Genomic DNA, 226405 nt, shown 5'->3' on the forward strand with positions numbered 1-226405 from the left:
TGGAAGCCCCGTACACCCACGAGTTCCAGTCGGGGTCCTGGACACTGCCCAGCATGTCGATCGAGACCGGCATGCCGGAGATCCCGCGCTACGCGATGTATTCCGGCTGCGTGCTCGACCAGATCACCTGGCAGATGCAGCGCTCGGGTCTGCTGACCGCCACCGCACGGCTGGTGGCGCAGGGCGAGACGGTCGGCACGACCACCAGCGCTGGAACGCCCGCTGCGCTGGAGCTGAAGCGCTTCGGCCATTTCAACGGGGCGATCACCCGCAATGGCACCGCCCTCGGCAACGTGGTTTCGGCCGAGATCACCTATGCCAACAATCTCGACCGGATCGAGACAATTCGCTCGGACGGGCGCATCGACGGGGCGGATCCGTCCATCGCCGCTCTGACGGGCCGGATCGAGGTGCGCTTCGCCGACCAGACGCTGGTGACGCAGGCCATCAACGCCGAGGCCTGCGAGATGGAGTTCGCCTACGTCCTGCCGTCCGGCGAGAGCTTCACCTTCACCGTGCACGCCGTCTACCTGCCACGCCCGCGGATCGAGATTGCGGGCCCGCAGGGCGTGCAGGCCACCTTCGACTGGCAGGCCGCGCGCGACAGCATCGTCGGCCGGATGTGCACCGCAACCCTCGTGAACGATGTGGAGACGTATTGATGCTGACGCTCGACCTGACGAACGCGCCCCGCTGGCATGACCTCGCCTCTGGCGTCCGGGTGCAGCTGCGCCCTCTGACCACCGCACTGATGGTGGCGACCCGTAGCGATCCCGCCGTCGAGGCCGTGCCCGATGAGGCCTCCGACGAAGAGCGTGCCGTTGCCTTCGCGAAATCGCTGGCGCGACGGGCCGTGCTCGCCTGGGACGGCATCGGCAACGCCGACGGCAACGCCATCGACCCGAGCCCCGAGGCCATCGACGCGCTGCTCGACGTCTGGCCGATCTTCGAGGCCTTCCAGCTGACCTACGTCTCGAAGGGCCTGCTGCTGGAACAGGAAAAAAACGTCTCCGCGCTCTCGCCGAATGGTCCTTCGGCGGGGGCGAGCGATACTGCGAAGCCTGCGCGCAAACCTGCCCGGACTGCCCGGCGCGGCTGAACCGTCCGGAAACTCAGGAGGGTTGGCAGGTCTGGGACCTCGTCGGCCGGCTCGGCGGACAGCTGCGTGTCCTGCCCGGCGCGGTGATCGGCTGGGACATGTCGGCGGCGCTGGCGCTCGGTGACGCCCTCGGCGTGCCGCCGCTCGCCATGGCGGAACTGCTGCCCGTCATCGAAGCGGTGATGGTCGCCAAACTCAACGAACAGATGGATCACTCCCATGGCTGAGAAGAGGGTCAGCGTCCGCCTCGCGGCCGTAGGCGGACGGCAGGTGCGCGCCGAACTGGAAGGCGTGGGCGAAGCCGGATCGCGCGGTTTCGGACGGCTGAGCCGGGAGATGGAGGCTGCGAACGCGCGCCTTGCGGCTTTCTCGCGGCGGGTCCGGGTCGCGGCGGCCGCCGCAGTGGCCGCCGCCGCCGCGGCCGGCGTTGCCATGGTCCGGTCCGGGCTCCAGACGGTCGATGCGCAGGCCAAGCTGGCGCAGTCGCTCGGGACCACGGTCGCCTCGATCCAGACGCTGGAGCGCGCAGGCGAGCTCGCGGGCGTGTCGATGTCCGGCATCGAGCAGGCGACGAAGGATCTGACGCGCCGTCTCAGCCAGGCGGCCGCCGGGACCGGTCCCGCGGCCGACGCGCTCGACCGGCTGGGGCTTTCCGCCAACGAGCTAATTTCCCTGCCGCTGGACCAGCGCGTCGGCGCGATCAACGCCGCCATCGAGAGTTTCGTGCCCGCCGCCGAGCGCGCCGCCGTTGCTGGGCAGCTCTTCGGCGAGGAAGGCTCGATCGCCATGAGCCGGATCGACACCGCGACGCTGCGCCAGGCGACGGAGGACGTGCTCGCCTTCGGTGTGGTCGTCTCCGAGCAGGATGCCGACCAAATCGAGCGAACCAATGATGCGATTTCCCGGCTCGGACTGATCTGGCGCGGGCTCTCCAACCAGCTAGCCGTCGCCGCAGCCCCCGCGCTGGAAGCTGTCGCCAACGCCATGGCGGCGGTCGCCAGCCGCACCGGCCCGCTGGGCATCGCGATCCGCGGCATCTTCGACAACATCGGCCGTCTGACGACCTACGCTGCCACCTTCGCGGCGTTCCTCGCGGGACGTTGGGTCGCTGGCATGGCCGCTGCGGCTCTGTCAGTTCGTGGCCTCGCCACGGCGCTGGTCGTCCTGCGCGGGGCGCTGATCCGCACCGGCATCGGGGCGCTGATCGTCGGCGCGGGCGAGCTCGTCTACCAGTTCACCCGCCTCGTCTCAGGTGCGGGTGGGTTCGGCGAAGCGATGTCACTCCTGAAGGATGTCGCCGTCGAGGTCTGGGAACGCATCAGGATGGGCGCCGCAGCGGCGGGCGCGGCCGCCACGGCGATGTTCTTCGACCTGAAGGCAGACGCCGCGTCGGGCATGCAGAGCGCCATCGAGAGCGTAGTGGCTTTCGGCAACACGGCCGCGAACACCTTCGAAGGCGCCTACGAGGCGATCAAGGCGATTTGGGGCCTGCTGCCGGCGGCCATCGGTGATCTGGCGTTCCAGGCGGCCAACAGCCTGGTCGACGGCGTCGAGGCGATGCTGAACGGCGTGGTCTCGCGCATCAACGGCTTCATCGGCGGGATCAATCAGGGGCTGGAAGCGCTCGGTTCCGAGCGGCGCATCTCGCTGGTGCCGGACCTCGACCTTGGCGATATCGAGAACCGCTTCGAGGGCGCGGCCAGTGCTGCCACGACAGCGGCGCAGGCAGCCTTCGACCGGGCCTTCGAGGACAACCCGCTGACCGCGCCTGACCTCGGCTTGACCGAGGCGGCGAACCGGGCGCTCGAATCCGCGAATGTCTACCGGGGCGCGGCCCGCGATCTGGCTGAAGGGGCCCGCGCGCCCCTCGAAAGCTGGCAGGCGCTTCGCGACGCGGTGCGTGGAACTGACGAGGCGAGCGCGGACGCGCTGACCGAGGCCACCGGCGCGGCGGAGCGGCTGGAGACGGCGCTCGGCGATGCCGGACGCGCCGCAACAGGTGCAGGCGCGGCGGCCGGAGCCGCCGCCGCTGCAGCGGAGCCCGCGACCAAGGCCGCCGTCACCGGGTGGCAGGCGGTCACGGCAGCGCTGTCCGACTACGCCAGCAAGGCCCGCGACATCGGTGGCGACATCGGCCAGAGCCTCGTGAGTGCCTTCCAGTCGGCGGAGAACGCGGTCGGCGAGTTCGTGAAGACCGGCAAGCTGAATTTCCGAGACCTCGTCACCTCTCTGCTGGCCGATCTCGCCCAGTTGGCGGCGCGGCGGTTCATCCTCGGGCCGATCGCCAACGCGCTCTCCGGCGTGTTCTCCGGGGCGGGCGGCATCTTCGCCAATGTCCTGCATGCGGGCGGCATGGTCGGATCGGCCGGGCCGTCGCGGATGGTCCCGGCCATGGCCTTCGCCGCCGCGCCCCGCATGCATGGCGGTGGCATGGCGGGGCTTCGTCACGACGAGGTGCCTGCGATCCTGCAGCGCGGCGAGCGGGTGCTGTCGCGGCGGGAGGCCCAGAGCTACGGCGCGGGCGGCGGCGTCAACGTCACCATCATGGCGCGTGACGCCCAGAGCTTCCGGCAGTCCCGCACACAGGTCGCGGCGGACATTGCCCGTGCGGTCTCGCTCGGGCGGAGGGGCATGTGAGTGCGACCCCGCAAGTGGGAACCGGTTGCGGGAGCCAGAGCACGAACCATGGAGAGACTTGATGGCGTTTCACGAGGTCCGGTTTCCTGACAACATCAGCCGCGGCGCGCGGGGCGGGCCCGAGCGGCGCACCCAGATCGTCGAGCTCGCCTCGGGCGACGAGGAGCGCAACGCCAGCTGGGCCAACTCGCGCCGCCGCTATGATGTGGCCTACGGCATCCGGCGCGCCGACGATCTGGCGGCAGTCGTCGCCTTCTTCGAGGCGCGCAACGGTCGGCTGCATGGGTTTCGCTTCAAGGACTGGGGCGACCACAAGTCCTGCCTGCCTTCGGGCACGCCAGCGCCAACCGATCAGGCCATCGGCACCGGCGACGGCACGACGACCGCCTTCCAGCTGGTGAAGCGCTACGCCTCCGGCGCGCAATCCTGGTCGCGCGCCATCGCCAAGCCGGTGACGGGCAGCGTGCGCATCGCGCTCGGCGGGGTCGAACAGCCCTCCGGCTGGTCGGTCGACACCGCCACCGGCGTCGTCAGCTTTGGCGCCGCGCCAGCCTCCGGCGTCTCCATTACTGCGGGCTTCGAGTTCGACGTGCCCGTCCGCTTCGATACCGACGTGCTCGACGTCACGCTCGACCTCGAGCGGCTCGGCTCGATCACCTCCATTCCGCTTCTGGAACTGCGCCGATGAAGACCCTCGACCCCGACCTGCAGGCCCATCTCGACGAGGGCACGACGACGCTTGCCTGGTGCTGGCGGATCGCCCGCGCCGATGGCACGAGTTTCGGATTCACCGACCACGACCGGACGCTCAGCTTCGACGGGACCGACTTCGAGCCCGAGAGCGGGTTCACGGCATCCGAGGTCCGTTCCGGCTCGGACCTGTCGGTCGATGCGCAGGACGCCGAAGGCGTGCTGACCTCGGACCGGATCACCGAGACCGACATCCTCGATGGGCGCTGGGACAACGCCGAGGTCGAGGTCTGGCGGGTGAACTGGGCCGACACCGGCCAGCGCGTGCTGATGCGCCGCGGGGCCATCGGTCAGATCCGGCGCGGGCGGCTGGCCTTCGTCGCCGAAGTCCGCTCGCTGGCGCATGTGCTGGGCCAGACGGTCGGGCGGACGTTTCAGGCGACCTGCGATGCCGCGCTCGGCGATGGGCGTTGCGGCGTCGATCTGGAGGCCTCCGACTTCAAGGGCGCGGGTACCGTCATCGATCTGCTGCGCGACCGGGCTTTCACCGCATCAGGCCTCGGCGGCTTCGCCGCCGGCTGGTTCACCTTCGGCACGCTGAACTGGACGAGCGGCGCGAATGCGGGGCGGCGCACCGAGGTGCTGGGCCATGACGTGACCGACGGCGTTGCGATCCTGACTCTGCTCGAAGCGCCGGTGCGCGCGATCGCCGAGAACGACAGCTTCACCATCCGTGCGGGCTGCGACAAGCGCATGGAGACCTGTGGGGCCAAGTTCGCAAACACCGCCAGTTTCCGCGGTTTCCCGCACATCCCCGGCCAGGACGCGGTCCTGCGCTACGCCACCAAGGATGGTGGGCACGAGGGGTCCGTGCTGTGACGCAACCCCTCACATCGGCCGACCCCGCGCGCGTCATCGCCGTCGCGCGCTCCTGGCTCGGCACGCCTTACCACGACCAGGCGAGCCTGCGCGGTGTCGGCTGCGACTGCCTCGGGCTGGTGCGGGGTGTCTGGCGCGAAGTCGTCGGCCCCGAGCCGTTCCCGATCCCGCCCTACAGCCGTGACTGGGGCGAGACCGGACCTCGCGAGGTGCTGGCCGAGGGCGCGCGCGCCATGATGATCGAGGTGTCGCCCGCCGAGGCAGGCCCCGGCGCGCTGGTGCTGTTCCGCATAAAGCCCCGCGCCATCGCCAAGCATGTCGGGATCCTGATCGGGCCCGGCGCCTTCCTCCACGCCTATGAGCGGCTCGGCGTGATCGAGGAACCGCTCACCCCATCCTGGCGGCGGCGCATCGCTTTCGCCTTCCTGTTCCCGCAACGCTGAGACCCCCACATGGCCACCCTCGTTCTCGGTGCCGCTGGCGCCGCCATTGGCGGCAGTATCGGCGGTGCGATCCTCGGCGTCAGCGCCGCCACCATCGGTGGCTTTATCGGCTCCACCATTGGCTCGGTCGTGGACAGCTGGATTATCTCGTCACTGGCGCCAACCCAGCGGATCGAAGGCGCGCGGCTGGACAATCTGCGCATCACCTCGGCCACCGAGGGGGCGGTTATCCCGCGCCTCTATGGCCGCATGCGGATCGGCGGCAATATCGTCTGGGCGACGGATTTTCGCGAGGAGACCAAGACTACGACGCAGGGCGGGGGCAAGGGCGGCGGGGGTGGCGGCAAGGTCAAGACGACCGAATACTTCTACTATGCCTCCTTTGCGGTCGCGCTCTGCGAGGGGCCGATCACGGGCATTGGCCGGGTCTGGGCCGACGGCAAACTGCTGGACACCGCCGGGATCACATGGCGCTGGTATCCGGGCGATGAGAGCCAGACGGCCGATCCGTTTATGTCCGCGAAGATGGGCGCGGCGAACACGCCAGCCTATCGCGGCACCGCCTATGTCGTTTTCGAGGACCTGCCGCTCGGGGACTACGGCAACCGCATCCCGCAGCTGAGTTTCGAGGTGTTCCGCCCGTTCGCCTATCCGGACACGGCGGAGGGTCTCACGCAGGCGGTCACCATGATCCCGGCATCCGGCGAGTTCGCCTATGCCACGCAGGGCATCCGGAAGGGCAGCGGCGGGTCGTCCGAGCCCGAAAACCTCAACGCGCTGACCGACACCGCTGACATGGTAGTGGCACTGGACCGGCTGCAGGCCATGGCTCCGAAGGTCGAGAGCGTGTCGCTGGTGGTTGCCTGGTTCGGAGACGATCTGCGGGCAGGCAATTGTAAAGTGCGGCCCGGTGTCGAGGTCAGCGCCAAATCGACTACGCCGTCGACATGGTCCGTGAATGGCGTCAGCCGCGCCAGCGCGTTCCTCGTCAGCCGCGACGATCAGGATCGCCCGGTCTATGGTGGCACGCCCGCCGATTTCGCGGTGGTGCAGGCGATCAGGGAGATGAAGGCGCGTGGGCTGCGTGTCACCTTCTATCCGTTCATCCTAATGGACGTGCCGCCCGGCAACACGCTGCCGAACCCCTATTCCGACAACGCCGCCGGGACGGGCCAGCCGGCGTTCCCCTGGCGCGGCCGGATCACCTGTTCGCCTGCCGCAGGTTTCGCCGGAACCGTGGACAAGACGGCGACGGCCGCAAGTCAGGTCGCGGCGCTGTTCGGCGCGGCGACGCCCGCGAGCTTCAGCGTCTCGGGCGAGAGCGTGAGTTGGATCGGACCCTCCGGCGACTGGGGACTGCGCCGCATGGTGCTGCACTACGCCCATCTCTGCGCGGCAGCGGGCGGGGTGGACGCCTTCCTGATCGGCACCGAGATGCCGGGGCTGACCACGATCCGCTCGGGCGCCAGCACCTATCCCGCCGTGCAGGCCTATCGGGATCTGCTCGTCGATGTGCGGTCCATCCTCGGGTCCGGGACGAAGATCGGCTATGCCGCCGACTGGTCGGAGTATTTCGGGCATCAGCCGGGCGACGGCTCGGGCGACGTGTTCTTCCACCTCGATCCGCTCTGGGCCGATCCGGAGATCGATTTCATCGGCATCGACAACTACATGCCGCTCTCCGACTGGCGCGACGGGTTCGAGCATCTCGACGCGGCCGAGGGCTGGCCCGCGATCTACGACCGGGCCTATCTGCAGGCGAACATCGCGGGCGGCGAAGGCTTCGACTGGTTCTACGCCAGCGCGGCCGATCGTTCGGCACAGATCCGGACCGCAATCACCGACGGCGCCGCCGACAAGCCGTGGGTCTTCCGCTACAAGGATGTGCGCGCTTGGTGGTCGAACCCGCATTACGACCGCCCGGGCGGGGTGGAGAGCGGGACGCCGACGGCATGGGCGCCGCAGTCGAAGCCGATCTGGTTCACCGAGTTGGGCTGTCCCGCCATCGACCGGGGCACCAACCAGCCCAACGTCTTCTTCGACCCGAAGTCGTCGGAGAGCTTCACGCCGCATTTCTCGCGGGGCTGGCGGGACGACGCCATCCAGCGCGCCTATCTTGAGGCGACGTACCTCTGGTGGGGCGAGACCGCGAACAACCCGCTGTCGTCGGTCTACGGCGGCCGCATGGTGCATGTGCCCGAATGCGCTGCCTGGACCTGGGACGCGCGGCCCTATCCCTTCTTCCCGGCGCTGACCGATGTCTGGACGGACGGGGCGAACTGGCGGCTCGGCCACTGGCTGACCGGGCGCCTCGGGGCGGTGTCGCTGGCGGCGCTGGTCCGGCACCTCTGCCTGCGCGCCGGGTTGCCCGAGGGTCGCATCGACGTCACCGGCCTCTGGGGCGCGGTCGAGGGCTACGCCATCACGGCGCTGGAGAGTCCGCGCGCCTCGATCACCACGCTCTCGCGCCACTTCGGCTTCGACGCCGTGGAGACCGAGGGCGTGATCCGCTTCTTCATGCGCGGCCGGGCCTCCGTCTCCACCCTCGGACCCGACGACCTTATGGCCCCTCGCGAGGGCGACGTGCTGGAGCTCACGCGCGGCCAGGAAACCGAACTGCCGCAGGCGCTGAAGTGGCAGATCGCGCGGGCCGATGAGGATTACGACGCGGCCCTCGTCGAGGCCCGGCGCATCACGGTGGACACGACGCGCATCGCGTCCGAGTCCTTCCCGATGGCCGTGCCGCCCGAGGAGGCCGAACGCCGCTGCCGCCGCGCCCTGATGGAGGCGTGGGTGGGGCGCGAGACCGCGGCGTTTCGTCTGCCGCCCTCGCGCCTCGCGCTTGACCCGGCCGATGCGATCCGGCTGGAGCATGACGGGCGGTTGGTCGATCTGCGGCTCGTCTCCATCGCGGATGCCGACGCGCGCGGGGTCGAGGCCGTTCGCCAGGACCGCGCGACCTACGACCTGCCGCCCGGCGATCCCCGCGCGGCGTCGCTGACGCGGGCGGTCGTGTTCGGCGCGCCGGACGCGGTGCTGATGGACCTGCCGCAGCTCACCGAGGACCAGCCGGCGCATCGGCCGCTGATTGCGGCGCACGCGGTTCCCTGGCCGGGCGAGATGGCGGTGTTCCGCAGCCCCTCCACGAATGGCTTCGAGCTGCTGACCACGTTCGGCAGCCGCGCCCGGATCGGGGCTCTGGTCACCGACTTCTATCCGGGCCCAAGCTCGCGCTTCGACCTTGGCAATGCGCTGGTGGTCGATCTGCTCACCGGAACGCTGGAAAGCGTCACCGACCTCACTCTGTTCGGGGGGGCGAACGCGCTGGCGATCGAGAGCGCGCCCGGCGTTTGGGAGATCGTGCAGGCGGGCGCGGCCGAGCTTCTGGCGCCGGGCCGGTATCGTCTGACCCGGCTCCTGCGTGGCCAGCGCGGCACCGAGGATGCCATGGGCAATCCGGTGCCCGCTGGCGCGCGGGTCGTGGTGCTGGACACCGCGCTGGCGTCAATGCCGATCGCCGAGGCCGACCTCGGCATCCCGTGGAACTGGCGCATCGGCCCGGCCAGCCGCCCGGTCAGCGACGCGACCTATGTCGCGCAGGTCTTCACGTCCGAGGGCGTCGGGCTGCGGCCGTTCTCCGTCGTCCATGTCGAGCAGCCGTGGCGCAAGCCGCGTGCGCCCGGCGACCTGACGATCCGCTGGACGCGACGATCCCGCGCGCTCGCCGCCGACAGTTGGGGCGGGCTGGAGGTGCCGCTGGCCGAGGAGCTCGAAGCCTACGATGTCGAGATTCTCGACGGCGCCACCGTGAAGCGGGTGCTGAGCACCGCCACCACCAGCGCGGTCTACACCGCCGCCCAGCAGAGCGCCGATTGGGGCGCGCCGCTCGGCCCCGGCGACAACCTCACCGTCCGCATCTTCCAGCTCTCCGCCCTCGTGGGGCGGGGCGCGCCCAAGACCGTCACGCTGATACTCTGAAGGCCATCCCATGTCCGACGCCACGACCCATCTCCTGCTGCCCTACATCCTGGCGGCGCAGGCCCAGAAGCATGTCACCCACAACGAGGCGCTGCGGCTGCTCGACGGGCTCGTCCAGCTTTCTGTGATCGACCGCGATCTGACAGCGCCGCCCGGAAGCCCCGCCGATGGCGACCGCTACATCGTCGGCTCGGGCGCGACGGGCGACTGGGCGGGGTGGGACCTGAACGTCGCGCTCTGGACCGACGGCGCCTGGCTGCGCCTGCCGCCACGGGCCGGGTGGCGGGCATGGGTCGAGGACGAGGGAGTGTTACTGGTCTACGACGGGTCCGGCTGGGTCGGGACCACTCCGGCCACGCTGCAGAACCTCGCGCTCCTGGGGCTCGGCACGACGGCGGATGCGTCGAACCCATTCTCGGCCAAGCTGAACGCCGCGCTCTGGACCGCGAAGACCGTGGCCGAGGGCGGGACCGGCGATCTCTTCTACACCATGAGCAAGGAGGCGGCGGGCGACGATCTCGGGCTGACGCTGCAAACCGGTTTCGTGACCAAGGCGCTGGTGGGGCTCTTCGGCTCCGACCGCTTCCGCCTCGCGGTCTCCGCCGACGGCAGCACCTTCTTCGACGGGCTGAGCGTCGACAACGCCACCGGCATCGTCGACCAGCCCCGGCTTCCGCGGTTCAAGGCTTACACCAACTACGACAACTATGTCGGCGTTGGAACCTGGACGAAGATCGGCCTGAACAACACCGACTACAATGATCAGGGTGCCTTCGACGCCGCGAACAACCATTTCGTGGCCCCGGTCGACGGCACCTACCTCTTCGGCGCGACGCTGCTCTACAAGATCAACGCCAGCGCCACGGCCCGGATGCGCGGGCGGCTGGTGCTGAACGGTACGACCGAAATCCGCGGCTCCCTCGGCGAAATCTCAGCCACCCATGTCTCGCTCGCCACCGCGATCTGGCTCCAGACCATGGTCCTGCTGACTGCCGGCGATACCGTCGAGCTGCAGGGGTATTTTCGGGTCGCGGACGGCTACTTCGCTGCCGATCACACGTCCTTCTGGGGCTGCAAGATCGGCTGAGCGACGGAAGGAGGATCCCGATGACACCACCCCGGTCCGATGGCTTCGTGCGCATGCCCGACGCCGAGTTCGAGGCGATCTTGACCCGGGCGGCCGAGGAAGGCGCCAAGCGCGCGCTCGCCGATGTCGGGCTCGACGGCGACGAGGCCGCGCTCGACATCCGCGATCTGCGCTCCCTGGTGGACTGCATCCGGCTGGTGCGGCGCACCGCGATGCAGACTGCCGTCCGCATGATCACCACCGGCGTCATGCTGGCGCTGCTCGCGGGCATCGCCATCAAGCTGAAGATCTTCGGCGCCGGTCCGTAGCCGCGCCCCATCCCCTTTCATCAGTCCAACCGCACCCGCCCTTGAGGCGGGTTTTTCGTTTTGGAGGACCCCATGACCACGACTTTCCACCGCCACTGGCGCGACGTGCCCGAGAGCACCTGGCGCTGGCCGAACTTCAGCCCGGCCGAGATCGCCTGCCGGGGCACTGGCAAGCTGCTGATCAACGAGCCCGCGCTCGACAAGCTGCAGGCGCTGCGCGACCGGCTGGGCAAGCCGCTCATCGTCCGCTCCGCCTATCGCAGCCCCGAGCACAACCGGGCCGTCGGCGGCGCGACCCGCTCCAAGCACCTCGACGGCGCCGCCTTCGACATCGCCATGGCGAACCACGACCCGGTGGCCTTCGAGGCGGCGGCCCGCGAGGTCGGGTTCCTCGGCTTCGGCTTCTATCCGCGCTCGGGCTTCATCCACGTCGACCTCGGCCCGGCGCGTCAGTGGGGCGAGCGCTTCCCGGTCCGGGCGACGGCATTTGCAGCCGAGACGCCGCCCGCGCGCGAGGTGCTGGCTGACAGCCGCACCATGAAAGGCGGTGGGGCAGCCGGTGTGGCGACGCTGGGCGCGGCGGGCGTCGAGGTGGCGCAGCAGGTGCTGGCCGAGACCCAGACCGCGATCTTGCCGCTTGTGCCGTATCTCGACACGTTGCGTTGGGTATTCATCGCCGTGGCGCTTGGCGGCATCGCGGTCACGATCTACGCGCGTCTCGATGACTGGCGCCGAGGGCAGCGGTGATGGCCCCGCTCCTGATCGGGTTCGCCGCCAGCCCATGGATGCGGGCCGCTTTGCGCTACGGCGCCATCATCCTCGCCCTGCTCCTGTTCCTGCTTTCGCTTCGGCGGTCCGGCGAGCGAGCGGGACGCCTCGCTGAACGCCTTCAGACCACGGAGAAAGCCAATGATGTCCAACGCCAGATGCTCGAGGCGACGGCTCGTCGTCCTAGGTCTCGCGACGAGCTTGCTGAGCGGCTGCGCAACGGTCGGTTCTGAGCCCGGCATCGCGACCGTCTGCCCGCCCGTGGTAGAGTACAGCCGCGAGTTCCAGGCGCGCGCAGCCGAGGAGCTCGCGCGGCTGCCGCACGGGTCGGCCATCGCCGAGATGCTGAGCGACTACGCCGTGATCCGGGATCAGGTCCGTATGTGTTCTCGCCCCTGATCAAGAGCCGAATTGGAGCCTCAAGGTCAGGCAGCAGCGTAGCTGGTAAAGACCTCGTTCGATCCGTCGCGCCGGATCAGAAACACGTCGTAGGCCTCGCGCTGGCTTTCCGGTCCCATCCCGGGCGAGCCGTAGGGCATGCCTGGCACTGCGAGGCCGACCGCGTCGGGGCGTTCCAGCAGGAGACGGCGAATGTCGGCAACAGGGACGTGACCCTCGATAATGTAACCATCCACACGACCCGTATGGCAGGAGACCATCTCCTGCGGGATGCCGTTGTCCAGCTTGTAGCGCATCAGAAGCGTCCCGGCGCTCGCCTCGGTCGTGACGGCGAAGCCGTCGTTCTCGAGGATCTCGATCCAGGCCGAGCAGCAGCCGCAGTTGGGGTCCTTCATCACGTGGATCGCCGGACCGGCGCCTTGCGCCAGAGCCCTCAAGGGCGACGCAGCCGCCAGCGCAGCTGTGCCGATCAGGAGCTTGCGGCGGGAAAACATGTCTTGGGTCATCTGATGTTCCTTTCGAGGTTGGATGTGTGGGCTGGCAGATCAGAGGTCGACCCGCCTGAGCCGCAGGGCGTTGGTGATCACCGAGACCGACGACAGGCTCATCGCCGCCGCCGCGATCATCGGCGAGAGCAGAAGTCCGGTGACAGGGTAAAGCAGCCCGGCGGCGATGGGGACGCCAAGCGCGTTGTAGGCGAAGGCGAAGAACAGGTTCTGCTTGATGTTCCGCAGGGTGGCGCGGGCGAGCTTGCGCGCCCGCACGATGCCCATCAGGTCGCCGCCCAGCAGGGTGATGCCTGCGCTTTCCATCGCAACATCGGCCCCGGTGCCCATGGCGATGCCGACATCGGCGGCGGCGAGCGCGGGGGCGTCGTTCACCCCGTCGCCCGCCATGGCGATCTTGTGGCCGTCGCGGCGCAACTGGTCGATCAGGTCCTTCTTGGCCTCGGGCAGGATGCCTGCGCGCACCTCGTCGATGCCGAGCTTGCCCGCCACCGCCTGCGCCGTGCGTTCGTTGTCGCCCGTCGCCATGATCACCCTTAGCCCTTGGGCATGAAGTTCCCGAATGGCCTGCGCGGTACTCTCCTTGATCGGGTCGGCGACCGCCACGATGCCGACGAGCGCGCCGTCAAGCGCGACGAACATCGCCGTCTTGCCCTCGGCGCGCAGGGTGTCGGCCTTTGACTCGGCCTGCGCGGTGTCGAGCCCCATCTCCCGCATCATCGCCGCGTTGCCTAGCGCCACCGCGCGCCCACCGACCCGGCCCTGTACGCCCTTGCCAGTGACGGCGTCGAAGTCCGTGGCCTCCTGACGCGGCGCACCCTGCGCCTCGGCTCCCTCGACAATCGCCTCAGCCAGCGGGTGTTCCGAGCCACGCTCCAGCGCTGCGGCCAGCGACAACAGGTCGGTCTCGGTGACGTCCCCGAGCGCAACCGTATCGGTCAGCTTCGGCTTGCCCATGGTCAGCGTGCCGGTCTTGTCGACGATGAGCGTATCGACTCCTGCCATTCGCTCCAGCGCCTCGGCGTCCTTGATCAGCACGCCCGCCTGTGCGCCGCGCCCCGCCGCCGTGGTGATGGAGATCGGTGTCGCCAGCCCCAGCGCGCAGGGGCAGGCGATGATGAGGACCGACACGGCCGAGGCGATTGCGAAGACCAGCGCGGGCTCCGGGCCGAAGATCAGCCAGACCACGAAGGCGACGATGGCGATGACCACCACCGTCGGCACGAATATCGCCGACACCCGGTCGGCCAGCCCCTGGATCGGCGCGCGGGACCGCCGCGCGTTCGACACCATCGCCACGATCTGCGCCAGCACGGTATCGGACCCGACCTTGCCTGCCTCCATGACCAGAGAGCCGTTCTTGTTGATCGTGGCGCCCGTCACCTCATCCCCCGGCCCCTTTTCCACCGGCATTGACTCGCCGGTCAGCATGCTTTCGTCCAGCGACGAGCGGCCCTCGATCACCGTGCCGTCGACCGGAATGGCGTCGCCGGGACGGACCCGCAGCCGGTCGCCCTCCATGATGTTCTCCAGCGGCGCATCGTATTCAGTGCCGTCCGGCAGGATGCGCCGCGCGGTCTTCGGCGCCAGATCCAGAAGCGCGCGGATCGCATCCCCGGTGCGTTCTCGCGCTCGGAGTTCCAGCACCTGGCCCACGAAGACCAACGCGACGATCACCACCGCCGCCTCGAAATAGGTGCCGACGCCGTGGCCCATCCGGTACTGTTCCGGAAACACCCCCGGCAGGAACGTCGCGACGAGCGAGTAAAGGTAGGCCGCCGCCACGCCGATGCTGATCAGCGTCCACATGTTTGGGCTGCGGTTCACAATGGAGTCCCAGCCGCGCCGGAAGAAAGGCAAGGCGGCCCAGAGGATGATCGGCGTTGCCAGCACGAACTCGAGATAACTTGCGGTCTGATGCCCGATCCAGTCGCGCACTGGCAGCGCGACCAGTTCACCCATCGTCAGGATGATGAGCGGCACCGCCGCCGCCGCCGAAATCCACATCCGACGCGTGAAGTCGGTCAGCTCCTCGCTGGGCTCATCCGACGGCACCATCGGTTCCAGCGCCATGCCGCAGATCGGGCAGGACCCCGGCGCATCGCGGACGATCTCGGGATGCATCGGACAGGTGTACTGGACGTTGGCCGGAGCAGCCTTCTTCTGTCCGGCGGCCCGGCCCGAGGCGTAGAACCACGGATCCGCCTTGAACTTCGACTGGCATTTCTCCGAACAGAAATGAAAGGTCTCTCCCTGGAACTCGGCGTGACGCCCGTCCGGCTTGACCGCGACCGTCATCCCGCAGACCGGGTCCTTTGCGGTATTCGCCCCCGCCGGAATGTCGGGCGCCGCGTGATGGTGATCGTGCTCCATAGTCTGCCAGCCTTTCGATCTCTTGTTTCAGCTTGCCGCTTCCAGCCGTTGGAAGCTCAAGCTCTTTTCAATGGTGGTCGTGAGCGCCTTCCAGGGCGGGATTCCGTGCGAGGAAGATTCCGACGAACAGGAACACCAGCGCCATGCCGATCGCACCCAGGACGACGATCAAGGGGTCGGACTGCCATTTCATCGCGGCGAAGGCGGCCAGCACCACGGCATCAAGTGCGATTGCCGTCAGCAACACCCAGCCCCGAGCGCCGATTTCTTCGCGCAGATGCCGGAACACGCCGAAATGGATGATCATGTCCATCACCAGATAGAAGAAGGCCCCGAGCGAGGCGATGCGGCTGAGGTCGAAGAAGACCGTCAGGAAGCCTGCGATCACGACGGTGTAGACGAGTGTGTGGTCCTTGATCGTGCCTGGCATCCCGAAATGGCTGTGCGGGATCATCTTCATGTCCGTCAGCATCGCCAGCATCCGCGAGACGGCAAACACGCTGGCGATCAGGCCCGAGGCAGTTGCCACCAGCGCAAGCGCCACCGTCAGGTAGAAGCCGGTTTGCCCGAGGGCTGGTTGGGCCGCTTCAGCCAGCGCGTAGTCCTTCGCCGCCACGATGCGATCGAGCGGCAGGCTGGAGCCGACCGCGAATGCGACCAGCAGGTAGACGACGACGCAGATGGCGATGGACAGGACTATGGCCCGGCCCACGTTCCGATGCGGATTGGTCACCTCGGCGCCGCTGTTGGTGATGGTCGTGAACCCCTTGAAGGCGAGAATGGACAGCGCGACCGACGCCACGAACCCACCCGCACGAAAATCTCCGCCCGACGCTTCGAACGAAATGCCGCTGGCCCACAGACCGGCCGCCCCGAACAGCGCAATGCCGCCCACCTTGAGAATGGCCATGATAATGGACAGCAGCCCGACCGACCGGTTGCCAGAGACGTTCACGAGATAGGCGAAGACGATCAGCCCCACGCCGAGGACCGGCACGAGAATGCTGTCCGGATCGCCGCCGAAGGCTCGCAGGGTGTAGGTTCCGAAGGTGCGAGCGACGAGGCTTTCGTTGATGACCATCGACAGCGCCATCAGGAGAGCTGCGCCCGCCGCGACCGTCGTCGGTCCGTAGGCTTTCTTCAGGATCATCCCGATGCCGCCCGCAGACGGGTATGCGTTCGACATCTTGATATAGGTGTAGGCGCTGAAGGCGGTCACGATGGCGCCGACCACGAACGAGAGCGGGAAGAGAGGCCCGGCGAGTTCGGCGATCTGGCCGGTCAGCGCGAAGATGCCCGCGCCGATCATCACGCCGGTGCCCATGGCTACCGCACCGGAAAGGGTGATGCTGTTCTTCTGGTACTCGCTTCCGGTCATAGATTTCCCTTTTCAGGCTTTTGCCGCATGGCTACCCAAAGCAGTGGCAGGCCCGTCAAGAGGCCGAGGCCAAGTACTGCCCATGTCGCCCGGCCCAGATCTCCGCTCACCGCCTCGCCGCCGAAATGGGCCAGCAGGAAGCTTGCCGGAATGATCCCCGCCAGTGTTGCCAAGGCGAAACGCCAGGCGTGCAATCGGCTCAGTCCGGCCGCGTAGCTGATCATGTCGAAGGACACGAAGGGCATCAGGCGGCTGGCAAGAACCGTCGCCGTCAACGCGTTCTGCGAGCCGAGCAGCCCGGCATCGACGCGGTCCCCGAACACCCGCCGCAGGACGTCATGCCCCAGAACCCGTGCGAGACCGAAGGCGATCAGCGCCCCGAGCTCGGCGCCGATGACGACCTGCACGGTCCCCCAGAGATGTCCGTAGGCCGCTCCGGCCGCCAGTGCGATGGGTGCACTCGGGATTGGGCTGGCCACGACCGCGATGGTCATAAGCGTGACGATCAGGACCGGCCCCCAGAGACCCGCACGCGCCACCAGCGTTTCCAGACGCTCGGGCTCCAGGAGGCTGCGCGCCTCGGCGAACACCGAAGGCGCGAACTGCCAGACAGCGAGCAGTCCGATGCCGAGGATCGCAAGGCCCGCGAGAATGGTGACGCGCAGGCTCATCTCAGACCGCCGCGACGGCCTTCGCCAGGAGGTCGCGCACCTCGCCCGCCACGGCCGTCAGTTCGGCGTTCTCAATCGCCTGCATCGACGCCACAGGATCGATGGCGCTGACTTCCACGCCACCGTCGACCTCGCGCAGGATGACGTTGCATGGCAGCATCGCACCGACGCGCGGTTCGATCCCGATGGCCTGATGCGCCATCTTGGGGTTGCAGGCGCCGAGGATGCGGTAGGCGGGCATCTCGACATCTAGCTTCTTCTTCATCGTCGCCTTGACGTCGATCTCGGTCAGGATGCCGAAGCCGTGGTCGGTGAGGGCCTTCCGCGCGCGAGCGTCGACGTCGTCGATACCGGCGTCGGGGAACATTCGATTGATCGTGTAGGTCATTGCCAACTCCTTTTTTCTATTTCCGAAGATACTTGATCAGCGCTGCTATGGCCAAAACCAGCAGCACGAGGATCAGCAGGCCGAAGAGCCAGCCAAACCCCATTCCGAAACCCATTCCGGGGCCCATGTCGTTCCAGTTCATCATCTCATCCTCCTGATTTTTACCCGCAGGGTGCGTCTTTTGGCCGGCCCTCACGACAACATGGGGCAGGACAGACCAGGATCGGTGCCGGGCGGGGCGCCATGTCCGGACGACCCGCTGGGATCAGACGGACGCCGTGACCGCGAATTCGGTCATCATCCCCGTCGTAAGGTGCGGCATGTGGTGGCAATGCAGCATCCATCGGGCGGCCTCACCGACATCGAGGGCGACATCGACCATCGACATCGGTGGCACGTGAACCGTGTCGCGTAGTGCACCGGCGACCCGACGCCCGTTCAGCCCGACGACCTGGAACACATGGCCGTGCAGATGCATCGGGTGCGCCATCATCGACATGTTGTGGAACGACAGCACGACCCGCTCACCGCTGCGTGCGGTGATCGGCTGGTGCTGGCCCCAGACTGCCCCGTTTATCGTCCAGACGTACGGCTGCATCGAACCGCCCAGCATCAGCATCTGGCTGCGGTCCACGGGTCGATCCGGCAGAGCGTCCAGCGCGATGAGGCGCGCCTCCTGCGCCAGATCGGTGTCGAACGCGGGCGCTTCGGCATCCGCCATTGCATCGAGACGCCGCACTTCGGCACCCTGCGTGGCGAGGATCAGGCCGGTGCGCTCGCGCGCGCCTTCGCGCAGGGCGAGGATCGGCCAGGCGCCGCCTTCGTGCGGCAGGTCGATCTCGATGTCCAGACGCTGGCCCATTGCCAGACCGAACCGCGTGCCGGCGAGAGGTTCGACCGCGTGCCCATCTACCGCGACCAGCCGCGCCTCGGCACCGCCGGTCTCGATCCAGAATACCGTCGCCGCAGCGGCGTTGATGACCCGAAGCCGGATACGGCCACCGCGCTCGACCTGGACCACCTCCGGGTCCGACAGGGTCCGGTCATTGGCGAGATAGGCGTCCCAGTCATAGTCGTTCAGGTCCATGGCCATGCCGCCCATCTGGCCGCCCATACCCATCATCCCGCCCATTCGGGGCATGTTGCCCATCGGCATGCCGCCCGTGGCGCCATGGCCCATGGCCCCGTGATCCATGCCCTGCATCGCCCCCATGCCTCCCATGGGAGCGCCCTGATCGGGCAATGCACCGGCACCATGGCCCGCGCCGTGCCCGCCGCCATGACCTGCGCCGATCTCGGCCAGAACCTCCTCGGGGGCCTTGAAGGAGAAGTCATGAAGGAACATCACGACGTCTTGCCGGTCGGCAGCAACGTCCTCGGCCGAGCGCACGATCAGCGGCGCGGCGAGCAGCTGCATCTCCTGGGTGGGCACATGGCTGTGCATCCAGTGCGTGCCGGGCCGTGCCTCGAAGTCGTAGGATCGGGTTTCACCCGGTGCGAGGAGGGGCATCGGCATGTCCGGCACACCGTCCTGCGCGTTGGGCGGGATCTGTCCGTGCCAGTGGATGATGGTACCGACGTCCAGGTCGTTGGTCAGATCGACCCGGAACCTCTGGCCGGGGTCGAGGATCAGTCCCTGACCGCCGGGGCCGGCAAGCCCGAAGACCGTGGCAGCGCGACCGTCGATGTCGAGCGTGCGCGTCGCAGCGGAGAGGCTGATCGGCGCCACCCCTTGCGCGAAGGCGATGCGGGGCAAGTGTGCAGCGCCAATGGCGGCCGCACTTGCGGCAAGAAAGCCGCGTCGAGAAAGCATGTTCATGGTCGTCTCCTCGGGACTTCCGTCCCGTTCATCAATACCGATGGGGCGCCTCGGGCGTCTGCCCGGGCGCGCTCAGAGGAGACGGAGCTTGGGAGGTCGTTCGTTCAGTCCCGGCGCACGGCTGACGTGGATTGCCGCGGACGGGACGTCATGACTGGCGGCGCCGTAGGCGTGCCCGGCTTCCTCGCCTGCCGACGTCAGGAAGGCAGAGAGGCCTGCGCATACGAACTCGCACATCTCGGCATCGGCCGATCCACAGTGCTCTCCAGCGTCACAGTCGAAGCCCGAAATGACCGGAGAGTGCATCATGTCGGCGACATGCATCGCGTGATCCACACCGGAATTCATGCTCATGCGTGTCGCATGCGCGGAGGTCACCGTCGTCACCACGGTGATCGCGAGTATGGCAAGCATGGTGACGACACGTTCGAGCATGCTGCAAAGATAGGCATTGCTCACGAGAATGTCCATTGTCGCAGGCGCCTCGCCGCTGGCACAACGTGGTCTCGACCAAACGCGAATGTTATTCCGCAGTGATCGGCGATAGACGTCTTGAAAAAAGCTCTCCGAAATACTGTCGTGATCGGTCTGGTCGTCGGAGGTGTGATCCTCGCGGTCTTTGCTGGCTGGCGTTATGCCGGTACCGCATCCACCGCCGTGGCGTCGGCGGACATCATCGCGCAAGGACGCCAGATCTATGCGGATCAGTGCGCCGCCTGCCACGGCGCGGAACTGGAGGGCCAGCCGGGCTGGCGCTCGCCGCTTCCGTCCGGCCGGTTGCCGGCGCCACCCCACGACGCCAGCGGCCACACCTGGCACCATCCTGACGATGTCCTGTTCCGCATCGTTAGGGAAGGCACCGCCGCCGTGGTCGGCGGCGGATACGAGAGCGACATGCCCGGCTTCGCAGACGTGCTGAGCGACGCGGACATCCGCGCCGTTCTCGACTACATCAAGAGCACATGGCCAGAGCGCGAGCGCCGATACCAAGAGAGGGTGTCGGAGGCAAACTGACATTCCCCATGGTCGTCGGCTGCTACTCGCGCCAGGCCAGTTCGCAGACCGAGTTAGAGGAACGTCGCCGACCAGGTCAGCACCATGAAGCCGCCGAGCGACTGCATCATGTTGACCATCCGTATCGGCCCGGTTGCCTCGATCTGCGTGTACCCGAGCGTGGCGAAGTTGACGCCGGAGAAGTAGATCAGGCCGCTCCAGCATGGGTCGTAGCTGCCGTCGAAGCCTCCCACGCCCCAGCCCTGCAGCGCCCTGTAGACTGCGGCGAAAGCCAGGATTTCAATCGTGTGGAGCGCGAGCAGCCCGACGAACGCCACCATGATCGCCGCCTGCGGTCTCTCTTTCGAGTTCGGCTTCACGCCCCGGACGGCCAATAGCCCCGTAGTGGTGCGCGACCAGATGGCGGCCACCAGCGCGAAACCGAGCAGAAGCCCGATTCCAGTTGCAGCATGTTGAGCACTCGCGGCGGAACAGTACCCCGAGGTTTATGTTCTCAGCGCTCGGCCCTGCGGCATGGCAGCGGAACCATCGCCCTGCCGATGATCTGATCTCAGGCCTCACGTTCCGGATCAAACGCAAGAAGCCGCAGCGCGTTCAGTGTGACGAGCACCGTCGCGCCGGTATCTGCAAGGATCGCGATCCACAGCCCGGTAATGCCGAGGATCGTCGTCACCAGAAACACCGCCTTAAGGCCGAGCGCGATCGCCACATTTTGCCTGATGTTCGCCATGGCTGCGCGAGCAAGGCGAATCTTGCCGGCCACATCGGTCACGCGATTGCGCAGGATCGCGGCGTCGGCGGTTTCAAGCGCGACGTCCGTTCCGGAGCCCATGGCAACTCCGATGTGGGCGGTGGCGAGCGCAGGGGCATCGTTGATGCCGTCGCCCACCATCATCACGCGGTCTCTGGCGGTCATCTCACGGATCGCGGCGACCTTGCCTTCGGGCATCAATTCGGCGCGATGGTCAATGCCCAGCCCAGCGGAAATGGCTGCTGCCGTGCGCCGGTTGTCGCCGGTCAGCATCACAGACGCGATGCCAAGCGCCTTGAGTTGCTGCACCGCGCGGGCGGCATCCTCTCGGGGTTCGTCCCGGAGCGCTACGAGTCCGACCAACTGGCTCCGGCGGAAGACCGCGACGACTGTCTTGCCTTCGTCTTCCATGCCGACCACCGCCCGGAGCGCGTGGTCGTCCAACACACCGCGCTCCCCGGCGAACCGTGGAGAGCCCACCCAGGCGGTTTCACCCTCAACGACTGCTTCGGCCCCTTTGCCCGGAAGCGCTTTGGCGGCGGTCGCGGCCAGGAACGGCGCTCCCGCAGCTTCCGCGCGGGACAGGATCGCCTCCGCCAGAGGATGGCTCGACCCCGCTTCGACGGCGGCAGCCAGCGCCAGCACCTCTGTCTCCGATCCCGAGATCGGCACCACGTCCGTGACGCGCGGCCGTCCGTGGGTCAGGGTTCCGGTCTTGTCGAATGCGACATGCGTGGTGGCCGCCGCGGCCTCGATCACGGCGCCTCCTTTCATCAGCAGCCCGCGACGCGCGCCTGAAGAAAGCGCAGAGGCGATGGAAGCCGGTACCGAGATCACCAGCGCGCAGGGGCATCCGATCAGGAGAAGCGCGAGCGCCCGGTAGATCCACGTATCCCAGCCTTGCCCGAACGCGAGGGGCGGGACGATGGCCACCAGCACCGCAACTCCGACGACGGCCGGCATGTAGATGCGGCTGAAACGGTCGATGAAGCGCTCGGTCGGGGCCCGGGCGCTTTCCGCTTCCTCGACCAGCCGGATGATACGGGCAATGGTGTTGTCCTCGGCCGACTTGGTGACCCGAACACGCAGCGCCGCCTCGGAATTGATGGAGCCGGCAAAGACGGAGGCACCGGGTTCCTTCAGCTTCGGCACACTCTCGCCCGTGACGGCGCTCTCATCGACGCCCGAGGTGCCCTCGATAACTTCGCCATCTGCCGGGACCCGGTCTCCCGGGCGCACCAGAACGATCTGGTCCACCTGCAGCTGGTCGGCTGGTATCACCCGAGTCCGGCCGCCGATCTCCAGGATCGCGGTCTTCGGTACCAGACGAGCGAGCGCCCGGATCCCGTCGCGGGCCTTGTTCGCCGCAACACCTTCGAGAACCTCCCCGACGGCGAAGAGGAAGACGACGAGCGCCGCTTCCTCGGCGGCGTCGATGACGAGCGCGCCGCTGGCGGCGATTGTCATCAGCATCTCGATCGTGAACGGCATCCCCGCTCTGGCGGACGCGACGGCGCGGCGTGCGATAGGGGCGACACCAATGAGCGTCGCGAGGATGAATGCCCACGTTGCCACATCCTGGGAGGCGAGCAGTTTCACGGCCCATGCCGCCGCGAGGAGGAGACCGGTGCCGATCACCAGTCTGCCCTTCGCGGTCTGATACCAACGCGAACCGGGCCCGGGACCGCTCTCGGGCCCTGTCGATCCAGCGTTGGGCTCGAGTCCTGCGGCATCTCGCGAGCCGTCCGCACGGGACGCTTGCTCATCGTCCGGCAGCACGAAGCCTTTCCGATCGGGGCTCGATCCTTTCGCCGCGATCCCGTAGCCGAGCCGCTTGACGATTGCTTCGATCTGGTTGCGAGGGGTCTGCCCTTCATCCAGAGTCAGCCGAAGCCGCTCGGTCATTAGCGCCACATCGACGTCGCTCACGCCAGGCAGGCGTTCGACCGCACCCCGGACCTTGCCGGCGCACGACGCACAGTCCATCCCGGAAACCGTCCATTCGTAGGTTGCACTGTCGTTCGCCGTCATCACGCCCTTCCAACCCGCCCAGCGGGCAACATTGTATTTGCTGAGTCGGGAACCTAAGGTCTCTAGTAGCTATAGCTTCAAGAGGAAATCTGATGCTCACCATCGGAAAATTGGGCGAAGCGGCCGGCGTGAAGGTTCCGACGATCCGCTACTACGAGCAGATCGGGCTCCTGCCGGAGCCAGATCGCAGTGCCGGGAACCAGCGGCTCTATGGGCAGTCGGCACTGGATCGGCTAGCCTTCATCCGCCATGCGCGGGAGCTCGGTTTTCCGCTGGACGCTATCCGAGACCTTCTGAGTCTCTCTGACAGACCCGATCAATCCTGCGCAGCCGCCGATGTCATCGCCAGGGCGCAGCTGGCCGAGGTTGAAAGCCGCCTTGCGCGCCTGACTGCGCTGAAAGGCGAACTTGAGCGCATGGTCGTGCAATGTGCAGGCGGTCGGATTGCCGATTGCCGGGTCATTGAAGTTCTGGGCGACCATTCGCTATGCGCAACCGATCACCAGCATCCGGAGAGCGAGGCGGCATCGTGAAAGCACCCGGCACCCTCGCCATCTACATCGGTGCCGCTCTGGCCGAGATTGCGGGCTGCTTTGCGGTCTGGGCATGGATGCGGCAAGGCGCGAGCGCGCTCTGGCTGGTCCCCGGCCTCCTGAGCCTGGCCGTCTTCGCTTGGCTCCTGACCCTTGCCCCCTCCGATTTTGCGGGGCGGGCCTACGCAGCTTATGGCGGGGTCTATATCGCAGCCTCGCTCCTCTGGCTGTGGCTCATCGAGAAGCAGCGCCCGGACACTTGGGACCTGACAGGTGCCGCAATCTGCCTCGCCGGTGCGGCCGTCATCCTGTTGGCGCCGAGGGCGGCTGGTGGATGATCGGGGGTGCTCTCCAAGATCAAGGCAGCCGACTGCCGCTCATCGTTGCCGACATCACGATAGAGCCAACCTTTGCGGACGGACTCCCGCTCTTCCAGCGTAGCAGCTGTGCGCATCAAATAAAATCAATGACTTATACTGGAGAAGGTTGGACGTCAGACCCATCCCCTCCGCCACTTGCCCCCGCGAAGGCGTTCTCCCGATCCGGCCGCAGCCGGATTTTTTCGTTGTTTTCGAGGGTTGTGCGGGAGGGGCTGTTAACCGGCCCACGCGCCGAAGGGCACACACGCATTCTCTCCGGGCCGATATTCTCCGGACCTGTTAACCGCCGCCGTTCCGGTTAATCTGCGCAAACCATTGATAAAAATCGGGAAAATCTCCGGCTTGGTCCGCATAGGTTCGGCAATCCAAGCGGGAAGAGAATGGAACACGTATCGAACACACCCCTCCGACTTGGGTGGTGTCACCGCAGCGCGGCTCTCGCACTCGGCACGTTGGTTTCGTCCTCACCGACCAAGGTCGCGAGCCGAGCGAGCGCTTCGGCCACGATGCGGCCCTGAGCGCCTTCGCCGCCGCGCTCAGTGCGCTCTTCGCCGATCCAAACGTCGGCCGGGACGCAGTCTACATCGCCGACGGCGGCGCGCCCGTGCTGGTGCGTGCCGCCGCCCGGCGCGCGGATGCGGTCACCGACTTCGGCGACGCCCGGCTCTGGTCCGAGACCACCCGGATCGACCTGCGCGTCGCCGAAGTAGCGAATCCGCGACCCGGCGACCGCATCGAGATCGACGGCGACGCCTTCCTCATTCAGGGCGAGCCTGTCCGCGACCGCGAGCGGCTGGTCTGGACCGTGGACTTGCGCCCAGCATGAAACTTAAGCTCGACATCGCTCCCGACATCGTCGCGATGATGGCGGCCGAGGTCGCGGCGGGCGAACGCGCCGTGACCGCCGCCATGCGCGAGGCCGGGACCGGGCTGAAGACAGCATGGCGTGGGCAGATCACTGGCGCAGGGCTCGGGAGGCGACTCGCTAACTCGATCCGCAACCAGAACTTCCCGCGGTCGGGCGAAAGCCTCGATGCGGCGGCGCTGGTATGGTCCAAGGCACCGGTGATTGTCGGCGCGCACGATACTGGACCACTGATCCGCTCGAAGGACGGCTTCTGGCTTGCGATCCCGCTGCCCGCCGCAGGAAAATCCACACGCGGTGGCCGGATCACCCCCGGTGAATGGGAACGGCGACGCGGTCTGCGCCTGCGGTTCGTCTATCGCCGGACGGGTCCGAGCCTGCTGGTGGCTGAGGGGCGGCTGAACACGAAGGGCCAGGCGGTGGTGTCGCGTTCCAAAACCGGACGCGGGAAGGTCACCGCGCCGATCTTCCTGCTGGTGCCTCAGGTCAAGCTGCCAAAACGGTTTAACCTCGACCGCGATGCAGAGCGCGCGCTGGTTAGCGTGCCGGGGCTGATCGTGGCGAACTGGGTGGACAGGAAGTTTGAATAGCAGCGACGCGGGACGGAACTGCCATTTGGCGATCAACGTCGAATGTACAGTAGCTTCGAGCTGCTGACCTGAGACGTAGCGCAACTTCCGTCAATTATTCTGAGCCTGCAATGCATGTCCCAGCCGCATGGCTGCGTCAACTGCTGCCATGCCGCGCAGGGGCCATGCCTGCGTCAACCCTTCAATGATCACAAGAAGCTCGGTCTCGGCCGCCTTTAGCCCGGTGGCTGCTGCGGCCCGCCCTGCGACCTCGGCCTTGTGCCGCTCGAGTAGATCGTGCAGCCGGTCACTTCCTGGATCGGCGGCAACTGCCGCATGAAAGAGACAGCCGTGTGAGGTCTCGGTTGCCATCCAGTTGCCCACTCGGGAAAGGATGGTGTCCACCGCCTCTCGGGGCTCTTCCGGCAAGGCGCCGAAGACGCGGGCGAGATAACGCTGGTGCCGGTTTTCCAGTGCTGCCAGCACCATTTCTGCGCGGGACGGCGTGTATTTGTAGAGCGTGCGCAGGCTCACGCCCGCGGCGTCGCGCAGGTCTTCCACGCTCGGTTCAGCGAAGCCACGGCTGGCGAAAGCTTGTTCGAGACCGGCGGATATCTTGCTCATCGTGTCTGCCATGCTTGACGCTGTAGAGCGATCCCTCTACCTACGCAAGTAGAGTAACCATTCTACACTGGAGCATGCCACAATGACCCTTCCCGACACGATGAAGGCCGTCGTCCTGACCGGGCACGGCGGATTAGACAAGCTGGAATGGCGCGTCGACGTGCCGGTGCCGTGCCCGCGAGCAGGTGAAGTCCTGATCCGCGTCGGCGCCTCGGCAGTGAACAACACCGACGTGAACACCCGCACCGGCTGGTATTCGAAAGCCGTGCGGGGCGATACCGGCTCGGCCGCTGCGGAGGGTTATGATGGCGCGTCTGACGCCGATGGTGCCTGGTCCGGCGCGCTGAGCTTTCCGCGCATCCAGGGCGCTGACTGTTGCGGAGAGATCGTCGCGGTTGGCGACGGAGTGGACAGTGCGCGGGTCGGCCAGCGCGTGCTGGTGCGACCGATGCACAGCCCCGCAGGCGCAGGGTCAGATGTGTTGGCGACCTTCGGGTCGGAGCGTGATGGCGGCTTTGCCCAATACACCACCGTGGACGCCGAGCACGCTTTGCGGATCGACAGTCCGCACTCTGACATCGAACTCGCCTCCTTTCCGTGTGCGTTCTCCACCGCTGAAGGGATGATTCAGCGCGCAGCACTGGGTGCGGAGCGGGTGCTAGTTACGGGCGCGTCTGGCGGCGTCGGCTCGGCGGCGGTGCAGCTTGCCAAGCGGCGCGGCGCACATGTTACCGCCGTCACCAGCGCGGCCAAGATGGAGGCGCTCAAGGAACTTGGTGCCGACGAGACACTGGAGCGCAACGATGCCCTTCCTGAAGAGGGGTTCGACGTAGTGCTCGACTTGGTGGGTGGCCCGCGCTGGCCCGAACTGCTCGATGCGTTGGTTGCCCGAGGTCGCTATGTGACTTCGGGGGCCATTGCCGGGCCGATCGTCGAGCTGGACCTGCGCACGCTCTACCTCAAGGACCTGATGCTGATTGGCAGCACGCGGCAGGACCCGCGCGTCTTCACCGACCTGGTCAGCTACATCGAGGCAGGCGAAATTCGCCCTGTGGTCGCCGAGACTTACCCTCTGCACAAGCTGCGTGCGGCGCAGGAGGCGTTCATTCAAAAGTCGCACATGGGCAAGATCGGGATCGAAATCCCCGGCTGACGCCCGCCCGATGAGAATCGCGGCGCCTCGCTTCGTCGACCAGACGCTGGTGACGCAGGCGATCAACGGCGAGGCCTGCGAGATGGAGTTCGCCTACGTCCTGCCCACCGGCGAGAGCTTCACCTTCACCGTGCACGCCGTCTAACCGCGATCGAACTGCATGCCCTCGACCACTTCGGTTTCGGTCTCCAGCCCCTTGTTTTCCTCGACGGTGATCACGCCTTCGTTGCCGACCTTGGCCATCGCATCTGCGATCTGGCGGCCGATGGCGACCTCTCCGTTGGCGGAAATGGCGCCGACCTTCGCGATCTCGTCGCTGTCGCCAACCGGTCGGGACATGGCCTTGATTTCGGCCACGACCGCGGCGACGGCCTTGTCGATCCCGCGCTTGAGATCCATCGGGTTCATGCCGGCGGCGACCGACTTCATGCCCTCCTGGACAATCGCATGGGCGAGCACGGTGGCGGTGGTTGTGCCGTCTCCAGCCTCGTCATTGGTGCGCTGCGCGACCTCCTTGACCATCTGCGCGCCCATGTTCTCGAAATGGTCCGAAAGCTCGATTTCCTTGGCGACGGTCACGCCGTCCTTGGTGATGCGCGGCGACCCCCAGGATTTGTCGATGATGACGTTTCGACCCTTGGGACCAAGGGTGATCTTCACGGCGTTGGCCAGCGTGTTGATGCCTTTCAGCATGCGGTCGCGGGCATCGGTACTGAATCTGACGTCTTTGGCGGACATGATTGGGTGCTCCTGAGAGTGAAATTTCGGCGTCGCTGTCGGGGTCAGGCCATGACGCCGAGAATGTCGCTCTCTCTCATGATCATGAGGTCTTCGCCGTCGAGCTTGATTTCGGTGCCCGACCATTTCCCGAACAGGATCCGGTCGCCGGCTCTGACGTCCATCGGGATGCGCTCGCCGTCCTCGCGCCTTCCCCCGGCACCAACGGAGACAACTTCGCCTTCTTGAGGCTTCTCCTTGGCAGTATCTGGAATGATGAGGCCGCCCTTGGTCGTCTCGTCGCCTTCAATGCGGCGAACGAGCACCCGGTCGTGGAGGGGAGTGAATGACATCGAAGTGCTCCTTGTTGAGATTTCGTTGGCGAAACGGGCCGGGTCGAATGCTTAGCTGTGTTGCGCGCAAGTCCGCGGTATCCCATTCGGTCTCCACTCCGAGAATTCGGATCGACACCGCCCCCCGAGCGGTTCACGGGCGTCGAACAGAGTTTCCGCCAGCGATGATCGTGTTGATCATTTCGGCGACGGCCCGGTGCCTTTCCATTTCGAGTTCGGTGCCAAGGGCGTTCACATGGGTCGCCGCGGCGTCACGAAGAACCCCCACGATCTCGTGTTCCGGCAGCAACCCGCGATCGTTCATGGCAAGCAGGAGCGCCTCGCAGATCGATAGGGCGGCCTGGCCTGCATGTTCGCTTGCGGTGGACATCTGAGTTTCCTTCCTTGGCATCTTGAACCTGAGAGAAGGCGAGATTCAGATGCATCCGTACATCTCGCAGGAAGTGCTCTATGCTGGACTGATCCAGAGCAGTGCCCGAGCCGATTTCTGCTCTTGGGTCACGACACGCCAGGAGCCTCAATGACATCATCTGAACAAAGCCCCCTGACCCGCAAGCTTTCTGCCTTCGTCGCTCTGTCGGAGGTCGAGCTGGCCGTGCTTGAACGACTTCATCAGCGCCGCCGCTCCTTCGTCGCTGGGCGCGATATGGTCCATCAGGGGCAATCCGATCAAGCCGCATATATCCTGTCCGCGGGTTGGGTCTGTTCCTACAAGCTGCAGGCCGACGGGACCCGGCAGATCGTGGATTTCCAGGTGCCAGGAGATTTTCTCGGGCTGCGGAGCGTTCTCTTGCGCACGTCGGACCACAGCTTCGAACCCATCGTTAACATCGAGGCCGCCGAAGTGCTGAAGAGCGACCTTCTTGATGCATTCGCGCAGACGCCGCGCCTGGCCACCGCCATACTCTGGGCGGCGTCGCGGGACGAGGCAATGGTGGTCGAACACCTTGTCGGGATCGGCAGGCGCGATGCGGACGCCCGCATGGCGCATTTTCTGTTGGAACTGGGATCGAGGCTTGCGCTGGTGGGCATGGGGACCAAGGATGGGTACGACTGCCCGCTGACCCAGTACCACCTCGCGGATGTGCTGGGGTTAAGTGCCATTCATGTGAATCGCGTCCTGCGACAGCTGCGCGAAAGAGGGCTGGTGACCTTTCGAGACGGTCGCGTGTCCTTTGAAGATCATGCCGGGTTGGTGGAACTGGCTGAGTTTGATGCAGCCTATCTGGATCAGAGCGGCCCGCTCCTGAAGTGAGAGGGCCGCCCTCCGTTGCTCGGCAGGCGACCCCAGGCATCACATCAGACGATGGCGTTCACGCGAGCGCGTGGGTCGCCGCATCGAGTTCCTTGTTGGTCTCGGCGTCGTTCTTCGCCGTGTTCGCCTTTTCGGCGGCCTGATAGTGCTTGAGCGCCGCGTCCTTCTTCGGACCAGCGGGCGCCTTGTCCCACGCGGCCTTCACGGACGTCATTTTTTCGGCAGTCTTGTTCTGTTCGGGTGTCATTGGAATTGTCCTTTCATGGACTTTCCGAGAAATAAAAAGCGTGCCGACATGCCGACCTTTTTGGGATCGACACGCCCACACGCTTTTCAGGAACTTGGAAATTTACAGTGCCGCCAAATATTCGGCGGGCACGGCTTACCTAGCCAATGTCAGCCCTCGCCGCACTGACGCAGGTTAGTCCCGGCGTCTGTGGCGGGTCGATTGCCTTGTCGGCTTTCAAGTCACCGCCGTTTGCTGGTGGGAAATCCTCAGCCATCTGTCGTCGTCGTTAAGGTAGGTCGAAGCACAGAGGGCTTTGTAGATCGGCACGTCGGGTTTTTCCGCCGAGACCCGGTATGTGAGTATCGCGATGTCACCGCATCGCGTGACGCGCCGTTCGGCCATCGAGACAGACCGCCAGCCGGTTCTCTGTCGAAGATGGCTCCAGATCTGGTCGCCCTGGAGGATCCCGGGCGGATAGGGGAAGACCATGACAGCGTTGGTCGCTGTCGTCGCCCGCGCGTTGTCGGCGCCACTGGTCCAGAAGTGTTCCTCCATGTCCCACAGAACGCCCTGTTCACGCGGTGATAGCGTGCCGGACTTGTGTGCCGCATGGGCCGGTCTCGTCGCGGTCGCGGTTGATACAGTCATTCGCCTGACCCCGACCCGCCAACCATGAACATCTGAAACAGGACAAAGATGATCGCGAGCACCGCCCAGATCGCTCCGCTTGTTCCCGGGCGGCCATCGGCCACCGTCGAGGCAGCGCGCTGCAGGGCACCTGACGTCGGTCCTTCGGGAAGCAGCTGGCTCAGGTCTCGTGCAATCCTGCCGTGATCGCTGGCGAGCGCAGGAACGTCCCGAAATCGAGCAAGCAGCGTTCCCAATCGCGCTCGCGCGGCGTCGCGCCCCAGTGTGACCAGTTCAGCGGTTTCCGTCCATGGATCGAGGCCGAGCCGCGCAAGCGTGGAGAGCACCGTCACGGCATAGCCGTTCCGGTCCTCGCCGACCGAAGCTTGGAGGAACCGATCGAACTCGGGCGGGTGCGGGTTGAGAACATTGGGGGCGGCCATCGCCACTCCTTTCAAGGTTTGCAGGAATGCAGATCATCCCTGTTTCCCAGAGGATACGCGCAGGTCGGTCTCGCCGCCCTTACGCAGATCAGTGCGGGCGACTGCCCTCAGGAAGTTCGCAGCCGGTTCAGTGCCCGGGGCTAACATGCGTCAGCGCCAGTCGGACGATCCCGATGTATAAGAAAATACATCGTTCGACTTTTCCGTCCCGCACTCCAATGGGCCGTCAAAAGTGGCGAGCGACGGATCTGCCAACATCGCGGAGATTAGAGATGAACATGCGGTCGACCAGATCGACGGTGACGTTTTCAAACCCGTTCACCTTGCCGGGATACCCGGGCGAACTGCCCGCGGGCGACTACGAGCTTCTCGTCGAAGAAGAGCTTCTCCAAGGGCTCAGCTTCGAGGCCTATAGGCGGACGGCGACGTACCTGACGGTGCGCGGAAGGGTCGGTCATGCGGGACGGACAGAATTACGGGCGATTTCCGACAGCGACCTGAAAGAGGCGCTGAGCCGGGATCAGGGCGCGACTGAGAAAAACAATCATAGCGAGGCGGCGCTTTCTCCGCAGGAGGACTTGAAATGAATACTCCCGAATGGCTCAAACCCGGCATCTATGGTGCCGTGATCGGTGCTGTCTTTGTCGGCGTCGTCGGATTTTCATGGGGTGGCTGGGTGACCGGCGGCACTTCGAATGACCGGGCGGTGGCGATGTCCCGTAACGATGTCGTCGCCTCAATGGTACCGGTCTGCCTCGACATGGCGCGGTCAGACCCGGCTCGGGCGGACAAGCTTGCAACGATCCGGGCAGCCTCGACCTACCAGAGGCGCGACGCTCTCATGACCGCCGGCTGGGCGACGATGCCAGGAACCGATGCCCCGGACCGAGATATTGCGCAGGCTTGTCTGAAGGAACTGGAACTCTGAGGTCATGCTGTTCAGAGCCGACGATGTGATGGCTCAAAACGGGCCGCACCGGCAAACGCGCGAACCAGGCATCGCCCCGCGTGCCAAAACCGAGATAGGAGCTTGCGATGCCTTCTGATGACAATGGACCGGAAGATCGCGGACCTTGGAAAAACAAGCAGACCCGCGTTCCCCCTGAGGTTGACGCAATTCTCAGGCGGGGCCGGGATCGGCTGCACGGCATCCTGCCGGACGGTTTGCCACCGGTTAAGCGTGTTGCAATCGGGGCCGCCATTGCGCTTGCGGCGTTTGGGACGTGGACCTCCTACTACACGGTGCCGAGCGACTCCGTTGCGATTGTCCAACGGTTCGGGAAGTACGCGGCCGAGGTCCCTCCGGGGCTGCACTTCAAGATCCCGTTCGGGATCGACGTGACCACGTTGGTCCCGGTCAAGCGCCAGCTGAAACAGGAATTCGGGTTCACGACTCCGGGTGCCTCCGATCCCTATCAGAGCCCGACGGACGGTCGCCGCGAGACCGAGATGGTGACTGGCGATCTCAACGCCGCGCTCGTGGAGTGGGTGGTGCAGTACCGGATTTCCGAACCCCGGAAGTTCTTGTTTGAAGTGCGCCAGCCGAGCGCGACCCTGCGTTACGTCTCGGAGTCCGTCATGCGTGAAGTCGTGGGAGACCGCACAGTCGACGAGGTGATCACCGTCGGGCGCCAGGAAATCGAAAGCGAAGCCCTGCTGAAGATGCAGGCGCTCGCGACCAAATACGCGATGGGCATCAGCATCGACCAGGTACAGCTGAAGAACATCAATCCGCCCCAGCCGGTTCAAGCCTCGTTCAACGAGGTCAACCAGGCACAACAAGAGAAGGAGCGAATCATCAACGAGGCCCGCCGCGAATACAACCGCGTCATACCTCTGGCCGAAGGCGAAAAAGACCAGCGCATCCGCGAAGCCGATGGTTATCGCCTGAGGCGGATCAACGAAGCCGAGGGCGATGCGGCCAAATTCACGGCGCTCCTGACGGAATACCGTCTGGCGCCCGAAGTGACCCGGCGCCGGATCTACATCGAAACCCTTCAGGATGTTCTGCCGGGAATTGGTTCCAAGATCATTGTCGACGGGTCCACGGCAAGCATCCTGCCGCTTTTGAACCTTGATCGACAGACAGGAGAGCAACGATGAAGACCCTTTCGCTTATTGCCTCGGGGATCGCGGTTGCTGGGGTCGTCGCTGCGTCATCCGCCGTCTACACGGTCGGCGAGGTCGAACAGGCCATCATCACCCAGTTCGGCAAGCCGGTCGGCGCGCCGATCACCGAGGCTGGTCTCAAGTTGAAACTCCCCTTCGTTCAGGAGGTTAACCGGATCGACAGCCGGGTTCTGGAGTGGGACGGCTCGCCATCGGACATGCCCACCAAGGACAAGCTCTATATCTCGGTCGATCTCTTCGCGCGCTGGAAGATCACCGACCCCCTGCAATACTTTCTGCGCCTGCGCGACGAACGCAGCGCCCAGTCGCGCCTCGATGATATCCTTGGCAGCGAGACGCGGAACGCCGTCGCCAAGCACGAACTCATCGAGATTGTGCGCACGACCAGAGGGCGGACACCCCTTCGGGACACGCTTCTGACGGATCAGGAGCTTGCGCAGGACATTGGCGCACTGGTTCCCATCACGAAGGGGCGGGCGCTGGTCGAGCAGCAGATCTTCGAGGCGGCGGCGGAAAAGGTGCGCGTTTTCGGGATCGAGCTTCTCGATATCCGCTTCAAACGCATAAACTACAACGAAAGCGTGCGACCCAAGATCTATGACCGCATGATCTCAGAGCGCCGGCAGATCGCCGAACGCTTCCTGTCTGAAGGCAACGGTGAAGCGGCCCGTATTCAAGGCAACAGGGTGCGGGATCTGAACAAGATCCAGTCCGAAGCCTATCGCGCCGTCGAGGAAATCCGCGGTGCCGCCGATGCCGCAGCAGCAACAATCTATGCGGGCGCCTACAATGTCGATGCCGTTTCGGTCGAATTCTACGATTTTACCCGAACTATGCAGGCCTACGGCGACATGATCTCCGACGACACAACGCTTGTCCTGACGACGGACAGCGATCTGTTCCAGTTCCTGCGCGGCATGCAGGGCGAGGCAAACCCAATCCGCGATCCGGGCAGCGACCCGGGCGACGGTGGCGTGGCGTCAATCGGCAGGGCCCGACCAGCGCAAGCCCCCGCGACGCCAATCGTGACACAGACGGAGGTCGAAGCAGGCCGATAGGTCCATGGTGGAAGGTTTCAAGCATGAATTGAGGGTATCAATCGGGAAGCACGTCAATGACATCTGGACCACCGAGGTTGGTTTCTTTCCGCTTCTGAGCAAGACACACCCACGTAATTTCTGTGCCCCTAACCTGCGTCAGCGCACGATGTCCGCCTGGCTGGTAGGTGGATGGCAAGAGCTGAATCGCGATGAGGCGAGGGCCTGCCTGCCCACATTCGAGGACACGACCTCCAGCGTCGCACCGCGCAGCGAGGAGGACAATACGCTATGACATCAGTCAAATATCTCACCAGGACGGCCGCAGAGACGACCGATCTTGAACGGCGCGTGCTGGCCCATGAACGGATCCTGCAGGCTCTGATTGCCTACATGGCCCGTACCGAGCCGCGTTTCGTCGACCACCTGCGAGAACGGTTCGTAGATCCGATGAGATTGGCCCAGCGCGAACACGACCACCGCGAAACCGATGATTATGCGGCAGAATTTATTCGCGCGGTGATGCTCCTAGGAGAAGCGCGCGCGCCCAACGCGAAGGAGCCGGAAATGACCAACAAGCAACCCGTGCCACCGAAAAGCAAAGGTGAACAGGGTTCTTCCATGAACAGGCCACCGCAGCGCGGTGGGGTTCAGGTACGCGAACGAAACGGAATTTGGGAGGTGCAGGTCGATGGCAAGTTCCGCGGCGATTACCACCAAAAGGAACATGCTCTCGCCGCTGCAGCGTTGTACAAGTTGTCACCCCGATGACCGGTAGCACTCATCCGACAGTCCCGCAGGACTTCTCGATCCAGGTGGCCGAGAACGAAGGCATGCCATCGAGATCGAATTCCAGGGGCTCCCCGCCGCCGCCCGCGCCCACGCGATGGCTGACTGGAACGCTCACGCTTGCGCTATCGAAGACTCGCGCGGCAAACGGCAGACTCTGGTCCGCCAAGGAGCAAGCGGCGATGAGGCATCCCCTCGCGAGGCTGATCGCGAAGACGGCAGTCATAGCCGGTGTGATAGCGTCTTTCGCCTTCCCCGTTCTCGCGCAGGATGGCACGGGCCCAATGCCTGAGAACGCCCAGCCGCGCAGCTATGGCGGCGGATGGGTCTGCGATCTTGGTTACCGGGTGGCGGGCACCGAATGCCTTGCGCTCGACATCCCAGAGCATGCCTATCCAACCGGGCGCTCCTACGGGACGGGGTGGGAGTGCGACCGTGGCTATGAAGAGGTAAACGGGATATCCTGCAATTTCATCTCGCTGCCCACCAATGCCTTCCTCCGGTCTTCCGGCTACGATTGGCAATGCGAACGCGGGTTCCGGCAGGAGAACGAGGTATGCGTGCCCATCGTAATTCCCGAGCGTGCCTACCTGACAGACGATCACTCGGGGACTGGATGGACCTGTGATCGTGGCTATGAGGCTCTTGCAGGGACATGTTCGCCGATTGTCGTGCCAGAGAACGCGTATCTGACCAACGCAGACTACGGCGCCGCCTGGGCTTGTGAGAGGGGCTTCGTCAGAATCGACGACCGATGCGACGCCGTTGTCGTGCCATCGAATGCCTATCTGGACGAGGCATCCTATGGACCGGGCTGGAGCTGTGATCGTGGGTACGAGCCGCTGAGCGGTTCCTGCGTCTCTATCGATCTGCCGGAGAACGCCTATCTCGACCGATCCGGCAACCGGTGGAGCTGCAATCGAGGCTTCCGGCTCTCTGACGGGATGTGCGCCCTTGCACGGTGATGCGGATTTTTCTCGTCGTGGCGGGTCCGGCATGCGCGTCAGCATCGGGTGCCGTCTGCGCTACAGCTTCCCGCAGCCGACGCCACTTATTGCGATGCTGAACGTCCACTACTCGCGCTTTGGCGATCTGGAGCGTGCCGACTATCTCGTGACGCAGCCGAGCGTGCCGCTGGAAAGCTACCGCGACGGGTTCGGCAACTGGTGCACGCGGATGGTGGCCCCGGAGGGCGACTTCTGCCTGTCGACGGATGGCATCTTCCGCGACACGGGCCAGCCTGATCCCTCCATGCCCGGCGCGCGGCAGTACGCCGTTCAGGATCTGCCGTTCGAGACCCTCGTGTTTCTGCAGGGAAGCCGGTATTGCGATACCGACCTTCTGTCGGAGGAAGCGTGGCGCCTGTTCGAGACCACGGACCCCGGATGGTCACGCGTGCAGGCGATCTGCGATTTCGTGCACGGACATGTCCGCTTCGACTACATGCAGGCGAAGGCGACGCGCACCGCATCGCAGACCATGGCCGAGCGACAGGGTGTCTGCCGCGACTTCGCCCATCTCGCCATCGCCCTGTGTCGTTGCATAAACATTCCGGCCCGCTACTGCACCGGATATCTGAGCGACATCGGTGAACCTCTGCCTCATCCGCCGGGGGACTTCGCCGCTTGGATGGAGGTCTTTCTCGCTGGTGAATGGCACATGTTCGACCCGCGGAATAACAAGCTGCGGTTTGCCAGAATTCTGATCGCGCGCGGTCGCGATGCTGCCGATGTCCCTCTGACCCAGACATTTGGTCAGAACACTTTGACGGAATTCAAGGTCTGGACGGATGAATTGGCCTGACTGACCTTGGCTTCCTTTTTGATGCGCTATCGTAAACCGGGTCGCCAATCCCCACATAAGTAACACTGGCGTCAAGCATCCCGGTCCGACATGGACGAGGAGTTGGCGTCGGAAAATCAAAGGATCGATGAAATGTCCTTCAAGGACCTGACCGCCAGGGCTGCGGCTGCGTTAAAGCCCAAGCCTGCGAAAACAGCGACGTCCCCTGCCAAGGAGACCGAGCCCAAGGCTTCTGGCAAGGATGCACCCGCCAAGTCCAAGACATCTTGAGACCTACACAGGTTACGCGCCTCATTCCTGTAAGGGCGCAACCCATCCACAGCGACAAGGGAAAGGAACGCACCAATGGAAGATCTGACGAGCAAGACCGTTGCGGTTTTTTCCCGGCCCTTCACCGTTCCGGGCTTTGACGAGACGCTCCCGGCGGGAGAATACGAGATCGAAACGGAGGTGGCTTCACCCCCTGATCAACGGGATCCCGCAGCCTGGAAAGCTTCTGTCCTTGTGAAGCTTCATCCCCGGATATCTCATCCGGGACTTGCACGGACTCTGACTGTTTCCCTTGCCGATCTGGACCATGCCCGCGCCAGGGACAAGCTGACGGGCAGAGCGTTGTCCGACTTCTTCCTTGAGGAAATGCTGGCAGATCCGATGGTGCGCCTCGTTATGGAGGCCGACGGGGTCTCCGAGGCGCATCTGAGACATCTCTACTCCGGGCACGGGACGCCCCAGTCTGACAGGGATGTCCTGGACCGGAACCCGGCGCGACAAGGCGCACGTGACATTGCGTCAATCCAAGCTGCTGAAAACGAGGGCATGCCCCCACGACCGACAGGGACGTCGGCTATGCGCACGGAAGTCAGCGCGGATTCGATATGATCGCGAACAAAACCTCGGTCGACGTAGCATTTCCGGACATCGCCCGCGGAAGGGCCTTTGGCGACGTACCTCGAAACCGTCCTTGTCTGAGATGCGATGCTGTTTTCTGGAGTGAAGGCTTTGGAGAACGGATCTGTCGGCGCTGCAAGGGGTTGAACGCCTGGCGAAACGCGGTGCCCGATAGCTCCGGGTCATCGCGCCGCCGCTGATCCGCATCGACGTGCGCGCCGTCATCCTCGAACCACACTGGATCTCCGTTTTGGCCTGCCTCGACATCGTTCACACCACAACCTACCGGTACCGTCATGCGGTCTCTCTCGGACCGCACAGGTTGATGCTACGTCCCCGCGAAACGCGGGAACTGCGACTACTAGCGCATGTCCTCTCCATTTCCCCGACGGCGACGGTAACCTGGGCACATGACGTGGTCGGCAATAGCATCGCCACCGCCGTCTTTGACGGCCTGACAGATCATCTGGTGATCGAGAGCCGCGCCACGGTGGAACTCACCGCGCCAGCGTGGCCGGTCTTTGCCATTGCTGCCTCGGCCGCCCAGTATCCCTTTGTCTACGCCGCAGATGAATGGACGGATCTGGGTGCATTGACGGTACCGCAATACTGCGACCCAGACGGGCGGCTTTCCCGATGGGTCGAGGACTTTGTCATGGCGCGTCCGACCGACACTCTGTCTCTGCTGAAAGACATCAGCAACGGTGTGTTGACCCAGATTTCTTACCAGAGCCGTGACACTGAAGGCACCCAGTCACCGATCGAGACGCTCGAACGGCGATGGGGCTCGTGCCGTGATTTCGCGGTCCTGCTCGCCGAAGCCGCGCGCACGCTTGGACTCGGGTCCCGCATCGTGTCCGGCTATCTGTCCGATGTGGAGAGAAGCCTCATTGGGTCTGCAGGATCTGGGTCCACCCATGCGTGGGTCGAGATATTTGTCCCCGGTGCCGGATGGATTGCCTTCGATCCCACGAACCGGAGCTTCGGGTCTCGGAACCTGATACCACTCGCCGTGGCCCGAAACATCGCACAGGTCACCCCGGTGGCAGGCAGCTTTATTGGAACGAACGTCGATTTGCTCTCGATGGAGGTACTAGTAAGAGTGGAGAGTGCTTCGGCTCAAAACAACTCGCTCCTAGCCCAAGGAGGCGGCGCGGACAACGCGCTTGTCTGATGGCGTTTTGGTGGGACTGGCTTCCGGCGGCTGGTTTAAACTTATCAACAACAATGCCTTAACGGCCGGAGAAGGTTAGACGGGGGTCCCGTTCCCTCCGCCACTTGCCCTTTAGAAATCGTTCTCCGCTCGTTGCCCTAGGTGAAAATTGTCGTTGTTTTCGAGGGTTATGCACGAGGGGCTGTTCACCGGCCCCGGTGCGAAGAGGGCCCAAAGCGTTCTCTACGGGCTGATATTCTCCGGACCTGTTGACTGCGCTGATTTAGTGAAGTTCCACAAGTGGATGATATTATTATCATATTCCGGTCACATGGTTTCATTTGGACAGCGGTCTCGTTTGGTTCAGCGGCGACTAGCGTCGGAATTTCTCAGGCCATTATCCTCTCTAGGCGTTGCTTCCGGCGCTCCCAATCCGGCATCACCCGGTCCAGCAGGTCAAAGAAAGCCGTGCCGTGGTGCGGCTCAGCGATGTGGCAAAGCTCGTGGGTGATGACATAGTCGATGGCGTCAACCGGGGCCTCGACGAGACGTCGGTTCAGCAAGAGACGGTGCGCAGGCGACATTGACCCCCAGCGTTGTTTCATCTGGCGGATGATCATCCCTTTCGGCCGGAATGCTTCGGGCTGCGGGAAACGTTGCAGACTTTGTTCGACCTGCTCTGCGAACTTGGCGTGGGCTCGGTTGCGGTACCAGCCCTCAACCAGCTCGCGAGTAATGTCAGTTCGGTTCGGTCGAAGTGTCTCAACCACGATATAGCCGCGAATGAGCTTTACGCTTTCTCGCACATTCGGGACGACTTTCAGTCGATACTGTCGGCCAAGATAAAGATGCGTTTCGCCCGCTATGAAACTGCGTTCTGGGGTGCGCGGCAGAAACTGCGTAAAATACCTTTGCTGCCGGGTAACCCAGGCTGCCCGTTTTCGAAGCTTCTGTTCGATTGCCTCAATGCTCGAGTCCATTGGTGCCGTGACGACAACTGAAGCATCGGGGTTTACCGCTATCTCAAGGGTCTTCCTTTGGCGTCTGACTACGCGATATTCGATGCGCTGCTCGCCGTATTGCAGGTGATTGAATTCTGCTGTCATCCCGCGAACCTTGCACGCGCCAGATCCATAATTTTGAGCTCAATGTCATCCAGTACTTCGACGGATAATTCGATCCCTTTTTGATCACGCAGGACATCGAAGAAGAAGTCGTCAATTGCGTTACGCAGGTTATTCTGCGCCACGTCGTTAGACCAGATGTCCACAATCAGGTGGGCCCTGATGATCCCGACGATATCCAGGGCGATGTGGGCTGCATCGTCGCCACTGACCTGCACACCGCCACTAGTTGTTAGCCGGGTATCCAGAACTCCAAAGAAAGCTTGAGCATCGTCGTCGCCCCGGATGGGCTCAGGCACTTCGCGGCCGCGATCCTTTCTGGCGACCTTGCTCGCCAAATCAACGACGCTGTTCAGATAGTCGCGCTCTGAAAGGCGGCGTTCCCGGTAGGCGCGGATCGTGTCCTCAAGCAGCTCCGAGAACTCGCGGTAGAACGTGGGGTCCTCCTCCATCTTTTCGGTGATGGCGCGGCGTGTGGCGCTGGCAATGCGATCCGCTCGCGACGCCTCCGAGACACCTGTTTCTTCGACAACCGCCTTCAATGCATCGGGATCGTTGATGTTGACCACTTCGATGATTGTTTCCGCTGGCAATGCCACGACGTGGTCATCAAGCAGTTTCTGAATCTTCGGTTCAAACTCGCGGACATCGACGGTTTCTTGATACCGGAGTTGAACCGAGCGCCTCAGTTCAGAGAACTGCTTCCAGTCACGCTTCAACGTGTCGATTTTGGCTTCGTCAAAGACATCGAGCAGCTTGTCTGATGATAACGATATGTGGAGGCATCGGCTGAAGGCCCGAAGCCGTGTATAGAAATCCTGCCGCAGGGCTTCATCACCAAGCAGTTGTTCGAACTGCTCCATATCCTTCTTGTTGCGGACGGGCTTGAAGATATCCCAGAGCTGGTCGTGCAGTTGTGGGAGTTTGCGGATCTCCTCCCTGACGTCGTGGACCGTCCCGGCAAGGTCCGCAGCCTCATAGCCCTCGAAAGCACTGTAGGTCGTCAGGGCGCTGTCAAGTTCACCAAGCAAGCCCTCATAATCAACAATGAACCCAAATTGTTTTTCTGTGTCCCCGTCCTCGTACAGGCGGTTCACGCGCGCGATAGCCTGAAGCAGATTGTGCTCCTTCAGGGACTTGCAAACGTACAAAACCGTGTTTCTCGGCGCGTCGAAGCCGGTCAACAACTTCGATACGACAATGAGGATTTCGGGATCCCCTGATCCCTTGAAGGCGTCGATTATCTGACGGTTATATTCATCCTCAGTTTTGTATTGGGCCATCATTTTCGACCAGAAGCTGCGGACGACGTCCTTGGATTCCTGATCGACTTCTTCGTTCCCTTCATTGTCGTCTGGCGGCGAGATGACGACTGCACTCGAGACGTGGCCAATTTCGTCGAGTACTTCCTTGAAGCGCACAGCTGCTGCCTTCGAAGGGGCTACCAATTGCGCCTTAAATCCGGTGCCCTGCCAATGCTGGCGAAAATGCTCTGAAATATCAAAAGCTTTTGCCCGGATTGTCTGCCCTGTCTTGGACAGCGCGTCCATTCGCGAAAACTTACCCTTCAAATCAGCTTTCTGGCTATTCGTAAGGCCCTCACTGATCTTTTCAAACCAGCGATCGATGACATTGCCGGTGATCTGCTGTTCAACCAGTCGCCCCTCGTACAAAAGTGGGACCACCGCCTCATCGGCAACCGCTTCATCGATGGCATACCGGTGGATCAATCGACCGAATGTCGAGAGCGTGTTCTTCTCTTTTTTGAGGAGAGGAGTGCCAGTGAACCCCAGATAGCAAGCCTGCGGCAGAAGCCTGCGCATCTTGGTGGCGAACTGGCTGTGACCGCCGTAGCGACCTGTCTGTGTACGGTGGCTCTCGTCAACGAGAACGAAGATGTTTGCATCCTCGTCCGCAGCTTGGCTGTTTCGCAATGCTGTTTCGAACTTGTTGATGATCGTTGTTACCAAGGGGGCCCGATCACGGATGAGTTCAAGGAGATGCGATCCACTTGTGGCGCGAATTGGCTCAAGATCACATGACTTGAAGGTATCCTTGATTTGCTTGTCGAGATCGTCTCGATCGGTGACGATCAAGATTCGCGGGTTCCGGATAGTTTTATCAAGTGCCAGCGAGCGGCCCAGCATGACCATAGTCAACGATTTGCCCGAGCCCTGCGTGTGCCAGATTACGCCGCCTTTGCGGGCGCCGTTGACATCGAATTGCTTCACGGTCTCCACCGCGCGGCGGATGCCGAAAAACTGCTGATGACGCGCTACTTTCCGAACGCCGCCGTCAAAGACTGTGAAGCGCCGGATGAGATCGAGCAGCCGTTCAGGTCGGCAGAGCGCATAGGTCGTGCGATCTTGGGCCGTGACAGCGCGATCTCCCTCCGCGGCCATTGCCTCGAAATATGTTCGGGCGGTCGAGAAATCACCAGAGAAGATCGCGTCCTTCTCGGCATTTGTCAGGTCGCGGTTGGCGAGCGGTGCGATCGCCTCGTCGGTATCCTCTTCATCCCGCCAAGTTTGCCAGAACTGTCGCTTGGTCCCGACCGTGGCATACCGTGCTTCGGACCGCTTCATGCTGATCAGCAGCTGCGCAAAGTGGAAAAGCTGCGGGATGTTGTCTTCGTGTTGGTATCCGATCAGCTGGCTATCGGCTTTTTTCAGGCTTTCGGTCGGGCGCTTGTTTTCAATAACCAGCACCGGGATGCCATTTACAAAGGCGACGATGTCGCATCGCTTGGTTTGGGTGGTACCGGTGCGCTCAACGGCGAACTCCGCCGTGACATGAAAAACGTTGTTGTCGGGATTCTCCCAGTCGATGAAACGGAATGAGTAGCTTTTGGAGTCGCCGTCGATCGACTTCGTTATAGTCGTGCCGAGGACAAGCGTATCATAAATGTCCTGGTTGGTGCCCCGCAGGCCCTTGAGCCGGTCGGGCGTGGGCTTGAGCCGCCGCATTGCCTCATGCGCATCTTCCAGATCAAAACCATAGTCCCGCCCACGATGGGTGAAACGATTGATCCGCATCAGGCTTTCGACGAGCACGTCGTCCAGGACAACGTTCCGCTGACGCCCGCCACGTAAGGAAAGGGCCTCCTCTTGGGAAAGCGGCTTGAAACCCATCGCAACCAGGAGCTGGATCGCGGGGATCTGTGACTGAAATTTTTCGGCAGCGTTAAAGGTCATCGTCCGGTCACCACAAAGCATTTGAAATCAGAAACGGCCTTATCGGCCTGCTTACTTGTCAGCGCTTTCCGGCAGAACTTGGTGATACGCTGTGTCTTGCCCGAGGCAATACCTCGACGGAAGCAGGTGACGTCGAAATTGCCAGAAGTCGCTGGTGTGACTTCGTAGGCATACTCGTATGAGCGATCCCGCCCAAACTCGTTGCCAGTTGCATCCACACTCCAATGACCCGGGAAATTCAGTTTCTCGATTGCCCGTCTCATTTCGAGAGAGCTGGTGTAGCGCTGGTTGGGATCGGGGTGGACGGCTTTTAGAACGACGCGACGGACAGAGGCCGGGATGTGGCTGGGGAAATCCTTCGCCGTCAGCAGACGGCCTGCATTAATCTCATCCTCATAATCTGCGCGTCCAACACTGGCCCAGATCGCCTGAAGGTGGTTCAGGCCGAGCAGAAGCCGAGCCAGCGTCATCCCCACCTGAAAAATATCGGAACTGACGCCAACATTGCCTGTTGCGCGAACTTCAGGGGCACGATGAAGAAGGTAGGCATTCGGCGCAGCTACGGGAGCGCCATTGGTGGACACGCCCGTGATGCCGTAGTCCGACAGCATCGCTTGCTGCTGCGCGCCGATCAGGATGTTTCCGGGCTTGATGTCGTTGTGAAAAAAGCTCCGCGCATGCAGATAATCGAGGCCTTGAAGGATATCCCGAGCGATCTGAAGCACGCCCGGCAGGGGCAGGAAACCGGCCGGGTTCGCCAGCGTCTCAACCGATCCATTCGAATGGTAGTCCATGGCAAGCACCACAACATCGGCACCATTGACGTTGACGACATCTGCCTGATGAATGTGGACGAGGTTGTTGTGGGACAGCAGGTTACCGATCTGTGCCTCGCGCAACCGTTCGTCGACCGAGATCCCGGGCCTGAGGATCTTGACCGCAAATTCCCGTCGGAGCGCCATGTCGCTGGCCAGCCAAACCTCGCCGAACGAGCCTTGCCCGATCTTGCTGGTCAGGTGGTATTTGTACAACTGCATGGTCGGGGCGAGTGTGACGGGAACAAGCTGGGTCATCAGTGGCGCACCCCCCACCAGGCGGCATTGACCGCGTCAGCCATCTTGTTGTCCCAATACTTGTCTGTCTTTCCGACACGGGACTCTGCATGGCGTTTCGTGTCTGCGCTCTTGGTGGCCATCGATGCGTAGATCTTAACCTCGACCGGAATGCCGCGGTGGGCGCAGGCCAGCATGACGGCCGCCTCATTGTGCGCCGAGCGCCGTTTGGGCTTGCTGTCATTCTGGGTGTATTCATTCGCCTTGATCATCACCTTGGTGATGTCCGGATGTTCGTCAAAGATCCGCAGAATTTCGCGGTAGACCCAATCGATACGCTCGGCATCGGCCTCATCGGAGATCGAGGCCGGAACCGTCAGCTTGGTGTCATTAGATGCGTTCTCAAGGGTGAAAACCCCGTTATCTTCATAGACAATCGCATATCTGGGCGCCTTCGGGTCGCCGCGGAATCCAAGAACCTTCATCAATCTTCCTCGTCCAATGTGACCGGCCATTCCCCGGTGAGCAATTTCTGCATGAGCCCGCGTTTTTGTTGGGTCAGGGCTTCGATCTCTTCATCGAGAAGGGAAAGTTCGTGTTTCGCCGTTGTCAGCGCCTCGCCGATACGGCGCTGGTCTTCAATTGGGGGAACCGGCACCTTGCAACCGAAGAAGTCTTCGACGTTGAGGTTCAGGAGGCCATCGTTGCGAACGCCGGAATTGATCAGGCGCGACAGCTGATGGTTCAGCGCGCCTGCTGCGAACAGGTGGGAATAGAAATTGGCATCCAGCCCCGATTTCAGGGCGAAACAGAAATATACGAACGGAACCACTGCTGTCGGGCGATCCAACTGATAGATGCACCCATATTTCGCGGCCAGAGAGTTGCCCTTGTTATAGGCAAACTCGCCTTCGTGCAGTAGCGTATAGTTATCGACGCTGCTGCCTGCCATGTCGCGGGCGAACTTGTCCGACTGCATCAGGAACCCCGATTTGGCCGAGATGGTCATCACCGGGTGATCGCCACCATCATTCTTGCGGCGCACCCGTGTGGCAATGACAGACAGCGGTTTGAGGTCCCAACTGTTTGGGAATACGCCCCCGCGCCCGGTCAGCTTTTGCGTGATGCCAGTCAGCCAATCCTTCTTGGCCGCGCGGAGGGCCGTGAGTTTTTCGAGCGCCTCGTCCCAAGTCCGCAGGATTTCAGCGATCTTGCGCTGTTCGGGGAGTGGCGGAAGCGGAAGCGGGAAACCCTTAAGGGCATCCATATCGACTCCGGTCTGACCAGATGAGCGCCGCGACAAAGTGTCGATGAGTTGGAATAGGCGGTCCTGTTTCAGCGTGTAATACATGAAGTCTCGGTCTAGCTTCTTATTTCGAGCCGAAGCCTTGATTAGAGCTACGTTGTAGGCACCAGATTTTCCGCGATAGATCTGGAAAACAGGTGGTCCATAGCGACCAATCATTACGTCATGTTCTTGGAAGGTCTTGTGACGCTCTGTTTCTGGAATATAGGTCTTAAATTGGTCGGTTTTGAAGTCCCGTGTTTGCACAAGCCGAATGTAACCAGGCTTTTCTGCGAACACGAAAGTCGACCTTGGAGGCTGTGTTCCACCCTCAAAGCGAATGTGGTCGCCGATGGTGTCGCAACTCCAATTGGAAGGATTTTTTTTCTCTTCAGACATTCACGCCGAGCTCCCGAAGAAAGCTGGCCATCTTAGCTCGCACGTCAGACAGTTCCGCCTCGATCCGGTCGATGTCTTTTTGCACAGCGGCCACGTCCACCTCGTCCTCCGGTTCGAAAGTATCAACGTAGCGGGGTATGTTCAGGTTGAAGCCATTTTCGGCGATCTCTTCAGAGCTGGCGTTGTGGGAGTACTTGGCCACCTCAGCGCGGTTCGCGAAAGTTTCAAGAATCTTTGTCACATGCGCATCTTCCAAAACGTTAATCGTTTTTGCGGATGTGAACTCCCGGCTAGCGTCGATGAACAGCACATCGCGGCGGTCCTCATTCGCGCCGCCCTCTTCGCGAGAGCGGTCAAAGATCAGGATTGCCACCGGAATGCCGGTGGTGGTGAACAGGTTGGCAGGCAGGCCGACAACCGCATCGAGCAGATTTTCCTCGATCAGCGCCTGACGGATGCGCCCTTCGGCCCCGGCGCGGAACAGCACACCATGGGGCACGATCACCGCCACACGCCCGGTCTGGCGCTTGGCGATCTCGATCATGTGGGTGATGAAGGCGTAATCGCCCTTGGACTTCGGCGGCACACCGCGCCAGTAGCGTTTGAACTGGTCGCTGGCGGCGTCCTCGGCCCCCCATTTGTCCAAGGAGAACGGCGGGTTGGCCACCACCACGTCGAATTTCTGCAGGTGGTCGCCCTCCACCAGCGCTGGGCTGTTGAGCGTGTCGCACCATTCGATGCGCGCGGCGTCGCGGGCGTGCAGAAACATGTTCATCCGCGCCAGCGCCCAAGTGGCCCCGTTCACCTCTTGCCCATAAAGGGCGAAGTTCTCGGACCCCACCTCCTGCGATGCCTGAATCAGAAGCGAGCCAGACCCGCATGCTGGATCACAGATCGTGTCACCAGGTTTGGGGGCGGCAAGTTTCGCGAGAAGGCCCGAGACGGCAGAGGGCGTATAGAACTCGCCCGCCTTCTTGCCCGCATCCGAGGCGAAGCGCGAAATCAGGTAGATGTAGCATTCGCCGATGATGTCCTCGTTGACCCGGCTGGGGCTGAGGTCCATTGCCGGTTTCGCGAAATCCTCAAGCATATTCTTGAGGCGGCGGTTCCGGTCTTTCGGTCGACCAAGGTTGGATTCCGAGTTGAAGTCGATGTTGCGAAAGACCCCTTCGAGCTTGGCGCGGTTCGCGTCTTCAATCCGCTCAAGGGCGACGTTGATCAGTTCGCCGATATTTGCCTCGTTCCGCTGACCATGAAGGTCATAGAAGCTTGCGCCCTCAGGCAGGATGAAACGCTCACGCTCCAGCCTGCGGCGGATGCGGGCTTCGTCTTCGCCGTATTGCTTGCGGTAGTTGACGAGATGATCGTTCCAGAGGTCCGAGATGTATTTCAGGAACAGCATCACAAGGATGTAGTCCTTGTACTGCCCCGCATCGACGACACCCCGGAAGGTGTCGCAAGCGGCCCATGCGGTCTGGTTGATTTGCTGTTGGGTAATCTGGTCTGTCATTGCGGGTATCCCTGTTGTGGGGCGAGCCTGGCCCGCTCGCTTAAAATGAGGCTATGGAACTGAGCGCGACGGTCGGCGAGTTCTCGCAAAAGGCCGCCCTCACGTCGTGCGAGGGCATCGACGGTCGCGATGTGGTGCTGGGTTTCGAGGTCAGGTAAAGGGATTTCCAGCCGCTCCAACACAGCTTTCGGTATCATGCGCAGGCTTGTTCCCTGAGCCTCTGAGCCGAGCTTTCGCTGCGCGTCGGGTTGATTGATCGCCCAGGCGAGATACGCGGGAAGTACGTGTTCTTGATCCGGGCGCATGATGATGAGTGGAACAATGACAGCTGCGGGCTCACTGAGCGCGGCACTCACGACGGCTGCAGTGTTCGGCTCGCCGCGAGATCTGAAGATCACCTCACCGCCTCGGACAAGGTAGCGATCCGAAAGGTCTGCGAGATCATATCGCAGCAGCGAGCTGTCAGAGACGTCGCCGTGCGGACTGACGTCACGCAGCTGGATGGCTGGCACGCCGCCTTCGGGAATTGGCTCTAGTCGACCGCGCGCGGTGTAGCCTGAATGAATGTCGCATAGCTCTCCGAGCTGCATGGCCTGAACCTCTGTATTTCGATTACAGAGATTTAGGTGGTCCGGGTCGTGCTGTCAATCCCCGAGACGCAGTAATCGCTCTACAGAGAAATATGCTCGCCTCTGATCGCTCCAATCAAGTGGAAACGGGTTCATCAGAGTAGCAAGCGTAATCTCGCGGCCGTGCTGACCAATCAGGATCGATTCGACGACGTCAGGGGCCAGCAGAGTGATGCGCAGCACGCGCGTCATGTAGGAGAGTGCTATGCCTTCGCGATCTGCGAGCTCGGCGATGGTCGTGAACTCCCCCGACTCCAACATCCGTTTCCAGCGAAACGCACGTGCCAGCGCCTTGACCAAAGTGTTGTCCATCTTGCGTTGGCTTGATGCCCCATCCGGCAGGTGCATTTCCTTGCGGCCGCCTCGTTTCACGAGGCGGAACGGGATGTGCACTGTCACCGTTTCCGGCACTGGCTTCGCGCGGGTCATGCTGATGCTCCGAGATCGGCCATCATTTCGCGCGCGAGCCCGGTCAGCCCGTCCATGCGCAGGCGAACATTCAGGCCATCGGTGCCGATGTCCGCGCGCTCGACCAGCAGTGTTGCGATGCGCGCCTGCTCGGCGGGGAAGAGCTCGTCCCACAGCGGTTCGAGTTGCATCAGGGCTGCGCGGGCGTCGGCTTCGGTGATCTCGCTGTCCTGCGCGCGTGCCGCTTTCCATGTGCCCGCTACGATTTCGGGCTGGCGGAACACAGCGCGGAGCTGGTCGATGACGGCGGTTTCGATTTCGCCCGCTGGAACCCGGCCAACCGGGCATGACCCGGCCCCATGCTTCAGCACCGACTGGCTGACATAGTATCGGTAGAGTTTGCCGCCCTTGCGCGTATGGGTCGGCGAAAAGGCCGCGCCATCCGGGCCATACAACAGTCCTTTCAGCAATGCTGGCGTGTCAGTTCTGGTGCGTGCGGCGCGCTTGCGGGGGCTTTCGGTCAGGATGGAGTGGACCTTGTCCCAGATCGCGCGGTCGATGATAGCGTCATGCTCGCCGGGATAGCTGTCGCCCTTGTGGACGGCCTCACCGATGTAGGCGCGATTGTTCAGCAGGCGATACAGGTACTTCTTGTCGATCCGATTGCCACGGCTGGTCTGGATACCGCGAGCCGCCAGTTCGCGAGCCAGTTCCGTGCCCGAGCCAATCTCGATGAAACGCGCGAAGATCCAGCGGACATTGGTAGCATCGGCTTCCTTGATGACCAGCTTCCGGTCCTTCACTTCATAACCCAGCGGCGGCACGCCGCCCATCCACATGCCCTTCATTCGACTGGCGCGGACCTTGTCGCGGATGCGTTCGGCTGTCACCTCGCGTTCAAATTGGGCGAATGAAAGCAGGATGTTCAGCGTCAGCCGCCCCATAGAAGTGGTGGTGTTGAACGATTGCGTGACGGACACAAAGGTCACGCCGTTCCGGTCAAAAACCTCGACCAGCTTGGAGAAATCCATCAGCGAGCGCGACAAGCGGTCTATCTTGTACACGACGACCACGTCGACCAAGCCATCCTCGAGGTCCGCGAGCAGCCTTTTCAGGCCGGGTCGTTCCAGCGTGCCGCCGGAAATGCCGCCATCATCATATTGATCGCGGACCAGCACCCAGCCCTCGGAACGCTGGCTGGCAATATAGGCCTCGCAGGCTTCACGCTGGGCGTGGAGCGAGTTGAACTCCTGCTCCAGCCCTTCCTCGGAGGATTTCCGGGTGTACCGTCATCGATCTGCTGCGTGACCGGGCGTTTACCGCCTCTGGTCTCGGCGGGTTCGCCTCCGGCTGGTTCACCTTCGGGACCATAGAATGGACCAGCGGCGCGAACGCGGGGCGTCAGACGGAAGTGCTGGGCCATGACGTGACGGACGGGATCGCCGTGCTGACCCTCCTCGAAGCGCCGGTGCGCGCGATCGCCGAGGGCGACGGCTTCACCATCCGCGCGGGCTGCGACAAGCGGATGGAGACCTGCGGCGCGAAGTTCGCCAACACCGTCAACTTCCGCGGCTTTCCACACATCCCCGGTCAAGACACGATCCTGCGCTACGCGACGACGGACGGCGGCCACGAAGGGGGCGTGTTGTGACGCCGGCCGATCCGGATCGGGTCATCGCCGCGGCGCGCGCCTGGCTCGGCACGCCCTACCATGACCAGGCGAGCCTGCGCGGCGTCGGCTGCGACTGCCTTGGGTTGGCTCGGGGCGTCTGCCGTGAGGTGGTGGGCCCGGAACCGTTCCCGATCCCGCCCTACAGTCGGGACTGGGGCGAGATCGGCCCGCGCGAGGTTCTGGCCGACGGCGCGCGGCGCATGATGATCGAGGTGCCGCCCTCCGAGGCCGGTCCCGGCGCGCTGATCCTCTTCCGCATGAGGCCCCGCGCCATCGCCAAGCATGTCGGGATCCTGACCGGCCCCGGCAGCTTCCTTCACGCCTACGAGCGGCTCGGCGTGATCGAGGAACCGCTCACCCCATCCTGGCGGCGACGCATCGCTTTCGCCTTCCTCTTCCCGCAGCGCTGAGATTCACGCATGGCCACCCTCGTCCTCGGTGCCGCTGGCGCCGCCATTGGCGGTTCGATCGGTGGCGCGATCCTCGGCGTCAGCGCCGCGACCATCGGCGGCTTCATCGGTTCCACCATCGGCTCGGTCGTCGACAGCTGGATCATCTCGTCGCTGGCGCCGACGCAGCGCATCGAGGGCGCGCGGCTCGACACGCTGCGCATCACCTCGGCCATCGAAGGCGCGGTGATCCCGCGGCTCTATGGGCGGATGCGGATGGGCGGCAACATCATCTGGGCGACCGATTTCCGCGAGGAGACCAGGACCACCACGCAGGGCGGCGGCAAGGGCGGCGGGGGCGGCAAGGTCAAGACCACCGAGTATCTCTACTACGCCAGCTTCGCCGTCGCCTTGTGCGAAGGCCCGATCACCGGCATCGGCCGCATCTGGGCCGACGGCAAGCCGATGGACCTCTCCGGCGTCACCTGGCGCTGGTATCCCGGCGACGAGACGCAGACGGCTGACCCCTTCATCGCGGCGAAGATGGGCGGGGCCGGCACGCCCGCCTATCGGGGCACGGCCTATGTCGTCTTTGAGGAACTGGCGCTCGCGACCTATGGCAACCGCCTGCCGCAGCTCTCCTTCGAGGTGTTCCGCCCGCTCGCCGAACCCGACACCGCCGAGGGGCTCACCCGCGCCGTCACCATGATCCCGGCCTCGGGCGAGTTCACGTACGCGACGCAGGTGATCCGCAAGACCGATGGCGGCGCGACGGTGCCCGAGAACCTGAACGCGCTGGCCGACTCCACCGACATGGTGGAAGCGCTGGACCGGCTGCAGGCGATGGCTCCGGCGGTCGAGAGCGTCAGCCTCGTCGTCGCCTGGTTCGGCGACGATCTGCGGGCGGGATCCTGCAAGGTGCGGCCAGGCGTCGAAGTGTCGGCCAAGTCGACCACGCCCGCCAGCTGGTCGGTCAACGGCGTCAGCCGCGCCAGCGCCTTCCTGGTCAGCCGCGACGATCAGGATCGCCCGGTCTACGGCGGCACGCCGTCCGACTTCGCGGTAGTGCAGGCGATCCAGGAGATGAAGGCGCGCGGGCTGCGGGTCACCTTCTACCCATTCATCCTGATGGACGTGCCACCCGGCAACAAGCTGCCGAACCCATATTCCGACAACGCCGCCGAGACCGGCCAGCCCGCCTTTCCATGGCGTGGCCGGATCACCTGTTCGCCTGCGGCAGGCTATGCCGGCAGCGTGGATAAGACCGGTACGGCGATGGCGCAGGTCGCCGCGCTGTTCGGCACGGCCACCCCCGCGAGCTTCAGCGTCTCCGGCGAGACCGTCTCCTGGACAGGCGTCGCGGGCGACTGGGGCTTGCGGCGCATGGTGCTGCACTACGCCCATCTCTGCGCGGCCGCGGGCGGGGTAGACGCCTTCCTGATCGGCACCGAGATGCCGGGGCTGACCACCATCCGCTCCGGAGCCAGCACCTATCCGGCGGTGCAGGCCTATCGGGACCTGCTCGCGGATGTGCGGTCCATCCTCGGGTCCGGGACGAAGATCGGCTATGCGGCGGACTGGTCGGAGTATTTCGGGCACCAGCCGGGCGACGGCTCGGGGGACGTGTACTTCCATCTCGATCCGCTCGGGGCCGATCCGGAGATCGATTTCGTCGGCATCGACAACTACATGCCGCTGTCTGACTGGCGCGACGGGTTCGAGCATCTCGACGCGGCCGAGGGCTGGCCCGCGATCTACGACCGCACCTACCTGCAGGGGAACATTGCGGGCGGGGAAGGCTTCGAGTGGTTCTATGCCAGCGCCGCCGACCGCTCCGCGCAGGTGCGAACTCCCATCACGGACGGCGCTGCCGCCAAGCCATGGGTCTTCCGCTACAAGGATCTGCGCGCCTGGTGGTCGAACCCGCACTACGACCGCCCGGGCGGGGTGGAGAGCGGGACGCCGACGGCGTGGGCGCCACAATCCAAGCCGATCTGGTTTACCGAGCTGGGCTGTCCGGCCATCGACCGGGGGACCAACCAGCCGAACGTCTTCTTCGACCCGAAATCGTCCGAGAGCTTCACGCCGCACTTCTCGCGGGGCTGGCGGGACGACGCCATCCAGCGCGCCTATTTGGAGGCGACGTATCTCTGGTGGGGAGAGGCCGCGAACAACCCGATCTCGTCGGTCTACGGCGGCCGGATGGTGCATGTCCCCGAATGCGCCGCCTGGACCTGGGACGCGCGGCCCTATCCGTTCTTTCCGGCACTGACCGACGTCTGGACGGACGGCGCGAACTGGCGGCTGGGGCACTGGCTGACCGGACGGCTTGGCGCGGTGTCGCTGGCGGCGCTGGTGCGGCACCTGTGTCTACGCGCGGGACTGCCCGAGGCAAGGATCGACGTCACCGGCCTCTGGGGCGCAGTGGAAGGCTACGCCATCACGGCGCTGGAGAGTCCGCGCGCCTCGATCACCACGCTGTCGCGCCACTTCGGCTTCGACGCGGTGGAGACCGAGGGTTTGATCCGCTTCGTCATGCGCGGCCGGGCCTCGGTCGCCACCCTCGCGCCCGACGATCTGGTGGCCGCCCGCGAAGGCGACGTGCTTGAACTGACGCGCGGCCAGGAGACCGAACTCCCCCAAGCCCTGAAATGGCAGGTCGCCCGCGCCGACGAGGACTACGACGCCGCGCAGGTCGAGGCCCGGCGCATCACCGTCGACACGACCCGGATCGCCTCCGAGTCCTTCCCCATGGCCGTCCCGCCGGAGGAGGCGGAGCGCCGTTGCCGCCGCGCGCTCATGGAAGCCTGGACCGGCCGCGAGAGCGCGATCTTCCGGCTGCCGCCCTCCCGCCTCGCGCTCGATCCGGCCGACGTGGTGACGCTCGCCCATGACGGCCGCGCCGTCCCGCTGCGGCTCGTCTCCATCGCCGATGCCGACGCCCGCGGGGTAGAGGCGGTCCGCCAGGACCGGGACGCCTACGCTCTGCCGCCAGCCCCGCCCCGATCGTCGGCGGTTTCGAGGCCGCCCGTCTTCGGTGCTCCCGAGGCGGTGTTCCTCGACCTGCCACAGGTGACCGAGGACCAGCCCGCCCACCGGCCCTTCGCCGCGGCGCACGCCGCGCCGTGGCCCGGCGAGATCGCGGTCTTCCGCAGCCCGTCGCGCGACGGGTTCGAGCTGCTGACCACGTTCGGCAGTCGCGCCCGGATCGGCACGCTGGTCTCGGATTTCTATGCGGGCCCCACCTCGCGCTTCGACCTCGGCAACGTCCTCGCGGTCGATCTGCTCTCGGGCACGTTGGAGAGTGTCACCGACCTGACGCTGTTCGGCGGGGCGAACGCCCTAGCGATTGAGAGTGCGCCCGGCGTCTGGGAGATCGTGCAGGCGGGCGCGGCGGAGCTGCTGGCGCCGGGCCGGTATCGTCTGACCCGGCTCCTGCGCGGCCAGCGCGGGACCGAGGATGCCATGGGTAACCCGGCGCCTGCTGGTGCCCGCTTCGTCGTGCTCGACGACAGCCTCGCCACGCTGCCAATCGCCGAGCCCGATCTCGGCATCCCGTGGAACTGGCGCATCGGTCCGGCGAGCCACCCGGTCAGCGAGGAGACCTACGTGGCGCAGGCCTTCACACCCGCGGGCGCCGGCCTGCGGCCGTTCTCGGTCGCCCATGTGGAGCAGCCGTGGCGCATGCCGCGCAGTCCCGGCGATCTGACGATCCGCTGGACACGCCGGTCCCGGGCACTCGCTGCCGACAGCTGGGGCGCCGTCGACGCGCCACACGCCGAAGAGGTCGAAGCCTACGAGATCGAGATCCTCGATGGCGCCACCGTGAAACGGATGCTGAGCGCGACCACGACCAGCGCAATCTACCCGGCCGCCGGGCAAACGGCCGATTGGGGCGGGCTGCTCGCGCCTGGCGACACGCTCGATATCCGCATCTTCCAGCTCTCCGCCCTCGTCGGGCGGGGCGCGCCGAAGACAGTCACGCTCACGTTCTGAAGGCCATCCCATGTCCGACGCCACGACCCATCTCCTGCTGCCCTACATCCTCGCGGCGCAGGCCCAGAAGCATGTCACCCACAACGAGGCACTGAGGATCCTCGACGGGCTCGTCCATCTCTCCGTTCTCGACCGGGATCTGACGGCGCCGCCCGGCAGCCCTGCCGACGGTGACCGTTACATTGTCGCCTCGGGCGCGACGGGCGACTGGGCGGGCTGGGACCTGAACGTGGCGCTCTGGACGGCCGGCGCGTGGCTGCGTCTGCCGCCACGCGCCGGGTGGCGGGCATGGGTCGAGGACGAGAGCCTGCTGCTCGTCTACGACGGGTTTGGCTGGGTCGCGACGACGCCCGCGGCGCTGCAGAACATGGCGCTGGTCGGGCTGGGCACGACAGCGGATGCCTCGAACCCGTTCTCGGCCAAGCTGAACGCCGCACTCTGGACGGCGAAGACGGTCGCGGAGGGCGGCACTGGCGATCTATTCTACACCATGAACAAGGAGGCGGCAGGCGACGACCTCGGGCTCACGCTGCAGACCGGCTTCGTGACCAAGGCGCTGGTCGGGCTTTTCGGGTCGGACCGCTTCCGCCTCTCGGTCTCTGCTGACGGCAGCACCTTCTTCGATGGCCTCAGCGTGGACAACGCCACCGGCGTCGTCGACCAGCCTCGGTTGCCGCGGTTCAAGGCATACACGAACTACGACAACTACGTCGGCGTGGGCGCGTGGACGAAGATTGGCCTCAACAACACCGACACCAACGATCAGGGTGCGTTCGACGCCGCAAACAACCACTTCGTGGCACCCGTGGACGGCACCTACCTGATCGGCGCGACGCTCCTCTACAAGATCAACACCAGTGCCACGGCGCGTATGCGCGGGCGGCTCGTCCTGAACGGCACGACCGAAATCCGCGGCTCCCTCGGCGAAATCTCGGCCACCCACGTCTCGCTCGCCACCGCGATCTGGCTGCAGACCCTGGTGCCGCTCACCGCGGGCGATACCGTCGAGCTGCAGGGGTATTTCCGGGTCGCGGACGGCTACTTCGCGGCCGATCACACGTCCTTCTGGGGCTGCAAGATCGGCTGAGCGGCGGAAGGAGGATCCGATGAACCCACCCCGATCCGAGGGCTTCGTTCGCATGCCCGACGCCGAGTTCGAGGCGATCCTGACCCGGGCGGCAGAGGAAGGCGCGAAGCGTGCGCTGGCCGATGTCGGTCTCGACGGCGACGAGGCAGCGCTCGACATCCGCGATCTGCGCTCCCTGGTCGACTGCATCCGGCTGGTGCGCCGCACCGCCATGCAGACGGCCGTCCGCATGATCACCACCGGCGTCATGCTGGCGCTGCTCGCGGGCATCGCCATCAAGCTTAAGATCTTCGGCGGCGGTCCGTAGCCGCGCCCCATCCCATCCATCAGCCCGCAATGACCCGCCCTCGAGGCGGGTTTCTTCGTTTTGGAGGACCCCATGACCACGACCTTCCACGGCCATTGGCGCAACGTGCCTGAGGGCACCTGGCGCTGGCCGAATTTCAGCCCGGCCGAGATCGCCTGCCGGGGCACCGGCAAGCTGCTCATCAACGAACCCGCGCTCGACAAGCTGCAGGCGCTACGCGACCGGCTCGGCAAGCCGCTGATCGTCCGCTCGGCCTATCGGAGCCCCGAGCACAACCGTGCCGTCGGCGGCGCGACCCGATCGAAACACCTCGACGGCGCCGCCTTCGACATCGCCATGGCGAACCACGACCCGGTGGCCTTCGAGGCCGCCGCGCGCGAGGTCGGATTCCTCGGCTTCGGCTTCTACCCGAGATCGGGGTTCATGCATGTCGATCTTGGCCCGGCGCGGCAGTGGGGTGAGCGGTTCCCCATCCGGGCGACGGCTTTCGCCGAGGAAGCCCAGCCCGCGCGCGAGGTCTTGGCCGATAGCCGCACCATGAAAGGTGGCGGAGCGGCCGGAGTGGCGACGCTGGGCACCGCGGGGGTTGAGGTGGCGCAGAACGTCCTCTCTGAGACCCAGTCCGCCGTCCTGCCGCTGGTGCCATACCTCGATACGCTCCGCTGGGTGTTCATCGCCGTGGCGCTCATTGGCATCGCTGTCACGATCTACGCCCGCCTTGACGACTGGCGCAGAGGGCAGCGATGATCGCCTCCTTGCTCGGCGGGATAGTCGCCACCCCATGGGCGAGGGCCGCACTGCGCTATGGTGCGATTGCCGTCGCCGTTGCTCTGTTTCTTCTGTCTGCCCGCCGCACCGGGGAGCGCGCAGGTCGGATCGCTGAACGTCTCGAAGTAACGGAGAAGACCAATGAAACTCAACGCAGAATGCTGGAGGCGGCGGCTCGCCGTCCTCGTGATTGCAACGAGCTGGTTGACCGGCTGCGCGACGGCGAGTTTTGATCATGACGGCGTGGCAGCATGCCCGCCGGTCGTGACATGCAGCGGGGAGTTTCAGGAGAGGGCGGCCGAGGAACTGGCCCTGCTGCCAGGGCGGTCGGCGATCGCGGAGATGCTGAGCGACTTTGCAGTGATGCGAGATCAGGCACGCGGTTGCATTCCCTAAGTCGCGGCTTCTCGATCGATGTCGCGCATTACGCATTTCTCCGGCAACCTTTATCGTCGATTTCCTGGGGGCCAGAGTCTGCCCGATGCAGTATGTCGCCACGTCTCCCCCCTCCGCCTGGCTCTGTCTCCAGTGATATACGGGGACTTGGGCCGCGACCTATTTCTTCTTTTGCTCTCCAAGATTGGTCAAGGCCTTGCCCTTCGTGAAGTCTGCTGTTGCAACAACCTTTTCCTTCACCTTTTTCGGCTTCTTCGCTTCTCGGTTGCCACGTTGTTTGTTGCCCTTGGGCATTTGAATTTCTCCTGGTCCTGCGTGTGGTATTAGTCTTTCGGCTTCTATTGAATTGATATCCTTAAATGCTCCTGCAGTTCGTTGAAGCTCGGCTTCACAAGCGTCGAACCAAGTTGCTGCCAACGATGATCGCGTTGATCAAGTCTGCGACGGCTTGGTGCCTTTCCGTTTCGGGGTCGGGCCCAACCGCGTTCTCATGCGCCGCTGCGGCGTCGCGAAGAACCCCCACGATCTCGTGCTCCGGCAGCAGCCCGTGATCGTGTAAGGCAAGCAGGAGCGCCTCGCAGATCGATAGGGCGGCCTCGCCTGCATGTTCCCTCGCCGTGGACATCCGGGTTTCCTTCCTTGGCATCGTGAACCGGGAAAGGTGAGGTTCAAACGCATCCGCACTTCTCGCAGGAAATGCTCTATGCCAGACTGATCCAGAGCAGTGTCCGGGCCGATTTCCGCTCTTGGGTTCCAACACGCCAGGAGGCCCCAATGACATCCGCAAAGCATAGCCCCCTTACACACAAGCTTTCGGCCTTCGTCGCTCTGTCGGAGGTCGAACTGGCCGTGCTTGAACGACTGCACCAGCGCCGCCGAACCTTCGTCGCGGGGCACGATATGGTGCATCAGGGCCAGACAGCTCAGGCTGCCTATATTCTGTCCGCGGGTTGGGTCTGTTCCTACAAGCTACAGGCCGACGGGACGCGGCAGATCGTGGATTTCCAGGTGCCGGGGGATTTTCTGGGGTTGCGAAGCGTTCTCTTGCGCACCTCCGACCACAGCTTCGAACCTATCGTGGACATCGAGGCAGCCGAAGTGCTGACGAGCGACCTATTGGAAGCTTTCGCGCAGACCCCTCGCTTGGCGACCGCCATACTCTGGGCGGCGTCAAGGGACGAGGCGATGGTCGTGGAGCATCTCGTAGGGATCGGTCGGCGTGATGCGAACGCCCGCATGGCGCACTTCCTGCTGGAGCTGGGATCGAGGCTTGCGCTGGTCGGCATGGGCAGCAAGAAAGGGTTCGAATGCCCGCTGACGCAGTATCATCTCGCCGATACGCTGGGGTTGAGCGCGGTCCATGTAAACCGCGTCCTGCGCCAGCTTCGCGAGAGTGGACTGGTGACCTTTCGGGACGGACTTGTGACATTTCACGACCATGGCGGGCTGGTGGAACTTGCCGAGTTCGATCCGGCATATCTGGACCAGATCGGACCGCTCCTGAAATGAGATGGCCGCCTTCCCTTGTTTGGCAGGCGGCCCCAGTGATCACGTCAGACGTCGGAGGTCACGCGAGGGCGTGGGTCGCCGCGTCGAGTTCCTTGTTTGTCTCGGCGTCGTTCTTCGCCGTGTTTGCCTTCTCAGCTGCCTGGTAGTGCTTCAGCGCCGAGTCCTTCTTTGGGCCTGAGGGTGCCTTGTCCCAAGCGGCTTTCACGTACTTCATCTTGTCGGCTGTCTTGGTTTGTTCGGGTGTCATTGGGAATGTCCTTTCATGGACGTTCCGAGAAATAAGAAGCGCGCCGACATGCCGACCCATTCGGGTTCGACACGCCCACACGCTTCTCGGGTACTCGGAAAAAAATGCCTCACCGAATATTCGGCGGGCACATCTCACCTAGCCGATATCAACGCCCCGCCGCACTGACGCAGGTTAGTCCCGGCGCGTGCGGCAGGTCGAATGACGCTGCGGAACTCAGGCCACAATGGTTTGCTGGTGGGAGATCCTCAGCCAGGTGTCGTCATCGTTGAGGTATGTTGAGGCGCAGAGTGCCTTGTAGATCGGTACGTCGGCTTTCTCAGCCGAGACACGGTAGGTGAGAATGGCGATGTCATTACATCGCGTGACGCGACGTTCAGCCATGGCGACGGAGCGCCAGCCGCTGCTCTGCTTTAGATGGGTCCAGATCTGGTCGCCCTGGAGGATGCCGGGCGGATAAGGGAAGATCATGATGGCGTTGTTCGCTGTCGTCGCCCGCGCGTTGTCGGCGCCACTGGTCCAGAAGTGTTCCTCCATGTCCCAGAGAACGCCCTGTTCGCGCGGCGATAGCGTCCCGGTCTTGTGCGCGGAATGACCCATTGGCGTCGATGTCTGAGCGGAAACGGTCATGGACCTGATCCCGACCCGACAGTCGACATCGCCTGATACAGTAAAAAGACGATCGCGAGTATCGTCCAGATTACCCCGCTTTTGCCCAGGCTGCCGTTGGCGACCGTCGAGGCAGTTCGCTTCAGGGTCTGCGACGGCGGGCTTTCCGGAAGCAGCTTGCTCAATTCTCCTGCGACCCTGCCGTGATCGCTTTCGAGCGTGGGAACATCCGGAAATCGAGTAAGCAGCGTTCCCAACCGCGCTCGCGCCGCATCGCGCCCCAGAGCGACCAGCTCAGCGGTTTCTTTCCATGGATCCAGGCCGAGCCGCGCGAGCGTGGAGAGAACCGTGACGACATATCCGTTCCGGTCCTCCCCGACCGACGCATAGAGAAATCGCTCGAACTCGGGCGGGTGTGGTTTGAGAACATTGGGTTCCGCCATCTTCATTCCATTCCTTGGTTGCAGGAACGCAGATCGCCCCTGTTTACCCAAGGATAGACGCAGGTCGGTCCCGGCGCCCTTACACAGGTCAGTGCCGGCGATCGCACCCAGGTAATCGCGACCGGCGCGGCGCCAGGCACTAACATGTGTCAGCGCCAGGCTAACGATCATGAGGTACAAGGGGAGAAATCGTTCGACTGGTCAGGCTTGGGATCCCAACGGCCGTCAACAGCGGTGAACGACGGACCTGCCAACATTTCGGAGATCAGAGATGACCATGCGGTCGACCAGATCGACGGTGACGTTTTCTAACCCGTTCACCCTGTCGGGATACCCGGACAAACTGCCGGCTGGAGATTACGAAGTTCTCGTCGAAGAAGAGCATCTCCAGGGGTTGAGCTTCGAAGCTTACCGACGGACGGCGACCTACCTGACGGTGCGCGGCAGGGGCAACCATGCCAGACGTACAGAGTTGCGCGCGATTTCTGAAAACGACCTGATAGAGGCGCTGAGCCGGGATCAGGCCGCGACCGAGACGAACTATCACAGCGATGCGGCGCTTTCTCCGCCAGAGGATCGAAAATGACATTTCCCGAATGGACGAAACCCGGTGTTTACGGCGCATTGGTTGGCGCAGTTGCTGTCTCTGTTCTTGGCTTCACCTGGGGCGGCTGGACAACTTCAGGCGGTGCCCTTGAGATGGCTGATAACTTTGCCGCAGAGCAAGTCACCTTGGCCATGGTGCCGGTCTGTCTAGGCATTTCAGAAGAGGATGCGGAACGCGTCGAAATACTGGCAACGCTTCGAGAAGCTTCCGGCTTTCAGCAGCGCAATGCGATGATGGAAACCGGCTGGGCCACGTTGCCGGGCACAGATGCCCCGAGCCGGGATCTGGCAGACGCATGTCTTGCGGAACTCGCCTTAGATGGATCGTAAATCGCAACTCACGAAGCATCGCGATCCACATGCTATCGCTGCCTGTGCCCCTGCGCAAACACCAACAGTCTTGGCGCTATTTATCGGTTCGATCTTGGCGGTCATGCTTTTTGTACTCCCTGCATTTGGACAAACCGCCAGTCAGCCAATGCCTGAGAACGCCAGTGCCAAAAGTTATGGTGATGGATGGGAATGTAACATTGGATTCCGGTTGAACGAAGATGCCTGCGTCGCCGTTGTTGTGCCGCAAAACGCATACGACACGAACCGGTCCTATGGGTCCGGCTGGGAATGTCTGCATGGGTTTCGCAGAACCGATGAAGCTGCATGTGTTGCAGTGGAGGTGCCTGAGGGTGGGTTCTTGGACCCCTCAGGCGAACGGTGGCGGTGTTTGCGCGGCTACATCAAGGTCGATGACACATGTCAGGAGATCGTGCTGCCAGCAAATGCGTACCTGGCAGATGCCTCATATGGTTCCATGTGGACTTGCGAACGCGGGTTTGAAGCAACTGGCGACCAGTGTACTGCCATAGCGGTTCCGGCCAACGCCTATCTGAATGGATCAGAATACGGTCAGCCCTGGACATGTGAGCGTGGCTTCTTTGAACAGGCTGGTCTGTGCGCAGCCGTCGCGATCCCCGCAAATGCATTTTTCGACGACGCAACCTACGGCACAGGGTGGAAGTGCGAACGTGGATACGAAGCTTCAGGAGAGACATGCGAATTCATAAACGTTCCCGAAAATGCGCATCTGGACAGGTCGGGCAACCGCTGGGAATGCAACAAAAATTTCCAAAAATCGAAGGGGCTGTGCGTCCTTAACAACTAGGCGCGAGCCACGGCAACATCCCCATTAAAAATACGCATGTAAGGGCAATTCTGCCCTCCGTGCCAACCTATAAAAGAGAACTATAGTGGAAACCCAATCTGAAACTGTCGATATCGTCCGCCGCCCTATCAGGGGACCGCAAGCACCTCCAATGAAACAGATCAAACCGGCAGGCATGACGTCAGGCAGGCAGATCACATCCTCACCGACGGCGGTCGTCTATTGCGAGGGGAATTTCGCGCAAATCGATGGCAAGACAGCAAATGGCCTTGTTCGCCATTCACAAGCGTATCGGATTCTTTCTGTGATCGACAGCACCCATGGCGGACAAGACAGTGGATCCGTCCTCGACGATACCATGAACCAAATCCCTATCTTTGGTGATCTGGATGCTGCAGTTGCACATCAAGCCGTCATTCCCAATACGTTGATCTACGGGATGGCCCCCTCAACAGGACGGCTTTCACCTGCGGACCGAGGCGTTGTTCTGAAAGCCATACAGCTTGGCATGAACATCGTGAGCGGGCTGCATGAGTATCTGAGCGACGACCATGAGATAGCCACCGCCGCATCTGAACGAAATATCACGATCCGCGACATCCGAAAGCCAAAGCCCAGTAAGGACATGCGCCTCTTCGATGATAGTGTCGCTAGTATCAAAGCACTGCGGATCGCAGTTCTCGGCACCGATTGCGCCATAGGAAAGCGGACAACGGCGACCGTATTAGCCCAAGCCCTGAATGCCAGGGGCATCAAGACGGTCCTTGTCGGCACGGGCCAGACCGGCCTGATGCAGGGCGCGAAATACGGTATCGCAATGGATGCCGTACCGCCCCAGTTTTGCTGTGGTGAGCTTGAAGGCGCGATTGTTGCGGCTTCTGAAGCGGAACAGCCCGATGTTATTTTGATCGAAGGTCAGGGTGCTTTGAGCCATCCCGCGTTTTGCACATCCGCCTTTATCCTTCGGGGGAGTCAGCCGGATGCTGTCATCCTTCAGCACGCGCCGAAACGTGCCCACCGCTGTGACTTTCCCAATATGCCGATGCCTTCACCCGCAAGTGAGATCGCTTTGATCGAAGCCTTTGCCGATACAAAGGTCATCGGTGTCACCCTCAATCACGAAGGCATGGCAGAGGCCGAAATCACCGAAACCATCGCGGCCCAATCCCACGAACTCGGGTTGCCCGTTACCGATGCATTGGCCAGACCCGTTGCACATCTGCTTGCGATCGTGGCCGCTGCATATCCGGGGTTGACGCAAGGAGCGCCCGTGGCCGCGATATGAGTTGCCCACGCATCGAAGTGGACCTGGCCAAGATACGCCGCAACACGCAGACCCTTGTCAGTCGCCTGGGCCCACGCGGGATCAGCGTCACGGGTGTGACCAAGGCGGTCTGCGGACATCCTACCATCGCCAGGGCGATGCTTGAGGGTGGCGCTGTGGGGCTTGCCGATGCGCGTATCACAAACGTGCAAAGGCTGCGTGCGGCAGGGCTGACAGACCCCATCACCCTGATCCGCACCCCGATGTTGAGCCAGGCCGATCACATCGTCCAGTCCTGCGAGACAAGCTATAATACCGAGATGCTGGTCATTACTGCATTGGCTGCCACCGCGATCCGCAAGGGGGCTGTCCACGGTATCGTCCTGATGGTCGAGATGGGCGATCAGCGCGACGGCATATTGCCCGAGAACCTGGCTGACATCGCGCAGCAGGTCATGCAGATGTCTGGGGTCGCATTGAAAGGGATCAGCGCAAATTTCGCGTGCTTGAACGGGCTTGCCCCTACCGCGTTGCAAATGGCCGCTTTTTGCGACCTCGCGAATGAGATTGAGGGTGTTTGCGGCCCGTTCCTCAAGATCGTGTCTGGTGGCAACTCAGCCAACTTGCCCTGGGCGCTTGGCGAACACGCGACGGGTCGCGTCAACGACCTTCGTCTGGGTGAGGCGATCCTACTGGGTGTTGAGCCAGTGTCTGGCGACAGGATCGACGGGATGTACACAGACGCCTTCACCCTTGTCGCAGAAGTCATTGAAACGGGTTCAAAACCTGCGCCTTCGGCCATCGCTCTGGTCAATCCAACTTTGGCAAGACGTCGCATCGCGCAAGCCAGTGGTGTTTCCAAGCGCTTTATCGTCGCTATGGGACATCAGGACACCGACATTCTGGGGCTTTCAATGCCTGTTGGAAGCACATTGATCGGTGCGACCAGCGATCATCTTGTCATTGGAATGCCCGGCACCCCGCCGCCGCTGGGCTCCGAGGTAAGATTTCATTTGAATTACAATGCGTTGATGCATGCCATGGCTGCGCCAGACATCGAAGTGACACTGTTGGGCGATCAATCCATGCGCCCATCACGGCACACCCAAGGCGAGGTCGGCCACTTGGCGTTGGTGTTAAAGACCTCGCTTGGTCCGGCCGACCTAAACCACAAAGGAAACTGAAAATTGACGAAGCTTACAAAAAGCAATCTGTTCAAAGTGTATGACACTAAACCGGAAACCCCGATGGATACGACGACGCGTGTCGTCAGGCAAATGGTCGACGAAGAAACGGAAAAACGTGGACACCCGCATCAACCTATCGGCCTTTGAAGGTTTGTGATTCACTCTCCCCCGAGGGATGAGCAGGGACAGGTTCATGGATCAGCGAAGCCTTTTCGGCCTGGCGGAGCATCTTGAGGCACTGAGCCAGCATGGCGATCCGCTGGAGGTTCTCGATGCGACGGTGGATTTCGAGCATTTCCGCGACTGGCTGGTCGAGGGTCTCGGCTATGGCGACGGGTCTCGAGGCGGGCGGCCGCCGTTCGACCCGGTATCGATGTTCAAGGCGCTGATCCTGCAGGCGCAGCACAACCTGAGCGACGCGCGGATGGAGTTCATGATCCGGGACCGGCTGTCCTGGATGCGGTTCCTCGGCTTCGATCTCGGCGGGCCGACGCCGGACGAGAACACGATCCGGCTGTTCCGGGACAAGCTCACCGCAGGCGGCGCGCTGAAGCGGGTGATGAAGGCCTTCGACTGGCAGCTGCAGAAGAAGGGGTACATCCGGATGGCCGGACAGATCGTCGACGCGAGCCTGGTGCCGGCGCCGAAGCAGCGCATCACCGATGGCGAGAAGGCGGCAATCAAAGCCGGCAAGTCTGCGAAGGAGATCTAGCCGGACAAGCCGAACAAGGCGGCGCAGAAGGATACGAACGCGCGCTGGACGCTGAAAGTCGGCGGCAAGGTCCGCTATCGTCCCGACGGCACACCTCTGCCCATGATCGCGGTGCCGGTCTTCGGCTACAAGAGCCACATCAGCATCGACCGTAAGTTCGGCTTCATCCGCGAGAGCGCCGTGACCGCTGCCTCGGCAGCCGACGGCCGGATGCTGAAGCAACTCGTGACGACCGGGAACACGTCGAGCGAGGTCTGGGCCGACAGCGCCTATCGATCACAGAGCAACGAGAAGTGGCTGGCGGGAAGGATGCTGACCAGCCGCATCCATCGGCGCAAGCCGGCGGGCAAGCCGATGCCGCCGGTGACGGCGCAGGCAAACGCGCAGAAGTCATCGGTCCGCACGGCGGTCGAGCATGTGTTCGCCCACCAGAAGAACCGCTTCGGGCTGTTCATCCGCACGATCGGCAGCGCCCGGGCCGAGGCCAAACTGACGCTCGCCAACCTCGCCTACAACATGGACCGCCTGATCTTCCATGAGCGGCGCGCGGCGACGGCATGACTCCGTCCAGTTCGCCGAAACTGCTGCGAGAACCACCCAGCCATCACGCTGAGGCGGCCGGAAAGACCGACACGCCGGTCACGGCGACGCCAATCATCCGAACCTAACCGCGAACACCGGCGTTGATGCGGGTGTCCACGTGACGCCAAGAATTCCCGACTGCGCAATGCTCGCCTTGAAAGAGAAGCAAACACGCCACCTGTAACCAAAAATTCAGCCGCGTCTAAATCGCGTCACTCGAAAGCCGCTTCGACCCGGTAGTTGAACTTCGGCGGCTATGTTTGCGTGATGTGCTCCGTCGGGCAATGGTCACTTCAATCGGGCGGAAACCGGCCAAGGCTGCTCCCAGAACTTCCAGACGTCCCTGCCGATCACAAGGAACCATCCATGACAAACGCAGAGCGATCCCCAGAAAAAATCCACTATATCTGCCAGACTTATGTTGGAATGAAAGCTGGACGCAACGGGCAGACTGGCCTGAAAATTGCCAAGCAACTTGAATATTCCACAGCTTCAGAAGCACGAAACAGGGCCGAACGAGAGGCTCAATCAGAGGATTGCGCAGGCGCGGACGCCTACATGGTGACGGAAGATCCAGCCAGTGGAGAAGTTGGCGAACCGAGCTTCCTCGTAAGGATTGGGAAGGTTCCAGAACTTGACGATTTCTAGAATCCTGAAAACGGCCGCAGTCTACCGGGACTTCCGGCTCTCCGACGGGGCGTGCATTCTTGGACGGTGATCGTGACATGACAAAGCGCGGCCGCGCGTCTGGCATGCGGGTCAGCATAGGGTGTCGTCTGCGATACAGCTTCCCCCAGCCGGCGCCGCTGATCGCGCTGCTGAACGTCCACTACTCGCGCTTTGGCGATCTGGAGCGCGCCGACTATCTCGTAACGTCGCCGAGCGTGCCGCTCGAAAGCTATCGGGACAGCTTCGGCAACTGGTGTACGCGCCTCCTGGCTTCGGCGGGCGACTTCTGCCTGTCGACGGATGGCATTTTCCGTGACACGGGCCGGCCCGATCCCGTCTTTCCCGACGCGCAACAGCACGCGGTTCAGGATCTGCCATCCGATACTCTCATGTTCTTGCAGGGGAGCCGGTATTGCGATACCGATCTTCTTTCGGAGGAAGCTTGGCGTCTTTTCGAGACCACGCAACCCGGTTGGTCCCGCGTTCAAGCGATCTGCGATTTCGTGCACGGACATGTCCGCTTCGACTACATGCAGGCGAAAGCGACGCGCACCGCATCGCAGGCAATGGCCGAGCAACAGGGCGTCTGCCGCGACTTTGCCCATCTTGCCATCGCTTTGTGTCGCTGCATGAACATTCCTGCACGCTACTGCACAGGATATCTGAGCGACATCGGTGAACCTCTCCCTCATCCGCCGGGGGACTTCGCCGCGTGGATGGAGGTCTTTCTCTCTGGCGAATGGCACATGTTCGACCCGCGGAACAATAAGCCGAGGTTCGCGAGAATTCTGATTGCACGCGGGCGCGATGCCGCCGATGTACCGCTGACCCAGACATTCGGTGAAAATACGTTAACGGAATTCAAGGTCTGGACGGATGAACTGGCCTGAATGATCTTGGCCTCCTTTTCGATACACCGTCGTAAATCACGTCGCCAATCCCCATATATGAAGTACCGATGTCAAACATCCCGGTCCGTCATGGATGAGGAGTTGGCGCCGGCCAATCAAAGGATTGATGACATGTCCTTCAAGGACCTGACCGCCAGGGCTGCGGCCGCATTGAAGCCGAAGCCGACGGAGACCGCGAAGACCCCTGCCAAGAAGAACGAGCCCAAGACCGCTGGCACGGAAGCGCCCGCGAAACCCAAGGCGTCTTGAGGCGTACAAAGGCCACGCCCCCAGTTCGAAACCGGGGTGCGGGCCACCCGCAGCACCAAGGGAAAGGATCACGCCAATGGAAGAACTGACGAGCAAGACCGTTGCGGTTTTTTCCCGCCCGTTCACCGTTCCGGGCTTCAACGAGACGCTTCCGGCGGGAGAGTACGAGATCGGTACGGAATTGGTTTCACCCCCGGATCAACAGGATCCCGGACCCTGGAAAGCCTCCGTCCTGGTGAAACTTCATCCCCGGACATCGCATCCGGGGCTTGCGCGGTCTCTGACCGTTTCCCTTGCCGATCTGGACTATGCCCGCGCCAGGGACAAGCTGACAGGCAGAGCGTTGTCCGACTTCTTCCTTGAGGAAATGCTGGCTGATCCGATGGTGCGCCTCGTGATGGAGGCCGACGGGGTCTCTGCAGCACAAATGCGGCATCTCTATTCGGCGCACCGAACGCCCCAGTCTGACAGGGATGTCCTAAACCGGAACCCGGCGCGTCTAGGTGCACGTGACATGGCGTCAATCCATGCTGCTGAAAACGAGGGCATGCCTCCACGACCGACAGGGACGTCGGCTATGCGCACGAAAGTCAGCGCGAATTTGACATGATCACGAACAAAACCTCGGTCGACGTAGCATTTTCGGACATCGCCCGCGGAAGGGCCTTTGGCGACGTACCTCGAGAGCGTCCTTGTCTGAGATGCGATGTTGTTTTCTGGAGTGAAGGCTTTGGAGAACGGATCTGTCGGCGCTGCAAGGGATTGAACGCCTGGCGAAACGCCGTGCCCGATAGCTCCGGGTCATCGCGTCGCCGCTGACCCGCATCGGCGTGCGTGCTGTCTTCCTCGAACCACACTGGACGCCCATTTTGGCCTGCCTCGACATCGTTCACACCACAACCTACCGGTACCGTCAGGCGGTCTCTCTCGGACCGCACAGGTTGATGCTACGTCCCCGCGAAACGCGGGAATTGCGTCTCTTCTCCCACGAGATCTCCATTACCCCGACGGCGACCGTAACCTGGGCGCATGATGTGGCCGGCAACGCGATCGCCACCGCAATCTTTGACGGTTCGACAGATCATCTGGTGATCGAAAGTCGCGCCACCGTGGAACTGACCGCGCCCGACTGGCCGGTCTTTGCCATCGCTGCCTCGGCCGCCCAGTACCCCTTTGTCTACGCCGCCGACGAATGGACGGACCTGGGTGCGTTGACGGTGCCGCAATACGATGACGTCGATGGCCGCCTTGCCAGATGGATCGAGGGCTTTGTCATGGCACGCTCGACCGACACGCTGTCTCTGCTGAAGGACATCAGCAATGGCGTGTTCACGCAGATTTCCTACCAGAGCCGCGACGACGAAGGCACCCAGTCGCCGATCGAGACACTCGACAGGGGATCGGGCTCTTGCCGCGATTTCGCTGTCCTGCTTGCAGAGGCAGTCCGCCGTCTTGGCCTGGGGGCCCGCATCGTCTCTGGCTATCTGTCCGATCCCGAAATAGGCCTCGTTGGGTCGGCGGGTTCAGGAACTACACATGCCTGGGTCGAAATATTTATCCCCGGTGCCGGTTGGATAGCCTTCGATCCAACAAACCGGAGCGTTGGGTCCGGAAACTTGGTGCCGCTTGCCGTGGCCCGGAACATCACGCAGGTCACGCCGGTGGCAGGTACGTTCCTTGGAACGAACGTCGATCTGCTTTCGATGGAGGTACTGGTCAGAGTGGAGAGTGCTTCGGCTCAATACAACTCGATCCTAGCCCAAAGAGGCGGGGCGGACATAACGTTGGGCTGACGGCGTCACGGTGGGGCTGGCATGCGCTAGCTGATTTAATCCACTCAATATCAATTACTTAACAACTGGAGAAGGTTGGACGTCAGGCCCATCCCCTCCGCCATTATCCCCATTGCGAACCAGTGATACCGCCCTGACGGGTACGGATTTTTCCGTGTTGTCAAAGGGGTTTGCGGGAACCGACCGAACCTCTTAGACGCGCCGCGAGGCTTTAGTTTGGCTCAGACTGGCCCTCTGTCTCAGTTTGGGCGAACCTCGTCGGTTCCGGTTCGGTCCCGTTTTCCTGTTATCTTTCAATGGTCTGTCGTCGAGCCCCGCCAAAACCCGGACGCGAGTTCCGAACGATATCGATGGTAACGTAGACGGAACACGCGGTAGGCGTGTTGCTCGGGATGCAAGCGTAAACAGGCGGATTTCTTGGGTGAGTTCGCGTCCCCTTTTCCTACCCGAAGGAAGACCTCAGTCGAACTGACACATCTGCCCACTTTCCCGCCTCCGATGCGATTTGCGGCTTCCGCATAGTAAGTCGCCCTGGGGACAGCACGACACGGAGCGATGGTGGGGCTTTACGCTGGAATCGGAAGCCCCTCGCCACCAGGGAGTGCCTCAACAAAATGATCGCCGTAGCTGTGCACGAACGTGGTGAATCCGCGACTCATGAAGTAGCCTGAAAAGGTGTTGCTAAGGGAGCTTAAGCCGAATGGACGATAATTCTGTCTCCTTGAATTGGAAGTGCGTTCGAGCCTCTCTCGAGGCATTTTCCGAAGCCGCATACACTTCAACTCGGCGCAGCTATGCATTTCGGATGGTAAGCCAAGCTCAAGCTGTCCCGGTGGCAAATAGCATGGCAGACTGGTTTGGCTCTGGGAAACATGGCGCTCCATCGGGACATTCGAACGGCGCAATCCGCGCCTCGATCTATAATCAATCCCTTTACGCACAGCAGATAAATGGATTCCTTAATGTATCTCGGTTGGCTTGCTACGAGCATGCCAAAGGAGCGATATCATCAATTGACGAGGGTTCAGCCATTGTTTCTTTTTCGTTGCTTCGGGGGTTGATTGAGAGGGCATCGCTCGCGGAGACCGTTAGGTCCAAACTTTCTGGCCCCTGGCGAGACAAAGCGAAATAAAAGGGATTTCATGAAGTTTTCTACGAGACTAGCATTGCAGAACTCATAGGAAAAAGCCTGTACGGAACACGAATGGATTGGAAAAAGCTGGCAAGTTCCGACTTTACGACTGCCAAGGCCCGAGAGCTTAGCTATGAGCCAAAAGAAAAATTCATGGACCTTTCCGCCAGTCAAATACTGAACCATGTTGATAAACTAGGAAAGCGAGTTCCGGGGAGCCGTGTTGCGTATGATGTTCTATGTGAATTCTTACACCCAAACGTTGGTGACCTTTTTGCGACGACAACGCATGCAGCTTCCCGCGTGGACGCGTGGGGCACACGTCATTTGACGCGAGAGATTTCACTTGGCAGGCATGATTTTTCTGGAGCGAAGGACTTGGTCGACTGCCTGTCAAAAGCTCTAGAAATTGTGCGATCCATAACCGACGAGCTGCCAGAAATCTTTTCAGATCTTGATGCGTTCGGTAAGGAAGTTAGCGCCCTAAACAATAAATACATGCATCGTGTTAGAAAGAGGCAGGCGCATTTGTTCAATAGAAATGACCTATGCCCTTGTTTGTCAGGGCTTACGGTGAACAATTGCAAGTAGTATTTGATAGTCGCCATCATCTCGAAATTCGTTATTTGGCGGACTAAGCTGAAATGCACTAGGTCGTGGGGCTGCTTGGTTCACTAAAGGCTTAAGTCAGAATCTGAGAGCCTGGCTCGAAACTCGGTCAAACATAACAATACCTTGCGAGGCGTCTGGTGAGCAGTCGGATATGCGCGACGTTCGCCCACGCCTCGGACGAGGCGATGGATCGCTCCCAGTCCTTGGCGAGACGGCGGCATCTTCCAAGCCATGCGAAGGTGCGCTCGACAACCCATCGCCTTGGAATGATCTCGAACCCTTCGGCGCGATCAGATCGCTTGATGATCTCGATGCGCCAGTCGCCGAACCCGGTCAGGGCGCGGCGCAGTTTCTTCCCGGCATAGCCGCCGTCTGCGAAGACGTGGCGCAGCCACGGCCAGCGTCTGCGGATGACCGATCAAACCCGCCATCGGCATCTCCCGCAGCGGCTCTGTCAGACAAAACCGGCTTGAGCACGGGAGGCCCGGCTCGTAGCCTCCTCGGATGAGCGCGCGCAGCCCCTTCCGATACTTCAAAACCAGCCCGGCCATCATCCGCTTGGCCGTGATGATGTACGTCCGGTTTCCGTTATCGTTGCGGAACGTCGAGGACCTCCTCCACGAGCGTGGGATCGACGTGAGCCACGAGACGATCCGATTCTGGTGGATCAGGTTCGGCCCGATGTTCGCCGCCGAGATCCGTCGCAAGCGCGCAGACCGGATGCGCGCGTTTTCCAACTGGCGGTGGCATCTCGACGAGGTCTTCGTGAAGGTGAACGGTGAGCGCCGCTATCTCTGGCGCGCCGTCGATCACGAAGGTGAGGTGCTGGAGGCCGTAGTGACCAAGCGCCGAGACAAGCGCGCCGCATTGAAACTGCTCAGAAAACTGATGAAGCGCTACGGACGGCCGGCGGAAATTGTCACCGACCGCCTTCCCTCCTATCGGGCCGCGCTCAGGACTCTCGGCGCAGAGGGCATGCAGTTGACGGGCCGCTGGCTGAACAACCGAATCGAGAATTCCCACCAGCCCTTCCGACGACGAGAGCGGGCGATGCTCCGCTTCCGGCGAATGCGCACCTTGCAGACCTTCGCCGCCGTCCACTCCTCGATCCACAATCATTTCAATCTGGAGCGCCACATCTACCGACGAGACGACTTCAAGGAGAACCGGGCCGTCGCGCTCGCCGAGTGGCGTTGGCTCGGCGCAGCCTGAAGCTTCGCGAGACCTCGCCAAACGGAGACTTGTGCGTTTTGTCTGACAGGACCGGGCTGGTCGCGGACCCCCTGTTCGCGTCGGATCTGATCGCCATCTGCCATCCCGATCTGGCGACGGGCAGTCGTCCGATCACCTCACCGCAGGATCTGCGGCATCACGTTCTGCTGGAGGACACCCACGGCCACTGGCCGCTGTTCCTGGAAAAGGCCCTGCCAGACGAGCAAATCCCCGATATCCGAACGATGAATTTCAGCCAGACGTCGCTCGCCATCGACGCCGCGATCGCGCGTCAGGGCGTTGCACTGACCAACCGGGAATTCGTTGCCGCGGATCTTGAAGCGAGCCGTCTTTGCCAACCCTTTTCCTTTTCGATCCAGGTCACGGAAGGATATTATGTCGTCGCCCCCCGCGAACCAAGAAACCCAACCGTCGTCGCGGTCGTGAAAGACTGGCTCATGGGGCAACCCGCGACGATCAAGATCAGTTCAAATCAACCCTTGCACAAACGGAGCCGTCCACACATGAGAGCACCCCTAGACATGTCGGACTTTCTAGCCAGGGAGATACAAGATGAATGAGCGTACGGTGGTGGCGGAACGAATCGACGCGGAATCCTTTGCCCCGTTTGGCGAGATCCTGGATCTTCAGGATGCGGAACCGGTCTTCCAGAATCCAGGCCTGCGCTCCTGGCGTACGGGATACGAGGCTGAAAGCGCCACGGAACTCATGGTCATCGAGTTCGACGAAATTCCCATGACCTTCGACCGGATCGAGCGCCATCACCAGGTCAGCCAGTGTTTCCTCCCGCTGAGAGGCCGCCCGATGGTCATGGTTGTCGCGCCCAAGACGGGAGAGGACGCACCCGCAGCCGCGTCCGTCCGAGCCTTCCTGGTGGGGCAGCATCAGGGCATCCTCCTGCACCGATCTGTTTGGCACGCACTCAACCGGTTCCCCATCGGTGGCAGCGCCGTGCATGCCTTGGTGACGACAGCCGCCACCCAGGCCGAGCTGGAAGCTGAACGTCGTGGAGGCCCGAAACCGCGCCTGACTGACGTGCACGACTTCTCAACGGAGAAAACGACGTTTCGCATCGAGATCGGACCCGAGTTGGGGGCGGTTTAGCCTCCATACTGCGCTGTGCAACTGCCCGCATCCACGGGATTAGTTATCATCCTCGGCGTCTATTCGGCAAGAAACGTGTTCCAGCTGCACGGGGCGGGGGCGGACGGATCGGTCGTTTGGTGTTGTCATTTGTGGACGGCTCCTGTTTTGCAAGAGTTTTCTTGAGTGACGTGGATCGAAGCAGGTTGCGGTCATTTGTCCGACCTGTGCGCGCGGTGCATATGACCGCTGACGAACACGCCGGTGAACGGCCTGCTTGGCCGCCAGGTTCTGGTGACGCCGACGGCTGGGAGCGATACCTCCGAGCCGCGCCGGACGCTGAACTGTAGAAGTTTAGACTTTATCGGACATTTGGCGTCCGGATGTCGGTCGGGTTCCACCTGTCGACCTGTGATCAGGCGGCGATCATTTTCTCCTTCGCTATTGGCGCTGCGTCAAGAAAGGTCTGCATCGGCGTTTTGCCGAAGCACCATCGTCCCTGATGCTCGCGCTCTTCGTTGTAGGTCCTGATCCAGGCGTCGAGATCGACCTGCAGTTCGTCGACCTCGCGGTAGATCTTTTTTCGGAACGCCACCCGGTAGAACTCGTCCAGGACTGTCTTGTGGAACCGCTCGACGATGCCGTTGGTTTGCGGGCTCCTGGTTTTCGTCCGCGAGTGGTCGATGTCCTCCACCGCCAGGTAGAGCTCGTATTCGTGCCGCTCCGGGTTGCCGCAATATTCCGTCCCCCGGTCGGTCAGCATCCGGCAGAGCTTCACCTCCTGGTCGTCGAAGAACGGCACGACGCGGTCGTTCAGCAGGTCCGCCGCGGTGATTGGCGTCTTGCGCTCGTAGAGCTTGGCGAAGCCATTATGAACAACGACGGATGCTCAAGGCGGCGGCGCGTCGCCCTCGGTCTCGTGACGATCTGGCTGAGCGGCTGCCCGACGGTATATTCAGACGGCGGTGGGATAGGGGCATGTCCGCCTGTGGTCGAGTACAGTAGGGAGTTTCAGGCACGGACGGCCGAGGAAATGGCTCTGCCGCCGGAAGGGTCGGCGATCGCGGAGATGCTCAGAGACTACGCCGTGATACGGGACCGGGTGCGGCGGTGCTCATGAGCCGACACTTTCGCAACCCCTGCCGGTTGTCTGTTGCTGCCTAGCAACTTCCTCGTAGCGCCCAGTGTTCAGAGGCAGAGCCGGACAAGCCCATTGCCCCCGTTCAATCCGCCACGATAACGTGGCAAGAGGCGGCGAGCACTGGCTCAAGCGTCAGGTGGCGCGGAAGCGGTCTCGCCTCGCCGATATTCCCCGCCTGTCGCCTGCGCCATTTCGGTGCAGAGCCTGGAAATCGTTGATTTAAAGCATTTTTTGGATTCTGTGCTAGAGACTTCGGAGTCGGTCATTGCCGGCTTCTAACGCGACTGTCATCAAACCGCATCTCTCGGCCTTCGCTTCGATTGGCCCTGCGCTTGTTTGGAGAGAGCCTGCGGCACGCGGCAGAGCCGCATGGCATAGATTCCACGGTAGCTACACGACCGTCGTGGAGGCGGATTTCCCTTCGCGATTGTCGCGGGATTGGCATGTTTAGGCGCCTGACCGAAACGCCCGAAGCAGGCTCGTGCAGGCGAAACTCACCGCCGCAACGCAGACGACGGACGGCCCGGCCGGCGTGTCGAACAAATAGGCGGCACACAGGCCGATCACCGCAGAGGCCGCTCCGATGCCCGCCGCGATAACCGCCATGCTCTCAGGCGTGCGCGACAGTGGGCGCGCGGCGGCCGCGGGGATGATCAGCATGGCTGCGATCAGCAGAACACCCACGACCTTGATTGCAACCGCCACCGTGATCGCGAGCGAGAGTGTCAGGACCAGCCGTTCGCGCCTCGGGTCGATACCGCACGCATACGCCAACTCTTCATTCAGCGTCGCGGTGAGAAGGGCGGACCAGCGCCAGCCGATCAGCGCTATCACTAGCGCCGCGCCGCTCCAGATCACGGCGAGATCGCCGCGCGACACGGCGAGGATGTCGCCGAAAAGATACGCCATGAGATCGATCCTGACGCCGGACAAGAATGACACCGCGACGAGGCCGAAGGCCAGCGCCGAATGCGCCAGCACGCCGAGGAGCGTGTCCATCGCATAGCCTCGACCGCTGAGCGCGGAGACGGTGAGCGCCATGGCGAGCGCCATGGCGACGGCGCCGGCGAAGACCGACACGTGCAACGCCAGAGCAAGGGCGACGCCCAAGATCGCCGCATGCGCTGTCGCGTCGCCAAAATAGGCCATCCGCCGCCAGACGACGAAACTGCCGAGGGGCGCCGCGGCGAAGGCCACGCCGACGCCGGCCAGTGCGGCGCGGGTCATGAAATCATCCAGCATCACTCTGCCGCCTCCGACGCCGTAGTGTTGTGAGAGTGGTCGTGCTCGTGCCGGTAGAGCGCGAGCGCACCCCCGGTGCCGGTGCCGAAGAGCGCGCGATATTCCGGCGCCGAGGACACATGCTCCGGCGTGCCATGGCAGCAGACATGGCGGTTGAGGCAGATCACGCGGTCCGAAGTCGCCATGACGACGTGCAATTCGTGGCTGATCATCAGGATCGCGCAGCCTGTCTCGCGGCGAATCTCCTCAGTCAGGGCATAAAACGCGGCGGAGCCGGGCTGGTCGAGACCCGCCGTCGGCTCGTCAAGAAGCAGGAGGGCCGGCTTCACCACGAGGGCGCGGGCGAGGAGAACCCGCTGCAGTTGTCCGCCGGAGAGTTGCGACATCTGCCGGTTCGCAAGGTCAGGCACGCCTGCGCGCTCCAGGGCGGCGGCCATGTCGGCCTGCGCGGCGCCGCCCGGCAAACGCAGAAAACGCCCAACGGTGATCGGTAGGGTCGGGTCCACATGAAGCCGTTGCGGAACATAGCCGATGACGAGGCCCGGCGACGAAACGATCCGGCCCGTCGCCGCCGGGATGGCGCCGACGATCGCACGCAGCAACGTGGTTTTTCCGGACCCGTTCGGGCCAACGATTGTGACAATCTCGCCCGGCTCGATGGTCATGCTCACATCGCTTAAAACTTCGGTCGCGCCGTAGCGGACGCTCAGGTGTTTGACGTCAACAAGGCTCATGCGCCGGCCTTCTTGGCGCAGGAGGGGCAGACGCCGAGCGCCTCGACCACGGTGCGTTCGATCCGGAAGCCTGCGGCTCGGGCTGCCTCGCCCAAGGCGCCGCGGGCCGGGGCGGAATGCGCCTCGGCGACGGCCTCGCACAGGCGGCATATCATGAAGGCCGGGGAATGGCTCGCGCCGGGATGGGCGCAGGCGATGAAGGCGTTGAGCCGTTCGATCTTGTGTACAAAGCCGTTCGACACGAGAAAATCCAGCGCGCGATACGCCACTGGCGGCTGCGCGCCGAAGCCTGCGTCGCTCAACCTGCCCAGTAGCTCGTAGGCGCCCATGGCGCGGTGCTCTCGCAGCAGGACTTCGAGCGCCGCCCGACGCACCGGAGTGAAGCGCAAGTCTTCGGTGGCGCAATGCGCCTCTGCCGCAGCGATGGCGGTCGTGACGCAATTGCCATGATCATGCGTGCCGAAACCTACCGGCTCGGACGCCGCTGGACCTGTCGGCGCCATGTCCGGCGATGCGCGACTTGTCATGTTATCTCATGTCCTGTATCTGACCTGTAATGTTATACAATCACGAAGAGGCGCCCATGTCCAGAAATCTCATTCCACTCTCGCTAGCCGCGACGCTTCTCGCGGGGACGGCCATGGCGGAGGTCCCGCGCGCTGCAGTCGATATCGCGCCGTTGCATTCGCTGGTGGCTCGCGTCATGGATGGCCTCGGCGCTCCCTCGCTGATTGTCCAGTCCGGCTCTTCGCCCCATGAATACAGCCTGCGTCCTTCTGAGGCGGAAGCCCTGCAGAGCGCAGACATTGTGTTCTGGCTTGGCGAGGATCTGACGCCGTGGATGGCTGGCGCGGTCGAGACACTGGCGGCCGACGCCGAGGTCGTGGAGATCCTGGAGTCGGACGGCACGTTCCTGCTCGAGTTCCGCGAGGGCGCCTTGTTCGAGGCGCATGACCACGGCGATACGGATCACGACGAACATGACGAAGGCGAGGGCCACGACCACGACCACGAGGAACACGCCGAGGCCGAGGGGGATCACCACGACCATGCTCATGCCCATGGTGCGCACGACCCGCACGCCTGGCTGTCGCTCCGGAACGCCGCGACCTGGCTCAACTTGATCGCGGCGCGGCTCTCCGCCGCCGATCCCGAGAATGCCGGCGTCTATTTCGCCAACGCCGCCGCGGCCCGCGACGAACTCACTACAGTAACGGCCGAAGTGAACGCTATCCTCGACCCCGTGCGGGGCGGCAAGTTCATCGTCTTCCATGACGCCTACCAGTATTTCGAGATGGACTTCGAATTCCCGGCGTCTGGCGCGATTTCGCTTTCCGACGCCAGCGACCCGAGTCCGGCTCGTATCGCCGAGATCCGAGGCCGCGTCGCTTCGGAAGGTGTGGATTGCGTGTTGGCCGAGCCGCAGTTCAATCCGGGATTGGTGGCGGCTGTCATCGAAGGCACAGAGGCTAAGACCGCCGTGCTCGACCCGCTGGGTTCGGACCTCGACCCCGGTCCGGAGCTCTACCCGCAGCTTCTGCGCAACCTTGCGACATCGCTCGCGGGGTGCCTCTGATGCCAAAATTCTGTGAAGCTTTCGATCGCCATGTCGGACGCCATGCGCGATACGGCGCGGCGCCGGCGCGGCTTTACGATCCCGCTGCTTCCCTCGCCATGAGCGAGAGCGCCGAGCCATGAACCTTCTCTCCGGTTCCGCCCATGCACGGTATCTGGCGCAGAGCCGAGACCCTTTCCACGGGCCCCACGATCACTTGGCTGTCTTCGCGCACGGCGCGCAGACGTGTCGTCACGAAGAATGGAACGCACCCGGCGATGCGCCGCCGGCGAACGAGAACGCCCTGTTCGCGCCGGCGAACAAATCGGGATCGGACCGCTCCGGGGACTTGCTGGGCGAGGTCTCGGCAAATCTTGTGGGGGATGCATGAGTGATTCGCGTCTTCCCATCACGATGGTCACCGGCTTTCTGGGCGCCGGCAAGACGACATTGCTCAATGCGATCCTTTCGGACGCGTCGTCTGGTCGAATCGTCGTAATCGTCAACGAATTCGGTGACGCGGGATTAGACCACGACCTGATCGAGGCGATCAGCGAAGAGGTTGTGCTGATGCAGTCGGGCTGTCTGTGCTGCTCGGTGCGCGGGGATATTGCGCGCACCGTGGCCAGCCTGCTCACGCGGCGGGACGCGGGCGAGCTTTCCTTCGAGCGTGTGGTGATCGAAACCACCGGGCTGGCCGACCCGGGGCCGATCCTTCAGACGCTGGTGGCGGATCCCTTCCTCGCCCGCGCGACGCGCATGGACGGCGTTGTCACCGTGGCCGACGCCGCGAACGGACCTGCTACGCTCAATGCGCAGCTCGAGGCGGTGTCGCAGGCGGCGATGGCCGATCTGATCGTGCTGAGCAAGACCGACCTCGTGACGCCCGAGCAAGTGGTGATGTTCGAAGAGCGTCTCAGGGCGATCAACCCCGGCGTTCGCATCGTGCACGCCGTTCGGGGACCCGCCGGCGCCGCTCCGCGACTGGCCGGGCGACGAGCGCCGCTCACGCATCGTGGTCATCGCCCGCGACATCTCCCGTCCCGCGCTTCAGCGCAGCCTCGACATGCTGCGCGGGCGCTTGCCGCGCGAGGCGGCCGACGAGATTCACAATGAGGTATTCGCGCCATGACCGACACCCGCCTTCCCGTCACTGTCCTGTCCGGCTTCCTGGGCGCAGGCAAGACGACGCTACTCAATCGTGTGCTGAACAACCGCGAAGGGCGGCGCGTGGCCGTGATTGTCAACGACATGTCCGAGGTGAACATCGACGCGGACCTCGTCCGCGCCGACACCGAGCTTTCCCGGACCGACGAGACGCTGGTGGAGATGTCGAACGGCTGCATCTGCTGCACCCTGCGCGACGACCTTCCGCAAGAGGTGCGCAAGCTGGCCGAAGACAAGTGCTTCGACTATCTGCTGATCGAGTCGACCGGCATCTCCGAGCCGCTGCCGGTCGCCGCGACCTTCGATTTCCGCGATGAGGCGGGCGAGAGCCTGTCGGACGTTTCCCGCCTCGATACGATGGTGACGGTGGTCGACGCGGTGAACCTGCTGAACGATTATTCCAGCCATGATTTCCTGCGGGACCGGGGCGAGACTCTGGGCGAAGAGGACGAGCGCACGCTCGTGAACCTGCTGGTCGAGCAGATCGAGTTTGCCGACGTGGTGATCCTGAACAAGGTCGCCGATGCAGGCCCCGAGCGCACCGACGCCGCGCGCAAGATCATCCGCAGCCTGAACGCCGACGGCCGGATCATCGAGGCCAATCATTCCGATGTCGCGGTCGGCGGGATCCTCGACACCGGCCTTTTCGATTTCGATAAGGCGCATGAGCATCCGAGATATCCAACCCTGATAAGAGCAGTCAGTTCACGTCCACCGACTTCATCAAGGTACTGGCGGCGCGAGAGATCAAGATCAGCATGGATGGCAAAGGCGCCTGGCGCGACAAAGTCTTCGTCGAGCGCCTCTGGCGGACCATCAAATACGAGGAGGTCTATTTGCGCACCTACGCCACCGTCTCAGAAGCTCGCGCCTCCATCGGCCGCTATCTGGGCTTCCACAACAGCCGTCGCCCGCATTCATCGCTTGACGGGAAAACCTCCGATCAGGCTTATTTCAACCTGCCGAAGCTGGAAGCGGCTGCAGCGTAATCAAGGCGGAAATCCACTTAGAAAACGCCCGGCAACTGTACAGACAAACAGAGCCACCTCTTTCGTGGACAGTACGGTTGGCCTGAGCGATTGTGACGCGACCTACAGGTTGAATTCCCACCTGTTCCGGCAAGCCGCCGAAGCCGGCGTCAGCGTCTGGCCGCTTGTCGTTCAGCATCCTGTGCCGCATCGCGAAAGACGCCTTTCGCCATCTGGCCGCGTTCTTCCTCAACTCGCGCCCGGTAGAGTCGCGCTCTGACCGACTGCACCGCCCTATCGTCTGGCGCCGCCATGGCCGCAAACTCGGCGAAGTGGCAGGCAAGGCGCATGCGCCCCTCTTTGGCGAGGCTCTCGGCGCGGTCGGCCAGTTTGGCCGCGCCGCCAGCGGCATGCGCGATTTCTTCAGCGAGTTCGGCATCGGGCGCCGGTTTCAGCCGCGCCGGGTCGCCATCCCACCAACCGCCATAGAGACGACAAATAGCGCGCACGACGAATTCCGGATCGTCGTAATTGTTCTGGATCCATGGCAGGTCGGCGAAACGCGCGGGCGGCGCCACGTGGTGTGGGATTTCGCCAAGCCGCATCCCGCTGTTCATCAACTCAAGCGATTGCGTGTGCAGCGATTCCAGCCATTCGGCGACATCGGTGAGGATTGTCCGGATCGCGTCACGACCGAAGATCACCGGGCCATGACCGGGAACGAGGACCTCCGGGCTTCGCTCCACTATGGCGCGGAGCGTTTCCGCCCACTCGATGATGTAGCGCTGGGCCTTTTGCGGGTTGCCGGCGTTGGGCGCAGCCCAGGTGTAGAAATCGCCCGCGACGACCAGTGAACGGCTCGGCGCCCAGAGCCACATGTGATCGTCCGTTTCGCCCTTGCCGTGATAGAGTTCGAACGTCTCGGCGACGCCGTCGATCCGGCCCTCCCCGCGCACCAGAACGTCCGGCGCGCGGAATTCGGTCGGCCAGCGAAAGCCGGGGCGGGAATACTGGCGGATGTTGATCTTCTCGTTGAAGGGGCCGGTTCGCCGATAGCGCTCGAACCGTCGGGGAACGTTCTCATGCGCGATCAGCACCGGCCGCGGCGCACCCCGCGTCTCCGCATCCCGGTCGTAGAGCGGCATGCCGGCGACATGGTCGAAATGGCCGTGGGTGTAGACGACAGCCTTGACCGGCGCATTCGGCTCCCATTCCCGTATCGCGGCGAGCACTTTTCCGCAGGTGTCGATGGCGCCGGTGTCGCAGACCACCAATCCCTCGGCCGTCCTGATCGCGGTTACGTTGCCGGAAAGTCCGCGGCAGACGATCGTCACGGCGTCCGACGCCACGTCGAGGCGGATGCAGTCCGGAACGCCGCGGAACCAGTCGTTGATGCGGATGCGGCCTTCCATCACGTCGCGGGCGCCGTTCAGCACGTCCAGTGTCATACCAATGCCTTTCTGCTCACAGTCGCGCGCTTCGCGCCGATCTTCATCATTCTCTGGCCCGCGCCGTCACTACTGCATCCAGCGCCACCGCCCCCTCGGGGCGAACCAGGAACGGGTTGACGTCGACGCTCTCAATCCGGTCCGCGTTGGCCGCCGCGAAGCGCGAGAGCGTGGATAGCGCGCGCGCCAGCGCAGCCCGATCCACTGCTGGCGCGCCCCTGACGCCGCCCAGCACCGCGGAGGCGCGGATCTCTCCGATCATTCGAGCCGCTTCCTCTTCACCGAATGGCGCGACCCGAAAGGTCACATCCTTCAGAGTCTCGGCGAAGACGCCGCCGAGCCCGAACATCACCACCGGGCCGAAGATCGGGTCGCGCGCGACACCGAGGATCGTCTCGACGCCGCCCCACATCATCGGCGCGAGCAAGCAGCCTTCCGTTCGCGCGTCGGGTGCGTTTTCGGCGACCAGTGACGTGATCCTTGCGAAAGCTTCGGCCGCCGCGTCCTCGGTCTCGAGGCCGAGCGCGACGCCGCCAACGTCGGATTTGTGCATCAGATCGGAGGAAAGAATCTTCAGGACGACGGGACCCGGCCTGTCCTTCGCGAGCGCGCGGAAGGCGCGCCGCGCCTCCTCTTCAAAGCGAACGCGAAGCGGCGCGACCGCCGGGACGCCCGCCTCGCGCAAAAGGCTGAGCGAGTCGAACTCGTTCAAGGCGCCTTCTGCCCCGGCCAGCGCGGGCGCCGGTTTCTCCAACTGCGGCGCGGCTTCAGCCTGACGGGAGAATGAGTCAGCGAAGCCGCGAAGCGCAGATACTGCGCGAATGGCGTGGGTCGGCTCCTCAAAGAAGAGATGGCCCTCGGCGACGAGCTGCGCGCGGATCTCGGGCCGAAAGAGCGTGGAGAAAACGACCGTGCTGTCAGGGCGGCGCGCGCGGATCGCGTTCAGAAGCGGCAGGATGCGGGGACTGTATTCCTCGGAAAGCCCGAGATAGCCCATGAAGCACGCCACGGTCCCGTATTCCCCCTGCTGCAGGATCACGTCGAGGCATTTCTCCAGCAGGTCGAGATCGTTGATGACCTGCGCCGTCACGTCCACCGGGTTCGTCGCTCCGGCGAAGGGAATTATTCCACGGATCGTATCCTGCGCGGCGGCCGGCATGGGCGCGACGTCAAGCCCGCAGGAGGCGGCGGCGTCGGCGAGCAGCACCCCAACCCCGCCGGAGATCGAGGCGATCGCCACCTTGTCGTTGACGGGCGCCGCGCCGTTGGCGGCGGCATAGCCGATGTCGAATAGCTCCTCGACCGTCCGGGCGCGATAGACGCCGTGCTGGCGCATCACGGCGTCGAAGACGTGGTCCGCTCCTGCAAGCGAGGCGGTGTGCGAGCCGACCGCGGCGGCGCCAGCGCCGGTCGCGCCGACCTTCACTCCGATCACCGGCTTTTTCTTGGATCGGGCGAAGGCGAGCGCGTCGGCGAATTTCCGTCCGTCGGCGCAACCCTCCATATAAAACAGGATCGCCTTGGTCTGCGGATCGTCGGCGAGGAAGGCCACACCATCCGCCACATCCACGTCGATCGCGTTGCCGGTCGTGATCCACTGGCTAAAGGCGACGCCCCTGTCGCGCCCGACGCGGTAGCCGAAATTTGCGAAGGCGCCGCTCTGGCTGACCATACCGACATTGCCGGGCCGCGCCTGCCCCTCGCCGAGAAGCGGCGCAAACGTGACCCAGGCGCCATTGGAGAAATTCGCGAAGCCGGAGCAGTTCGGGCCGAGCATACGAATGCCCGCGCCGCGCCCGATTGCGGCGAGCTCGGCCTGCTCCACCGCGCCACTCGCGCCAAGTTCAGCGAAACCTGCGGAAAAGATAATCGCGCCCTTCACGCCCTTTTCCGCGGCTTTGAGAAGCACGCCGCGCACGTCCCGCGCGGGGACCGCGATGACGACGAGATCGACATCGCCCGGAATGTCGGCGAGGCGCGGCCAGGCCGTCAGCCCCTGGACCGTCTCGCGCGCCGGATTGACTGGATGGATCGCACCGGAAAAGCCCGCCGCCTTCAGGTAGCGGATCGGCAACCCACCGATCTTTGCGGGGTTGTCGGAAGCGCCGACGATGGCGATTGAGGCCGGACGAAAAAGCGGCGCAAGGGATTTGAGATCAATCACGCGCGAGCCCTTCTGCGGGAGTTTCCGTTTGCCGCCCCGGCCGCGACAGGCGGCCGGGGCGTGACTAAGCTACTGCGCTTCGGGCGGGATCAGCTCTTCGGGAACTTCAAGGCCGATCTCGTGGAAATACCGGTAGGCGCCGGCGTGAAGCGGGAAGTTCATCGAAGTGAAGACCGTCTCTGGCGTGATCTGGGAGAGCCAGGCGGCGTTGGCGTGGAACTCATCGAGGTTCTCGAAAATCGCCTTCGTCAACTGGTACACGACTTCCTCGTCGACACCGATATGCGTCGCGAGCCCCGCCTGGGAGCCGACGGTCGCGACGGGCGCGGTGTTGACCAGACGGTCGCCATAGATTTCCGGCGGGATCGACTCGATGGTGCGGCCCGGCGGGTTGAGCGCCTTCATCACGTCATCGCTCTCCAGCGCTGCGGCTGGAATGCCGAGGAGGCGCAGCTTTCGCGATGTCGCGAACTGCTCGATCTGCGGACTGGGGATCGAAGTCAGACCCATGTAAACGTCGAGCTGCCCATCTTGGAACGCCTGCTGCGCTGAGTTCCAGTCGAGCTTCGCCTCTTCGAAATCGACGCCCGGCTCATAGCCGGCGACGCCTTTGACGATCTGGCCCGTCACCACGCGAGCGGCGCCCTTGGGCGGGCCGAGGAATACGCGCTTGCCTTTGATATCCTTCAGCGTCTCGATGCCCGAGTCGGCGTAGGTCACCATGTAATAGGCGCCGATAGGATAGTTGATGATCCCGCGGAGTTTGGCGAAAAGCTCCGGCGCCTCCGGCGAGTTCTTGAACATCGCCTCGCCGTTTTCCATGAACTGGTTGACGGCCATGGAGGCGAGGTAGAGATCGACCTGTCCTTTCGCGGCGTCAATCGCCATTCGGACCGCCGACTTCCCGGAGGAGACCTGAATCTCGTAGGGAAGATGCTTCTGGACGACATTCGTGACCGCGACGGCGAACACATATGCCGAGGAGCCCGGCGCGAGCGTGTCCATCTTGAGATGGGTCTTCTCCTGCGCGCCGGCGCCCGCAGCGCCGAAGACGGCCACAGCCGCGAGCGCGGCGGCGAGCGTTCCTTTCAGACTTCGGAATTTCGTCATGTCTTTCCTCCATTTCATGATGTTCGGTCAGCGCTTGCGGCTGCCTTTCGGGTGTTTTCGACAGGCGCTCCGAGCCCCGGACACTCAAGCCAATCTCGCGCGATCAGCACGGCGGCGAGCGCGAGGCCGATGACGCTGAAAAGCAGGTCGCCCTGCAGGATGAACCCCACGACGATCAACCGGGCCAGACGTGACCAGAGCGCAAGCGGACCCCGCTCGAACCCCGCGAGCGCGGTCGTCATGAGCCAGAGCGCGGCGGCGGCTCGGATCAACGTCCAGACGAAACCCGTCGGCTCGAACTCGAGGATCAGCAGCAGTTCCGGGTTGAAGACGAAGAGAAAGGGAATGACGAAGCCGGCGATGGAGAGCCGCAGCGCGGTCACTGCCGTCACGATCGGGTTCGCGCCGGCGATCGGGGCCGCAGCGAACGCGGCGAGCGCGACGGGCGGCGTCACCGCCGAGAGCACGCCGAAATAGAGCACGAACATGTGGACCGCGATCGTCGGAGCGCCGAGCCGAGTGATCGCACCGCCCATCACGAGAACGATGATCAGGTAGGCCGGCAACGTAGGCATCCCCATACCGAGGATAAGGCAGGCGAACATGGTCAGAAGAAGACTGACGAGCATGTCGCCCTCCCCCGCCGCGGAGATCATGCCCGCGAATTTGAGCCCGAAGCCGGTCAGGTTAAGCACACCGAGCACGACGCCGATGCAGGCCACGGCGACGACGATGCCGGCGCCCGCGATTCCGCCGTCGGCCAGCGCCACGAGGAGCGTCCGGGGTTTCCGCCTCATCTCGGGATTGAGAAGAAAGGCGAGCCCGACGGCGACGACGGTGGCCCAGAACCCGGCCATGGCGGGCGACCGTCCCTCTGCGAGAACGACCACGATCGCCGCAATTGGCCCCAGCACCATCAGCGACATCACCGAGTCGCGCCGGGTGAGCGCGACGCGTTCCGCAGGGGGCGTCGGCGCGATGCCGCGCTTGCGCGCCTCCAACGCCACCGCGCCCGCGAGGCTGAGATAATAGAGAATGGCGGGGATCAGCGCGGCGAGGCAGATCTGAAGATACGGGATGCCTGTGATGTCGGCCATGACGAAGGCCGCCGCGCCCATCACCGGCGGCACGAACTGCCCGCCGGTGGAGGCGGCGGCCTCCACCCCGCCAGCGACATGCGGCGCGAAGCCGCGGCGCTTGATAATGGGAATCGTGAAGGAGCCGGTGCCGACGACGTTGGCGGCGACACTGCCGGACATGGTGCCGAAAAGCGCGCTCGCGACGATCGCCGCCTGCGCCGGGCCGCCGCGCGAGCGCGCGGTGAAATGGAAGGCGAGCCGGATCAACGCCTCCCCGGCGCCAGTCCGCTCCAGCACCACGCCGAACACGATGAAGACGAAGATTATCTGAACGACGACGCCGAGCGGAGAGCCGAACACGCCCTGCAACCCGAACCAGAGAGTCTCCATGGTCTGGCTCAAGGTGAATCCGGAGTGGTGAAAAACCCAGGGCAGGCTGTTCCCGAAGATGCAGTAGAGAAAGACCGCGAGGCAAAATAGCAGCAATGGCAGACCGAAAAGCCGGCGCGATAGCTCCAACAGGCAGCCGACCGCCAAGACTGAGATCGCAATCTGATAGGGCGAATAGGAGAGCATGATGTCATCGACATGCTCGTAAGCGGCGAAGAGCTGCTCGACTGCGAGCGTGAAGATCACGATCATGAGCGCATCGACGAGCCAGCAGAGCGCCGGTGTGAGCCGCGATTGCGTCCGCACCCGCGCCGCCAGCGGGACGCTCAACGTCACCGCGGCGACTGAGAACAAGGTGACCAGGCTGCGGTGGAACCATGGCTCCCAGACGCCGAAATAGGCGGTGTAGAGCGACTGGACCGCGAGCGCGAAACCGATTGTCAGAGAGGCCGCGCGGGCGGCGCGCAATGCATACATACCGCGCGGCGCCGCCGCTGCTCTCTCGGTGTCACGCATGGGTGCGGCCGAGCTCTCTGAACGCTTCCGCTGTGTCGGCGGAGCTTGGCGCGGATATCGCCCCGAGGAAAAAATCGACCAGGTTCGAGACGAAGGCGGCGACTTCATGCTGCGGACGCACGCGCCGCCCGTCGCGCCGCCGCTTGTCGAAATCCGAGAGGATGTGCACCAACGCGCCGGTGACGATCAGCAGCCGCTGACGCAAGATGGCCGAGGGAACGTCCTTTCTGAGCGCGATGATGTGGTCGAAACAGCGCTTATAGCCTTCGTCGTATCTGCCGGGGCCGAGATGGGTCTTGCGGATCACCGGGTCGCTATAGGCCTGCGCGAGAAACTGAATGTAGCGGTTGTCGCCTGTCTCGTCGTCGAGCAGCTCCGCAAGCGGAAAGACGATGGCGCAAACGATCTTGTGGAGGTCGATCTCTTCGCCAGAGTCCTCGATCCGGCGGAGCATCTCCAGCCTGCGGGTGTTCACGCGGCTCATCCGGTAGCCGACGATCGCCTCGATAAGCGCTTCCTTCGAGCCGAAATGATAGTGGAGCGCCGACGTGTTCTTCTGCCCCGCATCCTGGTTGATCCGTCGCATCGAAACGGTCGCGATCCCTTCGGCGGCGAACAGCCTTTCCGCAGTTTCAACGAGCCGTTTGTAAGTCTCCGAGTTCGCCGCCATGCGTTGTAGATTCCTGCGCTGCGCCGCATATAAAGCACATGATTTATTAAAGCATACTCTTTATCACTTTCGATTCGTCAAGCCTTACTTCCGGAACTGCGAATCCTCAGACTCTTTCGGCGTCGCAATGTCGTGCCCGATTCGATCGCGGCGGCGGCGACGGCGCGCCGGCGGCGTCAACATCGACACCGTCGCCGCTCGTCGTTCAGTTGCTCAAGATATGACGCCTGCATGCGCCTCCCCGATCCGCCATTGAAACCGCCCCGCCATGAGGTAACGGCGAATGAACGAAAAGGAACATGCAGCATAACTTGAAGAGGGTTGCGGCGGCTCATTTGGTCGGCGGAACGGCTGTCGCTCGACCTGACCACCATCGCTTCGCGTTGGCAGAAGACGGCGCATCTCCGCCTGTCCGCGATCCAACGCTGTGGAACGATCAGGTTATCGATCAGCCAGCCTACCTCCGTCCCGCAGCTTCGTGTTGCACCCGTGCGGCGGCCGGACCGAGCTCCAATTCGCATGGTCGCCACACACCGCGTCTCCGAGTCAGCGCCCGTCGCGACGTCCGAATCGATGCTGCGTGGCGGTGATCAAGACAATCACTCTTGCCCAATTTATGCTCATATCGAACTTTTTTCGTCTACAATTTAAGCGAAAAGTCTCATTGTCGCTCAGTATTTATGCATTTTCGGCTTTTCTGACGGCGAAACCGGGCTAAATTGCAGACGTTCCCGCCTGCCTGTGGTGAAACTGCCCGCGAAGAGCCCATCGCACGGAGCGGACGCGATTACTCACCTGGCCAATATTTCGACGATGCGGGCGGCCCCGATGCAGCACAGGGCGCACGGGTCCGCTCGCCTGTCGGTCATCGGCACGGAGCGCGGATCGGTCCTCGACGGTCTCCGCCAGGCGGGCGCGCTGAAGGTGCTGTTCCCGCGCGTTTCGGAAGCCCAGTGCCAGGCGGTGCTGATCAACACGGCAGGCGGCGTCACCGGCGGCGAGGCGCTCATGCGGCTCCAAGCCCTGCCGGGCGACAGGATCATCGGCGCCGAGACCGGCGGCTGTCCGCACACGGCGATCCGTCAGGACGCGTCGATCAACCTGGCCGCCGTCGCGGAAATGGTCCGCCGCCACCCTGACATCGAACTCGTTCTGATCGAGAGCGGCGGCGACAACCTCTCCGCGACCTTCAGCCCCGAACTCGCCGACATCACCCTCTACGTGATCGACGTGGCCGCAGGCGAGGAGATCCCGCGCAAGGGCGGCCCGGCTATCACGCGGTCGGATCTGCTAATCATCAACAAGACCGACCTCGCCCCGCATGTGGGCGCCGATCTCTCGGTCATGGACCGCGACGCCCGCCGGATGCGCGGCGAGCGACCTTTCGTCTTCAGCGAACTGCGCTCCCAGCGCGGTGCTGAGAACATCGTCCGGGTGATTGCCGATCTGGGCGGGTTGAGCCTCGCGATGCCTGACAGCGCGGAACGCGTTCTGGCGACCTGACGCGCGTTCCCCTCAGCCTACCGTCTTGAGGATTTCGCGGCGACCGCGCGGCGGGTTCAAGCTTGAGTTGCACGATCGCGGAAACCAGACGCACATCACCGTGGCCAGACGGATGATGGTGCTGTCAAACAAAACGCACATGTCTCCGTTTGGCTAGGGAAAGCTCGGCCTCAGGCCGCGCCGAGGCGCCGCCGCTCGTCGAGCGCGGCGGTGCGGTTCAGTTTGAAGTCGTCTCGTCGGTAGAGGCGGCGCTCCAGGTTGAAATGATTGTGAACCGAGGAGTGAACGGCGGCGAATAGCTGCAAGCTTCGCATTCGCCGGAAGCGCAGCATGGCCCGCTCTCGTCGTCGAAACGGCTGGTGGGAGTTCTCGATCCGGTTGTTCAGCCAGCGGCCAGTCAACTGCTTGTCTTTTGCGCCAAGAGCCCTGAGCGCGGCACGATACGAAGGTAGTCGATCGGTCACGATTTCCGCCGGCCGTCCGTAGCGCTTCATGAGTTTCTTGAACAGTTTCGATGCGGCGCGCTTGTTCCGTCGCTTGGTGACGACGGCCTCCAGCACCTCGCCCTCGTGATCGACGGCGCGCCAGCGATAGCGGCGCTCGCCGTTCACCCTCACGAAGACCTCATCGAGATGCCAGCGCCAGTTGGAAACCGCCCGCATCCGGTCGACGCGCTTGCGCCTGATCTTGGCGGCGAACATCGGGCCGAAGCGGATCCACCAGAAGCGGACGGTCTCGTGGCTCACGTCGATCCCACGCTCGTGGAGGAGATCTTCCACGTTCCGCAACGAAAGCGAGAACTGGACGTACATCATAACCGCCAGGCGGATAACCGCGTGGCTCGTCTTGAAGTAGCGGAAGGGGCTGCGTTTGGTCATCCGTGGAGGCCAACTGCGCGCAGGTCGCCCCTCAAGTCTCGTTCCTCTGACAAAGCCTCGTGGGGCATGTATAGAGCCTGCATGCAATGCCACCTTAGATTGCATTACCAGAGATCCTGCCGGGCTGGAGGCGCTCTGCGCCGGGCGCGCATGACCGGCGCGGGCGGCCGGGGCCAGCCCACCGAGACATCTTGACGCCGGCCGGACGACCGCCAGTGGGACCGACCGGCTTGGTTTCAGCCTAGATTGTATACTATATGGGACTGGCGTTTGCTTCGGGTTCGGGCCAACATGCGCCGATGGCGGTTCATCGAGACGCGCGCATCTCCGGTTCATCCCCTCCGCGACCGACGCGAAGCGGCGCCGCGCGGACGGCCTACAATACGCTTCGCAAGCTGCTCATCGAGGGGACGTATCCGCCCGGGGCGCATCTGCGGGAGGAAAGCGTCGCGAACCGGCTCGGGGTCAGCCGAACGCCGGTACGGGAGGCCGTCCGCAAGCTGGCGGCCGAGGGGTGGCTGGAGATCATTCAGAATCAGGGAGCCTTCGTGCGGAAGTGGTCCGCGGAAGATATCGAGGAGGTGCTGAGCCTTCGCGCGATGTTAGAGGGACATGCGGCCGGGCGCGCTGCGCAGAACGCGACGGAGGCTCAAATCCGGGCGCTGCGCGAGATATGTGGGCGAGCGCTGGCGCTGCTACCCTGCGCCGACGGTCCGGCCGTCGCCGAAGTCGCCGCGCTCAACAGCCGCTTTCACGGTCTCGTCATCGGGGCTTCGGGCCAGATCAGGACGGCGGAAATTCTCGCCACGCTCATCGAGTTGCCGATTACGTTGCGGTATTTTCAGCACCTTGAACCAGACGACATGATGCGCAGCGTCCAGGAGCATCACACGCTTGTCGAGGCGATCGCCCAGCGCGATCCTTACTGGGCCAGCGCGCTGATGAAAGCCCATGTTCACGGCGGGAAGTCGTTGTTTCTGGGCCGCATCGCCGCCCGTGATTCACCGGCCGACGCCGTGGCCGGTGAGGCGGAGAGCACGGCTCGGGTGTCAGGCGCCGGGGATTTGACACGATAGGGTCGAAGCATCATTGTATGCAAAGAGGCCTCAACGGATGATCCTGGATGCGACCCGACGCGACCCGATTGCGTGACGAAGATGCGGCTTCGACGGAGGCCGGCGACACCGAGGCGGCATGGTCGCTGGGAGTCGCGGAGGCTGGCCGACGAATCTCCGCCGGCGTCCTCACCCCCTCCGATCTGCTCGAGTCGGTGCTGGCCCGGATCGACGCCGTCGATGGGGCGATCCGGAGCTATGTCCGCGTGATTGCGAACGAGGCGCGGGCCGAAGCCGCCCGGGCGACGGCCGAGATCGCCGCGGGCCATTGGTGCGGGCCGCTTCACGGCGTTCCTTTCGCCGTAAAGGACAATTACGATGTCGCCGGCGTTCCCGCCGCCGCGGGCGGGCGGGTGCGTCTCGGCCGGATTCCGGATCGCGACGCGACGCTGGTCGCCGCGCTCCGCGGCGCCGGCGCGGTTCTCGTTGGCAAGCTCGCGACCTGGGAGTACGGAACAGGCGATGGCGGCGAGTATTTCGATCTGCCGTTTCCGCCGGCGCGCAATCCTTGGGACCTCTCGCGCTTTACTGGCGGCTCTTCGACCGGAGCGGGGGCGGCGGTCGCCGCGGGAACGGCGCCGTTCGCACTTGGGAGCGACACGACCGGCTCTGTCCGGCTGCCGGCCGGAGCTTGCGGCGTCACGGGCGCGATTGCGACCGGCGGGCGGCTGAGTCTGGAAGGCGTGCTGCCGAATTGCCACTCGCTCGATACGCCAGGGCCGATCTGTCGCAGCGCCGAGGACGCCGCGACCATACTCGGCACGCTGCTGGGCGAGCGCGATCTCGCGCGCGGGATCGGGGCGCCTGTGTCGGGCATGCGCGTCGCCGTGGTTCGCGACATCGGGCGGGGGTTCGACGCTGCGGACGAACCGATGCGCCGCGCTTTCGAGAGGGCCGTCGAGACGCTCGAAAGCCTCGGCGTGGTTCTGGAGGAGGCGCGGCTTCCAACTCCGGCCGCGGAATGCCTCGCCGTCACGCAGATGATCGGTCCGGCCGAATCGGCCGCGATCCACGAGGCGGAGCTGCGCGAAAGAGCGGGCGATCTCGGTCGGGCGTTGCGCGGCAAGCTCTTGGCCGGCGCCGGTGTCAGGGCAGTGGACTACATCCAGGCGCTGCGCCGCCGGACGGAGATCGCGATCGCGCTCGACGTCCTGATGGCGCGGTTCGACGCCTTGGTCACCTATGGCGCGTTGCGCTTGCCGCCGCGCCTCGGGGTGGAGCCGGAGATGACGCGCTTCACGCTGGAGACCATGCTGACGCCGTTCAACCTCGCCGGAACGCCGGCGTTGGTCCAGCGCACTGGGTTTTCGGACGAGGGCTTGCCGACGCACTGGCAGATCGCCGCCGGCCGGGGCCGAGAGGGCGCGATGCTAAGGTTGGCCGCAGCCTATGAGCGGACGCGCCCGCACGACGGCTGGCCGGACATCCCGGCCGCCGCGCCGCCGCCGCCGGCCGTCGCGCCGCAAACGGGCGCGCCCTCGGCGGATTTCCGGGCGCGGGCGGGGCGCATGGCGCTGGACGGGCTGAGCGACGCTGATCTCGGCCGGATGCAGGAGCTGGAGGCCGCGACGGTCAGCCGCGGCGCCGCCCTGCCCCGCCCCAGCGCGAAGGAAGTGCGCCCGGATTTCGGGTCGCGGACGATCTCGCCGCGGACGTCCGGCCACGGGCGAAGCGCGACAGGAAACCAACTGGAGCCAACAGGGGAAGATCATGGCTGAACACGAGAAATCCGCCGGACCATCGACCGGCCGTCGCCGCTTTCTGAAACTTTCGGGCGCGGCCGCGCTGGGCGTTTCGGCGCCCTTCAGCCTTTTCGGGGCGAGGATGGCCCGGGCGGCGGGCGGCCAGTTGCGGGTGCGGATCGGCTCCGACATCTCTGTCCTCGATCCCGCGCTGATCTTCCAGATCGAGAACCAGACGGTCGCTAGCCATGTCTATAACGGGCTGGTGAAATACGATCAGGCCACCAACGCGATCACGCCCGACCTCGCCGCGGAGTGGGAGGTCTCGGAGGACGGCCGGACCTATACGTTCCATCTCAAAGACGGCGTCGCTTTCCACAAGGGTTACGGAGCGCTGAAGGCGTCGGACGTGAAGTTCTCCTTCGACCGGGTGCGCGACGAGGCGACCGGCAGCCGCTACCGGGGACAGTTCGCCTCTATCGACAGCGTGGAGGCCCCGGATGACAGGACCGTCGTCATCCGTCTCAAGAACGCCAATTCGGGCTTCCTGCACAAGGTCTGCGCCTTCAATCAGGGCTGGATCGTGAGCGAGAAGGCGGTGACGGAGAAGGGCGAAGCCTACAAGCTGGACCCGATCGGGACCGGTCCGTTCATCTTCGACAGCTGGACCGCCGGGACAAGCGTCCGGATGGTCGCCAACCCCGAATATTTCGAGGGCGCGCCGCAGATCGGCGAGGTTGTCCTGCGTCTCATCAAGGACGAGACGGCGTCGGCGATCGCGCTGGAGAACGGCGAGATCGACATCGCGTTCGCGCTCCAGCAGCCGCAGGTGATCGACCGGCTGAAAGCGGCGGACGGAGTCACCATGCTCAGCCGGGAAGCGAACAACACGGTCAATCTCGTCCTGAACACAACGATCGCGCCGCTCGACGACGTTCGGGTGCGCCGGGCGATCATCCATGCACTGAACCGCAAGGGTCTGATCGACGGATTCTTCATGGGCACGAAGGCGGAGGCCCACAGCGTGCTGACGCCGACCTTCCAGGAATATTCCCAAGACGTGCCGACCTATGATTACGACCCCGACAAGGCGCGCGCACTGCTCAAGGAAGCCGGCGCGGAAGGTTTCGAGTTCGAGATCGTCACCGTCGCGCTCAACCCCTATGACAAGTTCCCGGTGCCGATGGCCGACGATCTGAACCGCGTGGGGATCAACACCAAGATCACCGTTTTGGAGCGCGGGGCCTATGTCGAGGCTAGGGCGAGTGGCCGGGTCAAGAGCTGCATCACCGCCGTGGTCGGGCCGCCGGACCCAGATTCGCCTTTGGTCACGCTCTATTCAACCGTTTCTTTCCCACCGGGCCTCAACACCTCGCAATACGCCGGCGTCGATGATCTTCTTGCGGCCGCGTCGGCGGAACAGGACCTCGAGAAACGCAAGGCGCTCTATGAGGATGTATTGCAGAAGACGATGGAGGACGTCCCTGTCGCTCCGATCTACGCGGACCGCCTGTTCATGGCGCATAGCGACAAGGTCGGAGGTCTTGTGCAGAACTCGCTCTTCACGGTCGACACCTATTCGGTGTCGCTGACGGAGTGACGCGTTGATGAGGTATCATCTGGGCCGGACGCTGCGTCAGCTCGCCGTGACGATCTTCGGGATCGTCACGGTCGCCTTCTTCCTGATGCGAGCGATTCCGGGGGACCCCGCGCTCTACATGCTGGGGGATTTCGCGACGGACGCGTCGCTCGAGGCACTCAGGGCCCGGCTCGGTCTCGACCTGCCAGTCTGGCAGCAATATCTGCTGTTTGTCGAGCGGGCGGTCACCGGCGATCTCGGCAGGTCGGTGGTGACCGGCCGGCCCGCGCTCGACGAGATGCTGGCGGCGCTGCCCTGGTCGCTGTCGCTTGCGGTCACCGGCCTTATCGTGGCGGTGCTTCTCGGCGTGCCGCTCGGGATTATCTCGGCGATAAAGCGGGGAACCTGGGTCGATGTCGTAATCATGTTTGTCGCGCTTCTTGGTATCTCGTTCCCGGTGTTCTGGATGGGGCTGGCGGCGATCCTGCTCTTTTCGCACAAGCTCGGCATTTTTCCGGCGCTCGGGGCCAGCACGGAGCCCGGATTCTGGGTTCAGGCGCATCATTTGGTTCTGCCCGCGATCGTTCTGGGCCTCTCGGTCGCGGCCTATATCGCCCGGTTGACGCGCAGCGCGATGCTGGAGGTGCTGGGGCAGGACTACATCCGTGTCGCCCGGACCATGGGGGTGCCGGAGAAGCGCATCTATTTCCGCCTCGGGCTGCGCAACGCGCTGGTGCCGATTCTAGCGGTTATCGGCGTGACCTTCGCCTGGTCGCTCGGCAACGCGATTCTCGTGGAGGTCGTGTTCAGCCGTCCGGGTCTTGGCTCCACCATCCTGAAGGCGGTTCTCGCACGCGACTACCAACTCGTGCAGGCGGGTGTGTTGATCCTCGCGGCGGGGGTCGTTCTCATCAATGTCGCGCTCGACCATCTCTACGGTGTCGTCGATCCGCGCCTGAGGCAGGGCTGATGGCCGATATTGCGCGCCCCGGAGCCGAGTTAGACGCCGACCCTCTGCGCAACCGAGAGGCCGCGCGCCGCAGGCGACGCCGGACGGTGCGGCGCTATCTCACGCATCCGGCCTTCATGATCGGGGTGGTGCTGCTGTGTCTTCTGGGCTTCGTCGCGCTTCTGGCGCCCTGGATCGCGCCGCATTCGCCGCTGGAGACGAACATGGGCCTGATCCTTACCGGGCCGTCAGCGGAATACCCGCTGGGCACGGATCAATACGGGCGCTGCGTGCTCTCGCGCCTGATCTTCGGCGCGCGCGTCTCGCTTCTGGTCGCATTCTGGGTGGTGGCGATCTCTCTGACTTTCGGCACCCTGATCGGGGCGGCGGCCGGCTACCTTAGCGGCTGGGTCGAGCGCGCCTTCGTGGTTCTGATCGACATCATGCTCGCCTTTCCCGGGTTTTTGCTGGCGCTTGCGCTAGTGGCGGCGCAGGGCTCGTCGCTGCGGTCCGTTATCGTCGCGGTGGCGATCGCCTACACGCCGCGTGTCGCAACTGTCATGCGGTCCGTTGTCCTGACGATCAAGCCGCGACCCTATATCGAGGCTTCGCAGGCCATCGGCCTCGGCCATCTGAGCATCCTTTTGCGCCATGTCATCCCAAATGCAATGGCGCCGGTGATCGTGGTGGCGACGGTCAGCGCGGCGACCGCGATCCTTGCGGAAGCCGGTCTGAGCTTTCTCGGCCTCGGCGTACAGCCGCCGCAGCCGACTTGGGGCAGCGTGATCGCCGATGGGCAGTCGGTCATCACCACGAACCCCACCATCTCGATCTTCGCCGGCCTCTGCATCGCGGTGACGGTGATCGCGCTCAACCTGCTGGGCGACGGACTACGCGACACGCTCGACCCACAGATGCGACGCGAGACCGGCGGGAAACTGTTGTGAGGGGAAGGGCGAAGATGGCTTCAGGCGTCGTTATTTCCGGACCATTTCCGTCCGCGTCGGCGCGAAGCGAAGCCGCGCGCGTCGAACCGCTCGCGGATATCGACTACGCACTGGACCTGCGTCAACTGACCACGCGCTTTCCCAGCGAGGACGGGCCGATCATGATCGTAGACAACGTGAGCCTGTCGGTCCGACCGGGCGAGACGCTAGCCGTGGTGGGGGAGAGCGGCTCCGGCAAGACCATGACTTTTCTGTCGGCCATAGGGTTGGTTCCGGCGCCGGGCAAGGTCGTGTCGGGTCAGGTGATGTTTGACGGAACCGACCTGCTCACGTTGTCGATGGAGGGGCTGCGCAGGCGCCGCGGCGCGGGTGTCGCGATGGTTTTTCAGGATCCGCTTTCCGGCCTCAACCCGGTGTTTCCGATCGGCGAACAGATCATCGAGGTCTTGAGGGCGCATCGGCCGATCGGGCGCGCCGAGGGACGCCGACGCGCCATCGAGCTTCTCGATCGGGTGCAGATTCCGGACCCGAGGCGGCGCGTCGACGATTATCCGCACCAGCTTTCCGGCGGCATGCGCCAGCGAGTGCTGATCGCCATGGCGATCGCGCTGGAGCCGCGGGTCTTGATCGCCGACGAGCCGACGACCGCGCTCGACGTAACAGTGCAGGCGCAGGTGCTGGAGTTGCTCGCCGGGCTGCGCGACGAGACCGGCATGGCGATGGTGCTGATCACTCACGATCTCGGGCTGGTGGCGCGCCACGCCGACCGGGTGGCGGTGATGTATGCCGGGCGCGTGGTCGAGGAGGGGACGATCGACGCGGTGTTCAAAGCCACGGCGCATCCCTACACGGTCTCGCTTTTCCGCAGCGTGCCGCATCTCGACGCCGATTCCGCTGTCGATCTGAAGGCGATCGAGGGCCAGCCCCCGAACCCGGCGTTCCTGCCGGCCGGCTGCGCGTTCGAGGAACGCTGTTTCCTCGGCGCCGGGCGCGAGGATTGCCTCCGGCGCGCCCCCGCGCTGGCGGATACGGGAGCGGGCGATCACCGAACCGCCTGCCATCACGCCGCTGAACTTCGTCAGCGCGAGGGTCGGCCATGACCGCGCTCCAACCTCGTGCGGAGGCCAGCGCCGGCGAGACGCTGCTCGACGTCCGCGACCTGACGAAGCATTTCGGCGGCGGCTCGCTGCTGCCCGGGCGCACCCGATCCGTCGTACGGGCGGTCGACGGCGTCAGTTTCGAAATAAGGCGTGGAGAGACCTTCGGCGTCGTCGGCGAAACAGGTTCGGGCAAGAGCACGCTGGGCCGTCTTGTCCTGCGCCTTCTCGACCCGACGGAAGGGCGAATCGTGTTCGACGGACAGGACATCACCGCCATGCCCGGCGGCCGCGTGCGCGCCCTTCGCCGCGACATGCAGATGGTGTTCCAGGACCCCTACGGATCGCTCGACCCCCGCATGAAGGTCGGACGGATCATCGTCGAGCCGATGCGCGTACACGGGCTGGCCCGTGAGAATCGCGCCGCGCGGACGGCGGACATCATGCGGCAAGTCGGCCTCGCGCCGCACGCAGCGGATCGCTACCCGCACGAGTTCTCCGGCGGGCAGCGCCAGCGCATTGGCATCGCGCGCGCCATGGCGCTGGATCCCAAGCTCCTGGTGCTGGACGAGCCGGTTTCCGCGCTGGATGTTTCCATCCAGGCGCAGATCCTGAACTTGTTGCGCGACATCCAGCGCAGGACCGGTGTCGCCTTTCTCTTCATTGCGCATGATCTCGCGGTGGTGCGCCACATTTCCGACCGGATCGCGGTGATGTATCTCGGACGCATCGTCGAACTGGCGACGCGCGAGAATCTCTACGCGAGACCCCGGCATCCCTACTCGGCGGCGCTGCTGAGCGCCGCGCCGATCCCGAATCTGGAGAAGGAGAGGTCGCGCCGGCGAATCTCGCTTTATGGCGAGATCGGGTCCGCGACAGACATGCCGACCGGCTGCCGCTTTCATCCGCGTTGTTTCAAGGCGCGCATCGTCGCGCGCCGCGGCGGGCTGGAGACGGCCGCCGCGCGTGACGGGACGGTTCTGCCGGCGCCTTGCGTGCGCGCCGATCCAGCGTTGAAGCAGGATGGCGAGGGCCAGATGGTCGCGTGTCACTTCCCACTCGACAAGACCGAAGCGGAGGCCGCGCCGGCGGTCGCGGGTGACGAAACTGGAGGGCGATCATGAACCAGTCGCGCGAGAGCAACTACACCGGCGTCTTCGACACCCTGCTAGGCTGGGGCGCGAAACCCGCTCTTCTCGTCATCGACTTCACCTGCGCATACACGACGCCCGGCTCGCCGCTCTACGCCGAAGGCGTGGTGGCGGCGGCGGAGGCGAGCGTCGATCTGCTCGCGATTGCGCGCGCCGGCGGAACGCCGGTCGTCTACACCAAGGTTATGTACCACCCGTCCGGTGTCGATGGCGGTCTCTTTACCCGCAAGGTCCCGGCCCTTCGCCGGCTGGTCGCGGGCGAGCGGCTTGTGGAGATCGACAACCGCGTTGCGCCGCAGCCCGAGGACCTGGTGATCGTCAAGAACTACCCCAGCGCCTTTTTCGGAACGTCGCTCGCGTCAACTCTGACCGCCGAGGGCATCGACACGCTGATCCTGATCGGTTGCTCGACGAGCGGCTGCGTGCGCGCGACCGCGATCGACGCCATTCAGCACGGGTTTCGCGCGATCGTTCCCCGGGAATGCGTCGGCGACCGTCATAATGGACCGCACGACGCCAATCTGTTCGACATGAACGCGAAATATGCCGATGTCCTGCCCAAGGCGGAGGTCGTCGCGCATCTGAAGGGGCTGGCCCGTACCGACGCGGCCTGAACCCCCGATATCCTGGAGGACCGACCATGAACGACACCAGCCAAGCCGACGCCACCGAAGACAAGATTTCCGTCTACTGGCAAACTGGCTGCACGAGTTGCCTACGCACCAAGGAGTTCCTGACAGAGCACGGAATCGAATTCAGGTCGCGCAACGTTCTCGAGGACGACGCCGCGCTGGATGAACTCGCGCGATTCGGCTTGCGTCAGGTGCCGATCGTCGTCCGCGGAGACGAATGGGCGAACGGCCAGATCCTGCGCGATGTTGCGAAGCTGTGCGGCATACCCTGGGGCCAGGACAAGATACTGCCGCCGGATGAGCTGCGCCGGCGCATCGACACGATCATCGATGTCACCCGCGCGAACACGCTGAAGCTGCCACAGTCTGAAATGCGTACGAATCTGCCCAATCGCCCCCGGAGCCACGCCGATCTCGTCTACCACATCTTCAATATCGTCGATGCTTTCGTGGAGCAGGAGGAGGGCGCGCCGCTGGTCTATGAGAGCTATTACAGGCTGCCGCCCGCGGCAATGCAGACGCCCGAAGGGCTTTGCGAATACGGCGACCGGGTCGCGGAGCGGTTTGACGACTGGTTCGCACGTGACGGCGCGACCGCCGACTGGAGCGCGCGCGTCGAAGTCTATTACGGCAAGCAGTCGCGCCACGATTTCCTGGAACGGACGACCTGGCACAGCGGCCAACACGCGCGTCAGCTGATCTGGGTGCTTGAGCGGCTCGAGATCGAGCCCGCCGAGCGATTCGCGCCAGACGCATTCGCCGGCCTGCCAATCCCGACGAATGTCTGGGACACCGAACTAAGCGTCGCCTGAGCGGGCTATCGCGCCTTCTCCTGGCGCCTCGTCCTCGGGAGGCGGAGGCAATGAATTGATGCGCTTCGGCTTGCGCGTTTCCCATGCCGGTTCAACTCGCTCGAACGACGTCAGCGGGCGACAGGGGTGATTGGGCGCTGGGTGCAGGCGGCACAGACCCTCGCCAGCAGGTTCCTGACGTTCGACACGCCCCAGGTCCCGCCGCGCCTCGTCAGCACGACGCGGACGTTCAGCGCCGCGGTGACCCGGCTCAAGACCGCGGTGCTGCGTCTCCAGCGTCTCGAATCCCGCGCCGGCGCGCGAAGGCTCCCGGCCGCGGAGGTCTCGGCCGCGACGCTCGTCCAGCTTGGCGCCGCGCTGGTCCGCGAGGCGCAGGACGACCCCGGTCTCGACCCGGTCGCGCGCGCCGTCCGCGCCCGCGACGGCGCGGCGATCCTGCTCCTCGCCTATTGCCCGCTCCGGATGTCGACGTTCTCCAAAACGCCGAGGCCGGGCGTTCCACCACCCCAACCGTTCCACGCCCGGCCTCGGCTCTCACCTCAGCTTCACGACGCCGTCTGTCAGATCAAGTGCTGACTTCTACAGTTCAGAGAGCTATGATGCTCGAGCCCCGGGCCTGGGTAATCCCGCCTTGAGCTTTGAAGTCCGTGTCGCCTATTCCGTCGTCGATCGCTCACCCCGGCCTTCCGGCCATGCCGTGCTCCCGTTCGGTCCGATCGGGGTCACGTCATTCGATAATCCTCCTGCTTGACGCTGATGGCCCAGATCATTCGGGCCATTTTGTTTGCGAGCGCGACGGCGGCCACCATCTTCGGCTTGCGCGCCACCAGATTGGCCAGCCAGCGGTTCGCGCTGCCGCCCTTCCTCACGACCCATCGAATCACGCTCATCGCACCGACGATCAAAAGCCTTCGGATGTCAGTCTGGCCTATCTTGCTGACGGCGCCCAATCGAGCCTTTCCACCGGTAGATCGCTGTCGCGGAACGAGGCCCAACCACGCGGCGAAGTTGCGCCCACTGTCGAACGCTTCGAGGTCCGGCGCGAAGGCTGCGATAGCGCCTGCCGTGACCGGACCGATCCCCGGCACCGTACAGAGGCGGCGCAATTCCTCGTCGGTCTTCGATGCATCCTCGAACTCGGCGCCCAGCCGCCCGATGACTTCGGTCAGCCGGGAGATCTGCTCGAGGTAGAGCGCGCCCATTTCGCGGACCGAGCCCGGCAGGTCGATATCGGGCTCGGCCAACGCATGTTCCAGCACCTTCAGGCTGGCTGGACCCTTCGGCGCCACGAGGCCGAACTCGGCCAGATGCCCCCGGAGCGCGTTGATCAGCTGGGTTCTCTGCCGGACGAAGCACTGGTGGGTCCGGAATGCCACTGCGCGGCCCTGCTTCTCAGCGCTCTTCACCGCTACGGAGCGCATGGTCGGACGCGACGCTGCTTCCGCGATCGCCTCGGCGTCGGCACGGTCGTTCTTCTGTCGCTTCACGAACGGCTTCACGTATGCCGCCGGGATCAGGCGCGCCTCGTGTCCATGAGACTGAGCGACCCGGCCCGAGTGATGGGACGTGGCGCAGGCCTCCATCGCCACCACGCAAGACGGTTGGTCCGCCAGCAATTGATAAAGTCGCGGCCGCGATACTGACTTGTTGAACGCGACGTCCCCGTCCGCTCCGACGCCACAAACTTGAAAACTGCCCTTGGCAAGATCGATCGCCAGCATGCTAATCTTCGTCACGGAAACCTCCCTCGCTTGGTTCCTATAGAACCGTTCTGGCATACTCGATGCCGTCGGGTGGGGGCATCCACCGCATCAGTTCAGTTGGTCATGGCGCCGGCCACAGTAAGACGATCTCTGCAGGCCATGCAGGATATCAGACCCGTCCCCTTCCTAAATGCAATTCCGTACCCTCTGCCAAGTGTTCTCGAGGTGACGCTCCATTATTTTAGAAAGGCGCATGCCATCCCGTGATTCAAGGGCGGCGACCATTTCCTCGTGTTCCGACACCGCCTCAGCCCAGTGTTCGGATCTACCGTTCCCTATAAACCGTATCCGTTTGAGACGTGCCTGAATGTTGGCCTGAATCTCGACGAGCATGGAATTGCCGCTCAATGCGGCCAGCCGGCTGTGGAATTCCTGATTAAGTTTGTAATAGGGAAGCCGGTCTCGGGTTCGATAATATTCGATCATCCGGTGATGGAGATCTATCATGCTGTCAATCTCGGTATCCGATGCCCGCTCACAGGCCAGTCGCCCGATCAGGGCTTCCAGGTTCGCGAGCACCTCCAGCATGGATTGAACTTCCTGGGGGCTCAGCTTTCGCACCCGGCTGCCATGCGAGGGGCGAATTTCGATCAGGCCTTCCGCCGCAAGCGTGCGCAACGATTCGCGAAATGGCGTGCGCGATACGCCTAGCTGGCGCAAAAGTGTGCTTTCGTCGATCCGGCTTCCCGGCTCCAAGATCCCCTCGATAATTAGATCCCGCACTCGGCTGGCCACCTGATCGTGCAGCGTCTCTTTGCGAACGGCCAGCGGATGGTCGGATTCCGTCGCGTCATGCATCGAATTGCTCCTTTCGTAGATATTAGCAGCGGTTCGCGTCAGGGACAGCTTGAATTTAAGATAGAAAATATTGTATACATCACAAAGTGACGATTGCTTGCTCAAATTGGTGAGGGGTCATGAGAATTGCGTTCGCTCTGGGCGATGCGGCTGGCGTCTCGCCGGAACTCGCCGCCAAGATCCTCGCCGATCGCGCGATAGAGGCGGGAGAGATGGTCGTGATCGGCGACGCGCGGGTGCTGGAGCGTGGATGCGCGCATGCCGGGGTCGAGCTGAAGCTGCCCCGTGTGACGGTGGACGAATTGCGCGATCGACCGGACCGGACGGTTCTGCTGGATATGGCGAACTGCGACCCCGACGACGTGCCGCTGGGCGTGGCGAGTGAACCCAGTGGACGCGGCTCGGTCCAGAACTTCCGCATGGCGCTGGAGATCGCCAATGCGGGCATCGCCGATATGGTCTTTTTCACGCCCTTCAACAAGCATGCGATGCGTTTGGCGCAGCCTGACTATGTCGATGAAATCGGCTTTATCGACAGGACAATCGGCGCAGCCGCGTCAGGGCGCGAATTCAATGTCCTCGATGAAGTCTGGAATGCGCGTGTGACCTCGCACATCCCCTTGAGAGACGTTGCAGAAACGCTGAGCGTGGATCGGATATATGACAGCATAAAGCTGACGTTTCAGGTCATGAAGAATGCCGGATTCGATCGCCCGCGCATCGGCGTCGCGGCCTTGAACCCTCATGCCGGAGACGGGGGCAATTTCGGCGCCGAGGACGACGAGATAATCGCGCCCGCCGTTGCGCGCGCCCAGGGCGAGCAGATGCCTGTGACCGGTCCAGTCCCCTCCGATACGGTGTTCTTGCGGGCCGTCAAGGGCGAATTCGACGCCGTGCTGACCATGTTTCACGATCAGGGGCAGATCGCGATGAAGCTTCTCGGGTTCGACCGGGGGGTTACGCTGATCGCCGGCTACCCGTTTCCGATCGTCACGCCGGCCCATGGGACCGCCTACGACATCGCAGGGCTGGGGAAGGCGAACGCCGGCGCCGCAATCAAGGCGGTGGAGCTGGGTCGGGAACTGGTGGCCAAAAAGGGCCTGGCAAATAGCGGCCCCAGAGTAGTTCATCCCTCCGGGCGGGGTGTTTCAAGTCACCTTACGCGCCCATGACAAACGATCTCAATATCAGAATGAGAGGGTGAGCCTGAAATCTGAAAATGGGCTGAAATGTTGTGGTCTAATACTGTGCGACATTCATGCCCTGTCAGAAAGACTGACGGTCCCGGTTGAAGTTCGTCAGAGAGGGATGGGCCGGGAACGTCAAAACACATGGAGGAGAACAAAATGAACCTTACACAAAACCTGATGCGTTCCACGGGAGCTATTGCGGGGGCGTTAGCGCTGCTTTCTTCCGTATCCCTATCGGGTGCGGCTGAAGCGCAAGAGTACAGCTTCCGTATGGCCATCGGCGACCCGATCATTTCAACTGTCGCGATCGGGGCGGAAAAATTTGCCGAGATCGTCACGGAAAAGACGGATGGGGATGTCGAAATCGAGATCTTTCCGGATGGCATCTTGTTTGGCGGCGATCAGAACGCCGCGGTCAACCAGCTCGGCGACGGCGCTCTCGACATGGTCATCTTGAGCAGCAACGTATTTGCGTCATTCGAACCTCGAATGAACGCGATGAGCCTCCCGTATCTGTTTTCAGACTATGGCGAGCTGGAAAAATACATGAAAGGCGAGCCGGGCCAAACCTTGCTTTCGTCTCTCGACCGGTTGGGCATCAAAGGTTTGGCGATGATGCTTCGGACCTTTCGTCACGTGACGACTTCGGATCGCGTCATAACCAAGGTCGACGATCTGAAGGGGCTGAAGCTGCGCGTTCCAAACAACCAGCTGTTTGTGAAATTCTTCAAGGAAGTCGGAGCCAACCCGACGCCGATGGCCTTCACCGAAGTCTACACGGCCCTTCAGCTGGGGGCGATAGACGGACAGGAAAATCCCGTGGAGATCCCGCTGTCCAACCGGTTCTACGAAGTGCAGAAGCACCTGAATCTCACCGGTCACATCGGCGACGCGTATATTCTCGCCGTCAACAAGGACCTGTGGGATGGCCTGCCGCCGGAGCTCCAGGAGATCATGCAGGAATCGGCGCTCGAGGCGGCCGAGTACAAGGGCAATTACGATCGTCAGGAAGAAGCTCGCATGATCGAAGAGCTCAAGGAGAAGGGGATGGAGGTTCACGAGCTTGATCCCGAAGAAAAAGAGAAGCTCAAGAAAATCTCCCTGGCCCTCTATCCTGAATTCGAGGCTCTGGTGGGTGCGGAGTTCATGCAGGAAAGCCTGAAATTTCTAGGCCGGAATTAGGGACTGCTATCCATGGTGTCGGAAAAGACAGGTGGGGTGCGGATGCGGGTCACCATCGCGATCGACCGCTGGCTCTGGCGTCCGGTCGATGGGGTGCTCCTGATCTGCGTCTCGAGCATGCTGATTGCGGTCTCCACTCAGGTTTTCGCACGCACCTATAATTTTTCGACACCATGGACCGAAGAGCTGTCCAGATTCCTGTTCATCTGGACCGCTTTTCTTGGCCTGAGCGTTGGATTCAGAAAATTACATCATCCGCGGATCATGCTTCTTGTAAACATCTTGCCTCCCATATTTCGGCGCGTGTCGGTTCATATCTATGCATTGACGGGCATGATATTCTTTTCTGTAGTTGGATGGTATTCCGTGAAGCTTGTATATCGACAAATCAGGATTGGCGAAGTTTCGCCGGTGCTGGGGATCGGCATGTATATCATCACGATACCCGCGGTTATTTCTGCGGTGCTATCGGTCATCGCTCTGATTCAGACTGTCTATCTGGACAAGGCGTCACGCTCTCAGCTTGAAGATACAGATAGGGTCATCACGTGAGTTGGCTACTTCTTGGGACTTTTGCGGCCCTGAGCATTCTTGGTGTGCCGCTTGCGGTGGCTCTTGGTCTGGCCGCCATGTTTGTGCTTCAGGTCGAGGGTATCCCGCTCTCAGTCGTGTCGCAGGCGATGTACACATCGGTGAACAGCTTTCTTTTGATCGCTATTCCTCTCTTCATACTTGCTGGACATGTAATGGAGAGAGGCGGCCTGTCCGAGCGCATATTCGAGGCCGCGAACGTTGTCGTGGGGCGCTGGCGCGGTGGACTTGGCCATGTCAATATCGCCGCCAGCTTCATATTCGGTGGAATTTCCGGCTCGGCCATCGCCGATGTGGCGAGTCTTGGCCCTCTTGAGATCCGCGCAATGACGGAGCGAGGCTATCCGCGCGACTATGCGGCTGGCCTTACGATGACGACAGCGACATTGGCGTCGATCGTTCCGCCAAGCATTCTCATGATTATCGCCGCATCCGCCGCCGGGCAGTCGGTCGGCGGCGCGCTCGCGGGCGGCGTGGGGCCGGCGATCATTCTCGCCATGGGGTTTGTGCTGATCAACTATGTGATCGCACGCCGAAACGGGTATGGCGTAATGGAGCCTCCAAGAGGCTTTTCCCAATCAGCCCGCACCATCGGTGTGGCTTTGCCCGCCCTCGGCGCGCCAATCATCATTCTTGGGGGAATGTTTTCCGGAATAGTCACCCCGACTGAGGCGGCTGGCCTGGCGGCGTTCTACACATTCCTGGTGGGGTTCGTGTTCTATGGCGGGTTCAAGCTTCGTGAAGTTCCAGGCATCTTGATCAGCGCCGGACGCACGACGGGCACGGTCCTGCTCATCATGATGAGCGCCAGCGTCGCGACCTATGTTTTTACGATTGATCGCCTGCCGCAAAAGGTCAGTGAAGCCATTCTGTCCGTCTCCGCCGATCCAACGATCATTTTGCTTTTGATGGGGGTGATCTTCCTCATAGTGGGAATGTTCATGGAAATTATCGCCGCCGGACTGATTCTCATTCCGGTTCTGTTCCCTGTCGCGGTGAGCGTAGGCATCGACCCGCTGCATTTCATCGTGTTTCTTGTGACCGGCTTGTCTCTCGGGCTCGCCACGCCGCCTGTCGGCGTCTGTCTTTTCGCCACGGCCCAGATCAGCGGCCTTCCTATCGAAAAACTGGTTCGGGTTTCACTGCCGTTTTATGCGTGCAGCATGGTTATATACCTGTCGATCGCAGTCTTTCCGGAGATTGTTCTTCTGCCTATCCGTATCCTCATGCATTGAGTTTGCGGGGGGCGATAGAGGAGGGCGGAAGGCCCTCTTGTGCGGATTGGTTTTGATCGGCGCTGGCGAGTTTGGCTCGACGTGTTTGGCTGATGTATGATCGAGTCGATGGGGCCGCGGATCCGCAGAGGACGCACATGACGCGATCAGCCAACCCGCGATCCCGGGCTGTCTTCGGCGGAAGACGGGGCGCGAGCAAAGCAATCTCCTATCTCAAGGAACACTGAGCGTGAGTAAACTAACTGATTTGGACGCCACCGAAATTGCACGGCGCGTCGGCAAGGGCGAGATTTCGATCAGCGAAGTCTGCTCCGCCTTTCAAGATCGGGCGGCTGACCTCAATGAGGGTATAAATGCTGTCGTTACGTTCAATGACGATGCTCTGACGCAGGCGAAGGCCGCAGACGATCGGTTGGCTGCAGGTGCGCCGGCGCGGCCGCTGGAAGGCGTGCCTTTCGTCGTCAAGGACAATATTCCGACGGCCGGATTGCGGACGACCTTCGGCTCACTTGTTCATGAAACCAATGTACCGAAAGAGAGCGCTATCGTCGTCGAGCGTTTGCAGGCCGCCGGCGGGATCCTCATGGGAAAAACCAATACGTCCGAATTCGCCACGGACGTAAATACGACCAACAGGATCTTCGGCCTCACCCGAAATCCGCTCGATCCATTTGTCAGCGCAGGCGGATCCAGCGGAGGAACTGCGGCTGCGATCGTATCCGATATGGCCCCGATCGGGCTGGGAACCGATCACGGCGGCTCCATCAGAATTCCGGCGGCGTGGGGCGGCATTTCGGGTCTGCGCCCAAGCCCCGGCCGCGTTCCAGTTTATCCGGCCGAATTCGCCTGGGATACGCTCGTCGCGCATGTTCAGGGGCCGCTGGCCCGCACGGTCAGAGATCTGGGATTGATGCTGTCGATCCTTGCGGGCCAGGATAATCGCGATCCGAGCAGTCTGCCGGATCCCGATGCGGACTATATTGTGGCGGCCCGGGACGGCTCGCCATTGCGCGGACGCAAAATTGCTCTCTGTATGGATCTTGGCGGCGTCATGCCTGTCGATCCGGAGGTCGCCGAGGCGGTGCGGGCGGCGGCCGCCACCTTCACCCAGCAGGGCGCGATCGTCGAAGAGGCATGTTTCGACGCAAGCGACATTCGGGACATCATCGCGGGAACGCGGAGCTTCGGAGTGATTGGTCGGTTTTCGGAGCTTCTGGAGGAACATGCTCCAAAATTGACGAAGCAATTGGTGAACCAGATAGAGGGCGCCGCCAGCCAATCGCTCGCAAGCGTCGCGCGGGCGGAGCGCCTTCGCTCGGCATACTGGCGCCGGGTGCGCAATTTCCTCGAGAGATACGAATTCATCTTGACGCCGACTATTGGCGCGCTTCCATTCCGTATCGATCAACCTCTTCCAAATCACATAGGTGGGGTGGAAGTTGAAAACTACTACGATGTGTTTCTTGGGGTGTACGCTTTCAGCCTGGTCGGCTTGCCGGCGATTTCTGTGCCATGCGGCGTCTCCAAATCGGGGCTTCCGATCGGTTTGCAGATCGTTGGCCACCGCCTTCGGGACGACAAGGTTCTGGCCGCGGCGGCGAGTTACGCCCGCATCCGCCCGCAACATTTTAAGAGGCGACCCATACGACGACCGGAGGGTAGGCTCGGCTATGAGGTCGATACACCTGGCACGCGTACAGCGGCCTTGTCAGACTAAACGAGCTTGAGCGTGGGAGGTCCGATTTGTTGTAGAAGTCATCACTTGATCTGACAGACGGCGTCGTGAAGCTGAGGTGAGAGCCGAGGCCGGGCGTGGAACGGTTGGGGTGGTGGAACGCCCGGCCTCGGCGTTTTGGAGAACGTCGACATGACCAAGGACCAGAAGATCATCCGCGCGAAGGTGGGGCTGCTCGAGCTCGCCAAGCAACTTGGGAACGTGAGCCAGGCCTGCAAGATGATGGGCTACTCCCGCGACAGCTTCTATCGCTTCAAGGAGCTCTATGAGACCGGCGGCGAGATGGCGTTGCAGGAGCTGTCGCGGCGCAAGCCGCTCCTGGCGAACCGGACGCCGCCGGAGGTGGAGGCGCTGATCGTCGAGCTGTCGCTGGAGCTGCCGGCCTACGGCCAGGTGCGCATCGCCAACGAGCTGCGCAAACGCGGCCATTCGCTTTCGCCGGCCGGCGTGCGCGGGGTCAGGCGGCGTCACGAACTGGAGACGATGAAGAAGCGTCTGAAGGCGCTGGAGGCGAAGGTGGCGCAGGACGGCATCGTCCTGACCGAGAGCCAACTCGCCGCGCTCGAGAAGGCCAAGGCCGAGAAGGAGGCGCACGGCGAGTTCGAGAGCGAATGTCCGGGCTATTGCGGCGCCGAGGACACCTTCTATGTCGGCAACATGAAGGGCGTGGGCCGGATCTATCAGCAGACCTTCATCGACACCTATTCGAAGGTGGCCTTCGCCAAGCTCTACGAGCGCAAGACGCCAATCACCGCGGCGGACCTGCTGAACGACCGCGTCGTGCCGTTCTTCGACGACCAGGAGGTGAAGCTCTGCCGGATGCTGACCGACCGGGGGACGGAATATTGCGGCAAAACGCCGATGCAGACCTTTCTTGACGCCGCGCCAATAGCGAAGGAGAAAATGATCGCCGCCTGATCACAGATCGACAGGTGGAACCCGACCGACATCCGGACGCCAAATGTCCGATAAAGTCTAAGAGCCTGCCCCGAAATGAGTTGAGCGATATCAGAGGGTTGTGATTCACGTCGGTTTGCAACGACTGACGGAGACCCGATGCCCTGGGATGATATCGCCCGCGCGGAATATGCGCGACGGTCAGCGCGCTATGCAAGCGACCTGACGGATCGGGAATGGGAGGTGATCGCCGCCTACATGCCTGATCGACGCGGTCTGGGCCGCCCGCGCACAACCGATCTGCGGGAGGTGATGAACGCGATCCTTTACATCGCCTCGACCGGCTGCCCTTGGCGCTATCTTCCGACGGAGTTTCCGCCTGTTTCGGCCGTGCAGCGTTACTTCTACCGCTGGCGGGACGAAGGCTTCTGGCCCGCACTCAACAATGCGCTGGTGATGGTGTCACGGGAGCTGGAGGGGCGCGAGGCGTCTCCGACCGCAGGCGTGATCGACAGTCAGAGCGTGAAAACCACAGAGGCGGGAGGGGTTTGCGGCTACGACGCTGGGAAAAAGATCAGGGGCCGCAAGCGCCACATGGTGGTCGATACGATTGGGCTGATGGTTGGCCTGGTCGTTCACGGCGCCGGCGTGCAGGACCGCGACGGCGCCCCGCTCGTGCTGGCGTCCATCCGCAGACGCTGGCCGTGGCTGCGCCACGTCTTCGCACCCTCTCGGTGAATGTTCCATTCACCTGCCGGGCGATGGACGGCGGCTATGCCGGGAAGAAACTGCGCCGCGCCCTGACCGGGTTCGGCGACTGGCGCATCGAGATCATCAAGCGATCTGATCGCGCCGAAGGGTTCGAGATCATTCCAAGGCGATGGGTTGTCGAGCGCACCTTCGCATGGCTTGGAAGATGCCGCCGTCTCGCCAAGGACTGGGAGCGATCCATCGCCTCGTCCGAGGCGTGGGCGAACGTCGCGCATATCCGACTGCTCACCAGACGCCTCGCAAGGTATTGTTATGTTTGACCGAGTTTCGAGCCAGGCTCTTAGCCGTCTCAATCGAAACCTCTTTGACGATCGAAAAATTAAATTTGCGTTTATCAGCGCGATATTCGTCACCCCCAGCGCGCCTATCCGAAGCCTTCATTAAAACCGTTAAGCGCGACTACGTCCGCGCTATGCCGCTTCGCCGCGCCTTTACTATGCGTTTACAGCGCCTGTTAGCCAATTCACAAGGCGAAGCCGGACTGCGTGCAGGTGGGTATGCATTTCGCGACGGGATCGCTCGGGGTCGTCGCCTGCCAGCGCTTTTAAGATTCGAATGTGTTCCTTGGCCTGATTAACGAAATTCGATGGCATTCTAGGGGCGTGGCACATCCGCGCTTTTCGCCTGAGATCCATGATCATATCTTGCAGAAGCGGCTCTCCGTTGGCCTCGGCGATGCTGTCGTGAAATGCGTCGTCATGTTGCCAGAACTTCTCAAGAGCGACATCTTGCGCATTGGCGAACCGGGCTGCGTCCGCGGCCAATGTGGCGGCGAGGCGCGTGTTCATCCGACCCGTTGCAAGCGCTGCTGCCTCTCCTTCCAGAGCTCGGCGAACCGTGAGGATTTGCAACAGATCTTCGATGTAGAACCGCCGAATCATCACAGCGCCATTGGGAAGGCGTTCGACTAAACCCTCGCCCTCGAGCCGCACCAAGGCCGCTCTCAGCGGCGTTCGAGACACACCGATGACGCCAGCGATGCGCCGTTCAGTCAGGACGGACCCTTGGGGGAGGGTGCCATCAATGATTTGCGCGCGCAGCCCTTGATAGCTGCTTTCCGTCAAGTTCAACTGATTGCTGCTGTTAGCGGATTCGCGTGATTGAGCCATCTTTATGTTTCCGGTTCGGTGAGCGAGTTAAGCGGCGCCCAAAAGCTAAAGTCGCCTGCATCGCCGCGGCGTTGGTGGCGCTTCACACGGCATTCGGGCCGTGGAGCCGCTGCTTTGGCCAGTGCTGTTTATGGATTAGCTCATAAGACTTCACGAATTTTTCTCCCAGATTTTTTGTTGCAACAGCCTTCATGCTTGCTACGGTATACCAAGTGGATACCTAAAAGGGAAAGCCTTAGATGAGCCGCGTTATCCGAACTGAACCGCTTACTTCAGAGCGCTTTGAGCGCTATGGAGACGTTCTCGTCCCGCCATCGTCGGCTGGTCGCAACTTCTTCGAGGCGAGTTTGCGCAATGATCGTCTAGATGTCGGGGCAAGTCTTTCCTTGTCGCGGGTCGAGGCCGCTGAATCCTTTCCGCTGAAAGCGCTGCGGATGGAGCGCCACGAAAAAAGCTCACAGTCCTTTGTGCCATTGGGGCCTGTTCGGTTCCTCGTGCTCGTCGCCCCCCATGCCGCTGAAGGGGGGCCGAACATGGGCGAGGCGCGCGCTTTTCTCGCTCAAGGCGGAGTCGGCGTCACCTACGGCGCTGATGTCTGGCATCACCCGCTATCCGTCTTTCAAGCTCCTGCTGGCTTCGCGGTCTTCATGTGGCGCGACGGTGGACCCGAAGACGAAGAATTTGTCGACATTGAGCCTTTAACGGTGCTCCCCATGGAGGACATCTGATGCCCAGCTATGATCGCGACCTGATCGGCTACGCCAATAATCCCCCAAACCCGCGTTGGCCCAGCGGAGCGCGGGTCGCTCTAAATTTCGTCATGAACTATGAGGAGGGCTCAGAGCCCTCGGTTCAGGATGGCGAGGGTTATACCGAAACCGGGCTGACCGAGGCTCCGCTCGATCCGGGCGTAAAGGGGCGCGACCTCGCGGGCGAGGGCATGTTCGCCTACGGCTCGAGAGTCGGCTTTTGGCGCTTGATGCGCCTGTTCCAGGAGCGAGGTCTGCCGCTGACCGTTTTTGGATGCGCATTGGCGATCGAGCGCAACCCGAAGGCGGCTGCGGCCATCGCCTCCTCAGGGTTTGACGTCTGTTGCCACGGATGGCGCTGGGTGCCCCATTATCATCTGAGCGAGGAGGAGGAGCGCGAACACATTCGAAAAGCAATCGCATCCTTGCAGCAGACGATCGGCGAGCGGCCGTTGGGCTGGTATTGTCGGTATGGCCCCAGTGTAAACACCAGAAAGCTTTTGATGGAAGAAGGCGGATTTCTCTATGATAGCGACGCCTATGACGACGAATTGCCTTACTGGACTAAAGTTAATGGGGATCCCCATCTCGTCGTTCCGTACAGCCTTACTCACAATGATGGGAAGTTCATTAATGGCGGCATAGCAACCGGTGGTCAATTCTTCGAGTTTTTGAAGGATGGTTTTGACATGCTGTGGCGCGAAGGAAAAGGCACCCCAAAAATGATGTCGGTGGGCCTTCACATGCGGCTCATCGGTCATCCAGCGCGCGCAGCAGGGCTGGAGCGCTTTCTCGACTATGTCTCAGCGCACAAGAATGTGTGGATCACTCGGCGGCTCGATATAGCCGAGCATTGGCGCACCCACCATCCGTTCCCCGAAGCAAGAACATAAAGCGGAGGATGCCCACATGCAGCGACGTCAACCTAGCCGCCGGACCGCCTTGAAACTGGCGGACGCCGGCGCATTCAGCTTGGCCACCGGCATCGGCACGAGATCCAGCTTCGCCAATCCCCGGGGCGACGGGTTCATCACCGCTTCGATCCTCGGCGCGCTGCCGCACCTGCATCCCTGGGAGTACCGAACCATGATTTCGGAGCTTTGCCGATCCTGACCTGCAGCAACCTAGTGTACACCGCGCCCGATGGCACGCTGCATCGCGAAGTCGCCGCCGCCATGCCGGAGATCTCGGAAGACAGACTTCATTATTCATTCGACCTGCGCGACGACGTCATTTTCGCTGACGGGAAGAAGCTTGACGCTGAAGACGGCGTCTATCCGCTCGAGTTCGAAACCGCCGAGGACGTTGCGGTTTCGAACTCCCGGCATTCATCGAGAAGTACAACGCCAGGCGCCTTCATTCATCGCTTGGCTATCTCAATCCCGACCAGTACGAAAAGAAGCACGCCCGGCCGCCGGTCAAAGACGCTGCCTGATCGTGCCCGGCCCAAGGGGCCCACTCCAGCGGCCGGCGTAAAAGTCGGCCACTTTTGCCCTTTCTGGCGACAGGGAGGGTGGACGACATGTTCTTGCCTCCTGAGGCCTTCGACTGAGCTCTGAACGTGGCCATGGCGCATAGCGGCGGGCGGACCGTCATCATTGACGCCGGGCTCGTGCTGGACCCGAATCTTAACCTGCCGCGAGCCGGACAATTGATCGGGAGATTGGAGGCTGCTGGCGTCGATCTCGCCTCCGTGACGGACGTCGTGCTGACGCACATGCATATGGATCATGTCGGCGGGTTGCTCGTCGACGGGGTAAAGGGACGGCTGCGTCCGGATCTGCGGATCCACGTGGCGGCCGCCAAAGTGAAGTTCTGGGAGGCGCCCGACTTCAGGTCAATTCGCGCAGACCGGCTGTCGGGAAAGAGCAAAACCAACCACCTTGTCGCCCGACGGCAATGTGACCACGCTTGCAGCACTGACGGCGAAGCGGGCGGGGTGTGACTGGCTCCATCCGGAACGGCCTGCTGGATCTGGGTGCGAAGATCGAGGGAAAGGCTTTCGACATGTCCACCGGCCTCTGTCTCAGGTGGACATCTTGAATCAGACCAAACCTCCGAACGGAAACCCCCACGGTTCAAACAGATAGGATTCCGTTGCAAGACACGCCTGCGCCGGAGTGGGCGACGTCAGGCGACAACCCGCACCGGGTTCCCTTCGGCGAACGCGCGGATATCCTCGACCATCTGGCCGTAGAACAGCCGGAGGTTCGCTTCGGTCACATAGCCGAGATGCGGCGAGATCTGGATCTTCGGCTCGGCGCGATAGGGATGTTCGAGCGGCAGCGGCTCTTCGTCATAGACATCGAGACAGGCGCCGGCGATGCGGCCCGCCCGGACGGCGTCTAAGAGCGCTCCCTCCTCTACGATCGGGCCGCGAGAGGTGTTTACGAGAATTGCGCCCGGCCGCATCAGTGCGAGCGCCTCCGCGCCCACGAGGCCGCGCGTACGCTGAGAGAGTTGGAGATGGATCGAGAGGAAGTCGGAAGCCCGGAACAGGTCTGTCTTCGATACATGGCCGACGCCCAGTTCCGCGCAGCGCTCCGCGGTGAGGTTCTCGCTCCAGGCGATCACGTTCATCTCGAATGCTGCGGCGATGCGAGCAACCCGCTCGCCGAGACGGCCGAGCCCGAGAACGCCCAGTGTCTTGCCGCTGAGATCTAGCCCGATCGTCTCCTGCCAGACGGCGCCGGCCTTCAGCCGCGCGTTCTCATGGCCAACCTTTCGGGCAAATTCGAGCATATGGGCGAAGACCAGCTCAGCCGTGGGGTGCACGGCCGAGTCGGTGCCGCACACGCTCACCCCCCGGGCATTCGCCGCAGCAACGTCGATCGCCGCATTGCGCGCTCCGGAGGTCGCTATCAGCCTGAGCTTCGGCAGCGCCCCGATAATCTCGGCGGTGAAGGGCGTGCGCTCGCGCATCAGGCAGATGATCTCGAAATCCGCCAGGGCGGCGGCGATTTCCGCGGCGCCACCGATCGGAGCGTTGAACACCGTGATCTCCACCTGCCTCGTCAGCGACCCCCAGTCCGCCATCGAGAGGGCGGCGTTCTGATAATCGTCGAGAATCGCGCAGCGCATCCGATCCGTCTCCTTCGTGTTGCCGCACTACACTCATACTCTCGTAACCTGGAGTCCCGGCCGAAGTTGAATTTCCTCGGCCGGGTTGCCGGTTAGGCGCGGTAGGTCAGAAAATCGCACCTGCATGCCCGCGAAAAGGATGCCGTTAGAGTGGAGCCCTACCTGCTAGCGATGAACGGCCATTTCTGTCGCCTCGCTCAGGCGTCGAGAACGACCGCCACATAGACGAAGCCGGCGCCTATGGCGACGTAGGTCAAGTCCGCCACCCAGAGTTGGTCGGGGCCATGGACCTCGAAGTCGCGTGCGACGAACGGGAAGATCGGCCCGTCGTGGTCGCTGTCTGCGGTGCGGGTGAAGCGCCGTCTTCTCCGCGGGGTGAGGTCATGCTCGCGCATCAGCCGACGAGCCTTCTTGGCGTTGATGATTTGGCCTCGATGGCGGAGCTCGACGCCGACATGGCGGTAGCCATAGCACTCGAACTCGTCGGTGATCGTGCGGATTTCCGCTACGATCACGTCGTCGGACAGCCTTGTCTCTGGCGCAGCGTAGAAGGTGGAGCATGGCACGTCCACCAGCGCACACCCCCGTTCGATGGAGAGGCCGCGGGGCCGCTCGTCGCGGATATAGGCGCGCTTCTCGGGGAGCGTGCGTTATTCTGAACCCCCTTTAGAAACTCGATCTCGAGTGCTTGACGTCCGACAAGCCGCTCGAGCGCGGCGATCCGCGCCTCGCACTCGGTCAGCAGCTCGGCCGACGCCATGTCCTGGTCGAGCGAACCGGCCTCCGCCTTCTCGACCCGGATCCGGATCAGGTTGCGAGGCAGGTCATGGCGTCGGCCGAGCGCGTGAAGCGTCTCCCCGGCGTGGTACTCGGCAACGATCTGACGCTTGAAGTCGATGCTGTGGCTGCGGTGTCTGGGCATTGGCCTTATTCCTCAGAAAGCCCGACCCCGGTCAATCGCAAGCCGCTCAATCTGTCCAATCCGAGGGGCGCACTCCAGGAGAGGCCGCAGCCGCAATCAAGGGCGAACTCACTCCGCGCGGCGCGGCGACGCCAGCAGAAACTCGGTGACGACCTGGTTGAACAACGCGGGCCGCTCCAGATGCGCGATATGCGCACAGTCCGGCAGAATGGCCAGTTGCGCGTCCGGCAGGCCGCGGCGCAAGCCGACGAACTGCTCCAGCGAAAAGGATCGATCACGCTCGCCGGCGATGACCAGAGTCGGCATCGCGATTTCGGCCAGGCGCGCGCGAATGTCCCAATCGCTGCAGGCGGCGAGCGTCGCGGCCGCCTTTTCCACGTCGACATTCGTCAATGCTTCGCGGCAGAGGTCAAAATACGGGGTGTCCGCTCCCTCGACGAACCAGGTTTCGGCGATGCGCGTCGCCGTCGCGGCCAGCCCGTCCCGGCGAAAGCGCGCCACTGACTCCCCGACGGTCTCGAAGCGCGCGGCGGTATCGATGAAGGCGGAGCTCCCGTAGATCACCAGACGCTCAACGCGGTCCGGTTGCGCCAGCGCCATCTCCTGCACGATGAAGCCGCCTATCGAGCTGCCGACAAGATGGAAACGCTCCACTCCAAGCGCGTCCAGCTGTTCGAAAACGGCTGCGCTGAAGTCGCGCGGCGCGCCTGGCGCTGGCGACGCGGCGCTGGCCCCGAAACCCGGCAGATCGACGGCGATGGTGTCAAAGAAGCGGGCGAAATGCGCCATCGCCGGCCGCCAGAGGCAGCTGCCGCCGAGAAAGCCGTGCACCAGAACTAGCGTCGGCCCTTGCCCGCGTCGGACGTAGTTGATCATCGTTTCACCTCAGTACGTTTGGCAGCCAGAGCGCCAGGTTGGGGAACAGGAACAGCAATACGATCATCATCGCCAGCATCGCGACGAAGGGCAGGCTGCCAACGATGACATCGGTGATCGACACCTTGTCGGGGGCCAGCCCCTGGATGACGAACAGGTTGAGCCCGACCGGAGGCGTCAACACCGCGATCTCCATGGTGATGGTGAAGACGATGCCGAACCAAACCAGATCGAAGCCGAGCGCCTGCACGATGGGGAACACCGTCGGCAAGGTGATGAACAGCATCGAGGTTGGCTCAAGGAACATGCCGATCACCAGATAAAAGAGAATGATCAGGCAAATCAGCACGGTCGGCGGCAACGCCGTCGCGGTCAGCGCGGCGGCCAACTCCTGCGGCACGCCATAGAAATTCAGCACGTAGCCGAACAGCAGCGCCCCCGCCAGCATCAACCCCAGAAAGCCCATGGTGCGCATGGTCGCCAGCAACGCCTGGCCGAGGGCCGCGACGGTGAGGCCGCCGAAAGCGAAGGCGAGCAGCAAGGTGAACACCACCGCGACGGCGGCCGCTTCGGTGGGCGTGGCGACGCCGAAGTAGATCGAGGCGATGATGACGAAGCCGATGATGAGAACCGGAGACACGCCGACCACCAGATCGCGCCAATCGAAGCGCTGCCCGTCGGCGCGCGCGGGCACGCCAGACGGGTCGAACAGGCGCCAGCCCAACACCACCAGCGCGAAGAGCAGGGTCATCACCAGGCCCGGCGCGACGCCGGCGACGAAAAGCTGGCCGATCGAGGTGTCGGTGATGATGCCGAAGTAAAGCAGGATAAGGCTGGGCGGGAGCAGCACGCTGAGCGTGCCGCCGGCCGCGACGACGCCGGCGGCCAGGCGCCGGTCATAGCCGAGCCGCAGCATCTCCGGCAGCGCGACCCCGCCGATGGTGAGCGCCCCGATCATGCTTGAGCCGCAGACGGCGCCGAAACCGGCGCAGGCGCCGACGCTGCCGATGGCCGCCGATCCCGGCATGCGGACCCCGCGATGCATCGCGCGGTAGAGCGCCGTGCCGATATTCGAGCGGCCGACCAGCTCCCCCAGGAAGACGAACAGCGGCACCGCCAGCAGGATGTAGTTGAACCAGGTCTGCCAGATCATGAACTCCGCGCCCATCAGGGCCCGGCGCAGGTCCTGGACATGCCAGAAGAACGGGATCGCGGCGCCGGCCAGCGCGAAGGGCAGCGGAAGGCCGATGGCGACGAGCACAAGCAACAGCGCCAGAATGCCGGCGAGCGCCTCGTACCACTCCATCTCAACGCTCCCCGCCGAGGAAATTCTCGGCAAGACGGATCATCGCAAGACCTATGAAGACGACGAACGCCAGCGCGACCGGGATCCACAACCAGAATTCGGGCCACTCGATCACGTTGGAGACCGAACCGTTGCGCCATGTGCGCGAGACGGCTTTGACCGCGACGGTGGCGAAGAAGACGCCGATCGCCGCCATCAGCATCAGGTTGAAGATATCCAGGGCCCGCTTCACCGGCCCCGGCAGCACGTCCAGCAGCAGCGTGACCCGCGGCAACGCGTCGCTCTTGAACGCATGGGCGAGCCCGAGAAACGCAATCGGCACCAGCAGCAGCGCCGTGGCCTCGGTGACCAGCGCGTCGGGCGCGCGGAACGCATAGCGCGCCACGACGCCGTAACTGATCCACAAGGTCACGACCGCCATCAAGGCGGCGCCGAACCAGGCGAGCCCGTCCGCCGCCCATGCGAAACCACGACGCAACCGCCCCACGCCGCCGCTGTCGTCAGCAGGCAGCCTCAAAATGCGTAGGCCTCGAACAAGGCTTCGACCTCGGCGCCGAGCTCGGGCCCGCAATTCTCATCCTGCTTGACCTCGTCCCACCAGCCGTCCTGAAGCTGCGCCACCATGCGGGCGCGGTCGTCCTTGCTGACGGAACGGGCGTTCAGGCCGCCGTTCATTACCGCGTCGCCGACCTTGCGGTCGATCCAGTCGGTATAGCGCGGAGAGGTCCATTCCTCGGCCTCGCTGGCCGCCGCCAGAACCGCCTTCTGATCCTCCGGAGAAAGCTCGTCGAAGCGGTCCTTGTTCATGGTGTAGACGGTGTTGCCGTAGTAGAGGTCGGCGTTCACCATATACGGCAGCACTTCGAAGAGGCCGAGCGACTGAGATGTCGCCACGCCCATGTTGATGCTGTCGACGACGCCGCGTTCGGCGGCCTGATAGGTTTCGGCCGGCGGAATGAACACCGGCGAGCCGCCCCACAACTCGATGGTCTTGGTTACGATCGGGCTGACCGAGCGAACCAGGCGCTCTTCGAGTTGGTCGAGCTTCTCGATTGGTTCACGGAAGAACCATTCCTGATCATAGGAGAAGTTCGAGGACATCAGCACCACCGCGCCAGCCTCCTCGAACTGCTTGCCGATGAGCGCCATCAGCTTTCTGTCGAATTCGACGTGCTTGCTGTAGTCGATCGGGGTTGGCGCGAAAAACACCTTCCTGTAGCAGGACACCCGAGCGTCGACGAGGGGCGTCGCCGCGGCGTCGGCCAGGCCGGCGGTCACGGCATCCCAGGCCTTGGGCAGCGGCGCCAGCGTGCTGGACGGGAACAGCTTGAACGTGACCCGCCCGTCCGTTTTCTGCTTCACCAGGTCGGCGAATTTCTCCAGACCCTTGTAGCGGATATCGGCGGTGGTCACGTAAGTGCCGAGATGCAGCTCCGTCGCGTTCGCAGCCGTCGTCGTCGCTGCGGCGCCGAAGGCCATCAGCGCCGCGCTCAAGGTGGTGCGCATTGTCTTCATTGCAGTCTCCCGGTTGCTTGTTGTTGCGGTATTCGTGTTCGGCCGAAACATTCGCGCGCGACATGCAGTCAGCGCAGCCGAATCTCCATGAGGATCAAACCCGCCCTCTCGCGTTCGCGGGAGGCGGATACGCCCGCCCGCGCCGCGCCTGAGAATGGCGTGCAGTCCTTCAAGCGCATGCAGTCCATTATCGCTGGCGCGCGCCGGCGACGGAGCTGGCGCGGCGGCGGATGGCGCCTCGCCCGGCCCCCATCACCATGGCCGCCGAGGCCCCGACTCTGGATGCGGGTAAGGCGCGCCAGAGTCCCCGCGGGGCGCACAGCGGCTTGGCCGTGACGTCCATGTTTCCCTCCGGCGCATTTTAAACTATATAGGACTGTAGCAATGAGGCGTTATCCCGTCTAGGGCTTTCGTCGGTGCTGGCAAGCGGAAGGCGGCTCGTGTCAGTCAAATCCCTGGATGAAATCTCGCACTCCCTCGCCATGGCGAACGGCGTTCGCGGCGCCGGGCCGAAATACCGGCTGCTCTATGACCAGATCCTGCAGCTTATCGAGCTTGGACGCTGGAAGGCGGGCGACCGGCTGCCTCCGGAAGCCGAGTTCGCCCAGCGCATGCCGGTCAGTCTTGGCACCGTGCAGAAGGCGCTGCGGCTCTTGGCCGAGGATGGTCTGCTGGTGCGCCGGCATGGCGACGGCACCTATGTCGCCGCGCCTGCGGTCAACGCCGCTGAAATCCGCTATTTCCGCTTTGTCGATGACACCGGCCGCCAGTTGCCGGTGTATCCCAAGGTGCTGTCCGTCGAGCGCTGCGGCGAGGCGGGACCATGGTGCGACTTTTTCCGTGATGAAAAGGATTTCGTGCGCATTACGCGGCTGGTCAGCGTGAACCGGGAATTCTCCGCCTTTGGCGAGTTCTATCTGCCTGCGAGCCGCTTCGCGATGTTCCTGGACTACACGCCGCAGGCGCTGGACGGCGTCGCTTTCACTCATCTGCTCGCCACGCGCTTCAATGCGCCGGCGCTCCGTATCTCGCAAAGGATCGACTTCGCCGCGATCCCGGCGCGCGTCTGCGCGCTGATCGGGGTCGAGCCCGGCGCCGCCGGCCTTCTGTGGTCGAACCGCGCCCATAGCTTCCGCGACGTGCCGCTCTACTTCCAGCGTTTCCACCTGCCGCCCAACGGCCGCAGTCTGGAGCTGTGGGATCATGTCGCCTAGAGGCGGCTTCGGTAATCCGAACAGTCGGAACCGGAGGCTCCTCCACGCATCGGCGACATGAGCGCCACGAGCGGGGAGAGATCAATGGCGATACGACTGGCGTAAGCCGCGACAAACGAGATGGCCGCGATCCCGAAGTCAGTGATGCATTTTCATGTTTCCCTGATGCTCCCTTCCGTCAAACATACCGGCATACTCGCGCGACCGATCTGATGGCGGAGTCCGAACGCCGATGCCTGACCGCCGCCCCGACCCAACATGGAACCTTGACGTCCCTCCGGCGGCCGATCCTGTTCCCTATGACGAATCCCTCGTCAACGACGACGCGTTCGACACCGAGGACCTGCCGACTCTGGAAGCGGTGTTTGGACCGGCATTTCTGCACGAATGGTCATCCCGACTGGAGGCGGAGCGGAGGCCGACGGTAAAGACGCCAGTGACGCCGGAACGCCTCGCGGAGCGGCTGGCGGGGCTTGCCTTCATCGCCGAGGCATTCGCAACGTTGAGCGCGCCGGAGCCCGACGGCGTCCATCAGATGTCCGATGACCAGCGCCGCGCCGCGCGCCGCCATCTCGAAAATACCCGGAGGGCGTTCGACGGCTATCTCGCGTTCCGCCGCGCGTTGTCCGACGAGTTCGGAAGCTCGCTCCTTCCCTCCGGCGAGGATGTCGACAAGGCGCTCAGTTCGCTGAAGGCGAGCCTCGAACATGTCGAAGTTCGGCCTCGGGCGCGCGGCCACTATGAGCTGCTCGTCAAGGACGTCCGCGTGATCCTGAAGCAGCTGACTGGAAACACCGGCCGGGTCGTCGATCGAGAGACAGGTGTTGAGAGCGGTTTGCTTTTCGATTTCTCGCTCGCGCTGATCGAGCGACTCGCGCCCGGGATCGACCCGACGGCGGCGGCGACGCGGATCAGGACGGCGATCCGCGCCCGGCGCTGAGCCGCATGCGGGAAAACGCCTCCAAAAATTACACTGTTTTCCGCATGTGACGGGCGTGGCGACGCAGCCGAGGGTGCTTCGCAAGAGAAAGCAACCCGAGGCCGCGTCATGAAGCCCGAGACGATCACCCGCCTGATGACCCGCGACGAGGTCGCCGAGACCTGCGGGATATCGAAGCGCCATCTCGAGCTGGCGCCGTCGCGACGGGAGGGACCGGCCTTCCTCCGGATCGGCCGCAGCGTGCGCTACCGCCCGACGGACGTCGCAGCCTGGCTCGAGGCCCAACTCGTGCGACCCGGGACGGAGCGTGATCGATGACCCGAAAGATCGCGAGCCCGCGCCTCCTGACCATTCGCGACGCGGCGGAGGAGGCCGGCGTCTGCACGCGCACGGTGCGCCGCTGGATCAAGGCGGGCCTCCTTCCAATTCGCCGGCTCGGCGGATCAGAACGCCTCGTCCGGATCGAAGAGAACGTCTGGCGCGCCTTTCTGAGGGAGGCGTGACGATGTCCTCTCCCGTCCGTGAAAGTCTTCTTGTTTCAATGGCCTGTAAAGGTCTCGGGAGCACTCGGCCATCAGAACCATCGGATTCGTCTCCGGCGACTACATCTCCATGCCCTGACCTCTGCCAACCCGCCGTGGGCGGCCCACCAATCGGGCAAGCCAATCCTTCGGTCGCGAGTGTTGTGGTCCAGCCGCTTGTGGACCGGCGACAGGCCAGCCCGCTTCAAGATCAACACCTTGATTCGGTCGGCGGGCTTGGCGTGGAACGCAAAGCTGCGCCGGCTGGCGGGTCACGCCCGGGCTATCCGATACGTCGTATGACAGCACTGATCCCATCTAACTGAGAAACGTCGGCATTCGGCTGATCAGCAATTTCGCGACTGCCGGCCGACGAACGCTCCGGCGGAAATTGGACCGCCCCGGGGCGCCACCGATCAGCCAACCCAGCCGGCCGTACGGCGCCAGTCCACCGGAAGCTTCGCAAAACGGCGCAGTGATAGCGACTCGAGCTTGGCAAAGCTGCAAGCGCCGTCCAGCACGAGGTCGCGGATAGCCCGGCCGCTGGCCGGCGACAGGCCGAAGCCGACGCTGGACATGGTCGCAATGGTGACGTTTTCAGGGTCGAACAGGCGCTCGATCACCGGGCGGCCGTCGGGCGTGTTCTCGATCACCCCGGACCAGCTGCGGATCACCCGAACATGCGCCGCCTTCGGGAACAGGCTGGTCAAGCGGCCCGCTAGGCTGCGGATCATCGGTGTCACCGGTTTCTCCGGCTCGTTCATGTCGTCGAGGTCGATCCAGTCATGCGGACCGCCGCCATAAGCAAGATTGCCACGCAGCGTCTGGCGGCCATAAAGTCCGTGTCCATCCCCGCCACCGAATGGCAACGTTGGGATTGGCTCGGTCACCAGCATCTCGGCCCGTGCAGAGGCCAGCGGCAGCGTCACCCCCAACAGTGCAAGCAGGGCAGCGGTATGCGGCCCGGCGGCGATCACCAGTGCATCGCAGCCGAAACTGCCACGCGAGGTGAGGACGCGCGAAACCCGGCCGCCGGTAGTCTCGACGCCGGTCACGGTGGTGTGCTGGAGGATTCGTCCTTGCAGATCGCGCAGGGCGAATGCATAGGCCAGCATGGTACGTTGTGGATTGGCATGGCCGCCGAACCTTAGAAAAATGCCGCCATGCCCTTCATCACCGACGATCGGCACCAAGTCGCGCACCTGATGCTGGTCCAGCACTTCCACCTCGAAGCCCTGGCGCATCGCCGCGCCAGCGCCGCGATTCCAGTAATGGTCAAGTTCCTCTGGCGTCAGAGTGATGCGCAGTCGGTGCGGCTGGAATTCGGTGGGATAGCCGAGCAAGCGGTCCAATTCAGGCCAGAGCCTCTGCTCTTCGCGGAATAGCGGGCTGTTCGGATGGGTGCAGCCACCGCCATTGCGTCCCGACGCCTCGGCACCGATCACGCCGCGCTCGATCACCAGAACGTCGTGGCCAGACCGCGCCAGCCACCAGGCGGCACTGAGCCCGGTTGCGCCGCCGCCGATGACGATGACCGAGGCGCCGCCGTCAGTCATCGGGTTTATCTTCCGTGAGGTCCGCATCGGAAGGCAGCGATTGCGTTGCAATGCTGAACCAGGAGACCCAAGTTTCGCTGATAAGTGGCAGTTCCCGTTCGGGTGCCAACACCGACAGCGGCAGCGGCCGGACCGGCGGGCGATAGCTGGCGAGGGGGATGTCGGCGATACCGGTCCCGGTGCTGGCGGCCAGTAGCAGCGCGACCTGATCGCGGCAGCGGCGGCCTTGGCAGACCCCCATCCCAGCACGGGTTAAGCGCTTGATCTGGTCCTGATTGACCGGCGGCTCTGCCAGCAGCGCGCCGAAGCCCCTGTCGTAAAGCGCCGCGCCATAGGTCTCCTGCAGGTAGCCCGGAGGCCGGAGCCCGACCAGATCGCGTAGCGCCACGTTCTCGCAGAGGCAGATTTCCAGCCTGTCGCCTCCGGCCGCGCATGAGGCCTGCAGCCACCTGTCCCAACACGCGATCTGATCACGCCTGCCAGTCCGCTGGCTGGCGGACGCCGTGGCGCCGGTATCGTGACCGAGGTCTCGTGCGACCGTCTGCGCGGCGACGCGCCCCTGGATGATTGCGGCGTCAGGCGAAGCGATTTCGGTATCGCCCAGTCCGGTGCAGTCGCCGACCGCAAGGATGGCGCGGTTCGAGGTGCGCATCGCGGCATCGATCTTCGGGCAATGGCCGCCGAGATTTGGATCGAACACCGTGGCGCAGCCTGCCGCCGCGAGCAGTTCCACCGACGGGACCGCACCAACGGCCGAGCAGATAGTGTCGCAGGCGATCTCGTCTCCTTGCCGCGGATCGGCGGCGACCAAGGGGATCAATCGGACCCCGGTGACACCGGCGCTTTGGCTGACGACCGCCTCGACCGTGAAGCCCTGGCGGACGGTGATACCCAGTTGTTCGAATCCGGCGCTGATGTCTGCCGGCAGGTCACCCGTGTCCACTTCGACCGCCGCCGGCACGTGGATGCCGGCCTTGATGGCCATGCGGCAGACGCGCAGCGCCAGCGGTCCGGTGCCAAGGACGACCATCCGGCGCCCCGAAAAGGCGCGATATGTGCCGATCAACTCCTCGGCGCCGCGTGCTCCGACCACTCCGAGGGCACCCCAGCCAGGGAAAGCCAGTCCCAGATCGCGGGCGCCAGTGGCGACGATGACGCGGTCGTAGCCGACCATCCAGGACCGCGTTCCGTCGGTCAGGCCCAGCATCGGCGCCGGCATCGCGGCGCTCACTTCGGAAGGGAACAGGCCCCAGGCCGAAACGCCGAGCTGGATGTCGATCCCCACCTCGAACGCGTGCTGAATGGCGGGCCGGGTATCCACCAACCGTTCGATCACCGCACCTCGGGCGCCGGCGGATCCGTCCATGCGCCCACCGAAGCGCAGCGGAATGTCCATTCCCATCAAAGCCCGGTCGATTGGGTGCTCCTCGACCAGCATCACCTCGACACCCAGGGCCGCGGACTCGGTCGCCGCCGCCAGTCCGGCCGGACCCGCACCGACGACGATCAGCTGCACATGCCGCTCGGGTGGTAGGAGCTTGCCGTGGATGTTCGACGGATCGGGATCGCCGCCGTGAGTAGCATCAGGTGACTTCATCGCCGTTGTCCTTGGTGTTGCCGGCAGCAGCAATACAAGAAATCCGTTCCTCGGTATCCTGCGTCAGTTGGTAGAAGGCGTCCTGCGGCTGGTCCAAGCCGAGAGCTTCGTGGGGCGAAAGCCCCATGTACAATCCCCGCAGAAGCATTCCGGTCTGGCCATGGCAAACAACTACCAGCGGCCGGTCTAACTTCTGCGCAAGAAAGGCCCCGATGCGGTCGACGACTCCCTCCAGTGTCTCGGCCCCCGGCGCGTCGAGGAACCAGTCGTCGTCACGGTCAGGCGGGAACTGCACACCGCGAGCCACGACCTCGGAGAAGGTTAAGCCTTCCCACTGGCCGACGCCGATCTCGCGTAGGCGCGGATCGGTTCGCCAAGTCACGGCGAGGCCATTCAACTGACCGATCACGATCTCGGCGGTTTGCAATGCCCGCCCCAGCGGGCTGACGGCCACGTCGACGCCGCCAGATGCAAGCCGTGCGGCAAGGGCGACCCCCATCCGCCGCGCCTGTTCGCGCCCATGCGGTGTGAGCGGCGAGTCGCGGTGGCCCTGCAGCCGGCCCTCAACGTTCCATTCTGTTTGTCCGTGCCTCAGCACGTAGATCGGTGTTTCGGTCACGGGCAGATGACTTCCACTTCGGCGTCATCGAGAGCGGCCAGATAGGCCCGCCCCGGCCGCGCATCGGTGATCAGAGTATCGATGGCGCCGAGCTCGTAGGTGACGAAACGGGCGCTGGCGCCGAACTTGGAACCGTCGGCCAGTACGATCAGGCGCTTGGCGCGGTTGGTCAACGCCTTGTTCATCTCGGACAGCATCCGCTCGTGGTCCAAGCAGCCAACATCGAGTGTGATGCTGCTGGTTCCTACGAAAGCGATGTCGTAAATCTGGCTCTGCGCCATCGAAATCGCTGCATGGCCGGCAAGGATCCCGTGATCGGGATAAAGCCGCCCGCCGGTCAGGAATATCTCGTGATTATCGCCGTGGCCAAGCGCGGCGCCGATGTCGATCATATTGGTGGTGCATCGAAACGGGACATGGCCGGACAGCAGCCGGGCGAGCGCCAGTGTGGTCGTGCCCTCGCCGATGAAGACGCTGTCGCCTTCTTTGACTAGATCGCGGGCCAGCGCCGCGATAGTCGCCTTTCCCGTCTGGTTGATACGCTCACGCTCGATCAGCGGACGAATGCCGGCTGAGGGCGTGGCGACGGCCCCGCCGTAGACCCGTTTCAGCCTGCCTCTTCGTTCCAGCACCTTCAAATCGCGCCGGATGGTTTCCCGCGAAACGTCGAACTCTTCCGACAGTGCCGCCACCCGGAGCGCCTGATCACGCAGGAGCCGCTCCAGCAGTTGTTGCTGGCGCAGTGCGGAAATGCGCACGACAGGGCCATCATGTGAGGTCATCCCCAATCCCGGTTCTCCCTGTTAAGTGGCGACCACTACGTAAATCCTTCACAAAGCCACAAAATCACAACTTTCCAAGCCGTGCAATCTTCTTATTAAGATATTGATACATATATATAAATTAATTGTGGGTAGCCCAGTAGCACGAAAAGTGGAAGACTCAATTGACGGATTGTGTGGTTTGGTTATGATCGTAATCAGACAACCTTCCGCAACGCGTTGGCCAAATGGCCAGGAAAGGATGAAGCGCTCATGCAGTCAAATTGCTCTGCACTTGCTCAGCTGAATCGCCGGCAGTTTGGTCAGATCATCGCCGGCGGCGTCTCGGCCCAGTCGCTCTTTGCACTCCCCGCCTTCGCCCAGGGTGCAACTGATGTAGTCGTCGGCGTTTCGCGGAACCCCGCCTCGCTGGAGCCTTGCATCGAGTACTCGACGCAATCCTGGCGGGTTCACTTCAGCATCTTCGACACCTTGCTGCGCTTTGATGAAGCAGACAATTTCCGCTTGGTGCCCTGGCTGGCGAAATCTTGGAAGCGGGTCGACGACCGAACAGTCGACTTCACTCTTCGCGAGGGCGTCACGTTCCACAATGGCGACACTTTTACGGCCGATGACGTGGCCTTCACCTTCGGTCCCGAACGTCTCTCGGCGGAAGGCTCGCCGGGCTATCCGATGACGAGGGCGACGCTGGGCACCATCACGCACGTCGAAGCCCTGTCACCCACCGTGGTTCGCTTCGTCACCACCGGCCCGGACCCTCTCCTGGAGATGCGGGTGGCGACCTTTCCTGCGCAGATCGTCTGCAAACGGGCCTACAACGAAGCCGCCAGCTTCGATGCCTGGCAGGCCGCGCCGGTGGGTACCGGCCCATACAAGGTGCGCGAGTTCCGGGCCGGCGACTACGTCCAGCTCGACGCGTTCAAAGACTACTTCGCTGGGGCGCCCAATGCGGCGACGCTGAAATTTCAGGTCGCGCCCGAGGTGTCTTCGCGCCTCGCCGGCCTCGTCTCCGGGCAATTCCAGATCATTACCGAGCTCACCCCGGATCAGTTCGACATGGCAAAATCAGCCGGTGGCTCAGTCGTCGGCGGCAAGGTCGCCAACAACCGCACCATCGTCTACGACACCACCAATTCGGTACTGCAGGACGTGCGCATCCGGCGGGCGCTGACGCTCTCGATAGATCGCGACCTGATCACCGAGCAGCTCTGGGGCAGCAGCATTGGTGTGCCGAACGGTAATCAGTGGCCGGGATTCGGGGATCTCTACTTCACCGACTGGCCGGCCTATTCGTTCGAGCCGGACGAGGCCGCCGCGCTGGTGAAGGAGGCTGGATACGACGGGACGGCCATAGAATACCGTATCACCGGCACCAACTATACATTCGAGACGCAGACCGCAGAAGTTCTGGTGGCGATGTGGAAAGCGGTGGGGCTGAACGTACAGCTGGTATTCAAGGAGAACAGCCAGCAAATTCTGGTGCCCGAAGGTCGCGGCATTCGCAACTGGTCGAACTCGATGGTCTATCCCGACCCACTGGGCGGCTGGTGGCGGCTCTATGGTCCCTACGGGCCGGTACAGCGCGCGAACAAGGAATGGGCCAATGCGGAGTTCAATGAGCAGTCGAATATCCTCGAAACCAATCTTGATCCCGCAGCGCGCAAGGCGGCGTGGCGCAGGATGATGGAGATTTACCACAATGACGATCCGCCGGGGACCGTGCTGCACGACTTCGGCATGTTCTATGGCCTTGCTAAGGGCATCGACTGGACGCCGCTTCCGGCAGAATATATGGATTTTCGCAAGGAAAACCTGACGATCGAAGGATGATGACAGAAACGGACAGTGGGCGGGGAGGACGAGTGCCTATCCTGTCCGTCTCCGGTCTGACCGTGAGCTTCGAAGGCGACGGCGGGCCGCTGCCTGTTGTGCTGGACCTAGGTTTCGACGCCGATGCTGGCGAGATCCTTGGGCTGGTGGGCGAAAGCGGCTCGGGCAAGAGCGTCTCCTGCATGGCGATCGCGGGCCTGCTCGGCGCCGCGGCAGAGGTTGCCGGCGACGTTCACTTCGACGGCATACAACTGATTGGATTGGCGCCCGAGGCGTTCCGGCCTCTGCGTGGCAAACGCATCGCAATGGTATTCCAGGACGCGATCGGCGCGCTCAACCCGATCCAGACCATCAGCAGGCAGCTGCGAGAGGTGATACGCCTTCATCGCCCCGAGGCAAGGGGGGGCAACCTGGCCCGGGAACTGCTAGGCCAGGTCGGTATCGAAGATGTCGAGCGTTGCCTGGCCAGTTATCCGCACATGCTGTCGGGAGGGATGAACCAGCGGGTGATGATCGCTTCGGCCCTCGTGGGTAATCCGGACCTGATTATCGCGGATGAACCGACCACCGCACTGGACGTGACGACCCAAGCACAGATCCTTGACCTGCTGGTCGAGAAGCAGCGCGAATACGGCGTAACCATGTTGATTGTCACCCATGACTTGGGCGTCGTGGCGCGAGTCTGCGACGCGGCGGCGGTAATGTATGCCGGCCGCATCGTCGAGAAGGCGCCGGTTGAGATCTTTCTTGAACAGCCGGCTCATCCCTATTCTGCTGCGCTTATCGCGGCAATGCCCGGCCTCTCTGGCGGCGATGGGAAGATGCAGTCGATCGACGGCACAGTTCCTCCGCCTTCGGCTTGGGGTGACGGCTGCACATTCGCGCCGCGCTGCCCGCGCGCCACCGACCTATGCCGGGCGCAGACGCCGGTAACGACCGTGATCGGCGCGCAATCCTACGCCTGTCACCATCCGCTGCCAGGTAATGGCCGTGTCTCTAGTTGAGGTACGCAACCTCTCAATGACCTATCGGCTTGGCGCCGGCATGCTCGGCCGCACGCGGCTGTTCCGGGCGGTTGACGACGTGTCGTTTTCGATCGACGCCGGCAAGGTCTACGGCCTGGTCGGGGAAAGCGGCTCGGGCAAATCAACCGTCGCCCGGTTGGTGCTGGGTCTGTCTCGGCCTAGCGGCGGAGAGGTCCGCTTCCAAGGCGAGGACATCAGTAGTGTCACGCCGGCGCGCTGGAAGGAACTCCGCCGGGAAATGCAGATGGTGTTCCAGGATCCGATGAGCGCACTCGATCCGCGCATGCCGGTCCTGGATCAGGTCGTCGAGCCGCTGACGATCCATCGTATCGGCGCCGCCGCCGAACGCGTTGCCGGGGCCGAAGCGATGCTGGCCTCGGTCGGCATCGGGCTGGAGCTGCATGGCCGCTTCCCGCATCAGCTATCGGGCGGCCAGCGGCAGCGGGTGGTCATCGCCCGCGCCCTAATTCTGTCACCGCGGCTGCTGGTCTGCGACGAGCCGGTCTCGGCGCTCGACGTCTCGATTCAGGCGCAAGTCATCAACCTGCTGGCGGATCTGCGGACCCGGTTGGGAGTCGGCTATCTGTTCATCAGTCACGACCTGCGCGTCGTCCGCCACATCGCTGACGATATCGGTGTGATGCATAAGGGTTGTCTGGTCGAAACCGGGCCGGCGGAAAACATCTTTCGCCATCCGCAGCACGCTTATACGCGGGCGCTTCTCGCGGCCAGCCCGGATCTGGTGCCCAGGCGCTGTCAAAAAGGCCCGATTGCGCCCGGCGTTTCAGCAGGCCAGCCCGCCGGCCACCGCAGTGACTGCACCGCCATTTCATCGGCTCGGCTGTGACCCTGCTTCGCGCGCTCCTGAAAAAGATCGCCCGGTCGATCTTGACGCTGTGGCTGGTGGTCACGTTCGCCTTCGTGGTTCTGCGACTGTCAGGCGATCCGGCGCTGGCCGTCCTGTCGGATCAGGCGATGCCGGAATCGGTGCTGGCTTTTCGCGAGGCGTGGGGTCTCGACCTTCCCATACATCAGCAATACCTCGCCTATCTCAAGGCGGTTTTAACCGGCGATTTCGGCGTATCCTACGCCAGCCGGTCTCCAGTGACCGGCCTCATCGCCGAGCGGGCGCCGATGACGCTGTTGCTTATGGGGCTGAGCCTGCTCCTGATGCTGGCGATCGGCATTCCCGCCGGGGTGCTGGCGGCGGTGCGCCGAAATTCGTTCATTGACCGGCTGGTAATGGGACTGGTGGTGCTGGCGCACGGACTTCCCAGCTATGTCACTGGCATCCTGCTCATTCTGGTCTTCACCGTCCAGTTGAGGCTGCTGCCTGGCAGCGGCGCCGAAACCCCGCTCAGCCTGATCATGCCGGTCATCACCATCGGCGCTTCGGGAGCGGCGGTCATCGCCAGATATTGCCGCTCCTCGATGCTGGAGGTGCTGAATAGACCGTTCATTACCGCCGCCGTCGCCAAGGGCGTCTCACCACGGCGAGTGCTATGGCGGCATGCCTTTCCCAATGCCGCAATCCCGCTGATCACCATCATCGGCTTCATCGTCGGCGGCCTGATCGGCGGCGCTGCGATCACCGAGACCATTTTCGGCTGGCCCGGCTTGGGCCGTCTGCTGGTCGCGTCGGTGCAGAGCCGTGACCTGGCCGTCGTGCAGGCGCTGCTGCTATTGATCGCCGCCTGCATGGTGGTCGCCAATCTGACCGTCGACCTGCTCTATGGCTGGCTCGACCCCAGGACGCGGCACGGATCGTCGCCGAGAAATCAATGATTGGCGCGGCCGCCACTCCGAAGACGAAGATCCGCCGCCGCCGCCGGCGCCTGCCAGTAGTCATCGTCGTCGCCTTCGTCTGGCTGGCCGTCATCACGCTCGCCGCAATATTCGCGCACGCTCTTGCGCCGCACGACATGGCTGCGATCAACCTGCGCGCCCGGCTGCTCCCGCCCGATCCGTTCGGCGAATACCTGCTCGGCACCGACGACCTGGGGCGCGACGTGTTCAGCCGCACCCTGGCTTCTGTTCAGACCAGCCTGCTGATCGCTCTTCTGGGTACCGGAATTGGCGCCCTTCTGGGCACCGTGCTGGGCTTGGTGGCGACGCATTTTCGCGGCCTTGTTGACGATCTGATCATGACTCTGGTCGACTTTCAGGCGTCGATGCCGTTCCTGATCATCGCGCTGACAATGCTGGCCTTTTTCGGCAACCACTTCATCCTGTTCGTTCTGGTTGTCGGGCTGCTAGGATGGGAGCGCTACGCCCGCGTGGTGCGCTCCGTCACGCTGGTGGTGCAAAATCAGACATATGTGCTGGCGGTGCGCCAATTAGGCGCCGGACCGCTGCGGCTCTACCTGCGGCACATCCTACCGAACGTCATGAACGTCATCATCGTCAACATGACGCTGGTTTTTCCCGAGATCATTCTGCTGGAAAGCGGCCTCAGTTTCTTGGGAGTGGGCATCCAGCCACCTCTAACCAGCCTCGGCAGCATGCTGGGCTTTGGCCGCGACTATCTGACCTCGGCGCCGTGGATCGCGCTGGCGCCCTCTGCGGTGCTGTTCTTCACTGCGCTGTCGATCAGCCTCGTTGGCGATTGGCTGCGGGACAAGCTGGACCCGAACCTGCGCAGCCGCGCCGAATGACTATTATGCCTTGAGGAGCGCCACTCTCATGAATCCCAAGTTCGTCGTCGTCGGCTTTGATGGCCTGAGGGCTGATCTCGTCACCGAGCGCAATACCCCTAACCTGATGCGGCTGGCCGAGCGTGGGGTGCGCTTTGCCAACCAGCGATCAGTCTTTCCCACCGAGACGCGTGTCAACATGACGGCGATCTCAACCGGCGCCAATGCCGGGCGGCATGGTGTCGTTGGCAACCGTTATCTCGATCCGAAGATCGACCCCGAGGTGCCGTTCAACACCTTTCTGCGCACGATGATCGACCGAGGCCAGATCGCCTATGACGGTCGACTGGTTGAGGCGACGAGCCTGGGCGAAATGCTGCATCGCGGCGGCAAGCGGATGGCGGTGGTCGCTTCGGGCTCCGAGGGAACCTCGATGATGAAAATGCACGACGTCCGGCAGCTTTCCGGCAACCTCACCGTCTCGTGCCATTACCCCGGCATCACTACGCCGGACGCCGTGGCGACCGAGGTGGCGGCCCGGTTCGGGCCACCTCCCGATATCAGGCATCCCGATACCGCCATCGTAAAATACGCTACCGACGTTTTTCTGGATTATGTTTGGCCCGAGCATTCGCCGGACGTGACCATCCTGTGGTTCGACGAACCAGACACTAGCCTGCACTATCTGGGTCTCGGCACTAAGGAGACGCAGGCCACGATCCAATATTGCGACGCCCAATTCGGCAGGATCCTAGACTGGGCGGCAGCCCATCCGGAGGTACAGGTCATCGCGATGAGCGATCACGGCCATGTCGCTATGACTTGGGGTGCCTCAGTTCCCCAATTCCTACGCGAGGCTGGATTCAGTGTCGGCGACCATCTGCAAGGCGACGCCGATCTGGCGATCCTTCCGGGCCACACCGGCAAGCTGCATGCCCGGCCCGAACACCGCCGCACGGTGCTGCGTGACGCTGTCCATGCCATGATGGAGCAGCCTTGGTGCGGAATGATGCTGGCCAAGGCGGGAATCGAGATTGAGGGCACCCTGCCGCAGAGCCTAGCCTTCGTCGAACATCCGAGAAGCCCCGACATCTATTACACGATGCGGACGGACGGCGGCCTGGGCCGCGATGATTTGCCTGGACGGACGTGGTACGACACCACCGGCAACGCCCTGGCGCCGGGTGCGGGGCAGCACGGCGGCCTGCAGAAGGAAGAGGTCAATGGCTTTCTAATCGCCGCCGGCTCGCTGTTTCGCCAAGGTGTGGTGTCCGAGGTCTTTTCGGGCATCCCGGACCTTCATCCAACGATCCTGCACGGGCTGGGTCTAGCGCCCGCGGACAGTGCAACCGGACGGCCGCTGCTGGAGGCCTTAACGGATGGGCCGGAGCGTCCGGCCTCACCCGGCATCGAGGAGTTTACCTCGGCATGGGGGCGCTACCGCCAAAGCCTTCGTCGAGTCAAAGTTGCTGGTGCGACCTATCTCGACCACGGCTATGCTGAGACGCTTTGACATCTACACTGGCGGACGGAGGGTGGCGATGGCGTCCGCAGGAGGTGTCTGGAGTTATAGGATACGCCGGTCCCTCCCCAGCCCCAGGTTTGTTCTCACTGAGTTCGGGCAGAGATGGGGTGGATGCCGCTCTCTCCCCAACGGCGTCGCAATGCGCCAAGCTTGTGATGTTGAAGTCACAAGAGAAACAAGAGGGCATCCATGAAGGAAGTTAGCATCATCGGCGTCGACCTGGCAAAGAACGTGTTCCAGCTGCACGGCGCGGCCGCGGACGGTTCGGTCATTTTCCGCAAGAAGCTGTCGCGCCTGCAATTCCAGCGCCTTCATGGCGGTGCATCCGCAATGCCTCGTGGTGATGGAGGCCTGCGGCGGTGCGCATCACTGGGCGCGGGAACTGGTGCGGGTCGGCCATGAGGTGAAACTGATCGCACCGCGCTACGTCAAGCCGTTCATCAAACGGCAGAAAAACGACGCGGCGGACGCGGAGGCGATCGTGGAGGCGGCGCTGCGCCCGGCCATGCGCTATGTCGAGCCGAAGACCAGCGAACAGCAATCGCGCTCCATCCTGTTCCGCACCCGCGAGCAGTTCGTGAAACAGCGCACTGAAGCGGTCAATGCGCTGCGGTCGCACCTGTACGAGTTCGGCTTCATCGCGCCGGAGGGGATCGGGAATCTTCCGCGCCTCGGCGCCCTCATCGAGGATGCAAACTCCGATTTGCCGCCACTCGCCCGGGAAGTCTGTCGCGAGTTGCTGCAGCAGATCGCGAACCTGAGTGGCCGGATCAATGCCATTAAAAGGAGGATCGACGCGATTGCCAGGGAAGGCGAGACATCGCGCCGCATGCAGACCATGCCGGGTGTGGGTTCGATCAGCGCCCTGGCCGTCGAGACCTTCGCGCCGCCGATGGAGCAGTTCAAACGCGGCCGCGACTTTGCAGCTTGGCTTGGGCTCGTGCCGCGACAGGCGTCGACCGGCGGCAAGCAACGGCTTGGAAAAACCTCGAAGATGGGCCAGCGCGACATTCGCCGTCTGCTGATCACCCGCGCGATGGCCGTGATCCGCTGGGCCTTGCGCCGTGGCGCACCGCAAAACCCCTGGCTTGAGCGCATGTTAGAACGCAAGCCGCCGATGGTCGCGGCCTTCTCACTGGCCAACAAGATGGCGCGCGGCCTCTGGACAATGCTCACGCGCGGTGAAGACTATCGCGGTCCGGTGATCGCCAGCGCCACCTGAGTCGGCAGCAAAACGCGAGAACGGAGCACAGAGTTGTGAGGAAGGCATGATCCGAATGGGCAAATGATCGACATGATCCGGGTTGGGCAAACCAGAAACCTTCTCAGAGCCTGCCCCGAAATGAGTTGAGCGATATCAGAGGGTTGTGATTCACGTCGGTTTGCAACGACTGACGGAGGCCCGATGCCCTGGGATGATATCGCCCGCGCGGAATATGCGCGACGGTCAGCGCGCTATGCAAGCGACCTGACGGATCGGGAATGGGAGGTGATCGCCGCCTACATGCCTGATCGACGCGGTCTGGGCCGCCCGCGCACGACCGATCTGCGGGAGGTGATGAACGCGATCCTTTACATCGCCTCGACCGGCTGCCCTTGGCGCTATCTACCGACGGAGTTTCCGCCTGTTTCGACCGTGCAGCGTTACTTCTACCGCTGGCGGGACGAAGGCTTCTGGCCCGCACTCAACAATGCGCTGGTGATGGTGTCACGGGAGCTGGAGGGGCGCGAGGCGTCTCCGACCGCAGGCGTGATCGACAGTCAGAGCGTGAAAACCACAGAGGCGGGAGGGGTTTGCGGCTACGACGCTGGGAAAAAGATCAGGGGCCGCAAGCGCCACATGGTGGTCGATACGATTGGGCTGATGGTTGGCCTGGTCGTTCACGGCGCCGGCGTGCAGGACCGCGACGGCGCCCCGCTCGTGCTGGCGTCCATCCGCAGACGCTGGCCGTGGCTGCGCCACGTCTTCGCACCCTCTCGGTGAATGTTCCATTCACCTGCCGGGCGATGGACGGCGGCTATGCCGGGAAGAAACTGCGCCGCGCCCTGACCGGGTTCGGCGACTGGCGCATCGAGATCATCAAGCGATCTGATCGCGCCGAAGGGTTCGAGATCATTCCAAGGCGATGGGTTGTCGAGCGCACCTTCGCATGGCTTGGCCCCCTCTCGGCGTTTGCGCGCAAACGCCTGCCGGGCAACGGATGCCGCCGTCTCGCCAAGGACTGGGAGCGATCCATCGCCTCGTCCGAGGCGTGGGCGAACGTCGCGCATATCCGACTGCTCACCAGACGCCTCGCAAGGTATTGTTATGTTTGACCGAGTTTCGAGCCAGGCTCTCAGAGCTTCGAGCTCGCTGTTGAAGATTTGGCCCCGGTCCGCGCATCTCCATCTCGGCCAGCGGCATCAATCAGGCCGCGCTAACAGGCCTGACAAGAGACTGCACTCGATCGCATGTCTAAGGTTCAGAAATTCCTTGCAAATGAGGGCACCATCCACAAGAGAAGGTTCTACGTCAGTCCCATCCCCTCCGCAATCTGCCATTTTGCAAAGGTTATCTGATCCTGATTAGGGTGAGAGTATTTCGTCAATTTTAGGGATCATGGCGGACCGGCCATTCACCGACGCTCGCGCACGGCGTCTCGAAAGCGTTCTCTCGCACCGACAGTCTTCGGACTGATGACTGAGCATGCCGGTGAATAGCATAGAATGATTGTATGCGCGTGGCTATCCTGAAGGATCTAAGGAGGCTATTAGCTTCCTGAAAGCGACCGCCCACTCGGAGCTCTTCGTGCGTACGCCGGACCCGAGCATGCACTGGACGGCGTCCAATTACCGCTCCGCGCCAGAGGTTTTGGGCGTCGTTTTGAGCGGTGGCGAACCCAGCGAACAGGTCACATCTTTCCGCCGGCTTCCCGCAACGCCATATTTTCGTCGCGCATCTGACTCAGGAGTCAGAACGCCGATGCCTGACCGCCGCCCCGACCCGATCTGGCATCTTGACGCGCCTCCGGCGGCCGATTCGGTTCCCTATGACGAGCCCCTCATCAACGATGGCGTATTCGGCGCCGAGGACCTGCCGACTCCGGAACGTCTTGCGGAGCGGCTGGCGGAGCGGCTGGCGGGTATCGGCTTTACCACCGAGGCCTTCGCGACGATGAGCGCGCCCGAGCCGGATGGCGTCCATCAGATTTCCGAGAACCAGCGCCGGGCCGCGCGCCGCCATCTCGAAAATACCCGGAAGGCGTTCGACGGCTATTTCGCGTTCCGCCGCACATTGTCTGACGAACTCGGCATCTCGCTCCTTCCCTCCGGCGAGGATGTCGACAAGGCGCTCGGATCGCTGAAGGCGAGCCTCGAACATGTCGAAGTTCGGCCTCGGGCGCGCGGCCACTATGAGCTGCTCGTCAAGGACGTCCGCGTGATCCTGATGCAGCTGACTGGAAACACCGGCCGGGTCGTCGATCGAGAGACAGGTGTTGAGAGCGGTTTGCTTTTCGATTTCTCGCTCGCGCTGATCGAGCGACTCGCGCCCGTGATCGACCCGACGGTGGCGGCGGCGCGGATCAGGACGGCGATCCGCGCCCGGCGCTGAGTTTCATGCGGGAAACCGCCTCCAGAACTGACACGCTTTTCCGCATGTGACCGGGCCGGCGTGACGGCCGAGGGTGCTTCGCAAGAGAAAGCAACCCGAGGCCGCGTCATGAAGCCCGAGACGATCACCCGCCTGATGACCCGCGACGAGGTCGCCGAGACCTACGGGATATCGAAGCGCCATCTCGAGCTGGCGCCGTCGCGACGGGAGGGACCGGCCTTCCTCCGGATCGGCCGCAGCGTGCGCTATCGCCCAACGGACGTCGAAGCCTGGCTCGAGGCGCGGGTTGTGCGTCCCGGGATGGAGCGGGATCGATGACGCGGAAGATCGGGAACCCGCGTCTCATGACCATTCGCGAAACGGCGGCGGAGGCCGGCGTCTGCACGCGCACGGTGCGCCGCTGGATCGCGAACGGACTGCTTCCGGTTCGACATCTTGGCGGCTCCAGACGTCTCGTCCGGATCGAAGAGAACGTCTGGCGCGCCTTTCTGAGAGAGGCGTGACGATGTCCTCTCCCGTCCTCGAATATCATGCCGTTTCAATAACCTGCGAAGGCCTCGGGAGTACTCGCCCATCAGAACTAAAAAAGTTCTGCATAGTGATAACTCCCGAATGTCCGCACCTGTCCTCGCTGGTCCTCCCGAGACCGCGCATGTCAACATGAGGAGGCTCCCGATGCCTTACGACGACCGATCTCTCGATCTCGCCTTCGCCGCGCCGGGCGCGCCGCGCCTGAGCGTCGTGCTCGCCGCGGTGAGCGCCGACGCGGCGCTCTCGCCGCTCCGCCGGCGCGATCTCGTCAGCGCGGTGCGCCGCGTCGCCGCGGCGCTCGATCGCGCGCCGGCGGACATCCCCGCCGACCCGCTCTGGCTGCGCCCGCGCCTCGGCAAGATCGCCCCGGCCGCGCTCGGCCTGTCGCAAAAGACCTGGACCAATATCCTCAGCGACTTTCGCGCGGCGCTGGCCTCCGCCGGGGCGACCGCTGAAGGGCGCGGGCGACCGGCGGCCCTTCCGTCTGAATGGACGGCGCTCCGCGACGCCCTGACGCTGAAGCGCCATCGCATCGGCCTCAGCCGGTTCATGCGGTTCTGCGCCAATCTCGGCGTCGCGCCGGAGGCCGTTAACGACGAAGCTCTCGCCGGATTTCACGCCGCGCTCGAGCGGTCCGAACTCCGCAAGGATCCGGCGACGCTGGTCCGCGAAACCGCCACTTTCTGGAACCAGGCCGGCGAGACCGTTCCGGGCTGGCCAGTCGGACGTCTGACCGTCCCGGATCGCCGTAACCGCGTCGCCCTGTCGATGGAGACATTCCCGCCCTCCTTCCGCGCCGATGCCGACGCGTATCTGAAACGTCTCGCCGTCGCCGACCTGACCGACCCGGATGCGCCGCCGCGCGCGCTCGAGCCCGAGACCATCGCGTTCCGCCGCGGGCAGATCGCGCGCTTCGCTTCGGCGCTGGTCCATCGCGGCCGCGATCCGGAGACGATCGCCGGCCTCGCCGATCTCGTCGAGCCCGCCGCGGCGCGCGAGGGCCTGCGCTACTTTCTCGATCGCAACGGCGGCAAGCCTTCCGGCGCGATCCACAATCTCGCGGCGCTTCTGAAGAGCATCGCGAAGTGGGGGGTGCGGGCCGATCCGGCGGTGCTGGACGCGCTCGGGGATCTCGCCCGCCGGGTCGCGCCGCGGGCCGCCGGCATGACGCCGAAGAACCGCGACCGCCTGCATCAGTTCGACGACGAGGCGGCGATCGGCGAGCTCCTCGCCCTGCCCGACCGCCTCGTCGCCCGGGCCGGCAGGGCGCGGTCGGCGCGCGCCGCCGCGCTGGATGTCGAGATCGCGCTGGCGATCTCGATCCTGATCCACTGTCCGATGCGGATCGAGAATCTCCGCACCCTTTCGCTCGAACGTCACCTCTCGGGACGGGCCGGCGGGCCGCGCCGCATCGTCGTTCCCGCCGGAGAGGTCAAGAACGTCAAGGAGCTCGACTTCCCGCTGCCCGCCCGCGTCGTGAAGCTCCTCGATCTCTTTTTGCGCGACCATCGCAAGGTCCTGAACCCGGATTGCGGCGACCTCCTCTTCACCATGCGCCGCGCCGCCAAGCCAGTCGGCGGCGGTGTCCTGGGCCAGCGCATCTCGCGCGCCATCCGCCGCGAGACCGGGCTCGAGATCAATCCGCATCTCTTCCGCCACATCAGCGCAAAGATCTATCTCCGCGCCAATCCCGGCGCCTATGAGGTGGTGCGCCGGCTCCTCGGGCATTCGCTGACCTCGTCGACGATCGACGTCTACGCCGGCTTCGAGACCGACGCCGCGACGCGCGCCTACGCCGAGATCCTCGACCAGGCCTCCACCGCGCCGCTTCGGCGCCGCCGGAGGGCGAGGCGATGACGCGCGAGCGTCGCCGCCTGCGCGTCGCCGATTGGCCCGATGCTGATCGCGCGATGTGGGTGGAGCTCTTCCGGACGGGCGACATCCTCGACGGCGCCGGGCCGCTCGCGCATCTCCGCCCGGCGACCCGCGGCATTCACGAGACCGCCTACGCCTTCTGGCTCGGCTTCCTCCGCGACGCGGGCGTCGATCTCGCCGCCGAGGCGCCGGTCGAGCGGATGACCGACGTCCGACTTCTCGCCTACCTCACCGCCCTCGACGGGCTCTCGCTCGCCAGCAGGGCGCAGCGCGTCCACCGGCTCTATCTGACCCTCCGCGCCGCGGCGCCGAGGCGCGACTGGGCCCGGCTCAGGACCGCGGCGCTGCGTCTCCAACGCCTCGAATCCCGCGCCGGCGCGCGAAGGCTCCCGGCCGCGGAGGTCTCGGCCGCGACGCTCGTCCAGCTTGGCGCGGCGCTGGTCCGCGAGGCGCAGGATGACCCCGGCCTCGACCCGGTCGCCCGCGCCGTCCGCGCCCGCGACGGCGCGGCGATCCTGCTCCTCGCCTATTGCCCGCTCCGGATCGGCAACTTCGCGCGGCTGGAAAGCGGCCGCTCTCTGCTCGAGAGTGGCGACGGCTACGTCATCGTGATCGAGCCGGAAGCGGCCAAGGCAGGCCGGTCGATCACCATGTCTGTCGCCGCCCCCGCCGCCGCGGCGCTCCGTCTCTGGCTCGGCGATCATCGCCCCGTTCTGGCGAAGGCGGAGCGGAGCGGCGCCTTCGTCTGGCTCGCCAGAACCGGCGCGCCCTACGCCCCCTACAAGTTCAGCGAGAGGATCGCTGCGATCACCCGCCTGCGCCTCGGCGCCCCGATCTCCGCCCACCGCTTCCGCGCCTGCGCCGCGACCACCATCGCCGAGATCGCCCCCGATCAGGCGCGCATCATCCAACCGCTCCTCACCCACTCCACCGCAAAGGTCGCCGACAAGGCCTACAACCGCGCCGCAATGCGCACCGCAGTGGAGCGGTATGGCGAGGCGCTGGACGCCGTGCGGGCCGGAAGCAAGACTAAACGCTCTGGGTGAACTCACCCGCGTCGCGCTTCCCATCTGGACGCATTTGGTCGCGCTACGGATCAGCGTCGGGGCTGATTCCGGGTCAGGCCACTGCCGCCTCCTTGAAGAGAGTGTTCGTGCGCCGCATCGCGTGAAGGATAACCGCCAGTTTCCGGGCCAGCGCAACCTTGGCCTTTCGCGGTCCAGTGCGTTCCGCGATCACCTTTGCCCATGTTCGCGGGCGGGGTCCACCGAGGTTCCGACAGAAGATCGCATTCGCGGCTTCATACAGGCATCTCCAGCTGAAAGGCCCAACTCGTACTGACAGAGGCTCACCTGAGTGGCGCTGTCCTCCGGTCCGGGCCGGCTAAACGGCGGCGTATCCCGTCCCAATCGCTTCGACCGCGATCAGTTCCAGCCGCCGCTCCGCGAACGGGCTCCCGCCAACAGGGCGGGCTTGTAAATTTCTCGGTCCCGGCCGATCCTCCACAGATGCAAGAGCCTATTGAAAACACACCGAAAATAACGCCTGAGGCGATTGTCTCCGGCATCGGATTCTTCGATCGTTCAGATCTCTGCGCGCTGATCGCCATTCTGGACGAGGCGAACACTCTCACCATCGCGAAAGGCGCCGTTGAGGATATCGGGCGCCGCCTCCGGCTGATCGAATCCAATCGCGGCGCCGGGCTGCGCACCCGGGTCGACGATCTGGTTAAGTCGGACCTGCCGGACGCGGCCTTGCGTCACCGCTTATGGTACGGACTTTCGAAAGGGCTCGCGACCTCGGCGTCAACGCCGTTCTCGACCCGCTCCGGCCGAGCATCAGCGGCGTCGATGGCGGTCAGGGCGTCGGAGCGGCTTTCGCCGGCGCTTGTCCAGAGACGCCCACCCGACGCCCAGGAAAACATCGAAGGCGATGACCGCTCGGAGTTGGAGCGCCGCGCCGCCAGGCTCTGGGCCCGGACGCGTGAGAGCTTCGCGGGAGTGAAGCCGATGCCGTTTCCGCGACTGGTCGAAGAAGAATTCCTCGACTTCCTCGCCGATGGCCGGACCCTTGAGACTATCGCGCAGTCCGCCGAACCAGAAGCGGCGGAAGCGCTCAGACGGGCGCACGTCGCGGCGCAAGTGGCGCTGGCGACGGGCGGCGGCTGGGCCGCCTTCGCCGCGATCGTCGGCTCCTCAGGCTTCGCGCCCTACATCCTCGCCGCGCAGGCGAGCGCCTGGATCCCGCTCGTCAGCGGACCGGGGCTGGTGTCGCTCCTCGCTTTCGTCGTCAACCCTGTCACGCTCTTCGTCGGCTTCGGCGTTCTCGCCTGGTGGGGCGCGGCCCACTCCGCGAACGCCGTGAGAAGCCAGATGGCCGCGCGGCTCTGCGTGCTTCTGGCGATGCGCGGCGCGAGAGGCGCGGCGCGAGGCCTCGACATCTTCCTCGGCGACATGCGTCAGCTCGCCGACGCTCCGGAGACCCGTCTGGCGCATATGGACAGCGAGGACCTCCATTCCCACTGGCGCAAGGCGGCGTTCATCCGAACGCGGCGCTCACGGCCGATGCGGGCTCCGGCGGGCGAGCCCCCCGCCCCCTGGAACGCTCTGCCCGAATGGGCGTCCGCAAAGGCGGCCAAACCGAGCGCGACGGATCGGCTGAACTTCGCCGACGGGCTCGCGATCACGGCGCTTACAGCGGGCGAGATGCTCTGGCACGCCGCGGCCATCGACCGGAACGTGCTCATGGCGGCCGATTTCTCGCGCAGCGCCGATCTTGGCGACCCCCTGGCGTTCGCCGCCGCCGCCGGGAACTTCGCAGTGGAAGGCGCCGGCTACTCGCTTCGGGGATACACGGCCGAGCGGTTTGTCATGGACCGGTTGATCGCGGACGGCCACGACGTGGCGCTGGCGCAGGCGAGCAACACCCCCGGGCTCGACCTTCTGGTCGACGGCGCGCCGGTGCAGGTCAAATGCGGCGTGAGCCTGAGCCTCCTGCGCGAGCATTTCGCGAAATACCCCGGGATTCCCGTGATTGCCAATGAAGAACTGGTGGACGAGGCATCCCGGTGCGGGGCCAACTGGGCCGATCTTGTCGGCACGGTTCCTGGCTTCGACGTCGCCGCGATCGAAGGGGACGTCGCCAGCGCCCTCGCGCATGCGGCGGGCCTCGCCGGTCCGGACATTCTGTTTTTCGCGTTCTCGGCGGGCGCTGTTCGCGGCGGTGTCGAGGTCTGGCGCGGCGAGATCGCGTTTGACGACCTTCCCGCCTGGCTGGTGATCGACGGCGTCGCCAGAGGCATGCTCGGGCTTCTCGGCGGGCACGGCGGCGCGTGGATCGGGCTCGTCGCGATCGGACCTGCGGGCGCGCTGATCCTGGGCCCGATCGCCGCCTGCGCGGCGCTGTTGGGGGCGGGAGCCGTGCGCGAACGCGTCACCAAGGCCCTCATGCGGAATTGGCATCGCGAGTTGCTCGCGCTGGCTGAGACCCTCCATCGCGCCGTGACCGCCACACTCGAACGCCGGATCGAAGGCCTCGGGCGGCGTTGCAAGGAACTGAATAAGTTGGCGAAGGGGCAGAATGCGAAATTGCTCGACTGGATGCGCGACCGCGCCGACGACGATCTGATCGCCGCGATCGAAGCGCGCGCCGAAACCACTGAACCGCCAAGGACGGAGGCGCTGGCGCTGGAACTGGTCGTCGAAGCCGCGCGGCTCGCGCCCGGAGACGCAGAGGCACTGCGGGCTCGCAAATCCATCGAACGACATCTCGAGAATCGGCCGAAGCTCTCGGACGTCGCGTTCCCTGCGTGGCCGGCGGCGTCGCCGGAAGGAGACGCTTCGGCGAAAGCGACGCCGTCGTCGGAATGATCAATTGTACGCCAATGGGACTGGCGGGATCGGATTCGCGCCGGCGTCGCCGGTCTTTGCGTTCGGACTGCAGGCGAAAGCGCGCAACTGTGCAGCCTGCTTGACGCGCCTCCATGATATCGAATCAGCCTAAGTTGGAGGCGACTCTTCAATCCGCTGCCCCGTGAGGGGGCGACGGTAAACGCTGTATGCCCCGCCCGGCGGAACCAGTTTCAATCCGCGCCCCCGTGAGGGGGCGACTCGCGCCGTTGGAATAATTGCTGCGCAGCCGGGGGAGTTTCAATCCGCGCCCCCGTGAGGGGGCGACGAGACCGAACAGCCCGGTGTTGGTGGCGGTGATGTTTCAATCCGCGCCCCCGTGAGGGGGCGACCGTTGACCCGGGACTGCACCGAGCGGTAGGTCGGGTTTCAATCCGCGCCCCCGTGAGGGGGCGACGGCGGATCAGGGATATCAGGACCGCACATGTGCAGTTTCAATCCGCGCCCCCGTGAGGGGGCGACCCCGTGCCGTTCCGCGCCTCCGCCGTGCGCCTGACGTTTCAATCCGCGCCCCCGTGAGGGGGCGACCTTCCTCCGCCCCGGTCTTGGTGTCGAACGCGCCGTTTCAATCCGCGCCCCCGTGAGGGGGCGACAAGGTCCGCATCAGGTCACCTCAGCGTCTGGATGTTTCAATCCGCGCCCCCGTGAGGGGGCGACCCGAGCGTGTTGACCAGCGCGACGCCCTCGGAATCGTTTCAATCCGCGCCCCCGTGAGGGGGCGACGTGCTTTCCCGGCGCAGGACCGAGCCGACCCGACCGTTTCAATCCGCGCCCCCGTGAGGGGGCGACTTCACATCGACGTTTTCAGTTCGGCGGGCGCGGCGTTTCAATCCGCGCCCCCGTGAGGGGGCGACGTGAGCGTCATAAGGCGGCATCCTCCCGCTCGGGGGTTTCAATCCGCGCCCCCGTGAGGGGGCGACTTGAAGCGATCACGGAAAGTCGCCTCCACCATGTCGTTTCAATCCGCGCCCCCGTGAGGGGGCGACGCGACGACGCGCCAGACTTCGCGCCTCTTGCGGAGGTTTCAATCCGCGCCCCCGTGAGGGGGCGACCTCCGAGCCGCTGGCGAAGGTGATGGACAAAATAGGTTTCAATCCGCGCCCCCGTGAGGGGGCGACTGGTCGACGCCTATCTCCGCTCCCGCGATCTGGATGTTTCAATCCGCGCCCCCGTGAGGGGGCGACGCGGCGCGTGGGGCGGGCGCGGCTCGGGCAAGTCGTTTCAATCCGCGCCCCCGTGAGGGGGCGACCGCCCATTGGCGGGCTGTTGACGCCATCGCAGCCGTTTCAATCCGCGCCCCCGTGAGGGGGCGACGACAACGCCGTTCGCTGCGTCCTGAATGACGGCGGTGTTTCAATCCGCGCCCCCGTGAGGGGGCGACTCGCGAATGCCCGCCGCGATGTTCGGGGTCACTGGTTTCAATCCGCGCCCCCGTGAGGGGGCGACATCTACTGCTTCTCAGATCACGCCTACGGCAAATTGTTTCAATCCGCGCCCCCGTGAGGGGGCGACCCGCGGCGCCCGGCGGGACGCTGCGCGAGATCAGGTTTCAATCCGCGCCCCCGTGAGGGGGCGACTGTATCGAAATAGGCCCTTGAGAACGCTGGCGAAAGTCATGATCGACTGCGAAACTGCAAGAATGGCGGCGCAGAGCCATAAGCGATGGCGTTCAGGCAGAGATTTCTACCAACGATGTCAAAGAGCTAACGATTCTGCGAACCCGCCAAGGAAACGTCAACCGCTTCCGGTTCGCATCAGAAGATCAATGGACCGTCATAGTCAATCGCGGGTTTTGCGCCGAGATGCTCCACACGCCGCTTCCAGTTCGTTCCAAGCATGTAGAAACGAAGGGAGTCCACTTTCGGGTCTATTTCCGTCATCAATCGATGCTTCAGAAGCGCCCACTGCGCCGGGTTCAGATCACATTCGAAGACCGAGTACTGCACGCGCTGACCATAGTCGACACAGGCGCGAGCGACCCGTCGGAGGCGGCGGGCGCCGCCCGGAGTGTCAGTCTTTACATCATAGGTCACAAGAACAAGCATTTCACCTCCACACATAGGCGGGATAGCCATCGAGGTCGCCACGCAGGTGACGGGCAAGAAGCTGCGCCTGAAGATGAGGCAAGAGGCCGATTTCAACGTCCTCGTGGAGGAATGGATGTTTCACTCGCACGCGCTTTCGTTCTTGCCAAGTGGTTAGAACCGTCCGCCGACCATCGTCCGTCAGAAACACCCCGCCGGCGCCGTCTTCGCGAAAGTCCGCCACCGCCAGTTGCCGCCGATTGAGTAAGGTAAGGCAAAGGCGATCGGCCAATGGCGCGCGGAACTCTTCCATCAGATCGAGCGCAAGAGAAGGGCGGCCCGGCCGGTCGCGATGCAGGAACCCCATCTGCGGATCGAGGCCGACTCCCTCCGCCGCCGCCCGGCAGTCCTGAACGAGGAGCGAATACAGAAAAGAGAGCACGGCGTTCGGCCTGCTCTTCGGGGGTCGACGCGAACGGCCGACGAAAGCCATCTCCGGCGCTCGGATCAGATGGTCGAAAACGCCGAAATAGGCGTTGGCGCCCTCCCCTTCCAAGCCACGGAGCTTGTCGAGATCCGGCGCGTCCAGAGCCTTGCGGGCGGTGTCCGACAGCCGGCGCTCGGCGTCTTCGACCGCCGTATCGGCGACGGTGTCGTCGCCCGCATGGTCCCGCAGGTGGCGCCGAAGGACGCCACGTTGATTGGCCGATTTCGCCGCAACGACGGCGCGCGCCACGGCGAGCGGCGCATCGCGGGTCGCTTCATGCTGCGCTCGGCGGAGGAGCACGTTGCCGCCTTGCGGGCCCTCCACCCGGGCGAGGAATCGGCCGGATCGGCTCATCAAGCTGATCGCGACTGCCTCCTCCGCACAAAAGCCGATCAGCGCCGGAGAAAGGCCGATCGCGCCGAATGTCACGATCGAGCCGAGCAGATGGACCGGCGCCCGCCCCCGCTCCGCGCCGTCCATCTCGACCACAACATTCGCGCCCTCCTTGCGCAGCCAGGCACCGTCGGTTGTCACATAGAGGGTGTTAAGCAATTTTTTCATTCGGGCGCGCCAGCTCGGGCGACGGCGCGCCGCAGCCAGCCGTCGACCGCTGGCGGAGCGGAGAGTCGCTCGGGCCTGCAAAGTGGTTTCAGCGAGCAGGCGCGACACCGGGCCGCCTCGAATACGGGCGCTGGAACGCGGCCCGCGCTCAACACGGCGCGGGCCTCCTCGATCACGGAAACGGTTAACTGGCGAAGGCTTTCATCAATCGCGACCGGCGTGCGGCGGCGACGCTCCCCATAGAAAAGCGCGCCCTCGAGAACCGGACGTCCAAACGCCTCTTCGAGGCAGAGCGCCTGAGCGCAGAGCTGAACCTCATCCGCGCGATGCGCCTTCGGGCGGCCACGCTTGTACTCGACCGGGAATGGCCCAACGTGGTGCAGTTCGACGATGTCCGCGACGCCATGGAGGCCGTACGTTTCCGACAAGAGCTCGACGGCCCGAAGAATGAGTGCGCCGCCGTGTCGGTCAGACGCGCCGCCATCGGCGCGTTCGTGGAGAATCCGACCCTCCGCCGTCAGGCGGTTCTCGGCCCAGAGCCGCTCGACATGGATCAGCGCGCATTGGCGCGGACAGAACAGCCAATGCTGCAGCGCCGAAATCGGCAGCGAGAGCCGCTCAGAACCGCTCAACCAACTCGACGCCGGCTGGCAGCCCCTCCCGATCCGCCTCGATCACATAGTCCCGGAATGCACGAGCGGGCTGCAGGTTGTGGAGCCGTTTGTCTCCGATCGCGACGGTCTCGTCCTCGATTCGGCGCGCAACGCTGATCCGCTCGAAAAGCCGATGCGCCTGCGCCGAACCGAGCGCGCTCTCGTGACGAAAGAGAAAGAGCTTGCGCGCAGCCATCTCGCCGCGCGCTGCGGAGCGGTCGAACTCGAACATGTTCTCAAGGGCCCTCCATAGGAGTTCGAGATCGTCCTCGGAGAAGCCGGTCTTCTCTGCGAGCTTGGCGTTGACGAAGCCATGGACGCGGTAGAGGCTGTAGGGCACGATGTGCTTGCGACCCATCGTCCGCTCCTTCTCGAGATCCTTCTTGTTGGTCACGGATGAGCGGGTGATCGAGATCTCAAGCGGCATGATCGCCTCCGCCGAGCGGGCGAAGGCGAGCTGGATCGGACCCCGCACCTGGCCGGCGTTCACTTCGGTCGTCATCACGGCGCCGAATGCGCGGATGTCGAAGTAATTTGCGCACATCCACTCGGTGATACGCCGGCCATCTTGCTCCTTGGGAAGCTTCTTCGCTACCGGGGTCAGGCCGACCGCTTCGTAGGCTTTCGCATGAGTCTGGTTCAGCACCGTTCGTTCGGTCATATAGATGCCGTGGCCTGGCTCACCCTCTTTCACCATCGCCACGTAGTTTCGGATCTTCCGTTTCAGCGCGACGTCGCTGACAAGTCCCTGGCTCGTCTCGGGGTCCATCCGCGGCAGGTTGCCGGCATCCGGATCGCCATTCGGGTTGCCGTCGGCGACATCGAAGAAGAGCACAAAATCGTAACGATTAGCGACGGCATTCATTCTTCCACTCCTTCGAAGACGGCATCCGCCTTCGGCGCGCGCCAGGCGGATTGATGGTAATAGCCCGCGATGAAGCGCCCCTGCGCCTCCAGCGTCAGCGAGCGCGGCAGGTCTGGTTCGAGCCCGGACCAGATCTCCTCGATCTCGCGCTCATTCCAGCCAGCAATCCTTTCGGAAATATCTTTTCTTATTTTCGAAAGATGATGGATAGAAGTTCTGATAATAATTGGAAATACTCGCGCGGGCGTTGACGATGCAGCAGCGAAGTAGCGATCCTTTATGCTAGTCGCGAGGCGTTGCTTCCTTTGTCCATCTGAATCGCGTTCCAGTGCGTCACGTTGCACTTTTTCCAGCAATGCGAAGAGGCGTCCGAGCCTATACGCTTGGTCGGCATTATCTCTCTTGAGGCTCATCGGGACTACTTCCTCTCCCTGTATGCCGTTTACGACCGCTTTGCAGATCGCTGCCCGACGTCCGTTGATCTCACCGTCTGCACGCACACGGGTAACTACCGCCGACAGAAGTGTCCGTGGCAGCGGTGCGCCGGTCAGCACAGCACGCATCAACGCCCCGCCGAGTAGCGGCGGAATGGATTTTTCATCTATTTTCTTCTTCCCGGTGTCTGGGTCTTTGTACACACGCGCCGTCTCATAGAGCAGCGACCAAGCAGCCGGCGGCCCCTTCCAGGGCGCCGGCTCTATCCGCAGCGCCTCCCAGAACTCGAGCACATGGCGCGCGAAGTCGCCGAGCGTGCCGGGGCGCCAGAAGCGTACCGAAAGCCGCGCCGCGTTCGGCGCGAGGCCGAGGACGAAGACCCGCGTCTCCGGCCCGTAACTCGCGCCCGGAGCTCTGCGCCCGGCGGCGAAGTTGTCGAGATCGGCCCGAAGCTTCGCCAACGCGTCTTCACCCGTCTCGGGCTGCGGATCGACCGCGCCGAAGAGCATGTCCTCGGCCGATTGCGCCGCCGCCCGCGGGCCCTCGGCCCAGAAAACAGCGGTCGCGTCACCGAGCTGAAATCGACGCCTATGCGCCGCGCCTCGATCTAGGAGCGTGTTGAGCGCGGTCCCATAGGCGAAAGCGGCGGCTTCGGAAACCGGCGCGTTCTCGCCCTTAATCTTTCCGAAACTACTGGACGCGCCGATCGGTTTATCGGAACCAATATTGAACGAGACCAGCCTGTGACCTCCCCCAGGCGGAGGGTTTTTCGCAGCGACCCCCTTTATCACCGGATGGAGGCGCGCGAGCGGACCACTGACGCCAGTAACAAGGCATGGAGCCTCCTCACCACTGCTTTCCTCAAGGAGAGCGCGCGCCGCTGAGCGCTCATGCAGTGGCGCAGGGCCAACCGGATCGTCCACCCAGCGGAAGACGATATTAGCATCGAGCGCCTCCGCGTCCCAATCCAGTTCGGCGAACCGGTCCGGCGTCCATCGTTCAAGGAAGGCGCGTAGTGCGGCGAGACCCGGATCAGCCGCGCCTTCGAGAAGCGCGAGATGGGCGGCGCGGAAGGCGGCGTGCTCTTCAAGCGTCCGCTTTCCTTGCCCAGGCGAGAATTGACCGTCGATCTCAACCGCTGTCACTCCGAGCGCATATGCCGTCTTGTCCCAGAAAATGTTAGGCTTGATGCCTGCAGTTCGGATCACCGCCGCAGGCACATTCATCATCCGCCCCGGCCGCTTCGGATCCTGCCGGGCGAGAGGACTGAGCGCGACCGGTGTTCCGTCGGAGCGGATCAACAGCTCATAACCGATCCTCTCACGCGAAAACCCCCGGCGCGGCGCCTCGCCGGCTTCGGCGAGCCGGTCGTAGAGCGTGGCAAGTTCGGTCAGAATTGTCACGCGCGCAGCCCCTCTCCGCGGACGCGCACGAGGTCGATCACGCCGCCCTCCATCCGCGCCCGGAAGAAAAGCGGCGCCCGCCGGTTGGCGTAATCGATATCGTAGAGCATCCAGCCAAGATCCCGGTCGCTTTCCAGTAGCGTCGAGGGCGGCGGTGTCTTGACCAATTCGAACCAGGCGGGAAATTCGCGGACGCCGAGGCAGGGGCGATGAAAGCATTGGCCTGTAGTGGCGCGGCGACGGAACATCTCTGAATGTTTGGCGGGCGTGTCCCCGCCCGCCTCCGCCGTCATCTCGAAATGCGCCTCGATCAGGTAGGAGACGTCGCGAAGCGCCAGCGTCGCCCGCTGCTGACGATTTTCGTCAACGACAAGATGCAGGCCGGTGAGATCGCCGGCGTTCATCGCGCTCTGCGCCGTGCGCGCGGAAATCTTGGAGCCAACTTCATTGCGCCGGATGGTCTCGAACCGGATCGGCTTCAACACATGGATGCGGTCGATCACCCAGCGGATCGCCGGTTTCCAGTGGATCGCTTCGAATATTCCCCGCGCTGCGGAGGGCGTGATTACGTCATAGGAGACGCGCTCGACCTTCATTTCCGGACGGGTGAAACAGGCGTGATCGCCCCAGATGTGAAGTTGAAAGGACATGGCCCCCGCCGAATGTGAGACTCAAAAGAGCAGCAACAAAACAGTTCACAATATGAAACGTCCTGCGAACAGGCGCCGTCAACCAATATTTCGATAGAGCCTTTCTACATGATCGAAATTCCCAGATCGTCGATCCGGTCCAGCTTCAATCCCTGCGCGTCATCATAGGCGTTCCGATTGGCCAGGACCACGAACTGATCGCCGAACGCCTCCGCCCGGACCACTTCGGCCGCGCCCGAGGCGATCAGCCCGCGGCGCGCCCGTCGCGAGATGTTGACCGCATAGGATTGCAGCGCGTGCGCAATCCCGCCGGCGCCCTCCGCGTAACGGAGAACGCGCATCGCGTCGTCAGGCGCGCCCCAGCGCCCGCCCTCGACGATAATCGGGAGCGTTTCGTCCTCGATCATCCGGAACGCCGCGGCGACGTCGGCGAAAGGGAGGTCGGCTGCGCTTCTGTGCGCTGCGAGAACGCCGCGCCCATATCCGCCGACCTCGCGGTCGTCGAGGCCCGCTTCCCCATGTTTGTAATAGAGTTCCCGAAAATAGGCCGCCACCGTCGCCGGCGACAGCGGGTCCGCCGCCGCTTCGACGATCCGTCGCCCGGTCTCCGCTTCGAGCTTCAGATCGTAGGGCGCCGGGAAGTCGCCAGACGGGGCGAACAGCACCAGGCGCCCTCCGCGCGGCCCGAGATTTCCCTCCCGGTTGCACCGTCCGGCGGCCTGCGCCATCCGGTCGACCCCCGCGTAGGCCCGGAAGACAACTGGAAAATCAAAGTCCACGCCTGCTTCGACGAGCGATGTGGAGATCAGACGCACCGGATCGCCAGCCGTCAGCTTCTCCCGCACCTCAGCCAGCACATGCCGGCGGTGCGCGGCGGTCATGAAGGTCGAAAGGTGCGTCGCGCCTTCAACGCGGCCGAAGAGCGCCTGAGCGTGGCGACGATTGTCTACGATCGCCAGCGCCTGACGCTCCGCGCATATGCGCGCTGCCAGTTCATCATCGTTCATAGGGCCGGCGCATTCGACGCTAACGCGCGCAAGCCTGCCTGCGAGCGCGGCCGGGTCTGGCGCAAGCTCCCGCACCCCAGTCAGAGCCTCTGACGCTGCGAAGCCATCTTTGGGGCGCACCGCGGGTTGCGTCGCAGTACAGAGGATCAGCGTGGCCCCGTAGCCCTCCGCGAGTTCCCTAATCGCACGGAGGCAGGGACGAAGAAGCCCAAGCGGCAGCGCCTGCGCCTCGTCGAGGATGATGACGGAGCGCGCGACGCGGTGAAGCTTGCGGCAGGGGCCGGGCCGGTTAGCGAAAAGGCTCTCGAAAAGTCGGACAGCCGTGGTCACCACGACCGGCGTGTCCCAGGTCTCAGCGGCGAGACGCAGACGATCTTCCTCGTCACGATCGTCGACCTCGTCCCAGTCGAAGGCGGAATGATGCTCAAGCACGGCTTCGTCAGCATCCAGCGCCGCCCGAAACACCGCCGCCGTCTGCTCGATGATCGCCGTGAACGGGGCGACGTAGATCACCCGCCGCAGGCCATGCGCGCGGGCGTGATCCAGTGCAAACGCGAGGGAGGTCAGCGTCTTGCCCCCGCCCGTTGGGATCGAGAGGGAAAAGAGCCCCGGAGGCTCCATCGCCCGCCCCCGCACGATTGCGAGCAGGTCGCGCCGGACGCGGTTCACGTCCGAGTCCCTACTCTGCAGCCCTGAGAGGAACCGGTCGAGCGATGCTCCCAACCGGTCGAGGGAGGCTGACTGCGTAGCCGCGCCTTCGCCGTAGAACCGCGCCGTCTCTCCGCGGTCGGCGTCGACCAGAGCGGAGAACAACATACGTGTGAAGAAGGCGAGCGAAAATGGGTCATTCGACTTGCGAAGCGGCGACGGCGCCTTCCGCGCAATAGCCGGAAGGACGAGACCCTCGGGGAGCATCAGCGGCTCGGCTAGTTTCAAGCGTTCGTCAAGTGGGGTCGTCGGGCGCGCCTCGCTGCGCAGCACGCCATTCGAAAGGCCCGCATGGTGGCCGGCGATGCAATGAGCGAGCATGCGACCGATAACATTTTGCATCGCCTCGCAGGCGTAGCGCGCGCCTTCGCCGCTATGCGGCTCCGCTATCGGGTCGCCTGCCAGGCGGCGTTGAAACCGAGGCTTCGCCTTGCCGAGATCGTGTAGCGCTCCCGCATATCTGGCGATTTCCGCACCGTCGAACACTTCCGCATAAGATGCCGCCCTGCTGGCGACCGCTTCCAGGTGAACGCACAACGGCTCCCATTCAGCCTTCGGCCCGGACGTTGTGTGAGCGTAGAGCAAGGGGACGCTTTCCTTCTGAGGCGCCATGACGTGAACGGCGTTCAACGCCCGCTGGAGGCGCCGAGGTTCATGGTGCGAAATGTGACGCAAAACTCAACTGCAACCGGACAGTCCGCTTGACGAAAAACCTCGCTGAACGTAAGTGTCCTGAGTGTGCGGGTGTAGCTCAATGGTAGAGCTTTTGCTTCCCAAGCAAGTGACGAGGGTTCGATTCCCTTCACCCGCTCCAACCCCCTCTGAAAACTGCATATTCCCTGCAGACGCGCCGGGAGATTGTCGCTAATCGCTTGTTTTTAAAAACCCACCTGCAAATTCCCTGCAAGCTACCCAAGCTTACGACAAGGGTTCGATTCCCTTCACCCGCTCCAACCCCATCCGAAAACTGCATACTCCCTGCAGATGCGTTGGACGATTGCCGCTAGTCGCTTTGAACCGCCCCGGGTTTACCGGAGAGTTTGTGGTTCGATAATTAGGTTACTTTTTCGTCAGCGTCCAAGCTGGCATAGAAGGCCTCCTCTGCTTCTTGCGGCGTGATGTAGTCAATGGCGCTGTGCAAGCGGGTGTTGTTACATTAGTCGCACCATTTGAGGGTTTCTGTGTCAATCGGCATTCAATCGTGACCCCTCATCGGCGTCCAATTCGGAGGCGCAGATGCGCCGGATCGCGCCGTATTTCCCGTTGTCGCACGGGGTGCCGAGAGTTGATGATCGCCAGATCGTCAGCGGCATCATCTTCGTGATCAGGAATAGCCTGCGGTGGCGAGACGCCCCTGGCGAGTACGGGCCGCACAAGACGATCTGCAACCGCTTCGTCCGTTGGAGCAGGCTGGGTGTGTTCAACAGGATCTTCGCAGGCCTGGCGGCGAAGGGCGGCGAGCCGGATCAGTTGATGATCGACGCGACCCACCTGAAAGCTCACCGCACGGCGGCCAGCCTGCTCAAGAAGGGGCTGTTCCCAGACGTATCGGACGGACCAAAGGCGGCCTGAACTCCAAGCTGCATGCCGTCTGCGATGGCAAAGGCCGACCGCTGGTCATGCTGCTCAGCGAAGGCCAGACGAGCGACTTCAAGGGTGCGGCCCTGATGATAGCCGCCGTCCGCAAAGATGCGCCGAAGCCAGGGCCAGCGTTGTCGGATCGTGGCCAGCACGAGTGGGGCGCCGTCGCGGTCCTGCACGCCCGCGCCGTGAACGATGAGGCCGACCATCAGACCGATCGTATCGACCACGATGTGGCGCTTGCGGCCTTTGACCTTCTTGTCGGCATCGTAGCCGCAAACCCCTCCCGCCTCTGTCGTTTTCACGCTTTGACTATCAATCACGCCCGCCGTGGGCGACGCTTCTCGACCCTCCAGCTCCCGCGCCGCCATCACCAGCGAATTGTTGATCGCGACCCACAAGCCCTCGTCACGCCAGTGATAGAAGTAGCGCTGGACGGTCGAAAGCGGCGGAAACTCCGTTGGCAGATAGCGCCAGGGGCAGCCTGTCGAGGCGATGTAGAGGATCGCGTTCATCACCTCGCGCAGGTCGGTCGTGCGCGGGCGGCCCAGACCGCGCCGATCAGGCATGAACGGGCTGATCAACGTCCATTCCCGATCCTTCAGGTCGCTTGCATAGCGCCGCGAGCGTCGCGCATATTCCACACGGGCGATATCATTCCAGGGCATCTTGCCTCCGTCAGTCGTTGCAATCCGACGTGAATCACAACCCTCTGATACCGCTCAACTCATTTCGGGGCTGGCTCTAAGAAGCAGGCCCGCTCGATCAAATACCAGATGACCATCGCCAAACTGCCCCTGGCCAAGGAACTGGAAGAGTTTGACTTCGAGGCGACCGAGATCAACGAGACCCTGGTCCGCGACCTGGCCACCGGAGACTTCCTCGACCATCAGCGCAATCTCGTCCTGATCGGCGGCACCGGAACCGGCAAGACCCATCTCGCCGTCAGCATTGCCTGCGCCTGCATTCGCGCCGGACGACGGGGCCGGTTCTTCAATGTCGTCGATCTGGTGAACAAACCGGACGCCGAGGCCCGCGCAGAAAGGCAGGGGCGCACTGCCGACCTGATCTCCCGCCTCGACTTCCTGATCCTGGATGAACTCGGCTATTTGCCCTTCGCCCAGACCGGCGGCCAGCTCCTGTTCCACCTCATCAGCAAGCTTTACGAGCGGACATCGATCATCGTCACGACAAACCTCGCATTCGGCGAATGGCCGACCGTCTTCGGCGAGGCCAAGATGACCACGGCGCTCCTGGGCCGTCTCACGCACCACTGCGAGATCGTCGAAACCGGCAACGAAAGCTGGCGCTTAAAGAACTGAGCATAGCCCAAACGGGCCCACCGCTGGCCCGCCGCCGCTCCGTTACAAGAGGACTACGCGGCGCCGGGCCAGCTCAGCTCCGGAGGGGGCGATATTGGGCGCCGATGAGGGCTCACGATTGAATACTGATTGACAGGCTGGACATCGCCGAGGGCCTACGCCTCAACGAAGGCGGAGCGGGAATCACCGCCCAGCGGCCCCGGCCGCGTGTCGCCCCGAACGTGCTCAAGCGCTCGCCAGCGGCTCACGCTCGCCGCGCTGACGCCGTCGCGGGCGGCGGCCTAGGTGCTGTTACTGGCTCCGACGGCGGCAGCCTGCAGGGTCCGGGTGCGAAGATCGAGGGAGAGGCTTTCGACATATCCACGGGCCTCAGTCCCCGGCAGACGTCCTGACGCAGACCAAACCTCCGAACGAAAGCCCCTGCGAGTCAATCAGTTAAGATTCCGCTCTACGGCGCGCCCGCGCCGGCGCTGTCAGTCGATAACCCGGATCGGGTTTCCTTCGGCGAACGCGCGGATACCCTCGACCATCTGGCCGTAGAACAACCGGAAATTCGCTTCGGTCACATAGCCGAGATGCGGCGAGATCTGGATATTCGGCTCCGCGCGATAGGGATGTTCGAACGGCAGCGGCTCCTCGTCGAAGACGTCGAGACAGGCGCCGGCGATGTGGCCCGCACGGACGGCGTCGAGGAGCGCGCCCTCCTGCACGATCGGGCCGCGCGAAGTGTTCACGAGGATTGCGCCGGGCCGCATCAGTGCGAGCGCCTCCGCGCCCACGAGGCCGCGCGTACGCTGAGAGAGCTGGAGATGGATCGAGAGGAAGTCGGAAGCCCGGAACAAGTCTGTCTTCGATACATGGCCGACGCCCAGTTCCGCGCAGCGCTCCGTGGTGAGGTTCTCGCTCCAGGCGATGACGTTCATCTGGAACGCGGCGGCGATGCGCGCGACCCGCGCGCCGAGACGGCCGAGCCCGAGAACGCCCAGCGTCTTGCCGCTGAGATCCAGCCCGATCGTCTCCGGCCGGACGGCGCCGGCCTTCAGCCGCGCGTTCTCATGGCCAACCTTTCGGGCAAATTCGAGCATATGGGCGAAGACCAGCTCAGCCGTGGGGTGCGCGGCCGAGTCGGTGCCGCACACAGTCACCCCCCGCGCATTCGCCGCAGCAACGTCGATCGCCGCATTGCGCGCGCCGGAGGTGACGATCAGCCTGAGCTTCGGCAGCGCCTCGATAATTTCTGCGGTGAAGGGCGTGCGCTCGCGCATCAGGCAGACGATCTCGAAATCCGCCAGGGCGGCGGCGATTTCCACAGCGCCGCCGATCGGCGCGTTGAACACCGTGATCTCCACCTCCCCCGCCAGCGCCCCCCAGTCCGCCATCGAGAGGGCGACATGCTGATAATCGTCGAGAATCGCGCAACGCATCGGGTCCGTCTCCTTCGTGTCGCCGCCCTACACTGATATTCTCGCAACCTATAACTCCGGCCAAAGTGAAATCAGATAGGACGGATGTCGGCCGACAGGCTCACACAGGAATAGCTCGAAGCCCGTGAAGCCAGGCCACGAACGCGTCGACGCTTGGCGTTCGGTTCGACTTATGAGGTATGGCGAGGAAGTATCCGTAATTTTCAAGCTCGACGTCTGACAAGCGGAACAACGTGCCTTCGTCGATCTCCCGGGCCACCAAAGCGTCGTTCAAGGCGACGCCCTGACCATCAATCACGGCCTGCACCCGGACGTTCGGATCCGGAATGATCAAAGTGTCCATGCGGGTTTGCGGCGACAACCCTGCGGCACGAAACCAGTCGGACCAAGCGTTGCTGCCGTCATGATCGCGCAACAGGGTGAACCCTGAGAAAGCGGCTTCCAGCCCCATTCCCTGAACACGCTCCGCAGCTTCGGCATTGCCGGTCGGCGAGGCGGGGACCGCCATGAAAGGCTCGATTTCTACATCGTCCCATTGGCCATCGCCCCAGCGGATCGCCAGATCGACCCCTTGGCGCGCAAGGTCAAACAGCTGCGTCAATGGCTGGATCCGCAACTGTATTTGCGGATGCGCCTGCATGAAGGTCATCAAGCGCGGCGAAAGCCAGCGCGAGGCGAAATAGCTGGACATTCCCACCGTCAGCGTTTGTGGGTGAGGTTCGCGGAAGGTGGCTATCTCCTCTTCGATGGCGTGAAAATGCGGGCGCGCCTTGGTCAGCAGATTCTGCCCCGCCGCGGTCAACACCACGCCGCGCGGATTACGTTCAAAGACGGCGACACCCAGATCCGTCTCAAGCGTCTTGATCTGATAGCTGACGGCGCCCTTGGTCATGTTCAGCGCCCGGGCCGCCTCTGTCAGGCTTCCATGCTGCGCGGCCTCGACAAAAAGGCGCAAGGTATCGAGGTGTTTGAAGGGAATAGCCATGAGTCGAGTATAAATTCCTTGAACGCTGCGTATAGAAAAAATCGATTGGATTGTGAAGCGTCAGCTTCAAGATCCACCCACAATGCACAGTTTGCGAGGGCCCGGGTTGGAAAATCTGGACATTTCAGTTCAGCCTCGTTCGCGCTGCGCCTCGCGGCGCGGACGGGCCGCGAGGCAATCGGTCGACACACCGGTCATTGCGCCACGCTCGCGCAAAATTCCCGCATACGCCTTGCTGCCGGATGACGTACTGGCGGCGATTGAGGATCAGGCTGACTGGATTCTCGCGACGATAGGCGTAGAATTTCGCGGTGACCAAACCGCGCTCGACCTTTTCGCGGCGGCGGGGGCGGTGGTCGAAGGCGAGCGGGTCAGATTTGCGCCCGGCCTGGCGCGGCGACTGTGCGCCACCGCCCCGGCCGAGTTCAAGCTGCACGCCCGCGATCCGGCGAACACTGTCACGCTGGGCGGTGACAATATTGTTCTGATGCCCGGCTATGGATCCCCCTTTGTCAGCGATCTGGAACGGGGTCGTCGTTATTCCACGCTCGAAGATTTCCAGAACTTCGTGAAGCTGGCCTACAGCAGCCCCTGGCTGCACCACTCTGGCGGCACAGTCTGCGAGCCGACGGATATTCCGGTCAACAAACGGCATCTGGATATGGTGCTGGCGCATCTGACGCTGTCCAGCAAACCGTTCATGGGGGGCGTCACCTCGCCCTCACGCGCGCAAGACAGCATCGACATGGCCCGTATCGTCTTCGGCGCGGCGTTCATGAAGAATAACGCGGTCATGCAAGGCAACATCAACGCCAACTCTCCGCTGATCTATGATGAGGCGATGTCGGGCGCGTTGCGGGTTTATGCGGCGGCGAACCAATGCGTTTGCGTGTCACCTGCGATCTTCGCCGGGGCGATGGGGCCGCTGCCGCCCGCCGCCGTGGCCGCACAAACGCTGGCAGAGGGCATGGTCGGAATCGCGCTGGCGCAACTGGTGCGACCCGGCTGCCCGGTGGTCTTTGGCAGCTTTCATTCCACGATGAACCTGAAATCCGGTGCGCTGACCTTTGGTTCGCCCGAGGCCAATCTGGTGACGATGGCGCTGTCGCAACTGGGGCGACGGCTTGGGCTGCCGGTGCGATCGGGCGGCGGGCAGATCACCGCCTCGAACGCTGCGGATGGTCAGGCGATGCAGGACAGCACCGGCGCGATGTGGTCGACACTGCTGTCGGGCGCCCATCAGGTCTGGCATGCGGCCGGCTGGCTTGAGGGCGGGTTGGTGATGTCTTACGAGAAATTCATCATGGATCTGGACCATTGCGGCGCGATGCTGACCTTGCTGCAAGGCTTTGGCGCCGATGCCGAAACCTTGGGCCGCGAAGCCTATCTTGAAACCGGCCCGGGGCAGAATTTTCTGTCGACCCAGCACACCCTGCGCCACTACGCCACCGCGAATTATCAGCCCGAAATCCGCGAAGCGGGCCCTTATGAAACATGGGTCGAAAAGGGCTCTCCGACCCTGGATCAGCGCGCGGAACCACGCTGGAAACAGATGCTGACGGCCTATCGGCCCCCGCCGATAGACCCTGCAATCCTCGCCGCGCTGCAAGACTTCGTCGCGGCGCGCAAATCCTCAATGCCGGACGAATGGTACTGAAGTGACCTGCCGTTTCGCGAACAACTGTGGAGACCTCAGATGACCGCACCGCTCAGCCGCACCTCGGCGCTTGCCTCTCGTCATACTGCCCTTGGCTCCGATCTTGAGGACTGGAATGGCATGGGCACGGCGTGGAGTTACGCTACCGACCCCGATGCCGAACATGACGCGGTGCGCGAACGGGCCGGCATGTTTGACATGTCGCCGCTGAAGAAGGTCTTCGTGCGCGGGCCGGACGCCGCCGCCACGCTGGACCATCTGACCACGCGCGACATCAGCAAGATCGCCTCCGGGTCGGCGGCCTATCTCTGCGTGCTGACCGACGCGGGAGGGATGGCGGACGATGCGATCGTTTCCAACAATGGTGGCGATGAATGGATGATCGTGCATGGCTCGGGCGACACGATGAACACCGATCTGGGCTCGAAGTTCACATCTTTCGTCTGAACCGGCCGGAGGAAACGCATCGGCGCCCGGATCTCGAGGGACGGCAAGGAACGCCGCCTCGACAACATCTTCATCGAGCGCCTTTGACGGCCCCCGAATTACGAGTGGGTCTATCTGCACGTCTGGGCGACCGGCTCGCAGGCCAATGCCAGCGGCGGTCGATGGATCGCCTTCTACAATCACCGGCAGCCCCTCGCCGCCCATGATGGACAGCCGCCCGCCATGGTCTGCTTCACCTGGGTCGAAACTGACAAGCAGGGGCGGAGGGTAGCATGAATCGCGTCGAAAGCTGTCCGAGGATCAGTGAGTAGTTCAGTCGCTGGCGTTGCAGATCACAGCGAAGGCCTTCATGTTAGGTCCAGATAATCCGCCCCTCGTCGATATCGCGTCGAACTGAGAAGCGTACTGGCGCGGATCGCTCTAATCGAAGAGGGCGTTTTCGCACCAAAACGGATGGCGCAATGAACATCGGCGATTGGACAGAGCGGTTTCAGGGAACCAGATCGTTGCCGCGCGCAGTGCGGGATCGGCTGCTGAAGGTGGCGAAGGCGCGGCGCTATTCCAAGGGTGATGAGGTGTTCGGCCCCCATAATGTGCCGGACAGCCTGCTGTTTCTGTTCGAAGGGACGATCCGGGTCTCTCAAACTTCGGGGAATGGGCGGGACATCGTGCTTTATCGCGTCGACGCGGGTGAAAGCTGCGTCCTGACCACCGCCTGCATGTTGGCGGAAGAGGCCTATAACGCGGAGGGCGTGGCGGAGACGAGAATCATCGCCATCTTGCTGCCGAAGCTTGAGTTCGACTGCCTTGTCGCTGAAGAACCCGCATTTCGCAGTTTCGTCTTCGCAGCCTATTCACGGCGTCTGATCGATCTTCTGCGCGTGGTCGACGATGTCGCCTTCGGACGGATCGACGTGCGTCTCGCTGACCGACTTCTGACCCTCGCTGGCGGTGACAAGGAGATCGCCGCTACCCACGCGCAGATCGCGAGCGAACTTGGGACGGCGCGCGAAGTCATCTCGCGTGTTCTGCACGACTTTCAGAAACGCGGGTTCGTCGCCCAATCTCGCGGACGTATAGCCGTGATCGACAAGCCAGCCCTGCGCGCGCTGGCCGAAAGCGACTGACGATCGCAGGGAAACATCCTTGATAGGTGACAATGTCACTGAAGCTGCGATCCAAGACTCCTATCTAGTGATGAGCTTTCAAGTCGGGAGAACATCATGACGCCGAATGTCGGAACCATCGACCGCATCCTGCGCGCCGTCGTCGGCGCACTCTTGCTCTACCTCGCCTTCTTCAGTGGCCTTCCGCTATTCGCCGCGCCGCTCATCGCGTACGGAGCGGCCGCGATCGCAGTCATCCTGCTGGCGACCTCGGTGCTAAGAGTGTGCCCGCTCTATTCCATCTTCGGCTTCAAGACTTGCCACGTGGCCTGAGATGGAGACCGCTTTTACTCCTATCGGCTCGCTTGGCGGCGGCCTCCTCGTCGGTCTCGGCGCCGTGCTTCTCATGCTCGGGCTGGGGCGGATATTCGGCGCGACCGGCGTTCTCTCCGGTGTCGTCTTCGTCGAGGATCGGGCGGAGATGCGGTGGCGGCTCGCGCTGATCGCGGGAATGATTCTCGCGCCGGGCCTGATCTTCCTCATCACCGGTGCGATGCCGACGCTCTCGCTGCCCGTCAGCCCGGCGATGGTCGTGATCGGCGGTGTCATCGTCGGGCTTGGCGCCAGCCTCGGGTCCGGCTGCACGTCGGGGCACGGGGTGTGCGGGCTCTCGCGCCTGTCCGTCCGCTCGCTCGTGGCTGTGCCCACCTTCATGGCGACCGCCGCGATCACGGTCTTCCTGATCCGTCACGTTTTCGGAGGCTGAAGCGATGAAACTCGTCTTTGCACTTCTGACCGGCCTCGTCTTTGGCGCCGGCATCGCGATTTCGGGGATAATGGACCCGGCGAAGGTCCTGAACTTCTTCGACGTTGCGGGCGCATGGGATCCCAGTCTGGCCTTCGTGATGGGCGGTGCGGTGGTGGTCACGTTCGTCGGCTATCGCCTGGTGTGGCGACGCCAGAGCCCGCTGTTCGGCGGTCGCTTTCAGTTGCCCACCTCCACCGCCATTGACGGTCGGCTGGTCGGTGGTTCGGCGCTGTTCGGCATCGGCTGGGGCATCGCGGGATTCTGTCCCGGAGCGGCCATCCCTGCGCTCGGCACAGGTCGCTGGGAAGTGGCGCTGTTCCTGCTCGCCGTTATCGCCGGTTTCTCTTTGCGCCGGCTGCTGCCATCCGTGCTTTCCAAGGCCGCCACATAGCTCAAATTTTGCTTTCGGAGGATATGCGATGACCGCCTACCCCGTGAACATGGATGTGAAACCCGATGTTCAGGCCTTCTTCGACGAGGCCACCAACACCATCAGCTATATCGTCAAGGACCCCGCCTCGAACGCCTGCGCCGTCGTCGACAGCGTAATGGACATCGACTATGCGGCGGGCCGCATCACCTACGACCATGCCGACGAATTGATCCGCCAGATCGAGACGCAAGGCCTGGATCTGGAGTGGATCATCGAGACCCATGTGCATGCCGATCATCTGAGCGCGGCGCCCTACATCCAGCAAGAGTTGGGCGGCAAGATCGGTATCGGCTCGAAGATCATGGTGGTGCAGGAAACATTCGGCAAAGTCTTCAACGAAGGCGCCGAGTTCCAGCGTGACGGAAGCCAATTCGACCGATTGTTCGAGGACGGCGACACCTACATGATCGGCGCCATGCAGGCCTTCGCCATGCACACTCCGGGCCACACCCCCGCCTGCATGGTGCACGTCATGGGCGATGCGGCCTTTGTCGGCGACACGCTGTTCATGCCCGATGGCGGTTCGGCGCGCGCGGATTTTCCCGGCGGTGACGCTGGCGTTTTGTACGACAGCATCCAGAAGGTGCTGAGCCTGCCCGACGAGATGCGGCTCTTCATGTGCCACGACTACGGGCCCAATGGCCGTGACATTCAGTGGGAAACCACCGTGGGCGACGAGAAGGCGCACAACATCCATGTCGGCAATGGCAAGACGAAGGAAGATTTCGTAAAGTTCCGCACCGAGCGTGATGCGCAACTGGCCATGCCCCGACTGATCATTCCGTCGCTTCAGGTCAACATGCGCGCGGGCGCCGTGCCAACCGACAAGGATGGCAACCCGATGCTCAAGGTGCCCGTGAACGGCCTTTGAAGCCGAGCCAACAATGAAGGAGACGTAACATGTCGAATGCAAAGACGCTCGAGAACCTTAACAAGGCGCTCCAGATGGAAATGACGGCGTCGCACCAATACCAACTCCACGCCCATGTGCTGGACGATTGGGGCCTGGACAAACTCGCCGCCCAGATGCGCGAAGAGCAGGCGGAGGAAATCGTCCATTCCGATCGCTTCATGGAGCGTGTTCTGTTCCTCGGGGGCGATCCGGTGATCGCCTTCGCCAACACTCCGAAGCGGGCCGGCTCGCTCGTGGAGATGTTCCAGTCTGACTTGGCGGATGAGAAAGAGGCCGTCGCCTTTTACAGCCAGTCAGCCAAGGACGCTGACGCCGAGAATGATCTGGGCTCGCGCAAGCTCTTCGAGGAAATCGCGCTGGATGAAGAGGGGCACAAGGCGTGGTTGGAGATGCAGCTCGGACTGATCGAACGCATCGGAGAAAGCGCCTATAGCGCCAAGCAGGTCACGTTTGGCTCAGCGGCCGGCGACAGCGACGCCTGACGCGTCACAATCGGCCAAAATCGGACGTGAGGGCCGGCGACGCTCTGGTCCTTCCACCAGAGAAGAAACGACCGACGGCGGGGGTTCTGGCCCGGACCCAGGCCGCCGGTCATGATCTGAACGGCGTCGCCCGCCGGATCGCCAATGGTGGCGAGACCCCGGCCGATACCGGGAACGCGCATTTCGCGGTTGTGATCGTCGGCGCGGGCGGGCTCGCCGCGCGCCTGTTAGCGCATTTGCGCTTTAATAGATGGTCATTCGACTATGCGGGACGCCCCCACCGCCATTTGCGCCGCGCTCGCCCTTTTTCGGGGCGGGGGTGCGCAAACGGAGCCGTCCTCTCATATCTGCACCGAAAGGCGCGTAGGCGTCGAAGTTCACAAAGCGATGCCGGCGCGTGTCTGGATCAGAACGTCAGAACTGCCGCTCTGGAAGCGGTTGCCTTCCTGGTCGAGAAGCTCGAACTTCCGGCCCAGCTTTCCAGTGCGACCGGAGCGGCCCATGGATTTTCCGGTGATCGTCAGTCGCAGATGGAGGGTCGTGTTGACAAGGATCGGCTTCTCGAACTTCCAGTCCTCGATGCCGGTCATCGCCACCACGCTGTCGTCGAAGATGCCCATGGCGTGGATGAAGCCGAAGCAGATCGCGATGCCGAGGGGGCCGTGCACGATGCGCTCGCCGAAAGGCGTGCCAGCCGCGTAGGCCGCATCGTTGTGGATCTTGTTCCAGTCCCCGGAAACCATAGAGAAGAAGGTCAGATCCGACTCCGTGATCGTCCGGCCGCTGCTTTCGAACACCTGCCCGGGCTCAAAATCCTCATAATACATGCTTTTCATTCTGCGCTCTGATCCACCGCCTGCTGCGCCATCCGCTTCAGGACCTCCTTGCGTATCTTCAGTCCATTGGCGCTTTCCACCGTCGGGAACTCGTCCAGCGCCACGATCGCCAGCGGGACCTTGTAGTGCGCCAGGCGCCCGGCCACCTCGGCGATCACGGCCTTTTCATCGAAGATTCCGCCGTCGGTGATGACGAAAGCGAATGATCGCGTTCGGCCCTTCTCCGTCACTCCCACCACCTGCGCCTTCTCGACGCCGGGGTGCGTCTCGATGGCCTCTTCGATCTCGGCGGGATCGGTCAGGAAACCCGACAGCCGAAGAACGTCGCCATTGCGGCCGACATAGACGAAGCTGCCGTCCTCCCGAATCCGACAGAGATCGGAGGTGTTGACGTAGCCCTCCGGGTCGATGGTTTTGGCGGTCGCCTCCGGGTTTCGGAAGTAGCCGACGAAGTTTGTCGGGGCGAGCACCTCGAGAACGCCGATTTCCCCCGGCGCCAGCAGTTCGTTGGTCTCCTGGTCGCGGATGCGGATCTTCGCATCGGGATGCGCGGGGACGCCGCCGCCGAGGAGTCGTTCCTCGACGGGAAGCGACGCGGGCTGACCGGCGAAGAGCGCGTTGATCTCGGATGCGCCGTAGAGACCGACGATCGGCACGCCGGCGCGCGCCATGTCGGTCAGCTCTTTCTCGATTCCGGGCGTGAAGCGGGCGAAACCGCAGTAGATCGCCTTGGCGTAGGCGCTGCGGTCGCGCCGCCAGATGCGGACGAACATGTCGTCGCTGCCGAACATGTGGGTGACGTGCTCGCGGTGCATCAGGTCCGCCGCTGCCTGGGTCGAGTAGGCTTCAATAGTGATGATCGGGTTCCCCGCCCAGAGCGAGCAGAGCGAGGCGGTCAGGCCGAAGACACCGCAGAACGGTAGCACGGCGAGGTATGCTGCACCGTCGCCGAAGCCGAAGAAGGGCGCGCATCCAGTCATGTGAGCGTAGATGGTCCGGTGGGTGTGCGTCACCAGCTTGGCCGCGCTGGTGGTGCCGGAGGTGGTGAAAAGTATCAACGGATCGTCGAGTTCCGCCACCAATGCCGGTGTGGAAGTTGCGTGCAGAGCGTCGGGATCGAGCTCGGTGACGGGCCACTGGGGAATAGCCGCCGAAGCCGCGTCGCCAGGGCGGAAAATCGCCAGCGCCTCGAGATCCGGCAAGGCGTCGCCGTCGAGCGCCGCGATCTCGGCACCGAAGTCGGTGTGGCCGTCGGGGCCGGAAAAGACCAGCATCCGCGCGCTCGACTTTGACAGCACGTGCTCCAGCTCAGCCTTGCGGTAGCGCGGGTTGATGGAGACGAGCGTCGCGCCGAGCCGCGCGCAAGCAAAGAACAGGCCCATCCACACCGGGTGGTTCGGCAGCCAGACCGCGACCCGGTCGCCGCGCCCGATCCCGCGATCCGCCAGCCAGCCCGCGAGCCGTCGGGCCAACGTGTCGATTTCGGCCACGCTGGTCCTGACGCCGTCCTGCTGGATTATGACGTCCCGGTCCCCACGTTCGCGGGCGAGGTTCGTTAGAACCTGCGCCAGCGGTTGCGGGGCGGGGAGTCGCATGCCGGGCATCAATAGAGCTCCATCAGGCGGTCATTGTTCAGTTCAGACGGCGTGCCGCGCCAGACGATGCGGCCCTGTTTCATAACGGCCACCCGGTCCGAGACCTTCAACGCCTCGCGCACATTCTGCTCCACGAGTAGTATTGTCAGCCCCTCGGCCTGCTGCAGCGCCCGGATCGGCCCCAACAGGTCCTGAAAGAGCTTCGGCGCTAGGCCGATCGAAGGCTCGTCCATGATGAGGACACGCGGCCGTTTCAGCAGCGCGCGCCCGATCGACACCATCTGCGCCTGGCCGCCCGATAGCGTGCCCGCCCGGCGATGCAGGAACTCGCGGATCTGCGGCAGCACCTTCAACACCCAGTCTATCCGCGCGCCGCGCTCGGCGGCCTGGATTTTCGCGGCGTCGAGACCAAGGTCGAAATTCTCCCTCACCGTCAGGCTGGGGAACACCCCCTTTCCCTCGGGCACGAGCGCCACCTCGTTCAACGTCAGCCCGCCGCCCAATCTGACCTCTCCCTGCATCTTCGGCAGCAGGCCGAACATGCATTTCAGCAGCGTCGACTTACCCGCGCCGTTGTGTCCGATCAGGCAGAGCACTTCGTTTGCGCCGAGCGACAGGTTTATGTCCTCGATCACGGCATGGCCCTTGTAGCCGGCGTGAAGTGCGCGCACTTCGATCAGCGTGTCGGGCATCAGCGTTCCCCGAAGTAGATGGAGGCGAGTTTCGGGTCGTTCAGCACCACCTGCGGCGTGTCGTCGGCCAGTAGCCGGCCGCGGTCCAGAAACGCGATCCGGTCCGAGATGCCGACGACGATGTCGAGGTTGTGCTCGATGATGCAAACGGTCACGCCGGTCTGCACCTCGTCCCGGATGATCTGCAGCAGCCGGTTGTAGCTTTGCGGATCGAGGCCCGAGGCGGGTTCGTCCAGCAGCCACAGTCGCCCTTGCGCCGCGATGATCCGGGCCAGCGACAGGAATTTTCGTTCCGCGTAGGCCAGATCGCTGGCGCGGGTGTCGCGCTTGTCGGTCAAGGCCGTCCGTTCGAGAATGCGGTCGATGAAATCACGCCGCTCCGCCCGGCGCGCGGGTGTCGTGATGCGCGGCAGCGAGGACCGCTCGAAAGTCGTCATGATGTTCTCGTCGACCGTCATCTTCTCGAACAGGCGCAGGTCCTGGAACGAACGCACCATCCCGAGCCGCGCGGCCTCGTGCGGTTTGATCCTGTCGATCCGCCGGCCGAGCCAAGTGACGTGGCCGGTGTCGCGCGCAAGCTGCCCGGTGATGAGATTGAACAGTGTCGTCTTGCCCGCGCCGTTCGGCCCGACGAGCGTCGTCACGATACCCGCGCGAAGCTTCATCGATACGTTGTCGACGGCCTTGACGCCCCCGAAGCTGCGGCCGAGACCGGCTAGCTCCATCAGGACTTTCTTGTCCTCGTGGGTGTTTTCCGGAGTCACTGTCTGGGTGTCCTGTGCCTTCATTTCCCCCCGCTTCCGACGATCCCGCCCGGACGGAAAAGCATCAGCAGCGTCATGCCCGCGCCGTAGATGATCTGTTGGATGGCGCCGATCTCGGACTGCGGCAGGAAGTTCAGATAGCTGATCGCCGAGGGAAGGCTGAGCAGCACTACTGCGCCCACGATGGGTCCGATCTGCGTGCCCGTGCCGCCGATGATTACCATCGCCATGATCAGCACCGATGTGTCGAGCATGAAGCTCTCGACGTTGATGAAGCTGAGATAGCTGGCGTAGAGCGCCCCGGCCATCCCCGCCAGCGCCGCCGAGATGGCGAGCGAGACGGTCTTGATGAGCGGGACGTTCTTGCCAAAGGCCGCCGCCGCGCTTTCGCTATCGCGGATCGCACGCAGACTACGGCCGAAGTTCGACCGGACCAGCAGGCCGAAAATGGCGATCGTCACGGCCAGTGCGACAAGCGTGACGAGGAAGAAGGAAGTCGGGCGGAAGATCTCGGTCCCGAAGATCGAGATCGGCGGGATGCCGACAAGACCACCGATGCCGCCGGTGAACCACTTCCATTCCGTAAACAGCGTCACGGCGAGGATCTGCAGACCCAACGAGGCGGCGACGAAATACTCCCCGCGCACCCTCAGGGTCGGGATAGCCAGCAGCAGCGACAGCGCCGCCGAGGTGATCATCGCGGCGGGCAGGATGACAAGGATCGAGCTGCTGTAATTCAGCGCGAGGAAACCGCCTGTATAGGCGCCCACGCCGAAGAACACCGCATGCGCGAGCGAGAAGATGCCTGCGTAGCCCATGATGAAGTTCAGCGTAATCGCGAGAATCGAGTAGACGCAGATCAGTACGCCGAGGTTGGCGAGATAGTTTTCCATGCGCCGTCTCCCTTCAGTGCGCCGCGCTCTTGGCCACCAGGCCCGACGGGCGCGCGATGATGGCGGCGAAGAGGATGGCGAAGACGACGGCCTCGGACCATTGCGGTTCAAACCACAGCAGAGACAGGTTCTCTGCGAGGCCGAAAATGAAGGCGGCGATCATCGTGCCGGGAATCGATCCGATGCCGCCGACGATGGTCGCGGCGAGCGAAATCAGCATGATGTGATGACCGATGGCCGGATTGAGCCCCGTCGACATGGAGGTGAAGATCGCGCTCGGCACCACCAGGGCCGAGCCGATGACGAAGGCCGCGGCCGACAGGCGGCGTGGGCTGAGGCCGAAGACGCGCACCAGTTCCGGATCATCCGACAGCGCCCTGAGGCCCTTGCCGGTGAACGTCGACCGCAGGAAGATCCCGAGCGCCCCCAAGCATACCAGCGCAACGACGAAGGCGATGCCCGCCAGCGGTGCGACATAGACGCCTTCCAATAGCTCGCGCGAACGCGTCAGGGGCGAGGTGATCGTGACGAAACTGCGGCCGAAGATGATGCCGATAAGGTTCTGCACCACGATCCCGATCCCGAACGAGGCGACGAAGACCGTGAAGAATGATCCCTCGTCACGCTGGATCGGACGGTAGATGAACCAGTCGATCGCGAGGCCGAAGATGATCGCCCCCGCGAAGCTTGTGATCAGACCCGGAACGAAGCCGTAACCTGCGGCCTCGACCGCGTAGAACAGATATGCGGCCAGCGTGAACGTCGCCCCGTGCGCGAAATGGAATACGCGGGTGGAGCCGAAGATCAGCGAAAAGCCGACGGCTGTGAGCGCATAGAGCGCGCCCGCCTGAAGTCCGGTGAGCGTGAGTTGCAGCGCCAGCATGGTCGTTCCGGGTCCAATCCTACTTGATGTCGACGGTGGTGAGCGTCCTGGCCGCGCCACCTTCGATCTGCTTTACGTCGATTGGGAAGAGCAGGGTGCCGTTATCGAGGAACGAGACGTTGCCGCCGACAAGGTCGAAGCTGCCCATTTCCTTGCGCTTGGCCAGCAGGTTGGCGCCGGTGATCTCCTTGCCTTCAGCCTCGAGCGCTTGCGCGAGGATCGCGAAGAGCATCGTGGCGTTGTAGTAGTTCACGTTGTAGGGGGCGGGATCCTTGCCGAACTCCGCCTTGTAATCCTCGACGAACCGCTTGGTCACCGGGTCCGACGCTTCGAGCGTCACCGCCTGCGCCGTGAAGATCGCGCCTTCGTTCTCGGGAAGGTTCATCGCGTCAGGAACGCCGTAGGCCGAATAGGAAATCATCTGCGCGTCCACGCCATTGTCGCGCAGCTGCTTGGCGATCTGCACCTGCTGGGCGCCGTAGCTTGCGATATAGACCGCGTCCGCGCCGCTGGAGCGGACCTTGGCCGCGAGGCCCGAGAACTGCTGCGCTGTGGGTGCGATGCTCATCTCGCTGACCAGATCACCGCCGATCTCCTCCAGCACGCCTTCCAGCTCGTTCCGGATGGATCCGCCCAGCGGATCGTCAACGTAGATCAGAGCGAACTTCGTCTTGCCCAGCGCCTCGACAACGTACGGAACCGAGGCGCGGACCTCGAGGTTGGCGAGCGGAATAACGTTCCAGAAGTACTCGCCCAGTTCGGCAAGGTCGGGGCCCACGCCTCCGCCGTTGATCATGACGACCTCGTTGCGTGCGCCGATCGGCGCTATGGCCTTGGACACGCCGGTAAAGGAGGTCAGGGTGAACGGCACTTCCAGCACGCTCACCAGCTTCTGCATGGCGACGACGGCGGGCTGCGGCAGCGCTTGCGTGTCTTCGTAGGCGATCGAGAGCGTGCCGCTCAGCATTTTGTCGGCGTTGATGTGTTTGACCGCCAGTTTGGCGCCCGAGGACAATACATCGCCGTAAACGGCGTTGGTGCCGCTGAACGGGAACAACCCCCCGATGGTGATGTCTTCGGCGGCGGCTGGAGTCGCCAGCGCAACAACCGCCGCGGCGGCCGAGAAGTTTCTGAAGTAGTTCATCGTTTTCCTCCCTGGATTTGTGGTCACGAGCCGGACCAGAAGCCATCGTAGTCCGGCGGCCGTTTCTCGACGAAGGCCGACAGGCCTTCGCGCCATTCGTTTTGTGGCAGAGCCGCCAGGTTGCTGCGCACCTGCGCCCAGTCTGTAGCGCAGAGGCGACGCAATTCTCGCTTCACCGCGGCGATCGCGCCCGGGGGCGCGCCCGAGACGATGGCGTCAGCCTGTGCGATGGCGGCGTCGCGCGGGCTTTCCTCCGTGATCGCGGTGACGAGGCCGAGTGTGTGACACTCGGCGGCGGTCAGCAACCGGCGAGTCATGACGATCTCCATCGCGCGGCGCATACCCACCATCGCAGCGAGACGGGGCAGGGCGGTGTTCGGGATGACGCCCAGCCCGGTTTCGGGCAGGGCGAAGCGGGAATCCGCCGCCGCGACGACGAGGTCCGCGGTCAGAGCCAGTTCGAACCCGCCGCCGATGACGTTGCCGTGCACGGCTGCGATGACCGGGCGGTCATGCGCCTCGATCCTGGCGAATAGATCCTCTGGCGTCGGGCCCTTAGGGTTCCGCGACATCCAGTTCGCCTCCAGCAGGTCGGGGATGTTCGCCCCGGCGCAGAAACTCTTGGCGGCCGAGCAGATCACTACGGCGCGGGCGCCGGAGACGTCCGCGCTTTCGAATGCTTCCAGCATCGCGGTGACGACTGCGACGCTCAGCGGGTTGTGCCGTCCGTCGCCTGTCATCTTGATGACGGCGACGTGGCCCTCGCTGGCGACTGATACGCTCATGATGCGCCCTCCGGCGTGAGGTGGGGCGGCTCGCGGTCGGCGACCGGAAGAATGATGACGCGGCCGGCATCGCCGGCGAAGATGTCCGCGCCGTCGACCATCCGGGTCAGCATCCGGGGGCCTTCGGCCAGAGCGACCAGCACCACGATAGAACGCGGCTGTTCCGCACGGTCCTGCCCGTGGAACGCGGAAAGGACGGTGGAAGGCGATACCACCGTCGCGCGCCCTCGACCCGCCACCCGCCCGCGTCGCCGGAGAACTGGCGTACGGCTTCGACGATATGCAGCATCCCGTCGATATGCGCTTGGCTCGGCGGGCCGCCGTGCGTGTTGCGCGGCGACTTGCCGCTCATCGACAGGTCGGCGAGGGTCACCGGCGCCGATATGGCGAACGCGCCGTGCAGCGCTAACATGCCCGTGTCCCCGGGACCCATTCCCGTTGGAGATGAGGGAGATGGCGAGCCGCCGCAACGGCGTCGTGATCATGCGTGATGTGAGGTCGGCCTTCATCGCCATCGGCTTGGGCTTTCGGACGCCGCCGATCAGCAGCGCATGGGCCCGCGTCAAAGGCGCGGCCGCGCCGAAATTTTCATCCTCCGCGCCGTAGGCGTTGCGGTAGGCCTGCGCCAGCAGCGCGTAGGGGGTCGCCATGCCCTTCACGCTGAAGGGCTCCCACTCTCCGCCGCCCAGCGGGTTATCCATCTTGAGTTCCTGCGCCTCGGTCGCCCGCCCGTTCAGGACGCTTTCCTCAAAGGCGCGGACGGCGGCTTCGCACTGGCCGGATCCAATAGCCCGGATCGGGTTCCGAATCATCATGCCGGTCGCCGTATCGTCTACGTCGATGGTGGCACAGAAGCCGGGTTTCAGCCTCGGATACGCGGGCAGCTCGGTGGCGAACATGCGCGATGGCTCGACGCGAGGGCTGAGATTCAGCAGGCCGTCAACCTGCGGCGGACCGAGCCTGGCGTCCTCCGCTCTGCGGATCACCGCTTCGTCCTGCAATTCGACCGAATTGCATCCCGGCGGCTCGCCTGCCCGGTTCTCGCCGACGCGGGCAATGACGATCCCCGCCCCATTCACGCGAGCAACGCCCGTGCGATTGTCAGACGCTGGATCTCGGACGTGCCTTCGCCGATCCGCAGCCCGCGCGCGTCTCGGTAGATACGCTCGACCGGAAGATCGGCCATGAAGCCCGCGCCTCCGAAAATCTGCAGCACCCGGTCCGCGATCCGGGTCAGCGCTTCGGTCGCATAGAGTTTCGCCCTCGACGACCAGACCGCGACATCCGCGCCATCAGCAGCGGCCTCGGCGGCGCGCAGCGCAAGCAGGCGCGAAGTTTCCAGGTCGACATCACAGTCGGCCAGCATGATTTGGATCGCTTGCTTGTCGGCCAACGGCGTTCCGCCGACGACACGGTCCTTCACATGGGGAACGACAAGCTCCATCAGTCGCATCGCCATGCCGTTGGCGCGGTTTGCGGACCAGCGGCGATCGGTGTTGATCGTGGACATCATCACCGCCAAACCCTGTCCCGGTTCCCCCAGCACGTTGGCGTTGGAGACCAGGACGTCCTGCAGGCTGAACCCGGCGATCGGATAGCCGTGCCAGCCCAGTTTGCGGAATGGCGCGTCGAGCGTCAGGCCCGGCGCATCGGCGGGAACGACGAAGGCGGTCAGGCGCTGAGAAAGCCGGGCGTCGGTGTCGGTCGCCGCCAGCACGATGATGTAATCCGCCGTGGTGCAATGCGAGATGAAAGTCTTGGAGCCGTTCAGCCGCCAGGCGTCGCCTTCGCGCACCGCGCGGGTCCGGATCGACGACAGGTCGGTCCCGCCGCCTGGTTCCGTCAGCGCGTAGGCCACCGTCTTTTCTGCCCGCATTAATGGGTCGAGCAGCCAGTCGCGCTGATGGTCCGCCACATGCACCAATGACATCGGCAGGTGACCGAACGCCTCGGCCAGCGGCATGGAGGTGAGACCCATGACCTCTTCGACGGCGGCCACCGCGCGGGGGCCGAGGCCGAGACCGCCGAGGCTTTCCGGCATGTTGAATGCGAACAGCCCAAGCTTCAGCGCCTCGGAGCGCAGCGCGGCGATGACGTTCTCTGGAATCAGGTCGGCGCGGTCGATGGCGTTCTCGCGAGGACGCAGGCGCGTCTCGACGAAACTCCGCGCCGTACGGACGATCGCTGCGATTTCTTCGTCCGTTTCGTTCACAGTAACCACCTTCCCTGCGCGGCGGGCGAGCCGCCAGCGATTCTCTGAGCAGAGAGCCCAGAGGCCACGCTAGCGTCAACGCTAAGTGCATGCAATTTGATTATTGAAATACGAAATCGTGGAGGTTTTTGCTGGACTGTGCGTTAATCTGCATGTAATTGCCGTCCCGGTCTCGCGAGCCTAGCTATCGGGAGGCCCATGGCGGACACCACGCTGCTGGGAGTCATCGAGTTCACCCGGTCCGTCAGCTTCGAATAGGTTGGGGAGTTCGAAGAATGTTGAGCGTAGCAAAAAGCTGCGTGGAACGGAGCTGGGCGCCGGGAGCGCTCCAGTGAAAGCTGTGGACGCACCCGGATCCGACGCGATCGCGCAGGTTCACCAGTCCATTCGGCAGCGCATCATGACGGGCGACCTGCCATCGGGGACGCATCTCGCTGCGGCCGAGATCGCCGCGGAATTCCGTGTCAGTCGCACGCCTGCGCGCGAGGCGCTGTTGTTGCTGGCCGGCGAAGGCTTCGTCGAGGTCATCCCAAATCGCGGCGCCTATGTTCGCAACTGGTCGCGCGAGGACATAGAGGAGGTGTTCGAATTGCGCGCCCTTCTCGAACCGCATGCAGCCTGGCGCGCGGCGTCGAGGGCCACGGCGGAGGATATCGCCGAGTTGGAGAAGCTGGCGGACGAGATGGAGGAAGCCTCGCGCAGCCGCGCGGCGGCGGACCGCGATCGACTCGCATTCCTGAACGACCGTTTCCATCGACAAATTGTCAGCATGGCCGGGGGCGTGCGGCTCGAACGGTTCATCAACGCCACTTATGAGCTGGTGTTGCAAGCCTGGACATTCGGATCGTTCTCGGAAAGGGACATGGTCCGCAGCATGATGCACCACCGCGACCTTATCGCCGCTTTTCGCACTGGCGATGCGGCGCTGGCGCGCTCGGTGATGAAGAACCATATCTTGACCGCGCGCCGAAGGTATGTGGACAATCCTGCTTCCTCGGATACGGGTAAGGCTTAGGCTGGTGAACCTCAAACTCCGATAATGTCCGCTCCTGCACGCCCGTTCGCAATCCGTCGCCTGGCGCGGCCCCTGTCAGAGGAAAAGGTGTGAGAGCAGGTCGGCCAGGGGGAAGCCGCCTCACATGACCAAACGCAGTCCCTTCCGCTACTTCAAGACCAACCCGTCCGTCATCCGTCTGGCGATGGTGATGTATGTCCGGTACTCGTGGTCGTTGCGGAGCGTTGGATACCTGCTGCTTGAGCGTGGCGTCTATGTAATTCACGAGACCACCCTCAAGAACCTCGCGCGCGCCGCGCTGGCCGTTGGGGCGGTTGGCGCGGCCCGTCGGCGATGTCGCGGGTCTCATCTGGACGGTTGCGATCCGGTCGTCTTCAGGGTGCAGGGAAACCGGGCGCATGCGGTTCGGTTCAGATAGGCGACCGCGGCCGTTGCCGCCCCGCTTTGCAGACGCTCTATGGTGCTTTGAAATGGGCGATGGCCGCCGCCAGTTCGGCGTGATCCCTGGAAAAGTCCGACACCGGCCTGCGTGCGCGCGCCGCCTGCGCGGCCTGGCGCAAAGCGGCGATTCCGGCGGTCGGCCCCTTCGGGTGGCTCATTATGCCGCCGCCTGCGCAAAATAGAAAATCTTGATTTCCCAATGCGTTAATCGTCGGGCCGACCTGCCATGCCGTCTGACCTGACGAAATGACAGGCAGCGCCGGACGCCTGGTTCCGGCGATCGGGGCCTGAACCGATTTCGCCGCTTCGATCACTACCTCGTCGGTTTCAGTAAACTTGTTGGAGATGCCGTTGACGTGGATATGGTCGGTTCCGGCCAGGCGCCAGATCTTCTGGAGGACCGGAAGCGCGATGCCGATGTCAGGTGAGCGTGAAAACAGGCCCCAGCCATTTCGATGGCCGTGGATCGGCAGCGAAGTCCGTTCACGAAGGAACTGCAAGCCGGAAACGCCGATCCAGTTGAGGGAAACCATGGCGCAGGTTGCGCCTAGCTTTTCCAGCATGTCCGCATGTCGGGCCATCGCATCAATCCCGTCAGTGATGTTGAAGGCGTACATGACCTTGCGGCCGGACATATCGGCATGGCGGTTCAGAACGGCCATGACGGCGTTGGCGCGTTCCGGTAGCGGATTGTCCGGGCCATTTGACTGAAGTTCATCGTCCTTGATGAAATCAATCCCGGCCGCCGCCAGTTCATCCACCAGCCCGGCGGTTTCATCGATGGTCAGCCCGATGCTCGGCTTGATGATGGTCCCGATCATTGCATCCCGCGAAACGCCCAGCAGCTCTCGGGTGCCTTCAGCGCCAAAGGCCGGGCCGGGATGTGCGGCGGCGAAGCTTTCCGGAATGTCGAGGCCGACCAGCCGCATCGCCGAGAATTCCGCCAGCTCGAACAGGTTTCCAGCGATGGTCGCGAGAAGATTGGGCAGCGACGGGCCGATGTTGGTCACGGGCCAACTGATCGTGACGACGCCACGGTCGAATGTCTTTCCTTTGAGTCGACAGGGTAGGGAAGGTCGCCCCGATTGCCCGGTCGGGATGATCTCTTCAACCCGCGCCGCGGCTCTGTCTCGCAGCGCGTCGGTCTCGGCGGCGAGACGAACGAAAGTTCCGGTCGATTGCTCGCCAACCAATACGGCGGCTGCGTGGTCCAACCCGACCGGCGTTTCGATATCGTAGGTTGCTGAAAATCTCTCGCTCACGATCTCGCGCCTCCGCCATCCCGAATCCAACCAAAGAAATCCGCCGATCCCATCTGACCGCCTTTCAGGGCGATCTCCAATCCGTCCATCGGGCCGTCGGCCTTGGCCGTGCAAATCGAGGCCCCTGGAATCGTCGGCGCGGCGGCCTCCAGCGCGAAGATCCCGAGCGTTTCGCACACGCGGCCCGAAGTATCGCCGCCGGAGACCGCGACCCGGGTCAGGTTTTCGTCGAAGATCAGTGTTCTCAAGACCCGGCCTAACGCACGACCTATCAGGTCGTTTGACCTGCTCGTGTCCACGCCGGCGGTTGCGCGAACCTCTTCCAGGATCGGATCGTCCGGCCCTTCGGCGGTGCAAATCAAAGGAGGCAGGCCGGCCCTCAACGCATCTTTGGCGGCGGCCGTCGCGGAGCGTTCCGCCATTTCAGCCTGCGCGTCTTCCCGGCACAGATCGACCGCGTTCAACCGGATTACGGCAAAGCCGTTGTCACGCGCCCAGGCGATTTGCTCCGCACTGGTCGGCGAAACCGACCCGGACACGATCGCTAACCTGTCTTTCTTGCCCAGGCTCCCGGGCGGGTCCGCCGCTTCCAGCAGGCCGGTTTCCTGAAAATGACGGATCAGCGCATACTCCACCCCCTGCGACCCCACGACGAACCGGCTGGCCTGTCTTCTCTCCCACAAGAGATCGCCCACTAGCGCCTCATGGGCGGACGACATCATGTCGACGGTCCAGATCTTCGATGCGCTGGCGATCAGTTCAGCGGCGCGATTTCCCTCCAGGGCTTCGATGTCGACGCAACCCGTTGGTATCCGGGTCTGGGCGGAGAGGTGGAACGCCACATCGGCTTCGGTCATCGGCGTGACAGGGTGCCGACGCATGACCGGATGCCGGTCCAGCCGGTGGATCCGTTCTCCAGCGGCGGCGAACAGGCTTCCAAAGGCTTGATATCTTCGCAATTTAGGGGCCGCAGTGACGACGGGCACAGGGTGTTCGCCAAATCGTCGCCGGCCAAGTTCGATGGCCTTGCCGATCGAGCCTACATGTGGAGAGGAATCCAGCGTCGAGCAGATCTTGTAGTGGATCAGTGCAGCGGCGGTGCTGTCCAGAAGCGCGTATAGAGCCGGCAGTTCTTGGTGCATCCACTGCGGAGACCGTGATCGCGCCATGCTTGCGATGCCGATCCCAGCGCGCGCGCCGTACGCGGCCAGTTGGTCTGGCGTCGGTGGAGCGAGAAACAGGATCGATGGCAACCCGGCGAAGGTCAGCACCTCCATCACGGCGGCCGCCCCGGTGAAATCGTCGCCCAGCCAGGCGACAAGCGGTCTGTCAGATTGTCCGGCCCAACGAGAAATCATCGCATATATTATCTCATCATACCAGTTATGGGATAAGTGCCTTCTGGTAAACCGTCAACGCACTACAAAGCCATGTGGATACGACGGAGCGCTGTCAGGACGAGGTGGTCCGAAACGTTGAAAAGGGAGCGGATGCAAGGCGGGAAAACTGAACAGGGCGAGAACAATATCCTCCGGTTGAAGCTGTCCGAACAAGTTCTCGAGCGGCTTCGGGAAATGATCGCCAGCGGCGAGCTCAGTCCCGGGGATCATATGCCGTCGGAGCGCGCTTTGATGGAGCGTTTCGGCGTCGGACGTCCGGCCGTGCGCGAGGCGCTGCAGGCGCTACACACCCAGGGTCTGATCACGATCAGTCATGGCGAGCGAAGCCGCGTCAACGAACTCTCCGCTGAAACGGTGCTGGTCCAGAGCGATAACGTCGCCCGCTTGTTGCTGGAGGCTGCCCCAGCGAATCTGGAGCACCTCAAAGAGGCTCGGAAGATGTTCGAGTTAGGGGTCGTGCGAGCGGTCGCCAATATGGCGACGCAACGGGATGTCGAAAACCTCAGGGCGCTTCACACCGCGCAGGTGCGGCATTTTTCAGATCACACCGCCATCCGGCTCTTCATCGAAGCAGATATGGATTTTCATAAGGGCATTGCCGATATCCTGGGCAACCCTGTGATCAGCGCCGCCTCTAATGCAATGCTGAGGTGGTTGTGCGAATACCACATTTCTTTGTTGCACTGGTCTGACAAAGAAGACGTAACATTGGCGGAACATAAGCAGATAATCGACCGGATCGAGTCCAATGACGCGGATGGCGCAGCCGAGGCGATGCAAAAGCATCTGGACCGGTCTCAGGATCTATATTCTTCGCGCTCGGCAAGCGAATGAATTCGAAGCGCCCGATATCGTCGTCGGCGCCTTCTCATGGGTTGTTGGTCTGCCCTGAGCGGCCGGCCTGATGGTCGCCGCAATCATTTGTCAACCGGGCGCCTTCACGCCGACAATCAAGGAAGAATCCGTCCAGTGCGACGATACGAGATTTGCCCGCCACCTGAAATTCACCGTCGAAGACGAGGCGCGATTGACCTGCGATCTGCGACTTGTCGCAACAGATAATGGTGAGGTTCAGGCCGGCTTGACCATGAAAACGCCGGGCCGCCGCTTCGCGACGAACCGGGACGGGTTTCCACTACTGCCCCTTCGGTCTCTGGCCGGGGCTGAACCGGTTCCTCGAAGACGGTCGGCTCGAACTGGACACCAACCCCGTCGATAACCAAATCCGCCGGATTGCACTTGTGCGCAAGAATACGCTCTTCGCCGGGCGCAAGGCCGGCGCCGAAAACTGGGGTATGCTCGCTTCGCTGATCGCCACCAGAAAGATGAGCGACGTGAACCCGGTCGCCTATATCGAGGAAACCCTGCGGGCGATCCTCGACGGTCACACGAGAAGCCGGATCGAGGAACTCATGCCTTGGCAGTTCAGCACCGCGTCAGGCATCGCCGCTTAGGCCACCAGCGAAGCGCTGGCGGACGGGCTAACGCTGGTCGAGTTTTATCGGGTGGCGCGTCAGGTGTTCTTGAGTGTGGCGATTGGCGGCGGGATGATGACCAATTTCACCGAGCATCAAGAGATGCCGTCCCGTTCCGGAGTCTTGCGGCGGAGTCATCCACGGCAATACGGCCATCGTTCATGCGAGCGATGACCGCCTCGCTAAGGAAACGCTTGAGACCTTGCAACAGATCTTTCAGAGCGCCGAGGCGCTGCATGTGACGGGGCGTACCGGTTCCTGCGTCGGCGCACTTGCTGGCGCAGCGGATCTTCGGTCGTTTGCCTTCGCTAGACCTGCGAGGCGCGCGTCCCATCTGACAACGACGCGTCGACGCTCTCTGGCGCGATGATCTTGTCCAACAATGGCGGCAAGGCCTTGCCCGGCCGGCAAGGGGTCGAGTTGGTCCCCCGGATTTTCCGCGGAACCTGATCGACAGACGTAAGAGGAATGTCTCATACCCGCGCCGCCGAGACCTCGTTCACCTTAGCAGCGATCGCCACCCTCGTCGGGCGATGTTGAGCCGGCTTCTCAAACACGCTCTAGGAAATGATCATCGTTCCCGCATCGCCGTGTCGAAGCTTCGCGTGACGGGCGACATCAGGTAGGCGAGCAGGGTCTTCTCTCCGGAAACGATGTCCGCGATCACCGTCATTCCGGGAGAAACCGGCTTGTTTTCGTCGCCGCCTACGAAGGCGGATTCGAGGTCGATCTGCGCCTTGTAGTAGGGGTTCCCATCGTCATCGGTGAAGGTTGAAGGGGAGATCTGCGCCACCTTGCCCTTGATGGCGCCGTGCCGCGCGTAATCATAAGTCATGACCTTGATATTCGCCGACTGTCCCGCATGCACGAAGCCGACATCGCTGGGAGAGATGCGCGCCTCGACATAGGGCTGCGCGCCTTCGGGAACGATGTTCATCAGCGTGGCGCCGGGCGCGATCACGCCGCCAATGGTCTTTACCTGAAGGTCCAGAACGCGGCCGGAAACCGGCGCTATGACCGCGAGGCGCTCGACCCGGTCCATCGCCCGGTCGATGGCCAGCTGAAGTTCGGCGGCCTCGTTGGTGAGGCTGCTGATCTCAATCGCGATGTCCGACTGGAACCCGGCGTTTAGCTCCGTGATTCTCGTCGTCGCTTCGCGGATGCGCTCCTGGATGCGCATCGCATCCATGTCGAGCGCGGAACGCTCGCCCGTCAGGCGGGAGAGATCGCGTTCGTCGTCAATCAGCTGCAGGCGAGAGAACAATCCCTTCTCCACCAGCTTCCGCCGTGCTTCGATCCGTACCTTGGTCAGCGCGATCTGCTCCTCGAGCGCGTTCGCGCCGCCGAGCAGCGTCGCGAGCTCGGCCTTGCGCTCCCTCACCTGCTGGGCGAGCACGCTGGACTGGCTTTCGATGCTGTCGCGCTTGGCGGCGAGCGCGCGGCTCTCCACTCTTGCGATCTCCTGATAGGCGTTGTCGACGTCGCCGACCTGAGGCGCCCGTCCTTCGAGCGTATCGGTGAGCAGGCCGATCCTGATCCTCAGCGCTGTGCGGCGCGTGCGGAGTTGGGCGAGCTCCGGCGCGGCGATATCGGGCGCCATTTCGACGAGCAGATCGCCTTTCGCGACCTTGTCGCCCTCGTGAACAAGGACATTCGCGACGATGCCTCCTTCAAGGTGCTGAACCTGTTGAACCGCGCCGGAGGGCACGACCTCGCCGGAACTCACGGAGATTTCGGCGACGGGCATGACCGACGACCACGCGACTGCGCCGGCGAGGACCGCCGACAGAAGGAAGATCGACCCGATCGCCCATTTGTTCGCGCCCTTTCGGTCGAAGAGCTGACTGGTGGTCAGCGCGGCCGTGTAGGAGGGGGCCGAAGCGCGCAATGACGAAGCGCGAAGCGCGCTGGAGCCGCGATTGGTGATCTCGTTGGTCATTGGTTAACCGCCTGTTTCTTCTGTGTGAGTTCGAACGGCGCGCAATCTCGAACGAGTGAACCCTGGTTGAGCACCAACACGCGGTCCGCCGCGGCGATGAACTCGGGTTCATGAGTGACGAGGATGATAGTGCTCACGCCGCGGAGCCGCTCCATCTCGGAAAGCAGCGTTCTGCGCGCGGTGACGCTGGAAGCGTCCGGTTCGTCCAGGAGGATCAGGCTCGGGTCGGCCAGTATCACCCGCGCCAGTGCGAGGCCCCGGACAAACCCTCCGGCGGCGTCGAGTTTCGACATTTCCGTCCGCAGCCCTTCGGGCAGGGATTCGATCATCTGCGTGAGGTTGAGACGCTCGCAGACCTTGCCGAGATCGCCGCGCAGGCGCTCCTCGACGCCAATGCCCAGGAATTCGCCGATCGTGACCGGCAGCACACCATGATCGCGCGGCAGATAGCCGAGGGACTGCCGCAGAACGCTGGGGGAGACCTGACGCGGGTTCACGCCGTCGATCGTCACCGCGCCGAACTGCGGCTCCAGCACGCCGGCGATCAGGTCCAGCAGCGTCGACTTTCCGGCGCCGCTATGCCCGGTGACGACAACGATCTCGCCCGGCGCGATCTCGAAGCTGACATTGCGGATCGCGGCGGCCTGGCCTCGCTGGTGACTCATCATCACGGAGGAGAACGCCACGCGGCCGGACATGTCCCGCGCACGGTCGCCGAACCTGTTGGCGGGTTTCGCGGGCAGGTCGGCCCCGAGGACTTCGTCGCTGGCCGCGAGCGCGCCGCGCACCTCGGCCCAGCGGAGCCGGGCCTGAAGGAGAATGGCCAGCGGCGCGGTCATCCGCCAGACCAGCGCGACACAGGCGATAAGCGCGCCGACGGAGATATAGCCCAGGATCGCCGCGACAGCGCCGGCGCAAAGCGTGGAGAGAACGGCGAGCGAAACAAGGCTCCCGCTCGCGATCCTTACAGCCATCTGCGAGCGTCGCGCCGCCATCTCCGCCTGCGCCATCCGCGCGGAGGCGTCGCTGAAACGCTTCAACCAGAACGCGCTCTCGCCCTGTTGCTTGATCGTGCGCAGGCGCGTGGCGATTTCGTTGCAGGTCGCGCCGTAATCCTCGGCCAGGCGCATGAACCGCTTCGCGCGTCTCAAGGCGCGCCCCATGCCATAAATCAGGAAAGCGACGCCGAGCAGCAGGACGGTAAGCGGAGCAACGACCACCCAGCCGGCGAGCAACAGAAACGTGACGAGGTAGATGACCGAGAAGGGGGCCTCGATGCAGGCGATTCCGACCGGTCCGATCACGAACGATCGCAAAAGATCGAGATCCCTCAGCCGTTTGAGGCCGAGGCGGTTGCTCATGCCCGAAGTGCGCAGCGCCGGCGTCCGGAGCAGGCGGGCGAAGAGCATGGCCGTCGACTTGAGATCGATGCGAGCGGAGGCCCGCGCCAGCATCGAACTCCTCAGCACGCGGATCGAGAGGTCGGCGACGATCGCCATCCCCAGTCCTCCGGTCAGAATTAGGAGCATCGACATGTTCTCGGTCGACAGCACCTGATCGTAGACCGCCAGCGTGAAGAGCGGCAGCGCGAGGCCGAGCAGGTTCGAGGCCAGCGTCAACAGCACGATCGGCGCAAGCATGTTGCGCGCGCCCTCTCGCGCGAGCTTCACCCAGGATTCGCGCTCGGGCCGGACGCGCGCGAGCCCCGTGTCGAACGCTTCACTGAGAAGAAGCGCTGAGCCGCGCTCGTTCGGCGGCGGCGGCTCGTCGGCGAACCCGGTGTCCGGGTGGAGGCACAGAAGATCGCCTTGCGGGCTGGGCGCGAAGATCAGGAGCGATCCGTCCTTCCGTTCGAACGCGAAGAGCGCGGATTCGAGCATCAGGTCGCTCAACCTGCCCTTGACCATGCGTGGCGTCAGCGACAGCGTTAGCGCGAGCTGGCCGAGGCGCTCCATGTCGAAATCGCCATCCGTCGCGTTGATACTCGCGATGTCCATGCCGGTGATGTCCGCGCCGGCCAGGTGCATCAGGAGACGCACGCCATGCAGCCGCGCGCCGGGGAGCAGGGCGCCCGACAGGCTGGAATTCGATTTGCTGATGAGTGTGAGGTTCCGGGTTTCCATCGTCCTACACCCCTTGCAGCTCGAGCGGCTCGAGCCCTCCATCGACCAACTTCAGCTGACGGTCGGCGAGCGCGCGCAGAGCGGGACGATCGGTGAGAAGGATCATGGTCGCTTCTCCCTTCAACATTCTGAGGAGCTGCGCGAGCCGCATTTCGGCGCCGGCGTCCAGCGCGAAGGTCGCTTCGTTGAGGATGATGACCTTGTTGTTCCGTGCGAGTCCCCGGACGATCGCCATCTGCTGGCGCGTGCCGGCGGGCAGGGTCGTCGCCTCTGAATTGATGACGGTGTCATAGCCCGCGGGCAGCCGCTTGACGGCGTCGTCCAGGCCAAGCAGGTGCGAAAGATAGCGAACGTCGGCGTAGGCTTCCTCATCGCCGTCGGTCAGCACGTCGACGAGGCTTCCAGAGCGAAGTTCGGGGGTGCGCGAGACATAGGTTATGTTCCTGCGCAAAAGATCGGCGGTGGTTCGCTCGACGAGGACTCCACCGATGGAGATCGACCCCGAAACCTCGACGAGTCCGAGCAGCGCGCGCGCGAGCACGGTTTTTCCCTGGCCGCGATCCGCCGAGATCGCCACGACTTCTCCCGGCTCGATCTGCAGGTCGAGATTGCGGAGCTGCGGCTCGAGTCCCGCGTCCGGCGTGACCGACAACCTGCGGATGCGGATCTCCGGCGCCGTTTCCCAAAGCGGTTCCCTGGCGCCGTCCGCGATCGTTTCGAGCGGCTCCGTTTCATCGGTCTGGTTTGCGATTTCGGCTTTCGCGACGCGATGCAGACGCGACTGGGACAGCAGCTGAAACCCCGTCTGCAGCGGCTCCATGGCTCGCCCCGCGAGCAACGTGCAGGCTGCGAGCCCGCCAAGGGTCAGGTCGCCGTTGAATACCGCGAGTGCGCCGGCCACGACGACCGAACCGACCAGCACCTGGGGGAAGACCGCGTGGATGTCGCGGGTGAGCATCGCGCGAAAGCCGGAAGTTCTCATCGCGCCGGAACGACGAAGCTGAAGCTTCACAAAGCGGTCGATGAGGGGAATCTCTGCGGCGAGCGTATTCACCAGATGCAGATTGCCGAAAACCTGATCCGCGAGTCCACGCTTCTCCTGTTCGTCGTGCTGGAGGTCGCGCGCGACGCGCTCGCTTCGGAACGCCATGATATAGGTCAGGAGCGCGAACAGCAGACAGGCTGAAGCGGGGATCAGGGCCAGCGGCCCGCCGATCGCCGCGAGCAGGACCAGAAAAGCGAGCCCGAAAGGAATGTCCACGATCGCCTGGATCTTCAGGTGGCGATATTCCCGCAGCGTGCTTGTCGCCGCCAACGCGGCGCTCAACTGCGCGGCCGAGAGACCGCCGGCAGGCGCCGACCGTTGACGCAGGAGCCGCCCGACGATCTCGCAGCGCCGGAAATGATCCTCGCGCGCGCCGATCCTCGTGACGATGGCGTTTCTGGCAAGCCGCAGTGTCGCATCGATCATGATGACCACCACGACACCGATCGCCAGAACGGTCAGCGTCGGAATAACGCCATTCGGCAGCACGCGATCATAGATGAGAAGCGCCGCCAGCGGAATCGCGATGGCCAGCATATTGATCATCACGGACGCGCTGAGCACGGCGAGCCGCGCGCTGACGCCAAATCGATACGACGCGCGCTTTTCCGAGCCGCTGCGGCTCATGAATTCATCCATCGTCGTCATATCTGCTCCAAGACTGGCGCGGCGATCGAAGCGAGTCCCGCGCCGCCCCGACGTGAACATGCCCGACAGCGGCCGCGATCGCAGTTGGCGAGGTGTTTGGGAATTGTTCGATCTTTGTAGGCCCTCCCGCGATCGCGGGCGCTGGGCCCGGCCTCCTGGTCGCCGTCATTCGAGGAGAGGCGGCGCGAATCCTCGACGAAAACGAGTATGAGTACAACGCAACCGTTAGGCGAATCAGCTTTTGTCGCCGCTGAAGACGTATCCGACGCCCCGCACCGTCTTGATGACGGTCGGTCGGGCGGGATTGTCCTCGACCTTCTTGCGCAGCCTGGCGATCAGAATATCGACCGTTCGGTCCATGTACTCCCAGCTTCGGCCGGTCGTAGCCTCCATCAGTTCATCGCGTGAGAGAACCGTCCCGGCGTTCTTCACCATGTGCCGCAGAAGCGCGCTTTCATTGGCGGAGAGCACTGTCTCGTCCCCGTTCTCCGAAAGCAGGCGATGAGTGGTCGGGTCGAACCGCCATCGCCCGAACGCAAGCGTGCGCGCCGCGCCGCCTTCGCTTCCCGTATCGGCGCCGTCCCGGGCCGCGCGATCTCCGTAGCGGCGCAGAACGCTTCTGATGCGCGCCAGAAGATTTCGCGGCTGGAAGGGTTTGGTGACATAATCGTCGGCGCCGAGCTCCAGCCCCACGATCTCGTCGATGTTCTCGCTCTTGCGGGAAATCAGGATGATCGCGGCGCCGGTCATCGACCGCAGACGCGTGGTGAGCTGAAATCCGTCGGCGTCCGGCAGGATGATGTCCAGCAGAATCAGGTCCACCGAGGTTTCCGCCAGCGCGGCCCACATCTCGTTGGCCGAGTGCGCGATCAGCAGTTCATAACGTTCGGCCGACAGATAGGCGTCAAGAAGGCCGGTTATGTCGGCGTCGTCATCGACAATCAGGATCTTTCCCGCGCTCTCCAATAGCTCTGTCCTCGTCGAAGGCTACAAGCGCGCAACATTGAGGCTACGCTTGGAAACCGTTCCACACTGTTTCCAGATCAAGTTCTGACTGAAGTTGGGGTGAGCCTCAAGCTACGGTTGTTTGCAGGTGCGATGGACAAACATGTTAGCCTGGAGCAAAGCACATGTCGGGAACCTCTGGCAAGGATGGCGCCGGCAGGCGTCAGGATCTGGATGGACGGGCCGAGTCCGAGCACACGCTCGAGAAGACGGACGCCGCGCTGCCCAATATTCATACGGGAAGCGTCGACCAGTATGATCCGCACGCTGCGGCGGAACCGCAAGACAGCGAAACCGCGCCGGGAGGCGCGGATTCCGCGCCGAACCAGAGCCGGGCGAGCGAGCCGCGCCCGGATGCGCCCGACAACCTGCCGCCTTCTGTGCCGGAAGGCGCGGAACCGATTCCGGAAGCGGGGATCTGGTCCGATTCGGATATCGCGAACGCGCTCGGCCTGTATCTCCAGGCGGGCGGGCCCCGCTTTGATGATGAGGCCGTCAAACTTGACGCGCCCGACGAAGGCGTCGCGCCCGCTTCGCCCGTCTTCGGCGCGCGCGAGACCGTCGCCGCCGACGGCGCCGCGGCGCCCGCCGTCGCGACCGCCGCGCTCGCCGTCGAGGTGACCCCGGTCGCCGACGCGCCGAGCCTGACGCTGGCCGACGCCGCCGGGAGCGAGGACCAGCCGCTGGCGCTCGAGATCGCGGCGGTCTCGCCCGACGCGGTCGCCGTCACGATCGCCGGCCTGCCCGAGGGCGCCGCCCTCTCCGCCGGGACCGACAATGGCGACGGGAGCTGGACCCTCGAGCCCGCCGAGCTCCAAGGCCTGACGCTGACCCCGCCGGCGGATTTCGCGGGCCGCTTCGAGCTTGCGGTGACCGCCGTCGCGACCGACGGCGCCGATACCGCCCTCGCCGCCGGGACCATCGCCGTCGCCATCGCCCCCGTCGCCGACGCGCCGAGCCTCTCGGTCGCCCCGGCCGCGGGCGCCGAGGACCAGCCGATCGCGCTCGAGATCCAGGCCGCCGCGACCGACGCGGACGGCTCCGAGACCCTCTCGATCGCCATCTCCGGCCTGCCCGAAGGCGCCGCCCTCTCCGCCGGGACCGATAATGGCGACGGGAGCTGGACCCTCGATCCCGCCGAGCTCCAAGGCCTGACGCTGACCCCGCCGGCGGAGTTCGCGGGCCGCTTCGAGCTCACCGTCGAGACCGTCGCCGCCGACGGCGCCGCGGCGCCCGCCGTCGCGACCGCCGCGCTCGCCGTCGAGGTGACCCCGGTCGCCGACGCGCCGAGCCTGACGCTGGCCGACGCCGCCGGGAGCGAGGACCAGCCGCTGGCGCTCGAGATCGCGGCGGTCTCGCCCGACGCGGTCGCCGTCACGATCGCCGGCCTGCCCGAGGGCGCCGCCCTCTCCGCCGGGACCGACAATGGCGACGGGAGCTGGACCCTCGAGCCCGCCGAGCTCCAAGGCCTGACGCTGACCCCGCCGGCGGATTTCGCGGGCCGCTTCGAGCTTGCGGTGACCGCCGTCGCGACCGACGGCGCCGATACCGCCCTCGCCGCCGGGACCATCGCCGTCGCCATCGCCCCCGTCGCCGACGCGCCGAGCCTCTCGGTCGCCCCGGCCGCGGGCGCCGAGGACCAGCCGATCGCGCTCGAGATCCAGGCCGCCGCGACCGACGCGGACGGCTCCGAGACCCTCTCGATCGCCATCTCCGGCCTGCCCGAAGGCGCCGCCCTCTCCGCCGGGACCGATAATGGCGACGGGAGCTGGACCCTCGATCCCGCCGAGCTCCAAGGCCTGACGCTGACCCCGCCGGCGGAGTTCGCGGGCCGCTTCGAGCTCACCGTCGAGACCGTCGCCGCCGACGGCGCCGCGGCGCCCGCCGTCGCGACCGCCGCGCTCGCCGTCGAGGTGACCCCGGTCGCCGACGCGCCGAGCCTGACGCTGGCCGACGCCGCCGGGAGCGAGGACCAGCCGCTGGCGCTCGAGATCGCGGCGGTCTCGCCCGACGCGGTCGCCGTCACGATCGCCGGCCTGCCCGAGGGCGCCGCCCTCTCCGCCGGGACCGACAATGGCGACGGGAGCTGGACCCTCGAGCCCGCCGAGCTCCAAGGCCTGACGCTGACCCCGCCGGCGGATTTCGCGGGCCGCTTCGAGCTTGCGGTGACCGCCGTCGCGACCGACGGCGCCGATACCGCCCTCGCCGCCGGGACCATCGCCGTCGCCATCGCCCCCGTCGCCGACGCGCCGAGCCTCTCGGTCGCCCCGGCCGCGGGCGCCGAGGACCAGCCGATCGCGCTCGAGATCCAGGCCGCCGCGACCGACGCGGACGGCTCCGAGACCCTCTCGATCGCCATCTCCGGCCTGCCCGAAGGCGCCGCCCTCTCCGCCGGGACCGATAATGGCGACGGGAGCTGGACCCTCGATCCCGCCGAGCTCCAAGGCCTGACGCTGACCCCGCCGGCGGAGTTCGCGGGCCGCTTCGAGCTCACCGTCGAGACCGTCGCCGCCGACGGCGCCGCGGCGCCCGCCGTCGCGACCGCCGCGCTCGCCGTCGAGGTGACCCCGGTCGCCGACGCGCCGAGCCTGACGCTGGCCGACGCCGCCGGGAGCGAGGACCAGCCGCTGGCGCTCGAGATCGCGGCGGTCTCGCCCGACGCGGTCGCCGTCACGATCGCCGGCCTGCCCGAGGGCGCCGCCCTCTCCGCCGGGACCGACAATGGCGACGGGAGCTGGACCCTCGAGCCCGCCGAGCTCCAAGGCCTGACGCTGACCCCGCCGGCGGATTTCGCGGGCCGCTTCGAGCTTGCGGTGACCGCCGTCGCGACCGACGGCGCCGATACCGCCCTCGCCGCCGGGACCATCGCCGTCGCCATCGCCCCCGTCGCCGACGCGCCGAGCCTCTCGGTCGCCCCGGCCGCGGGCGCCGAGGACCAGCCGATCGCGCTCGAGATCCAGGCCGCCGCGACCGACGCGGACGGCTCCGAGACCCTCTCGATCGCCATCTCCGGCCTGCCCGAAGGCGCCGCCCTCTCCGCCGGGACCGATAATGGCGACGGGAGCTGGACCCTCGATCCCGCCGAGCTCCAAGGCCTGACGCTGACCCCGCCGGCGGAGTTCGCGGGCCGCTTCGAGCTCACCGTCGAGACCGTCGCCGCCGACGGCGCCGCGGCGCCCGCCGTCGCGACCGCCGCGCTCGCCGTCGAGGTGACCCCGGTCGCCGACGCGCCGAGCCTGACGCTGGCCGACGCCGCCGGGAGCGAGGACCAGCCGCTGGCGCTCGAGATCGCGGCGGTCTCGCCCGACGCGGTCGCCGTCACGATCGCCGGCCTGCCCGAGGGCGCCGCCCTCTCCGCCGGGACCGACAATGGCGACGGGAGCTGGACCCTCGAGCCCGCCGAGCTCCAAGGCCTGACGCTGACCCCGCCGGCGGATTTCGCGGGCCGCTTCGAGCTTGCGGTGACCGCCGTCGCGACCGACGGCGCCGATACCGCCCTCGCCGCCGGGACCATCGCCGTCGCCATCGCCCCCGTCGCCGACGCGCCGAGCCTCTCGGTCGCCCCGGCCGCGGGCGCCGAGGACCAGCCGATCGCGCTCGAGATCCAGGCCGCCGCGACCGACGCGGACGGCTCCGAGACCCTCTCGATCGCCATCTCCGGCCTGCCCGAAGGCGCCGCCCTCTCCGCCGGGACCGATAATGGCGACGGGAGCTGGACCCTCGATCCCGCCGAGCTCCAAGGCCTGACGCTGACCCCGCCGGCGGAGTTCGCGGGCCGCTTCGAGCTCACCGTCGAGACCGTCGCCGCCGACGGCGCCGCGGCGCCCGCCGTCGCGACCGCCGCGCTCGCCGTCGAGGTGACCCCGGTCGCCGACGCGCCGAGCCTGACGCTGGCCGACGCCGCCGGGAGCGAGGACCAGCCGCTGGCGCTCGAGATCGCGGCGGTCTCGCCCGACGCGGTCGCCGTCACGATCGCCGGCCTGCCCGAGGGCGCCGCCCTCTCCGCCGGGACCGACAATGGCGACGGGAGCTGGACCCTCGAGCCCGCCGAGCTCCAAGGCCTGACGCTGACCCCGCCGGCGGATTTCGCGGGCCGCTTCGAGCTTGCGGTGACCGCCGTCGCGACCGACGGCGCCGATACCGCCCTCGCCGCCGGGACCATCGCCGTCGCCATCGCCCCCGTCGCCGACGCGCCGAGCCTCTCGGTCGCCCCGGCCGCGGGCGCCGAGGACCAGCCGATCGCGCTCGAGATCCAGGCCGCCGCGACCGACGCGGACGGCTCCGAGACCCTCTCGATCGCCATCTCCGGCCTGCCCGAAGGCGCCGCCCTCTCCGCCGGGACCGATAATGGCGACGGGAGCTGGACCCTCGATCCCGCCGAGCTCCAAGGCCTGACGCTGACCCCGCCGGCGGAGTTCGCGGGCCGCTTCGAGCTCACCGTCGAGACCGTCGCCGCCGACGGCGCCGCGGCGCCCGCCGTCGCGACCGCCGCGCTCGCCGTCGAGGTGACCCCGGTCGCCGACGCGCCGAGCCTGACGCTGGCCGACGCCGCCGGGAGCGAGGACCAGCCGCTGGCGCTCGAGATCGCGGCGGTCTCGCCCGACGCGGTCGCCGTCACGATCGCCGGCCTGCCCGAGGGCGCCGCCCTCTCCGCCGGGACCGACAATGGCGACGGGAGCTGGACCCTCGAGCCCGCCGAGCTCCAAGGCCTGACGCTGACCCCGCCGGCGGATTTCGCGGGCCGCTTCGAGCTTGCGGTGACCGCCGTCGCGACCGACGGCGCCGATACCGCCCTCGCCGCCGGGACCATCGCCGTCGCCATCGCCCCCGTCGCCGACGCGCCGAGCCTCTCGGTCGCCCCGGCCGCGGGCGCCGAGGACCAGCCGATCGCGCTCGAGATCCAGGCCGCCGCGACCGACGCGGACGGCTCCGAGACCCTCTCGATCGCCATCTCCGGCCTGCCCGAAGGCGCCGCCCTCTCCGCCGGGACCGATAATGGCGACGGGAGCTGGACCCTCGATCCCGCCGAGCTCCAAGGCCTGACGCTGACCCCGCCGGCGGAGTTCGCGGGCCGCTTCGAGCTCACCGTCGAGACCGTCGCCGCCGACGGCGCCGCGGCGCCCGCCGTCGCGACCGCCGCGCTCGCCGTCGAGGTGACCCCGGTCGCCGACGCGCCGAGCCTGACGCTGGCCGACGCCGCCGGGAGCGAGGACCAGCCGCTGGCGCTCGAGATCGCGGCGGTCTCGCCCGACGCGGTCGCCGTCACGATCGCCGGCCTGCCCGAGGGCGCCGCCCTCTCCGCCGGGACCGACAATGGCGACGGGAGCTGGACCCTCGAGCCCGCCGAGCTCCAAGGCCTGACGCTGACCCCGCCGGCGGATTTCGCGGGCCGCTTCGAGCTTGCGGTGACCGCCGTCGCGACCGACGGCGCCGATACCGCCCTCGCCGCCGGGACCATCGCCGTCGCCATCGCCCCCGTCGCCGACGCGCCGAGCCTCTCGGTCGCCCCGGCCGCGGGCGCCGAGGACCAGCCGATCGCGCTCGAGATCCAGGCCGCCGCGACCGACGCGGACGGCTCCGAGACCCTCTCGATCGCCATCTCCGGCCTGCCCGAAGGCGCCGCCCTCTCCGCCGGGACCGATAATGGCGACGGGAGCTGGACCCTCGATCCCGCCGAGCTCCAAGGCCTGACGCTGACCCCGCCGGCGGAGTTCGCGGGCCGCTTCGAGCTCACCGTCGAGACCGTCGCCGCCGACGGCGCCGCGGCGCCCGCCGTCGCGACCGCCGCGCTCGCCGTCGAGGTGACCCCGGTCGCCGACGCGCCGAGCCTGACGCTGGCCGACGCCGCCGGGAGCGAGGACCAGCCGCTGGCGCTCGAGATCGCGGCGGTCTCGCCCGACGCGGTCGCCGTCACGATCGCCGGCCTGCCCGAGGGCGCCGCCCTCTCCGCCGGGACCGACAATGGCGACGGGAGCTGGACCCTCGAGCCCGCCGAGCTCCAAGGCCTGACGCTGACCCCGCCGGCGGATTTCGCGGGCCGCTTCGAGCTTGCGGTGACCGCCGTCGCGACCGACGGCGCCGATACCGCCCTCGCCGCCGGGACCATCGCCGTCGCCATCGCCCCCGTCGCCGACGCGCCGAGCCTCTCGGTCGCCCCGGCCGCGGGCGCCGAGGACCAGCCGATCGCGCTCGAGATCCAGGCCGCCGCGACCGACGCGGACGGCTCCGAGACCCTCTCGATCGCCATCTCCGGCCTGCCCGAAGGCGCCGCCCTCTCCGCCGGGACCGATAATGGCGACGGGAGCTGGACCCTCGATCCCGCCGAGCTCCAAGGCCTGACGCTGACCCCGCCGGCGGAGTTCGCGGGCCGCTTCGAGCTCACCGTCGAGACCGTCGCCGCCGACGGCGCCGCGGCGCCCGCCGTCGCGACCGCCGCGCTCGCCGTCGAGGTGACCCCGGTCGCCGACGCGCCGAGCCTGACGCTGGCCGACGCCGCCGGGAGCGAGGACCAGCCGCTGGCGCTCGAGATCGCGGCGGTCTCGCCCGACGCGGTCGCCGTCACGATCGCCGGCCTGCCCGAGGGCGCCGCCCTCTCCGCCGGGACCGACAATGGCGACGGGAGCTGGACCCTCGAGCCCGCCGAGCTCCAAGGCCTGACGCTGACCCCGCCGGCGGATTTCGCGGGCCGCTTCGAGCTTGCGGTGACCGCCGTCGCGACCGACGGCGCCGATACCGCCCTCGCCGCCGGGACCATCGCCGTCGCCATCGCCCCCGTCGCCGACGCGCCGAGCCTCTCGGTCGCCCCGGCCGCGGGCGCCGAGGACCAGCCGATCGCGCTCGAGATCCAGGCCGCCGCGACCGACGCGGACGGCTCCGAGACCCTCTCGATCGCCATCTCCGGCCTGCCCGAAGGCGCCGCCCTCTCCGCCGGGACCGATAATGGCGACGGGAGCTGGACCCTCGATCCCGCCGAGCTCCAAGGCCTGACGCTGACCCCGCCGGCGGAGTTCGCGGGCCGCTTCGAGCTCACCGTCGAGACCGTCGCCGCCGACGGCGCCGCGGCGCCCGCCGTCGCGACCGCCGCGCTCGCCGTCGAGGTGACCCCGGTCGCCGACGCGCCGAGCCTGACGCTGGCCGACGCCGCCGGGAGCGAGGACCAGCCGCTGGCGCTCGAGATCGCGGCGGTCTCGCCCGACGCGGTCGCCGTCACGATCGCCGGCCTGCCCGAGGGCGCCGCCCTCTCCGCCGGGACCGACAATGGCGACGGGAGCTGGACCCTCGAGCCCGCCGAGCTCCAAGGCCTGACGCTGACCCCGCCGGCGGATTTCGCGGGCCGCTTCGAGCTTGCGGTGACCGCCGTCGCGACCGACGGCGCCGATACCGCCCTCGCCGCCGGGACCATCGCCGTCGCCATCGCCCCCGTCGCCGACGCGCCGAGCCTCTCGGTCGCCCCGGCCGCGGGCGCCGAGGACCAGCCGATCGCGCTCGAGATCCAGGCCGCCGCGACCGACGCGGACGGCTCCGAGACCCTCTCGATCGCCATCTCCGGCCTGCCCGAAGGCGCCGCCCTCTCCGCCGGGACCGATAATGGCGACGGGAGCTGGACCCTCGATCCCGCCGAGCTCCAAGGCCTGACGCTGACCCCGCCGGCGGAGTTCGCGGGCCGCTTCGAGCTCACCGTCGAGACCGTCGCCGCCGACGGCGCCGCGGCGCCCGCCGTCGCGACCGCCGCGCTCGCCGTCGAGGTGACCCCGGTCGCCGACGCGCCGAGCCTGACGCTGGCCGACGCCGCCGGGAGCGAGGACCAGCCGCTGGCGCTCGAGATCGCGGCGGTCTCGCCCGACGCGGTCGCCGTCACGATCGCCGGCCTGCCCGAGGGCGCCGCCCTCTCCGCCGGGACCGACAATGGCGACGGGAGCTGGACCCTCGAGCCCGCCGAGCTCCAAGGCCTGACGCTGACCCCGCCGGCGGATTTCGCGGGCCGCTTCGAGCTTGCGGTGACCGCCGTCGCGACCGACGGCGCCGATACCGCCCTCGCCGCCGGGACCATCGCCGTCGCCATCGCCCCCGTCGCCGACGCGCCGAGCCTCTCGGTCGCCCCGGCCGCGGGCGCCGAGGACCAGCCGATCGCGCTCGAGATCCAGGCCGCCGCGACCGACGCGGACGGCTCCGAGACCCTCTCGATCGCCATCTCCGGCCTGCCCGAAGGCGCCGCCCTCTCCGCCGGGACCGATAATGGCGACGGGAGCTGGACCCTCGATCCCGCCGAGCTCCAAGGCCTGACGCTGACCCCGCCGGCGGAGTTCGCGGGCCGCTTCGAGCTCACCGTCGAGACCGTCGCCGCCGACGGCGCCGCGGCGCCCGCCGTCGCGACCGCCGCGCTCGCCGTCGAGGTGACCCCGGTCGCCGACGCGCCGAGCCTGACGCTGGCCGACGCCGCCGGGAGCGAGGACCAGCCGCTGGCGCTCGAGATCGCGGCGGTCTCGCCCGACGCGGTCGCCGTCACGATCGCCGGCCTGCCCGAGGGCGCCGCCCTCTCCGCCGGGACCGACAATGGCGACGGGAGCTGGACCCTCGAGCCCGCCGAGCTCCAAGGCCTGACGCTGACCCCGCCGGCGGATTTCGCGGGCCGCTTCGAGCTTGCGGTGACCGCCGTCGCGACCGACGGCGCCGATACCGCCCTCGCCGCCGGGACCATCGCCGTCGCCATCGCCCCCGTCGCCGACGCGCCGAGCCTCTCGGTCGCCCCGGCCGCGGGCGCCGAGGACCAGCCGATCGCGCTCGAGATCCAGGCCGCCGCGACCGACGCGGACGGCTCCGAGACCCTCTCGATCGCCATCTCCGGCCTGCCCGAAGGCGCCGCCCTCTCCGCCGGGACCGATAATGGCGACGGGAGCTGGACCCTCGATCCCGCCGAGCTCCAAGGCCTGACGCTGACCCCGCCGGCGGAGTTCGCGGGCCGCTTCGAGCTCACCGTCGAGACCGTCGCCGCCGACGGCGCCGCGGCGCCCGCCGTCGCGACCGCCGCGCTCGCCGTCGAGGTGACCCCGGTCGCCGACGCGCCGAGCCTGACGCTGGCCGACGCCGCCGGGAGCGAGGACCAGCCGCTGGCGCTCGAGATCGCGGCGGTCTCGCCCGACGCGGTCGCCGTCACGATCGCCGGCCTGCCCGAGGGCGCCGCCCTCTCCGCCGGGACCGACAATGGCGACGGGAGCTGGACCCTCGAGCCCGCCGAGCTCCAAGGCCTGACGCTGACCCCGCCGGCGGATTTCGCGGGCCGCTTCGAGCTTGCGGTGACCGCCGTCGCGACCGACGGCGCCGATACCGCCCTCGCCGCCGGGACCATCGCCGTCGCCATCGCCCCCGTCGCCGACGCGCCGAGCCTCTCGGTCGCCCCGGCCGCGGGCGCCGAGGACCAGCCGATCGCGCTCGAGATCCAGGCCGCCGCGACCGACGCGGACGGCTCCGAGACCCTCTCGATCGCCATCTCCGGCCTGCCCGAAGGCGCCGCCCTCTCCGCCGGGACCGATAATGGCGACGGGAGCTGGACCCTCGATCCCGCCGAGCTCCAAGGCCTGACGCTGACCCCGCCGGCGGAGTTCGCGGGCCGCTTCGAGCTCACCGTCGAGACCGTCGCCGCCGACGGCGCCGCGGCGCCCGCCGTCGCGACCGCCGCGCTCGCCGTCGAGGTGACCCCGGTCGCCGACGCGCCGAGCCTGACGCTGGCCGACGCCGCCGGGAGCGAGGACCAGCCGCTGGCGCTCGAGATCGCGGCGGTCTCGCCCGACGCGGTCGCCGTCACGATCGCCGGCCTGCCCGAGGGCGCCGCCCTCTCCGCCGGGACCGACAATGGCGACGGGAGCTGGACCCTCGAGCCCGCCGAGCTCCAAGGCCTGACGCTGACCCCGCCGGCGGATTTCGCGGGCCGCTTCGAGCTTGCGGTGACCGCCGTCGCGACCGACGGCGCCGATACCGCCCTCGCCGCCGGGACCATCGCCGTCGCCATCGCCCCCGTCGCCGACGCGCCGAGCCTCTCGGTCGCCCCGGCCGCGGGCGCCGAGGACCAGCCGATCGCGCTCGAGATCCAGGCCGCCGCGACCGACGCGGACGGCTCCGAGACCCTCTCGATCGCCATCTCCGGCCTGCCCGAAGGCGCCGCCCTCTCCGCCGGGACCGATAATGGCGACGGGAGCTGGACCCTCGATCCCGCCGAGCTCCAAGGCCTGACGCTGACCCCGCCGGCGGAGTTCGCGGGCCGCTTCGAGCTCACCGTCGAGACCGTCGCCGCCGACGGCGCCGCGGCGCCCGCCGTCGCGACCGCCGCGCTCGCCGTCGAGGTGACCCCGGTCGCCGACGCGCCGAGCCTGACGCTGGCCGACGCCGCCGGGAGCGAGGACCAGCCGCTGGCGCTCGAGATCGCGGCGGTCTCGCCCGACGCGGTCGCCGTCACGATCGCCGGCCTGCCCGAGGGCGCCGCCCTCTCCGCCGGGACCGACAATGGCGACGGGAGCTGGACCCTCGAGCCCGCCGAGCTCCAAGGCCTGACGCTGACCCCGCCGGCGGATTTCGCGGGCCGCTTCGAGCTTGCGGTGACCGCCGTCGCGACCGACGGCGCCGATACCGCCCTCGCCGCCGGGACCATCGCCGTCGCCATCGCCCCCGTCGCCGACGCGCCGAGCCTCTCGGTCGCCCCGGCCGCGGGCGCCGAGGACCAGCCGATCGCGCTCGAGATCCAGGCCGCCGCGACCGACGCGGACGGCTCCGAGACCCTCTCGATCGCCATCTCCGGCCTGCCCGAAGGCGCCGCCCTCTCCGCCGGGACCGATAATGGCGACGGGAGCTGGACCCTCGATCCCGCCGAGCTCCAAGGCCTGACGCTGACCCCGCCGGCGGAGTTCGCGGGCCGCTTCGAGCTCACCGTCGAGACCGTCGCCGCCGACGGCGCCGCGGCGCCCGCCGTCGCGACCGCCGCGCTCGCCGTCGAGGTGACCCCGGTCGCCGACGCGCCGAGCCTGACGCTGGCCGACGCCGCCGGGAGCGAGGACCAGCCGCTGGCGCTCGAGATCGCGGCGGTCTCGCCCGACGCGGTCGCCGTCACGATCGCCGGCCTGCCCGAGGGCGCCGCCCTCTCCGCCGGGACCGACAATGGCGACGGGAGCTGGACCCTCGAGCCCGCCGAGCTCCAAGGCCTGACGCTGACCCCGCCGGCGGATTTCGCGGGCCGCTTCGAGCTTGCGGTGACCGCCGTCGCGACCGACGGCGCCGATACCGCCCTCGCCGCCGGGACCATCGCCGTCGCCATCGCCCCCGTCGCCGACGCGCCGAGCCTCTCGGTCGCCCCGGCCGCGGGCGCCGAGGACCAGCCGATCGCGCTCGAGATCCAGGCCGCCGCGACCGACGCGGACGGCTCCGAGACCCTCTCGATCGCCATCTCCGGCCTGCCCGAAGGCGCCGCCCTCTCCGCCGGGACCGATAATGGCGACGGGAGCTGGACCCTCGATCCCGCCGAGCTCCAAGGCCTGACGCTGACCCCGCCGGCGGAGTTCGCGGGCCGCTTCGAGCTCACCGTCGAGACCGTCGCCGCCGACGGCGCCGCGGCGCCCGCCGTCGCGACCGCCGCGCTCGCCGTCGAGGTGACCCCGGTCGCCGACGCGCCGAGCCTGACGCTGGCCGACGCCGCCGGGAGCGAGGACCAGCCGCTGGCGCTCGAGATCGCGGCGGTCTCGCCCGACGCGGTCGCCGTCACGATCGCCGGCCTGCCCGAGGGCGCCGCCCTCTCCGCCGGGACCGACAATGGCGACGGGAGCTGGACCCTCGAGCCCGCCGAGCTCCAAGGCCTGACGCTGACCCCGCCGGCGGATTTCGCGGGCCGCTTCGAGCTTGCGGTGACCGCCGTCGCGACCGACGGCGCCGATACCGCCCTCGCCGCCGGGACCATCGCCGTCGCCATCGCCCCCGTCGCCGACGCGCCGAGCCTCTCGGTCGCCCCGGCCGCGGGCGCCGAGGACCAGCCGATCGCGCTCGAGATCCAGGCCGCCGCGACCGACGCGGACGGCTCCGAGACCCTCTCGATCGCCATCTCCGGCCTGCCCGAAGGCGCCGCCCTCTCCGCCGGGACCGATAATGGCGACGGGAGCTGGACCCTCGATCCCGCCGAGCTCCAAGGCCTGACGCTGACCCCGCCGGCGGAGTTCGCGGGCCGCTTCGAGCTCACCGTCGAGACCGTCGCCGCCGACGGCGCCGCGGCGCCCGCCGTCGCGACCGCCGCGCTCGCCGTCGAGGTGACCCCGGTCGCCGACGCGCCGAGCCTGACGCTGGCCCTCGGTGAAGGCGCGCCCGGCGAGGGGGGGGCAGCGTCGAGAACGATTTCGTGGAAGATGGGAGTCAGAGCCACTCCGGCACATCGAGTGACGACGTGTTCGTCGTCGGTCGCGATCTGTTCATGAATGAAAACTTCAATATGCAGAACGGCGACGACATTCTGACGATCGATGGCGATACGTTCAACGGCAACAACCTGAACCTGGGGCCAGGCGACGATTATCTTACGCTCGGCGGAGACGCCCGCGGCTACACCGCCGTGAATGGCGCAAGCGGCGAAGACGTCCTCGCCTTCACCAAGGGGTCGGGTTCGTTCATCATATACAACTTCACGAATAATCAGGGGCGTATCAACACGCAGATATTCGACCTGGACACGTTCCGGACGATCTCCGTGAACAATGTCGAGGCCATCGCGTTCGGCGACGGCGTGATCGTCGGCGATGCGTCGCTGGTGAGGGATGCCGGGGGAAGCGCGACCGAGTATGCGCTCGACATCGGCGCGGCCCTGGCTGATGTGGATGGGTCTGAAACGCTGAGCGTCCTCGTTTCCGGCCTGCCCGAGGGCGCCGCCCTCTCCGCCGGGACCGACAATGGCGACGGGAGCTGGACCCTCGATCCCGCCGAGTTCCAAGGCCTGACGCTGACGACCGCCGGGGACGACCCATATGAGCTGACGATCACGGCGACCTCCACCGAATCGAACGGTTCGACAAGGAGCGTCAGCGTCTCTGTCGAGCCGGGACAGAACGCCTCGTCCCAGCTGCTGGATCTTGGCGTTTCCGCCAGCGGACTGGAGGACACCGCCATACCGCTGCCGATCGCCCTTGGCGCGCTCTCCTCCAATCAGACTGCGGAGGTGACCGTGACCGGCCTGACGGAAGGGATGAGCCTTTCCGCAGGGATCGACAACGGCGACGGATCGGTCTCTCTTTCGGCCGCCGAGCTTGAAGGGCTGACCCTGACCTCTGCTGAACCGGGAAGCGCGCTGCTAGAGATTTCGGCGACGGTCACCGACTCCGCCACGGGCGAGGTCACCAGCGCCTCCGCGGAATTGCCGGTAGAGGCGCTCGACGCGCCGGATGTGACGCTCGACATCCCCGACGTATCGGGAGTCCAGTCCGCGCCGGTTCCGCTTTCCATCAGTCTAGCGGATCTCGCCGCGACCGAAGAGGCCATCTTCACGATCGACGGCTTGGACGAGGGCGCGACGCTTAGCGCAGGGTCGCTGAACCCCGACGGGACCTACACGCTGGACGTCGAAGACCTGGTCGGGCTGACCCTCACCACGCCGAATCCTGAGGACATGGAGTTGGAGGTCACCGCCACGGTCACCGATCTCGAAACCGGCGCGACGTCCGAGGCGACCGAACTCGTCGATGTCGACATCATACCTTTGACTGGGCTCTGATGCCGAGTAACTGTGAGTTCACATTCGCGGTCGGCCGAGGAGCGACAAATCGATGAAGCAGGCATCGTCAACCGTTCGAAACGCGCAGGACCGCCCCCATCCTGTGCATCTGCTGATCTGCGACGACTCCATCTTCATGCGTATGGCGATTCGGACGCTCTGCGAGGAGGACCCGCGCATTGTCGTGATTGGGGAAGCCAGGGATGGCGCGGAGGCGATCGAGGCTGTCCGCACGCTGCAGCCGGATGTCGTCACCATGGATGTCGACATGCCGGGCGTCGACGGCGCCTCCGCGACGGAGCGGATCGTGCGCGAAAGCGAAATCCCGGTCATCATGCTCAGCGGCATCAACCGCAGCCGGAGCGCGCTGACCGACCATCTGCTCGAGTGCGGCGCCGTGGACGTGATATGGAAATCCGCGTCGATGATGGACATTGATATCGGCGGTGTCGCGCAGACCATCATCGAGAAGGTGCTGTTCTGGGGACAGAAGCCGGCGAATCCGGGCCCCTATCCGGCCGGCGATCCACAAGACGGCGCGCAGGCGCATGACGTCGTGCTGCTGTCGCTTGGCGATGGTGGGCCGCACGCCGTCGCGGCCGCGCTCGGCGAACCGGTCGCCGGAACCGCGCCCATCATTGTGGCTGCGGATATTCCGATGGCCTGCATGGATGGATTCATGAGGCGCCTTGGCAGGGTGACCGGCCTTCCCGTGACGCATGTCGAGGACGGAACGGCGCTTCACCACGACAACATATACGTCGTCCCCGGGACCGCTCGGCTTCGTCTTAAGCGAGAGGGCGACGAAATGTCGTTCCATCCGGACCCGGCGGCGGCTCCGCTTTCGAACAACTCGGCTTTTTCCACGACCCAGGTGATGCTGGCCAACGCAGGGATGACGGCGCTGATCGTCCTGTTGTCCGGAGGGCGGCCCACGATGCAGGCGATGAAACTTTCCGCAGCGAGGGGCGCGCGCATTCTGGTGCAGTCGCCGGATACCTGCGTCTCGTCGGCGGGGTTCGCCGAGGTCTTGGCGGACGTCGAAAGCGCGAAGGCGGCGACGCCGGGGGAGATCAGACGCATCCTGGGGATGAGATGAGCGGCGACCGGGCCGAAGGCGTCTCGCGGCTGAAGGAAAAGCTCCTCGAACTGCGGTGGGCCTATATGGCGGGCATGCCGCGGCGCCTCGAGCGGCTATGCGCGCTATGGACGGATTACGAGGCGACGGGCGGCGAGGCGGGGCTGGACGAAATCCTGAGGGAAACCCACAAGATCGCCGGCACCGCGACGATGTACGGCCTGGCCGATCTCGGGTCGATCGCCCGAGAAATAGAGGATCGCCTGCTCGATTTGCAACGAGACGGCGCGCAGGTTGTTCCCGATGAGCTTTCCGCCGCCATGGCGCGATTTCTGAACTGGCGATCGGAGGACTGACTCTGCCGATTCGCGGGGATTGCTCCATCGCGGCTTGAGCAACCGCCGCCTATGACGAAATGTGGGCCTTGGCCTGCTCCGCAAGCGTCATCGGGTCAAAAGGTTTCGCGATCACGCCCGCGGCGCCGAGCGACACATAGCGATCGACCTCGTAGGCCTGTGTCCGGGCGGTCACGAACACCACCGGCGCGCTAACCTCAGTCACTTCGCGACGCAGTCGCGTCAGCGTCTCCGGGCCATCCATGCCGGGCATCATGACATCAAGGAGAATCAGGTCCGGGCGCCAGGCGCGGGCCTCCTTCAACGCCTCGGCGCCGGAAGCGCAGGTCCTGACGTCGAGTTCCGGGTCCAGTTGAAGAGACATCTCGGCGACCTGCCGGATATCTTCTTCATCGTCTACATACATGACTTTCACGGTGCTCATATCTCGCCTCGACTATGCCTCGTTCGCGCAGGTTCTGTCATTCATCCGCTTTTCCGCCAAGGCCTTCACCAGCGTCCCGATCTCAATCTCGGAGGTCTTGGTCTTGATCATCGCCGCTTCGACCTTGTCGGCAAGGTCCCGGTCGACCTCGGTCGCCGAGAAGATCACGACCGACGCGTCGCTCGGAATTTCGTTGAGCAACTCCACTCCCGAACCGTCCGTCAATTCGAGGTCCAGGATGATCAGATCATAGTGGTTGTCGATGAGCTTCTTTCTGGCGCCGGAGACCGACTTGGCGAAATCGAAGGATACGGCATCGCCGAGCGAGGCGGCGATGATCTCGACCACGTCGTCGTCGTCCTCGACATGGAGAACCGAAGGACGACGAAGAAAGTCGCCCTGGCGCGCGCGCGTCACGGCCATCCTCAGCCGGTCAATATCGATCGGTTTGCTCAGCCAGTCCACGACGCCCAACGCCGCGCCGTTCAGGGTCTTCCGCGCCTCGTCCACAACAGCCGAGATGACGATGATCGGCAGGTCCTTCAGCGCGGGCGTCATCCGGATTTGTTGATAGAGGTCGATGCCGGATTCCCCCGCCAGCCGGATGTCGAGCGTCATGGCGACGTAGTCGCCCTCAGAAAGCCGCGCGAGGGCGGTCTGGATATCGGGCGCCACGTCGCTTTCGACGTCGCATTCCCGAAGCATTGCGACGATCACCGCCGCCACATCCGGTTCATCCTCGCAAATCAGGATCTTCTTGCCGCGGGCCTGCGTTTCCGCGGCGACTCCTTCTCCGCGAATCTTCGTCTCTGTCGCGCCCGCGATAGGTGTCCGGGAGTCGACGATCTCGGGCAGGTCGACATAGAAAGTCGTTCCAACGCCCACGGTTGTCTCGAAGGAGACTTCTCCGTCGAGCTTCTCGACGATCGCCTTGACGATGCTCAGGCCCAGACCGGTGCCGCCGACCGATTTCGTCGCCGAGCCGTCGACCTGCTCGAACTTCTCGAAAACCAGTTCACGGTATGTTTTGGGGATGCCCGGTCCCTGATCGGATACCGCGATGCGCGCGCGCTGACCGTTCCGGCTGAGCGCGACGCTGACCTTTCCATTGACAGGCGAGTGTTTGATCGCGTTGGAAAGCAGGTTGCTCAGGACCTGATGGAGCCGGTCAGCGTCCACGTTTGCGCGAATGTCGGGCGCGTCGTCAATCAGAGAGAGCTCGACTTTCCTTTCAGGTAGATAGTCCCGGCTGGCGTCGGTCGACTGCTTGATCAGGGGAAAGAGCGCCTGGGGTTTCAAATGAAACGGCATATGCCCCGACTCGATCTTCTCGATGTCGAGGATGTCGTTGATCAGGCGCACCAGCCGCTCCGCGTTGGAGTTTGCGATCTTCACCAGAGCCGAGGCTTTCGCGGGAAGTTCTCCAGCCGCGCCGCCGCTTATCAGCCCGAGTGAACCGCGGATCGAGGTCAGCGGCGTTCGCAGTTCGTGGCTGACAGTGGAGATGAACTCGTTCTTCATCTCCTGCGTGCGCTTGTCATCCGTTATGTCGAACAGCGAGCCGTCCCAGATGAGACGACCCTTCATGTCCCATCGCGGCTTTGCGGCCGCGACCCTGAGCCATCGTTCTTCTCCTTCGCTGGGCCGGTATTTCACCTCGGAGAACCAGGCCTCCTGCGTATCGAACGATCGGTGCAGCGATTGTTCCATCTGCACCCGAGAGGCCTGGGACAACATGTCGATGACAATGTTTGGGTTCGCGACGATCTCGTCCGGCGAGGATCGGAAATAGCGCTGCGCGCCGCCGGACATGTATATGAACCGAATCTCGTTTTCGCGCACGAGCTCAAGCTGGAAGAGCACGCCCGGCGCATTATCGGCCAGGTTTCTGACCTGACTCTGGGTGTCCGCATAGGCGGAAAGCGCCCAGCGCCGTTGCTCCTCCGCGATGACCAGAAAGCTGAACAGAAGCACTCCGAAAAAATTCGTCGGAATCGAGAACATCAACGCTTCAATGCTGGTTGAGAGATCGAATATCTGGCTGAAGTAAAGCACCGTCGCGACGGGGCACGCGGTCACGACGGCCGAGAGCATCAGAGCGGCGCTGAACCGGTATCGGTCCTGTCCGCGATGCTTCCACCACAGCACCAGGATGACCGATGTCGCCGCGACCAGAGAGATGGTGACGCTCCCCGGAATGACGCCGGCGCCTCCGATCGTCCATCTCACCGCGATCAGACAAAGAGCGGTTATGACAGCGCTCAGCGGTCCGCCAATAACTGCGGACATGGCCGTGACGACATTCCGCGCATCGACGATGACGCCGGGAGCGACCTCCACCGGCGACGACATGCTGAGAAGCCCGACCAGTCCGAAGACAACGCCGAAGACGATGTTATTGGCCCAGAAGCGTCCCCTCAGCCGGTCTCCGACAATCAAGGAGAACACTACGGCGAGGGTGATCACCGAAGCGCTCTCGATCATTGAAATTATGGAAGTGTACATCTTCTAATTCCTTGGTGTGGTCAGACAACCATAGAGAGATCTATGTAAAAAGCACGGGTGGCGGCGCGCAGACGGAGGAGAGAGGCCGATTGAGTTTCTCGGGCGGGCGCGCGGCCTGGGTGATGGCTCTTGTTTGAGCGGTGAATGCCGTGGGTTCCGCCAGCGCCTCAGGTTCCCGAACCGTTGCGGGGCCGAGAAGATGAGGGGCGCGTCGATTGCGAAAAAGGAGGCGTGGGCGCTTCGATCATGGCGAGTGTCAATGCGCCTCCAGTCCTTGCGCCTGCCGAGCATGATCTCGATTTTGCGGGGCTTTCGGCAAAGCGCTGCATCATGCGGGGCCGTAGTTCTGCGTTCCGATCCTGAAGGGCCGCGCCTCGCGGAACCACCCGGCGTCCAGAGTTCCACCAGCGTTCAACTCTATGGCATCGGGCGGGGCGTCGAGCAACGCTTCGGCGCTCTTGCCGCTCATCCTCGCTCTTCTGACCGGGTGAAGCCGCATCGCCAGCGGGCGTTTGAGTCCGCCGCGGCCGCGCTTCAGACGGCCAGAGCCGGCGCCTCCCGACGCCGGATCCGAAGCACCCGATCTCTCGATTGAAAAGCGCATGACCAGGTCTTGAGCCCAGGCCGCCGCACTGAACTCGGCGGGGCTGTCATGGGCCATGCGCGCGCGACGGGAGATCAGGATGTCGGAAAAGTAAGCGGTGACATCTCGTTCGCCGATCGCCCCGCGACGAGGTCGCGCTCCGGCACCAACCGTTCGGCGCGAACCTGACCGGCGGTCACCTCGCGCGCCGCTCGATCGATGTCGAGACGCAGGGCGCGTCCGTCTTCGACCACCTTTTCACCGTTCACATAGACAGTATGCACGGCGCGGTCAGCCGCCGCATAGACCAGACTACGGATCGGATCGCGGGTGGGGTGCATCAGCGGGTGCGTCATGTCCACCATCACCAGATCAGCTTTGCCGCCAGGCGCCAGGCGCCCGATATCGTCGCGGCCGAGCGATGCGGCGCCGCCCAGCGTCGCCGCATTGAACACGTCGCGCGTGCTGAGAGTGTGCGGGCTCTTCGCCATCAGCCGGGCGACGTAGCCGACATGGCGCATCTCTTCTATCATGTTGTGCGGGAAGGTGTCGGTGCCGATGGCAACCTTGACGCCGGCCCGAAGATACCGGCCGACATCGCAGAGCGCCATGCCGCGCCGCATGAAAACGGTAGGGCAATGAGCGACGGTTGCGCCGGTTTCCGCCATGAGGCGCACATCGGTGGTGGTATGCCATAGGGTATCGGGGTGGTCGTCGACGAAGATCGTGTGACCGACGAGCGAGCTCTCGCCCAGCACGCCCAACTCGCCCAGCCACTGGATTGGGGTGAACCCGTGGCGGCGGGTGATCTCGTGAAATTCGGGGAGCGACTGGGCCGCATGGGTTTGCCAGCGCATCCCGCGTTTGGCCGCTTCAGCGTAACTCGCGCGGAGGAGTTCGGGGGTGCAGGTATCGACCTGCGCCGGCACGACCATCCCGGACAATCGGCCCGACGGGTGTTTTTCTGCGGCGTCCACCAGCGAAAGAGCGTCTTCCATGGCGGCGAAGCCCTGATCGTCGCTCCAGTCATATTCGACCACGTGCCCGTTGCGGGTGAACCACCGCGCGGAACGGAACATCGGCGCAACATAGGCGCGCAGCCCGCTTTCCGCCAACGCTTCGGTCCAGCCCGGGTAAGGGACCGCCATGTCGACGATCGTGGTGACGCCCGACATCAGAAGCTCAGCGCAGGCCAGCCGGGTCTGCCAGGGCGCAACTTCGTCATCGCCCCTCATCGTCGGCATGTATTCATAGAGATTCGAACTGTAGAGCTTTGATGAACCGGTCTCGTCGGTATAGCCCTTGTTGATCGGCTCATGGCAGAGATGACTGTGGATATCGACCAGGCCGGGCATGACCATGAAATTGCGGCCATCGACAATCTCCGCGCCGCTCACCGCCTCGCCGTCGAGCGCGCTGCCGATCTCGGCTATGCGGTCGCCCTCCAGGAGCACATCCGCATTCCTGAGATAGGTGTGGCCGCGCGCAGCTTCGTCCCATGCCACAACCCAATCGGCACTTCGTATCAATACGCGCTTCACGTCTCGCTCCTGTTCTGGAAATTATGGCTTCTCTCTTGTGAGCAATAATTGGATTGCCAAACAATCTGAATGTCAACGACGAATGATCGAGCCGGTTTCGCTCGGGATTCTCGACGGATGGTCCGAAGCCAGGGCCTGTTGATCTGCTTGCTGAGAGAGCGATTATCCCGATGGCGGACGAAATGGCGCTGCCGGATTCAGCAGATTATTCGCTGGCGGAGAGAACGCCAGGAGCCGATGGCCGTTTCGAAGCGACGGCGGCGCCATCATCGTGATCACGAACTCGCCGCGCTCGCCGCCTATCTCGCCAATCCGGCGCGGATCGACTGTTGGCCGCGTGCGCATCGACGCAGCTTGGCGGCTGTCGCCGTCGAGCTCGAGAGAATCGTGGGCCGGTCTTCAAGCACACGCCCCAGGCCCTAGCCAGCGCGCGCCGTATCAAACCATGGTTCGACGCGCCGAGGCTGGCGATGGAGACCGGAACGAAGGAGTGAAGCGCAGGATCGACACGGGGGCCTTGAGAGTCGCGACGGCTCGCCGCGCAACTCGCGCATTCAGCGTGCGCCGAGTTACATCGCGAAGAAAGACCGCTGATGGGACTACGCTTTCGTTCTTTCCTGAGATTCAAAATGAAGCTCTACGGAATACATAAGAAATAAGCAAAACTTCCCCCTTTCAATTCAATAATAACAATAATTATTCCCATATTCTGAAATAGCAAATTATTATTTATATAATAAATATTTTGTGGATTTGCGCATCTGGTTCGAAGTCCGACCTCGCTCGATCGCTGCGCCGAATTCCACACGCTCTCTTGCATCCGTGTTTGATTCCGCTAAGACTTGCCCTATTGTCGGACAGCCCGGCAAGGGAAAGATGTTTGCGGCCAATCCGGCCGCGCGTCCGAAGTGTCGAGAATGCGCAAGCATCTGGGAGGGATATGAAATGACTAGCAAAAGGTTTACGCGGCGCGGAGCGGCGCTCATTGCGGCCGGGGTTTTCGCAGGCGCAATTGCAATCGGCGCCGCAGGCGCCGAAGAAAAGCCGATCAAGATCGGCTTGACCACCGACCTCACCGGCATCGCCGCCAGCTATGCGCAGGCGCAGGTGGATTCCGTGCAGATGGCGATCGACGAGATCAACGAAGCCGGCGGCGTGAAGGGCAGGAAGTTCGAGCTTCTGGTCCGCGATTCAAAGCTGAAACCCGAGCTAGGGTCGAGCCTCACCAGGGATCTCATCGTTCGCGAGAAGATCGATTACCTGATCGGTCCGGATGCAAGCTCTGTCGGCGTCGCGGTTACCGGTGTCGCCAAGCAATACAAGAAGGTCGTCGTGATGACGATCCCGAACACGCCCCGCCTGGTGGGCGAGCTCTTCCACCCCTATTTCTTCACGATCGTTCCTTCCGGCACCATGCTGGCGAGGGCGATGGCCGAGGGGATCGGCCCCGACAACGACAAGATCGCCTTCATCGGCGGCGATTACGAAGCCTCGCATCAGGCGATCAAGTATTTCGGCGACTGGCTCGCCAAGGTGAACCCGAAGGCGGAGATCATCGACGAGCAATGGCCGAAGCTGGGCGAGCCTGACTTCACCCCCTACATCACGCAGCTGATGTCGGCGGAGCCGGAGATTGTCTTTTCCTATCTCTGGGGCGCCGATCTCATCACCTTCATCAAGCAGGCCAAGCCCTACGGCTTCTTCGAGAAGACGAAGTTCGCGACTTTGCTCTTCCTCGACGACCTCGTGGCGCTCGGCGATGACATGCCGGACGGCATTCTTGGCCAGATGTACGCGCCACCCTTCGGCACCAAGAGTGAGAAGATGGACGCGTTCATCAAGCGGTTCGAGGACAAGTACGGTCATTATCCGTCGGATTGGGCGGTCATGGGCTATGACGGCATGAAAATCCTCGCTCAAGGAATCGCGAACGCGAAATCCTGGGATTCGGACGATGTCGCGGCGGCGATCCAGTCGCACGAATATGACGGGCTGCAAGGTGTCGTGACTTTCCGGGATGTCGATCACCAGGGCAACGTCCCGTCGTTCCTCGGTACGACCGGAACCGTGGAGGGTCTGCCCTTCAAGGCGCTCGTCGATATCAAGCGGATCGACGCGGAAACCGTAATGCCGACGCCGGAGGAGATCCTCCAGCAGCGTAGCGGCGGCTGATCGACCGAGGGGGGCGTGGGGCGCGCACCGCTCCACGCCGCCACTCGCGCATAGCCACAACACCGGGCAGACCACATGTGGACCGACATCTTCATCCAGATCCTGAGCGGGGTCAGCCGCGGCATGATCCTTTTCGTGGTCGCCTCCGGCCTGACGCTGATCTTCGGAGTGCTGCGCATTCCGAATTTCGCGCACGGTTCATTCTACATGTTGGCGGCATTCGTCGCCTACGCCGTCACCCACGCCGTAGGCGGCTCCAATCTCGGCTTCGCAGCCTCCCTGCTCATGGCGCCGCTGATCCTCGGGGTGTTTGGGCTCGTCTTCGAATTCATGCTGCTGCGCCGGATCGCCGGGCGGCTACATCTTTACCAGCTGATCATGACCTTCGCGATGACGCTGATCATCGCCGACGGGATCAAGATGATCTGGGGCGGCGCCTATCGTTCGGTCGGCTATCCGCCGCTTCTGAGCGGTAGCGTGGAAATCTTTGGCCGCCCGTTTCCGACCTATTATCTTCTCGTCATCGCTGTCGGGCTAATTATCGCCGGCCTTCTCAGCCTGCTGATGGAGCGCACCCGGTTCGGCCGGACCGTCAGCGCGGCCGTCGTTGACCCGGAAATGGTCGGCGCGCTCGGCGTCAATGTCCCGCGGCTCTACACGCTCGTATTCGGCCTCGGCGCTGCGCTCGCCGGGCTCGGCGGCGCGCTTGCGGCGCCTGTCGGTTCGGTGTCTCTCGGCATCGGCGACTCGATCATCATCGAGAGTTTCGCGGTGGTGATCATCGGCGGCAGCGGATCCATTCCGGGCGCGCTCGCGGCCGCGCTGATCATCGGCGTGGTGCAATCACTTGGCATCATGGTGGCGCCAAGACTCGCAATCGCATTCGTCTTCATCGCGCTCTGCGTCGTGCTTCTGGTCCGACCGCAAGGTCTTCTGGGGAGGCGCGTCTGATGCTGCATCTCAACGCCAGATCGAAGGCGGGACTCTACACCCTGCTTCTCGCCGTTCTCGCGATCTTTCCGCTTATTGTGGAGGAGAGCAATCTCTTCCTCACCGTCGATGTGCTGATCGCGGCGCTCTTTGCAATGAGTTACAACATCGTGCTCGGACAGACCGGCCTCCTCTCTTTCGGTCATGCCGCGTTCTACGGGTTAGGCGCATACACGGTCGCGCTCTTGCAGATGCATCTTGGCTGGCCGATTGAAGTCGGGATCGTCGTCGCGCCGCTCGTCACCGGGGCGTTCGCGCTGGCGATCGGCTTTTTCACCGTTCGCGTGTCCGGCATGTATTTCGCGATGCTGACGCTCGCCTTCTCGCAGCTGATCTTCGCGATGGTCGCGGGCTGGTATTCGTTCACTGGCGGCGACAATGGCGCGCCGGTGATGCCGCCCGACTATCTGTTCGACACGACCAACTTCTACTATCTCGCGCTGGGGGTGGTGACCGCCTGTATCTGCTTCATTCGTTTACTCGTCGGCTCGCCCTTCGGCGCGGCGCTGGCCGCGATCCGCGAGAATCCGGAACGCGCGCGCTTCATCGGCGTCGATATCCGGTTCTACCAACTCGCCGCCTTCACGATCTCCGGCGCGCTTACCGGAATCGCCGGCGCGCTCCAGGCGGCGTTCCACCAGATGGCCTTTCCGTCCCTGCTGTTCTGGCCGCAATCGGCGGAGCCGGTGCTGATGACGCTGGCGGGCGGCATCCAGACCTTCTTCGGCCCGGCGATCGGCGCCGCGCTCTTTACGATCCTGAATTTCTTCGTTGCGAGCTACACGGACTACCCTCTCTTCGTCTTTGGCGTCGTCGTCCTAGTGCTCGTTCTCTTTCTCCCGGATGGAATCGTCGGAACGCTCTTTTCGAAGGAGCGGCGCTATCGCCCTGGGGCCCCGAAGGATGGCGCCGAACTCGCCGTGTCCGCGAATGCCCCCAAATCCCCGAAAGGCGCGCCGTCATGAGTGGCCCGGTTCTTGAACTCGACCGTGTCTCGAAGAGCTTCGGCGCTTTCCGCGCGGTATCGAAGGTCAGCGTCGCGCTGGAGAAGGGCGAGATACTCGGGCTGATCGGCCCGAACGGGGCGGGAAAGAGCACGCTCCTCAATCTCGCCTCGGGCGCCCTTCACCCGACTTCGGGCGACATCCGATATCATGGACGCAGCATCGCCGGGGCGCACCCGCACGCGCTTGTTCATCGTGGGATCGCGCGCTCCTTTCAGATCACCGCGATCTTTCCCCGTCTGACCGTGGTGGAGAACGTGCGGATCGCTCTCATGGCTCGACGGGGACTCTGCCGCGATTTCCTGCGCCCCGCCGGAAAGATGCTGAAGACGGAAATCGCGACGCTTCTGGAACGCGTGCGCATGAGCGATCGTGCGGAACGCTATGCGGGCGAACTCGCCGCAGGCGACCGCAAACGTCTCGAATTCGCCATCGCGCTCGCCGGCGATCCGTCCGTCGTCCTTCTTGACGAGCCGACCGCGGGCATGAGCGGCGCGGAACGGGCGGTGGTGGTCGAAGTCATCATGGACCTCAACGCGCGGGAGGGCGTGAGCCTTCTCTTCACCGAGCACGATATCGATATGGTCTTCGCCATCGCGCAGCGCATCGTCGTCTTGCACCAGGGTGAAAAGATCGCGGATGGCGCGCCGACCGAGGTGCGAGCCAGCCCGCGTGTGCAGGAGGTGTATCTCGGAGAAGCGGCCAATGCTTGAGTGCAGTGATCTCGTCACACATTACGATGCGGCCCAGATATTGTTTGGCGTCTCGTTCAGCCTGGAGAAGGGCCGCTCAGCCTGCCTGATCGGCCGGAACGGCGTCGGCAAGACGACCTGCCTCCGCTCGATCATGGGACTCACGCCGCCGAGTTCGGGCGCGGTCACTTTCGAGAGCGCGCCGATCGCCGGCCTGCCGGCGTTCCGCATCGCGCAGCGCGGTATTGGTTTCGTGCCGGAGGATCGGAGAATTTTCCCCGACCTCACCGTCGAAGAGAACCTGATGATCGCCGAGCGGCCCGGCGAGGGTGGCGTCGCCTGGAGCATTCGGAAGGCCTATGATGTTTTCCCGCCGCTCTATGACTTCCGGGCGCGGCAGGGCGGCTACCTCAGCGGCGGCCAGCAGCAGATGCTTACGATTGCGCGGACGCTGATGGGTTCGCCCCGCCTCCTCCTCCTTGACGAGCCGACCGAAGGACTGTCACCGCTCGTCGTACGGGCGTTGGAGCAGGCCATTCTCCGCCTGAAGGAGGAAGGCTTGACGATGCTTCTTGCGGCGCAGGATGTGAATTTCGCGCACAACGTCGCCGATGAAGTCTACGTCATGAACAGGGGAGCGATCGTCTATCGCGGGACGGTCGCCGAGGCGAAATCGGCGACCGATGAATTGCGCGCCCACCTGGCGGTATGAGCGACCCGGCGGAGACGATACATGCCGACGTGATCGTCGTCGGCGGCGGCGGGTCGGGGCTGGCCGCGGCCGTCAGCGCGGCCGAGGCCGGGGCCGGCGTCACCCTGATCGAGAAGAATGATGAACTCGGCGGAAGCACCCGCTGGTCGGTTGGCTCGATCACCGCGACCTGCACGGCGCATCAGCGTGCGAAGGGGATCGAGGATGATCCCGACGCGCATTTCGAGGATCTGGGCAAGCTCGCCGGCCCGCTCGCCAATCGCGACAATCTCGCGCTCCGTCGGATTCTCGTGGATAATGTCCCGGAGACCATCCGCTGGTTGCGCGCCATGGGGGTGGAGTTCTGCGGCCCGATGGAGGAGCCGCCGCACCGGAAACCCCGGATGCACATCGTGCTGCCGAATTCGCGCGCATATATCCACCGGCTGGCGTGGCGCGCGCGCCGACTGGACGTGGACATTCGCTTGGGCGCGCAAGCGACGCGGATCGTCGTTGAGGATGGCGCGGCGACAGCGGTCGAAGCCGATATCGGCGGACGCGTCATTCGCTTCGCCGCGCGGCGCGGGATCGTTCTCGCGGGGGGGGATTATAGCGGCAACGCGGAGATGAAGGGTGCGCTGGTCTCGCCGGCGCTCGCGGAGGTTCAGGCCGTCAACCCGACCGCGACGGGCGATTGCCAGCGACTGGTCGAAGCGATCGGCGGTGAGATACTGAACGGCGATCTCGCGCTCGGCCCGGTGCTGCGCTTCCGGCGCCCGAAGAGACGATCGCTCCTTCACCGGATCCCGCCATACCCCATCGTGACGAGATTCATGCGTTGGGCGATGGACTGGACGCCGCCGGCGCTGATCCGGCCTTTTGTGATGGGGTTCATGACGACGGTGATGGGGCCGGAGATGAGCCTTTTCGCCAATGGCGCGGTGCTCGTGGGGGCGGACGGCGCGCCCCTCGCGCGGGAGGGGAAGACGCTGGGCGAGGCCGTGGCGGCGACGCCCGGCAAATCCGGGTGGATCGTGTTCGACGACGCGCTGGCGCGGCGCTACCGGGCCTGGCCGCATTTCGTCTCGACGGCGCCTGGCGTCGCCTACGCCTATCTGCCCGATTACCGACGCACCCGCCCCGATCTGGTGCATACCGGTCCGACGCCAGCAGCTCTTGCAAGCCGGATCGGCGCCGACCCGGCGACGCTCGCCGCCGTCCTGTCAGGCGAACCGCCGTTTCACGCGCTCGGGCCGCTCGACGCCTACGTCGTCTACACCGACGGCGGGGTGCGGGTTTCCGACGCGCACGAAGTCCTGCGGAAGGACGGCGCGCCGATCAGTGGGCTTTTCGCCGCCGGCTCGACCGGGCAGGGCGGGCTGCTCCTCGAGGGCCATGGCCACCATCTTGGTTGGGCTTTCACATCCGGTCGTCTCGCCGGTGGGCGTGCCGCGCGTTTCGATAGAAAGGACTGAAAACCATGAGCCGTCTTGCAGGTAAGATCGCCATCGTCACCGGCGCCGCCTCCGGCATCGGAGCCGCGGCCGCACGGCGCTTCGCGAAAGAAGGCGCGCGTGTGCTCCTTGCCGACATTTCCGACCGGGTGGAGGAGGTCGCGGCGGAGATTGGCGACGCCGCGCGCTGGATCGTCGCGGATCACACCAAGGAAAGCGACTGCCGCGCCGTCGTGACCGCCGCGGTGGAGGCGTTCGGCGCCCTCCATATCCTTCATAACAACGCTGGCATTCCTCAGCATGGCGGCGCCGAAGACATCGCGCCGGAGGAATTCCGCAAGGTCGTGGACGCCAACCTGACCGGTCCATTCTTGATGGCGCAGGCGGCGATCCCGGCGCTCAGGACGGCGGCGGAGGCCGGGATGGACGCCTCGATCCTCTTCACCGGCTCGATCCAGTCGCTGATGGTGCGGCCGGGTTTCACCGCCTACGCGGCGTCGAAACACGGCGTTGGCGGCCTCGTCGGCAGCATAGCGCTCGAATACGCGCCGATCCCGATCCGGGTCAACGCGGTCTGTCCTGGAACCATCGACACGCCGCTCGTGCGCGATATCGCCCGCAAGTCTGGCGACGAGGAGGGATGGCTCAAGCGGTTCCGAGAGGGAATCCCGATCGGGCGGATGATCGAGGTCGAAGAAATCGCTGCGGCGGCGGTATTCCTTTCCAGCGACGAGGCGCGGGCGATCACCGGAATCATGATGCCTGTCGACGGGGGGCTGACAGCGCGATGACGCCAAGCGCGTCCATTCCGCCGACGCTGCCCGCCTGTTTGGCGGCGCAGGCGCGGCGCATTCCGGATCGACGGTTCCTGACTCTCACAACCGGCGCCGCCCGGAGCTTCGGCGAGATCGATGCGGCGTCGCGCCGCCTCGCGGGCGGGCTCGCGCGGCTTGGGGTCGGGCGCGGAGACCGCGTGCTCCTGATGCTGCCGACCTCGCCCGAATTCGTCGAGGCCTGGTTCGCCGCCAGCCGGCTCGGCGCGATCATCGTCAGCGTGAACACCGCCCTCGTCGGCGATTACCTCGCGCATATTTTCAACGATTCCGGCGCGTCTGTCATGGTGGCGCACGGCGCGCATGTCGGCGCAATCGCCGCCGTGCTGCCTGATTGCCCCGGTCTTCGCGCCATCGTCGAGATCGAAGCGGCGGCGGACGCGCCCATCCCTGCGAACATCACGCGCGTCGCCTTCGCCGAGGCGGCGGCGGGAGGGCCGAAGACGGCCGACGTTCCGGTCGAGGAGCGCGACCCCGGCGCAATTCTCTACACCTCGGGCACAACCGGCCGCTCGAAAGGTGTGGTGATGCCGCATGGACAGCTTCGCGCCAACCCGGACGTCTATATCCGCGCACTCGGCCTTGGCGAAGACGACGTCCTCTTCACCTGCCTGCCGCTCTATCACGCGAACGCGCTGCTTCTTGGCGTCTATGGCGCGCTCATCCTTGGAGCCGAAGTGGTGCTGGCGCCGAAGTTCAGCGCCAGCGATTGGTTGCGGCAGGTCCGCAAGCACCGCGCGACGGCGACCAATCTTCTCGGCGTGATGGTCGAGTTCCTCCTCAAGCAACCGGAGACGGCTGGAGACGCGGACAATGCGCTCCGCGTGGCGACGGCGGCTCCGGTCTCGCCGGACCTCGCGCCGCGCTTCGAGGCGCGTTTCGGCGTGAAGCTGATCGAGCTTTACGGGTCGACCGAGGTCAATTGCCCCCTTTATCACCCGCTCGACGCGCCGCGCCGGCCGGGAAGTTGCGGGAAGGTGGTTGAGGACCGGTTCGAATGCCGGATCGTCGACCCCGAGACCGACCACGAAGCGCCGCCGGGCGAGGCGGGCGAACTGGTGGTGCGCCCGCGCCGCCCCTGGACCAGCATGCTCGGTTATCACAACAGGCCCGACGCGACCGCCGAGGCCTGGCGCAATCTCTGGTTCCACACCGGCGACCTGATGCGGCGCGATGAAGACGGCTACCACTACTTCGTCGACCGCTCCCGCGATGCGATCCGACGGCGGGGCGAAAATATCTCGTCCTTCGAGGTCGAGGAGGCTCTGGCCAGCCATCCCGCGGTGGCGGAAGTCGCGGTCGTCGGCATCGCCTCACCCTTCGAGAGCCATGAACAGGAGGTCAAGGCCTGCGTCGTGCTTCACGCCGGCGTGGAGTGCGCGCCGGAGGAGCTGGCGGCGCATTGCGTGGGATCGATGCCGGATTTCGCCCGTCCGCGCTTCATCGAAATCATGACCGGGCTCCCCAGGACTCCGACCGAGAAGGTGCGGAAGGCGGAGCTTCGCGCCCGCGGAATCACGCCCCAAACCTGGGTCAGCCCGGACGCGGACGGCAGGCGACGCGACGAAAGAAGCAACGATGCGAGAGGCTGACATGCGGACGGTTCTCGTCACCGGCGCGACAAGCGGAGTGGGACAGGCCGCCGCGCGCGCCTTGCTGTCACGGGGCGCCCGCGTCATTGCGGTCGGACGCAGAGCCGAGAGGCTTGAAGAACTCAAGGCCGCGAACGGCGCGCTCCATACGGCTGTCGCGGACCTCTCTCAGCCCGGAGCCGCGGCGGCGATCCTTGCGGCCGCACCTCCAGACTGGCCGATTACGGCGCTGATCCACGCCGCGGGACATGATTCCGGCGGCGCGGCGCCCTTCCATGAGGGGCATCAGACGGATCGCGCCGCCAAGATTGCGGTGAACCTCACAAGCTTCGCGGAACTGGTCCACGGCCTGCTGCCGGGCTGGTTGGAGCTGGGCCGCGGCGACACCGTCGCCATCGGCTCTATCGCCAGCCGCGAGCCAGCGGTCGGCCTCACCGATTACGGCATGACCAAATATGGGCTTCGCGGCCTGCTCGCCGGGCTTCGCGCCGATTATGGCGCGACCGGGCTGCGTTTTGTCGAGATCGTTCCTGGCGTAATCCGGACCGAATTCGCGGCGAGCCGCTGGCGCGGCGACGCGGCGCGCTCCGCGGCCTTCTATGAACGGTTTCCGGAATGCCTGACCGCCGAAGATGTCGCCGAGAGCGCGCTCTGGGCGCTCGACCAGCCGCCCCATGTGGCGGTTGACGAGATCGTCCTCAGGCCGACACGGCGATGACGACCGCGCGACACGCACTGGTCGTCGGGGCCTCCGGCATCGTCGGCGGCGCGCTTGCGGCGGAGTTGTCGGCGCGGCCAGGATGGCGCGTCACCGGGGTTTCGCGCAGGGGGCGTGAAGCCACGGGCTGGCGCCGCCTGCCGCTCGATCTCACCGCAGCGGCGGCATGCCGCGAGGCCGCGCGAGAGCTGACGGACGTCACCCATTTCTTCTTCTGCGCCCGCTACAGCGACCGAGACCCCGTCCGGGAAGCGCATGTCAACCGTGCAATGCTGACAAACCTGCTCGAGCCCCTCGCCGCAGGCGCGGCCGGGCTCACCCATGTTTCCCTGGTCCACGGAACAAAATGGTACGGCAGCCATCTCGGCCCCTACAAGACCCCGGCGCGCGAGAGCGACCCGCGCCATGAGGGACCGAATTTCTATTTCGATCAGCTCGACGCGGTGGCGGCGCTGCGGCGCGGCGCATCCTGGACCTGGTCGACAGTGCGGCCGCATATCGTCTGCGCGCCGACGACGGGGTATCCTTTCAATCTGGTGACGCTACTCGGCGCTTACGGTTCGCTCTGCGCGGCGCGGGGCCTCCCATTCGATTTTCCCGGCACCGAAGCCTGCTTTCATTCGGTCTCCCAGGCGACCGACGCCAGTCTTCTCGCCCGCGCGATGGTCTGGGCGGCGACGGAACCGGAATGCGCCGATCAATCTTTCAACATCATCGATGGCGACTACTTTCGCTGGAGCGGGATCTGGCCCCGTCTCGCGGATTTCTTCGGCGTAATGAGGGGAGAGGTTCGCCCGACCAGGCTGAGCGCCGAAATGGCTGACGCCGAAGCGGAGTGGGGCGCGTTGGTGGAGGCTCGGGGGCTGACCCCGCTGCCGGTGACAGCGCTGGCGAACTGGCGGTTTGGCGATTTCCTCTTCCGGGCCGACTGGGACGACATGTCCTCGATGTTGAAAGCCCGGCGCTACGGCTTTCATGAAGCGCTGGACACGGAGGAGTCGATCCTCGGGTCGCTGGCGGAGCTGCGCCGCAGGCGGGTCATTCCCTGAGCCCGCGTCAGTCGCCCTCCGCGGCCGCCAGGCCCGCTTCTGCGCATAGCCCGGCGAGCGCGCCGCGCGCCGCCGCTTCGGGTGAGGCCGCGTTACCCTCTAGCGAACGTTTCAGAACGCCCTGAAGGATCGCCGCCATCCGAAAGAGCGCGAAGGCGACATAGAAATTCCATCCTTCGATTCCGTTGCGCCCGGTGCGGCGGCAATAGTTGGCGACATATTCGGCCTCCGTCGGGATACCCGAACCCGCGAGGTCCCGTTCCATGAGGCCGCCGAAGGCGCGTGGCGGCAGCCGCCACGGGAGGCAATTGTAGGCGAGATCGCCAAGTGGATCGCCAAGCGTTGAAAGCTCCCAATCCAGAACCGCGGAAACTTCAGGCCGCTCGGGGTGCAGGATCAGATTCTCGAGCCGGAAATCGCCATGGACGAGCGCGGCGCGCTCAGTCGCCGGCAGCCGCTCCGGCAGCCAGGCGATCAGCGCGTCCATCGCCGGGATCGTCTCCGTCTCCGAGGCCCGGTATTGCTGACTCCATCGTTTGATCTGGCGGGAGTAAAATCCTGCCGGGCGGCCATAATCCGCTAACCCGGCGGCTTCGAGATCAACATTGTGAACAGCAGCCAGCGCGGCGTTCATGGCGTCATAGGTCGCGGCGCGGTCGGCCGGCGCGACATCAGGCAGGGCCGGCTCCTTCACCACCCGCCCTGCGACGTGCTCCATCACGAAGAAGCTCGCGCCGATGACTGTCTCGTCCGCGCAAAAGAGCTTCATCGCCGGGACCGGAACAGCGCTGGCCCTGAGCGCGCCCATAACCCGGTATTCCCGGTCTATCGCATGCGCGGACGGGAGGAGCGGCCCTTCGGGGCGCTTTCGGAGGACATAGGTCTCCTGTCCGGCTTCAAGACGGAATGTCGGGTTCGACTGCCCGCCGGAGAACCGCTCGATCCTGAGCGCATTCCAGTCGCCGGGGAGCCTGGAGCGGAGATATGCGACGAGCGCATCGGCGTTCAGGGCGGGGGAGACGTTCTTCCCGGTCATCGTCAGGTCGCGGTATAGCCGCCGTCTACGAACAGGATCTGTCCGGTAACGAAGGCGCTGGCGTCCGATGCGAGAAAGAGCACGGGCCCCGCGAGATCATCGGTCTCGCCAAGGCGGCCGAGCGGCGTGCGCCCCACGATGGCGCTGTATAGCTCCGGCTGCGTGCGCACGAGATCCCGATTGAGGTCGGTGACGATGACGGTCGGGCCGAGCGCGTTCACCGTGACGCCATGCGGGCCGAGCTCCACGGCGCAGGCCCGGGTGAAATTCGCGAGCCCCGCCTTCGCCGCGGAATAGGCCGAACGCGCAGCGACGGCCCGCGCCGAGAGGATCGAACCCATATTCAGGATCCGTCCCCGGTGGCGGGCAATCATGCGCGGCGCGGCTTCCTGAGTGCAGAGGAACGCGCCTTTCATGCTGACGTCGACGATGCGGTCCCATTCCGCCTCGTCGAGATCGAGCAGGGGTTTTGGCGATGTGACTCCGGCGTTGTTGACGAGGATTTCGAGCGGCGCGAGTTCGGCCTCGACCCGGTCCATCGCAGCCCGGATCGCCTCGCGGTCTAGGACATCAGCCGTGAGCGCGAGCGCCCTGCCTCCCTCCGCACGCACGGCATCCGCCACCGCCTCGCACCGGTCCCCGGATCGCGCGACGACCGCGACGGCGGCCCCGGCGCGCGCGAGCGTGAGCGCGACGACGCGGCCGAGTCCGCCGCCGCCGCCGGTAATGAACGCGGCGCGTCCGGAAAGATCGAAAGCCGGCGCCACGATCAGCCCGCCATCGGCTGGAATTTCGGCAACACGACGCCCTCGCCGCCGGACTCAAACACCACCTCTACAGACATATCGGCGGCGATCGCGTGCGGATCGCATCCGATGACGTTGCTGACCATGCGAACCCCCTCTTCGAGTTCGATTAGCGCAACCGCGTAAGGCACGTCGTCGCCGTAGACCTCACGCGGCACCGGGTGATTCACGACGATCCAGCTATAGACGCGTCCTTTGCCGCTCGCCTCGACCCATTTCACCTTGTCGGAATGACATGCGGCACAGATGCGGTTTGGAGGGAAGCGGAGCGTTTCGCACTCTGAGCAGCGCTGGATCAGCAGGCGGCCTTCGCGGCACCCCTCCCAGTAGGTTGCGGAATCAGCGTCGGCGACGGGGATGGGTTTGCTGAATTCGTTCATTGCGGATCTTTCAGAAATCGGCGTCGCGTGCGCCCGTGGATCACCGGCTGATCAATTGCGCAGCACCATGGCGCTGCCGCAAGTCATCGCGCCGGCGGTGGTGAGCGCGACTTCCGCGCCCGCGACCTGTCCCGGGCCGGCCTCGCCGCGGAGTTGCCGCACCGCTTCGAGAACATGGTTGAAGCCATGAATGTAGGCTTCAGAGAGAAGGCCGCCATGGGTGTTCACCGGAAGCGCGCCATCGCGCGCAATGGCGCCGCTGGCGCAATAGGGTCCGCCGTCGCCCGGCTTAATGAAGCCGAGGCCCTCCAACTGCATGATCACCGAATAGGTGAAGCAGTCGTAGATCTCGGCGACATCGATATCCTTCGGGCCGACGCCCGCGCTCGCCCAGAGGTCGTCAGCGATAAATGCGGCGTAATTCTTGGAATGATCTGGCCAGCGGATCGCGTCGAACAGATCCTCGCCTTGGTTCGGCCCGCCGCCATAGGCGCCGCCCATCAGGTAGACCGGCGGCTTCGCCATGTCGCGCGCACGCTCCGCATCCGTCATGAGAACTGCGCAGGCGCCGTCACTCTCGAGACAGATGTCGAGCATCCGGAACGGCTCGACGATGAAGCGAGACGCCATGTAGTCATCCATGGTGATCGGCGTGCGCTGCATCGCTCGCTCATTGAGCGCGGCGTTGTCGCGGAAGGTGATGGCGATCTGGCCGAGATGCTCGGCGCTGGTGCCGTATTCGATCATGTGTCGGCGCGCCCACATGGCCATCGCCTGCGGATAGGTGATCCAGCCATAGGGCGCGGTGTGCTGGGTAATTCCGCGAGCCTGCATCTGCCGGCCGCCACCGAGGCGAAAGCCGGAGCGCCCGTTCATTGCGCGAAAGCAGAGCACGTTCCTTGCGAGACCGGCCTCCATCGCCGCGGCGGCGGAAAGCGTAATGAGATTTGCGGCGTTTCCCCCGCCGGCGAAGTCCACCGCGTAGCCGACGTCGGGAATCCCCAGCGCGGTAGCGACAGCCATCGCCGGGGCGCTGTCGCCGAAATTGTAACTGACGATCCCGTCGACGTCTTTCACGTCCACGCCGGCGTCATTTGCGGCCTTGAGGCAGGCTTCGACCGCGAGATTGAGAACCGTAGTCCCTGAATCCTTGCTGTACGCGGTCTCGCCAACGCCGGCGATCGCATATTTGTCTCTCAGTCTGAACATGATGCCCGCTCCTGCCAGTCTCGTGTCTTTCTATCCTCTTTTCCGGTTGCCGGACAAGAGGGCGAGCGCAAGAGTTGCATTTCATGCCCTCTAGTGTCGCCTTGACCATTTGTCGGACAAGTATACAGTCGGGCTAAAATGATGCTCCAGAGGAGGATAGGCGACGGATATGGGCGATACAGAAAGACCTCTGGTGCTCAGCGTGCGCGACGGGAATCACGTTACGTTGACGCTGAACCGCGCCGAGCAACTGAATCCTCTCGACCGGCGAACGATCGCGGCGCTGCGGTCGGCCGTCGCCGAGATCGAGGAGCAAGAGGATATCAGCGTAGTCGTGATCCGCGGCGCGGGTCGGGCCTTTTCCGCCGGCGGCGACCTTGAGGGATACCTGGACCTCTATCGAGATCGTCGGAAGTTCATGCGATTCCTGCGCGATTTCCAGGCTCTTCTGGAAACCATTGAACGATCCGAAAAGACTTTCATCGCGGTGGTGCAAGGCCATTGCGTGGCCGGCGGGCTGGAACTGGTGCTGGCGTGCGATATCGTTCTCGTCGCCCATGAAGCGCGGATCGCCGACGGCCATCTCAACTTCGCACAACTTCCGGGCGCGGGTGGATCGCAGCGGTTGCCGCGGGCGATCGGCGCGCTTCGGGCCAAGCTCCTGATCCTGACCGGGCGAATGATCGACGGCGTTGAGGCGGAACGCATCGGTCTCGCCAGTCTGGCGGCGCCGCTCGACTCCCTCGACGAAACGCTGGCGGAGCTTCTGAAAGACTTGGACGCGCACAGCCCGCTCGGACTCAGAAGCGCGAAATACCTCGTTAACAGTGGGGCGCTTCCCGGGCGAGATCTCGGACTTGAGCTCGAACTCACCCATGTCCACCATTACGCCACCACGTCGCGGGACGCCTCGGAGGGCTTGATCGCCTTCAGGGACAAGCGCAAGCCGGACCTCCGAGGCGAATAGATCGAGGCAGCCATGACCGTCCACCAGTCCAGAATTCTAGCCGAATTCGAAGCGATGACGCGCCGGGAGATCGAGGCGCTGCAACTCGCGAAGCTGAAAAGGCTGCTCGAACGAGTCCATGCTGGAAACGGCTTTCACCGCGCGCGCCTCGACGCGGCCGGCATCCGTCCCGACGGCATCGGAAGCCTCGCCGAGTTCAGCGCACGCACGCCCACCATGTCGAAGGCCGATTGCCTGGCGGATCAGGAGGCGCACCCCCCTTTCGGCGCGCGGGTCGGCCAGCCGCGCGAGGACGTCGCGCTCATGAATCTCACCGGTGGCACTTCCGGCCAGGGGCAGGAGATTTACGGTCGCACCAGCCGCGATATCGCGATGCAGGGGCATCTGCATTATCTGCCATGGGCGCTTGCTGGCCTTCGCCGCGGCGACGTGGCCTTGAACTGCGTCCCGGCCGGAGGGCTGACCACCGGCGGTTGGGGCCCGACGGAAGGCTTCAGGGTCGCCGGCGCAACCTCCTATCCGGTCGGGGGGGTCATGACGACCGACGCCAAGATCGATCTGATGCGCCGCTTCGGCGAGTTTCATTTCATCTATGCCTCGACCAGCTATCTGAACACGCTGACAGAAGCCTGCCGCCGTCGCGGCGTCGATCCGCGGAAGGAGTTTCCCATGCTCCGCACGCTCTACACCGCGGCCGAGAGCTACCCGATCGAATGGGCGCTGCGGATACAGGCGTTCTGGGGCGCGAGGCTCCATGAGGGATACGGCAGCACGCAGGCCGCGGGTTTCAGCGCCGGATCCTGCGAAGGCGCGATCGAAGGCGATGAGCGGGGCGTGATGTACGCCTTTGAATGGCATAATATATTCGAGATACTCGATCCGGAGACAATGGACCCGGTCGGCCCTGGCGAGGAAGGCGAGATCGTCCTGACCAATCTCGACGTCGTCGGCTCGCCGGTGATCCGTTTCCGAACCGGCGACAAGGCGCGCTACGTGCCGCCGGGCGCGCGCTCGAAGCGCGCCTGGACCGGAATCGAGGCGGGCACGCTCGGCCGGATCGACGACATGATGAAGATTCGCGGTAACAACATGTGGCCAAGCGCCGTGGATAGCGTCATCTTTCGCGACGAACGGATTTCGGAATACGCTGGACGCGTCTACACGAGTAACGAAGGAAAGACCTGTGTCGAACTTCGTCTCGCGCTGCGCGGCGAGGGGCTGGAGTTGAACGCGGCCGAGCGCGCCGCCCTGCTCGCGAAGCTCGCTGGGGAAGTGAAGCAGAAGACGAACATCAACATGGATCTGGTGGTCGTGGATCGCTCCGCCCTGCCGACTTACGACTACAAGAGCCGGCGCTGGAAGGACGAACGCGCAGAGGGCTATCGGACCGGAGCGGCGACGCAATGAAGACGCGGGACATGAGCATCGAGCGCCAGCGCCAGATCGCCGCCGAGATCGTCGAACTCGCGCGCCAACTGGAAACCGAGGGCGATCTTCTCATCGAAGGTCACTGCCACCATCTGCGTGAACGGGCGGAAGCCGTCATTGTGGTTCTCGAAACCTCTGTGGATTCCGTGTCATAGTATCCGCATTGACGCTTCCGTGGCGCCTGGAAGCCCCCCGGCGCCACGGCGGAGCGTGAACGACAGGAAGCGAGCGCCAATTTGGCTGACCAATTATTTGACAAGCTCACTGTAAACCCCGCCTATCGCGTGGTCGCCGAAGCGATCGAGCGCAATATTGTGACGGGGCGACTGAAAGCGGGGGACCGCCTCCCATCGGAAATGGAGCTCGCGAAGCAATTCGGCGTCCACCGCTCCACGGTGCGCGAGGGTATTCGCCTCCTTGAGCAGAGCGGCCTGGTGACGCGATCCGGCCGCACGACGCTGGAAGTCACGCTGCCGCATTTTCAGGTGCTCGCGACGCGCGCTTCGCGGGCGCTGTCGATGCATGACGTCTCGTTCCGCGAGCTCTGGGACGCGTCGATGCTGACCGAACCGGCCGCTGCCGAGGCGGCCGTAGATCTCATCACCTCCGAGGAGATCGATGCGCTTCGAGCTAATATCGACGCGATGGCGGCGAGCGTGCCGGACACGGAGGAGTTCGTCCGCCTCGACACCGAGTTTCATGACCTCCTCGCTGCGGCGTCACACAACAAGGTCCTGATGATGATGAGGGAGCCGGTGAGCCTTCTTTTTCTGCCGGCCGGTCGCCAGATACTGCCGCGACTAAAGACCTATGACCGCGTCGTCGCCGCTCATGAAGAAATCCTGAAGGCGATCATCGCACGCGACAGAAAAACCGTATGCGAATGGATGAATCGGCATATGAGCGACTTCAGACGGGCCTATGTCCGCACCGGACTCGACCTCGACGCCCCTATGGAGATGCCCGAAGGCGCCGCGATGATGCAAAGATCGAATTGAGCGTCAGGGCTCTTCCGCCCCTCACTGACTCATTTGTCCCGGCAGTCCCAATATGATCTCCGGGCTCGAATGGAACGCCGATATCAGCGCAAGAGGCGCCGCCGCGCGCGGCGTAGTTCCCAAGTGCCCGCGCCCACGCCGAGACGCAGGCGCTGATGACGAAGACCGACAAGGCGTCGCCACCTATACGCCGCCCACACTGTCAATCGGCATTCAATCGTGAGCCCTCATCGGCGCCCAATATCGCCCCCTCCGGAGCTGAGCTGGCCCGGCGCCGCGTAGTCCTCTTGTAACGGAGCGGCGGCGGGCCAGCGGTGGGCCCGTTTGGGCTATGCTCAGTTCTTTAAGCGCCAGCTTTCGTTGCCGGTTTCGACGATCTCGCAGTGGTGCGTGAGACGGCCCAGGAGCGCCGTGGTCATCTTGGCCTCGCCGAAGACGGTCGGCCATTCGCCGAATGCGAGGTTTGTCGTGACGATGATCGATGTCCGCTCGTAAAGCTTGCTGATGAGGTGGAACAGGAGCTGGCCGCCGGTCTGGGCGAAGGGCAAATAGCCGAGTTCATCCAGGATCAGGAAGTCGAGGCGGGAGATCAGGTCGGCAGTGCGCCCCTGCCTTTCTGCGCGGGCCTCGGCGTCCGGTTTGTTCACCAGATCGACGACATTGAAGAACCGGCCCCGTCGTCCGGCGCGAATGCAGGCGCGGGCAATGCTGACGGCGAGATGGGTCTTGCCGGTTCCGGTGCCGCCGATCAGGACGAGATTGCGCTGATGGTCGAGGAAGTCTCCGGTGGCCAGGTCGCGGACCAGGGTCTCGTTGATCTCGGTCGCCTCGAAGTCAAACTCTTCCAGTTCCTTGGCCAGGGGCAGTTTGGCGATGGTCATCTGGTATTTGATCGAGCGGGCCTGCTTCTCAGATATCTCGGCGGTCAGCAGGTCGCCAATAATTTTCTGCGGGTCGTGTTGGCGTTTCAGCGCCGTCGTGATGATCTCATCGTAAGACGCCCTCATCCCGTAGAGCTTCAGTTTTCCCATCGCATCGATCACGTCTGAACGTTCCATCTGTCGCTCTCCTCAGGCTGTCGTAGCGATCGCAGTTGGCGGCGGGCTCGCAGGCCAGCTTCAACGCATCCGGCGTCGTGATTGTCAGGGGCGGTGGCGGCTCGCGGCGCCGGGCCAGAATGTTCAGAACGACGCCTGCGGAATGGACGTTGTGAGACAGGGTCTCGGCGCAGGCGGCTTCGACGGCGTCAATGCCATCGGTGAGCACGGCCCCGAGGATCTCGACCACCTGCCGATCACCGCCGGGCTGACGCTCCAGCTTGCGCTGAACGCGGCGGAGCGCGATCGGCAGGTCCCATTCCTTAAACGGCGCCCCGTCGCGAAGGGCGCCGGGCTTGAGGGTCAGAACGGGTATGTAATGCAGGGGAACCGCGCGCCCGATAGGCCGTGATCCGCGAGCAGCTTCTTGTAGCCACCGCCATTTCGGTCGGCTAGGAGGAGAGGAGCCTATTGGAAGTCGCCGCCGCGAACCGGCCGCCCGCGCGGCTCTGGCGCTGGCGCAATTCGACACCCGGCGGCGGCGCTGCGAAAGCCTGTTGGAGACACCCGATGAAAATACCCGAGCTCGCCTTCACCTTGACCGACTGGTCGAGCGTCCCCGCGACCGAGCACCCGGGGGAGACCGGCGTCGCCTATTGGCGCACACTCATGGTCGGCGACATACGCATCAGGGTGGTGGAATACAGCCCGGGATACCTGGCGGACCATTGGTGCGACCGGGGCCATATCCTTTACGTGCTGGAGGGTGAGATGGAGACGGAGCTGAAGGACGGCCGCCGTTTCAAGATGGCCGCCGGGACGAGTTATCAGGTCTCCGATCACGGCGACGCGCCGCATCGATCGATCACCGAGAATGGCGCGAAGCTGTTTATCGTCGATTGAAAAACGCGGAAACGGAGGCGCGTCGTCGACCGGAGGGGAAATACGCCCCGCCACGACGCCCCCTCCGCCCCTACGGCGCGATGCCCGGCTGACCCGGATCCTCACGTCTTGCTCTCATGTTCCGGGTCGCCCTCCGAGTGTCTAATGGAGCGCCTCTCAGAAAGATGCGGAGCGATGTCGATCGGCGTGGAATAAAGGCTCCGGCAATCCCGCTTGATGCCTTTCCGCCGCCAGATGTCGCGACCCCGATTGGAGAGTGGCGATATCTGGACCGGAGCCGAAGCGGAGCGCGCTCTTCGGCTCGGTCGTTCAGAGGTTTGCGCACGGTTCGGAGCTGCTCCCGGTGATCGCGTGGCCTCGGGTCGGGGCGGCATCTGTCGCCCCGGCGCGCCGGCTCAGAGTCAGTGACAAGGCGGAACTTCAGGGCGGGTCGATGCGGCGACAGGCCCACGTGTCGTATCACGGCCTCGTTGGCGCCAGGACCTGGATGAGAGCGCCGCAACCGCAGGGCGGTGTCCCGTTCTCATGTCTTCCGCGCCGTCATGGCTTCGCTGAGCGCATCCGCAAGCGCGCGGACCCGCCGGGGCTGCGCCCGCCCGGGCGGGAACATCATTTGGAGCGGGTAGGGGGCTGCGGCGTGGTCTTCGAGCAGCGCGACAAGTCGGCGCGCTTCGAGGTCGCGTGCGACGTCGAGTTCGGATTTCAGGATGATCCCATGCCCCTCCAGCGCCCATTGCCG

At 64.4% G+C, this 226405-nt stretch carries 206 protein-coding genes, 1 tRNA gene, 20 pseudogenes and 1 CRISPR repeat array (2 of these 228 running past the window's edge); of the genes and pseudogenes, 134 read left to right on the top strand and 93 right to left on the bottom strand.

The annotated features are described in order from the left end of the window. The 12 genes from G5B40_RS14440 to G5B40_RS14495 all read left to right on the top strand — a co-directional run. Positions 1–662 carry the 3' portion of a phage tail tube protein gene (locus G5B40_RS14440; protein ID WP_165099908.1) on the top strand. 280 nt of this gene lie to the left of the window's left edge, so the window shows 662 of its 942 coding nt (coding positions 281–942); the start codon falls outside the window, past its left edge; its stop codon occupies positions 660–662. Then, positions 662–1099, top strand: a complete 438-nt coding sequence (locus G5B40_RS14445) for a hypothetical protein (protein WP_165099910.1) — start codon at positions 662–664, stop codon at positions 1097–1099. The genes G5B40_RS14440 and G5B40_RS14445 overlap by 1 nt, the downstream gene beginning before the upstream one ends. Positions 1100–1182: 83 nt before the next feature. Then, positions 1183–1326, top strand: a complete 144-nt coding sequence (locus G5B40_RS21265; RefSeq protein WP_165093516.1) for a DUF7697 family protein — start codon at positions 1183–1185, stop codon at positions 1324–1326. Then, entirely contained in the window at positions 1319–3736 is a 2418-nt protein-coding gene (locus G5B40_RS14455; RefSeq protein ID WP_165099912.1) for a phage tail tape measure C-terminal domain-containing protein, read from the top strand. The genes G5B40_RS21265 and G5B40_RS14455 overlap by 8 nt, the downstream gene beginning before the upstream one ends. A gap of 61 nt (positions 3737–3797) precedes the next feature. Continuing rightward, positions 3798–4424 carry a DUF2460 domain-containing protein gene (locus G5B40_RS14460; protein ID WP_165099915.1) on the top strand — a complete coding sequence of 209 codons (627 nt, stop codon included), beginning with the start codon at positions 3798–3800 and terminating at the stop codon, positions 4422–4424. Beyond that, positions 4421–5305, top strand: a complete 885-nt coding sequence (locus G5B40_RS14465) for a DUF2163 domain-containing protein (RefSeq protein WP_165099917.1) — start codon at positions 4421–4423, stop codon at positions 5303–5305. Before G5B40_RS14460 ends, G5B40_RS14465 begins: the two co-directional genes overlap by 4 nt. Then, entirely contained in the window at positions 5302–5748 is a 447-nt protein-coding gene (locus G5B40_RS14470) for an NlpC/P60 family protein (protein ID WP_165099920.1), read from the top strand. Before G5B40_RS14465 ends, G5B40_RS14470 begins: the two co-directional genes overlap by 4 nt. A gap of 9 nt (positions 5749–5757) precedes the next feature. Further along, positions 5758–9726, top strand: coding sequence for a baseplate multidomain protein megatron (locus G5B40_RS14475; RefSeq protein ID WP_165099922.1), 3969 nt, complete (start codon positions 5758–5760; stop codon positions 9724–9726). Positions 9727–9736: 10 nt separating this feature from the next. Then, positions 9737–10813 carry a DUF2793 domain-containing protein gene (locus tag G5B40_RS14480; RefSeq protein WP_165099925.1) on the top strand — a complete coding sequence of 359 codons (1077 nt, stop codon included), beginning with the start codon at positions 9737–9739 and terminating at the stop codon, positions 10811–10813. 53 nt (positions 10814–10866) lie between these two features. Beyond that, positions 10867–11121 carry a DUF6127 family protein gene (locus G5B40_RS14485; protein ID WP_211907337.1) on the top strand — a complete coding sequence of 85 codons (255 nt, stop codon included), beginning with the start codon at positions 10867–10869 and terminating at the stop codon, positions 11119–11121. Positions 11122–11193: 72 nt separating this feature from the next. Further along, positions 11194–11868 carry a YcbK family protein gene (locus G5B40_RS14490; protein ID WP_165099934.1) on the top strand — a complete coding sequence of 225 codons (675 nt, stop codon included), beginning with the start codon at positions 11194–11196 and terminating at the stop codon, positions 11866–11868. Beyond that, complete coding sequence (locus G5B40_RS14495; RefSeq protein ID WP_203561091.1) at positions 11868–12122, top strand: hypothetical protein; 255 nt, start codon at positions 11868–11870, stop codon at positions 12120–12122. The genes G5B40_RS14490 and G5B40_RS14495 overlap by 1 nt, the downstream gene beginning before the upstream one ends. A 192-nt stretch (positions 12123–12314) precedes the next feature. On the opposite strand, the gene G5B40_RS14500 is transcribed toward G5B40_RS14495, so the two are convergent. The 8 genes from G5B40_RS14500 to G5B40_RS14530 all read right to left on the bottom strand — a co-directional run bounded on the left by G5B40_RS14500 (position 12315) and on the right by G5B40_RS14530 (position 19894). Beyond that, the gene (locus G5B40_RS14500; RefSeq protein WP_045685040.1) at positions 12315–12794 is read right to left on the bottom strand and encodes a DUF411 domain-containing protein; all 480 of its coding nucleotides are present in this window, start codon (positions 12792–12794) and stop codon (positions 12315–12317) included. A 39-nt stretch (positions 12795–12833) separates the two neighbouring features. Next, entirely contained in the window at positions 12834–15167 is a 2334-nt protein-coding gene (locus G5B40_RS14505) for a heavy metal translocating P-type ATPase (protein ID WP_062563565.1), read from the bottom strand. A gap of 67 nt (positions 15168–15234) precedes the next feature. Continuing rightward, positions 15235–16545, bottom strand: coding sequence for an APC family permease (locus G5B40_RS14510; RefSeq protein WP_045681289.1), 1311 nt, complete (start codon positions 16543–16545; stop codon positions 15235–15237). Continuing rightward, complete coding sequence (locus G5B40_RS14515) at positions 16542–17216, bottom strand: TVP38/TMEM64 family protein (RefSeq protein ID WP_165099937.1); 675 nt, start codon at positions 17214–17216, stop codon at positions 16542–16544. Before G5B40_RS14515 ends, G5B40_RS14510 begins: the two co-directional genes overlap by 4 nt. Position 17217: 1 nt before the next feature. Further along, positions 17218–17604, bottom strand: coding sequence for a DUF302 domain-containing protein (locus tag G5B40_RS14520; RefSeq protein WP_045681285.1), 387 nt, complete (start codon positions 17602–17604; stop codon positions 17218–17220). A gap of 16 nt (positions 17605–17620) precedes the next feature. Further along, on the bottom strand, positions 17621–17749 hold the full coding sequence (locus G5B40_RS21425; RefSeq protein ID WP_264224588.1) for a hypothetical protein: 129 nt from the start codon (positions 17747–17749) through the stop codon (positions 17621–17623). A 120-nt stretch (positions 17750–17869) separates the two neighbouring features. Beyond that, a complete protein-coding gene (locus G5B40_RS14525; protein WP_062563567.1) occupies positions 17870–19423 on the bottom strand; it encodes a multicopper oxidase family protein in 1554 nt (517 codons plus the stop codon). A gap of 72 nt (positions 19424–19495) precedes the next feature. Next, complete coding sequence (locus G5B40_RS14530; RefSeq protein ID WP_045681279.1) at positions 19496–19894, bottom strand: hypothetical protein; 399 nt, start codon at positions 19892–19894, stop codon at positions 19496–19498. An 81-nt stretch (positions 19895–19975) separates the two neighbouring features. Between G5B40_RS14530 and G5B40_RS14535 the strand changes: the two genes are divergently transcribed. Then, positions 19976–20437: a c-type cytochrome gene (locus G5B40_RS14535; RefSeq protein WP_082724933.1), complete on the top strand. Its 462-nt coding sequence runs from the start codon at positions 19976–19978 to the stop codon at positions 20435–20437. A 53-nt stretch (positions 20438–20490) separates the two neighbouring features. On the opposite strand, the gene G5B40_RS14540 is transcribed toward G5B40_RS14535, so the two are convergent. Further along, a complete protein-coding gene (locus G5B40_RS14540; protein ID WP_246209533.1) occupies positions 20491–20811 on the bottom strand; it encodes an ion channel in 321 nt (106 codons plus the stop codon). Positions 20812–20987: 176 nt separating this feature from the next. Next, on the bottom strand, positions 20988–23219 hold the full coding sequence (locus G5B40_RS14545; protein WP_208997431.1) for a heavy metal translocating P-type ATPase: 2232 nt from the start codon (positions 23217–23219) through the stop codon (positions 20988–20990). A 92-nt stretch (positions 23220–23311) separates the two neighbouring features. Between G5B40_RS14545 and G5B40_RS14550 the strand changes: the two genes are divergently transcribed. From G5B40_RS14550 to G5B40_RS14565, 4 genes are all read left to right on the top strand, one after another. Beyond that, positions 23312–23752: a MerR family transcriptional regulator gene (locus G5B40_RS14550; protein WP_045681275.1), complete on the top strand. Its 441-nt coding sequence runs from the start codon at positions 23312–23314 to the stop codon at positions 23750–23752. After that, on the top strand, positions 23749–24090 hold the full coding sequence (locus tag G5B40_RS14555) for a YnfA family protein (protein ID WP_244304760.1): 342 nt from the start codon (positions 23749–23751) through the stop codon (positions 24088–24090). The genes G5B40_RS14550 and G5B40_RS14555 overlap by 4 nt, the downstream gene beginning before the upstream one ends. A gap of 556 nt (positions 24091–24646) precedes the next feature. Further along, positions 24647–24958: a head-tail joining protein gene (locus G5B40_RS14560; protein ID WP_165103700.1), complete on the top strand. Its 312-nt coding sequence runs from the start codon at positions 24647–24649 to the stop codon at positions 24956–24958. Continuing rightward, positions 24955–25587: a DUF6441 family protein gene (locus tag G5B40_RS14565; RefSeq protein WP_165099940.1), complete on the top strand. Its 633-nt coding sequence runs from the start codon at positions 24955–24957 to the stop codon at positions 25585–25587. Before G5B40_RS14560 ends, G5B40_RS14565 begins: the two co-directional genes overlap by 4 nt. 90 nt (positions 25588–25677) lie before the next feature. On the opposite strand, the gene G5B40_RS14570 is transcribed toward G5B40_RS14565, so the two are convergent. After that, a complete protein-coding gene (locus tag G5B40_RS14570; RefSeq protein ID WP_246209535.1) occupies positions 25678–26190 on the bottom strand; it encodes a TetR/AcrR family transcriptional regulator in 513 nt (170 codons plus the stop codon). Positions 26191–26272: 82 nt separating this feature from the next. Between G5B40_RS14570 and G5B40_RS14575 the strand changes: the two genes are divergently transcribed. Beyond that, positions 26273–27343, top strand: a complete 1071-nt coding sequence (locus tag G5B40_RS14575) for an alcohol dehydrogenase family protein (RefSeq protein WP_165099945.1) — start codon at positions 26273–26275, stop codon at positions 27341–27343. Positions 27344–27371: 28 nt separating this feature from the next. Continuing rightward, positions 27372–27485, top strand: a pseudogene (locus tag G5B40_RS21430) (phage tail tube protein); the annotation flags it as partial. Positions 27486–27487: 2 nt separating this feature from the next. On the opposite strand, the pseudogene G5B40_RS14580 reads toward G5B40_RS21430, so the two are convergent. From G5B40_RS14580 to G5B40_RS14590, 3 genes and pseudogenes are all read right to left on the bottom strand, one after another. Then, a pseudogene (locus G5B40_RS14580) lies at positions 27488–28081 on the bottom strand (TCP-1/cpn60 chaperonin family protein); the annotation flags it as partial. A gap of 44 nt (positions 28082–28125) precedes the next feature. Next, positions 28126–28413 (bottom strand): co-chaperone GroES, encoded by a 288-nt coding sequence (locus tag G5B40_RS14585; protein ID WP_165099947.1) that lies wholly within the window; start codon positions 28411–28413, stop codon positions 28126–28128. Positions 28414–28546: 133 nt separating this feature from the next. Then, a complete protein-coding gene (locus tag G5B40_RS14590) occupies positions 28547–28783 on the bottom strand; it encodes a hypothetical protein (RefSeq protein ID WP_165099949.1) in 237 nt (78 codons plus the stop codon). Between the two features lie 150 nt (positions 28784–28933). Between G5B40_RS14590 and G5B40_RS14595 the strand changes: the two genes are divergently transcribed. Then, positions 28934–29668: a Crp/Fnr family transcriptional regulator gene (locus tag G5B40_RS14595; protein WP_165099952.1), complete on the top strand. Its 735-nt coding sequence runs from the start codon at positions 28934–28936 to the stop codon at positions 29666–29668. A 58-nt stretch (positions 29669–29726) separates the two neighbouring features. Here G5B40_RS14595 and G5B40_RS14600 read toward each other — a convergent pair whose 3' ends face one another. The 3 genes from G5B40_RS14600 to G5B40_RS14610 all read right to left on the bottom strand — a co-directional run bounded on the left by G5B40_RS14600 (position 29727) and on the right by G5B40_RS14610 (position 30967). Then, positions 29727–29915, bottom strand: a complete 189-nt coding sequence (locus tag G5B40_RS14600) for a hypothetical protein (RefSeq protein ID WP_062563232.1) — start codon at positions 29913–29915, stop codon at positions 29727–29729. A gap of 216 nt (positions 29916–30131) precedes the next feature. Further along, entirely contained in the window at positions 30132–30545 is a 414-nt protein-coding gene (locus G5B40_RS14605; RefSeq protein WP_246209537.1) for a hypothetical protein, read from the bottom strand. Further along, complete coding sequence (locus G5B40_RS14610) at positions 30542–30967, bottom strand: hypothetical protein (protein WP_165099955.1); 426 nt, start codon at positions 30965–30967, stop codon at positions 30542–30544. Before G5B40_RS14610 ends, G5B40_RS14605 begins: the two co-directional genes overlap by 4 nt. Positions 30968–31239: 272 nt before the next feature. Between G5B40_RS14610 and G5B40_RS14615 the strand changes: the two genes are divergently transcribed. The 10 genes from G5B40_RS14615 (at position 31240) to G5B40_RS14660 (ending at position 38788) form a co-directional block, all read left to right on the top strand. After that, positions 31240–31554, top strand: a complete 315-nt coding sequence (locus G5B40_RS14615) for a hypothetical protein (RefSeq protein WP_246209539.1) — start codon at positions 31240–31242, stop codon at positions 31552–31554. Next, positions 31551–31895, top strand: a complete 345-nt coding sequence (locus G5B40_RS14620) for a hypothetical protein (protein ID WP_165099958.1) — start codon at positions 31551–31553, stop codon at positions 31893–31895. Before G5B40_RS14615 ends, G5B40_RS14620 begins: the two co-directional genes overlap by 4 nt. Before the next feature lie 107 nt (positions 31896–32002). Then, positions 32003–33070, top strand: a complete 1068-nt coding sequence (gene hflK, locus G5B40_RS14625; RefSeq protein WP_165099961.1) for an FtsH protease activity modulator HflK — start codon at positions 32003–32005, stop codon at positions 33068–33070. Continuing rightward, entirely contained in the window at positions 33067–34155 is a 1089-nt protein-coding gene (gene hflC, locus G5B40_RS14630) for a protease modulator HflC (RefSeq protein WP_165099964.1), read from the top strand. Before hflK ends, hflC begins: the two co-directional genes overlap by 4 nt. A 270-nt stretch (positions 34156–34425) precedes the next feature. After that, complete coding sequence (locus G5B40_RS14635) at positions 34426–34905, top strand: hypothetical protein (protein WP_246209540.1); 480 nt, start codon at positions 34426–34428, stop codon at positions 34903–34905. Positions 34906–35207: 302 nt separating this feature from the next. Beyond that, positions 35208–35888, top strand: a complete 681-nt coding sequence (locus G5B40_RS14640; RefSeq protein ID WP_165099967.1) for a hypothetical protein — start codon at positions 35208–35210, stop codon at positions 35886–35888. 31 nt (positions 35889–35919) lie between these two features. Continuing rightward, positions 35920–36726 carry a transglutaminase-like domain-containing protein gene (locus G5B40_RS14645; protein WP_165099970.1) on the top strand — a complete coding sequence of 269 codons (807 nt, stop codon included), beginning with the start codon at positions 35920–35922 and terminating at the stop codon, positions 36724–36726. Between the two features lie 90 nt (positions 36727–36816). After that, positions 36817–36996, top strand: a complete 180-nt coding sequence (locus G5B40_RS14650; protein ID WP_211907338.1) for a hypothetical protein — start codon at positions 36817–36819, stop codon at positions 36994–36996. A gap of 75 nt (positions 36997–37071) precedes the next feature. Continuing rightward, positions 37072–37605 (top strand): hypothetical protein, encoded by a 534-nt coding sequence (locus tag G5B40_RS14655; protein WP_165099976.1) that lies wholly within the window; start codon positions 37072–37074, stop codon positions 37603–37605. Positions 37606–37825: 220 nt separating this feature from the next. Further along, positions 37826–38788: a transglutaminase family protein gene (locus G5B40_RS14660; RefSeq protein ID WP_246209543.1), complete on the top strand. Its 963-nt coding sequence runs from the start codon at positions 37826–37828 to the stop codon at positions 38786–38788. Positions 38789–39156: 368 nt separating this feature from the next. Here the strand turns inward: G5B40_RS14660 and G5B40_RS14665 are convergent, their stop codons facing one another. From G5B40_RS14665 to G5B40_RS14705, 9 genes and pseudogenes are all read right to left on the bottom strand, one after another. After that, on the bottom strand, positions 39157–39873 hold the full coding sequence (locus G5B40_RS14665; protein ID WP_165099978.1) for a M48 family metallopeptidase: 717 nt from the start codon (positions 39871–39873) through the stop codon (positions 39157–39159). After that, complete coding sequence (locus G5B40_RS14670) at positions 39870–43085, bottom strand: type I restriction endonuclease subunit R (protein ID WP_165099981.1); 3216 nt, start codon at positions 43083–43085, stop codon at positions 39870–39872. Before G5B40_RS14670 ends, G5B40_RS14665 begins: the two co-directional genes overlap by 4 nt. Further along, complete coding sequence (locus G5B40_RS14675; protein WP_165099984.1) at positions 43082–44158, bottom strand: serine/threonine-protein kinase; 1077 nt, start codon at positions 44156–44158, stop codon at positions 43082–43084. Before G5B40_RS14675 ends, G5B40_RS14670 begins: the two co-directional genes overlap by 4 nt. Then, entirely contained in the window at positions 44158–44622 is a 465-nt protein-coding gene (locus G5B40_RS14680; RefSeq protein WP_165099987.1) for a hypothetical protein, read from the bottom strand. The genes G5B40_RS14675 and G5B40_RS14680 overlap by 1 nt, the downstream gene beginning before the upstream one ends. After that, the gene (locus G5B40_RS14685; RefSeq protein WP_165099989.1) at positions 44622–45821 is read right to left on the bottom strand and encodes a restriction endonuclease subunit S; all 1200 of its coding nucleotides are present in this window, start codon (positions 45819–45821) and stop codon (positions 44622–44624) included. The genes G5B40_RS14680 and G5B40_RS14685 overlap by 1 nt, the downstream gene beginning before the upstream one ends. Next, entirely contained in the window at positions 45814–47331 is a 1518-nt protein-coding gene (locus tag G5B40_RS14690; protein WP_165099991.1) for a type I restriction-modification system subunit M, read from the bottom strand. The genes G5B40_RS14685 and G5B40_RS14690 overlap by 8 nt, the downstream gene beginning before the upstream one ends. Further along, complete coding sequence (locus G5B40_RS14695; RefSeq protein ID WP_165099993.1) at positions 47328–47921, bottom strand: restriction endonuclease subunit S; 594 nt, start codon at positions 47919–47921, stop codon at positions 47328–47330. Before G5B40_RS14695 ends, G5B40_RS14690 begins: the two co-directional genes overlap by 4 nt. A gap of 54 nt (positions 47922–47975) precedes the next feature. Then, positions 47976–48389: a hypothetical protein gene (locus tag G5B40_RS14700; RefSeq protein WP_165099996.1), complete on the bottom strand. Its 414-nt coding sequence runs from the start codon at positions 48387–48389 to the stop codon at positions 47976–47978. Then, positions 48386–49654, bottom strand: a pseudogene (locus G5B40_RS14705) (recombinase family protein); the annotation flags it as partial. The pseudogene G5B40_RS14705 and the gene G5B40_RS14700, both read right to left, overlap by 4 nt. Positions 49655–49656: 2 nt before the next feature. On the opposite strand from G5B40_RS14705, the pseudogene G5B40_RS14710 reads away from it, so the two are divergent. The 7 genes and pseudogenes from G5B40_RS14710 to G5B40_RS14740 form a co-directional block, all read left to right on the top strand. After that, positions 49657–50019, top strand: a pseudogene (locus tag G5B40_RS14710) (phage BR0599 family protein); the annotation flags it as partial. Further along, on the top strand, positions 50016–50450 hold the full coding sequence (locus G5B40_RS14715) for an NlpC/P60 family protein (protein ID WP_165099998.1): 435 nt from the start codon (positions 50016–50018) through the stop codon (positions 50448–50450). The pseudogene G5B40_RS14710 and the gene G5B40_RS14715, both read left to right, overlap by 4 nt. 9 nt (positions 50451–50459) lie before the next feature. Next, positions 50460–54425: a baseplate multidomain protein megatron gene (locus G5B40_RS14720; protein WP_165100000.1), complete on the top strand. Its 3966-nt coding sequence runs from the start codon at positions 50460–50462 to the stop codon at positions 54423–54425. A 10-nt stretch (positions 54426–54435) separates the two neighbouring features. Continuing rightward, positions 54436–55512: a DUF2793 domain-containing protein gene (locus G5B40_RS14725; RefSeq protein WP_165100002.1), complete on the top strand. Its 1077-nt coding sequence runs from the start codon at positions 54436–54438 to the stop codon at positions 55510–55512. A gap of 52 nt (positions 55513–55564) precedes the next feature. Continuing rightward, positions 55565–55819 carry a DUF6127 family protein gene (locus G5B40_RS14730; RefSeq protein ID WP_198590314.1) on the top strand — a complete coding sequence of 85 codons (255 nt, stop codon included), beginning with the start codon at positions 55565–55567 and terminating at the stop codon, positions 55817–55819. Positions 55820–55891: 72 nt separating this feature from the next. After that, a complete protein-coding gene (locus G5B40_RS14735) occupies positions 55892–56566 on the top strand; it encodes a YcbK family protein (RefSeq protein WP_165100004.1) in 675 nt (224 codons plus the stop codon). Beyond that, positions 56563–56820 (top strand): hypothetical protein, encoded by a 258-nt coding sequence (locus tag G5B40_RS14740; protein ID WP_165100007.1) that lies wholly within the window; start codon positions 56563–56565, stop codon positions 56818–56820. The genes G5B40_RS14735 and G5B40_RS14740 overlap by 4 nt, the downstream gene beginning before the upstream one ends. A 322-nt stretch (positions 56821–57142) precedes the next feature. Here the strand turns inward: G5B40_RS14740 and G5B40_RS21435 are convergent, their stop codons facing one another. Further along, a complete protein-coding gene (locus G5B40_RS21435; RefSeq protein ID WP_281350516.1) occupies positions 57143–57277 on the bottom strand; it encodes a hypothetical protein in 135 nt (44 codons plus the stop codon). Positions 57278–57371: 94 nt separating this feature from the next. Continuing rightward, complete coding sequence (locus G5B40_RS14745; protein WP_165100010.1) at positions 57372–57608, bottom strand: hypothetical protein; 237 nt, start codon at positions 57606–57608, stop codon at positions 57372–57374. A 149-nt stretch (positions 57609–57757) separates the two neighbouring features. Here G5B40_RS14745 and G5B40_RS14750 point away from each other — a divergent pair, with 149 nt between their 5' ends. Next, positions 57758–58492 (top strand): Crp/Fnr family transcriptional regulator, encoded by a 735-nt coding sequence (locus G5B40_RS14750; RefSeq protein WP_165100012.1) that lies wholly within the window; start codon positions 57758–57760, stop codon positions 58490–58492. Positions 58493–58550: 58 nt separating this feature from the next. On the opposite strand, the gene G5B40_RS14755 is transcribed toward G5B40_RS14750, so the two are convergent. The 3 genes from G5B40_RS14755 to G5B40_RS14765 form a co-directional block, all read right to left on the bottom strand. Continuing rightward, a complete protein-coding gene (locus G5B40_RS14755; protein ID WP_165100015.1) occupies positions 58551–58739 on the bottom strand; it encodes a hypothetical protein in 189 nt (62 codons plus the stop codon). A 216-nt stretch (positions 58740–58955) separates the two neighbouring features. After that, positions 58956–59369, bottom strand: coding sequence for a hypothetical protein (locus tag G5B40_RS14760; RefSeq protein ID WP_246209548.1), 414 nt, complete (start codon positions 59367–59369; stop codon positions 58956–58958). Beyond that, the gene (locus tag G5B40_RS14765; RefSeq protein WP_165100019.1) at positions 59366–59797 is read right to left on the bottom strand and encodes a hypothetical protein; all 432 of its coding nucleotides are present in this window, start codon (positions 59795–59797) and stop codon (positions 59366–59368) included. Before G5B40_RS14765 ends, G5B40_RS14760 begins: the two co-directional genes overlap by 4 nt. 265 nt (positions 59798–60062) lie before the next feature. Between G5B40_RS14765 and G5B40_RS14770 the strand changes: the two genes are divergently transcribed. From G5B40_RS14770 to G5B40_RS14825, 12 genes and pseudogenes are all read left to right on the top strand, one after another. After that, positions 60063–60377 carry a hypothetical protein gene (locus G5B40_RS14770; RefSeq protein ID WP_246209551.1) on the top strand — a complete coding sequence of 105 codons (315 nt, stop codon included), beginning with the start codon at positions 60063–60065 and terminating at the stop codon, positions 60375–60377. Beyond that, positions 60374–60727: a hypothetical protein gene (locus G5B40_RS14775; RefSeq protein ID WP_165100021.1), complete on the top strand. Its 354-nt coding sequence runs from the start codon at positions 60374–60376 to the stop codon at positions 60725–60727. Before G5B40_RS14770 ends, G5B40_RS14775 begins: the two co-directional genes overlap by 4 nt. After that, positions 60717–61556, top strand: coding sequence for a hypothetical protein (locus tag G5B40_RS14780; RefSeq protein WP_165100024.1), 840 nt, complete (start codon positions 60717–60719; stop codon positions 61554–61556). Before G5B40_RS14775 ends, G5B40_RS14780 begins: the two co-directional genes overlap by 11 nt. Positions 61557–61707: 151 nt before the next feature. Further along, positions 61708–62841 (top strand): N-acetyltransferase DgcN family protein, encoded by a 1134-nt coding sequence (locus tag G5B40_RS14785; protein ID WP_165100026.1) that lies wholly within the window; start codon positions 61708–61710, stop codon positions 62839–62841. Next, positions 62838–64004, top strand: coding sequence for an alanine racemase (locus G5B40_RS14790; protein ID WP_165100028.1), 1167 nt, complete (start codon positions 62838–62840; stop codon positions 64002–64004). Before G5B40_RS14785 ends, G5B40_RS14790 begins: the two co-directional genes overlap by 4 nt. A gap of 196 nt (positions 64005–64200) precedes the next feature. After that, positions 64201–65280 (top strand): annotated as a pseudogene (locus G5B40_RS14795) (IS5 family transposase). 387 nt (positions 65281–65667) lie between these two features. Then, entirely contained in the window at positions 65668–65949 is a 282-nt protein-coding gene (locus tag G5B40_RS14800; protein ID WP_165100031.1) for a hypothetical protein, read from the top strand. Between the two features lie 104 nt (positions 65950–66053). Next, on the top strand, positions 66054–66860 hold the full coding sequence (locus tag G5B40_RS14805; protein ID WP_165103724.1) for a transglutaminase-like domain-containing protein: 807 nt from the start codon (positions 66054–66056) through the stop codon (positions 66858–66860). Positions 66861–66992: 132 nt separating this feature from the next. Continuing rightward, positions 66993–67130 carry a hypothetical protein gene (locus G5B40_RS14810; RefSeq protein ID WP_165100033.1) on the top strand — a complete coding sequence of 46 codons (138 nt, stop codon included), beginning with the start codon at positions 66993–66995 and terminating at the stop codon, positions 67128–67130. A gap of 76 nt (positions 67131–67206) precedes the next feature. Next, complete coding sequence (locus G5B40_RS14815; RefSeq protein ID WP_165100036.1) at positions 67207–67740, top strand: hypothetical protein; 534 nt, start codon at positions 67207–67209, stop codon at positions 67738–67740. A 259-nt stretch (positions 67741–67999) separates the two neighbouring features. Continuing rightward, positions 68000–68923, top strand: a complete 924-nt coding sequence (locus G5B40_RS14820) for a transglutaminase family protein (protein WP_165100039.1) — start codon at positions 68000–68002, stop codon at positions 68921–68923. Positions 68924–70127: 1204 nt separating this feature from the next. Then, complete coding sequence (locus tag G5B40_RS14825) at positions 70128–70646, top strand: hypothetical protein (RefSeq protein ID WP_165100042.1); 519 nt, start codon at positions 70128–70130, stop codon at positions 70644–70646. Positions 70647–70773: 127 nt separating this feature from the next. On the opposite strand, the pseudogene G5B40_RS14830 reads toward G5B40_RS14825, so the two are convergent. Continuing rightward, positions 70774–71079: pseudogene (locus G5B40_RS14830) on the bottom strand (transposase); the annotation flags it as partial. A 92-nt stretch (positions 71080–71171) separates the two neighbouring features. Between G5B40_RS14830 and G5B40_RS14835 the strand changes: the two are divergent. The 3 genes from G5B40_RS14835 to G5B40_RS14845 are packed head-to-tail and all read left to right on the top strand — an operon-like array spanning position 71172 to position 73004. Continuing rightward, complete coding sequence (locus G5B40_RS14835) at positions 71172–71879, top strand: IS6 family transposase (RefSeq protein WP_165100044.1); 708 nt, start codon at positions 71172–71174, stop codon at positions 71877–71879. A 38-nt stretch (positions 71880–71917) separates the two neighbouring features. Further along, positions 71918–72460, top strand: a complete 543-nt coding sequence (locus G5B40_RS14840) for a LysR substrate-binding domain-containing protein (protein WP_165100047.1) — start codon at positions 71918–71920, stop codon at positions 72458–72460. After that, on the top strand, positions 72453–73004 hold the full coding sequence (locus tag G5B40_RS14845; protein WP_165100050.1) for an ureidoglycolate lyase: 552 nt from the start codon (positions 72453–72455) through the stop codon (positions 73002–73004). The genes G5B40_RS14840 and G5B40_RS14845 overlap by 8 nt, the downstream gene beginning before the upstream one ends. A gap of 394 nt (positions 73005–73398) precedes the next feature. Here the strand turns inward: G5B40_RS14845 and G5B40_RS14850 are convergent. From G5B40_RS14850 to G5B40_RS14865, 4 genes and pseudogenes are all read right to left on the bottom strand, one after another. After that, positions 73399–73848: pseudogene (locus G5B40_RS14850) on the bottom strand (integrase core domain-containing protein); the annotation flags it as partial. A 723-nt stretch (positions 73849–74571) separates the two neighbouring features. Beyond that, positions 74572–75366 (bottom strand): metal ABC transporter permease, encoded by a 795-nt coding sequence (locus G5B40_RS14855; RefSeq protein WP_165100053.1) that lies wholly within the window; start codon positions 75364–75366, stop codon positions 74572–74574. Beyond that, complete coding sequence (locus G5B40_RS14860) at positions 75366–76100, bottom strand: metal ABC transporter ATP-binding protein (RefSeq protein ID WP_165100056.1); 735 nt, start codon at positions 76098–76100, stop codon at positions 75366–75368. The genes G5B40_RS14855 and G5B40_RS14860 overlap by 1 nt, the downstream gene beginning before the upstream one ends. Beyond that, entirely contained in the window at positions 76097–76627 is a 531-nt protein-coding gene (locus G5B40_RS14865) for a Fur family transcriptional regulator (protein ID WP_165100059.1), read from the bottom strand. Before G5B40_RS14865 ends, G5B40_RS14860 begins: the two co-directional genes overlap by 4 nt. A gap of 56 nt (positions 76628–76683) precedes the next feature. On the opposite strand from G5B40_RS14865, the gene G5B40_RS14870 reads away from it, so the two are divergent. The 6 genes and pseudogenes from G5B40_RS14870 to G5B40_RS14890 form a co-directional block, all read left to right on the top strand. Continuing rightward, entirely contained in the window at positions 76684–77676 is a 993-nt protein-coding gene (locus G5B40_RS14870; protein WP_165100061.1) for a zinc ABC transporter substrate-binding protein, read from the top strand. A 118-nt stretch (positions 77677–77794) separates the two neighbouring features. Beyond that, positions 77795–78046 (top strand): hypothetical protein, encoded by a 252-nt coding sequence (locus G5B40_RS14875; protein WP_165093519.1) that lies wholly within the window; start codon positions 77795–77797, stop codon positions 78044–78046. Between the two features lie 23 nt (positions 78047–78069). Then, positions 78070–78543: pseudogene (locus G5B40_RS21275) on the top strand (CobW family GTP-binding protein); the annotation flags it as partial. A gap of 127 nt (positions 78544–78670) precedes the next feature. Then, on the top strand, positions 78671–78787 hold the full coding sequence (locus tag G5B40_RS21280) for a hypothetical protein (protein WP_246209555.1): 117 nt from the start codon (positions 78671–78673) through the stop codon (positions 78785–78787). After that, a pseudogene (locus tag G5B40_RS14885) lies at positions 78784–79554 on the top strand (GTP-binding protein); the annotation flags it as partial. The gene G5B40_RS21280 and the pseudogene G5B40_RS14885, both read left to right, overlap by 4 nt. After that, positions 79497–79811, top strand: a pseudogene (locus G5B40_RS14890) (integrase core domain-containing protein); the annotation flags it as partial. The pseudogenes G5B40_RS14885 and G5B40_RS14890, both read left to right, overlap by 58 nt. 149 nt (positions 79812–79960) lie before the next feature. Here G5B40_RS14890 and G5B40_RS14895 read toward each other — a convergent pair. The 5 genes from G5B40_RS14895 to G5B40_RS14915 form a co-directional block, all read right to left on the bottom strand. Then, positions 79961–81238 carry an alkyl sulfatase dimerization domain-containing protein gene (locus tag G5B40_RS14895; protein ID WP_165100064.1) on the bottom strand — a complete coding sequence of 426 codons (1278 nt, stop codon included), beginning with the start codon at positions 81236–81238 and terminating at the stop codon, positions 79961–79963. 46 nt (positions 81239–81284) lie between these two features. After that, positions 81285–83402 (bottom strand): acetate--CoA ligase family protein, encoded by a 2118-nt coding sequence (locus G5B40_RS14900; RefSeq protein WP_165100067.1) that lies wholly within the window; start codon positions 83400–83402, stop codon positions 81285–81287. Positions 83403–83471: 69 nt separating this feature from the next. After that, positions 83472–84512, bottom strand: a complete 1041-nt coding sequence (locus G5B40_RS14905; protein ID WP_165100070.1) for a TAXI family TRAP transporter solute-binding subunit — start codon at positions 84510–84512, stop codon at positions 83472–83474. A gap of 14 nt (positions 84513–84526) precedes the next feature. Then, the gene (locus G5B40_RS14910) at positions 84527–86497 is read right to left on the bottom strand and encodes a TRAP transporter permease (RefSeq protein ID WP_165100074.1); all 1971 of its coding nucleotides are present in this window, start codon (positions 86495–86497) and stop codon (positions 84527–84529) included. Further along, entirely contained in the window at positions 86490–87167 is a 678-nt protein-coding gene (locus tag G5B40_RS14915; protein ID WP_165100077.1) for a TetR/AcrR family transcriptional regulator, read from the bottom strand. Before G5B40_RS14915 ends, G5B40_RS14910 begins: the two co-directional genes overlap by 8 nt. An 828-nt stretch (positions 87168–87995) precedes the next feature. Between G5B40_RS14915 and ureG the strand changes: the two genes are divergently transcribed. Next, positions 87996–88670, top strand: coding sequence for an urease accessory protein UreG (gene ureG, locus G5B40_RS14920; RefSeq protein WP_179961583.1), 675 nt, complete (start codon positions 87996–87998; stop codon positions 88668–88670). A gap of 170 nt (positions 88671–88840) precedes the next feature. On the opposite strand, the gene G5B40_RS14925 is transcribed toward ureG, so the two are convergent. Next, positions 88841–89548, bottom strand: a complete 708-nt coding sequence (locus tag G5B40_RS14925) for an IS6 family transposase (protein ID WP_165100080.1) — start codon at positions 89546–89548, stop codon at positions 88841–88843. A 299-nt stretch (positions 89549–89847) separates the two neighbouring features. On the opposite strand from G5B40_RS14925, the gene G5B40_RS14930 reads away from it, so the two are divergent. The 10 genes from G5B40_RS14930 (at position 89848) to G5B40_RS14975 (ending at position 100088) form a co-directional block, all read left to right on the top strand. Next, the gene (locus tag G5B40_RS14930) at positions 89848–90624 is read left to right on the top strand and encodes a GntR family transcriptional regulator (RefSeq protein ID WP_165100083.1); all 777 of its coding nucleotides are present in this window, start codon (positions 89848–89850) and stop codon (positions 90622–90624) included. Between the two features lie 47 nt (positions 90625–90671). After that, positions 90672–92381, top strand: a complete 1710-nt coding sequence (locus G5B40_RS14935) for an amidase (protein WP_165100086.1) — start codon at positions 90672–90674, stop codon at positions 92379–92381. Then, a complete protein-coding gene (locus G5B40_RS14940; RefSeq protein WP_165100089.1) occupies positions 92374–93945 on the top strand; it encodes an ABC transporter substrate-binding protein in 1572 nt (523 codons plus the stop codon). Before G5B40_RS14935 ends, G5B40_RS14940 begins: the two co-directional genes overlap by 8 nt. A gap of 7 nt (positions 93946–93952) precedes the next feature. Further along, positions 93953–94894: an ABC transporter permease gene (locus G5B40_RS14945; RefSeq protein ID WP_165100092.1), complete on the top strand. Its 942-nt coding sequence runs from the start codon at positions 93953–93955 to the stop codon at positions 94892–94894. After that, positions 94894–95820 carry an ABC transporter permease gene (locus G5B40_RS14950; protein ID WP_165100095.1) on the top strand — a complete coding sequence of 309 codons (927 nt, stop codon included), beginning with the start codon at positions 94894–94896 and terminating at the stop codon, positions 95818–95820. Before G5B40_RS14945 ends, G5B40_RS14950 begins: the two co-directional genes overlap by 1 nt. A gap of 14 nt (positions 95821–95834) precedes the next feature. Then, positions 95835–96920 carry an ABC transporter ATP-binding protein gene (locus G5B40_RS14955; protein ID WP_165100097.1) on the top strand — a complete coding sequence of 362 codons (1086 nt, stop codon included), beginning with the start codon at positions 95835–95837 and terminating at the stop codon, positions 96918–96920. Continuing rightward, the gene (locus G5B40_RS14960) at positions 96917–98041 is read left to right on the top strand and encodes an ABC transporter ATP-binding protein (RefSeq protein WP_165100100.1); all 1125 of its coding nucleotides are present in this window, start codon (positions 96917–96919) and stop codon (positions 98039–98041) included. Before G5B40_RS14955 ends, G5B40_RS14960 begins: the two co-directional genes overlap by 4 nt. After that, positions 98038–98682, top strand: coding sequence for an isochorismatase family protein (locus tag G5B40_RS14965; protein WP_165100102.1), 645 nt, complete (start codon positions 98038–98040; stop codon positions 98680–98682). Before G5B40_RS14960 ends, G5B40_RS14965 begins: the two co-directional genes overlap by 4 nt. Positions 98683–98708: 26 nt before the next feature. After that, entirely contained in the window at positions 98709–99512 is an 804-nt protein-coding gene (locus G5B40_RS14970; protein WP_165100105.1) for a glutaredoxin domain-containing protein, read from the top strand. A gap of 126 nt (positions 99513–99638) precedes the next feature. Then, positions 99639–100088, top strand: coding sequence for a hypothetical protein (locus tag G5B40_RS14975; protein WP_165100108.1), 450 nt, complete (start codon positions 99639–99641; stop codon positions 100086–100088). A gap of 146 nt (positions 100089–100234) precedes the next feature. Here the strand turns inward: G5B40_RS14975 and G5B40_RS14980 are convergent, their stop codons facing one another. Together G5B40_RS14980 and G5B40_RS14985 are read right to left on the bottom strand one after the other, a co-directional pair. After that, positions 100235–101248 carry an IS110 family RNA-guided transposase gene (locus G5B40_RS14980; RefSeq protein WP_165100111.1) on the bottom strand — a complete coding sequence of 338 codons (1014 nt, stop codon included), beginning with the start codon at positions 101246–101248 and terminating at the stop codon, positions 100235–100237. Between the two features lie 153 nt (positions 101249–101401). Next, on the bottom strand, positions 101402–102073 hold the full coding sequence (locus tag G5B40_RS14985) for a GntR family transcriptional regulator (protein WP_165100114.1): 672 nt from the start codon (positions 102071–102073) through the stop codon (positions 101402–101404). Positions 102074–102192: 119 nt separating this feature from the next. Between G5B40_RS14985 and G5B40_RS14990 the strand changes: the two genes are divergently transcribed. The 7 genes and pseudogenes from G5B40_RS14990 (at position 102193) to G5B40_RS15020 (ending at position 109934) form a co-directional block, all read left to right on the top strand. Next, positions 102193–103245: a 4-hydroxythreonine-4-phosphate dehydrogenase PdxA gene (locus G5B40_RS14990; protein WP_165100116.1), complete on the top strand. Its 1053-nt coding sequence runs from the start codon at positions 102193–102195 to the stop codon at positions 103243–103245. A gap of 159 nt (positions 103246–103404) precedes the next feature. Beyond that, entirely contained in the window at positions 103405–104445 is a 1041-nt protein-coding gene (locus tag G5B40_RS14995) for a DctP family TRAP transporter solute-binding subunit (RefSeq protein ID WP_211907339.1), read from the top strand. A 12-nt stretch (positions 104446–104457) separates the two neighbouring features. After that, on the top strand, positions 104458–104997 hold the full coding sequence (locus G5B40_RS15000) for a TRAP transporter small permease (protein WP_165100119.1): 540 nt from the start codon (positions 104458–104460) through the stop codon (positions 104995–104997). Beyond that, positions 104994–106271, top strand: coding sequence for a TRAP transporter large permease (locus G5B40_RS15005; protein ID WP_165100123.1), 1278 nt, complete (start codon positions 104994–104996; stop codon positions 106269–106271). The genes G5B40_RS15000 and G5B40_RS15005 overlap by 4 nt, the downstream gene beginning before the upstream one ends. A 229-nt stretch (positions 106272–106500) precedes the next feature. Beyond that, positions 106501–107988 carry an amidase gene (locus G5B40_RS15010; protein WP_165100125.1) on the top strand — a complete coding sequence of 496 codons (1488 nt, stop codon included), beginning with the start codon at positions 106501–106503 and terminating at the stop codon, positions 107986–107988. A 150-nt stretch (positions 107989–108138) separates the two neighbouring features. Beyond that, positions 108139–108861 (top strand): annotated as a pseudogene (locus tag G5B40_RS15015) (helix-turn-helix domain-containing protein); the annotation flags it as partial. A gap of 201 nt (positions 108862–109062) precedes the next feature. Next, positions 109063–109934 (top strand): annotated as a pseudogene (locus tag G5B40_RS15020) (IS5 family transposase). Positions 109935–110108: 174 nt separating this feature from the next. Here the strand turns inward: G5B40_RS15020 and G5B40_RS15025 are convergent. Further along, a complete protein-coding gene (locus G5B40_RS15025) occupies positions 110109–110783 on the bottom strand; it encodes a GntR family transcriptional regulator (protein WP_165100130.1) in 675 nt (224 codons plus the stop codon). 239 nt (positions 110784–111022) lie between these two features. On the opposite strand from G5B40_RS15025, the gene G5B40_RS15030 reads away from it, so the two are divergent. From G5B40_RS15030 to G5B40_RS15050, 4 genes are all read left to right on the top strand, one after another. Further along, a complete protein-coding gene (locus G5B40_RS15030; RefSeq protein ID WP_165100132.1) occupies positions 111023–111511 on the top strand; it encodes an ureidoglycolate lyase in 489 nt (162 codons plus the stop codon). After that, positions 111511–112425 (top strand): allantoinase PuuE, encoded by a 915-nt coding sequence (locus tag G5B40_RS15035; RefSeq protein WP_179961584.1) that lies wholly within the window; start codon positions 111511–111513, stop codon positions 112423–112425. Before G5B40_RS15030 ends, G5B40_RS15035 begins: the two co-directional genes overlap by 1 nt. A gap of 16 nt (positions 112426–112441) precedes the next feature. Beyond that, complete coding sequence (locus G5B40_RS15040) at positions 112442–112645, top strand: hypothetical protein (RefSeq protein ID WP_165100135.1); 204 nt, start codon at positions 112442–112444, stop codon at positions 112643–112645. 454 nt (positions 112646–113099) lie between these two features. Then, positions 113100–113477, top strand: a complete 378-nt coding sequence (locus tag G5B40_RS15050; RefSeq protein ID WP_246209858.1) for an MBL fold metallo-hydrolase — start codon at positions 113100–113102, stop codon at positions 113475–113477. Between the two features lie 185 nt (positions 113478–113662). Here G5B40_RS15050 and G5B40_RS15055 read toward each other — a convergent pair whose 3' ends face one another. The 7 genes from G5B40_RS15055 to dctP all read right to left on the bottom strand — a co-directional run bounded on the left by G5B40_RS15055 (position 113663) and on the right by dctP (position 119232). Beyond that, entirely contained in the window at positions 113663–114613 is a 951-nt protein-coding gene (locus tag G5B40_RS15055) for a D-2-hydroxyacid dehydrogenase family protein (RefSeq protein WP_165100138.1), read from the bottom strand. 197 nt (positions 114614–114810) lie between these two features. Next, positions 114811–115128, bottom strand: a complete 318-nt coding sequence (locus tag G5B40_RS15060) for an IS3 family transposase (protein WP_165100141.1) — start codon at positions 115126–115128, stop codon at positions 114811–114813. After that, entirely contained in the window at positions 115125–115535 is a 411-nt protein-coding gene (locus tag G5B40_RS15065) for a transposase (protein ID WP_165100143.1), read from the bottom strand. The genes G5B40_RS15060 and G5B40_RS15065 overlap by 4 nt, the downstream gene beginning before the upstream one ends. Positions 115536–115643: 108 nt before the next feature. Beyond that, a complete protein-coding gene (locus G5B40_RS15070) occupies positions 115644–116411 on the bottom strand; it encodes an alpha/beta fold hydrolase (RefSeq protein ID WP_165100145.1) in 768 nt (255 codons plus the stop codon). Between the two features lie 4 nt (positions 116412–116415). Further along, positions 116416–117717 carry a TRAP transporter large permease gene (locus G5B40_RS15075; RefSeq protein ID WP_165100148.1) on the bottom strand — a complete coding sequence of 434 codons (1302 nt, stop codon included), beginning with the start codon at positions 117715–117717 and terminating at the stop codon, positions 116416–116418. A gap of 1 nt (position 117718) precedes the next feature. Further along, positions 117719–118234 carry a TRAP transporter small permease gene (locus G5B40_RS15080; protein ID WP_165100151.1) on the bottom strand — a complete coding sequence of 172 codons (516 nt, stop codon included), beginning with the start codon at positions 118232–118234 and terminating at the stop codon, positions 117719–117721. Continuing rightward, positions 118231–119232, bottom strand: a complete 1002-nt coding sequence (gene dctP / locus G5B40_RS15085) for a TRAP transporter substrate-binding protein DctP (protein ID WP_165100153.1) — start codon at positions 119230–119232, stop codon at positions 118231–118233. Before dctP ends, G5B40_RS15080 begins: the two co-directional genes overlap by 4 nt. Positions 119233–119672: 440 nt before the next feature. On the opposite strand from dctP, the gene G5B40_RS15090 reads away from it, so the two are divergent. From G5B40_RS15090 to G5B40_RS15105, 4 genes are all read left to right on the top strand, one after another. Then, positions 119673–120446, top strand: a complete 774-nt coding sequence (locus G5B40_RS15090; RefSeq protein WP_165100156.1) for a GntR family transcriptional regulator — start codon at positions 119673–119675, stop codon at positions 120444–120446. A gap of 232 nt (positions 120447–120678) precedes the next feature. Continuing rightward, a complete protein-coding gene (locus tag G5B40_RS15095) occupies positions 120679–121386 on the top strand; it encodes a hypothetical protein (protein WP_165100159.1) in 708 nt (235 codons plus the stop codon). 108 nt (positions 121387–121494) lie between these two features. Further along, the gene (locus tag G5B40_RS15100) at positions 121495–121704 is read left to right on the top strand and encodes a helix-turn-helix transcriptional regulator (RefSeq protein ID WP_165100161.1); all 210 of its coding nucleotides are present in this window, start codon (positions 121495–121497) and stop codon (positions 121702–121704) included. Further along, positions 121701–121889, top strand: coding sequence for a helix-turn-helix domain-containing protein (locus tag G5B40_RS15105; RefSeq protein ID WP_165100164.1), 189 nt, complete (start codon positions 121701–121703; stop codon positions 121887–121889). The genes G5B40_RS15100 and G5B40_RS15105 overlap by 4 nt, the downstream gene beginning before the upstream one ends. A 434-nt stretch (positions 121890–122323) precedes the next feature. Here G5B40_RS15105 and G5B40_RS15110 read toward each other — a convergent pair whose 3' ends face one another. The 4 genes from G5B40_RS15110 to G5B40_RS15125 are packed head-to-tail and all read right to left on the bottom strand — an operon-like array spanning position 122324 to position 126461. Further along, positions 122324–123463 carry an NAD(P)/FAD-dependent oxidoreductase gene (locus G5B40_RS15110; protein ID WP_165100166.1) on the bottom strand — a complete coding sequence of 380 codons (1140 nt, stop codon included), beginning with the start codon at positions 123461–123463 and terminating at the stop codon, positions 122324–122326. Beyond that, complete coding sequence (locus G5B40_RS15115; RefSeq protein WP_165100169.1) at positions 123456–125060, bottom strand: NAD(P)/FAD-dependent oxidoreductase; 1605 nt, start codon at positions 125058–125060, stop codon at positions 123456–123458. The genes G5B40_RS15110 and G5B40_RS15115 overlap by 8 nt, the downstream gene beginning before the upstream one ends. Then, on the bottom strand, positions 125047–125679 hold the full coding sequence (locus G5B40_RS15120; RefSeq protein WP_211907343.1) for a histidine phosphatase family protein: 633 nt from the start codon (positions 125677–125679) through the stop codon (positions 125047–125049). The genes G5B40_RS15115 and G5B40_RS15120 overlap by 14 nt, the downstream gene beginning before the upstream one ends. Continuing rightward, entirely contained in the window at positions 125676–126461 is a 786-nt protein-coding gene (locus G5B40_RS15125; protein ID WP_165100172.1) for a DeoR/GlpR family DNA-binding transcription regulator, read from the bottom strand. The genes G5B40_RS15120 and G5B40_RS15125 overlap by 4 nt, the downstream gene beginning before the upstream one ends. 252 nt (positions 126462–126713) lie before the next feature. On the opposite strand from G5B40_RS15125, the gene G5B40_RS15130 reads away from it, so the two are divergent. The 14 genes and pseudogenes from G5B40_RS15130 (at position 126714) to G5B40_RS15195 (ending at position 143341) form a co-directional block, all read left to right on the top strand. Continuing rightward, positions 126714–128291, top strand: a complete 1578-nt coding sequence (locus G5B40_RS15130; protein WP_165100175.1) for an ABC transporter substrate-binding protein — start codon at positions 126714–126716, stop codon at positions 128289–128291. 32 nt (positions 128292–128323) lie between these two features. Then, positions 128324–129295, top strand: a complete 972-nt coding sequence (locus G5B40_RS15135; protein ID WP_165100178.1) for an ABC transporter ATP-binding protein — start codon at positions 128324–128326, stop codon at positions 129293–129295. A 16-nt stretch (positions 129296–129311) separates the two neighbouring features. Then, complete coding sequence (locus G5B40_RS15140) at positions 129312–130163, top strand: ATP-binding cassette domain-containing protein (RefSeq protein ID WP_211907344.1); 852 nt, start codon at positions 129312–129314, stop codon at positions 130161–130163. Further along, a complete protein-coding gene (locus G5B40_RS15145) occupies positions 130160–131101 on the top strand; it encodes an ABC transporter permease (RefSeq protein ID WP_246209559.1) in 942 nt (313 codons plus the stop codon). Before G5B40_RS15140 ends, G5B40_RS15145 begins: the two co-directional genes overlap by 4 nt. Next, positions 131098–131970 (top strand): ABC transporter permease, encoded by an 873-nt coding sequence (locus G5B40_RS15150; protein WP_165100184.1) that lies wholly within the window; start codon positions 131098–131100, stop codon positions 131968–131970. The genes G5B40_RS15145 and G5B40_RS15150 overlap by 4 nt, the downstream gene beginning before the upstream one ends. 28 nt (positions 131971–131998) lie before the next feature. Continuing rightward, positions 131999–133462, top strand: a complete 1464-nt coding sequence (locus G5B40_RS15155; RefSeq protein ID WP_165100187.1) for an alkaline phosphatase family protein — start codon at positions 131999–132001, stop codon at positions 133460–133462. A 201-nt stretch (positions 133463–133663) separates the two neighbouring features. Then, positions 133664–134696, top strand: a pseudogene (locus G5B40_RS15160) (IS110 family RNA-guided transposase). A gap of 183 nt (positions 134697–134879) precedes the next feature. Beyond that, positions 134880–135790, top strand: a pseudogene (locus tag G5B40_RS15165) (IS5 family transposase). A gap of 646 nt (positions 135791–136436) precedes the next feature. Further along, positions 136437–137066 carry a hypothetical protein gene (locus tag G5B40_RS15170; protein WP_165100189.1) on the top strand — a complete coding sequence of 210 codons (630 nt, stop codon included), beginning with the start codon at positions 136437–136439 and terminating at the stop codon, positions 137064–137066. Between the two features lie 108 nt (positions 137067–137174). Then, entirely contained in the window at positions 137175–137384 is a 210-nt protein-coding gene (locus G5B40_RS15175) for a helix-turn-helix transcriptional regulator (protein WP_165100192.1), read from the top strand. Continuing rightward, positions 137381–137569: a helix-turn-helix domain-containing protein gene (locus tag G5B40_RS15180; protein WP_165100194.1), complete on the top strand. Its 189-nt coding sequence runs from the start codon at positions 137381–137383 to the stop codon at positions 137567–137569. Before G5B40_RS15175 ends, G5B40_RS15180 begins: the two co-directional genes overlap by 4 nt. A gap of 172 nt (positions 137570–137741) precedes the next feature. Next, on the top strand, positions 137742–139454 hold the full coding sequence (locus G5B40_RS15185; protein WP_165100197.1) for a site-specific integrase: 1713 nt from the start codon (positions 137742–137744) through the stop codon (positions 139452–139454). Next, entirely contained in the window at positions 139451–140518 is a 1068-nt protein-coding gene (locus G5B40_RS15190) for a tyrosine-type recombinase/integrase (protein ID WP_165100200.1), read from the top strand. Before G5B40_RS15185 ends, G5B40_RS15190 begins: the two co-directional genes overlap by 4 nt. A gap of 462 nt (positions 140519–140980) precedes the next feature. Beyond that, positions 140981–143341, top strand: a complete 2361-nt coding sequence (locus G5B40_RS15195) for a hypothetical protein (protein ID WP_165100203.1) — start codon at positions 140981–140983, stop codon at positions 143339–143341. 145 nt (positions 143342–143486) lie between these two features. Then, positions 143487–144957: direct repeats of the CRISPR family, unit length 31 nt; unit sequence GTTTCAATCCGCGCCCCCGTGAGGGGGCGAC. A gap of 177 nt (positions 144958–145134) precedes the next feature. Here the strand turns inward: G5B40_RS15195 and cas2 are convergent. The 7 genes from cas2 to G5B40_RS15230 form a co-directional block, all read right to left on the bottom strand. Beyond that, positions 145135–145425 carry a CRISPR-associated endonuclease Cas2 gene (gene cas2 / locus G5B40_RS15200; RefSeq protein ID WP_165100206.1) on the bottom strand — a complete coding sequence of 97 codons (291 nt, stop codon included), beginning with the start codon at positions 145423–145425 and terminating at the stop codon, positions 145135–145137. A 1-nt stretch (position 145426) separates the two neighbouring features. Beyond that, the gene (gene cas1c / locus G5B40_RS15205; protein ID WP_165100209.1) at positions 145427–146452 is read right to left on the bottom strand and encodes a type I-C CRISPR-associated endonuclease Cas1c; all 1026 of its coding nucleotides are present in this window, start codon (positions 146450–146452) and stop codon (positions 145427–145429) included. Next, positions 146449–147084 (bottom strand): CRISPR-associated protein Cas4, encoded by a 636-nt coding sequence (gene cas4 / locus G5B40_RS15210; protein ID WP_165100211.1) that lies wholly within the window; start codon positions 147082–147084, stop codon positions 146449–146451. The genes cas1c and cas4 overlap by 4 nt, the downstream gene beginning before the upstream one ends. Further along, a complete protein-coding gene (cas7c, locus tag G5B40_RS15215; RefSeq protein WP_165100214.1) occupies positions 147071–147970 on the bottom strand; it encodes a type I-C CRISPR-associated protein Cas7/Csd2 in 900 nt (299 codons plus the stop codon). The genes cas4 and cas7c overlap by 14 nt, the downstream gene beginning before the upstream one ends. After that, positions 147967–149808 (bottom strand): type I-C CRISPR-associated protein Cas8c/Csd1, encoded by a 1842-nt coding sequence (cas8c, locus tag G5B40_RS15220; protein WP_165100218.1) that lies wholly within the window; start codon positions 149806–149808, stop codon positions 147967–147969. The genes cas7c and cas8c overlap by 4 nt, the downstream gene beginning before the upstream one ends. Continuing rightward, the gene (cas5c, locus tag G5B40_RS15225) at positions 149805–150458 is read right to left on the bottom strand and encodes a type I-C CRISPR-associated protein Cas5c (protein WP_165100221.1); all 654 of its coding nucleotides are present in this window, start codon (positions 150456–150458) and stop codon (positions 149805–149807) included. Before cas5c ends, cas8c begins: the two co-directional genes overlap by 4 nt. A gap of 104 nt (positions 150459–150562) precedes the next feature. Continuing rightward, a complete protein-coding gene (locus G5B40_RS15230; RefSeq protein ID WP_165100223.1) occupies positions 150563–152758 on the bottom strand; it encodes a CRISPR-associated endonuclease Cas3'' in 2196 nt (731 codons plus the stop codon). Between the two features lie 155 nt (positions 152759–152913). Here G5B40_RS15230 and G5B40_RS15235 point away from each other — a divergent pair. Both G5B40_RS15235 and G5B40_RS15240 read left to right on the top strand, forming a co-directional pair. Further along, positions 152914–152987 (top strand) — tRNA-Gly (locus tag G5B40_RS15235). A 422-nt stretch (positions 152988–153409) separates the two neighbouring features. Continuing rightward, positions 153410–153900, top strand: a pseudogene (locus G5B40_RS15240) (IS5 family transposase); the annotation flags it as partial. Here the strand turns inward: G5B40_RS15240 and G5B40_RS15245 are convergent. Beyond that, positions 153844–154422, bottom strand: a pseudogene (locus G5B40_RS15245) (IS5 family transposase); the annotation flags it as partial. The pseudogenes G5B40_RS15240 and G5B40_RS15245 overlap by 57 nt on opposite strands. Positions 154423–154497: 75 nt before the next feature. On the opposite strand from G5B40_RS15245, the pseudogene istB (G5B40_RS15250) reads away from it, so the two are divergent. Then, a pseudogene (gene istB, locus G5B40_RS15250) lies at positions 154498–155076 on the top strand (IS21-like element helper ATPase IstB); the annotation flags it as partial. 473 nt (positions 155077–155549) lie between these two features. On the opposite strand, the gene G5B40_RS15255 reads toward istB (G5B40_RS15250), so the two are convergent. Next, positions 155550–156500 (bottom strand): D-2-hydroxyacid dehydrogenase family protein, encoded by a 951-nt coding sequence (locus G5B40_RS15255; RefSeq protein ID WP_165100229.1) that lies wholly within the window; start codon positions 156498–156500, stop codon positions 155550–155552. A 100-nt stretch (positions 156501–156600) separates the two neighbouring features. Beyond that, on the bottom strand, positions 156601–157485 hold the full coding sequence (locus G5B40_RS15260) for a LysR substrate-binding domain-containing protein (RefSeq protein WP_165100231.1): 885 nt from the start codon (positions 157483–157485) through the stop codon (positions 156601–156603). 106 nt (positions 157486–157591) lie between these two features. Between G5B40_RS15260 and G5B40_RS15265 the strand changes: the two genes are divergently transcribed. The 8 genes from G5B40_RS15265 to G5B40_RS15300 all read left to right on the top strand — a co-directional run bounded on the left by G5B40_RS15265 (position 157592) and on the right by G5B40_RS15300 (position 163331). Next, positions 157592–159142 (top strand): trimethylamine methyltransferase family protein, encoded by a 1551-nt coding sequence (locus G5B40_RS15265; protein ID WP_246209561.1) that lies wholly within the window; start codon positions 157592–157594, stop codon positions 159140–159142. Between the two features lie 39 nt (positions 159143–159181). Continuing rightward, a complete protein-coding gene (locus G5B40_RS15270) occupies positions 159182–159589 on the top strand; it encodes a hypothetical protein (protein WP_246209563.1) in 408 nt (135 codons plus the stop codon). 461 nt (positions 159590–160050) lie between these two features. Continuing rightward, positions 160051–160716, top strand: a complete 666-nt coding sequence (locus tag G5B40_RS15275; RefSeq protein WP_165100237.1) for a Crp/Fnr family transcriptional regulator — start codon at positions 160051–160053, stop codon at positions 160714–160716. A 96-nt stretch (positions 160717–160812) separates the two neighbouring features. Further along, positions 160813–161028, top strand: coding sequence for a YgaP family membrane protein (locus G5B40_RS15280; protein ID WP_165100240.1), 216 nt, complete (start codon positions 160813–160815; stop codon positions 161026–161028). 1 nt (position 161029) lies between these two features. Further along, positions 161030–161461, top strand: coding sequence for a YeeE/YedE family protein (locus tag G5B40_RS15285; protein ID WP_165100243.1), 432 nt, complete (start codon positions 161030–161032; stop codon positions 161459–161461). A gap of 4 nt (positions 161462–161465) precedes the next feature. Continuing rightward, entirely contained in the window at positions 161466–161894 is a 429-nt protein-coding gene (locus tag G5B40_RS15290) for a DUF6691 family protein (RefSeq protein ID WP_165100246.1), read from the top strand. Positions 161895–161922: 28 nt separating this feature from the next. Beyond that, positions 161923–162807, top strand: a complete 885-nt coding sequence (locus tag G5B40_RS15295; protein WP_165100248.1) for an MBL fold metallo-hydrolase — start codon at positions 161923–161925, stop codon at positions 162805–162807. 29 nt (positions 162808–162836) lie between these two features. Continuing rightward, complete coding sequence (locus G5B40_RS15300; protein WP_165100251.1) at positions 162837–163331, top strand: bacterioferritin; 495 nt, start codon at positions 162837–162839, stop codon at positions 163329–163331. A gap of 377 nt (positions 163332–163708) precedes the next feature. On the opposite strand, the gene G5B40_RS15305 is transcribed toward G5B40_RS15300, so the two are convergent. The 10 genes from G5B40_RS15305 to G5B40_RS15350 all read right to left on the bottom strand — a co-directional run bounded on the left by G5B40_RS15305 (position 163709) and on the right by G5B40_RS15350 (position 173135). Beyond that, positions 163709–164167, bottom strand: a complete 459-nt coding sequence (locus G5B40_RS15305; RefSeq protein ID WP_165100254.1) for a MaoC/PaaZ C-terminal domain-containing protein — start codon at positions 164165–164167, stop codon at positions 163709–163711. Further along, entirely contained in the window at positions 164164–165771 is a 1608-nt protein-coding gene (locus G5B40_RS15310) for an AMP-binding protein (RefSeq protein WP_165100256.1), read from the bottom strand. Before G5B40_RS15310 ends, G5B40_RS15305 begins: the two co-directional genes overlap by 4 nt. Beyond that, complete coding sequence (locus tag G5B40_RS15315) at positions 165771–166454, bottom strand: ABC transporter ATP-binding protein (protein WP_165100258.1); 684 nt, start codon at positions 166452–166454, stop codon at positions 165771–165773. Before G5B40_RS15315 ends, G5B40_RS15310 begins: the two co-directional genes overlap by 1 nt. Beyond that, on the bottom strand, positions 166454–167242 hold the full coding sequence (locus tag G5B40_RS15320) for an ABC transporter ATP-binding protein (RefSeq protein ID WP_165100260.1): 789 nt from the start codon (positions 167240–167242) through the stop codon (positions 166454–166456). The genes G5B40_RS15315 and G5B40_RS15320 overlap by 1 nt, the downstream gene beginning before the upstream one ends. Next, complete coding sequence (locus G5B40_RS15325; protein ID WP_165100262.1) at positions 167239–168111, bottom strand: branched-chain amino acid ABC transporter permease; 873 nt, start codon at positions 168109–168111, stop codon at positions 167239–167241. Before G5B40_RS15325 ends, G5B40_RS15320 begins: the two co-directional genes overlap by 4 nt. Positions 168112–168124: 13 nt before the next feature. After that, positions 168125–168994: a branched-chain amino acid ABC transporter permease gene (locus G5B40_RS15330; RefSeq protein ID WP_165100264.1), complete on the bottom strand. Its 870-nt coding sequence runs from the start codon at positions 168992–168994 to the stop codon at positions 168125–168127. A gap of 19 nt (positions 168995–169013) precedes the next feature. After that, positions 169014–170138 (bottom strand): ABC transporter substrate-binding protein, encoded by a 1125-nt coding sequence (locus G5B40_RS15335; protein WP_165100267.1) that lies wholly within the window; start codon positions 170136–170138, stop codon positions 169014–169016. 23 nt (positions 170139–170161) lie between these two features. Continuing rightward, entirely contained in the window at positions 170162–170923 is a 762-nt protein-coding gene (locus G5B40_RS15340) for an enoyl-CoA hydratase/isomerase family protein (protein ID WP_165100270.1), read from the bottom strand. Further along, complete coding sequence (locus G5B40_RS15345; protein ID WP_165100273.1) at positions 170920–171924, bottom strand: beta-ketoacyl-[acyl-carrier-protein] synthase family protein; 1005 nt, start codon at positions 171922–171924, stop codon at positions 170920–170922. The genes G5B40_RS15340 and G5B40_RS15345 overlap by 4 nt, the downstream gene beginning before the upstream one ends. A gap of 74 nt (positions 171925–171998) precedes the next feature. Beyond that, complete coding sequence (locus G5B40_RS15350; RefSeq protein WP_165100276.1) at positions 171999–173135, bottom strand: acyl-CoA dehydrogenase family protein; 1137 nt, start codon at positions 173133–173135, stop codon at positions 171999–172001. 331 nt (positions 173136–173466) lie between these two features. On the opposite strand from G5B40_RS15350, the gene G5B40_RS15355 reads away from it, so the two are divergent. Both G5B40_RS15355 and G5B40_RS21285 read left to right on the top strand, forming a co-directional pair. Continuing rightward, the gene (locus G5B40_RS15355; protein ID WP_165100279.1) at positions 173467–174150 is read left to right on the top strand and encodes a GntR family transcriptional regulator; all 684 of its coding nucleotides are present in this window, start codon (positions 173467–173469) and stop codon (positions 174148–174150) included. 124 nt (positions 174151–174274) lie between these two features. After that, positions 174275–174421 (top strand): annotated as a pseudogene (locus G5B40_RS21285) (IS6 family transposase); the annotation flags it as partial. Positions 174422–174605: 184 nt separating this feature from the next. On the opposite strand, the gene G5B40_RS15365 reads toward G5B40_RS21285, so the two are convergent. Then, positions 174606–175853 carry a ribulose-bisphosphate carboxylase large subunit family protein gene (locus G5B40_RS15365; RefSeq protein WP_165100284.1) on the bottom strand — a complete coding sequence of 416 codons (1248 nt, stop codon included), beginning with the start codon at positions 175851–175853 and terminating at the stop codon, positions 174606–174608. Continuing rightward, entirely contained in the window at positions 175850–177130 is a 1281-nt protein-coding gene (locus tag G5B40_RS15370) for a four-carbon acid sugar kinase family protein (protein ID WP_246209565.1), read from the bottom strand. The genes G5B40_RS15365 and G5B40_RS15370 overlap by 4 nt, the downstream gene beginning before the upstream one ends. Before the next feature lie 213 nt (positions 177131–177343). Between G5B40_RS15370 and nanR the strand changes: the two genes are divergently transcribed. The 3 genes and pseudogenes from nanR (at position 177344) to G5B40_RS21575 (ending at position 179098) form a co-directional block, all read left to right on the top strand. Next, entirely contained in the window at positions 177344–178087 is a 744-nt protein-coding gene (gene nanR / locus G5B40_RS15375; RefSeq protein ID WP_165100290.1) for a transcriptional regulator NanR, read from the top strand. 320 nt (positions 178088–178407) lie between these two features. Further along, a pseudogene (locus tag G5B40_RS15380) lies at positions 178408–178707 on the top strand (transposase domain-containing protein); the annotation flags it as partial. A gap of 175 nt (positions 178708–178882) precedes the next feature. Beyond that, positions 178883–179098 (top strand): hypothetical protein, encoded by a 216-nt coding sequence (locus G5B40_RS21575; protein WP_484573223.1) that lies wholly within the window; start codon positions 178883–178885, stop codon positions 179096–179098. A gap of 201 nt (positions 179099–179299) precedes the next feature. On the opposite strand, the gene G5B40_RS15385 is transcribed toward G5B40_RS21575, so the two are convergent. The 4 genes from G5B40_RS15385 to G5B40_RS15400 form a co-directional block, all read right to left on the bottom strand. Further along, complete coding sequence (locus tag G5B40_RS15385) at positions 179300–180667, bottom strand: HlyD family type I secretion periplasmic adaptor subunit (protein ID WP_165100292.1); 1368 nt, start codon at positions 180665–180667, stop codon at positions 179300–179302. Next, the gene (locus G5B40_RS15390; protein ID WP_165100294.1) at positions 180664–182832 is read right to left on the bottom strand and encodes an ATP-binding cassette domain-containing protein; all 2169 of its coding nucleotides are present in this window, start codon (positions 182830–182832) and stop codon (positions 180664–180666) included. Before G5B40_RS15390 ends, G5B40_RS15385 begins: the two co-directional genes overlap by 4 nt. Continuing rightward, a complete protein-coding gene (locus G5B40_RS15395) occupies positions 182795–184462 on the bottom strand; it encodes an ATP-binding cassette domain-containing protein (RefSeq protein ID WP_165100297.1) in 1668 nt (555 codons plus the stop codon). Before G5B40_RS15395 ends, G5B40_RS15390 begins: the two co-directional genes overlap by 38 nt. A 255-nt stretch (positions 184463–184717) precedes the next feature. Next, complete coding sequence (locus G5B40_RS15400; protein WP_165100300.1) at positions 184718–185449, bottom strand: response regulator; 732 nt, start codon at positions 185447–185449, stop codon at positions 184718–184720. A 164-nt stretch (positions 185450–185613) separates the two neighbouring features. Here G5B40_RS15400 and G5B40_RS15405 point away from each other — a divergent pair, with 164 nt between their 5' ends. Genes G5B40_RS15405 through G5B40_RS15420 form a run of 4 tightly spaced genes read left to right on the top strand, consistent with a single transcriptional unit; the run spans position 185614 to position 200654 of the window. Beyond that, on the top strand, positions 185614–197934 hold the full coding sequence (locus G5B40_RS15405) for a hypothetical protein (protein ID WP_165100303.1): 12321 nt from the start codon (positions 185614–185616) through the stop codon (positions 197932–197934). A 14-nt stretch (positions 197935–197948) separates the two neighbouring features. Next, complete coding sequence (locus G5B40_RS15410; RefSeq protein WP_165100305.1) at positions 197949–199220, top strand: hypothetical protein; 1272 nt, start codon at positions 197949–197951, stop codon at positions 199218–199220. Positions 199221–199272: 52 nt separating this feature from the next. Further along, positions 199273–200319 carry a response regulator gene (locus tag G5B40_RS15415; RefSeq protein WP_165100308.1) on the top strand — a complete coding sequence of 349 codons (1047 nt, stop codon included), beginning with the start codon at positions 199273–199275 and terminating at the stop codon, positions 200317–200319. Continuing rightward, on the top strand, positions 200316–200654 hold the full coding sequence (locus G5B40_RS15420) for an Hpt domain-containing protein (RefSeq protein WP_165100310.1): 339 nt from the start codon (positions 200316–200318) through the stop codon (positions 200652–200654). Before G5B40_RS15415 ends, G5B40_RS15420 begins: the two co-directional genes overlap by 4 nt. A gap of 49 nt (positions 200655–200703) precedes the next feature. Here G5B40_RS15420 and G5B40_RS15425 read toward each other — a convergent pair whose 3' ends face one another. The 4 genes from G5B40_RS15425 to G5B40_RS15440 form a co-directional block, all read right to left on the bottom strand. After that, positions 200704–201078, bottom strand: coding sequence for a response regulator (locus G5B40_RS15425; RefSeq protein WP_165100313.1), 375 nt, complete (start codon positions 201076–201078; stop codon positions 200704–200706). A gap of 12 nt (positions 201079–201090) precedes the next feature. Then, on the bottom strand, positions 201091–203583 hold the full coding sequence (locus G5B40_RS15430; RefSeq protein ID WP_165100316.1) for an ATP-binding protein: 2493 nt from the start codon (positions 203581–203583) through the stop codon (positions 201091–201093). Positions 203584–203911: 328 nt separating this feature from the next. Beyond that, positions 203912–204052, bottom strand: a complete 141-nt coding sequence (locus G5B40_RS15435) for a hypothetical protein (protein ID WP_165100319.1) — start codon at positions 204050–204052, stop codon at positions 203912–203914. A gap of 209 nt (positions 204053–204261) precedes the next feature. Then, positions 204262–205707 carry an amidohydrolase family protein gene (locus G5B40_RS15440; protein WP_165100322.1) on the bottom strand — a complete coding sequence of 482 codons (1446 nt, stop codon included), beginning with the start codon at positions 205705–205707 and terminating at the stop codon, positions 204262–204264. Between the two features lie 945 nt (positions 205708–206652). On the opposite strand from G5B40_RS15440, the gene G5B40_RS15445 reads away from it, so the two are divergent. The 10 genes from G5B40_RS15445 (at position 206653) to G5B40_RS15490 (ending at position 216902) form a co-directional block, all read left to right on the top strand. After that, entirely contained in the window at positions 206653–207879 is a 1227-nt protein-coding gene (locus tag G5B40_RS15445; protein WP_165100325.1) for an ABC transporter substrate-binding protein, read from the top strand. 75 nt (positions 207880–207954) lie between these two features. Continuing rightward, the gene (locus tag G5B40_RS15450) at positions 207955–208830 is read left to right on the top strand and encodes a branched-chain amino acid ABC transporter permease (protein WP_165100328.1); all 876 of its coding nucleotides are present in this window, start codon (positions 207955–207957) and stop codon (positions 208828–208830) included. Then, positions 208830–209834, top strand: coding sequence for a branched-chain amino acid ABC transporter permease (locus G5B40_RS15455; protein WP_165100330.1), 1005 nt, complete (start codon positions 208830–208832; stop codon positions 209832–209834). Before G5B40_RS15450 ends, G5B40_RS15455 begins: the two co-directional genes overlap by 1 nt. Next, on the top strand, positions 209831–210586 hold the full coding sequence (locus G5B40_RS15460; RefSeq protein ID WP_165100333.1) for an ABC transporter ATP-binding protein: 756 nt from the start codon (positions 209831–209833) through the stop codon (positions 210584–210586). The genes G5B40_RS15455 and G5B40_RS15460 overlap by 4 nt, the downstream gene beginning before the upstream one ends. Next, on the top strand, positions 210579–211277 hold the full coding sequence (locus G5B40_RS15465) for an ABC transporter ATP-binding protein (RefSeq protein WP_165100336.1): 699 nt from the start codon (positions 210579–210581) through the stop codon (positions 211275–211277). Before G5B40_RS15460 ends, G5B40_RS15465 begins: the two co-directional genes overlap by 8 nt. Then, a complete protein-coding gene (locus tag G5B40_RS21440; RefSeq protein ID WP_165100339.1) occupies positions 211274–212731 on the top strand; it encodes an FAD-dependent oxidoreductase in 1458 nt (485 codons plus the stop codon). The genes G5B40_RS15465 and G5B40_RS21440 overlap by 4 nt, the downstream gene beginning before the upstream one ends. Before the next feature lie 5 nt (positions 212732–212736). Continuing rightward, complete coding sequence (locus G5B40_RS15475; protein WP_165100342.1) at positions 212737–213501, top strand: SDR family NAD(P)-dependent oxidoreductase; 765 nt, start codon at positions 212737–212739, stop codon at positions 213499–213501. Then, positions 213498–215135, top strand: coding sequence for an AMP-binding protein (locus G5B40_RS15480; RefSeq protein ID WP_165100345.1), 1638 nt, complete (start codon positions 213498–213500; stop codon positions 215133–215135). Before G5B40_RS15475 ends, G5B40_RS15480 begins: the two co-directional genes overlap by 4 nt. Then, positions 215122–215853 (top strand): SDR family oxidoreductase, encoded by a 732-nt coding sequence (locus G5B40_RS15485; protein ID WP_165100347.1) that lies wholly within the window; start codon positions 215122–215124, stop codon positions 215851–215853. Before G5B40_RS15480 ends, G5B40_RS15485 begins: the two co-directional genes overlap by 14 nt. Continuing rightward, positions 215850–216902, top strand: a complete 1053-nt coding sequence (locus tag G5B40_RS15490; protein ID WP_165100350.1) for an SDR family oxidoreductase — start codon at positions 215850–215852, stop codon at positions 216900–216902. The genes G5B40_RS15485 and G5B40_RS15490 overlap by 4 nt, the downstream gene beginning before the upstream one ends. A gap of 7 nt (positions 216903–216909) precedes the next feature. On the opposite strand, the gene G5B40_RS15495 is transcribed toward G5B40_RS15490, so the two are convergent. Genes G5B40_RS15495 through G5B40_RS15510 form a run of 4 tightly spaced genes read right to left on the bottom strand, consistent with a single transcriptional unit; the run spans position 216910 to position 220333 of the window. Further along, complete coding sequence (locus tag G5B40_RS15495) at positions 216910–217938, bottom strand: phosphotransferase family protein (RefSeq protein WP_211907346.1); 1029 nt, start codon at positions 217936–217938, stop codon at positions 216910–216912. A 2-nt stretch (positions 217939–217940) separates the two neighbouring features. Further along, positions 217941–218705 carry an SDR family NAD(P)-dependent oxidoreductase gene (locus G5B40_RS15500; RefSeq protein WP_165100352.1) on the bottom strand — a complete coding sequence of 255 codons (765 nt, stop codon included), beginning with the start codon at positions 218703–218705 and terminating at the stop codon, positions 217941–217943. Positions 218706–218707: 2 nt separating this feature from the next. Further along, positions 218708–219124, bottom strand: a complete 417-nt coding sequence (locus G5B40_RS15505) for a Zn-ribbon domain-containing OB-fold protein (RefSeq protein WP_165100354.1) — start codon at positions 219122–219124, stop codon at positions 218708–218710. A 51-nt stretch (positions 219125–219175) separates the two neighbouring features. After that, positions 219176–220333, bottom strand: coding sequence for a thiolase C-terminal domain-containing protein (locus G5B40_RS15510; RefSeq protein ID WP_165100356.1), 1158 nt, complete (start codon positions 220331–220333; stop codon positions 219176–219178). A gap of 169 nt (positions 220334–220502) precedes the next feature. On the opposite strand from G5B40_RS15510, the gene G5B40_RS15515 reads away from it, so the two are divergent. The 4 genes from G5B40_RS15515 to G5B40_RS15530 all read left to right on the top strand — a co-directional run bounded on the left by G5B40_RS15515 (position 220503) and on the right by G5B40_RS15530 (position 223726). Beyond that, the gene (locus tag G5B40_RS15515; protein WP_165100358.1) at positions 220503–221300 is read left to right on the top strand and encodes an enoyl-CoA hydratase/isomerase family protein; all 798 of its coding nucleotides are present in this window, start codon (positions 220503–220505) and stop codon (positions 221298–221300) included. 12 nt (positions 221301–221312) lie between these two features. After that, the gene (locus G5B40_RS15520; RefSeq protein ID WP_165100360.1) at positions 221313–222707 is read left to right on the top strand and encodes a phenylacetate--CoA ligase family protein; all 1395 of its coding nucleotides are present in this window, start codon (positions 221313–221315) and stop codon (positions 222705–222707) included. A gap of 11 nt (positions 222708–222718) precedes the next feature. Then, positions 222719–222883 (top strand): hypothetical protein, encoded by a 165-nt coding sequence (locus G5B40_RS15525; protein ID WP_165100362.1) that lies wholly within the window; start codon positions 222719–222721, stop codon positions 222881–222883. Between the two features lie 81 nt (positions 222884–222964). Beyond that, positions 222965–223726, top strand: a complete 762-nt coding sequence (locus tag G5B40_RS15530) for a FadR/GntR family transcriptional regulator (RefSeq protein ID WP_165100364.1) — start codon at positions 222965–222967, stop codon at positions 223724–223726. 335 nt (positions 223727–224061) lie between these two features. Here G5B40_RS15530 and istB (G5B40_RS15535) read toward each other — a convergent pair whose 3' ends face one another. Both istB (G5B40_RS15535) and G5B40_RS21300 read right to left on the bottom strand, forming a co-directional pair. After that, entirely contained in the window at positions 224062–224757 is a 696-nt protein-coding gene (istB, locus tag G5B40_RS15535; protein ID WP_425500093.1) for an IS21-like element helper ATPase IstB, read from the bottom strand. Next, positions 224714–225151, bottom strand: a pseudogene (locus G5B40_RS21300) (IS21 family transposase); the annotation flags it as partial. The pseudogene G5B40_RS21300 and the gene istB (G5B40_RS15535), both read right to left, overlap by 44 nt. 182 nt (positions 225152–225333) lie before the next feature. On the opposite strand from G5B40_RS21300, the gene G5B40_RS15545 reads away from it, so the two are divergent. Next, entirely contained in the window at positions 225334–225666 is a 333-nt protein-coding gene (locus G5B40_RS15545; RefSeq protein ID WP_165100370.1) for a DHCW motif cupin fold protein, read from the top strand. A 523-nt stretch (positions 225667–226189) separates the two neighbouring features. Here the strand turns inward: G5B40_RS15545 and G5B40_RS15550 are convergent. Beyond that, positions 226190–226405, bottom strand: partial view of a LysR family transcriptional regulator gene (locus G5B40_RS15550; protein WP_165100372.1) — the 3' end only. 678 nt of this gene lie beyond the right edge of the window; the window shows 216 of its 894 coding nt (coding positions 679–894); its start codon lies off the right edge, out of view; its stop codon occupies positions 226190–226192.

It is taken from the genome of Pikeienuella piscinae, assembly GCF_011044155.1.
Classification (GTDB): domain Bacteria; phylum Pseudomonadota; class Alphaproteobacteria; order Rhodobacterales; family Rhodobacteraceae; genus Pikeienuella; species Pikeienuella piscinae.

Bases quoted from the DNA above. Each gene is read 5' to 3' on its own strand.
- G5B40_RS14445 (WP_165099910.1), top strand. From the start codon at position 662: ATGCTGACGCTCGACCTGACGAACGCGCCCCGCTGGCATGACCTCGCC.
- G5B40_RS14455 (WP_165099912.1), top strand. From the start codon at position 1,319: ATGGCTGAGAAGAGGGTCAGCGTCCGCCTCGCGGCCGTAGGCGGACGG.
- G5B40_RS14460 (WP_165099915.1), top strand. From the start codon at position 3,798: ATGGCGTTTCACGAGGTCCGGTTTCCTGACAACATCAGCCGCGGCGCG.
- G5B40_RS14465 (WP_165099917.1), top strand. From the start codon at position 4,421: ATGAAGACCCTCGACCCCGACCTGCAGGCCCATCTCGACGAGGGCACG.
- G5B40_RS14475 (WP_165099922.1), top strand. From the start codon at position 5,758: ATGGCCACCCTCGTTCTCGGTGCCGCTGGCGCCGCCATTGGCGGCAGT.
- G5B40_RS14480 (WP_165099925.1), top strand. From the start codon at position 9,737: ATGTCCGACGCCACGACCCATCTCCTGCTGCCCTACATCCTGGCGGCG.
- G5B40_RS14485 (WP_211907337.1), top strand. From the start codon at position 10,867: ATGCCCGACGCCGAGTTCGAGGCGATCTTGACCCGGGCGGCCGAGGAA.
- G5B40_RS14490 (WP_165099934.1), top strand. From the start codon at position 11,194: ATGACCACGACTTTCCACCGCCACTGGCGCGACGTGCCCGAGAGCACC.
- G5B40_RS14495 (WP_203561091.1), top strand. From the start codon at position 11,868: ATGGCCCCGCTCCTGATCGGGTTCGCCGCCAGCCCATGGATGCGGGCC.
- G5B40_RS14500 (WP_045685040.1), bottom strand. From the start codon at position 12,794: ATGACCCAAGACATGTTTTCCCGCCGCAAGCTCCTGATCGGCACAGCT.
- G5B40_RS14505 (WP_062563565.1), bottom strand. From the start codon at position 15,167: ATGGAGCACGATCACCATCACGCGGCGCCCGACATTCCGGCGGGGGCG.
- G5B40_RS14510 (WP_045681289.1), bottom strand. From the start codon at position 16,545: ATGACCGGAAGCGAGTACCAGAAGAACAGCATCACCCTTTCCGGTGCG.
- G5B40_RS14515 (WP_165099937.1), bottom strand. From the start codon at position 17,216: ATGAGCCTGCGCGTCACCATTCTCGCGGGCCTTGCGATCCTCGGCATC.
- G5B40_RS14520 (WP_045681285.1), bottom strand. From the start codon at position 17,604: ATGACCTACACGATCAATCGAATGTTCCCCGACGCCGGTATCGACGAC.
- G5B40_RS21425 (WP_264224588.1), bottom strand. From the start codon at position 17,749: ATGATGAACTGGAACGACATGGGCCCCGGAATGGGTTTCGGAATGGGG.
- G5B40_RS14525 (WP_062563567.1), bottom strand. From the start codon at position 19,423: ATGAACATGCTTTCTCGACGCGGCTTTCTTGCCGCAAGTGCGGCCGCC.
- G5B40_RS14530 (WP_045681279.1), bottom strand. From the start codon at position 19,894: ATGGACATTCTCGTGAGCAATGCCTATCTTTGCAGCATGCTCGAACGT.
- G5B40_RS14545 (WP_208997431.1), bottom strand. From the start codon at position 23,219: ATGACGGCGAACGACAGTGCAACCTACGAATGGACGGTTTCCGGGATG.
- G5B40_RS14550 (WP_045681275.1), top strand. From the start codon at position 23,312: ATGCTCACCATCGGAAAATTGGGCGAAGCGGCCGGCGTGAAGGTTCCG.
- G5B40_RS14565 (WP_165099940.1), top strand. From the start codon at position 24,955: ATGAAACTTAAGCTCGACATCGCTCCCGACATCGTCGCGATGATGGCG.
- G5B40_RS14570 (WP_246209535.1), bottom strand. From the start codon at position 26,190: ATGAGCAAGATATCCGCCGGTCTCGAACAAGCTTTCGCCAGCCGTGGC.
- G5B40_RS14575 (WP_165099945.1), top strand. From the start codon at position 26,273: ATGACCCTTCCCGACACGATGAAGGCCGTCGTCCTGACCGGGCACGGC.
- G5B40_RS14585 (WP_165099947.1), bottom strand. From the start codon at position 28,413: ATGTCATTCACTCCCCTCCACGACCGGGTGCTCGTTCGCCGCATTGAA.
- G5B40_RS14590 (WP_165099949.1), bottom strand. From the start codon at position 28,783: ATGTCCACCGCAAGCGAACATGCAGGCCAGGCCGCCCTATCGATCTGC.
- G5B40_RS14595 (WP_165099952.1), top strand. From the start codon at position 28,934: ATGACATCATCTGAACAAAGCCCCCTGACCCGCAAGCTTTCTGCCTTC.
- G5B40_RS14600 (WP_062563232.1), bottom strand. From the start codon at position 29,915: ATGACACCCGAACAGAACAAGACTGCCGAAAAAATGACGTCCGTGAAG.
- G5B40_RS14605 (WP_246209537.1), bottom strand. From the start codon at position 30,545: ATGACTGTATCAACCGCGACCGCGACGAGACCGGCCCATGCGGCACAC.
- G5B40_RS14610 (WP_165099955.1), bottom strand. From the start codon at position 30,967: ATGGCCGCCCCCAATGTTCTCAACCCGCACCCGCCCGAGTTCGATCGG.
- G5B40_RS14615 (WP_246209539.1), top strand. From the start codon at position 31,240: ATGAACATGCGGTCGACCAGATCGACGGTGACGTTTTCAAACCCGTTC.
- G5B40_RS14620 (WP_165099958.1), top strand. From the start codon at position 31,551: ATGAATACTCCCGAATGGCTCAAACCCGGCATCTATGGTGCCGTGATC.
- hflK (WP_165099961.1), top strand. From the start codon at position 32,003: ATGCCTTCTGATGACAATGGACCGGAAGATCGCGGACCTTGGAAAAAC.
- hflC (WP_165099964.1), top strand. From the start codon at position 33,067: ATGAAGACCCTTTCGCTTATTGCCTCGGGGATCGCGGTTGCTGGGGTC.
- G5B40_RS14635 (WP_246209540.1), top strand. From the start codon at position 34,426: ATGACATCAGTCAAATATCTCACCAGGACGGCCGCAGAGACGACCGAT.
- G5B40_RS14640 (WP_165099967.1), top strand. From the start codon at position 35,208: ATGCCTGAGAACGCCCAGCCGCGCAGCTATGGCGGCGGATGGGTCTGC.
- G5B40_RS14645 (WP_165099970.1), top strand. From the start codon at position 35,920: ATGCGCGTCAGCATCGGGTGCCGTCTGCGCTACAGCTTCCCGCAGCCG.
- G5B40_RS14650 (WP_211907338.1), top strand. From the start codon at position 36,817: ATGGACGAGGAGTTGGCGTCGGAAAATCAAAGGATCGATGAAATGTCC.
- G5B40_RS14655 (WP_165099976.1), top strand. From the start codon at position 37,072: ATGGAAGATCTGACGAGCAAGACCGTTGCGGTTTTTTCCCGGCCCTTC.
- G5B40_RS14665 (WP_165099978.1), bottom strand. From the start codon at position 39,873: ATGACAGCAGAATTCAATCACCTGCAATACGGCGAGCAGCGCATCGAA.
- G5B40_RS14670 (WP_165099981.1), bottom strand. From the start codon at position 43,085: ATGACCTTTAACGCTGCCGAAAAATTTCAGTCACAGATCCCCGCGATC.
- G5B40_RS14675 (WP_165099984.1), bottom strand. From the start codon at position 44,158: ATGACCCAGCTTGTTCCCGTCACACTCGCCCCGACCATGCAGTTGTAC.
- G5B40_RS14680 (WP_165099987.1), bottom strand. From the start codon at position 44,622: ATGAAGGTTCTTGGATTCCGCGGCGACCCGAAGGCGCCCAGATATGCG.
- G5B40_RS14685 (WP_165099989.1), bottom strand. From the start codon at position 45,821: ATGTCTGAAGAGAAAAAAAATCCTTCCAATTGGAGTTGCGACACCATC.
- G5B40_RS14690 (WP_165099991.1), bottom strand. From the start codon at position 47,331: ATGACAGACCAGATTACCCAACAGCAAATCAACCAGACCGCATGGGCC.
- G5B40_RS14695 (WP_165099993.1), bottom strand. From the start codon at position 47,921: ATGCAGCTCGGAGAGCTATGCGACATTCATTCAGGCTACACCGCGCGC.
- G5B40_RS14700 (WP_165099996.1), bottom strand. From the start codon at position 48,389: ATGACCCGCGCGAAGCCAGTGCCGGAAACGGTGACAGTGCACATCCCG.
- G5B40_RS14720 (WP_165100000.1), top strand. From the start codon at position 50,460: ATGGCCACCCTCGTCCTCGGTGCCGCTGGCGCCGCCATTGGCGGTTCG.
- G5B40_RS14725 (WP_165100002.1), top strand. From the start codon at position 54,436: ATGTCCGACGCCACGACCCATCTCCTGCTGCCCTACATCCTCGCGGCG.
- G5B40_RS14730 (WP_198590314.1), top strand. From the start codon at position 55,565: ATGCCCGACGCCGAGTTCGAGGCGATCCTGACCCGGGCGGCAGAGGAA.
- G5B40_RS14735 (WP_165100004.1), top strand. From the start codon at position 55,892: ATGACCACGACCTTCCACGGCCATTGGCGCAACGTGCCTGAGGGCACC.
- G5B40_RS14740 (WP_165100007.1), top strand. From the start codon at position 56,563: ATGATCGCCTCCTTGCTCGGCGGGATAGTCGCCACCCCATGGGCGAGG.
- G5B40_RS21435 (WP_281350516.1), bottom strand. From the start codon at position 57,277: ATGCCCAAGGGCAACAAACAACGTGGCAACCGAGAAGCGAAGAAGCCG.
- G5B40_RS14745 (WP_165100010.1), bottom strand. From the start codon at position 57,608: ATGTCCACGGCGAGGGAACATGCAGGCGAGGCCGCCCTATCGATCTGC.
- G5B40_RS14750 (WP_165100012.1), top strand. From the start codon at position 57,758: ATGACATCCGCAAAGCATAGCCCCCTTACACACAAGCTTTCGGCCTTC.
- G5B40_RS14755 (WP_165100015.1), bottom strand. From the start codon at position 58,739: ATGACACCCGAACAAACCAAGACAGCCGACAAGATGAAGTACGTGAAA.
- G5B40_RS14760 (WP_246209548.1), bottom strand. From the start codon at position 59,369: ATGACCGTTTCCGCTCAGACATCGACGCCAATGGGTCATTCCGCGCAC.
- G5B40_RS14765 (WP_165100019.1), bottom strand. From the start codon at position 59,797: ATGAAGATGGCGGAACCCAATGTTCTCAAACCACACCCGCCCGAGTTC.
- G5B40_RS14770 (WP_246209551.1), top strand. From the start codon at position 60,063: ATGACCATGCGGTCGACCAGATCGACGGTGACGTTTTCTAACCCGTTC.
- G5B40_RS14775 (WP_165100021.1), top strand. From the start codon at position 60,374: ATGACATTTCCCGAATGGACGAAACCCGGTGTTTACGGCGCATTGGTT.
- G5B40_RS14780 (WP_165100024.1), top strand. From the start codon at position 60,717: ATGGATCGTAAATCGCAACTCACGAAGCATCGCGATCCACATGCTATC.
- G5B40_RS14785 (WP_165100026.1), top strand. From the start codon at position 61,708: ATGAAACAGATCAAACCGGCAGGCATGACGTCAGGCAGGCAGATCACA.
- G5B40_RS14790 (WP_165100028.1), top strand. From the start codon at position 62,838: ATGAGTTGCCCACGCATCGAAGTGGACCTGGCCAAGATACGCCGCAAC.
- G5B40_RS14800 (WP_165100031.1), top strand. From the start codon at position 65,668: ATGACAAACGCAGAGCGATCCCCAGAAAAAATCCACTATATCTGCCAG.
- G5B40_RS14805 (WP_165103724.1), top strand. From the start codon at position 66,054: ATGCGGGTCAGCATAGGGTGTCGTCTGCGATACAGCTTCCCCCAGCCG.
- G5B40_RS14810 (WP_165100033.1), top strand. From the start codon at position 66,993: ATGTCCTTCAAGGACCTGACCGCCAGGGCTGCGGCCGCATTGAAGCCG.
- G5B40_RS14815 (WP_165100036.1), top strand. From the start codon at position 67,207: ATGGAAGAACTGACGAGCAAGACCGTTGCGGTTTTTTCCCGCCCGTTC.
- G5B40_RS14825 (WP_165100042.1), top strand. From the start codon at position 70,128: ATGGATTGGAAAAAGCTGGCAAGTTCCGACTTTACGACTGCCAAGGCC.
- G5B40_RS14835 (WP_165100044.1), top strand. From the start codon at position 71,172: ATGAGCGCGCGCAGCCCCTTCCGATACTTCAAAACCAGCCCGGCCATC.
- G5B40_RS14845 (WP_165100050.1), top strand. From the start codon at position 72,453: ATGAATGAGCGTACGGTGGTGGCGGAACGAATCGACGCGGAATCCTTT.
- G5B40_RS14855 (WP_165100053.1), bottom strand. From the start codon at position 75,366: ATGCTGGATGATTTCATGACCCGCGCCGCACTGGCCGGCGTCGGCGTG.
- G5B40_RS14860 (WP_165100056.1), bottom strand. From the start codon at position 76,100: ATGAGCCTTGTTGACGTCAAACACCTGAGCGTCCGCTACGGCGCGACC.
- G5B40_RS14865 (WP_165100059.1), bottom strand. From the start codon at position 76,627: ATGACAAGTCGCGCATCGCCGGACATGGCGCCGACAGGTCCAGCGGCG.
- G5B40_RS14870 (WP_165100061.1), top strand. From the start codon at position 76,684: ATGTCCAGAAATCTCATTCCACTCTCGCTAGCCGCGACGCTTCTCGCG.
- G5B40_RS14875 (WP_165093519.1), top strand. From the start codon at position 77,795: ATGAACCTTCTCTCCGGTTCCGCCCATGCACGGTATCTGGCGCAGAGC.
- G5B40_RS14895 (WP_165100064.1), bottom strand. From the start codon at position 81,238: ATGACACTGGACGTGCTGAACGGCGCCCGCGACGTGATGGAAGGCCGC.
- G5B40_RS14905 (WP_165100070.1), bottom strand. From the start codon at position 84,512: ATGACGAAATTCCGAAGTCTGAAAGGAACGCTCGCCGCCGCGCTCGCG.
- G5B40_RS14910 (WP_165100074.1), bottom strand. From the start codon at position 86,497: ATGCGTGACACCGAGAGAGCAGCGGCGGCGCCGCGCGGTATGTATGCA.
- G5B40_RS14915 (WP_165100077.1), bottom strand. From the start codon at position 87,167: ATGGCGGCGAACTCGGAGACTTACAAACGGCTCGTTGAAACTGCGGAA.
- ureG (WP_179961583.1), top strand. From the start codon at position 87,996: ATGCAGCACAGGGCGCACGGGTCCGCTCGCCTGTCGGTCATCGGCACG.
- G5B40_RS14925 (WP_165100080.1), bottom strand. From the start codon at position 89,548: ATGACCAAACGCAGCCCCTTCCGCTACTTCAAGACGAGCCACGCGGTT.
- G5B40_RS14930 (WP_165100083.1), top strand. From the start codon at position 89,848: ATGGCGGTTCATCGAGACGCGCGCATCTCCGGTTCATCCCCTCCGCGA.
- G5B40_RS14935 (WP_165100086.1), top strand. From the start codon at position 90,672: ATGCGACCCGACGCGACCCGATTGCGTGACGAAGATGCGGCTTCGACG.
- G5B40_RS14940 (WP_165100089.1), top strand. From the start codon at position 92,374: ATGGCTGAACACGAGAAATCCGCCGGACCATCGACCGGCCGTCGCCGC.
- G5B40_RS14945 (WP_165100092.1), top strand. From the start codon at position 93,953: ATGAGGTATCATCTGGGCCGGACGCTGCGTCAGCTCGCCGTGACGATC.
- G5B40_RS14950 (WP_165100095.1), top strand. From the start codon at position 94,894: ATGGCCGATATTGCGCGCCCCGGAGCCGAGTTAGACGCCGACCCTCTG.
- G5B40_RS14955 (WP_165100097.1), top strand. From the start codon at position 95,835: ATGGCTTCAGGCGTCGTTATTTCCGGACCATTTCCGTCCGCGTCGGCG.
- G5B40_RS14960 (WP_165100100.1), top strand. From the start codon at position 96,917: ATGACCGCGCTCCAACCTCGTGCGGAGGCCAGCGCCGGCGAGACGCTG.
- G5B40_RS14965 (WP_165100102.1), top strand. From the start codon at position 98,038: ATGAACCAGTCGCGCGAGAGCAACTACACCGGCGTCTTCGACACCCTG.
- G5B40_RS14970 (WP_165100105.1), top strand. From the start codon at position 98,709: ATGAACGACACCAGCCAAGCCGACGCCACCGAAGACAAGATTTCCGTC.
- G5B40_RS14985 (WP_165100114.1), bottom strand. From the start codon at position 102,073: ATGCATGACGCGACGGAATCCGACCATCCGCTGGCCGTTCGCAAAGAG.
- G5B40_RS14990 (WP_165100116.1), top strand. From the start codon at position 102,193: ATGAGAATTGCGTTCGCTCTGGGCGATGCGGCTGGCGTCTCGCCGGAA.
- G5B40_RS14995 (WP_211907339.1), top strand. From the start codon at position 103,405: ATGGAGGAGAACAAAATGAACCTTACACAAAACCTGATGCGTTCCACG.
- G5B40_RS15000 (WP_165100119.1), top strand. From the start codon at position 104,458: ATGGTGTCGGAAAAGACAGGTGGGGTGCGGATGCGGGTCACCATCGCG.
- G5B40_RS15025 (WP_165100130.1), bottom strand. From the start codon at position 110,783: ATGGCTCAATCACGCGAATCCGCTAACAGCAGCAATCAGTTGAACTTG.
- G5B40_RS15030 (WP_165100132.1), top strand. From the start codon at position 111,023: ATGAGCCGCGTTATCCGAACTGAACCGCTTACTTCAGAGCGCTTTGAG.
- G5B40_RS15035 (WP_179961584.1), top strand. From the start codon at position 111,511: ATGCCCAGCTATGATCGCGACCTGATCGGCTACGCCAATAATCCCCCA.
- G5B40_RS15040 (WP_165100135.1), top strand. From the start codon at position 112,442: ATGCAGCGACGTCAACCTAGCCGCCGGACCGCCTTGAAACTGGCGGAC.
- G5B40_RS15050 (WP_246209858.1), top strand. From the start codon at position 113,100: ATGGCGCATAGCGGCGGGCGGACCGTCATCATTGACGCCGGGCTCGTG.
- G5B40_RS15055 (WP_165100138.1), bottom strand. From the start codon at position 114,613: ATGCGCTGCGCGATTCTCGACGATTATCAGAACGCCGCCCTCTCGATG.
- G5B40_RS15065 (WP_165100143.1), bottom strand. From the start codon at position 115,535: ATGCCCAGACACCGCAGCCACAGCATCGACTTCAAGCGTCAGATCGTT.
- G5B40_RS15070 (WP_165100145.1), bottom strand. From the start codon at position 116,411: ATGATCAACTACGTCCGACGCGGGCAAGGGCCGACGCTAGTTCTGGTG.
- G5B40_RS15075 (WP_165100148.1), bottom strand. From the start codon at position 117,717: ATGGAGTGGTACGAGGCGCTCGCCGGCATTCTGGCGCTGTTGCTTGTG.
- dctP (WP_165100153.1), bottom strand. From the start codon at position 119,232: ATGAAGACAATGCGCACCACCTTGAGCGCGGCGCTGATGGCCTTCGGC.
- G5B40_RS15095 (WP_165100159.1), top strand. From the start codon at position 120,679: ATGCCTGACCGCCGCCCCGACCCAACATGGAACCTTGACGTCCCTCCG.
- G5B40_RS15100 (WP_165100161.1), top strand. From the start codon at position 121,495: ATGAAGCCCGAGACGATCACCCGCCTGATGACCCGCGACGAGGTCGCC.
- G5B40_RS15105 (WP_165100164.1), top strand. From the start codon at position 121,701: ATGACCCGAAAGATCGCGAGCCCGCGCCTCCTGACCATTCGCGACGCG.
- G5B40_RS15110 (WP_165100166.1), bottom strand. From the start codon at position 123,463: ATGACTGACGGCGGCGCCTCGGTCATCGTCATCGGCGGCGGCGCAACC.
- G5B40_RS15115 (WP_165100169.1), bottom strand. From the start codon at position 125,060: ATGAAGTCACCTGATGCTACTCACGGCGGCGATCCCGATCCGTCGAAC.
- G5B40_RS15125 (WP_165100172.1), bottom strand. From the start codon at position 126,461: ATGACCTCACATGATGGCCCTGTCGTGCGCATTTCCGCACTGCGCCAG.
- G5B40_RS15130 (WP_165100175.1), top strand. From the start codon at position 126,714: ATGCAGTCAAATTGCTCTGCACTTGCTCAGCTGAATCGCCGGCAGTTT.
- G5B40_RS15140 (WP_211907344.1), top strand. From the start codon at position 129,312: ATGACCTATCGGCTTGGCGCCGGCATGCTCGGCCGCACGCGGCTGTTC.
- G5B40_RS15150 (WP_165100184.1), top strand. From the start codon at position 131,098: ATGATTGGCGCGGCCGCCACTCCGAAGACGAAGATCCGCCGCCGCCGC.
- G5B40_RS15155 (WP_165100187.1), top strand. From the start codon at position 131,999: ATGAATCCCAAGTTCGTCGTCGTCGGCTTTGATGGCCTGAGGGCTGAT.
- G5B40_RS15170 (WP_165100189.1), top strand. From the start codon at position 136,437: ATGCCTGACCGCCGCCCCGACCCGATCTGGCATCTTGACGCGCCTCCG.
- G5B40_RS15175 (WP_165100192.1), top strand. From the start codon at position 137,175: ATGAAGCCCGAGACGATCACCCGCCTGATGACCCGCGACGAGGTCGCC.
- G5B40_RS15180 (WP_165100194.1), top strand. From the start codon at position 137,381: ATGACGCGGAAGATCGGGAACCCGCGTCTCATGACCATTCGCGAAACG.
- G5B40_RS15185 (WP_165100197.1), top strand. From the start codon at position 137,742: ATGCCTTACGACGACCGATCTCTCGATCTCGCCTTCGCCGCGCCGGGC.
- G5B40_RS15190 (WP_165100200.1), top strand. From the start codon at position 139,451: ATGACGCGCGAGCGTCGCCGCCTGCGCGTCGCCGATTGGCCCGATGCT.
- G5B40_RS15195 (WP_165100203.1), top strand. From the start codon at position 140,981: ATGCAAGAGCCTATTGAAAACACACCGAAAATAACGCCTGAGGCGATT.
- cas2 (WP_165100206.1), bottom strand. From the start codon at position 145,425: ATGCTTGTTCTTGTGACCTATGATGTAAAGACTGACACTCCGGGCGGC.
- cas1c (WP_165100209.1), bottom strand. From the start codon at position 146,452: ATGAAAAAATTGCTTAACACCCTCTATGTGACAACCGACGGTGCCTGG.
- cas7c (WP_165100214.1), bottom strand. From the start codon at position 147,970: ATGAATGCCGTCGCTAATCGTTACGATTTTGTGCTCTTCTTCGATGTC.
- cas5c (WP_165100221.1), bottom strand. From the start codon at position 150,458: ATGTCCTTTCAACTTCACATCTGGGGCGATCACGCCTGTTTCACCCGT.
- G5B40_RS15255 (WP_165100229.1), bottom strand. From the start codon at position 156,500: ATGCGTTGCGCGATTCTCGACGATTATCAGCATGTCGCCCTCTCGATG.
- G5B40_RS15260 (WP_165100231.1), bottom strand. From the start codon at position 157,485: ATGGCTATTCCCTTCAAACACCTCGATACCTTGCGCCTTTTTGTCGAG.
- G5B40_RS15270 (WP_246209563.1), top strand. From the start codon at position 159,182: ATGACCGCACCGCTCAGCCGCACCTCGGCGCTTGCCTCTCGTCATACT.
- G5B40_RS15275 (WP_165100237.1), top strand. From the start codon at position 160,051: ATGAACATCGGCGATTGGACAGAGCGGTTTCAGGGAACCAGATCGTTG.
- G5B40_RS15280 (WP_165100240.1), top strand. From the start codon at position 160,813: ATGACGCCGAATGTCGGAACCATCGACCGCATCCTGCGCGCCGTCGTC.
- G5B40_RS15285 (WP_165100243.1), top strand. From the start codon at position 161,030: ATGGAGACCGCTTTTACTCCTATCGGCTCGCTTGGCGGCGGCCTCCTC.
- G5B40_RS15290 (WP_165100246.1), top strand. From the start codon at position 161,466: ATGAAACTCGTCTTTGCACTTCTGACCGGCCTCGTCTTTGGCGCCGGC.
- G5B40_RS15295 (WP_165100248.1), top strand. From the start codon at position 161,923: ATGACCGCCTACCCCGTGAACATGGATGTGAAACCCGATGTTCAGGCC.
- G5B40_RS15300 (WP_165100251.1), top strand. From the start codon at position 162,837: ATGTCGAATGCAAAGACGCTCGAGAACCTTAACAAGGCGCTCCAGATG.
- G5B40_RS15305 (WP_165100254.1), bottom strand. From the start codon at position 164,167: ATGAAAAGCATGTATTATGAGGATTTTGAGCCCGGGCAGGTGTTCGAA.
- G5B40_RS15310 (WP_165100256.1), bottom strand. From the start codon at position 165,771: ATGCCCGGCATGCGACTCCCCGCCCCGCAACCGCTGGCGCAGGTTCTA.
- G5B40_RS15315 (WP_165100258.1), bottom strand. From the start codon at position 166,454: ATGCCCGACACGCTGATCGAAGTGCGCGCACTTCACGCCGGCTACAAG.
- G5B40_RS15320 (WP_165100260.1), bottom strand. From the start codon at position 167,242: ATGAAGGCACAGGACACCCAGACAGTGACTCCGGAAAACACCCACGAG.
- G5B40_RS15325 (WP_165100262.1), bottom strand. From the start codon at position 168,111: ATGGAAAACTATCTCGCCAACCTCGGCGTACTGATCTGCGTCTACTCG.
- G5B40_RS15330 (WP_165100264.1), bottom strand. From the start codon at position 168,994: ATGCTGGCGCTGCAACTCACGCTCACCGGACTTCAGGCGGGCGCGCTC.
- G5B40_RS15335 (WP_165100267.1), bottom strand. From the start codon at position 170,138: ATGAACTACTTCAGAAACTTCTCGGCCGCCGCGGCGGTTGTTGCGCTG.
- G5B40_RS15340 (WP_165100270.1), bottom strand. From the start codon at position 170,923: ATGAGCGTATCAGTCGCCAGCGAGGGCCACGTCGCCGTCATCAAGATG.
- G5B40_RS15370 (WP_246209565.1), bottom strand. From the start codon at position 177,130: ATGGAGGTGCTGACCTTCGCCGGGTTGCCATCGATCCTGTTTCTCGCT.
- nanR (WP_165100290.1), top strand. From the start codon at position 177,344: ATGCAAGGCGGGAAAACTGAACAGGGCGAGAACAATATCCTCCGGTTG.
- G5B40_RS15385 (WP_165100292.1), bottom strand. From the start codon at position 180,667: ATGACCAACGAGATCACCAATCGCGGCTCCAGCGCGCTTCGCGCTTCG.
- G5B40_RS15390 (WP_165100294.1), bottom strand. From the start codon at position 182,832: ATGGAGGGCTCGAGCCGCTCGAGCTGCAAGGGGTGTAGGACGATGGAA.
- G5B40_RS15395 (WP_165100297.1), bottom strand. From the start codon at position 184,462: ATGAGCCGCAGCGGCTCGGAAAAGCGCGCGTCGTATCGATTTGGCGTC.
- G5B40_RS15405 (WP_165100303.1), top strand. From the start codon at position 185,614: ATGTCGGGAACCTCTGGCAAGGATGGCGCCGGCAGGCGTCAGGATCTG.
- G5B40_RS15410 (WP_165100305.1), top strand. From the start codon at position 197,949: ATGCAGAACGGCGACGACATTCTGACGATCGATGGCGATACGTTCAAC.
- G5B40_RS15415 (WP_165100308.1), top strand. From the start codon at position 199,273: ATGAAGCAGGCATCGTCAACCGTTCGAAACGCGCAGGACCGCCCCCAT.
- G5B40_RS15420 (WP_165100310.1), top strand. From the start codon at position 200,316: ATGAGCGGCGACCGGGCCGAAGGCGTCTCGCGGCTGAAGGAAAAGCTC.
- G5B40_RS15425 (WP_165100313.1), bottom strand. From the start codon at position 201,078: ATGAGCACCGTGAAAGTCATGTATGTAGACGATGAAGAAGATATCCGG.
- G5B40_RS15430 (WP_165100316.1), bottom strand. From the start codon at position 203,583: ATGTACACTTCCATAATTTCAATGATCGAGAGCGCTTCGGTGATCACC.
- G5B40_RS15435 (WP_165100319.1), bottom strand. From the start codon at position 204,052: ATGAGCGGCAAGAGCGCCGAAGCGTTGCTCGACGCCCCGCCCGATGCC.
- G5B40_RS15445 (WP_165100325.1), top strand. From the start codon at position 206,653: ATGACTAGCAAAAGGTTTACGCGGCGCGGAGCGGCGCTCATTGCGGCC.
- G5B40_RS15450 (WP_165100328.1), top strand. From the start codon at position 207,955: ATGTGGACCGACATCTTCATCCAGATCCTGAGCGGGGTCAGCCGCGGC.
- G5B40_RS15455 (WP_165100330.1), top strand. From the start codon at position 208,830: ATGCTGCATCTCAACGCCAGATCGAAGGCGGGACTCTACACCCTGCTT.
- G5B40_RS15460 (WP_165100333.1), top strand. From the start codon at position 209,831: ATGAGTGGCCCGGTTCTTGAACTCGACCGTGTCTCGAAGAGCTTCGGC.
- G5B40_RS15465 (WP_165100336.1), top strand. From the start codon at position 210,579: ATGCTTGAGTGCAGTGATCTCGTCACACATTACGATGCGGCCCAGATA.
- G5B40_RS21440 (WP_165100339.1), top strand. From the start codon at position 211,274: ATGAGCGACCCGGCGGAGACGATACATGCCGACGTGATCGTCGTCGGC.
- G5B40_RS15475 (WP_165100342.1), top strand. From the start codon at position 212,737: ATGAGCCGTCTTGCAGGTAAGATCGCCATCGTCACCGGCGCCGCCTCC.
- G5B40_RS15480 (WP_165100345.1), top strand. From the start codon at position 213,498: ATGACGCCAAGCGCGTCCATTCCGCCGACGCTGCCCGCCTGTTTGGCG.
- G5B40_RS15485 (WP_165100347.1), top strand. From the start codon at position 215,122: ATGCGAGAGGCTGACATGCGGACGGTTCTCGTCACCGGCGCGACAAGC.
- G5B40_RS15490 (WP_165100350.1), top strand. From the start codon at position 215,850: ATGACGACCGCGCGACACGCACTGGTCGTCGGGGCCTCCGGCATCGTC.
- G5B40_RS15495 (WP_211907346.1), bottom strand. From the start codon at position 217,938: ATGACCGGGAAGAACGTCTCCCCCGCCCTGAACGCCGATGCGCTCGTC.
- G5B40_RS15505 (WP_165100354.1), bottom strand. From the start codon at position 219,124: ATGAACGAATTCAGCAAACCCATCCCCGTCGCCGACGCTGATTCCGCA.
- G5B40_RS15510 (WP_165100356.1), bottom strand. From the start codon at position 220,333: ATGTTCAGACTGAGAGACAAATATGCGATCGCCGGCGTTGGCGAGACC.
- G5B40_RS15515 (WP_165100358.1), top strand. From the start codon at position 220,503: ATGGGCGATACAGAAAGACCTCTGGTGCTCAGCGTGCGCGACGGGAAT.
- G5B40_RS15520 (WP_165100360.1), top strand. From the start codon at position 221,313: ATGACCGTCCACCAGTCCAGAATTCTAGCCGAATTCGAAGCGATGACG.
- G5B40_RS15525 (WP_165100362.1), top strand. From the start codon at position 222,719: ATGAGCATCGAGCGCCAGCGCCAGATCGCCGCCGAGATCGTCGAACTC.
- istB (WP_425500093.1), bottom strand. From the start codon at position 224,757: ATGGGAAAACTGAAGCTCTACGGGATGAGGGCGTCTTACGATGAGATC.
- G5B40_RS15545 (WP_165100370.1), top strand. From the start codon at position 225,334: ATGAAAATACCCGAGCTCGCCTTCACCTTGACCGACTGGTCGAGCGTC.